This window comes from Rhizobium sp. CAU 1783 (assembly GCF_054551725.1).
In genome coordinates this window covers 115,343-344,288 of the sequence record NZ_JBTOLM010000001.1, presented here as the reverse complement: position 1 = coordinate 344,288, position 228,946 = coordinate 115,343, and the positions used below count along the sequence as shown (strand labels likewise).

Sequence of the window (228,946 nt, the reverse complement as noted above, 5' to 3'; positions counted from 1 at the left end):
AACCTCAGGCCCCTTGAAGAGATGCGGCGAAGTGGTGAAAAGGATCGCATTGCCGAGCCCGCCGCAATCGCGCGTACGGATCTGTCGCTCACCGTCCGGACCGCTGTACCACGACCGTTCGCCGTCGGCGAAATAGCGTTCGCCGGTGAACGGCTGGTCCATCAGCCCCATGATCGAGCGCCCCTTCTCCTGGAAGCCGATCAGCGTGCCCCAGACCGGAACACCGGAGATGAAGGCGCGCGTGCCGTCGATCGGATCGATCACCCAGACATGGTCGCGGTCGGTCCCGACATCTTCATGCTCCTCGCCGAGGATGCCGTGCTCCGGAAATTCGGCCTCGATCAGCGCACGGATGACGGCCTCTGCCGCCTGGTCGCCCTCGGTGACCGGGTCGAAGCCGCCCTGCTGCTTGTTGACGACGCTGAGCCCCGAACGGAAGCGCGGCAGGGTTTCGGCTTTGGCGGCATCGGCAAGACGATTGAAGAAAGAGCGATCGGGGCGCATCGGCTGTTCCGCTTGATGGTGAGGACGAGATGCCAGTCTCTTAAAGCAGTTTTGGCGATTTGCAATCTTTGCGCTCTCGGGGAGGCAGCCAGAAAAATGCGCAAAAAAGTGGCTTGCTCAAAAAAGTGACTTTTGAAACTTGACAATTGTGCGATGCAACAATAGTGTCTTCCTTACAGTCCTTGGACTGTAAATACCCTCCTTGGGTGTTTCCTCCCTAGACTTAGCCGCGCCAATGGCGCGGTTTTTTTTGACCTGTCGGGGAAATCATTCGGCCGCGAGCGCGGCATCGCCGGAAAAATCGGCAACGAATTCAGACATCTGCTGCATGAACACCGCAATGGAGCCGGCGAGCGCGCAAAAGTCGTCCCGCTTGGCCAGCGTCGTCTCGTTGACGTAGATCGCCCGGTTCACCTCGATCTGCAACGCATGCAGGCCGCGCGCCGGCCGGCCGTAGTGTTCAGTGATGAAGCCGCCGGCATAGGGCTTGTTCCGCACGGCCGTGAAGCCGAGGCTACCGAGGAATTCCAGCGCCGCCTCGGTGAGTTCAGCCGAGGCGCTGGTGCCATAGCGGTCGCCGATGATGAAATCCGGACGGATGCCGCTGCCGGCGATCCGGATATTGCCGGGCATCGAGTGGCAGTCGATCAGCACGCCGAACCCGAAACGCGCATGGGTCCGGGCGATCAGCTTGCGCAGGCAATGATGGTACGGCTTGTAGATTTCCTCGATCCGCTCCAGCGCTTCGGCCACCGGCAACCGCCGGCCGTAGATCTCCATGTTCTCCGCGACGATCTTCGGGATCGTCCCGAGGCCACCGGCCACACGCACCGAGTTGATGTTGGCAAAGGGCGGAACCGGATCGGAAAACATCTTCGGATCGAGTTCGTAGGGCTCGCGATTGACGTCGACGAAGGCGCGCGGGAAATGGGCGAGCAGCATCGGCGCGCCGAGTTCGGGTGCAGCACCGAAGAGTTCGTCGACATAGTGGTCCTCGGACCGGCGGATCGCCGTTCCGTCGAGACGGGACTGCTCGAGAAAACTCAAAGGGTAGCGCCGGCCGCTATGCGGCGAGTTGTAGACGAAGGGAATGGACTGCGTTTCCGGCTCGCGCACCTCGAACAGCTGGAAATCGACTGCCATCCCGTCCACGGTGCCCCTTCTTTACCAAGTCACAATCTTCTTCTTAACATCATGTTGCCAGTTGGCCCCGCGGAAGTCCATACTGCCAGAAATGGCGGTCGGCGCCCCTTTTCCGGTTATTCACGGGATCTTTACTCGCGAAGAGCTAGTTTTGGGGGCTGAAAGCCCTACCCGAAATGAGTGAATAGCGGTCCCCACATGACACAGAAAATCCTTCTCGCCGAAGACGACAACGACATGCGCCGGTTCCTGGTGAAGGCGCTGGAAAAGGCGGGCTACAAGGTGTCCTCCTTCGACAACGGCGCAAGCGCCTATGACCGCCTCCGGGAAGAACCCTTCTCGCTGCTCTTGACCGACATCGTCATGCCGGAAATGGACGGCATCGAGCTGGCGCGCCGCGCCACCGAGCTCGATCCGGACCTCAAGGTGATGTTCATCACCGGCTTCGCGGCCGTCGCGCTCAACGCCGATTCGAAGGCTCCGAAGGATGCCAAGGTCCTTTCCAAGCCTTTCCACCTTCGCGACCTCGTCGACGAAGTCAACAAACTCCTTGCTGCGTAAGGGGTTTCGCGGCGGCTGTAAAAAACTCTTCACAAAACCCCAAAAAGCCTATTGACGGGCGAACAGGTTTTGTGGTCTTAAGCCGCCATCGGATGGGCGTGTAGCTCAGCGGGAGAGCACTACGTTGACATCGTAGGGGTCACAGGTTCAATCCCTGTCACGCCCACCATCCAAATTACTGATTTCGTACAGAAATCGACGGCCTCGCTAACGCGGGGTCGTTTTGCGTTTTGGCGCTAGCTACCGTGTAGCAACACAGAGTCCATTGACTTTTGCGGAATATTTTCCTATATGCGAGTTGCGGCACGAACTATTTTTTGTCAACGCGCCGCACCGACCAACACCGCTTTTCTTCGCTCAGGGCGCCCTTCGTGGCGCTCTTTTTTGTTTAAGGAAACTCGTCATGAACCTTGTCTCATACCCCTCGCCCAGCGCCCCCCGTATTTCGTTGCCTCACGTATCCTTGCTCACCCGACCTGCGACACCTCAAGAGCCGCAATCATTTATCGGACCAGCCGCAGGTTCCAAGCACCCAGACACCGCTGCAGCAGTTCCCGCCCTTGTGATGCTCGGCATCGATGAAAAGGGTAAACCGCATGCGTCATGGTTTGGCCCCGCCCACGCTGAGGGGGTGGAACGAGCCGCCGAACTGATGAATTTTGGAGTGATCCGGGTCGACACGGACGACCTCGCAAAGATTGCGGCCTCGCTGCCACCGGGCAAATTGTTCGAGAGCGGCAAGGCCTTCGTGCCCTTCGTCAAGCGCGAGACCTACGAGCTGCTTGCTTCCCGTCTTGACGATGAATTTTTGGCGGCTGCGGCGGCTCGGGTGGCCGCAGCTACCGACGGCCAGAACTACGCCGAGGCGAGCAAGGGGGAGGCTCCTGCGCACCTGCCTGAAGACTGGTCAAAGCTTGCAGTCGGTGATCGAGTGCTGGCTTCCGACGGACCGGGCGACGGCTGGTACGAGGCGGACGTTCGCGAGATCCTGCCAGATGGTAAGTTTCGGCTGCAGTGGCGCGACTGGCCGGAGATCGCCCCGTTCAGCCGAAAGGTGACAGACATCGCCCTGCTTCACCCGAAGCACACCGGCGCTTGAGGGCGAGCCCTTGATGCGCAGCCCTTGCGACCTGTCAATGATTGCCCCGTACAGCCCCGCTGAGCGTGGAAGCGCTTCGGCGGCGGCGCCTGACCAGTCGAATCCCATTGCTGCACTCAACGACGCTTCACGGCGGGATTTCCGTCGGGGGCGGTTGGTGCTGACACAAGGCGTCGCATCGCTTGCAGACGCGGAGCTGCGACACCTGCTTCAAGAAGTACAGCGGTTCGACCAATTTACACCTGACAACGACCCCTACGGAGAGCACGACTTTGGAAAGGTCACGGTCGAAGAAGTCAGCTACTTCTGGAAGATCGATTGCTTCGACCTGGATGTGCGCTACGGATCACCCGACCCAGCCGATGCAAATGTCACGACCCGCATCCTCACCATCATGAGGAGCGACGAATATTGAGATGGTCAGATACGCTGGATGCCCTGAACGATCGAAGGCCGTACCTGAAGTGCGGCCTTCTTTTTTACCCTGCCTATTTGCCCGGTTTACGGCCCGGTCGAAGCTGCGTCGGTGGCGGCTGGTCGGATGGTGGCACCTCGAAGAACACGCCAACATCCACGCCAAGCGCAGAAGCCAACTTTTCCAGCAGATCGATCGAGGCGTTAAAACTACCGTTTTCCAGCGCGCTCACGGTCGTGCGGTCCACGTCGGCATCGACCGCCAGATGCTCTTGGCTGACACCACGCGTTGCTCGGGTAGCCCTCAGATTCCAAGCTATTCGATCACGAACCTTCATGCGCGTATGCCGCGCATCTTGATGCCGGTTTATCCATCGGATATATCCGACATAATAGTATTTCGGCTCGGTTCCGCCTACTTGCCCACGACTGAATCCCTGACACCACCGCACCCCGCCACCGGCCAATCGAATTCCGCGCCGGGCACAACATCGAAAAGGTCACCTATGAAGATCGCTACCGGAATTATCGCAATGCTGCTGGGCATGCTCGTGCTGCTGCAGTCCTGCACTGTCGGAACTGCCTCGCACATGATTGGAGACAAGGCCTCATCAGATGCAGGTGGCATCGGCCTCATCGCAGGTTTTCTCATCTTCGTCGGCGGGGCCTTTGCATTCGGGGTACCCTTCGTGTCGTTCATCGTGTTCGCGCTGGCTGGCCTGCTCGCGCTCATGGGTGCTGCAGAGTTTCCCGACCTACGAGTTTGGGCGATTGCATGCGCCGTCCTGGCGGTTATGGCTTTTTTCGCTTGGCGGACCGGCAGGAAGACAAAGTCCGGCCCAACCCCTGTGTCGGCGCAAGCGGAGGAGTAAGACTTCCATGATGACGATAAGCGGCTTTCGATCGTACTTCGCTTGCGCCGTTGTTGTTGCCTCGTGCTTTGCCAGCCCTAGCCTGAGCGTCGCGCTGGACACGGGCTATGGGGGCGGGCGAGGCATGGCAATGTTAACGCGACCTATGACCTGCTACTTCGACAACGCGACCCTATTCGGGTCTTACAGCACGGACCGAAACCGCTATAGAGAGTTCCGCTTCCAGCTGCGCGGTGACGGGTACCTGATCGTCAATGGTCTGGAAGTGAAGCCACGTGATGTGCAGCTCGACGGCACAAGCAGTTGGGTTGCCGTAGATGTCGGATCAATCATCTTCAATCCCAACGAGGCGGCAATGTTGCAATTGCTGCCACCTGACCAAAGACGCCAGTTTCAGGCTTTGGCTGCCGGTCGCGGACGGATGGCAACAGGCGGGGTTGAGCGCATAATTGATATCTCATTCTCAGATAGCAGCGTCGTGTTCCGATCGATAGTTGATGGACAAGAAACCGACATCAGCTCGGATCGATGTTAAGGCGGCGGCGGCCATGCGCCTTCAGATCGGTCGGTCGACTTCAATGATAAAGGATCCAAAAGCTGCCGTTAGAAGTTTGAGCAAATAGATGTTCCGCCCAAGGCGCAGCTGGCAATGGAACTTTACCACATCGGGCTCTTCTTGCCTGAGAGAAGAGTCAGCATGGTTTTCTTGCGGCATGGATTTGTCGCAGGTATGTCAACAACTAACAACAAATTGATGACGGTCGGCACGGCGGGCTCCGGCCACTGGGGCGGCTATCCGCAAGATTGTCGCTGTTCCTGTCCACATGAGAATTTTGGTCCAATGCGACAATGTCAGTAACGCTTAACGGAAAACCCTCGCCCCACCCGACTCGGCAGCGGCGCTCAATAAGGTCCTTACCCTTTTCGGTAAACCAAGCCTCCCTCCCAATAAAACGGGTGGTGGGCTGCTGCGGGATCCGACCCGGCGGCAAAGCTTGCGCGAATATTGCTTTAAACAATCAATGCTACAATTAATGGTGATGTCGCTCGAATCTTCGCAACTTGATTAGTAGACTGCCGCCTAACTGACTGGGGATACACAATTGGCTGACAAGAAAACACCCGAAGAGCTTGCGCGCTCTTCCGTAAAGGAGCGCTTTGTTGCGTTATCCGACAAATTGCTTCCAGCACTCATACTGATGTTCGCGTTCTCTCTGACCGTCTTGTCGATTGCGAATTACTTCATTCCCGACACACAGCGACCCGTTCAGATCACACCGACCCAAGCCGATCAGCTCCGCGAAAACGTAGCGGAATCGAAGAGGCTCGTCGCTAAGCTCGAGAACAGTCTTGCGGGTCAGCCGCTTCCGACTGAAGCGCAGAGCGCGCTTCGCGACCTGAACAGGACACTGGAGACCCTTACGTCCGACACCAGTAAAATGCTGCCGATCATCGAACATAACTGGATTCAGCAGCTGATTGGTGAAGGTCCTGTTACTCGCGCCTATGCCGAGGAAGCTTCGCCGCCTACGCTCGCTGTTGCTGTGGGATGGATGCGTCAGGGCATCGTCGTCTTCATGATCGTCGCGATTACAATGCTCCTGGCAGTATTTCTAATCATGTACTTCAAGACGACCGACCCTGAGAAGGTCAAATTCGCGGACAGCATGATCAGGATGATCGTGGGCTTCTACATCGGCGTGGTTACGGGACTGCTTGGAATACCGCCCATTTAAGCGCCCTGCGCGGATTTAGCAGCCTTGCGCTTTGCCGCGTACAATTTTCGCCGACGCCGCTTCCCTGCACCTACCCGCCATGTATGCGATTTCACGATATCGCAGTAGGTTTCGAAGGATGCAACACCGTTGGCCGACCTCGGGACGTCATAGAATTTCACGACGCGGGCCGGCGTGACCTCCGTGGTGCCGTGTTCAAGGGTGCAGTTGAAGATATCAATCCGCGCGGCGGGCTCTCGTGTTTTGTCGTGGTTCAGTTGGAATCCCGCCTCCTCTACTGCGACCAAGAGCCCCTTGAACGCTTCAGCGAGCTGATCCTCATCGGGGCCAGAGAGACAGATATCGTCCATATAGACGGAGGCCGCTACGCCGAGCGGAAGCTTGCGAATGTACGTGCCGATTGGCGACTCTGCGAGAACGAGCGTGGCCAGGATAGGCGACTGCACGAAGCCGTACGGGAGAACATACCCTCCCCCGGCAAAGGGGCTTTTCACCGTAGACCACTTTGCGTAGTATTCGGGTTTGGGAATTCCGATGGACTTAAGCACGCGTTTAACGCGATTGCGTCGGATACTGTAAAAGAACTTCTCTAAGTCAATCCGGCAGAAAAACTGATTATTCCTGTGCCTGTGGAGCGCGGCGACGTGCGAGCCGTCTTTGAAGTGGTAGACGAACTTGTCAAACTTATACTTCTTCGCAATCTTACGTTTGAGCTTGGTGCCGAGGTCAGCGCTAAAATCATTGGGTGCGAAGATCGGCTTGCCGTTCTTCCAGTACGAATGCAGGTAATTTTCGAATGCGTGTGGCATAGTTGACAGCCTTGCTGAGCAGCTCAAGTGCAACATTTACGTTCTCAAGGATGAGAAGTAGAAGTGCAAGATACTGCGCAGCAAGGCGTAGGCGCTTCTGATTTTTCTTCATCGGCGGTACCTCCATTGCTAGCTTCGGCCAATCCGCAACCTCATCTTCACGATGGAGTTGTCAACTGAGAGAGGGTTTAATTCTCGAAGCCAATGCGCCATGAAGCCGTGAAGCCGTATAGTCACATATAGGCCAGCGCGAGGTGCGTCCTATCGCCGAAGCACTCCACATTTATTGATGCGCAGTAACCTTTTCAATACTCCACAAGGGGTTGCGAAAAATAACCTTTCGTTCGCCCTCTAAGGGCACCGGTCCGCGCACCACCGGAGATGTTTAGCAGCCTTTCAGCGACGCAGAAATCCAAAGGGAAAATGGCTTCGCGACAAATTCATAGAGAAGCGAAAGCAGGATCGTTACTAGCACGCCGGCAAAGGAGTTTAGAATCTCACGCCGCAGCCAGTCATGGCCGTCTTTCCAATGGGGATTCCATCACCAGATGCCAAAGGTTCGACCCATCAGGTAACCCGCCCCTCCCACAAGAAAGGTCAGAAGCACGGCGACAATCGAGAAGCGACCGTGGGCCGCCGCCTTAATGCCGAGGATTTCGAGGAACAGGAAATCTTTGAGGTCCATAGCCGGTCCTTTCACCAAAAAGAAAAAGTGAAGAACGTCGGCTGCTTGCTGCGCAAAATACCACTTCGCGGGTGGCTCACAAGGGGGCACGTCGAGTCGGCGCCGATGCTCAGGCTAGACACGGCCCACCTGCGGCTTGAAACTGCTGCGGAATATATTTTCGAGTCGACCCAAGAGTTTACACTCTTAGCCTCAGAGGCGCCTACCGGGACCGTTATCCAGCACTGCTACCCTCCTAGCTTATTTTGCTCTATCTCTCTCAAGGCCGCGTGCAATCAATTGCGCACGCCAAGGGGGTACGATGAAACTCTACCGGGCAGATAAACGTGTCTTTCAGCAGGGCGACACTATCAAAACGGCGGGTCATTTCGAACAGAAGCATCCTGAGGCTGGTCAGAAGCTCGAAACGTTGATGCGCGAGCGGAAACCAGCGGACAAACCGGATCGCTCGGAATGCTTGATGCTGTTTTGCGATGAAGAGGCCGCGCGGCTCTTTCATTCAAAGATGACAGGTGGCCACCTTTACAAGGTCCACGTCGACCCGGCGAGCATCCTTCACGAAGGAGACATGAACCTCGTCAACCAGCTAGCGGTACTGGTCGCGGCCGGCGAAGCACCGATCGACGGCATCGACCGGTACTGGCGCGGAGAGCGAACAGATACCCCGGTCATCGAAGTGCTATTGAAGTCGGGCGTGATAGTCGAAGAGATAACCGTGACCTCCGACGAGAAGACCGAATACCTGTATAGGGCGCTTGGGATGAAGCGCACTTCAACCTCAGACTTCAGTGATGACGACTATCCTTTTCTAAGCGGCAGTTGCAACGAGTGAAGGTTTGGGCCAGCTCCAAAGGGCAATCAGAGGGTGCAGTCGGCACTGATTTTGCATCCGGCTTGTCCCGGCTACAGAATTTGATGGCGTGGGGAGAACCCCGCTTGCCATGGGCTCCAAGTCGTCATGAGGATGCTCGGACTGGGCGGGTATTCAGAATCTCCCATCGTAGAAGTTCTCGAATCTCTTACTTGTAAGCTCTTCTGACAGCGAACGGTGAGCAATCGACCCCAAATCAGGCAAAGTTCATTCAGCACTGACGGCTACAGGCACGTCGCAATAATCTACTCGGTGATGGATTTCGTTTCGGCGAGATAATCCTCCGCCTGTCTCGCTATATTACTGAAAAAGCTTCGGGCGAGTTCCGGTGCGGCCGAAGAAGCTGGCTGCTGCCCTTCATATCCCCGCTCGATCACCATTGCGATAGCGGCACCGCTCATAGACATTGGATGAGCAATTTCCGCCTCGAAAGCAGCGATCGTCGTGTCGCGAAGAATGCCAATCATGCTGCTTGTCGTCTCGAGATCCCATTTCCTTACGTCAGGTGATTCGCCTTCCGTCCTTGTACTGTCAAAACCCTCGATCATCATCAACGACACGTGAGCAATTTGGGCAGTCCGGTGAGCCAAAATCCGGTGTCTACGCAATTGAATTGCGAAGCCAGTTCTCTGGTGGCGGTCAGCATCTCTCACCTGTTTAGAAAGGTAGAGAATAGTCGGTATGGCAGCAATTACTGCGGCCCATCCGCTCGTCGCCGAAATCCATTCTCGCAGACATGCTTCGCCCGGCAAACAAAGCGGCTCCATTCCATCAACCCACGCCACTCCACCCGCGATCATGGCAACCAATGCGATTGCAATATACAAATATTTCATCCTGCCGACCCCACGTCCCTTTTGCCGTGAGAGGTAAGGACTCCGACCGGGATTCTGCAATAGCAGGCGCGCGATTCAACAGGAGTTGCCGTGTATCGTCAGAAAGTCGGATAATTGAGACTACTCAGCACCGCTTTCGATACGAACATGCAGGCGCCGCCAAGCAGCCATTATCGCGTAACGCCGGGGTATCAGCTGCTGTAACATTGGCCAGTGACGGATCTGGCTGCACCTCCTATACCGGATGCGTCACATGTAAGTTGACACTGGGTATTTGTGACGCGGTAGCCTTCGGCCTAAAGCTTGAGGTTACACATGGCACGCATCGGCTATGCACGGGTAAGTACGGTTGATCAGGATCTTGAAATTCAGCAAACACGGCTGCGAACCGAAGGCTGCGAGATTATTAGATCAGAGAAAGTGTCAGGTGGCAGTCGCGAAGGTCGCGCCGAATTGGCGACGGTTATCGAGTTCCTAAGAGAGGGCGACGAGCTCGTGGCCACGCGCCTTGATAGGCTTGGGCGCGATACCCGCGACGTGCTAAACATAGTGCACGAGTGCCATCAGCGGGGAGCATTCGTAACGATCCTCGATCCACACGTTTCTACACGCGGCGAGATGGGTCAAGTCATTCTCACCATACTTGGTATGGTTGCCCAGATGGAGCGACGATTTTTGCGCGAGCGGCAACGAGAGGGCATACAAAGGGCGAAGGCAGCGGGTGCCTACAAAGGGGGGAAAGTTCGCATCGACCGCGACATGATACGGAATCTGGTCGCTCAAGGTATGAGCCTAACTGCCGTAGCGCGCGAGGCGAAGTGTTCCCGAATGCAGGTGTATAGGATCCTCCGGAAGGCTTAGCTCGGATCGCGATGTCGGCGGTCGCTGGGCACGGTTTGGTAGGGTTCAGCTTTGAAAACGCAGGGCCAGCTGGAAGCCATGCAAAGTTAACCTCAGACGGGATCTAAAACGTCAGGGATAAAGCTCTCGCGGCTCCTGCTCGGCGAGAAGCCCGAGCTTCGCTCAGCATTTTTCGAAGAGGAACTATACTAGTCCGCCATCCCTCACCAATGATACTAGGCATCAGCAGTTCGTCGGCCAGTTCACGCGCCTCATCAAATCGATTATACTTAAGAGCCCTATCGACTAGGTCAAATGACGATTCATCGATTGAGCTAGGCGGCAAGAGAATAGGAAACCGGCGGGCGTCCTTCAGTTCGAATTTTAGGACACCGCCGCCGTAACCGCGACCGATAGCCTCTGCAGCTAACTGGGCAAACGTAGTTATCATAGAAAGCGAAATAATCTTCCGTTGGATACAACTAATATCCGTTTTAAATTGGATCTTATGTAACGTATTTGTGCAGAATATACCCGATTCAACCAAAGATATATTCGGGCCAAGGTCGTTCATATAGGTAAAGACGGCATCACAAGAGCCTTCAATTCCCACGCGCCACCATGGCTTGCGCTTATTGAGCCATACAGTGTTTCGACGCACCGAGGGTGAAATGGTAGCGAGTCGTCGCCGCACTGGTCCATCTTTGGGCCCGAGTTCAGCCGGATACAAAAGCCACGTTTTGTGACCAACTGCTGCCAGTTCTTCAAGGTCTTCCTTATGAATTTGAAGGCCACGGACCTGTTTTGCCCTGCTGACAATGGGCAACAGTGCATCGGGAGGAATGCCGAACTCCTCCACCTCGGCCCTTGTCAAAAGAAATGTCTTGTTTGCACCGGTAACAGCGCCGATTGAGAGGCGCCCGTACTCCGAAAGAGGCCGGCTGTTAAGCTTGAGTGTATCAAGTGCATCGAATGCCCGCGACCGTTGCGGGCTTCGTTTGGGTGCCACGGTTATTGACGAATTAATCTGATAGCCGTCGGCGAGCAGAAATACCCCTCGTTCGTCAGCCGCGCCGGTCCAGTCTGGTTTCGATCGCATTTCCTTAAGCTGAACATCGCGAAAATTTAACCTCAATTGACCAACTAGATCCGCCGCATAATCTGTAAACGTCGCAGCACCGGGAACAATGAACGCCAACCGTCCCCCCGGCCTTAAAAAACTTTGAGCATGAAGCAGGAAGTACACCCAGAGACCGGCGGCTCCACGGATTGGAAACGTCTGCTTCAGCTCTCTTCTAAGGCCTTCAGCAATCTGGTGGTTGCGCGTGAAGGGGGGATTTGCCAAGACTACATCAAAGGGGCCCAGCGAGGCCGGCTTCAATTTCAGAAAATCATGTTTGAAAAGGCCGGGCAAAGGAGGGTCAAGCGATTGCTGCAGCGTTGAGATCACGGTTCCATCGATATCGTAACCGCATATTGCTTCCGAGGAAGCACCACCCAAGTCATCGATCCGAGCCATCGCCGCTTTGACTAACGCACCTTCCCCCACGCTAGGCTCCAGTACCCTTTCGTGAGGCTCCCGGATGGCCCATTCACATAGCCACGCAGCCTCAGCCTCCGGGGTAAAATACTGCCCGAGGCGTTTCCTTCCATGCGGAGATGTAAAACGCATTGCGACCAGTTCGAAGAGAAGCGTTCAGAAAATTTTAGTCGGCGCTCAATAGCTCACAATGAGCTTATCGCGCAATGGCTCCAAATAGGAAGGGATTTGAACAGCTCTCGGAAGCATTATCTTGCTAACCCTACGCCGTCTCTTGGCAGCCGTAAGAACAGCAGGAACATCGATTTTATGGTTTGAAAGCATCGACGACACAGTAACAACAAAAGGTGACAGATCGAGGTTCTTGGCCCCTTGCCCCTTCTCCGTATCGGCGCGGAGGTACCCGATAGACGAATCAACACCGACATTTAAGAGATCGGCTGCTGATTTTACCGCCTGCGCTAGCCGTTGCATATCTTTGGGCAATGCAGACCTGTCCCAGAGCGACGTGAAGGTCGAGATAATCTTATCAAGCGCTTCGTACTCAGAGTGGCCCTTGGCGATAATGTCAGAGCCAGCTAGGTTGCTGAATTGTTCGATCGAAAGCTCTGCATGCTCGAGCATTGCTTTAATCTGGTAAGCAACACGCAGTTTCGCCCAGCTAACTTCGTCCGTCTTATAGGTGAGATCGTGAGTTGCGATTCCCCACGCGTGTTGCAGAAACGTCTTTATTTGAATTTCGAACAGAACATCATTGATAGGTTCGTGCCCACGAAAACTAGGTTTAAGTTTGGCATATAGCCTTAGATCGTCAAACTGAAATTCCGACGGTCTTCCCGCCGCGACCGCCAAATTTTCAGGCCGACGAGATTCGATTTTGAAGGTCCTCGAAACTGCTTCTGTGGCTGCTGAAATCTCTGTAGAGTTCCGAACAACAAACGTACAGGCAAAGAAGTCATCTATTTTAAAGCCTTCGAGAACTCTGCCAGATTCCACTTTCAAGGCGAAGCTCTCTTCCGACTTAAGTCTCGATTCATAGTGCCAACGGGCATCGAAATTGCCTCGCAGACTGTCAACCTCTCGCTTAATCAAGCTGTTTATAGCTTGATGCTCCGCGTAGGCATCGCGTATAGCCTTGTCAGTCTTCAAGTCTGCAACGCCCTTCGTAACGCACTCAAACGCTTCGCTCGCTGCGGGAACTCTGTCGTGGCACTCTGATTTGCATCAAAGTATTCGAGCGCCGCGTTGTAAAGGGTCGGTTCGCCTTGCGTTACCTGCACTTCATTGTCAGAGGAATCTTCCGCCTGCAGCTCTTGCGCATCGGGGATTTCGTGGTCAATAAACTTCTTCTCTCTTGCTATAAGCGCAACTGTTTCCATGAGTTGGAGGTACTTTTGCGCAGTATCGTCAGCAGACAATGGTTTGTCTAAAACCAAGACCGCCCATAGCACATACATATTTGAGACGCTCGACAAATAGTCGGCTATGCGCGGCTCATGATCATACATTTTAGTTAGAAAATCTCTTGCGGATGACAGAATGGTCCGGAACTTTTCCTCATCGAAAGGCGCCTCGGACTCATCTCGTTCGGCTAGATCATCGTAGTCTGCATAGACATTGTCGATTGCAGCATGTTCGAATCCAACAATCTTCTCGTCGATGATCAGCATTAGAAGCTCAGCGACGAACTGCACATCGGCCATCCGCCGAGCGCGCCCAGTGGTCGATATCCCAAGTTTACGCCAGATACCCTCGTTTACTTCTCGATCTACTTCTCGACTGAACCACCCATCATACCGAGCATTGCGTAACTCCTGCTGAGTTAGCTTGCGGGAGTTTTTGTTCATTCGCTCGAATATCTCATTGACGATCGAGCTTTCGACATCATCAAAATACTCGACGACGAATGGATAGTTCAGAAATGCGTTCCGCATCTGCGTGTCGGAGACGATATCCTTCCATCGCTTATTGTTGAGCCGTTCATCACCGTAGTCCTCCGGAATCCGGAGCCGATTATCAGCAAATTTGATGATAGTTTCAATTCTTTGCTTCCCATCGACAACATGGAACATGGCGGATCCATATTGATCTATTGTTTTATGAAGATACACAGGCGGACAGGGATAACCTCGAAATAGGGTATCCAAGAAGTAGCGACGATCCTTGGGAGTCCAAACAGATCGCCGCTGGTAAGGTGGATCGAGGTCCAAACGTCCCGCTTCGTTCTGGTCCAAGAACCAAGAAATGTCCTGCGTGCCCGGTCGCCTGCTAATTTTAACCAACTGAGGATCCAATCAATGCTCGGATTTTATCAACATCACTAGGTAGCATACCGATGCACGAGTGCAACTACCGTCACAAATGATTTCATCCCTACAAAGGCGTGCAGATCAGTGCTTGCACCGAATTCCTAGGTCGGCACCTCGGTCCTTTGGTCCTTCAAGCAATATGGCGGCTACCTCCTCCAATTCGATCCTGCTGTAAGAGTGTCCTCGGTTCGAAGGCCTCTTCGCTCGAGCATGGCGAGGCCGGAGAGCACACTCTCTTTCACTCAAAAAATACTCACTCGCTCTTCACTCACCACCTCACTCCCTCCCTCCTTGATCTGCAGCACTCCTACTGTGCACCGAAGTTGGATTTGGCAAGAGCTTTGGCTATCCGCTTTACTCACATGCGTTCGTGTACATGTAATAATTATGCTGGATGAATGCCTGTAACTGTTAGGCTCATCAATGCCGAAGCATATAGGCGTGATGCGGCAGTCACGGCAGGCTAATCAAAAAAGTGGTGTGATCATCGTGCAGACTTAAAGGGTATGAGATTGCCATGAACGCGCCTCAAACCTCTGAAGAACAGACGATGAGTAAGGCGTTGATTGAGGAGCCAAGCATCATACTCACAGAGCTCGGCAGAAGTTGCTTGTCCGGTAGCTTTTGCTTTCCCGCGCCGATTTGCCCCAGCAGGCGGAACGAACTCAACTTTGCGTTTCGCTGAGTACGCCAAAACGTTATGCAATGATGTTACCGGCTTGACGACGACAGGACGCCACTTCTTACGTCCCGCGAGAAATTGGACCGGGGGCTTTCTAAGGGGCCGAAACGCCTCGCGCACTGCATCCTGAGGTGCGTTGGTGGCAAGGACGATGTGGAAATGCATGACCCATCGGCGCACGCCCCTGTACCATTCCATCATGGCAACTTCTGCGAAACCGAATGCAATATCAGTTGAGAAGAGATGAGACGCGTTCCTAAACCGCCGCTTTATCCCAAGCGTCGCAGCCGACAGACTAAGTTGTGATAAACTGCCCGTACTGCAGGAGTACCAAGGGTCAATCACAGTAACGAAGAAAAGCCGTTTATTGGACGCCTGAAGTAGATTGGCAGCCTGTACGAGTAGGCGATTAGTCTCAGCCCGCTCTCCAAACCAACAGGCACCGCTACAAACCGTGTGAGGACACACGCCTTCTCCGCACGCCTCTAGATGACGCCATTTCTCTTCTGGAATACCGTTGCGCGCGAAGCGAGCCATCATCGCCCATTGGGCATGGTACAACTCCTCAAGCGTGCGGATCTGCTCTGCGCCGTGCAGGCGCAGTGATTCAGCCTCTCTCTTCTGTATATATCTTGCCTTCGCTTCAGCTTCACGCTTTCGAGGATCGATCACTTGGCTCTCCAACTAAACGGACGGCGGCCAATTGATGACCGCCGTCGCTCATCTCCTCAGGATTGAGACGTGCTGCCGCGAGCGTTCAACTTCTTGAAGTCATTCAGGCCTTGCACGCTGTACAAGCAGCGGGACCCCATCTTCATAAACTGGGGGCCGCCGCCCCGCACTCGCCAGTTCTCCAGCGTTTTTGGTGAAAGACCCAGATAATCTGCCGCCTCCGCAGTTCCTAAGGCTTCGTTTTCTTGATATTTACGCTTTGCCTGAGGTGCCCGAGTGCCGTAGCTAGGCAAGAAATCGTGAGTTTCTCTGTCAGCTGCCTGCGCACAAAGCGCGGCAATCCGCAGCACGAGCGCCTTCATTTCGTCCAGCGATGTTTTTTTAGAAGTTGAATGCTTCAGTGTCTTCATGACTTTTCGTCCTTGAAAGCCTAGGAGGCTGGACGAAGAGCGACACGCGGTACGACTTCAATCCAGCCGACCGAGGTCGGTTGAGATCGAAGCGTACCTTTTCTCTAAATGAGACGAGGCGGATCAGCTGATCACTGGCCCATTGCGGGCTCGGGTGCTTCATCTTGAAAGATGGATCTCGGCACTAGGCTGGTCAAGAGAAATCATCAAGTTAATTCACTCTCACCATCAAGCAAGCTTTGTATCCGCTTCGAGACATCGTCAGCGGCAAGCTTCAGGGCATCATCTGGCCGATGTACATATCTGGATGTCACAGTGCGGCCGGCGTGCCCTAGCAAACCGCCGATAGTCGAATCAGAATATCCGAGGCCGGACGCGACAGTACCAAAGGTGTGACGCAGAGTGTGGCATGTAGCGCCGCTAATATTGGCAGCCGCAAAGATTTTGGCGACCTCCCGTTTAGTTCCACTATAAGCACCTGAACCTCGACTAGCAGGGAATACGTAATCGTAACCAGCGACTTTCGGCATTGTTTGTAGTATTTTCATCACTGCCGTGCCTACGGCCCGGGTACTCCTCCCGGTTTTTGTATCTGCGAAGCGAAGGCAACCGTCCTGAAAGTCAACCTCACTCCAGCGCAAGGCTGATATTTCGCTAAGTCGACAGCCCGTCATAACGAGTAACCTGATGATCACTCTCGCGTAGGGGTGCTCAGCGGATGCCTTTAGCGCTCGACCAAGTTCTGCGAGTTCCAGATCGGTGAGGTATCGCTCGCGCGGCTGCGCTCTGTATCGCTGAACGCCGTGAACCGGGTTCGAGACTAAATACCCTTGCTCTACCGCATATGCGATTATGCCAGACAATAGATCGACCACGCGCGCGGCGGTCGTCGGCCCACCGGTAACTCTCGCCCGCCCGCGTGGTTTTGTCTTTACATCGACGGCGGTTGCTCCGCTGACTATTTCTGCCATCAGGTGACGCACTGCCTTTCGATCCAAATCTGAGAGGCGAAAAGCGCCTAGAACGGGTTTGATATGCCTCTCGATCCGCCCTCGGTCGATCTGTAGGGTGGAAGCCTTTTTTGGACGTTTGAAACGCGTTAGTACGATTCCAGCTTCAGCAGAGTGAAGATATTCATCACACAGTTCTGCAATTGTAGCGGGCGAAGATGAGGTCGAGCTTCGTGATCTTGAGATGGGTTGCCCGCCAGCAAGGATACCCAACAACCTTCGGGCCTCAGTTCTGGCTGCCTCTACCGTCCACGGCGAACCGAAGCGTCCAATTGTATGCCATCTAGCACGCCCGTTTTCGCGATACTTGAGAATGAACACTCGCGACTGCCTTTGGAGCCGTACGCCGAAGCCGCTTACGCAACCACGGCCTGAGTCCCAAAGGATCGAACCGACTTCCATCGCATCCACATCCCGTTTTGTGATCGACAAGTATAACTCCCAGACTTGATAGCAACCAATTAGCAACCGGCATCGCAGGAACTGCAGGGAAACACAAGCGGGGAAAAGCCGCGAAAAACGCCTGTTTTAAGGAGACTAGGGATGTTAGAGGAAGCACCGAGGAGCCCGACCCCGTCGTTGACATCGTAGGGGTCACAGGTTCAATCCCTGTCACGCCCACCATCCTAATTCAAACAAGGGCTTGCCGAGAAATCTGCGAGCCCTTGTCGCATTCGGGACCAGGCTTTGCGGTCCCGACTCAAGGGGCGATCTTCATCACCTCGTCCCCGACAAAGACGATGACATAACCGCCCTCAGCTTCCGTCTCACCTGCCCAACGCTTCAGGGTCGCAAGATATCCCTCGCCGCGCCAGACATCGGGACGGCGCGGATCGACCAGCACGGTGAGCTGCAGCCCCTGCCGGTAGACCATCATGTGGCTGTGTGCCGGCTCCCACTCCGCCGCCATCTGCGGATCCGTCATCCAGGAACAATAGAAGCTTCGGCACGTCCTCGGCCGCGCCTCATAGGTGAGACAGCCCTGATCGCGCACGCAATGGCGACAGAGCGTATTAGCGGGCTTGTCGAGCTCATCGATGTCCGGCAGGTCGCAACAGAGCGTGCATGCCCCGCAGACGCGTCCAGGCACTGTTCTCGTGGCAGGCTCCGTCATCGGTCCTCATTTCCATTGGCACGCATTCCTAGCATGCCCCCGCGCCCCGTCCTATCCGATCCATGCCATCTCCGGTCATGATCGGCTACGCCAGACTGAAGCCCAAAGCGAAGGCGCACATAACGGAAAAAGCCGCCGGCTCCTCATGAACCGGCGGCTTTCAGATACGCCCCTTCGGGCGGCTGGTCCGTCACGCCACAGCGTGACGAGCAGGTCGGGATCAGGTTTCCGCCGGCGGCCAGGGGCTGCGCAGCGATTTCTCCGAGATCTCGATGATCGGCTTGGGTGCCGCCGGTTCGGTCGGCAGGCTCCAGTTTTCGAGCGGCCCGAGCGACGCGGCGGGCATCGGCGCAGCGGGCTGGGCCTGGCGGTCGTTGCGGGCGACTTCGAGCTGGCCGGTCAGGATAGCGATCTCGGAGCGCAGCTGGCGAATTTCAGCCTTGGCGACTTCGGCACTCGAACGATACTGGCGGATCTCTTCCTGGTCCGCATGGCTGCGTTGGTCGAAGTCCCGCTTCAGGGTTTCGGTGTCACGATCCCGCTTGCCGCGAATGTTTTCCGAATCGCGCAGGCGCATGGTCAGTTCGCTGACCTGCAGCGACAGATCGCGGCGCTGCGACTCGTTGTCGGAATGCGTGGAACGAGCATCGGCAAGCTCCTGCGCCAGACGGTCGGCCCTGAGCGACGATGTGGCGAACTCCGCCTTCACCTGCTTGAGCTCCGAACGCGTCGCCTGAAGTTCGTCCTCGACCAGCTTGACGCGACCCCTCGCCGTCACCAGAAGCTTCTCGACCAGTTCTGCCTTCGAGCTCACCGCCTCGTTTCGGGTGACGAGCTGCGACATCTCGACGGTCATCGCGCTCTGTTTGGTGTCGAGTTCCGACTGCAGCCGCTTGAGCTTCTCTTCCGTGAAGTTCAGTTCCTGCTTCAGCGTCGTGACCTCGCCGACCAGATTGCGCGACAGGTTCTCCTGATGCACCAGGCCGGCCTTCAGCTGCCGCTTGTCTTCCGCCAGCCGTTCGATTTCACGCGCCTGCGCATCGGACTCGCGGCGCGAGGTCTCGATCAGCACCTGATGCTGAGTGCGCTCGGTCTCGTATTTCTCGCGCATGGCGGCGAAATCGCGATTGCGCTGCTCGAGATCATGATGGGCACGCTTGAGAAGGGCCGCCGTCTCGTCGTACTGGCCGATCCGCTCGTCGAGTTCGCGGGCCGCGTCACGAAGGCGGGCTTCGACCACTGCCAGGTCATGGGCATTGGCCTCGTAGAGTGCCTCGAGCCGCACGAGCTTTTCGCGCGCGTCATCGGCGTCGGACCGGAGTTGGGTATTTTCCGCCTTGAGCTCCTTGTTTTCGCCGGCCAGCCGCGCCGTCTCGGCATCCAGCTTGCGCCGCGCATTGCTCTCGTAGTCGAGCAGCGTTGCGATCCGCGCCCGCTCGGTGCGAAGCGTACCGAGTTCGGCGAGCGCATCACCATGCGACGTCAGCAGCGAAGATACCCGCTCCTGCAGGAAGCCGAGACCCGACAGCAGTTGTTCCGAGGAAAGATGGCTTTCCTCGACCACGGAACCGAAGGCCTCGCAGTCGCCGAGTTCTCCCCTGGGTTGCTGCGACATCACGGACGACGAAGATGTCGTTGCCCCGATCGGACGTCCCGCCGACGGTCCGGCCCCGGCAGAAACCTTGTACTGCTCATCGGTACGGCGAAAAAAGCTCATGACCATCTTGTCCCCCAATCCGGTCCCAACAACTATTTCGTATATTTCTAATTAATTGTTTAGAAATGCCTTTTCAGGTCACGTCGTCCACATCAGCTACCCATGATGGGAAGATTGAGCATGTTTTGACCTGCGTCAAAGCAAAGTTTCAGTGCATCGGGCAGCCCTGCCCCGATTCCAACAACTTTCTTTCAGGCATGACAATTTGGCGACGGCCGGGGGCGGTCGACCTGTGCCAAAATGCGACTTTTGATTGATGAAATATAACGGTGGCCGCCCCGTCGGATCACCTCAGCGACTGGCGACGGTGCGGTGCGCCTCGGCGACGGACTCGCGAATCGCGGACGAAAGCGTCGCCACCATCTCGGCAAGCTCTTCCTCGCGGGCATTGTAGGGCGGCGCGAGGATGACCGTGTCGCCGGCGACGCCACCGACATTGCCCGTGCAGGGATAGCAGATCAACCCCGCCTCGAAGGCGCGCCGGCCGATCGCCGCGTGCAGGCTGGCATAGGCGGGAAACGGTTCCTTGGTCTCAGGGTTGGCGACCATCTCGAGACCGATGAAAAAGCCCCGGCCACGCACGTCGCCGACTTCCGCCACATCGGCGAGCGCCGCGCGCAGTTCGGCCTGCAATTGCGCACCGCGCACGGTCACCCGCTCCAGGAGCCGATCCCGCGTGACGATCTTCTGGACGGCGACCCCGGCCGCGCAGGCGGCGGTATGGCCGGTGAAGGTATGGCCGGTCATCGCTCCGCCATGGGCGGCCATCAGGGTCTCGTGGACCTTGTCGCTGTAAAGTGCGGCGCCGAGCGGCTGGTAGCCGGCCGCCAGCCCCTTGGCGATGCTCATGATATCCGGCACGACGCCGTCATGTTCCAGCGCCCGCCAGGTGCCGGTTCGACCCGAGCCGCACATGACCTCGTCGCCGATCAGCAGGACGCCATATCGGTCGCAGACAGCACGTACTGCCCGGGCATAGCCCTCCGGCGCCGGCACGACGCCGCCGGCAGCCCCGACGACCGGCTCGAAGATGAAGGCCGCGACCTTGTCCGGTCCGATCTTCAGGATCTCGTCTTCCAGTTCCTGCGCGAGATAGGCGACGAGGCCTTCGGCGGAGACACCTTCCGGCCGACGATAGGCATTGGCGCTGGAGACGAAGGCGACGTCGAGCAGGCTGCCCTCGAAGGCATCGCGGCGCGTCTTGAAATCGGAGACGGAGAGCGCCCCGAGCGTATTGCCGTGCCAGGAGCGCCGGCGCGAGATGAACCGCCGACGGCTCTTTTCACCCCGGGCCGTATGATACTGGAGGGCGATCTTGAGGCAGGATTCCACCGCTTCGGAGCCGCTGCACACATAGACGATGTTCGGAAAGTGTCCGCCGGTGTTGCGGGTGATGATTTCGCTCAGTTCCTCGACCGCGTCGGAGGTGAAGAGATAGCGATAGGCGTGCGCAATCCGGTCGAGCTGTTCCTTCACCGCTTCCGTCACTTCCGGATGCGCATGCCCGAGGCAGTAGACCGCCGGCCCACCCGACCCGTCGAGATATCGCTTGCCGGTTACGTCATAGACGTAGCTTCCCTGCCCGTAGGCGATTTTCGGCAGGGCCTGCACACCGTAGCTGCTGCCGGTGCTGGTGATCTTGGCGTTGGACATCGTTCTTCTCTGGGCTGGCGCGCCATGGCAAGACGCGGGGACGGGTGGGCTTTCGGGGCTGATGATACAGGCCTCGTTGCCGCGCGCAAGAGAAATTAAACGAGTGTTCAGTTTCCAGATTGACGGCTCAGCCGGACGTGGTCGCGAGCATCGCGTCCGTCCATTGCTCGCAGAGCCCGATCGCCTCCTCGGAGGTGAAGGTTTCTGGGTTCAGGCACCATTCGAGCCAGAGCCCGTCATGGATCGCGACGAGGCCGATGGCCGCGAGCCGAAGATCGGGAAGCGGCCTGCCTGACGCCTCCCAAACGGCCGCGAGCAATTCCTCGAGCAGCCGGCGGTATTCGGCATAGGTGCGGTCGTGCACATCGGTCATGATCGTCGAGTGATCGATCATCCCCCAGAATACGACCCAGGTGCGAAGCGTGCTGCGCTCCAGCACCGGCGCCGACAGCGAGGCACGGAAATAGGCGCTGAGCCGCGCGCGCGCATCGCTTCCGGCCGCCTCGACCTTGTCACGGATATTGTCGAGCAGGCCGAGCGACAAGGCCTCGTAGGCATGCCCCACCAGTTCGTCCTTGCTGGCATAGTGATGATTGATGAGCCCGACCGAGATCCCGGCCTCCGCGCTGATCTTGCGGATCGAGAGACCGGCATGACCCTCGCGGGCGAGGCAGGCGAGGGTCGCCGTGATGAGCGCGCGGCGGCGCTCCTCCGGAAGCTTGCGTTCGAATTTGCCGAGTTCGCCCATGCGCGGCTCCTGCCTGGCCGGCCTTACTCGGCCGGGCCGATGGTGATGTCGACCGGCTGGAGGCCGTCGATCTCGCCCAGCACCCGGTCGCCGGGCGAAAGCGGACCGACCCCGGCCGGCGTACCGGTGAAGATGAGATCCCCCGGAACGAGATGATAGAAGCGCGACAGATGGCTGATGAGCTCAGGAACCGACCAGACGAGGTCGCTCAGATGCGCGTCCTGGCGGGTTTCGCCGTTCACCGTCAGTCGGATGCGTTGCGGGCCGATGTCGGCATAATCCGCCGCCCTCACGATCTCGGCGATGGGGGCCGAGTTCTCGAATGCCTTGCCGAGCGACCACGGGCGCTGCTTGGCGCGTTCCGCGAGTTGCAGGTCGCGTCGCGTCAGGTCGAGACCCGCGGCATAGCCGAAGATCGCGTCCGCGGCCTCTTCGGCGCCGATCCGGAAGGCCGGTGCGCCGATGGCGACCACCAGTTCCATCTCGTAGTGAAAATTCGAGGTTCCCGGAGGATAGGGAATTGCGCTGCCGCTCGCGACGATCGCCGAGGCCGGCTTGGTGAAATAGAACGGCGCCTCGCGGTCCACCTCATAGCCCATCTCGGCGGCGTGTTCGGCATAGTTGCGGCCGACGCCGAAGATGCGGTGAACCGGGTAACCGGCCGTCTCGCCCCGGACGGGGACCACGGGAATGGCCGGAATTTCGAAAAGCGTCTTCATCTCTTGCCTCGCACCTCTTCGCACATAGCCCGGTCTCGCGCCGCGCAGCATGCACCGACATAAATCAGGAACCCTGGCGCCTTGCCAGTATCGACGGGTCGGAGGCGCCGGAAAAATGCGCTGGCCACGCTTCAAGTCACACCTCGAAACGACCCTACCCTTTTTTGTTGTCCTAATAAGCGCTAGAGAAAGCGTGTATTAGCGGGGGGAACGCAATCGTGAAACTGGAAATCTATGATCTGCCCGGACATCTGGTGAGGCGCCTCAACCAGGCTTCCGTATCAATCTTCATGGACGAGACGGCGAAGAAGGGCTTCGACCTCACGCCCGTCCAGTATGCCGCGCTGAGCGCGATCGACGCCACGCCGGGCCTCGACCAGGCAACCGTTGCCAACCACATCGCCTATGACCGCGTCACCATCGGCGGGGTCGTCGATCGTCTCGTGCAGAAGGAACTGGTGCGGCGGGAGACCAACCCGAAAGACCGCCGCGCCCGCAACCTTTTCCTGACCGAGAAGGGTGCCGAGACGCTCGCCGAGATCCGCCCGGTCGTCAGGGAGAGCCAGACCATCCTTCTCGAGGGGCTGACCGACGCCGAACGCCAGGAACTGGTTCGCCTGCTGCGCAAGGCAAGCGACGCCGTCAACGATCGAAGCCGGGCGCCGCTGCGCCTCGACTGAAGCTACCGCTCCGCCCCGACCTGCGTCAGGGAACGAGAACCGCCGCTCCCTGGAAACGCCCGTGCCGCAGATCGTCCAGCGCCTCGTTGGCGCGGTCCAGCGGGTAGACGGTGGTGGTCGTCACGACGCCGGCGCGCGGCGCGAGCGCCAGGAACTCGATCGCATCGGCACGGGTGAGATTGGCAACCGACAGGATCTGACGCTCGCCCCAGAGGATGGAATAGGGAAACTGCGGGATGTCGCTCATGTGGATGCCGCCGCAGACGACGCGCCCGCCCTTGGCAACCGCCCGCAAGGCCGCAGGGACCAGGTCGCCGACTGGGGCAAAGATCATCGCCGCGTCGAGCATGGCCGGCGGCGTCTCGTCCGAGCTTCCCGCCCATGTCGCGCCGAGTGATCGTGCCATCGCCTGCGCCGCCGCGTCGCCGGAACGGGTGAAGGCATAAACTTCACGTCCCTGATAGGCACAGACCTGCGCGATGATGTGGGCCGCGGCCCCGAAACCGTAGATCCCGATCCGCCGGCCCTCTCCCACCATCTTGAGCGACCTCCAGCCGATCAGCCCGGCGCACATCAGCGGTGCGGCCGCGATTGGATCGGCAAAGCCGTCGAGCGGAAAGGCATAGGCTTCGTCCGCCACCACATGCGTGGCGAACCCTCCGTCGCGCGTGTAGCCGGTGAAACCCGGGTGGTCGCAAAGGTTTTCCCGACCGCTTTCGCAATAGCTGCAGCAGCCGCATGTATGACCGAGCCAGGGGATGCCGACCCGCCGACCGGGGGCGAGCGAGGTTTCCTCTCCGCAGCTCTCGACGATTCCGACGATCTCGTGGCCAGGCACCAGCGGAAGTTTCGGCTCGGTGAGGTCCCCGTCGACCACATGCAGGTCGGTCCGGCAGACCGCGCAGGCCTCGACCCGCACGACGATTTCACCCGGCCCGGCAACCGGATCGGGCCGCTCTTCCAGCTTCAACGCCTCGCCCGGCCGATGAAGCACCAACGCTTTCATCACATGTCTCCCTGACGCATCGCGCATGACAGCGCGGCTTGCGATCGTCTATGCTGCAAAAGCCTTCATGACGCTGTGATCGGAATCAAGTTCTTTTCGACGTCCATCCCTTCAGCCCGGACAATCCCATGTCATCCGTTGCCACGCCTGTTTCCGTCGACCCTACCGAACTGCATGCCTATTGGAGCCTTCCGCAAAGCGATCTGCTGGCCGATCTCGGCACCGGCGAAAAGGGCTTGTCGACGGACACCGCCCAAGCGCGGCTGAAGCAGGTAGGCGCCAATGTCTTTCGCGACGAGAACCGCTGGCTGGGGCTCCGGATCTTCTTCGGCCAATTCAAGAGCCCGCTCGTCCTTATTCTCGTCGTGGCCGCCGCGATCTCGATCGCGGTCGGCGAATGGCGAGAAGCCATCATCATCACCATCATCATCCTCGCCAGTTCGCTGCTCAGCTTCTACCAGGAATACTCCGCCTCGCGCGCCGTGGAAGAACTCAAGGAGCGGATCGGCTTCAAGGCAAAGGTCTGGCGCGACGGGAAGCTTGGCGCGCTCCCGGCGAGCCTCCTCGTTCCCGGCGACGTCATCGAGCTTGCGGCAGGCGACCTCATTCCCGCTGACGCCGTCATCCTCTCGGCGACCGACCTGTTCGTCAGCCAGTCGGCCCTGACAGGAGAAACTTTCCCCGTGGAGAAGCGCCCCGGCGAGATGTCGAAGGAGGCGGTGCTCGCCAATCGTTCGAACGTCGTCTTCACCGGTTCGTCGGTCCGCAGCGGCATCGGCCGTGCGGTGATCGTCGAAACCGGCTCCGCCACCGAATACGGCACGATCGCCGGTCACCTGCAGGTCGAGCCTCCGGAGACGGATTTCGCCCGTGGCATCCGCCATTTCGGCTACCTGATGACGCGGGTCACGCTGATCATCGTGGTGGTGATCTTTGCCGGCAACCTGCTTCTCGAACGCCCGCTGATCGACTCCCTGCTCTTCGCGCTCGCCATCGCGGTCGGGCTGACCCCGGAACTCCTGCCGGCCATCGTCAGCGTCACGCTGTCGAACGGTGCCCGTCGGATGGCCGCCGGCGGCGTGATCGTCCGCCGTCTCGCCTCGATCGAGAACCTCGGCAGCATGAACCTGCTCTGCACGGACAAGACCGGCACGCTGACCGAGGGCGTCGTGCGGCTGGACCGGCTGGAAGGCCCGCTCGGCACCGCCGACGACACCTTGTTGACTTTCGCCGCCCTCAACGCCCGCCTGCAAAACGGCATGGCAAACCCGCTCGACGACGCGATCAACACGGCGGCGACAGAGGCAGGCACGGACACTTCACAGTTCCGCAAGGTCGGGGAGATCCCTTACGACTTCCTTCGCAAGCGCCTCTCCGTGATCGTCGAGGAGCCCGGCAGGCCGGGCCAGCGGCTGATCACCAAGGGCGCGCTCGCCAACATCCTCGAAATCTCGACGACCTATCTCGATGGCGGAGAAAGCCGCCCGCTGGATGCCGAGACCCGCCAGACTCTCGAGAAGCGTTTCTCCGACTGGAGCGCAGAAGGCTTCCGCGTCCTCGGCCTTGCCGTCCGCCACTTCGATACGCCGCCCGAAACCTATCACCGCGACAGCGAGACCGAGGTGACCTTCGCCGGCTTCCTGCTGTTCAGCGACCCACCGAAGCAGGGCATCGTCGAGACCCTTGCCGCCCTTGCGAAACGCGGCATCGCCGTCAAGGTCATCACCGGCGACAACCGCTACGTCGCCGCCCACCTCGCCCGCTCGGTCGGCCTGTCAGCCGATCATATCCTGACCGGCGAGGAGCTTTCCAACACCGCAGACGAAGCGCTGGCGGCCCTTGCCTCGAAAACGGACCTGTTCGTCGAAATCGACCCCAACCAGAAGCAGCGCATCGTCGCCGCCCTGCGCGGGCGCGGCCATGTCGTCGGCTATCTCGGCGACGGCATCAACGACGCGCCTGCACTCCACGAGGCCGATATCGGCATTTCGGTCGAAGGTGCCGCCGACGTCGCTCAGCAGGCCGCCGATATGGTGCTCGTCGACAAGAACCTCGACGTGCTGCTCGACGGTGTCGACAACGGACGAAAAACCTTCGCCAACACGCTCAAATACGTCTCGACCACCACCAGCGCCAACTTCGGCAACATGATCAGCATGTCGGTCGCCTCCTTCGTGCTGCCCTTCCAGCCCCTGCTCGCCAAACAGATCCTGCTCAACAACTTCCTCTCCGACATCCCGTCGCTGACGATCGCCAGCGATAATGTCGACGAACAGGCCGTCATGCTCCCGCAACGCTGGAACATCGACTACGTACAGCGTTTCATGATCGTCTTCGGTCTGATCAGCACGGTGTTCGACATGCTGACCTTTGGCTTCCTGATGGTGATGACGAAGGAGACGGCGGCGATCTTCCAGACGGGATGGTTCGTGGAGTCGCTGATCACCGAGCTTGCCATCGTGCTGGTCATCCGCACCGCCAAGCCGGCCTGGAAGAGCCGACCGGGACGCTGGCTGCTGATCTCCACGATCGCTGTGATCGCGCTCGCCCTGTCGGTCCCCTACCTGCCCGGCGCCGACTGGTTCGGCTTCGTTCCGCTGCCGCCGGGGGTGCTCGCCGGCCTTGCGATCATCACGCTGCTCTATCTGATCGCCTCCGAAGTCGCCAAGCACTGGTTCTTCGCCCATGAGCACACGCGCAGAACCACGCACCAGCACCCGCGCCGGCGTCGCGCGGCGAAACATACGCGCCGTGTCAGCACCGTGTGAAACCGGACGTTAATCCCCCTCGGATTAGCGTCCGCGGCAGTCGGCTTTCCGCCGTGACAGGCGGGACCCCGGCGACGACGTCTCCTTCGTCCGTCCTGCGGAAGGCTTGGAGTCGTCGCCGAAAAATGCAACAAAAGAACGCATCGGGGAGTTAGGGCTAAAGACCGGAGGATCGGGCAGGCATCGCCGTATTCGCCAGATACCGCGTCTCTTCTCCGGCAGCGCCGCGCCGAAATCCCTTCGTCCGCCAAACCGAAAGGCAAAGCAGAACATGACCGTGAAGATTGTACCCGTCATCATGGCGGGAGGAAAAGGAACCCGCCTCTGGCCGCTGTCGCGCGCCACTGCTGCCAAACAGTTCATCCGCTTCATCGGTGACAAGACCCTCTTCCAGGGGACGCTCGACCGGGTATCCGACCCCGAACTCTACGAACCACCGCTTGTCGTCACCAACGAGGAGTTCCGCTTCCTCGTCGCCGAACAAGCCCGCGAAGAAGGCATCAGGCTCTCAGGGATCGTGCTGGAACCAGAAGCCCGCAACACGGCGGCAGCCGTTGCCGTGGCAGCGCTGATCGCTGCCGATCTCTACGGCAAGGATGCCGTTGTACAGGTGCTGCCCTCCGACCACGACATCGTCGCCGACGACACCTATCGCAATTGCGTGGCGACTGCGGCAGCGGCGGCCCGGACCGGCAAGATCGTCACCTTCGGCATAACCCCGAACGAACCGGCGACCGGCTACGGCTACATCGAGCTGGGCGACGCGCTGCCCGGCGGCGCCCATGCCGTCAAGCGCTTCGTCGAGAAACCGAAGCTCGCAGACGCCGAGAAGATGCTGGCGTCCGGCAACTTCTTCTGGAATTCGGGCATGTTCGTCTTCAGTGCAGAGCACATGCTCGCCGAACTGCGCACCCTCGCCCCGGAAGTCGTCGCCGCCTCGGAAAAATCGGTCGAGAAATCGACGAAGGATCTCGATTTTATCCGCCTCGACGCCGCCGCCTTCGCCGAGAATCCGAACATCTCCATCGACTATGCGGTGATGGAAAAGACGCCGAATGCCGCAGTCGTCCCCTCGCCGATCACCTGGTCCGACCTCGGCAGCTGGGACGCTGTGTGGAAGATCGGTGAAGCCGATGCGGACGGCAACGTGGTGAGCGGCAACGCCACCCTGGTGAATACCCGCAACTCGCTGGTCATGTCCCGCGACAATCATCTGGCCGTGCAGGGTATGGAAGGCGTGGCCGTCATTGCGAGCGAGGACGCCGTCTATGTCGGCCGCCTCGACGACAGCCAGCAGGTCGGCAACCTCGTCAAGCTGCTCGCTGCCGACAAGAAGACCGCGGCACTGACGGAGAACCATCCGACGTCGCTGCGCCCCTGGGGCGGCTACACCTCGATCCTCAACGGCGAGCGCTTCCAGGTGAAGCGCCTCTTCGTCCATCCGGGCAAGAAGCTGTCGCTGCAGAAGCACCACCACCGCTCGGAGCACTGGATCTGTGTCAAGGGCGCCGCGGAAGTCACCATCGACGACAAGGTGATGATGCTGCACGAGAACCAGTCGGTCTACATCCCGCAGGGCGCCGTGCACCGCCTCGGCAATCCCGGCAAGATCCTCCTCGAATTGATTGAGATCCAGACTGGATCCTATCTCGGCGAGGACGACATCATCCGCCTCGTCGACGAGTTCGGCCGGAGCTGAGCGTTCGGGGCCCTCGGAGGCCACCAACCTTTCATCCAGGACCCGCGGAACCATGTTCCGCGGGTCTTTTCATTTTCAGCGCTGTTATCCTGCGTCTTTATGACCCCGCTTTTGCCCGACCACGCCGGTTGCGGAGCCAAGCAAGATGGATTAATGACTGACCGGACAGTCATTAACAGTTGAACAGAACGATGACCGAAAGAACCCGCAGACGGCGCGACCCCGAGGAGCGGCGCGCAGAAATCCTTGCCGCTGCGTTCGCGCTGTTTTCCGAACGCGGTTTCGCCGCCACACGCATCGAAGACGTTGCCGCCCGCGCCGGCATCGCCAAGGGCACCGTCTACCTTCATTTTCCGGACAAGGAGGCGCTCTTCACCTCGCTCGCCTCCGGCATGGCCTCGCCGATCCTCGCCCGCATGGCCGAGATGGCGAACAATGACAGGATCCCGCCGCGGACGGTCATTGCCGGCCTCTATGCCATGGCCGACAGCGAGATCCTCGGCACCGACCGCCGGCACATGCTTCGTCTCCTGATCTCGGAGGGGCAGTTCTTCCCGGTCGTCGCGGAATTCTATCATCGCAACGTCCTTTCCGTCGGCCTTGCCCTCCTGCGCCGCGTGCTCGAACGGGCCGTCGAACGCGGAGAACTGCGCAACCCGAAGATCGCCACCGTACCGCAATTGGTCTTCGCTCCGGTCCTGATGGCGGTCATCTGGAAATCGCTGTTCGAGCCCTACGAACATCTCGACACCAGGGCCGTGTTCGAAACCTTCCTCGAAACCCTGTTCCTGCCCTCCGAAGGAGAGGCGCCATGAAACGCGTCATTCTGCTCGCCGCCCTCGTCGCCCTCGCGCTCATCGCCGTGCCGTTCTACCTGGGCAACCATGCCGAACGGCCTTACCAGGGATGGATCGAGGCGGACCTCCTGTTCATCGGCCCGGAAAGTGCCGGGCGCCTCGCGACGGTCACCGTCGCGGAAGGCGACGCGGTCGAGAAAGGCAAACTGCTGTTTGCGACCGAGGACACTGCAGCCCGCGCATTGGTCGCGGCGAAAGAGGCGAGCTACGAGGCGCTTCAGGCCCAGCACGATCTCGCGGTCGCCGCGCAGAAGCGGCCGGAGGAAATCACCATCCTGAAGGCCTCCGAGCGCCAGGCTGAAGCCCAGCTGTCCCTCTCGGAGCAGGAACTGAACCGCATGCGCGCGCTTGCCGACAGCGGCACGGCGACCCGCGCCAATCTCGATGCGGCGATTGCGGCCGAGGCGGCAAATCGCGCCGCCCTCGACAACATCCGCGGGCAGATCGCACTGGCAGGCCTGCCCGCCCGCTCTGAAACGATCCGCCAGGCCGAGCGGACGATGGAAGCGGCAAAGGCAGACCTCGCTTCCGCCCGCGATGCGCTGGAACGGCTATCCGTCGAGGCGCCGGTCGGCGGCAGCGTCCAGACGCTTTACTACAAGGCGGGCGAAGTCGTGCCCGCTGGCCGTCCCGTCGTCGCGCTTCTGGCACCGGACGCCGTGCGCATACGCTACTTCGTCGCGGAAACCGACATCACCCGCTTCGCCCTCGGACAAACGGTGAATGTCTCCTGCGACGGCTGCGCCACCACGGCTGCAAAGGTCAGCTTCATATCCGGTGAAGCCGAATACACGCCGCCGGAAATCTACAGCCTCGAAGAACGGGCGAAGCTCGTCTACCGGGTCGAAGCGATCCCCGAGCATCCGGAAAAGCTGCGGATCGGCATGCCCGTCGACGTCACGATGGCGAGCACGTCGAAATGACCGAGGCCTCCGCCCCCTCTGAACCTGTCATCGACGTCACCGATCTGACCAAGAGCTTCGGCGACCGCGTCGTCGTCGACAAGCTCTCGCTCAAGGTCCGCAAGGGCTCCATCCACGGCTTCCTCGGGCCGAACGGCTCCGGCAAGACGACGACGATCCGCATGCTCTGCGGCCTTCTCACGCCGGACAGCGGCAGCGGCACCTGCCTCGGCTACGACATCCTCACCCAGTCGGAAGCGATCCGCCGCCGGGTCGGATATATGACGCAGAAATTCTCGCTCTACCAGGACCTGTCGATCCGAGAAAATCTCGAATTCGTCGCTCGCGTCTACAATCTGGACGACCCGAAGCGGAAGGCCCGCGATGCCATCGAACGGCTCGGCCTGTCGGGCCGCGAAAACCAGCTCGCTGGCAATCTGTCCGGCGGCTGGAAGCAGCGGCTGGCGCTCGGCGCCTGCATTCTGCCCGAACCGGACCTCCTGCTGCTCGACGAGCCGACCGCCGGCGTCGATCCGAAGGCACGACGCGAGTTCTGGAGCGAGATCCATGCGCTCGCCGCCGAGGGCCTGTCCGTGCTCGTTTCCACCCACTACATGGACGAGGCGGAACGCTGTCACGAGATCGCCTACATGGCCTATGGCAAGCTCCTCGTGCGCGGGACAGTCGACGAGGTGATCGCCTCGACGGGACTGCACACCTGGACCGTGTCCGGCCCGGGTGTGCACAGGTTGCAGCCGGAGCTGGAGGCGATCGCCGGCATCGACATGGTAGCCCCCTTCGGCACCAGCCTGCATGTCTGCGGCCGCGACGAGGCCGCCCTGCTTGCCGCGATCGCGCCCTTCCGGGCGCGTTCCGACCTGCAATGGGCGCCGAGCGAGCCCACGCTCGAAGACACATTCATCGAACTGATGAACCGTTCGGAGGACAATTTCCAATGACGACACGACGGTTCGAGGACGGCTTTCTTCGCCGCTTCTGGGCGATGACGATCAAGGAATTCATCCAGATGACGCGCGACCGGATCACGCTCGCCACCATGGTGATGATCCCGGTCATGCAGCTCTTCCTGTTCGGCTTCGCCATCAACACCACACCGCACCATCTGCCGACCGCCGTCCTGATGCGCGAGAACAGTGATCTCGGTCGCTCCATCCTCGCCGCCCTCGAAAACACCGAATTCTTCGATATTCGCGGTATCGTGACTCGCTCGGAGGACATGGACCGCCTGCTCGAATCCGGCCGGGCACTCTTCGTCGTCGAGATCCCGGAAGGCTTCGAGCGGGCCGTCAGGCGGGGCGAAAGCCCGGCGCTCCTGGTCGCGGCCGATGCCACCGACCCCGTCGCGGCAAGCTCCGCGCTCGGCGCCCTGTCAGGCATCATAACCAGCGCGCTCGAACACGACCGCATGGTATCGATTTCCGAGGCGAGCAAGCCCCCCTTCACCATCGTCCAGCATCGCCGCTACAATCCGGCCGGCTCCTCGACCCTCAACATCGTCCCCGGCCTGCTCGGCACCATCCTGACCATGACGCTGCTGATCTTCACCGCGCTTTCGGTCACCCGGGAACTGGAACGGGGCACCATGGAAAACCTGCTCTCCATGCCGATCAAGCCGATCGAGATCATGCTGGGCAAGATCGCCCCTTATGTCGTCATCGGCCTTGTGCAGGCCATCATCATCATCACCGCGGGCTATTTCGTCTTCCGGGTGCCCATTCTCGGTAGCCCGCTCGCGCTCGCTGGGGTCACTGCCCTCTTCGTCGTCTCCAACCTGTCGATCGGCTACACCTTCTCGACGATCGCCACCAACCAGCTGCAGGCGGTGCAGATGGCCATGATGTTCTTCCTGCCGAACATCCTTCTGTCGGGCTTCATGTTCCCCTTTGCCGGCATGCCGAACTGGGGCCAGTGGATCGGCGAGGCGCTACCTCTCACCCATTACATCCGCGTCGTGCGGGCCATCATGCTGAAGGGCGCGTCGATCGACGTACTGGCCTACGACACGCTGGCTCTGGTCTTCCTCACCATCGTCGCGATGACGATTGCCGTCCGGCGCTTCCGCCGCACGCTCGACTGAGACCGGCAGATCGGGCAGGAAGCGGCCCGCCGGCGGATCGACGGCCTTGCTTTATGACGCTGCATTGCACAAGATCGCACTTTAGCCCGGCAAAAAGAACAACGGGCAAAGAGGGCGAACAGCGCATATGTCGATCAAGGCGAGCATCTATCATCTCACCCACTACAAGTACGACAAGCCGGTCCGGCTCGGGCCACAGATCATCCGGCTGAAACCGGCCCCCCATTCCCGGACCAAGGTGCTGAGCCATTCGCTGAAGGTCACGCCCGCCAATCACTTCGTGAACCTGCAGCAGGATCCCTACGGCAACTACCAGGCCCGCTTCGTCTTCCCCGACCCGGTCACCGAATTCAAGATCGAGGTCGATCTCGTCGCCGACATGACCGTCTACAATCCCTTCGACTTCTTCGTCGAGGAAGAGGCGACCAAGTGGCCCTTCGACTATCCGGCCGACATCCGCGACGACCTGAAGATCTACATGACGCCGGAGCCGGACACCCCGGCGCTGGCCGCCTTCATGGAAACGCTCGACAAGACACCGGGCCAGGGCACCGTCGACATGGTCGTCGGCCTCAACGCCGCCCTTCAGCAGAAGATCGGCTACGTCATTCGCATGGAGCCCGGGGTCCAGACGCCGGAAGATACGCTGACCATCGGCCAGGGTTCATGCCGCGATACAAGCTGGCTGCTCGTCCAGGTGCTCCGCCGCCTCGGCCTCGCCGCCCGTTTCGTCTCCGGCTACCTGATCCAGCTGAAACCCGACCTCAAGGCACTCGATGGCCCGTCCGGTACCGAGGTCGATTTCACCGACCTCCACGCCTGGGCGGAAGTCTATCTTCCCGGCGCCGGCTGGGTCGGCCTCGACCCGACCTCGGGTCTCCTGACCGGGGAAAGCCATATTCCCCTTTCGGCCACGCCGCACTATCGCAACGCCGCCCCGATTTCCGGCGGATATTTCGGCCACGCCAACACCGAATTCCATTTCGACATGACGGTGAAGCGGGTCGCAGAGCATCCGCGCATCACCAAACCCTTTTCCGACGAGAGCTGGGACGCCCTCAACGATCTAGGCCATCGCGTTGATGCGGAACTGAAGGCGCGCGACGTCCGCCTCACGATGGGCGGCGAGCCGACCTTCGTGTCGATCGACGATTTCCAGTCCGACGAATGGAACACCGCCGCCGTCGGCCCGACCAAGCGCGACAAGGCCGACACGTTGATCCGGCGGCTTCGCGAACGCTTCGCACCCGGAGGTTTCCTGCATTACGGCCAGGGCAAGTGGTACCCGGGCGAGAGCCTGCCCCGCTGGACCTTCTCGCTCTACTGGCGCAAGGACGGCCGGCCCATCTGGCAAAACCCTGAACTCGTGGCCGAAGAAGGCAAACGCTATGATGTGACCGCAGACGATGCAGGCCGGATGCTCGGCGAAATCGCTGCTGCCCTCGGCATCGAGACGGAGATGGTCGTGCCCGCCTATGAGGATCCCGGCGAATGGATCCTCAAGGAAGCCAATCTTCCCGACAATGTCGACCCCGCCAACTCCAAGCTGAAGGATCCGGAAGAACGCAGCCGTATCGCCAGGGTCTTCGAGCGCGGGCTGACGGAGCCGAGTGGCTATGTGCTGCCGGTCCAGACCTGGAACAGCAAGGCCACCGGCAAGCGCTGGGTCAGCGAAAAATGGAAGACCCGCCGCGGCCGGATCTTCCTCGTACCCGGCGACAGTCCCGTGGGCTACCGCCTGCCGCTCGGCGCCCTGCCCTATGTCCCGCCGTCGCAATTTCCATATATCCACCCCGCCGATCCGAGCGAGCAGCGGGGACCTCTGCCGGAGGTCGTTGAGCCCGCCGGCCGCACCATGCCCGAAGCCTCGTTCCAGGTGGACGACACGATCCAGCAGGGCCGCGTCGAGCAGGTACTCGGCGAGATCGGCGGCGCGGTGCGCACCGCCATGTCAGTCGAGGTCCGCGACGGGCGCCTGAGCATGTTCATGCCGCCGGTGGAGCGGGTCGAGGACTATCTCGAACTGGTCGCCGCCGCCGAACACGCGGCAGCCACCCTCGGCCTGCCCGTTCATATCGAAGGCTACGCGCCGCCGCATGACGAACGCATCAACGTCATCCGCGTCGCCCCCGATCCGGGCGTCATCGAGGTCAACATCCATCCAGCCGCAAATTGGGACGACTGCGTGTCGATCACCACCGCCGTCTACGAGGAGGCAAGGCAGTCACGCCTCGGCGCCGACAAGTTCATGATCGACGGTCGCCACACCGGCACCGGCGGCGGCAACCACGTCGTCGTGGGCGGCGCCAATCCGAACGACAGCCCCTTCCTGCGCCGGCCCGATCTCCTGAAGAGCCTGGTGCTCCACTGGCAGCGCCACCCGTCGCTCTCCTATCTGTTCTCGGGTCTCTTCATCGGCCCCACCAGTCAGGCACCGCGCATCGACGAGGCCCGCCACGACAGCCTCTACGAACTCGAGATCGCCATGGCGCAGATCCCCATGCCCGGATCGGGCGGCTTGCCGCCCCTGCCCTGGCTGGTCGACCGCCTGTTCCGCAACCTGCTGATCGACGTGACCGGAAATACCCATCGCTCCGAGATCTGTATCGACAAGCTGTTCTCACCCGACGGTCCGACCGGCCGCCTCGGCCTCGTCGAATTCCGTGGCTTCGAAATGCCGCCGAATGCCCGCATGTCGCTCGCCCAGCAGCTTCTGGTCCGCGCCCTCATCGCGAGATTCTGGAAGAACCCGACCGGCGGCACGTTTGTCCGATGGGGCACCGCGCTGCACGACCGCTTCATGCTGCCGCATTACATCTGGCAGGATTTCCTCGAAGTGCTGGCGGACCTGCGCGACAACGGCTTCGACTTCAAGCCGGAGTGGTTTGCCGCCCAGCTCGAATTCCGCTTCCCCTTCTTCGGCGAGGTTGAATACGGCGAGTCGCGCCTGGAACTGAGACAGGCGCTCGAACCGTGGCACGTCATGGGCGAACAAGGCGCGATCGGCGGTACCGTCCGCTACGTCGATTCGTCCGTCGAGCGCCTTCAGGTGCGGCTGGAGACCGGCAATCCGGAGCGCTACGCCATCGCCTGCAACGGGCGCCGCGTTCCCCTGACGAAGACCGGCACCAACGGCGTCTCGGTCGGCGGCGTGCGCTACAAGGCCTGGCAGCCGGCCTCCGGCCTGCATCCCGTACTGCCGGTCAACACACCGCTAACATTTGACGTCTATGATCTCTGGTCGGGCCGTTCGATCGGTGGCTGCGTCTACCATGTCGCGCATCCGGGCGGGCGGAACTACGACACATTCCCTGTGAATGGGAATGAAGCGGAGGCAAGGCGGCTTGCGCGTTTCGAACCTTGGGGCCATACAGCGAGCAATTATCCGCTGTGGCCGGAGACGGTATCGCCGGAATTTCCCCACACACTGGACTTGCGGCGACCTCAAGGTATTTGACTAGATGGCGAACCAACCGGCAGCGGAAAGAGGCCCGGCAGACGAAGAGATGACAGAGGCGCGGACCGCAGGTTATCGCGCGCTTCCGGGCGCCGCCGACGAGATGCTCGATGCGGAGGGCAAGATCCGGCCGGTCTGGCAGTCTTTCGTTGCGGCCCTCGACCGCATGTCGGAGCACGACCTGCGTGAACGCTTCGCCCGCGCCGACCGCTATCTGCGCGATGCCGGCGTCTTCTATCGGGCCTATGGCGCGGCCGGCTCCAGCGAGCGCGTCTGGCCGTTCTCCCACATTCCCGTCCTGATCGACGAGAAGGAATGGAACGTGCTCGCCGAGGGGCTGGTGCAGCGCGCCGACCTGCTCGAGGCTGTCGTCGCGGACATCTACAGCGACAACAGGCTTGTCGAACAGGGTTTCCTGCCGCCCGCGCTCGTGGCCTCCAACCCGGAATTCCTGCGTCCTCTGGTCGGCGTCAAGCCGGCCGGCGGCCACTACCTGCATTTCTGTTCCTTCGAGATCGGCCGCGGTCCCGACGGCAACTGGTGGGTGCTCGCCGATCGCACGCAGGCCCCCTCGGGCGCCGGCTTCGCGCTGGAAAACCGCGTGGCCACGACGCGCGCCTTTTCCGACGTCTACGGTGAAAGCCATGTCCACCGGCTGGCCTCCTTCTTCGGGGCTTTCCGAGAGGCCCTCCAGGCCCACAAGCAGAACCGCGACGACCGCATCGCCGTTCTTTCGCCCGGCCCGGCGAACGAAACCTATTTCGAGCACGCCTACATTGCCCGCTATCTCGGCATCATGCTGCTCGAAGGCGAGGATCTCGCCGTCGTCAACGGGCGCGTCATGGTGCGCACCGTCGCCGGACTGAAACCGATCAGCGTTCTGTGGCGGCGCCTCGACGCGGCCTATGCCGATCCGCTCGAACTCAACCAGAATTCGCATATCGGCACGCCGGCCATGGTCCAGGCGCTGCGCAACGGCTCGGTCACATTCGTCAACGCGCTGGGCTCCGGCATTCTCGAAACCCGGGCCTTCCTCGCCTTCATGCCGACGATCTGTCGCCACCTGCTGGGCGAGGATCTGAAACTGCCCTCAATCGCCACCTGGTGGTGCGGCCAGAAATCGGAACGCGAACATGTCGCGCGCAATCTGGACCGCATGGTCATCGGCCCCGCCTATTCCCGCCTGCCCTTCTTCGACGACAATGGTCGTTCCGTGCTGGGGTCGCGTCTTCACGGCAACTCCAAGCTCTCGACCGCCGAGTGGCTGGACACCGAGGGCAGCAATCTCGTCGGTCAGGAGGTCGTCACGCTTTCCACGACGCCGGCGTTGGTCGACGGCAAGCTCATGCCGCGCCCCATGTCGCTACGCGTCTACGCGGCCCGCACCCGCGACGGCTGGCAGATCATGCCAGGCGGTTTTGCCCGCATCGGTTCCGGCAACGACGTCACCGCGATCGCCATGCAGTCGGGCGGCAGCGCTGCCGACGTCTGGATCGTCTCGGAAAAGCCCGTTGACCGGACCTCCCTCCTGCCGGCAGAGGAGAACTTCACCCGCAACATGCCCGGCAGCCTGCCGAGCCGCGCGGCCGACAATCTCTACTGGCTCGGCCGCTACATTGAGCGTGCGGAAGGGGCGCTGCGCATCCTGCGCGCCTGGCACGGCCGCTTCGCCGAATCTGCCGACCCCAAGCAGCCGCTGCTCGCCTATGTGACGCGCTACATGACGGCCCTCGACATCGACATGGAACGCGGCGTGCCGGAAAGCCTGCTGCGCAACATCGACAGCGCCGTCTATTCGGCCAGCAACATCCGCGATCGCTTCTCGCCCGACGGCTGGCTGGCGCTCAACGACCTCGCCAAGACCGCTCGGCGCTTCCACGATGCGGTCACCCGCGGCGACGACGCCTCGCATGCGATGACGGTGCTGCTGCGCAAGCTTGCGGGCTTTGCCGGCCTCGTGCATGAAAACATGTACCGTTTCACCGGCTGGCGCTTCCTGACGGTTGGCCGCTTCCTCGAGCGCGGCCTCCACATGACCCGACTGCTCGGCCATATGACAGCCGATGACGCCCCCGATGGCGCGCTCGACATGCTGCTCGAGATCGGCGACAACGTCATGACACACCGCCGTCGCTACAATGTCAGCACGGCCAAGCTGACGGTGACGGACCTTCTGGCGCTTGATCCGTTGAACCCGCGTTCCATCCTGTTCCAGCTCAACGAGATCCGCACCGAGGTAGAACAACTGCCGAATGCCTTCACCAACGGACAGATGTCGCCCTTCTACCGCGAAACCATGCGCCTCCATTCAGGCCTGGCGGTGATGACCCCGGAGACCATGACACCAGAGGTTTATGCGGCCCTCGAGCGTGACCTGGAAAAGCTCTCCGACCTGCTCGCCAACACCTATCTCGGATAACCGGATGCTCTACGACCTCTCGCTGCATATCGGCTATCTCTACGAGGTCCCGGCTTTCGGCGCGCATCACATCCTGCGGCTGCTGCCGCTGTCCCTGCCCGACCGCCAGCGCCTAGTCGCCGGCACAGTGACCGCCGATCCGAAGCCGGACGAAACCGCCAACTTCACCGACTTCTTCCGCCATCCGGCAACGTACGTGACCTATCGCTCGTCCCACGAGAAGCTCGACATCCGCATGCAGGCGCGCGTGTCGGTACAGCCCCAGGCCCTTACTGCCGACTTCTCGCCGATCCTTTCCAGGATGCCGGAGGAACTGGCCGACTGCTGGTCGCTCGGCCCCGACTCGCCGCACCACTTTCTCGGCGCAAGCCCGCGGCTCGGTGCGGAACCACTGATTGCCGACTATGCCCGTTCCGGCTTGAGGTCTGGCCATACGGTTCGCCAGATTGCCGAGCTCATCTGCGCCCGCATCCATGCGGACTTCAAATACGACCCAGACGCCACGACAGTGGACACACTCCCGATCGAATCCTTTTCGCTGAAGCGTGGCGTCTGCCAGGACTTTGCTCACGTCATGATCATCGCACTGCGGAGCCTCGGCATCCCCGCCGGCTATGTGAGCGGCTTCCTGAGAACGATTCCGCCGCCGGGCAAGGAACGTCTGGAAGGCGCCGATGCGATGCATGCCTGGGTGCGCGTCTGGTGCGGGGAAACCGCCGGATGGATAGAACTCGACCCCACCAACAACATCGCGGTCAGCAGCGACCACATCGTCACCTCCTACGGGCGCGACTATTCCGACGTGGCGCCAGTGATCGGGGTCCTCAAGAGCTACGGCAGCCACAAGACCGCCCAGGCGGTAGATGTTATTCCGGTAAAATAGCATTTCACCATATTGAATTGACGGCTTCACTACAAATTTAGCGAATCCCTTAAGTCGAAAATCAGAGTTTCCGGGTATCCGTTATCCAAAGTGTACCTTTTGGACGGATGACCATGATGATCGACACCAGAAAAAGGCACTCCCTCTACCGCGGATTCATGAAGGATCGCGGCGGTAATTTCGGGATGATGACCGCGATTCTACTTCCCGTGCTGCTGGCCAGCACGGGCGTTGCCCTGGACCTTGCAAAGCTGGTCCAGACCCGATCTGCCCTGCAGGACGCGGCGGACTCCGCGGCGCTTTCCGCCGCCTCAGCACTTGCCGGCAAGGGCATCACCGACGAAGAAGCCATCGAGCTCGCCAAACAGTTCTTGGCGGCACAGTTCAAGAACATCAGCTCCACCGGCTCGGACACGCTTCCCGAAGAGGAACAGCTCGAATACGAGAAAGTCGGCGACACCGCCCTGGCAAGCGTCGAGCGCACAACGGGCTCAGGTGGTGCGAGCAAGACCTACGAGGTCACCATCACCGGCCAGTATGACGTGGCGATGAGCAGCTTCACCCAGCTGCTCGGATACGACAAGGTTCGCGTCAGCGTCTCGAGCACTTCGGAAAGCACGACCGAGAGCAAGAATGCCCTGTCAATGTACCTCGTCCTCGACCGCTCGGGTTCGATGGCTGAGAACACGGACACCGTGAACGCCGCCCAGCCGACCAAGACCGAAAGCTATGACTGCAGCTACCAGAGTGGCTGGAAGTGGGTTAGCAAGACCTGCACCCGCGAGGTCACCAACTACGTCATCAAGATCGATGCGCTGAAGCTCGCCGTCGCGGACCTTACGACGACGCTGGATACCGCGGATCCCGAAAAGAAGTATGTCCGCACAGCCGCCATCTCGTACAACTCGTCCAGTCAGACACCGACCACATTCACGTGGGGCACCACGACCGCTCTGAACTATGTCAAGGCACTGACCGCGACAGGGGGCACTGACTCGTCCAACGCCTTCAAGACCGCCTACCAGAAGGTCACGGCGGCGTCGGAAGTGAACGCGCACATCGCCAAGAACGGCCAGAAGACGCCGGGCAAATTCATCGTCTTCATGACCGATGGCGACAACAACTACACGAGTGCGGACACCTCCACCAAGAGCTGGTGTGACTCTGCCAGAACCGCCAGTGTCGAGGTCTACACGGTTGCCTTCATGGCGCCGACACGCGGCCAGGAACTGCTGAAATACTGCGCCACCGATACGTCGCACTACTACGACGCCAAGAACGCCACGGACCTCATGGCGGCGTTCAAGGAGATCGGCGAGAAGGCCGCCACCGCGGCGACCCGCCTGACGCAGTAAAGCGCGCGCCAGCCGCGCGAGGGCATGGGGAATACGCACTTTTGGGGCCGCGTTTCGAACGGAAACGCGGCCTTTTTTGTCACGTGGCCTGGCATTGCCCAAGGATATAAATTTCAGTCACTTGGAAGCCGCATCCATCAATTAAAACGATTTTATCAAATGCCGATTTCCTGTGTTGCAAGAGCTTCGCAACGATGCGTAAACTATGCGTATTGATCGCGTGCCGTTAGGGGAGAATCGGCGCCAGATCCCGATTGGCGAGCAACCGAGTGGCGACCACATGATCAAGAGCGTTAGCAAAGCCGACCTGCCCCTGCCGAAGCCCCGCGTTTCCGATCCGGAAGTGCTGGCAGCCGAAATCATCGAGCGACTGACCTATGGAATCGGCAAGGATGCCAAGGTTGCGACGCCCCACGACTGGCTGACCGCGACCATTCTCGTCGTGCGCGACCGCATCATCGATCGTTGGATGGAATCGACCCGCGCGACCTATGCGAACAATGCCAAGCGCGTCTATTACCTTTCGCTGGAATTCCTGATCGGCCGCCTGATGCGCGACGCCATGTCCAACCTCGGGCTGGTCGACGAGATCCGCCAGGCGCTCGCCTCGCTCAGCGTCGACCTCGACGTGATCGCCGGCCTCGAGCCGGATGCAGCTCTCGGCAATGGCGGCCTTGGCCGCCTCGCTGCCTGCTTCATGGAATCGATGGCAACCGTCAACATTCCGGCCTATGGATACGGCATCCGCTATGTCCACGGCCTGTTCCGCCAGCAGATGGCGGACGGTTGGCAGGTCGAACTGCCCGAAAGCTGGCTCGCCCACGGCAATCCTTGGGAGTTCGAACGCCGGGAAAGCTCCTACGAAGTAGGCTTCGGCGGCGGAGTCGAGACGGTACCGGGCAACAATGACGAACCCCGCTTCGTGTGGAAGCCCGGCGAACGGGTGATCGCCACCGCCTACGACACGCCGGTAGTCGGCTGGCGCGGCGAGCGCGTCAACACCCTGCGCCTGTGGTCGGCTCAGCCGATCGATCCGATCCTGCTCGATGCCTTCAACGCCGGCGACCACATCGGCGCTCTGCGCGAAAGCAACAAGGCAGAAACGCTGACCCGGGTCCTCTACCCCGCCGACGCCACGGCTGCCGGCCAGGAGTTGCGCCTGCGCCAGGAATACTTTTTCTGTTCGGCCTCCCTGCAGGACATCCTGCGGCGCCATCTGCAGCAGGGCAACGACCTGTCCGCCCTGCCCGACAAGGTGGCGATCCAGCTGAACGACACCCATCCGGCCGTCTCGGTCGCCGAACTGATGCGCCTCCTGTGCGACGTGCACGGGCTGGACTTCGACGATGCCTGGGAGATCACCTGGCGGACGTTTTCCTACACCAACCACACGCTCCTGCCGGAGGCGCTGGAAAGCTGGCCGGTGGCCCTGTTCGAGCGGCTTCTGCCGCGCCACATGCAGCTGGTCTATGCGATCAACGCTAAGATCCTGCTCGATGCGCGCAAGAACCGCAATTTCTCCGACAGCGAGATCAGCCACATCTCGCTGATCGAGGAAAGCGGCGACCGCCGCGTCCGCATGGGCAACCTCGCCTTCATGGGATCCCACTCGATCAACGGCGTTTCGGCACTGCATACGGAACTGATGAAGGAAACGGTCTTCGCCGACCTGCACAAGCTCTACCCGGACCGCATCAACAACAAGACCAACGGGATCACGCCGCGACGGTGGCTGATGCAGTGCAATCCGCGCCTCACATCGCTGATCCGCGACACCGTCGGCCCCGAATTCCTCGACGACGCCGAAAAGCTGCAGGCGCTCGACGCCTATGCGGACGACGCCGGGTTCCGCAAGAAGTTTGCCGCCGTCAAGCGCGCCAACAAGGAACAGCTCGCCAATCTGGTCGCCAGCCGCATGGGCATCCGTCTCGATCCCTCGGCGATGTTCGACATACAGATCAAGCGCATCCACGAATACAAACGCCAGCTCCTGAACATCATCGAGACGGTCGCCCTGTTCGACGAGATCCGCTCCCACCCGGAACGCGACTGGGTTCCGCGTGTAAAACTCTTCGCCGGCAAGGCAGCGCCGAGCTATCACAACGCCAAGCTCATCATCAAGCTGGCCAACGACGTTGCCCGCGTCGTCAACAACGATCCCTCCGTGCGCAATCTGTTGAAGGTGGTCTTCATCCCGAACTACAACGTGTCACTGGCCGAGGTCATGGTGCCGGCAGCCGACCTCTCCGAACAGATTTCCACGGCCGGCATGGAAGCGTCGGGAACCGGGAACATGAAGTTCGCGTTGAACGGTGCGCTGACCATCGGCACGCTCGATGGCGCCAATGTCGAAATGCGCGACCATGTGGGCGAGGAGAATATCGTGATCTTTGGCATGACCGCCTCCGAGGTCGGCAAGGTAAGGGCGGAGGGCCACAATCCCCGCGCCGTCATCGAAGGGTCCCGATCCCTCTCCCAGGCTCTCTCGGCCATTGCCTCCGGCGTGTTCTCGCCGGATGATCCGGGCCGTTACGCCGGGCTCGTCAACGGGCTCTACACCCATGACTGGTTCATGGTCGCGGCCGACTTCAAGGCCTATGCGGAAGCCCAGCGCAAGGTCGACGCGCTCTGGAGCGACGACGTGAACTGGTATTCGAAGACGATCCGCAACACCGCCCGCATGGGCTGGTTCTCGTCCGACCGCACCATCCGTCAATACACCAACGATATCTGGAGAGCCTGATGGCGAAGTCACCGAAGAAGATCGGTGATACTGCACGGCCGGAGGTTCCGCCGGCCGATGAAATCCAGGCCATTGTCGAGGGCACCCACAACGATCCCTTCGCCGTTCTCGGTCTCCACCGGGGCGAGAATGGCTTCGTCGCCCGCTGCTTCATCCCCGGCGCGGAGGCCGTGGCCGCCTGCACGCTCTCCGGCACCGTCGTCGGAGAGCTCAAATCCGTTCATGCGGCCGGCGTCTTCGCCGGTCCGGTCAAGCTCGAGAGCCAGCAGCCGCTGCGCTACCGGGCGGCCCGTGCCGATGCCGAATGGACTGTGACCGATCCCTACAGCTTCGGTCCCGTTCTGGGACCGATGGACGACTATTTCGTCCGTGAGGGATCGCATCTGCGCCTGTTCGACAAGATGGGCGCTCATCCGCTGAAGCATCAGGGCGTCGAAGGATTCCACTTCGCCGTCTGGGCCCCCAATGCCCGTCGCGTTTCGGTCGTCGGCGACTTCAACGACTGGGATGGCCGGCGCCACGTCATGCGGTTGCGGCGCGACACCGGGATCTGGGAAATCTTCGCGCCCGATGTCCGCCCCGGCGCCGCCTACAAGTTCGAGGTCATCGGCAAGAACGGTGAACTCCTTCCATTGAAGGCCGATCCCTATGCCCGCCGCGCGGAACTGCGCCCGAAGAACGCCTCTGTCACAGCTGCCGAGCTAGAGCAGGCCTGGGACGACGAGGCCCATCGCAAGCACTGGGCAAGCGTCGACCAGCGCCGCCAGCCGGTCTCGATCTACGAGGTCCACCCCGGCTCGTGGCAGCGCCGCGACGACGGTTCGATGCTCACCTGGGACGAGATGGCCAAGCGCCTGATCCCCTACTGCGTCGACATGGGCTTCACCCACATCGAATTCCTGCCCGTCACCGAGCATCCCTATGACCCGTCCTGGGGCTACCAAACAACCGGCCTCTATGCCCCGACCGCCCGCTTCGGCGAGCCGGAGGGCTTTGCCCGCTTCGTCAACGGCTGCCACAAGGTCGGCCTTGGCGTGATCCTCGATTGGGTGCCGGCGCACTTCCCGACCGACGCCCACGGCTTGCGCTGGTTCGACGGCACCGCGCTCTACGAACATGCCGATCCGCGCAAGGGCTTCCATCCCGACTGGAACACGGCGATCTACAATTTCGGCCGGGTGGAGGTCCTCTCCTACCTGATCAACAACGCGCTCTACTGGGCGGAAAAATTCCACCTCGACGGGCTGCGCGTCGATGCGGTCGCGTCCATGCTCTACCTCGACTACTCCCGCAAGGAGGGCGAGTGGATCCCCAACGAGTATGGCGGCCGCGAGAACCTGGAGGCGGTGCGCTTCCTGCAACAGATGAACCGCCTGGTCTATGGTTCGCATCCGGGCATCATGACCATCGCCGAGGAATCGACCTCCTGGCCCAAGGTATCCCAGCCCGTTCACGAAGGTGGCCTCGGTTTCGGCTTCAAGTGGAACATGGGCTTCATGCACGACACGTTGAGCTATTTCTCCCGTGATCCGGTGCATCGCAGGTATCACCACCAGGAGATCACCTTCGGCCTGCTCTATGCCTTCTCGGAGAACTTCGTCCTGCCGATTTCCCATGACGAGGTCGTACACGGCAAGGGCTCGATGATCGCCAAGATGCCCGGCGACGACTGGCAGAAATTCGCCAATCTCCGCAGCTACTACGCCTTCCAGTGGGGATATCCCGGCAAGAAGCTTCTCTTCATGGGACAGGAGTTCGCCCAGTGGAGCGAATGGAGCGAGGAGCGCAGCCTCGACTGGAACCTCCTGCAATATGCCCTGCACGAGGGCATGCGGCGCCTCGTGCGCGACCTGAACTTCACCTATCGCTCGAAGCCGGCGCTCCATGCCCGCGACTGCGAGGGCGAAGGCTTCGAGTGGCTGATCGCCGACGATCATGACAACTCGGTCTTCGCCTGGCTGCGCAAGGCACCGGGCGAGAAACCGGTGGCCGTCATCTGCAATCTGACGCCCGTCTACCATGAACGCTACGTCGTGCCGCTCCCTTCGGCCGGACGCTGGCGCGAGATCCTCAACACCGATGCGGAGATCTATGGCGGCAGCGGCAAGGGCAATGGCGGGCGCGTCGAGGCAAAGGGCGGCACGGACGGCCGCGCCACCGCCGCGCTGACATTGCCACCGCTTGCGGTCATCATGCTCGAACAAGAAAATTGATGCGGGAGGGAAACATGAAGGAAAAGAGAATCCAGCCTCTGGCGCGCGATGCCATGGCCTATGTGCTGGCCGGCGGTCGCGGAAGCCGCTTGAAGGAGCTCACCGACCGACGTGCCAAGCCCGCCGTCTACTTCGGAGGCAAGGCACGCATCATCGACTTCGCCCTTTCCAACGCCTTGAATTCCGGCATTCGCCGGATCGGGGTCGCCACCCAGTACAAGGCGCATTCGCTGATCCGCCACCTCCAGCACGGCTGGAACTTCTTCCGCCCAGAGCGCAATGAGAGCTTCGACGTGCTGCCAGCCAGCCAGCGCGTTTCGGAGACCCAGTGGTACGAAGGCACCGCCGACGCCGTCTACCAGAACATCGACATCATCGAGCCTTACGGTCCGGAATACATGGTCATCCTTGCCGGTGACCACATCTACAAAATGGACTACGAGCTGATGCTCCAGCAGCACGTCGATTCCGGCGCCGACGTCACCATCGGCTGCATGGAGGTGCCGCGCATGGAGGCCTCGGGCTTCGGCGTGATGCATGTCGACAGCAAGGATGAGATCATCGCCTTCGTCGAGAAGCCCGCCGACCCGCCGGGCATTCCCGGCAACGAGGATTTCGCGCTCGCCTCGATGGGCATCTACGTCTTCCACACCAAGTTCCTGATGGACATCCTGCGCCGGGATGCCGCCGATCCGCATTCGAGCCGCGACTTCGGCAAGGACATCATCCCCTATATCGTCTCGAACGGTAAGGCAGTCGCCCACCGTTTCGCCCGGTCCTGCGTCCGTTCCGACTTCGAGAAGACCCCCTACTGGCGCGACGTCGGCACGATCGATGCCTATTGGCAGGCCAATATCGACCTGACCGACATCGTTCCGGAGCTGGACATCTACGACAAGTCGTGGCCGGTCTGGACCTATTCCGAGATCACGCCGCCTGCCAAGTTCGTCCACGACGACGAGGGCCGCCGCGGCTCGGCGATCTCCTCGCTCGTCTCGGGTGATTGCATCATTTCCGGCTCCGCGCTCTACAAGAGCCTGCTCTTCACCGGCGTGCGCGCCAACTCCTATTCCCGCCTCGAAGGCGCGGTCATCCTGCCTAAGGTGCAGATCGGCCGCCACGCACGGCTGACCAACGTGGTCATCGACCACGGCGTTGTCATCCCCGAGGGGCTGATCGTCGGCGAGGATCCGGAAATGGATGCCCGGCGTTTCCGCCGCTCCGAAAATGGTATCTGCCTCATCACCCAGTCGATGATCGACAAACTGGACCAGGCCGGCTGATGAAAGTCCTGTCGGTTGCATCCGAGCTCTATCCGCTCGTCAAGACAGGCGGTCTCGCCGACGTCGCCGGCGCGCTGCCGCTCGCGCTCTCGAGCCACGGGATAGAGACGCGGACCCTGATTCCCGGCTATCCCGCCGTGATGAAGGCGATCCGGAATGCGGTAAAATGTGCCGAATTCGGCGATCTGCTCGGAGAACGGGCGAGCCTGCTTGCGGTGAAGCATGAAGGCGTCGACATCCTCGTCCTGGACGCCCCCGCACTGTTTGATCGCGTCGGCGGCCCCTATGTCGATCCCAATGCCCGCGACTATGTCGACAACTGGAAGCGCTTCGCCGTGCTTTCGAAGGCGGGCGCCGAAATCGCCGCCGGCGCCTTGCCCGGCTGGCAACCCGACCTCGTGCACTGCCATGACTGGCAGGCAGCCCTGACCCCGGTCTACATGCGCTACAGCGAGGCGGCCGAGCGCCCGAGCCTGATCACCATCCACAATATCGCCTTCCAGGGACAGTTTTCCGCCGACCTCTTCCCTGGCCTCGGCCTTCCGCCGCATGCCTTCTGGGAGGCACTCGAATACTACGGCACGCTGAGTTTCCTGAAGGGTGGTCTCGTCGCCTCCCATGCGATCAGCACCGTCAGCCCCTCCTATGCGGAGGAGATCCTGACTCCGGCCTTCGGAATGGGGCTCGAGGGTCTGATCGCCAGCCGGGCCGACGATCTCTACGGCATCGTCAACGGGATCGACGCGACCGTGTGGAACCCTGCGACCGACGACCACATTGCCGAGACCTATACCTCTGCCTCGCTGAAGAAACGGGTGGCCAACCGGGACGGCCTCTCCGCACGCTTCGCGCTCGACAATGACGCCGGTCCGATTTTCTGCGTCATCTCGCGGCTCACCTGGCAGAAGGGCATGGACCTGCTTGCCGAAGTCGCCGACACCATCGTGACGTCGGGGGCCAAGCTCGCGGTTCTCGGCTCGGGTGACCACGCGCTCGAATCGAGCCTGATGAACGCCGCCACCCGGCACAAGGGACGGATTGGCATGATCGTCGGCTATGACGAGCCGCTTTCCCATCTGATGCAGGCCGGCTCGGATGCCATCCTGATCCCGTCGCGCTTCGAACCCTGCGGGCTCACCCAGCTTTATGGCCTGCGTTACGGCTGCGTGCCCGTCGTCGCCCGCACCGGGGGTCTGGCCGACACCGTCATCGACGCCAACGAGGCAGCACTCGCAGCACAGGTGGCGACCGGCATCAAGTTCGCTTCCGGCACGGCCGATGGTCTGCGCTCCGCCATCCGTCGCACGGTACGGCTCCACAATTCCGCCAAGACCTGGGGTCAGTTGCAGAAGCAGGGGATGAAGTGCGATGTCTCCTGGGGCAGAAGCGCCGAGCGCTATGCCGAACTCTATAAACGCCTCGTTTCGAAAGGCCAGTAAGTCCATGATTTCGACCGTTGCCACCAAGCCTTTTGCCGACCAGAAGCCGGGCACGTCCGGCCTGCGCAAGAAGGTCCCGGTTTTCCAGCAGCCGAACTATGCCGAAAATTTCATCCAGGCCATTTTCGATTCGCTTGAGGGCTTTGCCGGCAAGACGCTGGTGATCGGCGGCGACGGCCGTTTCTACAACCGTGAAGTCATACAGAAGGCGATCCGCATGGCCGCGGCCAACGGTTTCGGCAAGGTGCTGGTCGGTCAGGGCGGCATTCTATCGACGCCGGCCGCCTCGCATGTGATCCGCAAGTACAAGGCATTCGGCGGTATCATCCTCTCGGCAAGCCACAATCCCGGCGGCCCCACCGAGGATTTCGGCATCAAGTACAATATCGGCAACGGTGGCCCGGCGCCGGAAAAGATCACGGACGCGATCTTTGCCCGTTCCAAGGTGATCAGCTCCTACAAGACCGTCGATACGCCCGGCATCGATCTCGACCGGATCGGCGCCGTGGAGGTCGGCAGCATGACCGTCGAGGTCATCGATCCCGTGGCCGACTACGCCGAACTGATGGAACAGCTCTTCGACTTTTCTGCCATCCGCAACATGTTCGGCCTCGGCTTCCGCATGGTCTTCGACGCGATGAGCGCGGTCACCGGCCCCTACGCCAAGGAAATCATCGAGCGCCGGCTGGGCGCACCCGTCGGCACGGTGCGCAACTTCACGCCCCTTCCTGACTTCGGCGGCCATCATCCCGACCCCAACCTGGTGCACGCCAAGGACCTCTATGACGAGATGATGTCAGGGGGAGACGCGCCCGACTTCGGCGCCGCCTCTGACGGCGACGGCGACCGCAACCTCGTCATCGGCAAGGGCATCTTCGTCACCCCTTCGGACAGCCTCGCCATTCTTGCGGCCAATGCCGACCTCGCGCCCGGCTATTCCAAGGGCATCGCCGGCATTGCCCGCTCGATGCCGACCAGCGCCGCCGCCGACCGGGTGGCCGAAAAGCGCGGCATCGGCATCTACGAGACCCCGACCGGCTGGAAGTTCTTTGGCAACCTGCTCGATGCAGGCAAGGTGACGATCTGCGGCGAGGAGTCTGCCGGTACCGGCTCGAACCATGTCCGCGAAAAGGATGGGCTGTGGGCCGTGCTCCTCTGGCTCAACATTCTCGCGGTGCGCGGCGAAAGCGTGAAGGACATCGTCACCCAGCATTGGGCGACCTATGGCCGCAACTACTATTCCCGCCACGACTACGAGGCGGTCGACACCGACGCCGCCAACGGCCTGATGGACGCGCTGCGTGCGCGACTGGACAGCCTTCCCGGCACCAAGGTTGGCGACCTGACGGTCACCGAGGCCGATGATTTCGCCTATCTCGATCCGGTCGACCAGTCGATCAGCCGGAACCAGGGCATCCGCATCCTGTTCGAAGGCGGCTCGCGCGTGGTCTTCCGCCTCTCCGGCACCGGCACCTCTGGTGCGACACTGCGCGTCTACATCGAGCGCTACGAGCCCGACGCCAGCCGCCATGACCTGGAGACGCAGTCGGCTCTTGCTGATTTGATCGCCGCAGCCGAGGAGCTGGCCGGTATCGGCGCCCGCACGGGCCGCGACGCCCCGACGGTCATCACCTGATCGCCCGCAGATGAACCGCATCGAAACACGGATGGGCGGCGTAGCACTGACCGACAGGGGTGCGGATTTCGCCGTCTGGTCGCATCATGCCGAGAGGGTCGAACTCTGCCTGTTCGATCCAATCGGTCGTGCCGAGGTCTGCCGCCTGCCGATGGCGCGCAATGCAGAAAGCGTACACCGGCTGCATGTCGATGGCGTCGTTCCCGGTGCGCGCTACGGCTACCGTGCCTATGGCCGCTATGCGCCGGACCACGGCTACTGGTTCGATCCCTCGAAGCTGCTCGTCGACCCCTATGCGAAGGAGCTCGACCGGCCCTTCGTTCACGATCCGAAACTGTCGATCTTCGGCACCGATACGGCAGCCATAGTGCCGAAGGCGATCGTCACCGACGACCGGCTGGCGCGCCTCGGGCGCCCCCATTTCCGCCCCGGCGGCTTCATCTACGAACTGTCGGTGAAGGCCTTCACGATGCGCCACCCCGAGGTGCCGCCGGAACTGCGGGGCACGGTCGCGGCCCTTGCCCATCCCGCTGTCATCAGCCACCTCAAGAAGATCGGCGTCGATGCGGTCGAACTGATGCCGATCGTCGCCTGGATCGACGAACGCCACCTGCCGCCGCTCGGGCTGACGAACGGGTGGGGTTACAATCCCGTTGCCCTCATGGCGCTCGACCCCCGCATCGTGCCCGGCGGGATGAAGGAACTGCGCGATACCGTCGATGTTCTCCACAAGGAAGACATAGGGGTCATCCTCGACCTCGTCTTCAACCACACCGGCGAAAGCGACCAGAAGGGCACGACGCTGTCGCTGCGCGGCCTCGACAATCTTTCATGCTATCGCCACCTTCCCGACAATCCGGCCGTACTGGTCAACGACACCGGCTGCGGAAACACCCTTGCCTGCGACCACCTCTTCGTCCGGCGCCTAATCGTCGACAGCCTGCGCCATTTCGTCGTGCATGCCGGCGTCGACGGCTTCCGCTTCGACCTTGCCCCCATCCTCGGACGCACCTTCCACGGCTTTCACTCGACCTCGCGAACGCTGCACGCCATCCTGACCGACGAGGTGCTCGAGGACCGCATCATGATCGCCGAGCCCTGGGATGTCGGTCCCGGCGGTTATCAGCTCGGCAACTTTCCGGCCCCCTTCCTGGAATGGAACGACCGCGCGCGCGACGACATCCGCCGCTACTGGCGTGGCGACGGCCACATGGCGGGTGCGCTTGCGACGGCGCTTGCCGGCTCCTCCGGCGCCTTCGGCGGCAACGGCATCCGGGAAACCCGGAGCGTCAACTTCATCGCCGCCCATGACGGTTTCACCCTGCTCGATCTCGTGTCGCACAGCCACAAGCGCAACGGCAAGAACGGCGAGAACAACCGCGACGGCCATGACGAGAACTATTCCTGGAACAACGGCGTGGAGGGCGATACCGACAGTGCCGCCATTCGCCAGCAGCGCCTTCAGGACGTCTCAGCACTGCTGTCGACGCTGTTTGCCACCCGCGGCGCCGTCATGCTGACGGCCGGCGACGAATTCGGCCGAACCCAGCACGGCAACAACAACGCCTATTGCCAGGACAACGAACTGACCTGGCTCGACTGGGAGAACGCCGATCAGGAACTGGTCTCGCACACCGCGATGCTGGCCGCCATGCGCCGGCGCTTTTCCGTGTTCAGTCGGCTGGACTTCTTCAACGGCGGCGGTGACGTGGCCTGGCACGCGGCCGATGGCACGCCGATGGCGGTCGCGGACTGGGAGGAGGACGAGGCCGCCACGCTTGCCATGCTTCTCGATACCTTCGACACCAAACTCGGCCGCAACGTGCGTCTTGCCGTTCTGTTCAATCGCTCCCGGGCGGCGCATGACTTCACATTACCGACGACAGCCGAACGCCAATGGTATTCCCTGCGGACCGCTCGCTGCCCCACGAAAATTCATGTAAAACCACGCTCGGTTGAGTTTTTTACAGAACACTGAGTTTTTTCATCATTCCGAGGCATGCACCGGCTATTCCCTGTTGGTCCAAGCCCCTGTAGGTAATTGTAAAACAAAACGATCGGTGAGGTTCCATGCCCCGTGAAATTTCGCTGTCCGAAGTGCAGTCTCTGATCGGCCAGGAGGTCGGTCTGTCGAGCTGGATCACCGTCGACCAGACGATGATCGACGCCTTCGCCGGCGCAACCAACGATCATCAGTTCATCCATGTCGATCCGGTTCGCGCGGCAGAAACCCCGTTCGGCGGCACGATCGCCCACGGTTTCCTGACGCTTTCGCTACTTTCGGCGATGAACTACGACTGCCTGCCGAAGATCCGCGAGCAGCAGATGGGCATCAACTACGGCTTCGAGAAGGTACGCTTCCTGTCGCCGGTCAAATGCGGCAAGCGCGTGCGCGGCCATTTCGTGCTGACCGAGGCGCGCTTCCGCGGCGCGGGCATGATGATGACCAATTACGACGTCTCGATCGAGATCGAAGGCGAACGCAAGCCGGCACTCACCGCCATCTGGATGACCATCATTCAGTTCGATCCGAAGGATCGGCCGGAAGGCGTCTGACAATTGGAAGCAAGCGGCGCCCAGTTTCGGGCGTCTGCATGAGCGCCGCGACAGATGCGTGCGCGGCCGGGCCGTCGATCTTCACGGCCTCCGGCAAGATGGGCTGGCCGGAGAACAACCCCGACCAGCACGTTCGATATCAGGCAGCAGCGTCCTGTGCGCCTTCGTCCAGCAGGCCGAAGACATATTCCGCGAACGAGCGCCAGCATTCGACACGGAAGGTTTCCTCGTCGACGCGATAGAGCACGATCTCGGCCTTGCCGAACACCGTGCGTGTGGCGGCGCCGACCGGGAAGGTCGCGAGCGACAGGTTGAGCGCGCAGCCGGCATTGATGGCGTTGGCAGCACCGGGACCGGAGACGATGATCGCCGTGTTCCGGTGCGACACATCCGTCGCCGAGTGGACCACGCCGGAAGCGGCGCAGTCGGCCATCAGGTCGCCGCCCTTCTCGTCGACGAGCAGCCATTCGTCGGGACCGAGCCAGAAGGCAACCCGTCCCTTTGCCGCGGCCGTGCCCTTCGGGGTGGTCGGCAGCTTCACGCCGAGCGCCTTCGACAGCGCGGCGACGCCGTCAGCATAGGCACGCAACGAGACTCGGGTCGCCGGATCGGCCGGTGTCAGCCGCACGATCGGCGATCCGCCGTGGGCGCCGGTGAGTACGGGATTGCGTTGAGCGACGATAGCATCAGCCATGGATGCGTCCCCCTTCCTTGTCAAAGAATACCGTGTCGGTCACTTCGACCGCGATGGTCTTGTCCTTCATCGGCACGTAGAGCGTTTCGCCCATGCGCGCCCGTCCGCCGACCAGCGTGGCGATCGCGATCGACCGGCCGAGGTTTTCGGACCAGTAGGACGACGTCACGTGACCGAGCATGGTCATCGGCTTCGGCTGGTTCGGATCGGCGACGATCTGACCGCCCTCTTCAAGAACCTCGTTCGGGTTCTTGGTGAGGAGACCGACCAGCTGCTTGCGACCTTCCTTGACAAGGTCCGGACGCTTCAGGCCGCGAATACCGACGAAGTCGGTCTTCTTCTTGGAGACGGCCCAGCCATAGCCGGCATCGTCCGGCGTAAGCGTGCCGTCCGTATCCTGGCCGACGATGATGTAGCCCTTCTCGGCGCGCAGCACGTGCATGGTCTCGGTGCCGTAGAGGCAGGCACCGAGGCTCTGCGCCCGCTCCCAGATCGACTGGAAGACCGAGGCGCCGAAATCGGCCGGCACGTTGACTTCGAAGCCGAGTTCACCGGTGAAGGAGACGCGGAACAGACGGGTCGGAACGCCGCAGAACTTGCCTTCCGCGATGCTCATGTGCGGGAAGGCCTCGTTCGAGATGTCGATGCCTTCGACGAACGGAGCGATGATGTCACGAGCCTTCGGACCCTGAACGGCGATGACCGCCCACTGCTCGGAGGTCGACGTCAGCCAGACCTTCAGATGCGGGAATTCCGTCTGCAGATAGTCTTCCATGTGGTTGAGCACGCGCGGCGCACCGCCGGTCGTCGTCGTCACGTGGAAGCGGTCTTCGGCAAGGCGACCGACGACACCGTCGTCATACACGAAGCCGTCGTCGCGGGTCATGATGCCGTAGCGGCACTTGCCCGGCTTCAGCGTGTCCCAGGCATTGGTGTACATCAGGTTGAGGAACTCGGCCGCATCCGGACCGACCACCTCGATCTTGCCGAGCGTCGATGCGTTGAAGACGCCGGCGACGTCGCGCACCGTCTTGCACTCGCGATTGACCGCCTGGTGCATGTCCTCACCCGGCTTCGGGTAGTACCAGGCACGCTTCCAGTTGCCGACATCCTCGTATTCGGCACCCTGGCTGACTTCATAGGCATGCATCGGGGTCTTGCGGGTCGGATCGAACAGCTCGCCGCGCGAGTGGTTGATCAAGGTACCGAAGGTGACCGGCGTGTAAGGCGCGCGGAAGGTCGTGAGACCGACCTTCGGGATTTCCTTGCCCAACACTTCGGCAGCGATCGCAAGGCCATGCATGTTGGACAGCTTGCCTTGGTCGGAGGCCATGCCGTTCGTCGTGAAGCGCTTGATGTGCTCGATCGAATGCATGCCTTCGCGCACGGCAAGGCGGATGTCCTTGGCGCAGACGTCGTGCTGGAAGTCGATGAAGGCCTTGACGCTCGTATCGCGCCCCGCCCCTTCAGCCGCACCGATCATGCCGCCGGTCCAGCCGAAGGCGTTGACGCCGGCAAGGCGGGTCGATGACGAACCGGCCGCGCCTGCGGCCTTCGCCATGTCGGCACCGGCGACAGAAGCCTCGTCGATGATCGACTGCAGGTCGTCGGTGCCGTTGCAGGTGCCGACGCAGATGCATTCCTGGGCATAGACGTCCGGCAGGAACCGGTCATTGGCCGCATCGAACTTCAGCTTGCCACGCGACTGCGAGAAGAGGTGCACCGACGGCGTCCAGCCGGCCGAGACGAGGAGCGCATCGACCTCGATCTTGCGGGCACTGCCATTGCCGTTGCGCTTGACCGTCATCGAACGGATGCGCAGACGACCGGACGTGTCGGTGACAGAATGGCCGGCCAGCACTTCGATGCCGAGATTGCGGGCTTCCGCCAGCACCTTTTCGCCCGGCTTTTCGCGGCAATCGACGATCGCGGCGACGGTCACGCCGGCACGCTTCAGGTCGAAGGCGGCTTCATAGGCCGAATCATGCGCCGTGTAGACACCGACCTTCGCACCGACGGCAACGCCGAAGTGGTTGAGATAGGTGCGGCCGGCGGAAGCCAGCATGATGCCCGGGCGGTCGTTGTTGGCGAACACCATGTGGCGTTCGATCGAGCCGGTGGCGATCACCACCTTCTTGGTGCGGACCTGCCACAACCGCTCGCGCGGGCTGCTCTTGGCCGGCTTCGCGACATGGTCGGTAACGCGTTCGGCAAGCGCCACGAAGTTGTGGTTGTAGTAGCCGAAAGCGGTCGTGCGGGTCATGACGCGGACGTTCGGCAGGCTGGCGAGCTTGGCCGCGATCGTCTGCGCCCAGTCGTAGCCGTTCTGGCCGTCGACGGTCGCACCGGTGTCGAAGTGGAACGCACCACCCATTTCCGGCTGCTCGTCGCAGATGATGACCTGGGCCCCGGTCTCGGCTGCGGCAAGCGCCGCCGAGAGACCGGCTACGCCACCGCCGACGACGAGAACGTCGCAATGCGCATAGCGGCTCGAATAGTGATCCGGGTCCTCTTCCTTCGGAGCGACGCCAAGGCCGGCGGCGCGACGGATGAAAGGCTCATAGACCGAGTGCCAGAAGGACTTCGGCCACATAAAGGTCTTGTAGTAGAAGCCGGCGGCGAAGAAGGGCGAGAAGAAGTCGTTGATCTCGCCGATGTCGAGCGACAGCGACGGCCAGCGGTTCTGCGTCTCGACCTTCATGCCGTCGAACACTTCCTGCACCGTGGCACGGACGTTCGGCTGGCGACGGGCCGCATCGCGCGAGACGTCGAGCAGCGCATTCGGCTCTTCCGGACCAGCCGTCAGGATGCCGCGCGGACGGTGGTACTTGAACGAACGGCCAGCGAGATGCATGCCGTTGGCGAGCATGGCCGAAGCGACGGTATCGCCCTCGTAGGCCGTCAGGCTCTTGCCGTCGATGGTGAAGCGGGCAGTGCGGGCCGGCGTGAGGCGACCCTTGCCCGGGATACGATTGGCGCCGCTCATTTCGACGCTCCCTTCTCAGCTGCGTTCGGGAGGAAGGCAGACACGTCGGCCTTCGGCTCTCCCGCCTTGTAGGTCAGATGGATCTTGTCGCTGACGGTGTCGCGGACAGCATTGAAGAAGCGTCCGCAACCGCTGATGTGGCGCCAGCGTTCGAAGATGAGGCCCTTCGGGTTGTCGCGCAGGAAGAAATACTCCGCGAAGGCTTCATCAGAAATCTCGGCGATGTTGGTCGGGCGGGCGATATGCGCTTCGCCGGCGGCGCGGAATTCGAGCTCGGAGCGCTCTTCCTCGCAATAGGGGCATTTGATCAGCAGCATGAGTGCAATCCCTCGTAATCAGTGCGCCACGGCAGCGGCAGCCGCCTCGTCGATCAGGCGACCGGTGCGGAACCGGTCGAGGGTAAGGCCGGCCGCCAGGCGGTGCGGCTCGCCCTTGGCGATCAGGTGCGCGAACAGGTTGGCCGAACCCGGCGTCGCCTTGAAGCCGCCGGTTCCCCAGCCGGCATTGACGAACAGGTTCTGGACCGGCGTCACGCTCTGGATCGGCGAGCGGTCGGCGGTGTTGTCGGTGATCCCGCCCCACTGGCGCATCATCTTGACGCGACGGAACATCGGGAACAGCTCGCAGATCGCATCCAGCGTGTGGGTGATGATCTGCAGGCCGCCGGTCTGCGAGTACGAATTGTACTGGTCGGTACCGGCGCCGATGACGAACTCGCCCTTGTCCGACTGCGAGATGTAGGCATGCACCGTGTTCGACATGACGACGCACGGGAAGACCGGCTTCATGGGCTCGGAAACGAGCGCCTGGAGCGGCGTCGAGTGAACCGGCAGACGAACGCCGGCCATGCCCATGACGACCGACGAATGGCCGGCAGCAGAAACGCCGATCTTCTTCGCGCCGATGAAGCCGCGATTCGTGTCGACGCCGGTGACCTCGCCGTTTGGACCACGGCGGATGCCGGTGACTTCGCAGTTCTGGATGATGTGAACTCCGCGATCGGAGGCCGCACGGGCAAAGCCCCATGCGACCGCGTCGTGGCGGGCCGTGCCGCCGCGGCGCTGCAGGGCCGCACCATTGATCGGGTAACGGGCGGTCTTCGAGATGTCGAGCGGCGGGCAATAGGCCTTGGCCTGCTCGGGCGTCAGCCACTCGTTGTCGATGCCATAGAGGTTGTTGGCATTGATGTGCCGCTTGAACGACTGCTGGTCGTGGACATTGTGCGACAGCATCATGACGCCGCGCGGCGAGTACATGACATTGTAATTGAGGTCCTGGGACAGGCCTTCCCACAGCTTGAGCGAGTGCTCGTAGATGTCCATGCTCTCTTCGTAGAGATAGTTGGACCGAATGATGGTCGTGTTGCGGCCGGTATTGCCGCCACCCAGCCATCCGCGCTCGAGCACCGCGACATTGGTGATGCCGTGCTCCTTGGCCAGATAGTAGGCGGCACCGAGACCGTGCCCGCCGGCACCGATGATGATGACGTCGTAAGACTGGCGCGGCTCGGGAGAAACCCACTGGGCCTCCCAGCCTTTGTGGGCGCGCAGCGCCTCGCGTGCCACGGCAAAAACCGAATATTTGCGCATTCGCCTCAAACTCCTGTAGGCAAGGCTTTTGGGTAGGATGACATCAGTGACAAATGCATATGCGTCACGACGGTCCTTTTGCGACGCCACGACATGCGTCTTTCGACACGATAGCCGCATACGTTCCCGGAAGCGAATTTTCTCGGAGCGAAGACCCGCGCCATATGGACTTCCTTGAGACGATCTGTTATCTGCCCTCCCTAATCGCTGGCCTCACGGCCAAGCGAAACGATTGTTTTTTGTTCCGCTGACGACCTGACTTTGGCGGAAAACAACTCAAAACCAAAGGAACGGGATAGACGTGCAGGTACTTGTCCGCGACAACAACGTTGATCAGGCGCTCCGCGCCCTCAAGAAGAAGATGCAGCGCGAAGGCATCTTCCGCGAAATGAAGATGCGCGACTATTATGAAAAGCCGTCGCAGAAGCGTGCACGCGAGAAGGCTGAAGCCGTCCGCCGCGTCCGCAAGCTGGCACGCAAGCGTGCACAGCGCGAAGGTCTGGTCAGCGCGGGTCGTCCGGCCCGCTGATCGGCCGTCTTTTCGACGTTTTCCGATGTTCTAAGGGCGGAGGCGATCGGTTCGCCCCCGCTCTTTTCATTTGAAGTTCAACTCGCTGCCATCCGATGACCGATGGGCGGCGAACAGCTCGCCGGACATTGGCCCGCCATGATCGAATACCCGCTTTCCCGCCGTTCCCGCATTGCCGGCGAAACCAAGAGCCGCCTTGCAACGACGGTGGCGTTCCTTGCGCTCGTCGGACTCGCTGGTTGCCAGACGACCGAATCCTCTGACGTGATTCGCATTGACCGAGCCCAGGGGTCGGAAGAAAACATCTCATCGCTTTCGGCTGTGATCGAGGCCAATCCGCGCGCACCTGAAGGCTACAACGTGCGCGGTTCCGCCTATGGCCGCGCCGGTCAGTTCAGCAAGGCGCTGAATGACTTCAACATAGCCCTGCAGCTTAACCCGAACTTCTATCAGGCCTATGCCAACCGCGGCCTTGTCTACCGCAACATGGGCAAGCCGGTCGAAGCCGCACAGGACTACAACACGGCGCTCAAGCTCAACCCCAACTATGACGTCGCCTATATCGGCCGCGGCAACATCTACCGCCAGGCCGGCCGAATCGACGAAGCCTTCGGCGACTTCAACCGCGCCATCGAACTCGACACCACGGACGGTCGCGCCTATCACAACCGCGGCCTGATCTATCAGCTGCGCGGCCAGCACGACAAGGCGATCGACGACTTCTCGAAGGCGATCTCGCTGTCGCCGAGCTCGCCTGAGCCCTATAACGGCCGCGGCGTCTCCTATGTCGCTCTGAACGACGACGAGAACGCTTTCGCCGATTTCAATCACGCCATCGAGCTGGACGGCAAGAACGCGGAATCCTGGGCCAACCAGGCGCTCATCTACGAGCGTCGCGGCGATAAGGCGCGTGCCGCCAAGTCCTATTCCCACGCACTCGGTCTCGATCCCAAGTATCTGCCGGCCCAGCAGGGGCTTGCCCGCACCCGCGGCGGCGGCGCCTGATCAGCGACAGAAGACGGATCCCATCGAAGATGCCGGCATTGAGCCGGCATTTTTCGTTTCCGAGCAGCGTTTCGGCTGCCGTTCCTATCGGGGATTGCCGAGGAGAAGATCGCGAGGGCGACAGCCACACTCACTGCAGACCCTGCTGAGGAGCTGCGCCATCGATGCGCTGGCCAGGCCGCCGGCGATGATCAGCAGAAGGCTGGCAAAGGCAAAACCGATCGCCGCCGTCGCAAGGCCGCTGAGCGCCGTCAACAGGATGGAAAATGGCCAGAGATCGGCCTCGCGCGCCGGAAGCACGACAAAAGCGCCGAGCACCATGGACAGGCAGGACACCACGGAGAACAGGACCAAACCGCCCTCCGACGCCATGAGTAGCCCAAGCAGCACCAGAATGAGCGCGGCAAGCAGCAAGCGATACAGCGGCGTCGTTCGCAACCGCATGGCAACCGGGCCGACAGGCAGGCGCCGGATGAACATCGCGCAGCCTCCGCCGGCCACCAGCGAACCGCTGAGCAGCGCCACCGCACCGCTCGCCAGTCGCTCCGAATTGCTGGAACCCATGCGGCTCTGCCAGAAGATTGCGCTGGTTTCCATCACCGAGAGGGACAAGAAGACCGCGGTGACGCCGTAGAGGACGAGAAGGCCGGTGAGATAGAGTGGCATCCTGTCGGCCCGCGCAGAGAAGGCGATCAGCGCGCCGAAGGTTGCGCCGAAGCCTGCCCCGAGAGCAAGAAGCAGGAAACCACCGAAGGTTGGGATCGCCGACAGCGCGGCTGCAAGCGCCGCCGCCATCATGCCCCAGATGAGAAGCGGAACGACGGAAGCAAGCGCCCGCCCCCGCGCACCACGGGTGATACCGAGTGCCAGGAGCCCTGTCGCGACCATGTCTCCTATAACGACGAACCCTTCCATGGCGATGCCTAGTGCCTGTCGCGCGACTCAGGCCGGAACAGGCCGCGCGCAATGCCGAGCGCGGCAAAAAGGCCGGTCGACGCGAGAAGGAGGGCAATGAAAGCGGAGCTGCGCGCCTCGCCCGCCGGAAACCGGGCAACGGCATATACGGCACCGCTCGCGATGACGGCGGCCACAAGGCCGCCGATCAGGACGAGAGGCTGACGCGCGCTTCGGCTGGTCCGCGACGCAAGGAACCAGCCCGCGGCGAGCGCGAGCACGAAAACGCCGATGCGAAACAGGAATGGATCATGTGCGGCAGAGAACATGGCAAAAGACGTCCGGCCGCGACGTGATCAGCGCAGGAGGAAGATGCCGGCGATGCTCAGAACGACAAAGGCGATCAGGCCGCCGATGAAGCCAGCGCCACCGAAAAAGCCGGCAGCCATCGCAAGCATGAGCGCAACGAGAATGGCCGTGCCATACTTGGTGCCGGCGATGAAGAGACCATAGGTCTTTTCATGCTCGGGATAGTTCATCGGAGCACCGGTTTCGACCGGACCGCTGTGGTGTTCGCTCATGCTCTGTCTCCCCTTGGACCAACCGCATCACGCCTGAGGTCGGCCGCCGACTTGAATTTCGTCAGGTACAGGCGGCGTCTACGACGCCTCCCCCACCTTCGATTACACAAAGGTCCGGCGATACGCAATGGATCAGAGCGGCAGATCCACGCCAAGCTCTCCGGCGGGCACGAAGCGCGCCGTCGGCAGAATGGTCAGCGGCGGCAAGGTCTGCACCTCCCCACGGGAGAACATCAGGCGTCGCTCGCACGGCGAGGAAATGAAGAAGGGGAAGCGCGTCAGAAGCTTGCGTCCCACATCCTTGGTGTCGGTCGCCATCAGCGTCAGATCGATGTTGTACTTGCCGCAGTTCTTGGTCGGCGGCACGATCGTCTGGGCGTAGAACACGCGCTTGTAGAAGGCGGCATGCTGCGGGCTGACGAGCTGGAGAACGCGATCTGTATCAAAATAGGCCGCCGCCATGATGGCGATTCTGAGCGTCAGATAGGGGATCGCCGGCATCTCCTTCATGATGGCGGGATCGGCCGCGAAACGCACCGGATCGATCAGCGACATGCCGGCATCGAGGAAGGCGTCGATCTCCTTCGGAAAGATGTCGCGGGACGAGCTGACCCGATGATCGGGTGTGACATGGTGCATGCGCACCGTGCTGATCAGCTGCTCGTCGTAATAGACGCCAAAGACATAGGCCTGTGGATCGAAGTCGACGTCATCGATCAGGCGCGTACCGCTAAGCGGCAGGATATCGGCGATCTTGTACGCCTCGTAGCGGATGCGGGCGACATCCTCCATGTCCTCGCTGCTCTCGACGCGGCGGTATTCGACATGATCGAGGACTTCCATCAACTTCGCCGAGAAGCTCTCGGTCAGTGAAGCGTGCGCGTTCATTCCGGTCCCGCCGTTTACGTTTCGTTAACCAACCCTAGCAGCCAACGTGCAATTGTGCAGTTCCGAAATCTAGTAGTGCGGCAATTTACCTTTTGTTAAGGTTAACATTCGGTTAAAGGAAATGGTTAACACGAGGTGACGGCGCTAAATGCACCCTGAGAATCTGCTGGTTTTGGAGATTTCAGGCGTTTGGGCGAGTGTCAGGCGACGTTGGCTGTGCCAGCAAGGATCAACTTCTTCCGGGCCCGTTCCGCCATGTCGGCGACCCGGCTCGACGCAATCGGCATCGAGAAGACGTAACCCTGGATCAAATCGGCACAGTTGTACTTGGTGATCAAGGCCAGCTGGTCCTGGGTCTCCACGCCCTCGACGATGATGCCGAGCTCGAGCTGACGCGACAGCGTGACGATGCCGCGCAGGAGTTTGAGCCGCCGCGCATCCTCGCCGATGTTGCGGACGAAGGAGCGATCGATCTTCACCTGGTCGACCGGAAGCGCGTCGAGATAGCTGAGGCTGGAGAAGCCCGTGCCGAAGTCGTCGATGGCGATGGTGATGCCGTGTTTGCGCAGCTGTTCGAGAATGAGGCGAACCGCAGCCATCTCCTCGATCAGGCTCGATTCGGTGACTTCGAGATGAAGCCGCTTCGGATCGAGGCCGGTGTCGGCAAGAGCGTCCAGAACCGTCTGGACGATATCGTCGTTGCGCAGGTCCTGCACCGACAGATTGACTGAAACGGCGATCCCGTCGGGCCAGGTCACGCAGTCCCGGCACGCCTGACGGATCATGAAGCGGGTCAGACCGGAAACGATGCCCATCTCTTCGGCGATCTGGACGAAGATGTTCGGCGGAATGCTTCCCTTCTCCGGATGCGTCCACCGCGACAAGGCCTCGCAGCAATCGATTCGCGAACCGTCCGGCGCGAACATCGGCTGGTAGACGACCTGCAGCCCGTCGTTCTCGACCGCCGCCTGGAGATCCGTCTTCAGGCGCTGCCGCTCGATATAGCGCGCATCCATCTCGTCGGCGAAGGCGGTGAAGCTGCCCTTGCCACGAGACTTCGATTCGAACACCGCGAGGTCGGCCTTGATCTGCCACTCCTCCATGCGCAGTTCCGAGCTCTCGATCAGCACGGCGCCAGCGGAGAACGTGATGGTGAAGCTGGTGCCGTCGACGTCGTAGTTGCCGGCGATCGCCGCGTGGATGTCGCGCATCCGCTGCTCGAGGTCCGCGCGGCCTTCGGCATTCGGGAAGAACAGGGCATACTGGTCCCCGACGAGATGGCCGACGATCGCCTCCCCGGCGGCGAGCTTCAGCAGCCGGTTGGCCACTGCGGCAAGCAACCGGTCGCCCGTCACATGCCCCTTCATGTCGTTCACATGCTTGAACTCGTCGATGTCGAGGACCATGAAGCCGATTTCGCCGCTCTTCGTGCGGGCGGCGACGTTTTCCAGGACGAGATCGGCGAAGTAGCCGCGCTGCGGAAGACCCGTCAGCGAATCGAAGCGAACCATGTGCAGGATCTTGCGGTCGGCACGTACGCGCGCCGTGACGTCTTCGAAGATCAGGACGACGCCGCCTTCCGGGCGGCGGCTGGCCGAGAACTCCAGCACCAGGTCCTCGGAAAACTGCATGACGGCGCGGGAAATGGTGCCGTCCATCAGTTGCGTGAGCTGCCGCTGGATGAGGCTCGGCATCGACCCGTCGACGAAGGTGTGGCGCACGCCGTAGCGCAGCACCACGTCGAGATCGCAGTTCTTCAGGCGGTAGCGGTCACCGAGATTGAGCAGTTCACAGGCCTTGCGGTTGATCACCTGGATCCGGTTCTGCGGATCGAGCATCAGCAGACCATGCGTCATGTTGTTGAGCGCCGTGTCGAAGGTCTCGGCGATGATCACGTTCTCGCGGGCGACGATGACGTTCTCGTAGAGGAACTCCCGCACCCCGTTCGCCATCTTGCGGGTCGTCAGCATGAACGGCACGAGCATGATCGACAGGATCACCATATGTATGTCGCCGACCAGCAGGCAGCCGATCACGATCGGCAGGCTTGCAGTCGCCGTCTGCAGGTTGACCGCCTTGCGCGAGCCGAAATTGCGGCCGACGACCGAAACCATCGACGCCATCGTAACGGCAATGCAGGCGAGTTCCGCGAACGGATCCTGAAGGACGGCAATTGCATAGCCGCTGCCGACGCCGAGCACGGTCGTCGTGGCGACGCCGCCGTAAAGGTAGATGCGCTCCCAGTCGGCGATCTCGCTGCGCGTCAGCGCACTCTTGTCCACTTCGTCGAAGCTCAGGAACCAGTAGATGCGGAAGATGCAGACGATGGAGAAGATCGCGATGAGCCAGAGATAGAAGTCCGCACCGGATTTCTGATAGACGGCCACATAAGTGAGGATGTGCACCAGCATGCCGGTGAACAGCGTCTGTCGGTTGCCAAAAAGCGAGCTGACGAAGGACAGGTAGACGTCCGTCGGCACAGCTTCCTTGCTTTTAGCCTTCATCCGATGGCCTCCTCATCCGAGCAACCTATGCAAAACGATTTAAAAATCGATTGCTAGACCATCGGAAAATCCATAGCCGACCGAGGTTTCTCAAGGGCGACGATGGGTCTGGCAATACCGTCTTTCCGGCCCGATACCATGATTGCGATAAATGGACGCCGTTGGCAATCGGCGATAGGCCCGGCGGTAAAAGTCGACTGAATCCCGGCCTGAGACATGTACCGTTTCGGGACACCGCCCTATGGGGGCAGGGCCGCACGCAGCGGTCGCTTGCCCCTTGCGGCGGGCAAGCGCAGAATTGACGAAAACCATTAGACGAAAGGCTATGCCCGAGCCGGGGCACATATTGTGAAAAGGCCGGAAATCCGGCACTTCGCCCGGTTGCACGACTGTTGGCCATGCTCTAAGCACGACCTCGATATATGGGGAGAAAACCATGAAAGTGTTATTGGCAATCAGCCGGTTGATCGATGCGATCAACGGCGCGATCGGACGCTGGGTCTCCTGGCTGCTGCTCGCCGCGGTCCTGATCAGTGCAGGCAACGCCGTTGTTCGCAAGATGTTCGATATTTCATCCAATGCGTGGCTCGAACTGCAGTGGTATCTCTACGGCACCGTGTTCATGCTGGCAGCCGCCTATGCGCTGCTCAAGAATGAACACATCCGGATCGATATCGTCTCGAGCTCATGGAGCAAGAGGACCCGCGACTGGATCGACCTGATCCTGCACATCATCTTCCTCGTTCCGTTCAGCTTCCTGATCACCTGGCTTGCTTGGCCGTGGTTCTGGAACTCGTACAAGATTGGCGAGATATCCTCGAGCGCTGGGGGCCTTATCGTGTGGCCGGCCAAGGCTGCGGTCTTCTTCGGCTTCCTGATGCTGAGCGCCCAGGCAATCTCCGAAATCGTCAAGCGCGCGGCGATCATCTTCGGCTACCTCGAAGAAGATACCGAAGTGAAAGATGCCCACGAAGTGACGGAACACTGACATGATCGATTTCATCGCGCACAATCTCGCCCCGATCATGTTCACCACCGTAATGCTGATGCTTCTGCTCGGCTATCCGGTGGCTTTCACCCTCGCAGCAGGCGGCCTGATCTATTTCGCCCTCGGTGTGGAGCTCTCCTCGATCTCCCCGGAAATCAAGCTCTTCTGGCCTCTCCTTCAGTCCCATCCCGACCGCATTTACGGGATCATGTACAACGACACGCTCCTGGCCATCCCCTTCTTCACATTCATGGGGCTGATCCTTGAGCGGTCGCGCATGGCAGAGGACCTACTCGACACCATCGGTCAGTTGTTCGGTCCCATCCGCGGCGGGCTCGCCTACGCCGTCATCCTGGTCGGCGCGCTTCTCGGGGCCACCACCGGCGTCGTTGCCGCCTCGGTCATGGCCATGGGTCTGATCTCGCTGCCGATCATGCTGCGTTATAACTACAACCGTCCACTCGTCGCCGGCACCATCGCCGCGTCGGGCACGCTTGCACAGATCGTGCCCCCGTCACTTGTTCTGATCGTCATGGCCGACCAGCTCGGCCGCTCAGTCGGCGACATGTATGTCGGCGCGCTTTATCCAGCCATCCTGATTGTCGCCGCCTATTGCGCCTACATCTTCGCCATCACTCTGATAAAGCCGCAATGGGTACCGGCTCTGCCGCTCGAAGCGCGGACGCTCGGCGGCGGGGTTACGTCCCTGGCGGTCATGATCGCGGTCTGCGTGGGGCTCTATTTCCTCGGCCAGAACGTTCTGTTCACCGGCATCGCCAGCCCGGAATGGCGTGAAGTCGCGGCACTCGCCTTCGGTGTCTTCGCCGTCTATCTGGTGGCACTTGCCAACCGGACCTTCAGCCTAAACATCATCTCGCGCCTGACCCAGCAGGTCATCATCGTCCTGATCCCGCCGCTGGCGCTGATCTTCCTCGTGCTCGGCACCATCTTCCTCGGCATCGCCACGCCGACAGAGGGCGGCGCCATGGGTGCAACCGGTGCGCTGATCATCGCCCTTCTCAAGGGTCGCCTGACATTTGCGACCGTCAAGCACGCTCTGGACGCAACGACGAAGCTCTCGGCCTTCGTCATGATGATCCTGATCGGTGCCCGCGTGTTCGGCCTCACCTTCTATGGCATCAACGGCAACGTCTGGATCGAGGAACTGCTGTCGGCTCTGCCGGGCGGTGAATACGGCTTCCTGATCGTGGTGACGATCATCGTCTTCATTCTGGGCTGCTTCCTCGATTTCTTCGAAATTGCCTTCATCATGGTACCGTTGCTCGCGCCGGTAGCCGACAAGCTCGGCATCGATCTCGTCTGGTTCGGCGTCATCCTCGGCATCAACCTGCAGACTTCCTTCCTCACGCCGCCCTTCGGATTCTCGCTTTTCTACCTGCGTTCGATCGCGCCGGCCGGCAGATGGAAGGATCAGGTGACCGGCAAGACGATGGACGGCATGAAGACCCTCGAAATCTACAAGGGTGTGCTGCCTTACATCATCATCCAGTTCCTGATGATCATGGTCGTTATCGCCTTCCCCGGCCTTGTCATGCGCTACAAGGCAGACGCACCGACGATCAATCCGAACGACGTGAAGATCGAGGTTCCCGGCTTCGGCCAGGGCAGCGGTATGTCTCTGCCGCCGCTGGGATCGGATGGCGGACAGCAACTCGGCTTGCCGCCACTCGGTACCGACAATGGCAGCGGCGCTCAGGCGCCCGCGCTCGGCCTGCCGCCGCTCAATCTGGGCGGAGAACCGCCTGCAGCGGCTCCGGCCGCACCGGCCGCCAATCCGGCCCTCGATCTCAGCCAGCCGCCGGTCATCAAGTAAGACCGGCGCAGCCGCTCTTCCTGACCTTACAAAACAAGAAAGCCCCGACCGCACGGTTCGGGGCTTTTCTCTTGGGCGTGGGGCAGGCACACGGGGTCCCGAGGGCCTGCGCGACGAGGACCGACGGGCAAAGGAAAAGCCCCGGGGCGTGCCCGGGGCTTCCGTCTTTCATTCCTTGGCGTCGAAAGCTCAGAGCTTGCCGGCGCGCTGCTGGATCATCATGAAGGTATCGAAGGTATACTCGCCGAGCTGGGCCCACAGATAGGCGTCCTTCTTGAAGGCCAGCTGGTCTTCGTAGACCTTCTTGAAATGCGGGCTCTGGGCGCTGAGTTCGGCATAGATCTCGATGGCCGCCTGGTAGCAGGCTTCCATGATCTCCTGGCTGAACGGGCGAAGCACCGTGCCTTCGGCGACGAGCTGCTTCAGCGCCTGCGGATTCTTGGCGTCGTACTTGGCCGTCATGTTGGTGTTGGCGAAGGCACAGGCATCCTGGATGGCCGCCTGGTAGTGCTTCGGCAGGGCGTTGAACTTCTCCAGGTTGAAGAAGCCGTGAACGACCGGACCGCCTTCCCAGAAACCCGGATAGTAGTAGTACTTGGCGACCTTGTGGAAGCCGAGCTTGGAATCGTCGTAGGGACCGACGAATTCGGCAGCATCGATCGTGCCCTTCTCGAGCGCCGGATAGATGTCGCCGCCGGCGAGCTGCTGCGGCACGACGCCGACCTTTTCCAGCACCTTGCCGGCGAGACCGGCGATGCGCATCTTCAGCCCCTTCAGGTCGTCGACGGTGTTGATTTCCTTGCGGAACCAGCCACCCATCTGAACGCCGGTATTACCGGCCGGCAGGCCATAGAGCCCCTGGGTGGCGTAAAACTCGTTCATCAGCGTGTTGCCGTTGCCCTGGTAGAACCAGGCATTCGACATACGCGCATTGAGGCCGAACGGAAGCGCCGTGCCGATCGCGAAGGTCGGTTCCTTGCCCCAGAAGTAGTAGGACGTGGTGTGCGCGGCTTCGACGGTGCCGGCAGCGACGGCGTCAACGGCCTGCAGACCCGGCACGATTTCGCCGGCGGCGAAGACCTGGATCTGGAAATTGCCGTCGGTTGCGGCTGCAACGCGCTCGGAGATGTCGGTTGCGCCACCGAAAATGGTGTCGAGCGACTTCGGGAACGAAGACGTCAGGCGCCAGGTGATCTTGGGGTTCTCCTGGGCAATGGCAGGCGCTGCCAGCACCGTGGACGCAGCAACGCCCGCACCGGCGACACCCGCCTTCTTGATAAATGAACGACGATCCATGAATTGACCTCCCATCATGGTTTGCGCCACCGCGAGAATTCTTGCGCCCCCTCCCGATGGCAATGCCGGCGAGAAAAGCATGTTGTCCAAAGCGTTTCAAGCGGCGGGGCAATATTCTTTCGGCGTAGAGAAATTTCGCACTCCGCTTGTGATCGTATTCGTGCTTGCGATTGTAATATTTGGTTTTTCGACAGCGCCATCCGGACTTCCGACACCCGCCAGACCGGCGAAAATCAGACGAACTTCAGCGTCCGAAACGGGCGACGGCCGCAACCGCTTCGGACGGGTTAAGGCGGTAACGGGACACCTGCCGAACTGCCAGCCAGCACACGGCAAGTGAAATTCGGATATTGACTTGAGGCCCCGGCTCACTTCATGAAATTGCTCTGCCTCGCCCAGGCTTTTTTCCGGAGTCTTTCATGCCCAGACCGATTATTGCCGTTCCCGCCGATATTCGCGAGTTCGACGGAACGCATTGGCACGCAGCCCAGAACCAGTATGTCCACGCGGCGCTCAAGGTCGCCGACGTCATGTCCTTCATCATCCCGGCCTTCGTGGATGGCAATGACACCGATGCTCTTCTGGATCGCGTCGACGGCCTGATCGTATCCGGCTCCGCGACCAACGTGCATCCCTCCCTCTACGGCGGAGAGGTCCGAGAGAGCGACGGCCCCTTCGATCCGGCCCGCGACGCGACCACCCTTCCGCTGATCCGCCGTGCGATCGAACGCGGCATTCCGCTGCTGGCCATCTGTCGCGGCATTCAGGAACTCAACGTCGCGCTCGGCGGCACGCTTGCCACCGAGATCCAGGAACAGGAAGGGGTCTGGGACCACCGCAAGCCGCAGCATCCGGATCGCGACGTCATGTACAGCATCCGTCAGGATGTCATCATCGCCGAGGGCTCCTGCATTGCCCGTTATCTCGGCGCCGGATCTATCCCCGTCAACTCGCTGCATCGCCAGGCGATTTCCAAGACGGCGCCCGGCCTGCAGGTCGAGGCCCTGGCAGAGGACGGGACCATCGAGGCCGTTTCGGTGATCGGCGCCAAGGGCTTTGCCATCGGTGTCCAGTGGCATCCGGAATACTGGGCCGAAACCGACCGCCCGTCTCGCGCGCTCTTCGAAGCCTTCGGCGACGCCGTTCGCGACTACGTCAAGACCAAGGCCTGAGCGGCGGGCATCACGAAATGACTTTCACAAGGGGCCTCAAGCCCCTTGTGGCGTTTCCGGCACCGGCGTGAGCGCCCGGCCGGTGGTGAACCACGACACGAGATTGTCGACGACCAGATCCGCCATGGCGTTGCGGGTCGGAACCGACGCCGATGCCACATGCGGCAGGACGGAGACATTCGGCAAATCGAGAAGCGCCTGGGGAACATGCGGCTCCTTCTCGAACACGTCGAGACCTGCCGCCGCGATCGTTCCGTCCGTCAGCGCCGCGATCAAGGCCGTCTCGTCCACTGTCGTGCCGCGGCCGACATTGATCAGCACGCCGTTCGGCCCGAGCGCCTTCAGCACATCGGCATTGATCGCCTTCAGCGTCTGCGGCGTGTTCGGCACGATCGAGATGAGTGTATCGACCGCTTCGGCGAGCCCTGCAAGCGTCGGGAAATGCGTGTAACCGACATCCGAGCGCGGGCGCCGCGTATGGTAGCTGATCCGCACCTTGAACGGTTCGAGGCGCCGCGCGATCTCGATGCCGATCCGGCCGAGTCCGTGGATCCCGACATGCCGCCCCTTGAGCGACAGCGGCGTCAGCGGGAATGGCCCCTCTTCGGCCCAGCGCCCCTGCCGCAGCCATGCCTCTGCCTGGGGCAGGCGCCGGATGGTGTTGATCAGCAGCGCGACCGCCGTATCGGCGACCTCGTCGTTCAGGACATCCGGCGTGTTGGAGACGACGATGCCGCGCTCTGCCGCCGCGGCTACGTCGACGCCGTCATAGCCGACACCGAAGCTCGCGACCATTTCAAGCGCGGGCAGCCGGTCAATCCAGCTGCGCGGCAGGGCACCGGAAACGGCAATCCCGCGGACCCTTGCCGCCTCGGCCTCCGAAAGCTCGAGATCGGCGCCGTGCGGCACGGCAAGAATGTCGAAGTGTTCCTTCAGCCGCTCCGGCACCCGGGAATTGATCCGGCCGGGCACCAGGATCGTGACGCGCGCGTTCGACATGCTCGTCCTCCTCTGTCTTTGGTCTGTGGGGCGTTGAGGCCTACTGGCGATGGATCGGACCGGTCGACTGACGGATCCGCATTTCCGGCTTGATCAGATGGATGCCGTCCGGCTCGTGGCTGCCGGCCAGTCTGTCGAGCAGCGCGCGGGCGGCCAGCCGCCCGACCTCCGCCTGGCCGTTCCAGACGGTGGTGAGCGCAGGCGTGGCGATCGAGGCCTCCTCGAGATCATCATACCCGGTGACCGAGATATCCCGGCCGGGAATGAGCCCCGCGCGGGCGATGCCGTTCATCAGGCCGATCGCCACGAGGTCGTTCCAGCAGACCGCCGCCGTCGGCTTCTGCGGCAGGGACAGGAAATGCACCGCCGCCTCGAAACCGCCCTGCTTGGTGCGCGGCCCTGGAATGCGCAGCTCCGGATCGACTTCAATGCCGGCCTTGCGCAAGGCATTCACATAGCCCTGATAGCGGTCGCGGCCGGTCGATGTCTGGTCGGTACCGCCGATCATCGCGATGGTGCGGTGACCGAGCCCGATCAGATGATTGGTGGCGAGCGAGATGCCATAGCTGTCGTCACCGCGATAGGTCGGAACGTCGAGGCCGTCCATCTGGCGCGCGATCAGGATCGCCGGCATCCCGTTGTCCTCCGCGAGCTTGATATCCTCGACCGGTGTCCCGATCGCCGGCGACATGATCACGCCGTCGCCGCCGAGCTGAAGAAGCGTTTCTATGAACATCCGCTGCTTCTCGACGGAGTCGTAGTGGTTCGACAGGATGAAGGTATGGCGGCTGCGGTCGAGTTCGCTCTCGATGGCCTTGAGGATTTCTCCGTAGAAGGGGTTCATGATGTCGTGCACGACGACGCCGATGATGCCGGAACGCGACGTCCGCAGGCTGGCGGCCCGGCGATTGTAGATGTAGCCGAGAACCCGTGCCTGTTCCTTGATCTTGTCCCGCGTCTCGGCCGCGACCAGCGGGCTGTCGCGCAACGCAAGTGAGATCGTCGCCGTCGAGAGGCCGAGCGTCTCGGCGATCGTTGATAGCTTTACCTTCTGAGCCACTGCCCCTCCCCTCCGGCCAAACTCTCCCCGGCCGGCATGCCAATACGAACTTAAATAGTTTAATTAAACAATTTAAGTTCGTTTTTCAATTCCCGCCAGCACGGAAAACGCCGGCCGCCCTCAGTCTTTCGGCGTATCGGTGACAAGGTTCGCCTCGACGACGGCCAGCAGCTTCACCAGTTGCCTGACCTCCTTGCCGGACAGTCCCTTCGTTGCCCGCTCCTCCGTCTCGACCGCGGCTGCGACGATCTGATCGAGCCGGTCGCGCCCGTTGGCAGTGAGATGGACTGTGGTGAGACGGCCGTCCTTGTCGTCCGATCGGCGCTCGACGAAACCCTGTACTTCCATGCGCCCGATCGTGCGGGTCATGGTCGGCGCCTTGACGCCGAGCCTCTGCGCCAGAAAGCCAGGCGTCAGCCCGTCCTCCTCCGCAAGGAGCTGAACCACGGTGTCCTGCCCGGCATAGAGCCCGCTGTCAGAGAGCCTGCGCGACAGTTCCGTGCGCATGGCCCGCGCCGCCTGGGTGACTGCGGCTGCGATCGACGGACTGCGGTCGGCCGCATCCTTCTTCTTCGCCGACTTGTTCTTCTTGTCGGACTTGTCCTTTTTCGCCATTGTCCCCCCTGTCGCCGAGCGCGATCCGCTCTTGTTGCTGTGCCGGCTAACATTCGGCGTGCCAACCCATAGCCAATTACGAAGACCGACGCCAGATGCCCTACCCCGCTCCCCGCTTCGCCGACAATGATCCCGGGCTTGCCCCCGAGGCTCGCCGCGACTGGATCGCGCTCCTGCCGCTCGGCGCCCATGAACAGCACGGCCCCCACCTGCCCTTCGAAACGGACAGGCTGATCGTCGAGGGTATTGTCGACCGACTTGTCGCGCGGCGCCCCGCGGACCTGCCGATCACCGTCCTGCCCGCCGAGCCGGTCGGCTACTCGATCGAGCACATGGACGTGGCAGGCACCCGGACGCTCGGCTATCAGGAAGCGGTCGAACGCTGGCTCGGCATTGCTGAAAACCTGTCAGAGAAGGGCATCCGCAAGTTCGTCATGCTGAACGCCCATGGCGGCAATTCTCCCCTGATGACGATCGTCGCAACCGAGGCACGGGTGCGTTTCGGCATGCTGGCAGTCGCCACCAGCTGGACGCGCTTCGGCCTGCCGGAAGGCGTGATCGATCCTCAGGAGAAGGCAATCGGTATCCATGGCGGGGAAATAGAGACATCCGTGATGCTGGCACTTCACCCCGACCGCGTCGCGATGGACAGAGCAGAAGACTTTCCCTCGCACCAGTCCGAATTCGCCGCCCGCTTCAAACACCTGCGCGCCTATGGCCCGCACGCATTCGGCTGGAAGATGGCGGACCTCAACCCTCGCGGCGTGACCGGCAACGCCGCAGCCGCAACGGCGCAAAAGGGCGAGAAACTGATCGACCATGCCGTGACAGGGCTGATCGAGCTTCTGCGGGATGTACAGATGTTCGACATCGATACTTTTGTCTGCGCAAAGGATTGAGCTGCCCTCAACAAAGCCTTTGAACTCGTCCGGGCCAGCGCCTATATGGGGTAACACCATTACAGACGCACCGTTCGCGTCGCCCATCCGATCGAGGTTTCCATGACCGAAGCTGCCGCAAAACCCATTCCCGTTACCGTGCTGACCGGCTACCTCGGCGCCGGAAAGACGACGCTGCTCAATCGCATCCTGTCGGAGAGCCACGGCAAGAAATATGCGGTCATCGTCAACGAGTTCGGCGAGATCGGCATCGACAACGACCTGATCGTGGAGTCCGACGAGGAAATCTACGAAATGAACAACGGCTGCGTCTGCTGCACCGTTCGCGGCGACCTGATCCGCGTGGTCGAGGGTCTGATGCGCCGCCCGGGCCGCTTCGACGGCATCATTGTCGAGACCACCGGCCTGGCCGATCCGGTCCCGGTCGCCCAGACCTTCTTCATGGATGACGACGTGCGCGCCAAGACCGAGCTCGACGCCGTGGTCGCCCTCGTCGATGCCAAGCACCTGCCGCTGCGGCTCAAGGACAGCCGCGAGGCCGAGGACCAGATCGCCTTTGCCGACGTCGTCGTCATCAACAAGTCCGATCTCGTCAGCCATGACGAGCTGCACCGCATCGAGGACATCGTTCGCGCCATCAACCCGTCGGCGCGCATCTACTCCACGTCGCGTTCCGGCGTAGATCTCGCGAAGGTGCTCGATCAGGGCGCCTTCAACCTCGAGCGCGCCCTCGAAAATGATCCGAGCTTCCTCGATCATGATCACCCGGACCATGTCTGCGGCCCGAACTGCGATCATGATCACGATCATGGCCACCATCATCATCACGACCATGATCATGACCACCACCACGATCACGGCCACGATCATGACGGCCATCACCATGACCACGGGCCGTCTCCGATCCATGACGTGACGGTCATGTCGATCTCGCTGCGCGGCGGCGAGATGAACCCGGACCGCTTCTTCCCGTGGATCCAGAAGATCACCCAGACCGACGGCCCGAACATTCTGCGCCTGAAGGGCATCATCGCCTTCAAGGGGGACGAGGAACGTTACGTCGTGCAGGGCGTGCACATGATCATCGAAGGCGATCATCAGCGTCCCTGGAAGGACGGCGAAAAGCGGGAGAGCCGACTGGTCTTCATCGGCCGCAACCTCGACCGCGAGAAGATCGAGAAAAGCTTCCACGCCTGCGAGGCGACCGCCTGATGCAATTCGCCACCATGCCCTTTTCGGATGAAGTCATGCCTATTGGAAAGAATGCCTGATGCCGACGGTCGCTCCCCTCGACATTGACGGTCACGTGCTGGCCGCCAGCTTCCTCGGCGACATCCCGGTTTTCGTCGCCGCCTCGGGCTCGATTCATCGGCTCGACGGCGGCGAAAAGGTGACAGAGGCCCACCAGGGCCTGCTCGCCTGCATCAAGGATAGTTCCAACCAGACGCTGGTCACCGGCGGCGAGGACGGCAAGGTCCTGCGCATCGCCCATGATGGCACGGTTACGGAACTCGCCCATGTGCCGCGCAAGTGGATCTCGGTCGTGGCCGCCGGCCCGCAGGGCGCCGTTGCCTATGCAGTTGGAAAGAACGGCTACGTCCGGCTCGCCGATGGCACGGTGAAGGAATTTGCCGAGGAGCGCACCATCGAGGCGCTGGATTTCGCGCCCAAGGGCATGCGCGTTGCCGCGGCACGCTACAACGGCGTAACGTTGCATTGGATCGGCACGACAGGCGCGCCGGTCGATCTCGACTGGAAGGGCGCCCATACCGGTGTCACCTTCTCTCCCGACGGCCGTTTCGTCGTGACCACCATGCAGGAAAGCGCCCTTCACGGCTGGAAGCTCGACAGCAAGTCGAACGAAACCCGCCATATGCGCATGACCGGCTATCCGGCGAAGGTGAAGTCGCTCTCCTGGTCCGCCAAGGGCAAGTGGCTTGCCTCGTCGGGCGCTCCGGCCGCAATCGTCTGGCCCTTCGCCGGCAAGGACGGCCCGATGGGCAAGGCACCGCTCGAACTCGGCACCCGTGCCAACATCATGGTCACCAATGTTGCCTTCCATCCGGCGGAAGATGTGCTGGCAATCGGCTTCGTCGACGGCATGATCCTCGCCGTTCGCACTGCCGACGGCAAGGAAGCGCTGCTGCGCCGTCCCGGCAAGGGCGCGATCACCTCAATGGGGTGGAGCGCCAACGGCAAGCTACTTGCCTTTGCATCAGAGGCAGGCGACTGCGGCGTCGTCGATATATCTGCCTAGTTGAATTACACTTCTCTAAAATCCGATGTATAGATAAGAAGAGAGCCCCTCAGCCGGGGCTCTTTTTCTTTTCAGGATGTTCACGGCGCTATTTTTCTTCACGGAACATATACCTTAACGCATCGGTAATTCATGCCGACTAGTTTTTGCTTTGTCCGGCGCTCTTGCCGCGTGGCCAGCCAAACATGCGGTCGGACGCCGGCGTCACCTTTCGAAGATTCAGCCAACCGGCCCGGTTGTCAGCGAATTGCGTATGTTCCGCGTTTCCCGCTGCCCTTGACGCTTGGCGTGCCACGGAAAGCAAGCTCATGCGTTTCAACATCTCTTTCATGGTCACTTCCGCCGGGCTGGCGCTGGCCGCCGGCCTTGTCGCCACCGTCGGGATCGGCATGCAGACCCTGCAGACGCTGAAGATCAACGGTCCGATCTATCATGAGATCGTCGACGGAAAAGACCTCATCGCGGATATTCTGCCGCCGCCGCTCTACCTCACCGAAGCCTACTCGCTGACCAGCGAAACAGCGCTGCATCCGGATACCGCCCAAGCCAACCTCGCACGGCTCGAGGTTCTGAAGGGGCTGTACGCCGAACGGCGTGAATACTGGAAGAACTCGACGCTTCCCGCCGAGCTTTCCTCGAAGCTCTACTCGGATGTTTTGACCAAGGGCGACATCTTCTGGAACGAAGTCAACAACGCCTACATTCCCGCAGCGAGCCAAGGCAACGCGGCCGCTGTGGCAGCCTCTCTTCCCGCGCTCAAGGAAAGCTTCCACACCCACGAAAGAGCGGTCAACGAACTCGTCGACATGTCCAACGCCTACCTGAAGACCCGGGAAGAATATGCTGCCGGCCAGACCGCGATGATGGAGATGCTCGCACTCGCGGGCGGTTCGGCGCTGATCCTAATGGCGCTCGGCGCCGTCTTCTTCATCCGGCAGCGCGCGCTCAATCCGCTCGGCGGCATCAGCAGCTTCATGACCGACATGGCGGGCGGCGAATATGACCGGGCCGTCCCCTACTCAAACCGCAAGGACGAGATCGGCGACATAGCAAACGCCGTAGAGGTCTTCCGCCTTGCCGGTCTCGAGAAGCAGCGGCTGGAAGCACAGGCAACGCACGCCCGAGCGCTCACGGAGAGCGAACGTACAGCGCGCGAAGAACGGCGTGTGAAGGAGGCCGAGGCATTGCAAATGGTCGTCGACGCGCTCGGCGCCGGCCTCAATCGCCTCGCCGAATGCAACATCCGCCTGACTATCGACGAGCCCTTCGAACCGCATTTCGAACCGCTGCGCCGTGACTTCAACAACTCGATCGCTACGTTCCAGGCCACGCTCGAACAAGTACTCGACGAGACCCGCAGCCTCTACGACAACGGCCAGGAAATGCGCGCAGCCGCAGACAACCTCTCGCAGCGCACGGAGCAGCAGGCAGCCGCGCTTGAAGAGACCTCGGCCGCCCTGGAACAGGTCACCGCGACGGTGCGCTCGTCTGCCGAACGAACCCTCGACACCCGCAACCTGGTGCGCGACACCAAGGAATGCGCAGCATCCTCCGGCGAGGTTGTGCGTGACGCGATCAGCGCCATGCAGCGCATCGAGAAGGCTTCCTCCGAAATCAGCCAGATCATTTCGGTCATCGACGAGATCGCCTTCCAGACCAACCTACTGGCGCTCAATGCCGGCGTCGAGGCCGCCCGCGCGGGTGAAGCCGGCAAGGGCTTTGCCGTCGTCGCTCAGGAAGTGCGCGAACTTGCCCAGCGTTCGGCCACGGCCGCTCGCGAAATCAAGGGATTGATCGTCAATTCCACAGTCGAGGTCGCCTCAGGCGTGAAGCTCGTCGGCGAGACCGGCCAGGCACTCGACCAGATCCAGGGTTTCGTCGCTCGCGTCGATTCCAACATCGATGCCATCGCCACGGCGGCGCGCGAACAGTCCGTCGGACTACAGGAAATCAGCTCCGCGATCAACAACATCGACCAGATGACCCAGCAGAACGCCGCGATGGTCGAAGAGACGACCGCAATCAGCCACACGCTGGCCGAAGGTGCGGCTCACCTCACGACACTGGTCGGCCGCTTCAAGCTCAATCGCCGCACTTCGATCCGCTCTGGCGAGCCCGATCAACAGATCGCGTCCGGACGGGCGGCCTGATCGCCGCCCGCAGACACGTGCGGATTTAGCCCGCGCGGTCCAACATGAAAGGCTCGCCGGTCTCGGCGAGCGTCTTGAGCCGGGACAGCGATTCCGGCCATCCGCCGACCACGGCCCTGCTCGTCGCCGTCTCGCCAGCGAAATCATCATGGACCAGGGTAAGCTTGCACGCGCCCTCGGAGATCGGCACGATCTCGAAGGTTACGCGCGACGGCTGATCCGCCGCCACGTCCGGCGCCCATTGCGCACTGAAGGTCAGAACCAGTTTGCCGGGCGGCTGCATCTCGACGATCCGACCGCCGATCGCCACCTTGTCACCCATCATCCAGGCATACTCGCCACCGACACTCCAATCGGTGAGGGACGTCATGTTGAAGTGCTGCCAGAGTGGCGTCTTCTCGTCGTCGGTTATGATCTGCCAGACGGTCTCGGCGGATGCGCGGATATAGAGCTCGTAAACATGTCTGGGTGAAACAGCCTTGGTCATGGTCTTTTCCCTCTCGAATGACTCGGCAATGGACTTGATGTCGACCAGCGAGCGGGCGAACGGCGCCGTGTAGCGCGATATCCACCGATCGCTGACCTCCTGAATGGGCACAGTATTGAGGAAGTGCAGCTTCTCGCGTCCGACTTTCCGGCAGATCACGAGGTGGGCGGACTCCAGGACTTTCAGATGCTTCATCACTCCAAACCGGGTGAGCGGGAAATGGCTTTCCAGCTCGCCGAGCGTCCGGCCGTCCCGCTCTTTCAGGAGGTCGAGCAGCGCGCGTCGCACCGGATGGCTCAGGGCCACAAAAACATCATCGTCCATGGCGATCAAACTAGGTGACTATATAGTCACATGTCAAGCCGCCGGGAAATGATGGAGCCTCCGGATCTGGAAGGAGCCCCCCGCGGCTAAATCCATGCATTTCCGCCGTTCCGATTCTGCGCTAGCATGATCACAATTGTCCGCTTCGAACGATCGGCCCGATGCGCTCCCTTCTCAACCTCTTCTCCATCCTCCTGCTTCTCAACCTGCCCCCGCAGACCGCCCGGGCAGAAAGCGGCACGATGGCCAGCCTAAGTGATCCGGTGACAGGCGCACCGGGCATGACCTATTTCGAGCTTGCGAGGCGCTTTGTCCCCGACCTGCAGCCTGATGGCATGGCATGGACCGGGCACACACTCGACGAGACCTATGCCCAGGACTGGGAGTTGGAAACCGATTGGCCGGACGGCATCGGCATGGACGGTGTCGAAACCGTCGCTTTCGAACGGGACGGCAAGCAACGGCTGGCCATCCTCTTCGGCCTGGCGCCCGCCACGGACACGGCCGAGACACCCACAATCCTCGCCCTATATGCGCTGGAGGACAGGCCTCGCCTCATCGACGCCATCGATGTCGGCCTTGACCGCGACAACGGTTTTGCCGAGCCGGCCATCCAGACGCTCAGCGACGGCGCGGCCCTCATTGCCACGGAAAGCAGCCACTGGAATTCCAGCCAGAGTTACCGGATCACCAACCTCGTCCTGGCTGAGGCGGACAAGCTGACGACGGTCGATGAAGTGCTGACGCTTTCGGAGCGCTATTGCGGCCTCAATCGCACCCAGACGCCAGCGATTGCCGTTGAACCGGGTGCGTCCGGCAAGCGGGCAGCCATCCACGTGTCGGTCAGGGTTACGGAGGAGAAGGTGGATGAGGCCTGCGACGAGCCTCCGCCCGTACCGGCACCAGAACGCCTGGTCTCCGTCACCTATCGGTGGAACGATCAGACCGGCACTTACATGCCGGACTCCCAGGCGCTCGAAGCCCTCGCGAAGGAAAACGAGGAACGCTTCTGACCGGCAAGCATCCCCGGAAAATGAAACGCCCGGCTTTGCCCGGCGGGCAAAGTCGAGCGATCGCGGTACTTAGACAATAACAGCCTTCGGTCAGAACTTCACGCCAAGACCGACATTTACGACATGCTGGTTGAAGTCGGTGTCGACCCCGCCGATGTCCTTCTCGAAATAGTCGTTGTAACGATATTCCAGGCGGGTGAAGACCCGGTCGGTGACCGCATAGTCGACACCGGCGCCGACCGTCCAACCATGCAGGGTTTCGCTTTCGTCGAGACCGCCGCCCTCAACCGAGAAATTCGTCGCGGTCCAGCCACCGGCTGCGTAGAGCAGCGCACGGTCCATCGCATAGCCGGCACGTGCGCGAACCGAGCCGCTGAAGCCCGTGCCGACATCGACGGCTCCGTAGCCGTTCTTGTTCCAGTCATAGTTCAGGTCTCCTTCGAGACCGACAACGGCGTTGCTGCCGAAGCCCCAGTTATAGCCGACGAAACCGCCGAAGCGGCCACCATCGAAATCGTCGGAGGCCTCAGCTGTTCCGTCAAAGAAGTCGCCATTGCCCCAGGCATATCCGCCGTGGAGACCGATATAGGCACCATCCCAGCTGAAGACCGGGGTGGCTTCGACAGCCTGTGGCGGAGCAGGCGGCGCCTCGTAGACGGCATCCGCGGAGAAGGCTGCTCCGGCCGAAACGAGGAGTGCCGCCGCACTCAATCCTAGCTTCTTCATCATGGTATGAACTCCCTTTCGTGCAGGCCCGCCCTGAGCAGGATCCGGCAAACGCTTGATCGTGACGTACACATCACGAAGCCCTAACAAGCGCGGGAGGGGGAATTGTTCCGACCGAATGTCGATTTTTCTGCGATGATGCACAGGAGACACGGGCGGAAACGGGAAGGTTTTCCAATAAATACAAAAGGATGGGCCCCACACCACCGGGGCGGAGCACTTGCCCGCAAAGCCTCCCCGCGGAGCGAAGACGGACCAGCTAACAACAGCACCGCACGGCGCCCGACGGGCGCCGCCCAGTCCCGAGATCAGTCCATCAGGACGTCTCAGGCAGCGCGGCGACGTCCCGGCTGCGACAGCTTGCGACCGGATGCGACGATCATGCCCGCCGCCCCGTCAAGCCAGCCCGCCTTGAGCTCGAGCGCCAGGAAGCGCTCGCGGGCGAAGGGGCCGGGCATGACCAGATGCTGTGCCTTTTCCGCGAAAAAGCCGAACCGCTCGTAGTAGGCGGCATCACCGACCAGCAGGACGGCGCCGTGCTCGCGCTTGCGCGCCTCGATGAGGGCCGCGCGCATCAGTGCCGAACCGATGCCCTTGCCTTCGTGCAAAGGATCGACCGCAAGCGGCCCAAGCAGCAGCGCATCGATTGTCCGGCCCTCGCGCGACACGCCGGCCTCGACATTCCACAGGCGGACGGTCCCGATCACATGCCCCGAACGGTCCCGCGCGACGAGTGCCAGGCCTTCGGCCGGCAGGCGCCCCTGGCGGATTTTCTCCGACGACTTCATCTTGCGCTCGGGCCCCATGGCGCGATCGAGCAGGGCCTCGCGGGCGACGACGTCGGCCGGCGTTTCAACATCGATGACAAAGGCAGGTGCAGGCGCAAAAAATGCGCGCACGACGTCCAGAACAGCGGCCATGGCGGCCTCCCGTACCAAGAAGTGTTTCCGATGATGGTGTGTTGCGCCGCGCCGGTCGAGCCGGCGCGGTCGTCGAAGGGCCCGGTCGGACCTTAGATGACGTAGGCCTTGAGCGGCTCGAAGCCGTTGAAGGCGACTGCCGAATAGGTCGTCGTGTAGGCGCCCGTTCCCTCGATCAGAACCTCGTCGCCGATCGTCAACGAGACCGGCAGCGGATACATGTTCTTCTCGTACAGCACGTCGGCCGAATCGCAGGTCGGTCCGGCAAGCACGCAGGGCTCCATCTCGTCGGCGTCGCGCGCGGTGCGGATCGGGTAGCGGATCGCCTCGTCCATGGTTTCAGCCAGACCGCCGAACTTGCCGATGTCGAGGAAGACCCAGCGATGCGCGTCGTTGTCCGACTTCTTCGAGACCAGCACGACTTCGGCCTTGATCACGCCGGCATTGCCGACCATGCCGCGACCCGGCTCGATGATCGTCTGCGGGATGTGATTGCCGAAATGCTTCTTGAGCGCACCGGAGATCGCACGGCCATAGGCTTCCGCCGACGGGATGTCGCGCAGATACTTGGTCGGGAAACCGCCACCCATGTTCACCATCTGCAGATGGATGCCCTGCTTGGCGAGCGAGGTGAAGACGCGCTTGGCATCGGCGAGCGCCGAATCCCAGGCATCGACCTTGGTCATCTGCGAACCGACATGGAACGACACGCCGAACGAGTCGAGACCGAGCTGGTGGGCATAGACGAGCACGTCGACGGCCATCTGCGGTACGCAGCCGAACTTGCGCGACAGCGGCCATTCCGCACCTTCGCCGTCCGTCAGGACGCGGCAGAACACGCGGGCGCCGGGAGCTGCACGGGCGACTTTCTCGACTTCCTCGTGGCTGTCGACGGCGAACAGGTTGATGCCGAGTGCGTGCGCACGGGCAACGTCCCGTTCCTTCTTGATCGTGTTGCCGTAGGAGATGCGTTCCGCCGTCGCACCGGCATCGAGCGCCATCTGGATTTCGGCGACCGATGCGCAGTCGAAGCTCGAGCCCAGCGAGGCGAGCAGCTTCAGGACTTCCGGAGCCGGGTTGGCCTTGACGGCGTAGTAGATCGAGCTGTCCGGCAGGGCGTGACGGAAAGCACCGTAATTTTCACGCACCACGTCAAGGTCGACCACGAGGCAAGGACCTTCCGGACGTCGGGTGTTGATGAAGTCGAGGATGCGAGCAGTGGTCATGATCGAATTCCCTATAGTTCCAAAGCTCCAGCGAAACGCTGGAGGACAAAGGGCATACGGGCGTACGATCAGGAACCAGCCGGTGGAGACCCCGGAACCTTGAACGACGCTCGACGCGCAGATAGTGAATCAACGCCCTGCCAAGGACGATAGATTCGGCTTTGTCTGCCATGGATTGGTGGGAAACCCGACCGCACTTCCGGCAATGATGGTGTGCCTCTTCAGTACCCCGGCTGATGGAAAGCCGGCAGAGAACCAGAAAGGCCCGCACCGTCGTTGCTTCAAGATGTCCTCGCATTTCCCGGTTGGCCGGAATAGCGACTGGAGGGGTTAGTTCCAGGTACCTTACCGATGACCTCACCTTAGGGATAAATCCCAGTTCGAGGGTCGGCGGACACCCACAGGCACGTGCGACTTTGGGCAGAGAGGGAGATAAGAATGTTCGCGGTCATAATCAAGCGTTTTTTGACCCCTGCGACAGAAAAATGATTGAACAATCCGGCAGCTGTGTTCACAATTCGCGCACAGCTTTGGAGGATACCTGACAATGGACACGCTGACGCGCATCCGCGCCTTTATCGATGTGGTCGAAGCGGAGGGCTTTTCGGCAGCCGCCCGCAAGACCGGCCGCTCGAAGGCCTTGCTGTCCAAATATGTCCGCGAACTGGAAGATGAGCTCGGCGCCCTGCTCTTGAACCGGACCACACGCCAGTTCTCCCTGACCGAGGCGGGCCACACCTACTATCGCAGTGCGACCGAAATCCTCAAGGAGATCGACAGCTTGGCCGATCTCGTGCGCGAAAACACCACGGACCTCAAGGGCAAGCTCAAGGTCACCGTTCCGCGAACCTTCATCGATGCCGAAGTCGGCCAGTCGCTGATCGACTTTTCGCGCGAGCATCCCGATCTCTCGCTGGAGATCGTCGCCGAAGACCGCTTCGTCGACCTCGTCGAGGAGGGTTTCGATCTCGCCATCCGCATCACCAGGCTCGATGATTCGGGTCTGATCGCCAAGAAGCTCTCTGATTTTCGCGTCTACGCCTGCGCAACGCCCGACTTCGTCGCCAAGCACGGACCGTTGAAGCATCCGCAGGAACTGTCCCGCGTCCCGGTGCTGATCGACACCAACACTCGATCCCACAACACCGTGCGGTTCGTCGATCCGGACGGCGGCGCAATCTCGATTGCCGTCAGCGGCCCGATCGAGGTCAACAGCCCGCAGGCCACCTTACGTGGCGCCCGCGCAGGCCTCGGCGTCGCGATGATTCCCGACTTCATCGCCCGGCCCTATATCGAGAACGGCGAACTGGTCTCGCTCTTCGATGACTACCTGCCGAAGGACCGCGGGATCTACGCCGTCTATCCCCATCGCCGCTACCTGCCCGCCAAGGTGCGCGCCTTCGTCGATTACCTGCATGGCTGGTTCCGCCAGCACACGTCAGCGTGATCGACGCCGCGAGGTCCCATTTCCGTCGAATTTGTAGCGGAGGAAGAAGCTGGGAATCGGGCGCAAGGGTGAAGACGGCATGAAGAGACGGTTTGCATTGATCGCGGCATTGCTGGGCACGCCGCTGCCGGCCCTTGCGCATCCGCATGTCTTTGCCGAAGCGCGCCTTGAGGTGATTTCCGGCACCGACGGCACGGTTTCGGAACTGCGCAATGTGTGGCGCTTCGACGACGTCTTCTCCTCGAGCGTCCTCATGGACTTCGACAAGAACAGCGACCTGAAGCTCGATCACAGCGAGCTGAACGAGATCGCCAACACGATCCGCACCTCACTCGCCGACTACAGCTACTTCACCTCCATCAGCCGCGACGGCGCGCCGGTTACCGTCGCGAAACCGGAGACCTTTCACGTCGACTTCAAGGAAAACCAACTTCTGGTCTTCTTCGTCGTCAAGCCGGAGAAGCCTCTGCCCCTCAAGGGCAAGCTGAGCATCGGCGTCTACGATCCGACGATGTATACGGCGATCGACTTTGCCAAGGACGATGACATGCAGACGGAAGGCGATGGCTTCAAGGCCTGCAAGCGGACCGTCGTGCGGCCGGATCCGGACGAGGTGCTCGCCCAGAACCAGGCAAGCCTCACCGAAGCCTTCTTCAACGATCCGGCCGGCACGGACATGAGCAAGCTGTTTGCAACGCGGCTCGAGGTGACATGCTGATCCGGGGCACCCTCCGGCCGGTCGCCGCTGCCGCCGCGGTCCTGCTTTTCACGGCCCTGATAGCGCACGCCGCCTCGCCGCTCGGGATCGGAACCGCCGAGCCATCATTCCAGGCGACAGGCCCCTTTGCCGGCTGGCTCGCCTTCATCAACGACAACCAGCAGGCCTTCTATCGCGCGCTCACCGGCGCGCTGAAGGCCATGCGCGAAGACCAGACCCATCTCTGGACGCTCGTCGGCCTCTCCTTTGCATATGGTGTCTTTCACGCCGCCGGCCCCGGCCACGGCAAGGCGGTCATCTCCTCCTACATGATCGCCAACGAGATCGAGCTGCGCCGTGGCATCTCGATCTCCTTCGTCTCGGCCTTCCTGCAGGGCGTCGTGGCGGTCGCGCTCGTTGGCATCACCTATGCGGCCCTGCGTGGCACGGCGATCTCGATGACCGACGCGACCCGGGCGCTCGAAATCGCCAGTTACGCCCTGATCGTCGCCTTCGGCACCTGGCTGCTGATGCGCAAGCTGAAGGGGATCTGGATCGCGCGCAGTGCGCCGATCAGCGCGGGCCTGTTCGACGGCGCGGTTTCCGCCCCTCCCGCAGCGGCGAGCACCGGGCTTTCCTTTCGCGCAACCGCCATCGAACACGGACATGATGCCCTGCCCCCTGGCTCGGTCTGCCCAGACTGCGGCGTCACGCACCTGCCCGATCCGCGCATGCTCTCCGCGCAGGATTTCAGCATGAAGGAAGCATGGTCGGCCATCGTCGCGGTGGGCCTGCGCCCATGCTCCGGCGCGATCCTGGTGATGACCTTTGCCCTGTTGAACGGACTCTATCTCGGCGGTATCCTGTCGGTCTTCGCCATGGCGCTCGGCACCGCGATCACCGTCTCGGCACTCGCGGCGATCGCGGTATCGGCAAAATCACTGGCGGTGCGCCTGTCAGGTCCGGGTTCGAAAGCGGCAGGGCGCGTTGCAAGCGCTATTGAAATCCTCGGCGCCCTTCTGGTGATTGCCCTCGGCGCCCTACTTCTCGCCGCCGCCCTGCAATCCTGAGCGCCGATCAGGCGCTCAAGGAAAGCCTCACTGCTTGTCGCGTCGACGCTGGTAGCGGGCCCTGAGCCAGAGCACGATGAAGAACGACATGATCGCCACCGTGCCGACGAGCGCCGCCAGGACCGACGAGTAGTCGCCGATCCAGAGCACGAGCTTCGGCAGACCGAGCAGCAAGGCGCCAAAGCCGAGCACGATCGCTCCTGCGGCGATCGCCGACGAACGGTTGCTCCTGTCGTCGCTCATTCGGCGGCCCCCTTGGAAAGGTCTGCGCGGATGTCTTCCAGCTTGCGGACCTGCCGGCCGTCGGCATCGAAATTCTCCGGCGCGAGCCAGGCCTCGAAGGCAGCCTTGATCAGCGGCCATTCGCCGTCGATCATCGAGAACCAGGCGGTATCGCGGTTCTTGCCCTTCGACAGCATGTGCTGCCGGAAGACGCCCTCGAACGTGAAGCCATAGCGGTTGGCGGTCGCCTTGCTGGGTTCGTTCTCGTTGTGGCACTTCCACTCGTAGCGGCGATAGCCGAGATCGTCGAACACGTGGCGCGCCATCAGGTAGTGCGCCTCGGTGGCGAGCGGCGTACGGCTCATGGCCGGACCATGGGCGACCCCGCCGACCTCGACGACGCCGTTGGCCGGATCGGCGCGCATGTAGTTGGCCATGCCGACGACCTTGCCGGTCTTGTTGTCGCGAAAGACTTCCGTGACCCAGCCGCCCTTGGTCTGCACGCTTTCGAGCCAGGCATCGAAATCCGCAATGCCGGAGAAATCCGGCTGGGTGAAATAGGTGAGCAGCGGATTGATCGCCATGCCACCGAGACCGTCCCACAGGGCCTGGAGATGCTGCGCCTTGTCATATGGCTCGGCGGTGACGAAACGGCCTTCGAGCCGGACAGGCCTTGGTGCCGGGCAGCCCTTGAAAGTGGAAAGATCGCGCATGTTTGCCTCTCGCTTAAGTCGGCAAACGATTAGGCCAGCCGCCGGGCAAAGGCAACTGGCCGAAATCGCAGCGGAAGGTACGTCCTCAGACCTTGGCGGCCGAAACCGTCGCCTCGATGTGATCGACGAGCCCGTCGGCAAGGCCAAGCCGCCCGGCGAGCAGGTCGAGGTAACCGCGTTCCGCTCGGCTGTCCGGCTCGATCGCGAGCCGCGAGGCCGTATAAAGTTCGACCTTCTGCTCTTCGGTGAGGGCCGCAGCCACCAGCGCGTCGAGATCGGTCGGGGCCGACAGCTCGGCTTCGAGGAAGGCTTCCGCTTCCGCACCGAGACCGGACAGATGGACCTTGTCCATGATCCGACCACGCTCGGCCGCATCGATGTGACCGTCGGCCTTGGCGGCAGCGATCATCGCGCGCACCAATGTCAGGGCGAAATCGTTCGACACCTTGGCGGGCTCGGTACTGAAGGCGGAGTCCGCGGGCGGTGGCAGCAGAACCGGTTCACTCGCGGCTTCGGGCTGCGGCGCCTTGCCGGCCTGATAGTTCTTGTAGGCCTGGTATCCGAGACCCGCGATCGCAGCGAGCCCCCCCAGCTGCAGGGCGCTGCCGGTCAGCGACCGCCCGGTCTTCGTGCCGAGCAGGACCGCCGCGATGGCGCCGGTCGCAAGCGGATTGTCCTTCGCGAGCTGGACGACGTCGCCGGCCTTCTGCTTCACACTTCCGTTCGTGCCCGGCACCTGGGAGCCGAGAAATTGATCAAGCAGCTTCTTCGCGTCGAACATCGAAATCTCCGTAGGTTTCATTCTCGACTGCTAGATAAGGAGGCGATCATGAAATTACAAAGACGCCGTCCGCACTTTCACGGCCGACCTGCTCAGCCGGCGAGCGCGGCTGCCTCCGCGGCGAGTTTGGTGATCCCGGCCCAGTCGCCGGCGACCACCATTTCCTTCGGCGCCACCCACGATCCGCCGACACAGACGACGTTCGGCAGCGAGAGGTAGTCCTTCGCATTCTTGAGCGAGATGCCACCGGTCGGGCAGAACATCGTGCCGGCAAGCGGCGACGAGAGTGATTTCAGATAGGCGGCTCCCCCGGCCTGCTCGGCGGGGAAGAACTTGAGGATCTGGTAGCCCTCCTCGCGAAGCTGCATGACTTCGCTTGCCGTTGCCGCACCCGGAAGCAGCGGAATATCCGAGCCGCGCGCCGCATGGATCAGCTCCCGCGTCGTGCCCGGGCTGACGATGAACTGCGAGCCGGCCTTCACCGCCGCGTCGAAATGGGCCGGATTGAGGATGGTACCGGCACCGACCACCGCGCCCTCGACTTCCGCTGCGACCCGCCGGACGGCTTCAAGGGCGGCATCGGTGCGCAGCGTGATCTCGATCGCCTTCAGGCCGCCGGCGACGAGGGCCTTCGCGAGCGGAACGGCGCTCTCTGCGTCCTCGATGATGAGCACCGGCACGACCGGCTGGAGCTTCAGGGTGGAAAGGAGCTTTTCGTTCTTCGCGCTCATCGCCGCACGCCTCTTTAAAACGATTGAAATTGTGTCAAGGATTAGCCGGAGAAGATGTCATTGTCGAGACAAATGCGCGCGGGCACGCAAGACTCCATTTGCCTTAGGCCCCACTTGCGCTACGTTGCGATGACGACATTCACGACGGACGAGCGAGATGGCCAAGGAAATCGAGCGCAAGTTCCTGGTGACGAACGACAGCTGGCGACAGCATGCCACGTCGGCCACCCCCATGCGGCAGGCCTATCTTTCCGTCAATCACGACCGCTCCGTGCGGGTCCGCACCAGCAACGACGAAAGTGCCAAGCTGACGATCAAGTTCGGCAAGACGGCGCTGGTGCGCGACGAGTTCGAATATCCGATCCCCCTTGCCGAAGCCGAGGAGATGATTGCCTTCGCCGTCGGCAACATCATCGAGAAGGTCCGCTACACGGTCGACGTCGGCGGCTTCACCTGGGAGGTCGACGTCTTCGAAGGTGCCTATCGCGGGCTGGTGATCGCCGAGGTCGAGCTGCAGTCGGAACAGGACGATCCCGAGCTGCCGGACTGGCTCGGTCGCGAGGTCACGGGCGACCGCCGCTATTCCAATCAGGTTCTGGCAACCGAGCGCCTCAAGCCCGAGCTCGTTCATGCCCTACCGAATTGACCCCGCACACCCTTTCGACGAGGAAGTGCGGCGTGTTGCGACCGAGCAGCTCCGCTCGGCGATTGCGTCTCTGGAACAGCAACCCCGGGGCCTCCACGAGGCCGTTCACGACGCGCGGAAAAACTTCAAGCGGCTTCGCGCCCTCTATAGGCTCGTCCTGGTGGACGACGCGGAACTCTTCGCCGACGAGAACGCCCGGCTGCGCGACACCGCCCGGACCCTGTCGCTGGTCCGCGACGCGACAGCAATGGTGGAGACGGTCACCTATCTCGAAGGCCATGCCCTGAACGAGGACGAGGCCCGGGCCTGCGCCCATGCCCGCGGCACGCTGACCGCACGGCGCGATGCTCTCGCACTCCAGGAAATGGACCTGCCGCAAAAGGCGGGAGGAGCCGTCGAAGACTGCCACGAGGCGATTGCCGCGATCGCGACCCTCCGCCTTCCCAAGCGGCAGCACAAGACCGCGCGCCTTCTGGCCAAGGGCTGGAAACGCATCCTGCAGAACGCGCGCATCGCCTTGAGGGAATGCCACGACAACGCCCATGAAGAAGTGTTCCACGACCTGCGCAAGGCATCCCAGACCTATTGGCGCGCGCTGTCGCTGCTTCGCGACATCTGGCCGTCGGCCATGCGGGCCAAGCGCGCGGAAGCCCGCAGCCTCACCGAAATCCTCGGCCACGAACACGATCTCGCGCTGCTCACCGACCTCCTGGACAGCGAACCGGCGCTCGCCGACGGCAGCGAGACCTTCTCCCATCTGCTTGGCGCGATCATCCGCCAGCAGCAGCAGTTGCGGCGAGATGCACTGGAGCTCGCCGACCGGGTCTTCGCCGACAAGCCGGGCCGCGAGGCAACCGTCATCGAGGCGCTGTGGATCGAGGCCGCACTGGCCTGATCGGCTGCTGACAGTTTTTGGCGGCAGCCTTATTATCCTTCCGCCATGAGCCGCTCGGAACGACTTCTTCAATTGTTACAGGTGTTGCGTCGCCACCGTCGGGCGGTGTCTGGCAAGACGCTCGCCGACGAAGTCGGCATATCGCTGCGCACGCTTTACCGTGACATCGCCACGCTGCAGGCCCAGGGCGCCGACATCGAGGGCGAGCCGGGTGTCGGCTATCTCCTTCGGCCCGGCTACATGCTGCCGCCGCTGATGTTTTCGGCAGAGGAGATCGAGGCGCTGGTTCTGGGCGCACGCCTCGTCGCAAGCCGCGCGGATCGTGATTTGGCGCTTTCAGCCCGGGATGCCCTCTCCAAGATCACGGAGGTCCTGCCCGACGAACTGCGGGAGAACCTCAGGAACAGCACGCTGCTTGCCGGTCCCATGCCCAACCTTCCTGAAGACACGGCCGATCTTGCGCATCTGCGCCAGGCAATCCGCTCCGAACAGTCCCTGAAGATCGCCTATCGCGACGAACACGGACAAACGAGCGAGCGGGTGATCTGGCCCTTTGCCCTCGCCTTCTTCGACGGCGCCCGCGTGCTAGTGGCCTGGTGCACGCTGCGAAACGATTTTCGCCATTTCCGCACGGACCGGATGGAGCTTCTCGCCCAGACGGAAACGGCCCGCTATCCAAAGCGTCGCCTGCAGCTGCTCAAGGCCTGGCGCCAGCAGAAAGGAATTCCCGACCGGGATCTGTGAGACTGCTGCCATTTTTTGCCAGCAGCATCCTTCATGATCGGGCCCTCAACACAGGAGAGCCATCATGACACCGAACCTCACCATCCTCTATGTCGACAGCCCGGAACAGAGCGCCGCCTTCTACGAAAAGCTGCTCGGCACAAGCCCCGTCGAGCGATCGCCGACCTTCGCCATGTTCATCTTCCCGGGCGGCCTGAAGCTCGGCCTGTGGTCGCGCCACACGGTGGTGCCGGCAGCGGCGGGGACGCCCGGCCTCTTCGAACTTGCCATCCCTCTCTCCGACCCGAGCGCCGTCAACGCCACCTATGACCAGTTGTCGACCGCCGGCCACACGACACTTCAGACACCGGCAGACATGGAGTTCGGTCGGACCTTCGTCATCGCCGACCCGGACGGCCATCGCATCCGCTTCTACAACCCGCCGGCCCGATAAGTACCGCTTTAGGGCGACCGCGAAGACATCCTCGCGGTCGCCCATGACGCCCAACGCCGCTGCAGTTGACAAAATTCAAAGTGCAGCGTGCCGCGCGAAAATCGTTGCGCCGCAAAGGCTGAGGCAGTATTTCCCGGGCCATGACCGAAGATCTTCAGACCCCTCGCCACGAAGAGGGCGGCGCTTTCTGCGTGGCCGCGCTCTACCACTTTGCCCGTTTCCCGCGCTTCGAGAGCTTTCGGGCGGAACTCGATGCCGTCGCCCGTGAGAACGGCATCAAGGGCACGCTGCTGCTTGCCGCGGAGGGCATCAACGGCACGATCGCCGGCACCGACGAAGGCATCGGCAACATTCTCGCCTTCATCCGTTCCCAGCCGGAGTTCAAGAACCTGGTGCACAAGGAAAGCCGGGCATCGAAGATGCCCTTCCTGCGCATGAAGGTACGGCTGAAGAAGGAAATTGTCACAATGGGCGTCGAGAATATCGACCCCAACAAGATCGTCGGGACCTATATCGACCCGAAGGACTGGAATGCCCTGATCTCGGACCCCGAGACCATCGTGGTCGATACGCGCAACGACTATGAAACGGCGATCGGTATCTTCAAGGGTGCGATCGACCCGAACATCAAGACCTTCCGCGAGTTCCCCGACTGGTTGCGCAACAATCCCGGCCTGCACAACAAGCCCAAGCTCGCCATGTACTGCACCGGCGGCATCCGTTGCGAAAAATCAACGGCGCTTGCCAAGGAAATGGGTTTCGAGGAGGTCTACCACCTCAAGGGCGGTATCCTGAAATATCTTGAGGAAGTGCCGGCGGAAGAGAGCCTCTGGGACGGCGCCTGCTTCGTCTTCGACGAGCGGGTATCGATTACCCATGGACTGAAGGAAGGCGAGCACACGCTCTGCCATGCCTGCCGCTATCCGCTGACCGCGGAAGAGGTGAAGTCGCCGAAGTTCGAGGAAGGCGTTTCCTGCCCGCACTGCTACGACAACCGCACCGAATTGGACCGCGATCGTTACCGCCAGCGCCAGATGCAGATCGCACTCGCCAAGAAGCGCGGTGAGAAGCACATCGGCAGCTGAGGCGGCCTGACGCTCAAGCCGGCCGCCTGGCCGGCGCGTGTCCACGACTGCGCAGGCGGTCGATTTCCGCGGACTCGCACGGCCGTCCGAACAGATAGCCCTGCAATTCGTCGCAGCCGGCGAGCCTGAGCGCCACCGCCTGTGCCTCGGTCTCCACGCCTTCGGCCGTCACCGGAATATCAAGTGACCGCGCCAGCGCCACCGTTGCCTGCAGCATCTCCACCGCCTTTGGACCGCCGTCGAGCGCGGTGATCATGGAACGGTCGATCTTCATCCGGTCGAAGCCGAACTGCCGCAGGTAACCGACGCTCGAGAACCCGGCGCCGAAATCATCGAGCGCGATCCTGACACCGATCCGGCGCAGTCGTTTCAGAGCCTGGGCGGCGCGTTCCGGACTGTGAATGAAATAGGTCTCCGTCATTTCCAGCACCACGCGTCGCGGGTCCATGCCCGTCTCACGGAACACCGTTTCGACATGACCGACAAAGGCCGGGTCACGGAACTGGCCGGGAGAGACGTTGACCGAAAGCCGCAGATCGGGCCAGTCATGCATCTGGCGGCAGGCGTGGTGCAGGACGCAGATGCCGAGCTCGTCGATCAGGCCGCTTGCCTCCGCGATCGGAATGAACACGTCGGGCGCCACCGGTCCGTGCCCCTTCCGGTTCCACCGCGCCAACGCCTCGACGCTGACGATCTCGAAGCTGTTCGCATTCACCACCGGCTGATAGACGACCGCGATCTCACCGCTCTGGATCGCCGCCCTGAGGTCGAGTTCCAGCTGGTGGCGCTCCTCCCGCTCTATATCCATCTGCGGATCGTACGGGGTCCAGCAACCGCGCCCGTTGTCCTTGGACCGGTACATCGCCATGTCGGCACGCCGCACCAGCTCCTCGCCCTCGGTCGCTCCGGCAGTCGACACGCAGAGCCCGATGCTGCAGCCGATCACGGCCACCCGCTCGCCGATCTCGAAGGGCTCCGCGACGAATTCAAGGATGCTTTCGCACAGTTCGACAGCCCTTGTCCCGGCATCCCTTCCGCTGATCGCGATGGCAAACTCGTCACCGCCGACCCGCGCGAGGATAGCCCCCTCGCCGACGAGAATGGTCAGGCCCGCGGCGACGCCCCGGATCAGCCGGTCGCCAGTGGCGTGGCCATAGGCGTCGTTGACCTCCTTGAACCCGTCGAGGTCGAGATAGAGCAGTGCCACGTCCTCGCCCGTCCGGCTCGCCGCCTCGACCCTCGCCGCAAGTCCGACGAACAGGCCCTCGCGATTGGCAAGCCCACTCAGCCGATCGATGCGGGACATCCGGATTGCCGTCGCCTCATCGGCCCGGACACGTCGCACCTCCTTGGCGCCGACCACGACCAGCAGCAGACAATAGAGCCCGACAATGACCGATGCACTGGTCACCAGCGGCCGCACCTGCTGGCGGCTGACATCGCCCGGTGCACGCGGATCCCAGCCGAGGGCGCCGAGGGCATAACCCGAAGGCGACAGGATGTTGACCTGGTGAGAGGCCGTGGCATAGGCGGGTGTCAGCCGCAGCTCGGGCAACACGTAAGCCTCGCCGAGCCGCGTGACAGTATCGGCGCGCAGATGACGTATGAAGATGAGATAGGCCGGATTGCGTGGGGGCTCAGTAATGAGATCGGCAGACTTCATCCGGATGAGTGCGATGCCGGCAGCGCCGATGCCCTTCGCGGTCCGAGTGAAGCCGAGCACCTGCGGCCGCTCGCCGACCGCCGTGTTCCTCACCTGCGCGAACATCGCCTTGACGTCGGCATTGACGAAGGCTTCGAGCTGACCTTCGATCGGGGCACCGTCCGAATAGGCCATCAGGCTCGCGCCCTGGCTGTCGAGCAGGATCGCGACGTCGAACAGGTCGCTTTCGAAGGTCATGTCGCCGAAGTTGCGCACGATCCAGTCGGCGTCCTGCTTGTTGTAGACGTAGTCGGCGGCATCATCCCAGGCCGCATAGTCGTTGAGCGTGGCGCCCAGCTGGTACTTGAACGTGCGGATGGCGCCGGTGACCGTCTCGCGTGACCGTTCCTCGTCGAGATGGTTTGCATAGCCTGCAACGCGGTCGAGGGCAGTAAACACGATCGTCGTCACCACGACGGCGACGGCGGCAAAGACGAGCAGCATGAACATCACCGCGAAGCGGCGATCGAGGGAGGCTGGCCGCCTCCTGAGGTTGAACGTCTTGAAACGCATGGACAGACCTTGGAGTGAGAGATCAGCCTGCGGCAGAATGTGTTCAATTTGATTTAACGCAAGTGCCCGAAACCCATAGCCTTGCGGCTAAAAGGCGGAAACAAAAAGAAAAACCTCCCCCGGGGCCGGGAGAGGTCGAGACAAGGCGCGGCCGGGCCGCAGGCAGACATGCGATCCGCTTACCAGGACGGGATCAGCGCGCCTTTGAACTCCTCGTTGATGAAGGCCCGGATGCTGTCGTCGTGATAGGATTCGACCAGCGTCTTGACCCAGGGAGCATCCTTGTCTGCGGAACGCACGGCGATGACGTTGGCGTAAGGCGACTTTTCACCCTCGATGGCGATCGCATCCGTCTTCGGGTGCAGGCCGGCTTCCAGCGCATAGTTGGTGTTGATCACCGCTGCGTCGACGTCGTCCAGCGAGCGCGGCAGCTGGGCCGCATCGAGTTCGGCGAACTGGATGTTCTTCGGGTTCTCGGTGACGTCGGCCGGGCCGACCTTGAGACCCTTGGCTTCATCGACCTTGATCAGGCCCTTCGAGGCCAGGACGAGCAGAGCGCGGCCACCATTGGTCGGATCGTTCGGGATCGCCACGGTCGCGCCGTCCTTCAGCTCCTCGAGGCTCTTCACCTTCTTGGAGTAGACGCCCATCGGCGTGGTGATGGTCGTGCCGACGCTGACGAGATCAAAACCGCGATCGGCAATCTGGTTGTCGAGATAGGGCTGGTGCTGGAAAGAGTTGGCGTTCAGGTCGCCGTCGGCCAGTGCCTGGTTCGGCACGACATAGTCGGAGAACTCGATGATATCGATGTTGAGGCCCTTCTTGGCGGCGATTTCCTTCACCTTTTCCATGATCTGGGCGTGTTCGCCGGCGGTCACGCCGACCTTGATGTCCTCGGCGAGGGCAGCGGTGGAGAAGAGTGCCGCGACGGCGGCGGCGACGATCAGTTTCCTCATTGTGTTTTCTCCTTGAGTTTTCTGATGATGGGAATTCAGTTGCGACGGCTGCGCTTGTCGAAGCGGCGGGCGAGATGGTCGCCCGCGCTCTGCACGGCCTGCACCAGCACGATCAGCACGACCACGACCGTCAGCATCACCTCCGGCATGAAGCGCTGGTATCCGTAGCGGATGCCGAGGTCGCCGAGACCGCCACCACCGACCGCGCCAACCATGGCCGAATAGCCGATCAGGCTGACGAGCGTCAGGGTGAGCGCGAGCGTGATGCCGGGCTTTGCCTCGGCAAGCAGAACCTTGGTGACAATCTGGAATGGCGTGGCGCCCATGGCACGCGCAGCCTCGATCAGGCCCTTGTCGACCTCGCGGATCGCCGCCTCGATCAGGCGCGCCACGAAGGGAATGGTCGAGATGGTCAGCGGCACGATCGCAGCGATCGTGCCGATCGAGGTGCCGGTGACCAAACGGGTAAACGGAATGATCGCGACGACGAGGATGATGAAGGGTGTCGAGCGCAACGCATTGACCACCAGACCGACAATCCGGTTGACAGCCGGCGCGGCAAAGAGCTCGCCGCGCGCGCTCGTTGCGAGGAAGACACCGATCGGCAGGCCGACTAGCGTGCCGAGCAGACCGGCCGCGGCGACCATCTGCAGGGTCTGCCAAAGAGCCTTGACGAGCAGATTTATAAGCATTTCAGGCGCCATAGCCGAGCACCTCCGTGGCGAGACCGGTTTCCTGGTAGAAGCGGTTGGCCCGCTCGAGTGTCGCCGGATCGGCGGGATAGGAGACGACGAGCGAGCCGAAGGGCTCGCCTGCGATCTCGTCGATCGCGCCGGCCAGAATGTTGAGATCGGTGCCGATCTCCGCGACAAGCCGGGCCGTCAGCGGCTGGAAGGCCGTGTCGCCGAAGAAGACTAGGCGCACGAGCGCCCGGTCGCCGACAGCCGGTACCGGCTTCAGGTCGGAGCGGATCCACTCAGGCAGCTTCGCCCCCACCGTCGCGGAGAGGAGCACACGGGTGGTCTCGTGCTTCGGTGCCGTGAAGACGTCGAAGGTGCGTCCGCTTTCGACGATCAGTCCCCGGTCGATCACCGCGACATGCGAGGCGATGGTCTTCACCACCTCCATCTCGTGGGTGATCAGCAGCACGGTGAGATCGAGGTCGCGGTTGATGGTCTTCAAGAGTTCCAGGATCGACTGCGTCGTCTCGGGATCGAGCGCCGAGGTCGCTTCATCCGAGAGCAGCAGCTTCGGCTCGGTGGCGAGCGCACGGGCGATTCCGACGCGCTGCTTCTGCCCGCCGGAAAGCTCCGCCGGATAGCGTCCGGCCTTGTCGGCAAGACCGACCAGTTCCATCAGCGGCTTGACGCGGCGATCGATCGCCTGGCGGTCGAGACCGGCGATCTCGAGCGGCAGGGCGATGTTGTCATGCACCGTGCGCGAGGACAGCAGGTTGAAGTGCTGGAAGATCATACCGACTTCTCGGCGCAGCGCTCGGAGCCCTGCTTCGTCCAGTGCCCCGACGTCGACGCCGTCGACCAGAACCTTACCGGTGGACGGCAGCTCAAGTCCGTTGACGAGCCGGATCAGGGTCGACTTGCCGGCACCCGAGCGGCCGATGATGCCGCTGATCGCGCCCTTCGGGACCGAATAGTCGATGCCGGCCAGCGCGGTGAAGCCTGTCTGGCCGTTCGCACCGCCGAAATGCTTGGTGACACCTTCGAAGGCCACCATGGGACGCCCCGTCCCGGCAGTATGGTCGGCAGTCGCAATCATCGGACACCCCCCGGCGAGGCAGCGCGAGAAACAGGTCGGTCGGTCATGGAATTCTCTTCGGTGAAAACCGCAGGATTGCGGCAAAGATGCGTGGATGTCGGCTTAGTGCGACATACACATTCGGACGGTTCGGCGTCGCTCTAACATCTTTGGTTTCACCCTTTCAAACCCGCGGGACGCAAGTCAGCTATGCGCTGCGGAAATCTGATGCGCTTATCGCACCCGTCGGCGGGTCCGCACAGGGATGTTTTTCCGCCTTAAATCGGATCGCGGGGAATATTTGCCCAAATCGGGCCGAACTCTCGCGGGCACAACCAATCGCCCGCATCGACGTTCGACGTGGCGCCGGCGCCTTGGCGGAGGGCCGATGGCCGGGACGGCCAGACACGGCAGATGGACAGATGCCGGGGCCGAAGCCCCGGCATCCTCAAACCTCACTTCACGACGCTGATGAAGCTGTCCTTCGCCCGGCGAACCTTCTTGAGGTTCACCAGCCAATCGCCCTCTTCCTCACGATAACCAATCGGCATGATGGTGACCGAGCGCAGGCCGCGTTCGCGCAGCCCCAGGATCTCGTCCAGTTTCGCGGCGTCGAACCCTTCCATCGGGGTTGCATCCACGCCTTCGAAAGCGGCCGCGGTGAGTGCCAGGCCAAAACCGATATAGGCCTGCCGCGCCGCATGCTCGAAGTTCACCTGCGGGTCGCGCGGAACATAGGTGTCGAGCAGCATCTTCCGGTAATTCTCCCAACCTTCGTTGGTGAAGCCGCGCTCCTTGTTGACGAGATCGAACATCATGTTGATGCGCTCGGGCGTGTAGTTGTCCCAGGCCGCGAAGACCAACAGATGCGAACCATCCGTGACCTGCGCCTGGTTCCAGGCAATCTCGCGAATCTTGGCACGCGTTTCCGGGTTCGTGACGACGATGATTTCGTAGGGCTGCAGGCCGCTGGACGTCGGCGCCAGGCGGGCCGCCTCCAGAATGCGTTCGACCTTGTCGTCGGAAACGACCTTCGCGGGGTCCATCTTCTTGGTGGCGTAGCGCCAGTTGAGTTTTTCGAGAAGCACGGTTTGACCTTTCCTGGTTTCCGCGCGCCTCGCAACGGTCCCTTGGGAGGTCGGACTGAGCGGAGCTGGCGCACGGTATCATTTAGTAACCAGGCTCAAATAGGTAACTTGAAAAACCGCGCAAGAAGGCACATTTTTGTTACCAACCAGCGGGAGAAGAGGAATGCCGAAACACTATGATCCGGCCAAATGCCAGACGGTCTGCGAGATGCTGTCACGCATCGGCGACAAGTGGAGCGTGCTCGTCATCATGATCCTCGGCGACGGACCGACCCGTTTCAGCGACCTCAAGCGCGCGGTCGTCGGCATCTCGCAACGAATGCTGACCCTGACCCTGCGCGCGCTGGAGAGAGACGGCCTGGTCCGCCGGACCGTCTATCCGACCGTCCCGCCGCGGGTTGAATACGAGTTGACAGAACTCGGCCAGTCCCTTCGCGAGCCGATCCAGGCCATGGGCGGCTGGGTCTTTCGCAATCACGACCAGATCAAGAACGCTCGCGCCGAGTTCGACGCGCGGCATGCCGGGGAACAGGCCGACCCGAAAGTTGCACGCCTGGGGTAAGGCGCGACGCCCCGCCGGCGGCAGCGATGCTCGCCAGGGGACGCACGACTCACGGGTTTAACTGCCTTTGTGGTTGCCCTTCGGGAATTCCCGCGACAAGTCGCTGTACCACTTGCCGCTCTTCTTCACGGTCCGGACCTGTGTATCGTAATCGACATGGACGAGACCGAAACGCATCCGGTAGCCCTCCGCCCATTCAAAATTGTCCATCAGGCTCCAGGCAAAATAGCCCCGCATCGGGAAGCCATCCTTGATCAGATCGGCGACCACGCCCAGATGCTCGGCGTAGTAGTCGAGGCGCGGCTGGTCGTCGACCTCGCCGTTCTCGACGCCCATGTTGTAGCAGGCCCCGTTTTCGGTGATGTAGCAGACCGGCAGCTCGTAGCGATTGTAGAGACCTTCGACGAGCGACTTCAGCGCCGGAGCATAGACCTCCCAGCCGATGTCGGTCTTCACCTTCGAAACCGGCGGAGCATCGGCCGTCGCGGGGAATACGGCGCCCGGCGTCGGATCGTCGGCAACGCGCATCGGCGTGTAATAGTTGAGCCCCCACCAGTCGAGTCTCTGGCCGATGATGGCCATGTCGCCGTCCTCGATCTTCGGCATGCGGTCGCCCAGCGCCGAGAGGAAGTCGGCCGGATACTCGCCCTTGAACACCGGATCGAAGAACACGCCGTTGTGGAACTGGAAGGCCCGCTCGGCGGCCGCCGTATCGGCCGCACTTTCTGAGGCAGCAATGACCGAATGCGCATTGAGCACAAGACCCGCCGGCACCTGCGGCGCCACCTGCCGGATCGCGTCGATGCCCAGCCCATGGGCCAGATTGGTGTAGTGTAGCGCATGCAACGCCGCGTCCATGTTCTTCTCGCCGGGAGCGTGGATGCCGTAGAGGTGGGAAAGCCAGACCGAGCACCACGGCTCGTTGAAGGTCGCCACCGCATCAAGCCGGTCACCGAGGCGAGCCATGACCACCTTGGCATAGCGCTGGAACGCATAGGCCGTCGAGCGCGCCGTCCATCCGCCTTCGCCCATCAGTGTCAGCGGCAGGTCCCAGTGGTAGAGCGTGGCGAATGCCTTGATGCCGCGATCCTTCAGCCCGTCGACCAGCTTGTCGTAGAAATCGAGACCCTTCTCGTTGATCCGTCCGGTGCCGTCCGGGATGATCCGCGGCCAGGCGATCGAGAAGCGGTACGCCGAAACGCCCATTTCCTTGATGAGATCGAGATCGGCCTCCCAGCGATTGTAGTGATCGCAGGCGACGTCGCCGTTGTGCCGGCCATAGACCCGCCCCGGCATGTTGGAGAACGCATCCCAGATCGACGGCTTGCGGCCGTCGGCTTTCGACGCCCCTTCGATCTGGAACGAGGCGGTCGCGACGCCAAAGGTGAAATCGCCGGGGAAACGGGCGGCAAGGCTCTTCGGATCGATCATGGGAACTACTCGTCTTTGCTGATGCGCCACGCCGGCCTTGTCAGGCTCCGGCCCGGCGACGGATTTGGCCGCGCGCGGTTTAGACCAATCAAGCCCGAAGGTACAGGCCAGACCGCCGTTTTCTGCAACGTTTCAGAATTCGCGATCAACAAAACATCAATGAAAGGTGCCGCGGCAAGTAAAATCGCCGCGGCGCCTGTCGTCAGGGCCTTACCCAGGCCCCGTTCTGGCGCGAAGAGGCGATGCAGGCCTCGACGAAGGCGACACCCTTCACGCCGTCGTCGATGGTCGGATAGGTGACCGCCGGATCGACCGGCGCACCGGTCCTTGCCGCGTTGATCGCCGCGGCCGCTTCCGAATAGATCGTCGCGAAGGCCTCGAGATACCCTTCCGGATGGCCGCTCGGGATGCGCGTCACGCGCTGGGCGGCGGCACCGGCACCCGCGCCGCCACGGGTGATCAGCTGCTTGGGCTCCCCGAGCCGGGTGAACCACAGATAGGTCGGGTCCGCCTGAACCCATTCGATACCGGCCTTGGTGCCGTAGACGCGAACCTTCAGCCCGTTCTCGTGTCCGACCGCCACTTGGCTGCACCAGAGCAGCCCCTTGGCGCCACCTTTGAACCGCATCATCACATGGGCGTTGTCGTCGAGTTGCCGGCCGGCCACGAAGGTGTGCACGTCGGCGGCAAGTTCCTCGATCTCGAGCCCGGAGATGAAGCAGCCGAGATTGTAGGCATGCGTGCCGATGTCGCCCGTCGATCCGCCGGCGCCCGACTGCTTGGGGTCGGTGCGCCAGGCCGCCTGCTTCTGGCCCGTCTGTTCGATCGGCTCGGCCAGCCAGTCCTGCGGATATTCCATCTGCACCAGCCGGATCTCCCCGAGCGCGCCCGATTGCACGAGTTCGCGCGCATGGCGCACCATCGGATAGCCGGTGTAATTGTGGGTCAGCACGAAGAGCGCCCGCGAGGCCTCGGCGACGGCCTTCAGCTTCTTCGCATCCTCGAGATTGGACGTCAGCGGCTTGTCGCAGATGACGTGGATGCCGCGCTCGAGAAAGGCTTTCGCCGCCGGATAGTGCACGTGGTTCGGCGTCACGATCGACACGGCCTCGATGCCGTCTGCCCGCGCCGCCTCCTTTTCCGCCATTTCCTCGAACGAGCCGTAGCACCGATCGGGGTCGAGGCCGAGTTCACGGCCCGAGGCCAGCGACTTCTCCGCCGTGGAGGACAGCGCGCCGGCCACCAGCTCGAAATGATCGTCGAGCCGCGCCGCCATGCGATGCACCCCGCCGATGAAGGCACCCGAACCGCCCCCCACCATGCCGAGCCTGATTTTCTGCGTCCGCGCTTCCGTCTTTCCCTCGATTGCCATGAAATACCTCCTGGAGAAATCTGATGTAGTGGAATTGCCCCTCATACGGCTGCCGCAACCTTCTCCCCGCTGGCGGGGGCCCGAAGGACAGGTCGAGACACGTGGCTCGACCCCGATCGGGTCAGGGTGAGGGGCAAATTCCGTCGCTCAAAGCCCCAGCATCCGCCGGTTCGCCGCATCATCGGTGCCGCTCGACGCGAAGTCGTCGAAGGCGTGTTCGGTGACGCGGATGATGTGGTGCTTGACGAATTCTGCGCCCTCGCGCGCGCCGTCTTCCGGATGCTTGAGTGCGCATTCCCATTCGACCACCGCCCAGCCGTCGAAATCATTGGCTGCCATCTTGGAGAAGATCGCGCCGAAATCGACCTGGCCGTCGCCCAGCGAACGGAAGCGGCCTGCGCGATTGACCCAGCCCTGATAGCCGCCATAGACGCCCTGCCGGCCGGTCGGATTGAACTCGGCATCCTTGACGTGGAACATCTTGATCCGGTCCTTATAGATGTCGATGTTGTCGAGATAGTCGAGGCACTGCAGCACATAGTGCGAGGGATCGTAGAGCATGTTGGCGCGGGAATGGTTCTTCACCCGCTCGAGGAACATCTCGAAGGTCACCCCGTCATGCAGGTCCTCGCCCGGATGGATCTCGTAGCAGACATCGACTCCCTGTTCCTCGGCATAGTTCAGGATCGGTGTCCAGCGGCGAGCGAGTTCATCAAACGCGGTCTCGACCAGGCCCGCCGGACGCTGCGGCCAGGGATAGACAAAGGGCCAGGCAAGCGCGCCGGAGAATGTCGCATGCGCGTTGATGCCGAGGTTGCGCGACGCCCTGAGCGCGTATTTCACCTGGCTCACCGCCCATTCCTGCCGTGCCTTCGGATTGCCCCGCACCTCCGGTGCGGCAAAACCGTCGAAGGCCTCGTCATAGGCCGGATGCACAGCCACCAGCTGGCCCTGCAGATGGGTGGAAAGCTCGGTGATCTCGACGCCGTTCTGGCGCGCGACGCCCGCGAGCTCGTCGCAATAGTCCTTGGATTCGGCCGCCTTCTTGAGATCGATCAGCTGCCCGGCCCAGGTCGGCACCTGCACGCCGACATAGCCCTTCTCGGCTGCCCATTTCGTGATGGCATCCCAGGAATTGAAGGGAGCGGCATCGCCTGCGAACTGCCCGAGAAAGATGCCGGGGCCCTTGATCGTCTTCATGTATTCTCCTCCCAAAGAAAACTGTAACGTTGCCGTAAGCGTTTTTAGCACGACAAAACCATCGCACAACGTGAAAAGCCGGGGAACGGCAGAGATTGAAAATGGCGAACTGCGGCAGCATCCGCGGCCGCCTGTCGCCGGCCCCTCAAGGAAGGGCCGGCGATCGTTTTGCGGAACCTGGTCTGGCCTGAAGGCTCAGAACGGCGAGTCGGGGAAGTAGTAGTTCTGCGCGTTGTCCTTGGTCACCAACGTCGCATCGAGCGTGTAGGTGCCGTGGACCGGGACCTGGTCGTAGATCGCCGCGGCAGTCAGTTCCATTGCGGTGCCGACCATCGACGGCGGATAGAGCACGTCGACCGGGATCATCTTGTCGCCGTCCATGACCTTCTTGATCATGTCCTTCGAGCCGGCGCCGCCGACGACATACTTGATGTCCGTGCGCTTGGCCTGCTCGATCGCCTGCAGCACGCCGACGGCCATGTCGTCGTCCTGGCACCAGACGACGTCGATCTTCTGATACTTGGTCAGGTAGTCCTGCATGACCTTGAAGGCGTCGTCGCGGTTCCAGTTGCCGAACTGGCGGTCGAGAACCTTGACGTTCGAGCCGGCGATCGCCTTGTCGAAACCGTCCTGGCGCTGCTGGTCGATCGGGATCGGCAGGCCGCGGATCACCACCACCTCTGCGTCGGGCGTGTTTTCCTTGATGTACTGGCCTGCCACTTCGCCGAGCGCCGGATTGTTGCCGGCCACATAGAGATCGCGCACGGAGCTGTCGTTGACGGACGGCGCACGGTCGACGATCGACACGAAGGTCCCCTTGCCCTTCACTTCCTTGATCGCGTTGACCAGCGGATCCGGATCGGTCGGTAGGATGACGAGCGCGTCGATGCCCTGCACCTCGAGATCCTGCAGCGCATTGGCCTGGGTCGCCGGATCGGGCGAAGTCTTGACCACCACCTTGAGACCCGGATGCTCCTTCATCAGCAACTCGGCCACGCGGTTGGCATGATAGACGACACCGGCCGTCCAGCCGTGGTCGGCCGCCGGGATCGAAACCCCGATCGTCTTTTCCTCCTGCGCCTGGGCGACCCCGATCAGCGCCGTCATCGCAAGCGCGATGCCCATCAGTTTCTTGTGCATGTTTCTTCCTCCCATAATGCCGGGGTCCTTCGGCATCGGACCGGGCGACCCCTTGAGCCCGGCCCGTTCACGACCTGCGCGTCAGCGAGCGCTGGACGAGCATCGCGATGATGATGATCGAGCCCTGGATGGCGCCGATCAGGTATTCGCTGATGAAGTTGGAAAGCAGCATGATGTTGCCGACCAGTTCGAGGATGAAGGCGCCGCAGATCGTTCCCCACACGCGCCCTGCCCCGCCCTTCAGCGCCGTGCCGCCGACCACGACCGCGGTGATGGCCTGCAGCTCCCAGAGAATGCCGGTGGTCGCCGAGGTGGAGCCCAGGCGCGGCACGTAGAGAAGGACCGCGATCGCCACGCAGAGCCCCTGGATCACGAAGGCGATGGTGCGCACGTGGTCGACCACGATGCCGGAATAGCGTGCCACGTCCCGGTTCTAACCGACCGCCACGACATGCCGTCCATAGCGGGTGCGATAGAGGATGAAGGCGGCGATTGCAGTGACGATCAGGATCACCAGGATCGGCACAGGCAGGCCGAGCACGGAGCCGAAATAGGCTGGCCGGTAGAGCGTCTGCAGATCCGGCGAACCAAGCGTGATCGCGCCCCCTTGGCTCAGCCAAGTGGTCAGCCCGCGATAGATGCCCATCGTGCCGAGCGTGGCGATGAAGGGCTCGATCCGCCCGACCGTGGTGATGAGGCCATTGGCCAGTCCGCAGGCCCCGCCGATCACCACCGCAAGCACGACGGCCGCCGTCAGCATCAGCGACGGATCGGCGATCGCGCCCGAGTTCATGAACAGGATCATCAGGCTCGCAACGAAGGCGACCATCGAGCCGACCGAAAGATCGAGATCGCCGGACGAGATCACGAAGGTCGCGCCGACGGCAATGATGGCGATGAAGGCCGAGCGCGTCGCGACATTGGCAAGATTGGTGAGCCCGATGAAGTTCGGATTGACCAGCGCGCCGATAACGAGCAGCAGCGCAAGCGCCGCGAACGGCGCGACGGCTCTCAGATCGACGTCCCGCCACAGCGTGTGCCGCTGGGCCTGGGGTTCGGGGCTACCGTTGACAGACATGTTCAATCTCGACCTCCCGGCGATCCGGTCGCGGATCGCCCTCCTTCTTCTTCCCGTGCCGCAGTCGCGCCTCAGGCGCTTGCCTGCCGCCGCAACCCTGCCGCATAGCGCATGATCATCTGTTCGGAGATCTCCTCCCCCTCCAGCATCCCGACCATGCGGCCCTCGCGCATCACGGCGACGCGCGTGCAGAGGCCGATGACCTCCGGCATCTCGGAGGACACCACGATGATCGAGCGCCCCTCGCGGGCCAGCGCTGCGATGAAATGGTAGATCTGCTGCTTGGTCCCGACGTCGATGCCGCGCGTCGGTTCGTCGATGATGATGATCTCGGGCTCGGTTTCCATGATCTTGGCCAGCAGTAGCTTCTGCTGGTTGCCGCCGGACATGCGCCCGACCCGCACCTTTTCGTCGCGCACCCGGATATCGAAGCGACGCTTGGCACGCGCCATGGCATTCGCCTCGCTCGCCGGATCGAGATAGCCGTGCCGCACATGGCGTTCGATCGACTGCAGCGTCAGGTTCGCCGTCATGCCCTCGCCAAGCAACAGTCCCTTGCCCTTGCGATCCTTGGTCATGTAGGCGAGCCCGCGCCGGTTGGCCTCGCGGAAATCGCCGGGCGGAAGGGGCTGCGACTTGACGCGTACTTCACCGGCAAGGCGCGGACGCAAACCCGCAACCGCTTCCATCAGCTCGCTGCGCCCCGACCCGATCAGCCCCGAGAAACCGAGAACCTCACCCTTGCGCAGCTCGAAGCTCGCATCGCGCACATAGCCGGTGCAGAGCCCCGCAACGGAAAGCACGACCTCCTCATCGACATTCGGTTCGTGCTTCGTCGGATAGAGGCTCGAAAGCTCGCGGCCGACCATCAGCTGGGCAATCGCTTCGCCGTCGAGCAGCGATGTCGGCGCCGTCTTGATCCACTGGCCGTCGCGCAGCACGGTGACCCGGTCGGTCAACTCCATCACCTCGTCGAGCTTGTGCGACACGAAGACGAAGCTCGTGCCTGCGTCGCGCAGCTTGCGTACCTGATCGAACAGGATATCCGTCTCCTCTCGCGACAGCACGGCGGTCGGCTCATCCATGAAGACGACGCGCGCATCGCGGCTGATCGCCTTGGCGATTTCCACCATCTGCTTGTCGGCAACGGCAAGTGAGCTGATCAGCGCGTCCTCATCGATGTGCGAACCGAGCTGGTCTAGAACCCGGCGTGTCTCGGCGCGCATGAAACGTCGGTCGAGCACGCCAAAACGCGTGACTTCGCGACCGAGGAACAGGCTTTCGGTGACGGTCAGATGTTCGGCAAGATTGAATTCCTGGTGGATCAGGACGATCCCGAGCGCTTCGGCCGCACCATTGGCCGGAAGCGTCACCGGCTGGCCGTCGAGCAGCAGCCTCCCCGAGGTTGGGCTTTCAAAGCCGGACAGGATCTTGACCAGCGTCGACTTGCCGGCGCCGTTCTCGCCCACCAGCGCATGAACCTCGCCCGGCAGCACGTCGAAATCGACGCTGAAGAGCACCTGCACTTCGCCGAAAGACTTCGAGATTCGCTCGGCCGCAAGCACAGCCGTGCGCGGCGCGTCACCACCCAGTGTCATGCTGTCCTCCCGCGGCTCCTCAACCGCTTATGTCGTTTTGTGTAAACCTTTACATCATCCATGTAAAGGTTTACATCGAGCTTTATTGGGGATTGTTCCATCCCGTTCCGCTTTGGCGGTTGCGGGGCTGCCGAATTGGCCGCAAGCCATTCAAAACCCAAGGGGAACGGGGCCTTTCAGCCGTGTCGAATTCCACGCCTGCCACGATCGAAGATGTCGCCCGCCTCGCGGAAGTCTCCATCGCGACGGTCAGCCGTGCCATTCACACGCCGGAGAAGGTAGCGAAGACCACCCGCCAGCGCGTCAACCAGGCGATCGCCATCACCGGCTACACCACCAACGCTATGGCGCGGTCGCTGCGCATGGGCCGTTCCAACATGATCCTGGTGCTCGCGCCGGACATCGGCGATCCGAACTTTTCCAGCATCCTCGTCGGACTGGAAAACGAGGCACGCGCCCATGGCTACGGCGTGCTGATCGGGCATACCCAGAACGACCCGGAACGCGGCCTCGAATATCTGAAGTTCCTCAGTTCCAGCCAGGCCGCCGGCATGGTGCTCTTCACCGGCCACGAACCCTTTGGCCATCAGGCGATGACCCAGCGCCTGCCACCCTCCGTCGCGGTGTTCGAGCCGGTCTTCGGCAGCACCATTTCCTATGTCGGCGTCGACGACACCGCCGGCGCCCGCAAGGCCGCCGAATACCTGCTCGCCTCCGGCCACCGCTCGATCGCATTCGTCGGCGAATCGAAGACCCGGCTTGGCCATGTCCGCCGGCGCAAGGGATACGACATGGCGCTCGATGCCGCCCGCATCCCGCCGGAACAGCGCATGATCATCGACGGCGAAGGCTCGATCGAAAGCGGCCGCCTGGCGGTCGAGCAGCTGTTCATGCGCGACACGCTGCCGACCGCCTTCATGTGCGTCAACGACGCCACCGCCGTCGGCGTGATGAACGGCCTTGCCGCCCGCGGCTACGACCTGCCGCGCGACTTCTCCGTCATCGGCTTCGACGACGTACCGCAGGCGACCTACCTCAATCCGGCGCTTACCACCGTCCGCCAGCCCCGGACCGCGATCGGCAAACAGGCCATGGCCCTGCTGCTCGAAACGCTCGCCACGCCGCTCGGCGAAAAGCGCGAGATCCTGATCCTCCCCGACCTGATCGTGCGGGGATCAGTGACGGCACCGCCGAGACGGTAGGGAGAAGGATTGCCACGGGCATACCGCCGGCGGCCCGTTCGTGGCGCGCTGCAGTCCATCGGTGCCGTCGCCCTCCCCGTCCGCCGAACAGGCGGTCGTGTCGGCACACGACCGTGGATCCTCGGGTCAAGCCCGAGGATGACGGGCGTTTGGACAACCAAAGGCCGGGACGCTTCCGCGCCCCGGCCCCCAAACGCACTCAAGGCGTCGAAATCAAACGTAGCGATTGACGACGTTCTCGAGCAGTTCCTGCTTGCCCGACTTCGGCTGCGGATTGATGTCCCCAGCCGAAACCCGGGACGCGATCGCGTCGAGGCCTTCCTCGCCGCGCAGCATCTTCTGGTTTTCGGCGCTCCCCCAACCGGCATAGCGAGCCTCGAGCGGAGCCGACAGCGCCTTGTCCTCGATCATCTTCGCGGCAGCCTTCAGACCCCGGGCACAGCAATCCATGCCACCGATATGGCCGATCAGCAGGTCTTCCGGATCGAGCGACTGGCGGCGCAGCTTGGCGTCGAAATTCGTGCCGCCCGTCGTGAAGCCGCCGCCGGCAAGAACCTGGTAATAGGCCAACGCCATCTCCGGCACGTTGTTGGGGAACTGGTCGGTATCCCAGCCGGACTGATAGTCGTTGCGGTTCATGTCGATCGAGCCGAAGATGCCGAGCGCGTTGGCGAGCGCTAGTTCATGTTCGAACGAATGGCCGGCGAGGATCGCATGGCCCTGCTCGATATTTACCTTCACTTCCTTCTCGAGGCCATAGTTCTTCAGGAAGCCGTAGACGGTGGCGACGTCATAGTCGTACTGGTGCTTCGACGGCTCCTGCGGCTTCGGCTCGATCAGGATCGTGCCCTTGAAGCCGATCTTGTGCTTGTACTCGACCACGAGATTGAGGAAGCGGCCCATCTGGTCCATTTCCTTCTTCAGATCCGTGTTGAGAAGCGTCTCGTAGCCTTCGCGGCCACCCCACAGCACGTAGTTCTCGCCGCCGAGTTTCTGGGTCGCGTCGATGCAGGTCTTCACCGTCGCCGCGGCAAAGGCAAAGACGTCCGGATCGGGATTGGTGGCGGCACCCGACATGTAGCGGCGATGCGAGAAGAGATTGGCCGTACCCCAGAGCAGCTTGACGCCCGTGGCCGCCTGCTTCTCGGCGAAGTAGTCGACGATCTCCTCGAGGTTTCGCGTGTTCTCCGCGAAGTTCCGGCCCTCCGGACGCACATCCGCATCATGGAAGCAGTAATAGGGCGTGCCGAGCAACTGGAAGAATTCGAAGGCGACGTCGGCCTTCAACTTGGCGGCGTCCATCGTGTCCTTGAACCAGGGGCGCTCAAATGTGTTGCCGCCGAACGGATCGGTGCCCGGCCAGGTGAAGGTGTGCCAGTAGGCGATCGCGAAGCGCAAATGGTCTTCCATGCGCTTGCCCATGACCAATTCGTCCGGGTTGTAGTGGCGGAAGGCGAGCGGATTGGTGCTGTCGGGGCCTTCATACTTGATCTTCTGGGTATTGCCGAAAAAGCCTGTGCTCATTGGTTGTTTCCTCCTGGGTTCGTGTTTCCTGCCTGTTGCGCCGTCAAGGCGCCGCCCCTCATCCGCCTGCCGGTTCCTTCTCCCCGTTGTCACGGGCAGAAGGAACAAGCCGCACTGCAGAGGCAGTCCCCTCTCCCCGCGAGCGGCGAGAGGGTCAGGGTGAGGGGCAAATGTCTCAAAGTCCCCGGATCGCCGGATAAAGGCCTCGGTAGCGCCCATAGGCAGCCTCATAGGCATCCGACAGTGCCGTCACCGGTGTAATGGTCTCCGCAGTCTCCGGCGCAGTGCAGACGGAAAGCGGGTCCGCTCCGGTCGCAGCGATCAGTCCGAGTCGGGCGGCCCCGAAGGCCGCGCCGAAATCGCCGTCAGCGGGGATGTCGACGGGCACGCCGAGCGCCGTTGCGATCGAGGCAAGCCAGTAGCGCGAGCGCGAGCCGCCACCGATCGCGGTCACCCGCTCGATCGTCGTTCCAGCCGATTTCAGCGCCTCGAGATTGTCGCGAATGGCAAAGCTCACCCCTTCGAGCACGGCCTGCGTCAGCACGGCGCGCGAACTCTCGTGGCCGAGACCGATCAACGCACCGCGGATCTTCGCGTCGTTGTGCGGCGTCCGTTCGCCGGAAAGATAAGGCAGGAAGGTCACGCTGCCGGGCGCCTTCAGTTCGTCGCCGAGTTCGGCGGTCAGTTCGCCCGCCGACCGGCCGGTGACACCGCTGTGCCAGTTGAGCGCGTCGGTCGCCGAGAGGATGACACCCATCTGGTGCCAGGTACCGGGCAGCGCGTGGCAGAAGGCATGCACCGCACTTTCCGGCTTCGGGAGATAGGACGCATTGGCAGCGAACAGCACGCCCGACGTGCCCAGCGAAACAAAGGCCTGGCCTTCGGCGACGGTGCCCATGCCGCAGGCGGACGCCGCATTGTCCCCTGCCCCGCCGGCAACGACAACGCCCGACCCCATGCCCCATTCGGCGGCAAGCGTGTCCCGCAGGCTGCCGGCGACATCGGTCCCCTCGACCAGCCCCGGCATCTGCGCCTCGCTGAGGCCGGTTGCCGCCAGAAGTTCGGACGACCAGCGGCGGGCTCCGGTATCGAGCCAGGACGTGCCTGCCGAGTCCGACATGTCGGAGAGATATTCGCCAGTCAGCCAGAGCCGCAGAAAATCCTTCGGAAGCAGCACCTTGGCGACACGGGCAAAGACCTCCGGCTCGTGCTTCGCCACCCAGGCGAGCTTTGGCGCCGTGAAGCCGGGAAAGACGATATTGCCGGTGAGAGCCCGGAAACGCGAGTCAGCATCAAGCGCGGCGGCCTCGACATGGCTGCGCGTGTCGTTCCACAGGATGCAGGGCCGGAGCACCTGATCGGCCGCATCGATCAGCGTCGCTCCATGCATGTGGCCGGAAAGCCCGATGCCCCGGACCGCCCCGAGTTCGCGTCCGTGCGAAGCTTTGAGGCCGGAGACCGCCTCACGCGTCGCGCGGATCCAGTCGAGCGGATCCTGCTCCGACCAGCCGGGATGCGGCCGCGAAACGTCGAGCGCGCCGTGACCGACGCCGATCACACGCTGGTCGGCGTCGATCAGCATCGCCTTGACACCCGAGGTGCCGAGATCAAGCCCGAGATACATGTCCGTCTCCTTGCTGCTGCCTCACGGCAGGTTGTCCTTCAGAAAGATGTCGATGCGGATGCGCTCCTGGCCGGCGAGCAGCGGCGCCCCGTCGGCCTTGGCCTTCAGCACCCGGATGGCGCTGCGCACCTCATGGCCCGCATCCTGATTGAGCACGGCGTCGATCAGGCCTTCGATGAGCGCTTCCCGGGTCGTGCCCGTCAGTTCGTGGGCCACCACCGCAATCCGGTCGCGCCGTGAGGCCGACCTGAGCGCCGCAAGAAGGCCGCGATTGCCGGCCCCGAGGCTGTAGATTCCGGAAATATCGACTCTTCGGTCGAGTTCTGCGCCAAGCAGGCGTTCCACCACCGCCGGGTCGTCGCGCCCTTCGATCGCATCGAGCACGGTCAGATGCGGATAGTCCTGCGCCATCACGACACGAAACCCCTCGAGACGTTCCCGGTGATCCCGCACCAGAAGCGAACCGGCGACCACCGCTATCGAAGCCGGCTCTCGACCGACGAAGCGACCGAGAAGGCTCGCCGCGGTCCGCCCTGCGGCAAGATTGTCGATCCCGGCGAAATGACTGCGACGCGACGTCGGCAGATCCGACACCAAGGTCACGATCGGGATACCCGCCTCGACCAGCCGGTCGACCGCGGCGACCACCTCCGGTGCGTCGACGGCCACCAGCGCGACGCCGGCCGGCTTCTCGTCAATCAACGCATCGAGAGCCCGCACCAGAGCACCCGCGTCAAAGGGCGGGACCTTGACGATGCTGATCGCCGTGCGCTCGACGGGCGCCCGAGCAATTGCTTCGCGCACCTCGGCCTCGAGATCGCGCATGAAGGAATTGTCATTGGCCGGCAGCACGAAGGTCAGCGGATAGACCCGGCCCTTGGCGAGGTTGGCGGCGGCGACGTCGCGCACGAAGCCGAGCGTGCTGACCGCCGCCTCGACCTTGTCGCGGGTGCGCGCGCTGACCCCCGGCCGGCGGTTCAACACCCGGTCGACGGTCGCCAGGCTGACGCCGGCGACGGCGGCAATATCATGGACTGTGGGCTTCATTCTTCCTCCGCGCATCCTCGTAGCGGAGATTCTGAGGTACGTAAATCACTTTTCGATGTACGTACCTCAGATTTCCCCGAACGAAGAGGACCGTCTTCCGTGAGGGGAAGGCGGTCCTCGGCGCTGCGGTGGATTTCGGAAAGATCTGGCGGGGCTAGTGGCCGGAGCCCGCAGGTGCCGCTCCGGCAGGCTTCTTGATCAGCAAGGTCAGAAAGACCAGCGAGGAAAAGAGCAACGTCAGCCCCATGAACACGTCCATGAAGGAGAGCATCCAGGACTGCTGGGTGATCACGCCGGACAGCTTCTTGATCGCGACCGTCGTGCCGTCGAGACCGTAGCTGTCATAGTTGGCACCGACACTGGCGAGCCAGTCGAGCGCCGCGCGATTGCCCCAGTCGGCATGCTCGGAAAGCCGCGCATAGTGCTCGTCGGAACGCTGCGTCAGCATCGTGTTGATGATCGCCAGACCGACGGCACCGCCGAGATTGCGGGTCAGGTTGAAGAGACCCGAGGCATTCTTGATGCGATCCGGCGGCAGGGTCCCGAGCGCGATGTTGTTGATCGGCACCATGCACAGCATCAGCGAGCATCCGCGCAGGATCTGCGGCAGAAGGAGCTCGTAGAAATCCCAGTCCGCCGTCATGTAAGTCATCGTGTAGGTGCCGGCGGCAAATCCGGCAAAACCGATCATCATCATGACCCGCGGATCGAGCTTGTTCGACAGCGCACCTGCCACCGGCGCCGTGAGGAACATGGCCGCTCCCGAGACGAACATGGTCTCGCCGATCATCATCGAGTCATAGCCGCGGATCCGGCCGAGATAGACCGGATAGAGATAGGTCAGGCCGTAGAGGCCGACGCCCATGACGAAGGAGAACAGCGAGCCGAAGGCGAAATTGGCGTTGGAAAACGCCCTGAGGTCGACAACCGGGAACTCCACCTTGAAGGCCCGGAGAAAGAAGAAGAAGCCGCCGACGACCATGATCACGGTTCCGACGACGATGTGCCCATCGTTGAACCAGTCCTTGTTGTTGCCCTCTTCCAGCACATATTCCATCGTGCCGAGGAAGAGCGCCATCCACAAAAGTCCCCACCAGTCGAACTTCCTGAGCAGGTGCAGGTTCGGCTTGTCGAAGTCGATCAGGCTCCAGGTGACGGCCGTCACGATGATGCCCGGCACGACGTTGATCAGAAACAGCCAGTGCCAGGACATGGCATGGCTGATATAGCCGCCGATGGTCGGACCGATGGTCGGAGCAAGCGTCGCCACAAGACCGACGATCGGCGAGACGATGTTGCGTTTCGACGGCGGGAAGATGGTGAAAGCTGCAGCGAAGACCGAAGGGATCATGCCCCCGCCGATGAAACCCTGGATCGCGCGGTAGATGATCATCTGCTCGATGTTCGTGGCCGTCGCAGCAAGGGCGCTGGCGATGGTGAAACCGGCGGCCGAGAAGGCGAACAGCACGCGCGTCGAGAGGATACGCGCGAGCGCCCCCGACAGCGGGATCATGATGACTTCGGCGATCAGATAGGACGTCTGGACCCAGGCGATTTCGTCCGAGCCAGCGCCGAGGCCGGCCTGGATTTCCGCGAGTGAGGCCGAAACGATCTGGATGTCGAGGATCGACATGAACATGCCGAACACCATCGCGAAGAATGCGATGATGCGCTTCGGATCCATGCGCTCTTCGGCGGCCGGCAACGCCACCGATCCGGCTGCCGTCGTTCCCGCTGCCGCCATTGTCCTGTCCTCTGGCCTTCGCTTACTTCGCCGCCAGCGCGGCACCCTCAGGCGCCGTGCGCGTGTCGACGTCGACGATGACGCTGAGGCCGGCGCGCAGGTGGCCTTCCTTCAGCACTTCGTCGGGGATCGCGATGCGAACCGGGACTCGCTGCACGACCTTGGTGAAGTTGCCCGTGGCGTTCTCCGCCGGCAGCATCGAGAAGACTGCACCCGAAGCCGGCGAGATGGAGGTTACCGTGCCTTCGATCGTCTTGTCGCCATAGGCGTCAACATGAATGCCGACCTTGGAGCCTGGAACCAGCTTGGCGATCTGCGTTTCCTTGAAATTGGCCTCGATGTAGAGCTCCTGAACCGGAACCAGCGCGGCGAGCCGCTTTCCGGCAGAGACGAGATCGCCCGTCTGGACGGAGAGGTTGCCAACGACGCCGTCATAAGGTGCCTTGAGAACCGTAAAGCCGAGATCGCGTTCCGCCTTCTCGAGTGCGAGCTCGGAAGAACGGATGCCGGCATCCGCTTCGGCGCGCTGCGCGCGAAGCACGGCAATATTGGCTTCCGCAGCCGCGATGTTGGCGTCCGCACCGGTGAGATTGGCACGCGCCTGATCGAGCTGCGTCTTGGCGCTGTCGAGATCGGCGGTCGAGGCGACGCTCTGCGCCTGCAGGCCACTGACTCGCTTGTAGGAAAGCTCGGCAAGATCGAGGCTGGCGGCCGCGGCCTGCTTCTGGGCATTGGCCTGGGCAAGCGTGGCTTCGGCACCCTTGGTCTGGGCATCAATGCGGTTGAGCGTCAGGTGCTGGACCGCAATCTGTGCCTTGGCCTGGTCCACGGCGATCCGGTAGTCGCCGTCGTCCAGCGTGACGAGGCGGTCGCCCGCCTTGACCAGCTGGTTGCTCTTGACGTCAACCGATTTCACATAGCCGCCAACCTTCGGCGAAACGATGGCGATGTCACCTTCGATATAGGCATCTTCGGTCGACACCATGAACCGGCCCTCGGTCCACCAGCCATAGCCGTACCAGGCCGCACCCGCGACGAGCGCGGCAAGGATCACCGGCAAGACCGGATTGCGGCGCTTCTTTGCGGCCGGAGCGGCGGGGGCCTCGGTGGCGGCATCGCTCTGTGCAGCGTCGGCACGCGCTTCGAGAGCGGCGCCTTCGCGCTCGGTCGGCTGCTGGTCGTCGACGTTGACGGCGCGAACTGCGCTTGTCCTTTGAGATGAAGACATATTCAAACCATTCGGTGGCGGATGACAGAAATCGAACTGAACCGTTCGGTTCGATTGACTTAGAGCCTCTCTTAACACATATCAAGAGGGAGAAAGCCCCGAGTGTGTATCAAGTGGGCAACTGAAGTTAATTTTCGGATAGTGTATGACCCGACAACCCAAAAAGGTCGAGCGACCACCGGCTCCAGATTTCCCCTACCCGGTCTTGCCGAGCCGGTTCCCGGCCGGCGGAGATCCCGTCAAGCGGGGGCAGATCCTCGATGGCGCCAAGACTGTCTTCATGAAGATGGGCTTCGACGCGGCGAGCATGAACGACGTGACGCGGGAAGCCGGTGTCTCGAAGGGAACCATCTATGTGTATTTCGACAGCAAGGAAGACTTGTTCGCCGCGCTGATCGAGCGCGAGAAGGGCCTCTTCACCGAAGCGCTGCGCGGCCTGCTTGCCGAATGCAACGATGCGGCCGAGGGCCTGCAGCGCTTTTCCGACGCTTTCGTCCACCAGATCATCGAGACGGACATGATACCCGCCATGCGCACGGTGCTCGGCGTCGTCGACCGCATGCCGGGCCTCTGTCACCGCTTCCTGGCAAGCACGCCTGCCAATGCGCGTAGCGTCCTTGAGGACTTCATCCGCCGCCAGATCGACAGTGGCGCGCTCGTCACAGACGACCCCGATCTCGCCGCCCGCCAGTTCATAGACCTGTCGACCGGAACTTTCTTCAAGCAGCGCCTGTTCGGCGAGATGCGCATAAGCCCGCCCCAGTCGGAAATCGACCGGGTAACAGCGAGCGCCGTGCGCGTCTTCATGGCAGCTTATGGCGCGAAGGCACCTGCGAACGGCCAATAGCGACCGGAAACCAACTTTTTGTTCCCTGAAGGCGCCGGGGCCTTGCCGCGGCGCAGAGCTTGCTCCATTTGTTGGCTTCGGCCCGACACTGCTAACCGGAAAGAGCTCATGCAGGAAATCACTGCTCTCCTACAGGATCCCGCCGCCTGGATCGCCCTGATCACCCTCGTGGTCATGGAAGTCGTCCTCGGTATCGACAACCTGGTCTTCATCTCCATCCTGACCAACAAGCTGCCGCCAGAGCAACGCCAGACGGCGCGTCGCGTCGGTATCGGCCTTGCGCTCGTCATGCGCCTTGCCCTGCTCGGCACCATCGCCTGGATCGTCAAGCTCACCACGCCGCTTTTCGAAGCTTTCGGGCACGGCTTCTCGTGGAAGGACCTGATCCTCATTGCCGGTGGCCTTTTCCTCGTCTGGAAGGCAACCAAGGAGATTCACCACAACGTCGACCCGATCGATCATGAGGAAGACTTCATCGCATCCTCCAAGTCGGGCACGATGACCGCCGCGATCGGCCAGATCCTGTTGCTCGACCTCGTCTTTTCCGTCGACAGCATCATCACCGCCGTCGGCATGACCGAGCACCTGCCGATCATGGTCGCCGCCGTGGTCATCGCGGTCACCGTCATGCTGGTCGCCGCGACCCCGCTCGCCAACTTCATCGAGAAGAACCCGACGATCGTCATGCTGGCGCTCGGCTTCCTTCTGATGATCGGTACGACGCTGATCGCCGACGGCATGGGCTTCCACGTTCCCAAGGGCTATGTCTATGCCGCCATGGCCTTCTCCGGCCTCGTCGAGGGGCTGAACATGCTGGCCCGCCGCAAGAAGCAGGCCGAAAGAGCCGCGAAGGCGACAAAGCACTGATCGGCAGGATCCCGCCGTTCGTTCAGGAAGGCCCGCGCATCGTCGCGGGCCTTTCCGTTTGAGGCGAGACCGCAAACAAGGGAACAATCACTCGCATCATGCATTGACTGGCGATTGCCCGCCTTCCCGCATGTCTTCCTGCCCTCTTCACATGACCGGAGTTCCATGACCACCGAGCAACTCCTCGCCTTCGCCGTTATCGCCGCGATGATGATCGGCTTTCTCTGGGACCGGCTGCGCTACGATGTGGTCGCCTGCCTGACGCTGGTCCTCGCCGTTGTGCTCGGCCTCGTGCCGCCGGAAAAGGCCTTTTCCGGATTCAGCGACGACATCGTCATCATCGTCGGCAGCGCCCTGGTGGTCAGCGCCGGCGTCGCCCGATCCGGCATCGTCGACATGGCGATTAAGCGGTTCTTCCCGTCGCTGAAATCCCTGCGCGCCCAGATGCTGCTTTTGCTCGTCACGGTCACCGTGCTCTCCGCCTTCATCAAGAACATCGGTGCGCTCGCGATCATGATGCCGGTCGCCTTCCAGTTCGCTCGCCGCTCGAACACCTCACCCTCCACCTTCCTGATGCCCATGGCATTCGGAGCCTTGCTCGGCGGCCTCGTCACCCAGATCGGCACCTCGCCCAACATCGTCGTGTCGCGGCTGCGTGAGGAGATCACCGGTGAGGCCTTCACGATGTTCGACTTCACCCCGGTGGGCGCCGCACTGGCCGTCACGGGCATTCTGTTCCTGATGTTCTTCTACTGGCTGGTCCCCCGGCGAGAAAACCAGAACCCCTCGCTGCAGGAAGCGCTCGAAAACTCGGCCTTTGCCACAGAGGCGACGATCGCCAGACAATCGCCTTTCATCGGCAAGACTCTGAACGAACTGCTCGGCTTGGCAGCCGGCGAGGTGATCGCGACCGCGATCCTGCGCGGCCACACCCGCATCTCTCCCTTTCCCGACGTCATCCTGAAGGAAAACGATGCCGTCATGCTCGAAGGCCCGTCCGAAGCCCTCGACCAGATCGTCTCCCAGGCAAAGCTCGCGCTTTCCGGCAAGACACTTGAGAAGTCCGACATGCCGCCGGGCGAGATCACCGCGATCGAAGCCGTGGTCAGCCACGAGTCGGCGTTGATCGGGCTGTCGGCCCGCGAGCTCTCGCTTCACAACACCTATGGCGTCAACCTGCTCGCCGTCAGCCGCAAGGGTAAGCGCATCCGCGAGCGTCTCGGGGAACTGGTGCTGCGCCCCGGCGATGTGGTGGTGCTGCAGGGACAAAGACAGTCGCTGCCCGGCCTAATGCTCGAACTCGGCTGCCTGCCGCTCGCCGAACGCGAGATCCTGCTCGGCACCACGCGAAACACGATCGTACCGCTTGTCATCCTCGTCGCGGCGATGGGCGCGACGGCGCTCGGCCTTGCCCCGGTCGCCGTGGCCTTCTTTGCGGCGGCACTCTCCATGGTGCTCTTCAAAGTCATTCCGCTCAGCGAGATCTACCGCGCCGTCGATGGCCCGATCCTTGTCATGCTCGCAGCCCTGATCCCTGTGAGCGACACCCTGCGCACCACGGGCGCGAGCGACGTGATTGCCGGCTGGCTGGGCGCCGCTGCCGATGGCCTGCCCGCCTATGGCGCTCTCGCCCTAATTCTGGTGACCGCGATGGCCGTGACACCCTTCCTCAACAATGCCGCCACCGTTCTTGTCATGGCCCCGATTGCCGCAAGCTTCGCCGCCGGCCTGGGTTACAAACCGGATGCCTTCCTGATGGCGGTTGCGATTGGGGCCGGCTGCGACTTCCTCACCCCGATCGGGCATCAGTGCAACACGCTGGTGATGGGTCCGGGCGGGTATCGTTTCAGCGACTATCCGCGTCTCGGACTGCCGCTTTCGTTTCTCATCATCGCCGTGTCGATCCCGATGTTGCTGCTCGTATGGCCGGTTGCCTGAAGCCGATACGCTCCATCGAAAAGGAGAAAAGCCTGCATCGGCGGGATGCAGGCTTTTCAGGGCGGGGACTAGGGGCGAACGCGGCCGGACTGGTGAGGGGCTCGTCTGCCATTTCGTTGGCCACGGAGAGAAACCGGAAAAATCTCCGTGTTCCCCTTTACCCGTCGCGTCCGGTTGGCACGGCCGGCGTTCTGGCGGAAGAACGCGCACGGGGACGAGTGGTTCCCGCTGTTTCGCATTTTTTTGCGAAATGACGAATTTCCATTTCCGGCATCGCAGCCATGCCCTGTCCGCACCGCAGTTTTCCTTGACGCCCGCGGCTGAATATGGCCTAAGGCCACGCAGCGGAAAGGATAGGATTGACGCGCAGTTCCGGCGTTTTCCCGTCCTCCGCCGATTGTTTTCCCTTTTTCGAGGATCCGGCGGGCCACCGCTCGATCACCCCGCACGTCACTACGAGCAAGATTCCATGAGCACTTCCGGCGTCCGCGTCCGCATCGCACCCTCCCCGACTGGCGAGCCCCATGTCGGCACCGCCTATATCGCGCTGTTCAATTACCTCTTCGCCAAGAAACACGGCGGCGAGTTCATTCTGCGCATCGAGGACACCGATGCGACGCGCTCGACGGCCGAGTTCGAGCAGAAGGTGCTCGATGCGCTGAAATGGACCGGGCTCACATGGTCGGAAGGTCCCGACGTGGGCGGCCCCTACGGCCCCTATCGCCAGTCGGAGCGCAAGGACATCTATCGTCCCTTCGTCGAGCAGATGGTGCGCGACGGCCATGCCTTCCGCTGCTTCTGCACCCCGGAACGCCTGGAAATGATGCGCGACGCCCAGCGCGCCAAGGGCCTGCCCCCGGGCTATGACGGCCACTGCCTCAACCTCAAGGCCGAGGAAGTCACCGAGCGCATGGAAGCCGGCGAACCGTCGGTCGTGCGCCTGAAGATCCCGACCGAAGGCTCCTGCGACTTCCACGACGGCGTCTACGGCGACGTGTCGATCCCGTGGGAAAGCGTCGACATGCAGGTCCTGTTAAAGGCCGACGGCATGCCGACCTATCACATGGCCAATGTGGTCGACGACCATCTGATGAAGATCACCCACGTCGCCCGTGGCGAGGAATGGCTGGCCTCGGTTCCGAAGCACATCCTGATCTACAAATATCTCGGCCTCGAGCCACCGAAGTTCATGCACCTGTCGCTGATGCGCAATCACGACAAGTCGAAGCTGTCGAAGCGCAAGAACCCGACCTCGATCTCCTATTATTCGGCGCTCGGCTACCTGCCGGAAGCGCTGATGAACTTCCTCGGCCTGTTCTTCATCCAGATCGCCGAAGGCGAAGAACTGCTGGACATGGCCGACCTGATCGAGAAGTTCGACCCCGACCACCTCAACAAGGCTGGCGCGATCTTCGACGTCCAGAAGCTCGACTGGCTGAATGGCCGCTGGATCCGCGAGAAGCTCTCCTCGGAGGATTTCCTCGCCCGCGTCTTCAACTGGGCCTCGGAGAACGATCGCCTGACGGAAGGCCTGAAGCTTGCACAGAGCCGCATTTCCAAGCTCGGCGAACTACCGCCGCTGACCGGCTTCCTGCTGGCGAACGACGTCGGCCTGACGCCCGCCTCGTTTGCTGGCCTCAAGACCTCGCCGGCGGAGACGCTGGAAATCGTCAACACGGTGGCCTTCGACCTCGAAAAGATCCTCGAATGGAACGTCGGGACGATCGAGGAAGAGCTGCGCGCGATTTCCGAGCGCATGGGCAAGAAGCTCCGCGTCGTCACCCCGCCGCTCTTCGTCGCCATGTCCGGCTCGTCGCGTTCGCTGCCGCTGTTTGACTCGATGGCGCTGCTCGGCCGCTCGGTCGTGCGTCAGCGGCTGAAGGTGGCAAGCCAGGTGCTGACCTCGATGGCGGGTGCGCAGAACTGATTTGATTGAGTGCCGCCTCAACGGGCGGTGCAGATAATACCCCCCTCTGCCCTGCCGGGCATCTCCCCCTCAAGGGGGAGACTATCGAGTGGCCGGCCCAGTGCCCAAACTCATGACATGTCGGCAGCACCGTCAGAGGGGAGCGAATAGCGTACCCCCATCCGATCTCCCCCTGAGGGGGAGATTCCCGGCAGGGCAGAGGGGGGTGACCGAAACGACGACAGCCGCCGAAGGCAAACACACGATGACCGAACAGAAGACCGAAACCGCCCTCTCCTCCGACCCGACCGAGGTCCGCCGCCAGAAGCTTGACCAGCTGCGCAAGACCGTCGGCGACGTCTATCCGGCCCATTTCCACCGCACGATGACCAATGCGGAATTCGCCGAGAAATATGCGGGGCTGGAGCCGGATCAGGAGTCGGACGATATCATCACTGTGGCCGGCCGCGTCTATTCCTCGCGCAACTCCGGCATGTTCATGGACATCCATGACGCCTCGGGCAAGATCCAGATCTTCAGCCACAAGGACATGACCCCGGAAGAAGCCCGCGCGCTGCTGCCGATGATCGACCTCGGCGACATCATCGGCGTCAAGGGCCAGGTGCGTCGCACCAAGCGCGGCGAGCTGACGATCAACGCGCATGAGATCATCATGCTCACCAAGACGCTGCTCCCGATGCCGGAGAAGTATCACGGTCTCGCCGACATCGAGCTTCGCTACCGCAAGCGCCATCTCGACCTGCTCACCAACGAGGACTCGAAGCTGCGCTTCCAGCAGCGCTCCAAGATCATCTCCGGCGTTCGCCGCTTCATGGAAGGCGACGGCTTCATGGAAGTCGAGACGCCAATGCTGCAGACAGTCTATGGCGGCGCGACCGCCGAGCCGTTCAAGACCCATCACAACACGCTGAAGATGGACATGTACCTCCGGATTGCGCCGGAACTGTTCCTCAAGCGCACGCTGGTCTCCGGCCTGTCCGACAAGGTGTTCGAGATCAACCGCAACTTCCGCAACGAAGGCGTCTCCACCCGGCACAATCCGGAATTCACCATGATGGAGTGCTATTGGGCCTATGCCGACTACGAGGACGTGATGGACCTCGTCGAGCGCCTGTTCTCGGAACTGGCGATGAGCCTCCATGGCACGACCGAGGTGCCCTACGGCGACAAGGTTCTATCCTTCAAGGGTCCCTTCCGCCGCATCTCCATGCCGGGCGCCGTCAAGGAGAAGACCGGCATCGACTTCCTCGCCATCAAGACCGACGAGGAGGCGCGCGCCGCCGCCCGCCATGCCGGCTTCGAAGTCGAGAAGGATGCGACCTGGGGCGAATGCCTCGCCTTCGTCTTCGAGGAAACGGTCGAGGGCGACCTGATCCAGCCCGCGCACGTCATCCACTTCCCGAAGGACATTTCGCCCTTCGCCAAGGAAGTGCCGGGCGAGCCGCGCCTCGTCGAGCGCTTCGAGACCTATGTCAACGGCTGGGAACTCGGCAACGCCTTCTCCGAACTCAACGACCCGGAAGAACAGCGCGGCCGAATGGTCGAGCAGCTGACCCAGGCCCATGCCCGTGGCGAGAAGGAAAAAGCCCTCGACGAGGAGTTCCTCGATGCGATGGACCAGGGTATGCCGCCGGCCGGTGGTCTCGGCATCGGCGTCGACCGTCTGGTCATGGTGCTGACCAACGCACCGTCGATCCGCGACGTCATCCTGTTTCCGGCCCGCCGCAACAAGGCCGACTGATTGCTATAATCAAGCAGGTCTCTTCTAGAAGGCGGTGCTTCGGCGCCGCCTTTTTTGGTCTTCCGCCCGACCCGACCTTGCGCATGGATTGTTCAACGTTCGGAGAAGCGCCATTCCAGGCGACCCTTCAACGGTGCCACGACCTGGCCGGAATTGTGCGAGGCCGAGCCGGCATTCGCGATTTCGGCGCTGCCGCTCCAGGCGCCGGGGCCACCGGCAGGCTGCTCATGAATGGCAATGAACCGATCACCCTCGACCAGTTTTACCGCGCGTTCGTCGGTGAAGGCGCCGGTGCCGAGCGAAACCCCGACCGCCAGCGAGGCCGGCAGGCGCAGGCTGATCGTCTTCGCCACCGTGTCAAGCGTCATCTCGATGCCGCAGACGGCATCGGTGAGTGCTGCGTCCGTCGCGGGCAGCTCGCGGCTCCCGTTGCGCGTGAACCTGTACGCCCTGGCCGGCTCCGGCGGCGGAATATAGACGCCGGTCAGGACATCCTTCACCACCAGGGTGCCCTTGGCGCAGGTTCCGGACCTGTCGCCGGCAAAGTTCCGGTAACGCCCGGGCTGCTGTCCTGTCATCTGCTGGAAGACATTGGCGCCGCCGCCACCGGCCGCCGCGAACTCCATCATCGTCCGCGCCAGACAGGCCTGATCCTCCCCGCACGCCTCGATCTTGCCTTTCAGGCTGTCCATCTCCGGAGAGAGCACAGGACCGTCCCGCTTCGCCGCGACGATCGGCAGCCCGTCATTGCCCACGTCGACGAGCGCGAACTCGACGGCCATCGACCGTCTGGCCTCGATTGCCGCCCACTCGACGCCATTCGGCAGATCGACGCGGTTGGTGCCGGAAAGCTCCAGCTTCACGCTGAGCATGCCGCGCGGGCTGCCCTCGAACGGGTCTTCCGCCCAGGCGACTGTTGTTGTGGTCAGGAACAGGCTTGCAAAGACAATGGCGACGCGCACGGCAACTTCCCTCGTTCAATCGCTGGCGTCCTGTGATAGCGACCCGCGATTTTCGCGCCAATGCCCGGAGGGAACCTAAAAGCTATGAGAAACGGTCGAGAGTTATGCGCAACTGCCGGCTTTCGCCGGCAGCGCGGAAACATGCGGAAAATCGCCTGAAAAAGAAGGACGCGGTGGCGTCAGACCGCCCGCGTCATCGCTTCGCCGACGGTCAGTGGCCGGCCTCGGCCTTCTGCTCGCCCTCGGCCTTGTCACTCGCTTTCGGCGGCAGGATGAGGCTGTCTTCGGCCGGGATTTCCCCGGCGGAAGCGCCGCCATGTCCGTCGGCCGCGTGGGCATCGGCAGCCGGTGCCGCGGCGGCCGCACCGTCGTGACCACCTTCGAGGGGCTGTTCCCGCAGCTTCTTCAGCCAGGCGGCACCGGCAGCGCTTGCCTTGGTGCCCTCCTCGGCCGGAGCAGGTGCGGCAGCGTGCCCTTCGGCGGACGCGTCCGCTTCGGTCGCGGCATGCCCCTCGGCCTCGGCCGGAGCGGCTTCATGAGCGACGGGCGTCGCATCATGCGCATCCGGTGCCGGATGATCGTCCGGCGAGACTGGAGCGGCCTGGTGTGCAACCGGCGCCGCCTCAGGGGCATCTGGCGCCGCATGACCTTCGGCCTTGGCGGGCGCGGCCTGATGATCGGCCGTTGCGGCCGCGAGCGGAGACTTGGCCGCCGGATCTTCTTCGCTGCCGAGTACCATGCCCTTCAGCGAGGAGAACCAGCCACCCTGTGCAGCCTCCGCAGCGGCAGGTTCGTGCGTTTCAGCCTTGACGGCTTCATGCTCGGCAACGTCGGCCGCAGGTGCTTCCGGTGCATGAGCAGCCTCTGCCGCCGGTTCGGACGCTTCGCCATGGCCTTCGGCGGGAGTTGCCGCATGGCCATCCGCCGGTTGTTCGCCTGCCGGCGCCTCGCCATGGCCCTCGGCCGGCGCAGCACCATGCTCCTCGGAAGGAGCCGCCGCATCATGACCGGCATCCGGGGCGTGCCCCTCGGCTGCCGCCGGAGCTTCCTCGCTACCGAACACCATACCCGTCAGCGACGCGAACCAGCCCTTGCTCTCGGCCGCACCGTGATCGGCAGCCGCTTCGCCTTCGCCATGGCCCTCTGCGGCGGCCGGGTCGCCGTGCCCTTCGGCGGGCGCCGCCTCACCATGGGCGTCGGCCGGGGCTTCCGCACCATGCTCGCCGGCAGGCGCAGCCTCCCCATGGCCACTGGCTTCTCCGTGACCCTTGGCTTCTCCATGCCCCTTTGCTTCCCCGTGGCCGGCCGGGGCTCCATGGCCCTCCGGCACGACGACCTCGGGCTTGATGCAATCCGTCTTGTCGTCGAGGCGCGCGACGAGATTTGCGATGTCTGCGTCCTGCAGCACGATCTTCTCGCCGTAGAACAGCCCTTCCGCATTGGCCGGCTTGTCGACATAGCGTGCGGTGAGCTTCGCCCCGTTCGCCTCTTCGGGAACGCGGCTCGGATCGGGAACGAAGATGACGTCGGCGCCGATGGCACGGCCGCGCATGGCGGAACGGTCCTTCGGCCCGCTCTTGTCGAGCACGACGACCTGCACCAGATCCGGCTTCTCGGTCTCGTAGACGGCCCCCGCGACGCGCAGCGCCGTCCTGACGCGCGCCAAGCCATCGCCAGGCTCGTCGGTCGTTATGTATTTGCGGACCCAGAACCGGTCCTTCTTCTTGATCTTGGTGACCTGCACCTCGGTGCAGGAGAGGCCGTTCAGCTCGGCATAGGACGGTCCGAGGATCTTGTCGGCGCCGATGAAGACGGCCGCGGCTCCGGTCGCGCCACACAGCACGAGCACACCGCCGAAGGCAAGCACGATCTTACGCGACAGATGGATCTTGCTCAAAAGACCCTTCACGCCAACAACTCCGCCATGCCCACGCCCCGCAGTTTTACGCAATACTGGAGCCGATACTTGTCATATCGTTCTTGAGGAAGGTTTAATCCACTCGCAACAATCCGATCCACCATCGGCGTCGGACGATAAAAAGAGCCCTCGGCGAACAATCTTTTTGCGAACCGTTCGCAAAAAGATTGACAAGTGTGATTTCCGCTTTAGCTTTTAATGAGAATTATTCGCAAGAAGTCCTTTTGGAGCCATCCATGCTGATGCGTATCGCAGGCGTCCTGACCGCCGCGCTGGTGTTTTTGCCCCTTCCGCTCGCCGCGGCCGAGAAACCGAAGGTCATCACCACCTTCACCGTGATCGCCGATATTGCGGCCAACGTTGCCGGCGACCGTGCCGAGGTCAACAGCATCACCAAGCCCGGCGCCGAGATCCATAACTACCAGCCGACGCCGCGCGACATCCTGAAGGCAAGCGATGCCGACCTCGTCCTGTGGAACGGCCTCAATCTGGAACGCTGGTTCGAGAAGTTCCTCGCCAATCTCGGTTCGGTGCCGAGCGCGGTCATCAGCGACGGTATTCAGCCGATCAGCATCTCCGGGGGCGGCTATGACGGCAGGCCCAACCCGCATGCCTGGATGTCGCCCGACAATGCGCTGATCTATGTCGAGAACATCCGCAAGGCCCTGAGCGGCATCGATCCGGAAAACGCTAAGGCCTATGCAGCGAATGCCAAGGCCTATTCCGACAAGATCCGCGCCGAGATCGAGCCCATGAAGGCACAGATTGCGGCACTCCCCGCCGAGAAACGCTGGCTCGTCACCAGCGAAGGCGCCTTTTCCTATCTCGCCCGCGATCTCGGGCTGAAGGAACTGTTCCTCTGGCCGGTCAATGCCGACGCCCAGGGCACGCCCCAGCAGGTGCGCGCGGTCATTGACGCCATGCGTGAGCATCAGGTCCACGTGATCTTTTCCGAGAGTACCGTCTCCGACAAGCCGGCCCGGCAGGTCGCCGAGGAAACCGGCGCGGCCTATGGCGGTGTGCTCTATGTCGACAGCCTGAGCGAGGCGGATGGTTCCGTGCCGACCTATCTGGAGCTTCTGAAGACGACGGTTTCGACCATCGCGCAAGGACTGGCAAAATGATCATGGGCTCTTCCGGAAAACCGAAGACCGACGGGATTTCCGCCCGCGACGTGACGGTCACCTACCGCAACGGCCTGACGGCGCTGCGCCATGCCAGCTTCGCCATCCCGAAGGGAACCATTACTGCGCTGGTCGGCGTCAACGGCGCCGGAAAATCGACCCTCTTCAAGGCGATCATGGGCTTCGTGCCCCTCGCAGACGGCGAGATCTCCGTGCTTGGCATGAGTGTCCGCCAGGCGCTGCGACAGAACCTGATCGCCTACGTGCCTCAGGCCGAGGAGGTCGACTGGAACTTCCCCGTTCTGGTCGAGGACGTGGTGATGATGGGCCGCTACGGGCACATGAACTTCCTGCGCATCCCGACGCGCCGCGACCATGAAAAGGTCGAGGAGGCGCTTGCCCGGGTCGGCATGCGCGACTACCGCAAGCGCCAGATCGGCGAACTCTCCGGCGGCCAGCGCAAGCGCGTCTTCCTCGCCCGGGCGCTCGCCCAGGAAGGTCAGGTCATCCTGCTCGATGAGCCCTTCACCGGAGTCGACGTAACGACCGAGGAACAGATCATCGCGCTGATGCGGGACCTCCGTGCCGAGGGCCGCGTCATGCTGGTATCAACCCACAATCTCGGCAGCGTGCCGGATTTCTGCGACCGGACGATCTTCGTCAAGGGAACGGTGATCGCCTCGGGCCCGACGGAAGACACCTTCACCGAGGAAAACCTGAAGACCGCCTTCGGCGGCGCCCTTCGTCATTTCGTTCTCGGCGGCACCGACCTGCACGACGATGCGGACGCCCGCCAACTCAAGGTCATCACCGACGACGAGCGCCCCTTCGTCATCTACGGCAAGCCGCAACCGGAAAAAGCCGATGACCAGTCTCCTGCTTGAGCCCTTCACCTACGACTACATGCGCAACGCTATCCTGGTGAGTGCGCTCGTCGGCGGCGTTTGCGGCTTCCTGTCGTCCTACCTGATGCTGAAGGGCTGGTCGCTGATCGGCGACGCGCTCTCGCATGCGATCGTCCCCGGCGTCGCCGGCGCCTACATGATCGGCCTGCCCTTTGCCTTCGGCGCCTTCATCTCCGGCGGACTGGCCGCCGCTGCCATGCTCTTCCTCAACCAGCGCACCCGACTCAAGGAAGACGCCATCATCGGGCTCATCTTCACGTCCTTCTTCGGCCTCGGCCTTTTCATGGTTTCGCTGTCTCCGGTCTCGGTGAACATCCAGACCATCGTGCTCGGCAACATCCTCGCGATCACGCCCGCAGACACCCTGCAGCTCGTCATCATCGGCGGCGTCAGCCTCGTGGTGCTGACGGCCAAGTGGAAGGATTTCATGGTCGCCTTCTTCGACGAGAACCATGCCCGCTCAATAGGCTTGAGACCTGACCTTCTCAAGGTAATCTTCTTCACCCTGCTCGCCGGCTCGACGGTCGCCGCGCTCCAGACCGTCGGCGCTTTTCTCGTCGTCGCCATGGTGGTCACGCCCGGTGCCACCGCCTATCTGCTTACCGACCGCTTCCAGCGCCTGATCGTCATGGCCTTCCTGATCGGTGCGGCGACGAGCTTCGTCGGCGCCTATCTGAGCTATTTCCTCGACGGCGCGACCGGCGGCGTGATCGTCGTGCTGCAGACCGCCCTCTTCCTCGTCGCTTTCGTCTTCGCGCCGAAGCACGGGATCCTTGCGGCTCGTCGCCGCGCGGCCGCGGCCCTGGAGGCAGCCCCGTGAGCGAAACGACCGAACTCCTGCTGCTCCCCTTCCAGCTGCCCTTCATGCAATCGGCTTTCGCGGTCACGCTGATGATCGCCGTGCCGATGGCGCTGCTCTCCTGTTTCCTCGTGCTGAAGGGCTGGTCGCTGATGGGCGACGCGGTCTCCCATGCCGTGCTGCCGGGTGTGGTCGTCGCCTACATGCTCGGACTGCCGCTGGCCGTCGGCGCCTTTGTTGCCGGCATGATCTGCGCGCTGGCGACCGGCTACGTGAAGGAAAATAGCCGCATCAAGGAAGACACGGTGCTCGGAATCGTCTTTTCCGGCATGTTCGGTCTCGGCCTCGTGCTCTATGTGAAGGTCCAGGCGGACGTTCATCTGGACCATATCCTGTTTGGCGACATGCTCGGCATCCTGCCGCTCGACTTGCTCGAAACCGGGCTGATCGCGCTTGCGGCGACCGCCTTTCTCATCGTCCTGCGCAAGGATCTGCTTGCCCATGCCTTCGATCCGCAGCATGCCCGCGCCATCGGCCTTCCGGTCCGCCTGCTGCACTACGGCCAGCTCGCCGTGCTCTCCCTGACGGTGGTCGGCGCACTCAAGGCCGTCGGCATCATTCTATCGGTTGCAATGCTCGTTGCCCCCGGTTCGATCGCTTTCCTGATCACCCGGCGGTTCCAGACCATGCTGTTGACGGCGGTCGGTGTCGCGGGGACCGCGACCGTAGCAGGCATCTACCTGAGCTTCCTGATCGACAGCGCCCCTGCCCCGACCATCGTGCTGTTGATGACAGGCATGTTCGTCCTCGCATTCCTGCGCACGGTCCTCAAGTCCCGCAGCACGTCGGCACAGACCACCGGAAGCTGAGAAGGACTTGCCTTAAGTCAATTCACAATCGTGGCGCTTCCTGTAGGGTCGCGTTCAGGAATTGACGATGAGGAGCAAGACGTGACCGCACTGAAACTTCTGGCGAAGCCGAACCGCCACCTGTTTTTCACCGGCAAGGGCGGTGTCGGCAAGACCTCGATCAGTTGCGCGACCGCGATCGCGCTCGCCGACAAGGGACTGTCGGTTCTTCTGGTCAGCACCGACCCGGCCTCAAATCTCGACGAAATGCTCGGCGTGCCGCTCGGCAGTGATCCGAAACCGATCCCCGGTGTCCCCGGTCTTTTTGCCATGAACATCGATCCGGAGACCGCGGCGGAAGACTATCGTCGGCGCGTGCTCGACCAGATGGATCCGTCGGCCACGGACAAGGAGAAGGCGACGGTCCGCGAACAGTTGTCCGGCGCCTGCACGACGGAAATCGCCGCCTTCGACGAGTTCGTCGGACTACTTGCGGACGAGAATCCGCAATTCGACCATATCATCTTCGACACCGCACCGACCGGCCACACCTTGCGCCTGCTCAGCCTGCCGAAAGCCTGGACCGGCTTCCTGGAGGCCAACGAACGCGGCGCCTCGTGCCTCGGGCCGCATTCCGGCCTGAAGATGCAGGAGCAGCGTTTCCGCGAGGCGTTGGAATGCCTGGGCGACCCAGCCCGCACAACCATCGTGCTGGTGACCCGCGCCGAACGTGGCGCAATCCGCGAAGCCGCCCGCACCGCCGGCGAACTGCACGAACTCGGCCTCTCCAACCAGATGCTGGTGGTCAACGGCCGCTTCACGCCGTCCGACACGTCGGATCGGGTCGCAACCGCCTTTGCCGCCGAACAGACGCAGGCGCTCACGGCACTCCCGGCCGGGCTTGCCGGCCTCCCGCGCGACGAGGTGGCGCTACAGCCCTTCGACATGGTTGGTCTCGCGGCCCTGCGCGCGCTTCTTGCGCCATCTCGCACCGTCGCGCAGACGGCCGTGGGCGTGCATTCTGCTATCCCGGACCTGCCGCATCTTTCGGCGCTCATCGATGATGTCGAGGCCGGCGGCAAGGGCCTTGTCATGGTGATGGGCAAGGGCGGCGTCGGCAAGACGACCATCGCAGCCGCCGTGGCGGTAGGGCTCGCCGCCCGTGGCCACTCTGTCCACCTGACCACGACCGATCCCGCGGCCCACCTGTCCTTCGTTGTCGGGTCAGAAGCCATGCCGGGCCTGACCGTCGACCGCATCGATCCCGAAGCCGAGACTGCCCGCTATATCGAAAAGATCATGACGACCAAGGGCCGTGATCTCGACGAGGACGGTAAGGCTTTGCTGCGCGAGGACCTCGCCTCGCCCTGCACCGAGGAGGTCGCCGTCTTCCACGCCTTTTCTCGCGTCGTCGGCGAGGCGCGAAGCAGCTTCGTCGTCATCGACACCGCCCCGACCGGCCACACGCTGCTGCTACTCGATGCGACCGGCGCCTACCACCGCCAGATGACCCGCCACCTCGATGAAAGCGCGCCGGGCCGGATGGTCACGCCACTGATGCGCCTCCAGGATCCGGCCTATACGCGCGTCGTGCTCGTCACTCTGCCGGAGACCACACCGGTTTCCGAAGCCGGCGCCCTTCAGGACGATCTGCGCCGGGCCGGCATCGAGCCCTACGGCTGGGTGATCAACAAGTCGATGGCGATCACCGGCACCACCGATCCGCTTCTCGCCGCCCGCATCAAGGGCGAGGCGATCCAGATCGAACGCGTGAAACGTGATTTCGCCAGCCGGGTCTACGGCCTGGACTTCCGCGCCGTTGCCCCGGTCGGCCTCGACGAACTGCGCGACATCGCCACCCGCAGTTAGGACACGTGCCCCCGCCGGTTACATCGCCGGCGGGGCCGCAGGTTCAGAAGCGGATATCCAGCCGTCCCTTGAGCTGCTGCTGCCAGTCGCCGGCGCCTGCCTGGCCGGCATAGGAAAGGCCGACAGTCGCATTTTCCCGGATGGAGAAGGAAAGACCCGCCTCCATCACCGCGACGTCGGAAGCGATCGGAACGCCCTCTACCGTGAAACTGTCGCTTCCGGCAAAGGCATGCCGAACGCTCGCCGTCCCGTCGCCGAAATCATGACGCCAGCCGAGCATGCCCTGGAACAGGGCCGCGGTTCCGCCGATCTCCACGGCCCTTTCGCCGCGCAGGCCGAACGTGCCGTAAGTCGTCGCATAGCTACCCGCCCCTCCGGAAAGCGCGGATACGCCGCCGCTCTCGGAATAACCGTCGCTCTGCAGATGGACATAGGCCAATCCGGCAAACGGCGAGATCCGCCCGAAGCCGGTTTCGACGTCGTAGCTTGCCTCTCCAAACAACTGTGCGGTCGCAGCGTCATAGCCCGCTTCGTTGCTGTCGGCGAGGCTGCCAAAATCGACGGTCCGCTCTGTATTCAGCCGATGCCAGGTATAGGCTGCGCCGAAACGAAGATCGACCGGACCGAAAGAACGGCCACCATAGGCACCCAGCGTGTTGTTGTCCGACGTCCCGGAGGACGAACGGGAATCGACATCGAAGGCGGTACGGCTGTAGCTTGCGGCAAGACCGATGCGCCAGTCGTCGGCGAAGATCCCGTCCACGCCACCGGAAAAACCACCCGTCCCGTAGGCCAGCGACCCGGCATTGCCGTCGCTTTCCGATCGTGCCCACGCACCATAAGCGGAGGTCCAGAAACCGTAACCCTGATGATCCCCGTCGAGCAGTCGCGCATTGAAGGCATCGCGGACGAAATGGCTGTCGTCGACCAGCATCGCTTTGGCCGAGGCATGAACATCGCCGGCAAGGTCGTCGAAAGCGCCGGGCACAGCGGCAGCGCCAAGTCCGGACACCGCATTGTAGAGCGCGTCGGAGGTCGAAAGTGTCTCCAGCGCACCAGCGACGGCCAACTGGTTGTCCGTCTCGGCAAAGCTCGTAAAGCTCACACCGTTACGCAGAAGCGTCAGATAGACGTCATTTGCACCGTAGCTCAAGGTCGCATCAAGGAAGGCGAAACTGTCAGTCAGGGTTCCGAAGGTGCCGGTGACCCCGCCGGCGGCCGTCAGGATCGTGTACACGGTACCGGACGTATAGGAGGTCCCGTCGTCGGTGCCGTTGACCGGCCCGACGTTGACGCTCGCACCACTGTCAATCGTGGCGATGCCGGATGCATTGATCAGATCGCTCGCGCCCGCATCGTTGACTTCCACCGAATAGATCGACCCGGCAGCGAAGGTGATGTTCGCCACATTGATCGTGCCGATGGAATTGCCCGGCGCAACCGTGCCGCCGCTCGCGACGGCGACATTGCCGAGCGTGCCGTTGCCGCCCAGCGTCGCGCCACTCAGGACGTCGGCGACGACGGAAAGGGTCGACGTGTTGACCGAGACATAACCGCCAGCGATCGACAACGCGCCCGTGAAACCGGTGTAATCACCAGTCAGCTTGGTCGTTCCGGACAGGAAGGAAAGCGTCCCGTCCCCTATCACCGTGGAGCCGAAGATGTAATCGCTGGCCGTATGATTGAACACGATCTCGCCAGTGCCATCGCCGAAAGTCACGGTCGACGCTGTGACGGTGCCGGCCGTCGCCGCGGTGCTGCCTGCGGCGGCGCCGACGTTCAGGACACCACTCGACGAGGCTTCGTCGGCGATCACGATACGCCCTGCCGATACCGTCGCACCATTGGATACGGTCAGGCTGCCGTCACCCTCGATGCCGATCGACAGGCGATCATCGATCGTCAGATTGGAGCCGGTACCCGATACGAGCACCGTGCCGTCAGATCCGGCTTCGTTTGCAATGTGGAGGCGATTGCCGACCACGGATCCCCCCGCCAGGACCGAAAGATTGCCAGTACCGAAGCGTCCGACATTAAGGTCGCCGGAGTAGAGGACCATCGGATCGACGATCGCCGACCACGTGGACCCTGTACCGGTGACAGTCATGGTGCCGATGGAACCGCTGAGGTCCCCCAAGATCCCCTGCAGCGCGCTGATCTTACCGCCGGCGGAAATCGTCACCGTGCCTTCGGCCCCGGTGTTATGACCGACAAAAAATGCGTTGCTCATCTCCCACGACGATCCCGCTCCGGTCACCGTCGCTTCGCTGTCGGAACCGTTCTCGGTACCCACATAGCCGAGTGTGCTCGTGACGACGCCGCCGTCGGCAATGGTGAGGAAACCATCGCCGAGATTGCCGACATAGAGCGTGTCGGTGTTGTCCCAGCGACTGCCGGAACCGGTGACCGTGGCCGTCCCGCTCGCCGACGCATTCCAGCCAAGGATGGCTCCGTCCGAATCGACCGTGCCGCCGTTGCGGATGGTCAACTCTCCCTCACCATCGTAACCGACACCAATGCGATCGACGATGTCGAGCGTCGCGTCGTCGACATTGATCGTCCCGCGCCCCGTGCCTGTGCTGCCGAGATAGGCAGCGTCGACATCGACATCGCCGCCGTCGAGGATCTCCAGCGTGCCTTCCCCGACCGCGCCAAGAAGGAGATCGCCAAGGACATTCCATCGGCTCGCGGTTCCGCTGGCACTTCCACTCACCGTGACAAAGCTGCCCGAAGCAGCCGCAGAGTTGGCCACCGCTGCACTGCCGGCTTCGACATAACCGCCATTGGTGATCTCGAGTGTGCCGAGGCTGCCGCCGCCGACGAGAAGATGATTGGCCGTGTCCCAGGTCGATCCGGCTCCGTCTACCACGGCGCTGCCGTGGGTGTTGGTGCCGTTGGAGATCACGCTGTTGGCGCTTGTGACATCCGACCCGGAGAGAACATTGAGATAGCCGGTTGCCCCGGATACGCCATCCCCGCCGAAACCGACATAGAGATAGCCGGACGAGGATAGCTGAGAGCCGTTCTCCAGCGTGACCGTACCGGTCGAGGTAGGTCCGCTGCCGATGTAGAGCGCACCCGTGCTGACCGACGCGCCGCCGAGAATGCTGATCAAACCCTCACCGGCATTACCGACGTAGATGTCACCGGAGTTGATCCAGGCATTGCCCGCGCCGTTGATGGTCAGCGCCCCGCTCGAGCCGGCACTCCAGCCGAACGTCGCCGAGGTCGAATTGAGATCGTCGTTGACGGTAAGGTCCCCGGTCGAACCCAAGCCGATCAGGAGATTGCCCACATATCCGGTCGCGTTGTCGAGGATGACACCCGAGTTGTCGATTCGGCCCTCGTCACCTGCCCCAGGGGTATGATTGTACCATTCCCAGTTGCCATCGTTGAACCAGTCGTTGTTGACGGCACCCGTCCACTTCACTTGGTCCGCTCCCGCAGCTCCCGAGAGCCCGGCGGCCACACACAAGGCCAGAACACTGGTCGAAGATAGCCGGCGCAGGCGGGCATGACGGGCGGATTTCACAGGCAAACCTCCCCGAAGCGTCAATCCGCAGGGGAACAAAATATCCGCCTAAATCAACAACTTCGAATATATAAACAGAATCTTACCACCCCTTTCTGGACAACGCCTCGCACCGGGTCAACGAAGCCGTGAAAGAAAATGAAACTATGACCTAAATTGGTCTTAGCGGCTTTAGGCGATGCGCAAGTTTCATTTGTCGGAGGCAGCAATTGCCGCATTCCGCCGTGCCAGCACATTTTCGCGCCATACAGTGAAAAGCCCCGCCCCGACGACGATGACCGCGCCGATCACCATATTGGCCTTCAGCGTTTCCCCGAAGACGATCACCGCGATGCCGGAAGCGAGAACGAGCTGCAGGTAGGTGATCGGCTGGACCGCGACGGCGTGGAGATTGTCATAAGCCTTGATCAACAGGAAATGGCCAGCGATCCCGGTGCAGCAAAGCAGGATCATCCACTTCCAGTCGGAAGGCGAAAGCGGTGTCCAGAAGAAGGGTCCGGCGATCGAGAGCGCGACGGCTCCGACGGTGCCGATGTAGAAGAAGCTGGTCATAGGGCCATCGACCCGGCTCACCAGCCGGGTCAGCAGGCCGTAAATCGCACCGATCACCGCCGTCGCGATCGGCAGAACGATCAAGGGGCTGAAATCACCGCCGCTCGGTGACAGGATCAGCAGCACGCCGCAGAGCCCGACACCGATCGCCGTCCACCGGCGCCAACCGACCTTCTCGCCGAGGATGGGCACCGAGAGCAGCGCGACGATCAGCGGACCGGAGGCGAAGATCGCCTGGGACTGCGCAAGGCCGACCAGGGCGAAGGCGGAAATGGCGATCGGGATCTGGATGGCGAGCAGCATGCCACGCGCGATCTGCAACAGCGGACGCCGCGTTGCAGCCGCCGCCTTCAGCCCGCCACGCGCCCGCATGGCCAGGAGGATCGCGAAGGCGGCAAAGGCCCAGTAGCGGAACATCGCCACCAGCACCGGCGGATAGGCCATGCCGAGATGTTTCGAAACCGCGTCCTGCACCGAGAAAATGATGAAGGCGAGGATGGCGAAGGCATAGCCGAGCGGCGTGGATTTCATGAAACCGGCAGACCGTGGAAGAGAGCGGAGAAGTGCCCTGCTCCGGGCACAAAGACACGAATCGATCGTATACGTCTCTTGTCATTTGCAAAGTCGGAACTTTGCACATCTGCCGTGCGGCGGGCGGGAGGATTGAAACCTCCGCACCGACCCATCCGGCAGTGCGTCCGCCGCTTGCCCTTCCGCCCCCGGCCGTGCTCTAACCGGCCATGGCCTTCACGCTTCGCCAATTGCAGTATTTCGTTGCCGTCGCCGAACAGGGATCGGTCACGCGCGCCGCACAGAACCTGTCGATCTCGCAGTCCTCGGTGACCGAAGCGATCAAGGAACTGGAGGGCGATCTCGGCGTCGAACTTTTCGACCGCCACCCACGCGGCCTGTCGATCACCCACAACGGCCACCAGTTCCTCCGCCATGCGACGAAGATCCTGGCGACCGTCTCCGACGCCCGAAACTCCTTCTCCGAAACCCAGGTGAAAGCTGGCGGCACCCTCAATATCGGCGTCACCTCGCTGGTCGCCGGCTACGTCCTGTCCGACCTGCTCGCGCGTTACCGGCGCGCCTGCCCGGGCGTCGAGGTCTCGGCCATCGAGGACAACGGCTCGTATCTTGAACACCTCTTGATCGGCGGCGAGCTCGACGTCGCCGTCATGGTCATTTCCAACCTCCGCGACCGCCTCGCGCTGCAGGCAGAGATCCTCGAAACCTCTCCCTATCGCCTGTGGCTACCCATGGGTCACCCGCTGGTCTCCGCCGACATCATCTCGGTCGCCGACATCGCCCGCGAACCGCTGATCATGCTGACGGTCGACGAAATCGAGGAGAACACCGGCAAGCTGCTCTCAGCGCTCGGCGCCCGCCCCCATGTCGCCTTTCGAACCCGTTCGGTGGAAGCGGTCCGCAGTCTCGTGGCAACCGGCGCCGGGGTCGCCCTTCTCCCGGATCTGGTCTACCGCCCGTGGTCGCTGGAAGGCGACCGCATCGAAAGCCGCGACGTCTCCGGCGCCCTTCCCGTCGTCCAGGTTGGCATGGTCTGGCGCAAGGGTTCGAGCCTGCCGCAATCGGCCCGGGACTTCGTCGGCATTGCGGAAGCGCTGAGAAGCGGGCGGGGACGGTAATTCAGGAATGATTGGAGTTTGCCCCTCACCCCGGACCGTCTCCCCGTCAGAACGGCGGTGAGGAATGGTCGGCGCAGCCGACGAAACGATCCGGTGAATCGTTTCGAATGACGAACGCCCTTAGCTTGAGCGAAGGGCCGGCCAAGGTGCCGGCAGGCGGATGAGGGGCAAATTCCGCTGCTTTCGGAAAAACCGATAACGACTTTCTGACAAATGAATTTGCGAATGCGGCCATTTCGCGTCACCTTTCCTGTCGGGAACAAACGCCGCGATAAGGCGGCCCCCAAACGGGAGAAATTGCCATGAAGAAATTTTTGCAGTCCTGCACCGCGATCACCGCCATCGTCAGCTTCGCGACGACCGCCGTCGCCCAGGAGCCCCTGAAAGAACTCGGCAAGGGTGAAGGCGCCCTCTCCATCGTCGCCTGGGCCGGCTACATCGAGCGCGGCGAAACCGACAAGAACTACGACTGGGTCACCAAGTTCGAAGCCGATACCGGCTGCAAGGTGACCGTCAAGACCGCCGCGACCTCCGACGAAATGGTCGCCCTGATGAACGAAGGCGGCTTCGACCTCGTCACCGCCTCGGGCGACGCCTCGCTGCGCCTCGTCGCCGGTAAGCGCGTCCAGCCGATCAACACCGACCTGATCCCCTCGTGGAAGACCATCGACGAGCGCCTGCAGAACGCACCGTGGCACACCAAGGACGGGGTCCATTACGGCACGCCCTATGTCTGGGGCCCGAACGTGCTGATGTACAACACCGAAGCCTTCAAGGACCAGGCGCCGACCAGCTGGAAGGTCGTCTTCGAGGAAATGACCCTGCCGGACGGCAAGTCCAACAAGGGCCGCGTCCAGGCCTATGACGGCCCGATCTACATCGCCGACGCCGCCCTCTACCTGATGAAGCACAAGCCCGAGCTCGGCATCAAGGATCCTTACGAGCTGAACGAAGACCAGTACAAGGCCGCCCTCGACCTGCTGCGCGGCCAGCGTCAGCTGGTCGGCCGCTACTGGCACGACGCCATGATCCAGATCGACGACTTCAAGAACGAAGGCGTCGTCGCTTCCGGTTCCTGGCCGTTCCAGGTCAACCTGATGAAGTCGGAAGGCGCCAAGATCGCCTCGACCTTCCCGGAAGAAGGCGTAACCGGCTGGGCCGACACCACCATGCTGCACGTCGACAGCGAGCACCCGAACTGCGCCTACATGTGGATGGAGCATTCGCTCTCGCCGAAGGTTCAGGGTGACGTCTCCGCATGGTTCGGCACCGTTCCGTCGGTACCGGCCGCCTGCAAGGGCAACGAGCTCTTCACCGACGAGGGCTGCACGACCAACGGTCTTGAGAACTTCGACAAGATCAAATTCTGGAAGACCCCGACCTCGAAGTGCGAAAGCCAGGGCGAGTGCGTACCTTACCACCGCTGGGTTTCCGACTACATCGGCGTCATCGGCGGCCGCTGATAAAACCATGTGAGAGGGCTCTGCCCCTCACCCTAGCCCTCTCCCCGCCAGCGGGGAGAGGGGACATGCCCCTAGCCGTCGCAATAACGCGCGACAATTTTTGATCCGTAAGGCCGGAAAGGTTCGGCCTTCTGCCCGCATGCGGGGAGAAGGCGCCGGCAGGCGGACGAGGGGCCATTCCAGCCATCCGGAGTACCCATGACCGCAGCCGTTGAATTCTCGAAGGTGTCGCGCCATTTCGGCGCCGTCAAAGCCGTCGACGCCGTCGACCTCAAGATCGCCCCGGGCGAGTTTTTCGCCATGCTCGGGCCGTCCGGCTCCGGCAAGACGACCTGCCTCCGGCTGATCGCCGGCTTCGAACAGCCGACCTCCGGTCATCTCGAGATCTTCGGCGAGACCGCCGAGGGAGTCCCGCCCTACCGCCGCAACGTCAACACGGTGTTCCAGGACTATGCGCTCTTCCCGCACCTGAACATCCTCGACAATGTCGCCTATGGCCTGATGGTCAAGGGTGTCGACAAGAGCGAGCGGCTGCAGCTTGCCGAACAGGCCCTCGAACTCGTCAAGCTGCCCGGCTACGGCGCCCGCAAGCCCGGCCAGCTCTCCGGCGGCCAGCGCCAGCGCGTGGCGCTCGCCCGCGCCCTCGTCAACAAGCCGAAGGTGCTGCTGCTCGACGAACCGCTCGGCGCGCTCGACCTCAAGCTGCGCGAGCAGATGCAGGAAGAACTGAAGACCCTGCAGCGGTCGCTCGGGATCACCTTCATCTTCGTCACCCACGACCAGGGGGAGGCCCTGTCGATGGCCGACCGCGTCGCCGTCTTCAACGACGGCAAGATCGTCCAGGCCGGCACGCCGGAAGAAATCTACAACCGGCCGAAGACCCGCTTCGTCGCCGATTTCGTCGGCTCCTCCAACGTCGTCGCCCCGGCAGACATGAAGAAACTCGGTGGCGAGGCGAAGTGGGCGAGCCTGCGCCCCGAAGCGATCCGCCTCGTCTCCGAAGGAGGCATTCCCGCAATCGTCCGCTCGAAAAGCTTCCTCGGCGCGGCGACCCGCCTTCATGTCTCGGCCGACAATATCGGTCTCTCCGTCATGGTCCCGGCCGGCCAGCCCGTCCCGGCCGTCGGCGACACCGTCCACCTGCTCTGGCAGCCGGGCGACCTTCACTACATGGACGACGCCGCATGAGCACCGTCGTCTCCACGTCGATCCTTCCGGCCCGCAGCGGCCTTCTCAGCCGATTGTCGGACCTGTTCTGGCGGCGCCCGAGCCTGCTGCTCGTCCTGATGCTGATCCCGCCACTGCTCTGGCTCGGTATCATCTACATCGGCTCGCTGATCGCGCTGCTGCTGCAGAGCTTCTTCTCGATCGACGAATTCTCCGGGATGGTCAATTACGAGTTCACGCTCGCCACCTATGGACAGCTGCTCAACCCGGCGAATTTCGACATCATCCTGCGCACCCTTCTGATGTCGATCGCAGTGACGCTCGCCTCGGCCGTGCTCGCCTTCCCGATCGCCTACTACGCGGCGCGCTACGCGACCGGCAAATGGAAGGCCTTCTTCTATCTGGGCGTCATGCTGCCGCTGTGGTCGAGCTATCTCGTCAAGGTCTATGCCTGGAAGCTGATCCTCGCCAAAGAAGGCATCCTGACCTGGGTCTTCGAAAAGCTGCACCTCACCTGGCTGCTTGACACCGTCCTGGCGACCCCGGTGATCGGCGGAAACTCGCTGTCGATCAGCTATATCGGCACCTTCCTGGTCTTCGTCTATGTCTGGCTGCCCTACATGATCCTGCCAACCCAGGCGGCCCTCGAGCGCGTGCCCGGAAACCTCATCGAAGCCTCCGCCGATCTCGGCGCGCGCCCGGGCCAGACGTTCCGCAATGTGCTGCTGCCGCTGGCGCTGCCGGGCATCATCGCCGGCTCGATCTTCACCTTCTCGCTGACGCTCGGCGACTACATCATTCCGCAGATCGTCGGCTCCTCGCGCCTCTTCATCGGCCAGGCCGTCTATGCCCAGCAGGGAACCGCCGGCAACGTGCCGCTCGCCGCCGCTTTCTCGATCGTCCCGATCGTCATCATGGGCATCTATCTCTGGATCGCCAAACGCATGGGGGCCTTCGATGCGCTCTGACCGCTCCACCGGCGCCACCTGGCCGCTCAAGATCGCAGCCGCAGGCGGGCTCCTTTTCCTCCACCTGCCGATCCTGCTGATCTTCGTCTACGCCTTCACGACAGAGGAGAAGAGCTTCCAGTGGCCGCCGCCGGGCTTCACCACCAAGTGGTTCGCCGTCGCCTGGAACCGTCCCGACGTGTGGGAAGCACTGGTGCTGTCGACCAAGGTCGCCGCGATCGCCACCGTGGTCGCGCTCGTCCTCGGCACGCTCGCCGCCGCCGCGGTTGCACGTACCAAGTTCTTCGGCCGGGAGGCGATCTCGCTGCTCGTCATCCTGCCGATCGCCCTTCCGGGCATCATCACCGGTATCGCGCTGCGCTCCGCCTTCTCGCTCGCCGAGATCCCCTATTCCATGTGGACGATCATCCTCGGCCACGGCACCTTCTGCGTGGTCGTCGTCTACAACAACGCGGTCGCCCGCTTCCGCCGCACCTCCGGCTCGCTGATCGAGGCCTCGATGGACCTCGGCGCCGACGGCTTCCAGACCTTCCGCTACGTGGTGCTGCCGAACATCGCGACGGCACTGCTCGCCGGCGGCATGCTCGCGTTTGCGCTGTCCTTCGACGAGGTCATCGTCACCACCTTCACCGGCGGCCAGCAGGCAACCCTGCCGATCTGGATGCTCGAGGAGCTGATCCGCCCGCGCCAGCGCCCGGTCACCAACGTCGTCGCCATGCTGGTGGTGATGGTCACCTTCCTGCCGATCCTCGGCGCCTATTACCTGACCCGCGATACCGACACCGTCGCGGGCAGCGGAAAATGAACCCCGTCCGGACCGCGGCGATGATCCGCAGGCGGTCCGCACCTGAAAGACAAAACTGAGGGAGAACGATATGGACACGCAAATGCTGATCGGCTCGACGTTCGAGGCCGGCACGGAGACGGAAGAGAAGATCCTCAATCCGAAGACCGGGGAAGCCATCCTCGACCTGCCTGAAGCCTCCCTCGCCCAGGTTGATGCAGCCGTCGACGCCGCCGAAAAGGCGTTCGACAGCTGGTCCGCGACGACGCCGGGTCAGCGCTCTGCCTACCTGCTCGCCATCGCCGACGCGATCGAGAAGGATGCCGACGGCTTCGCGGCGCTTGAGAGCCTGAACTGCGGCAAGCCGATCAACGCGGTGAAGAACGACGAAATCCCGGCCATCGTCGACTGCTGGCGCTTCTTCGCCGGCGCCGTCCGCTCGCTGCACGCACCCGTAGCCGGCGAGTACCTCCCCGGCTTCACCTCTATGATCCGCCGCGATCCGGTCGGCATCATCGGTTCGATCGCGCCGTGGAACTACCCGCTGATGATGATGGCCTGGAAACTGGCCCCCGCGATCGCCGGCGGCAACACGGTCGTCTTCAAGCCCTCGGAACAGACCCCGCTCACCGCCCTGAAGCTCGCCAAGCTGCTTGCCGACATCCTGCCGGAAGGCGTGGTCAACGTCGTGCTCGGCCGAGGAGAGAGCGTCGGCAACGCGCTGATCAACCACCCGAAGATCGGCATGGTGTCGATCACCGGCGACATCGCCACCGGCAAGAAGGTCCTTGCCGCCGCGTCCAAGACGGTGAAGCGCACCCATCTCGAGCTCGGTGGCAAGGCCCCGGTCATCATCTATGACGACGCCGACGTCGATGCCGTTGTCTCCGCGATCCGCACCTTCGGCTACTACAATGCCGGCCAGGACTGCACCGCCGCCTGCCGTATCTATGCCTCAGACAAGGTCTATGATAACTTCGTCGCCGACCTCGCCTCCGCCGTCTCGACGCTGAAGTTCAACCAGGTCGACGACACCGAGAACGAGATCGGCCCGCTGATCTCGAAGCGCCAGCGCGACCGCGTCGAAAGCTTCGTTGCCCGTGCCTCGGAACACAAGCACATGGAAGTCGTGGCCGGCGGCAAGGTTTCGGGCGACAAGGGCTTCTTCTACGCCCCGACCGTCATCGCCGGCGCCCGCCAGGACGACGAGATCGTCCGCCGCGAGGTCTTCGGTCCCGTCGTCTCGGTCACCCGCTTCTCCGACACGGACGATGCGATCGGCTGGGCCAACGACAGTGACTACGGCCTTGCGTCTTCCGTCTGGACCAAGGACATTTCCCGCGCCATGAAGACAGCCGCCCGCCTTCGCTACGGCTGCACCTGGATCAACACCCACTTCATGCTGTGCAACGAAATGCCCCATGGCGGCCTGAAGCAGTCCGGCTACGGCAAGGATATGTCGGTCTACGCGCTGGAGGACTACACCGCCGTGCGCCACGTCATGATCGCGCACTGAGACGGAACAACGACGGCGCGGCTCCACCGCGCCGTCGATCCCCATGCTTCAGCCGACCCGCCTGAGAAAGGCGATGTTTGCCTGAAGCGCCCCGGCCGCACTGGCAACCGAAGCGCCGACGCGCTCGTGGCGGCCCAATAGACGGCTTGCCACCCGGTCAAGAGCGACGGCGGCCTTCTGCGGTTCCGAACTGATCTTCTTCAACCGCTGCAGCGCTGCCCTGGTGGCTCGCTCCTCGCTGTCGGACAGCGAACCATCGCGCACGAGATCCTGAAGCGACAGGATCGAGTACCCGATCGACAAGATGGCAAGCGCGCCGTCCGTGACTTCGCGATGCGTGCCGCCGCTCCGCTCGGCAAAGCGGATCAGTCGGAAAAGCCGGTGATAAAGGCGCGCACGCCATGTGAGGCGATGCTGCGAGGCGTCCTCGGCACGCGCCATATCCTGCAGTTCGTGCACCATCATGGAGATCAGTGTTTCGAGGCGCGCACCCGCATTGAGGGGAAAGATCACCCTGTAGGCGAGGATCGCCACCAGGGGCGCGGCGACCACGGCCACGATGCTCGAAAGCATGGTCGGAAGATCGCCCGGCAATGGGAACTCCGGATGGAGAAGCAGCAGCGACACCATCGCATAGTCGAACGCGGAGGGAAGCGTACGCCGATGGGAGAAGAAAAGCGCGCCGGCGAGAATGAACGGCATGGTGAGCAGCACCACCTGCAACTCGTTGGCCGCCAGTGGCCAGGCGAGGAAGCGGCAGGCGAACGCACCCGCGGCCCCGAACACCTGACCGAGCAGCACGAAGCGCATCGTCTGCGCCGGGTTGTCGAAGGTCGAGAAGATCGTCGTCATGATCGACAGGCCGAGCAGCAGGAAGGGTGCCGCCGTCCAACCCGTGACGACCCAGAACAGGCCGACCGCGAGCATGCAAAGCATCGCACGGATCGCCGCCTGCCGCGCGCCGACCCAGTCCCGGTGCAGCACCACCGGATGGCTGCCCTGTATGGCGGTACTCGTCGTCCCCACATCCTGCCCGAGCGCGATGCGATAGGCGCGGATCGCCTGGCTGAGCGATTGCAGCGCCTCGCCGAGATCGCCTTGCAGGCCGGCGAAATCGGCCGCCCGGTCGATAAGCGCCAGCGGTCCGTCCGAACCATTGCCGCTTTCGAAGCCCGCTGCCGCCTCGTCCAGCAGTCCCGCAACCGCTTCGCTTTGCCCATGACCGCCACGGCGGCCGGCAAGCAACAACGAAATCTGCACGGAGAGCACCGTGCGCATGGCACGAACCGCCTGGCGCGAGCGACGTGACCCGGCGCCGTGTGGGTCGAGCATTTCGTCGATGGCCGCCATTTCGGCGAGGAGGCTGCGCTGTTCGTCGTCGAGCGCGGTCGCACTGCCTTCCCTCAGCGACGCGGCGAGATCGCGCAGCAGACGGGCCGTCAAGCGGCGCATCCGGCCGGTCATTTCCTGCTCGGCGGCGGACGGAGTCAGGACCCAGCCGATCACCAGCGCCGTCAGGACGCCGAGCAGTATTGTCGCGGCCCGGTCCGCGCCGAGCGCCAGCACATGGTCGGGATGAGCGGTATCGAGCAGCGCCACCATGGAAGCCGAATAGCCCGAAAGCATGGCCCCGTACGAGACATAGCCGCGAAGCAGGTTTCCGGCGGTCACGCAAATCCCGATCCAGAGCGAAAGGCCGATCACCAGCGGTCGCGGATCACCGCCAGAAACGGCGACCAGCACCACCCCCGCCACCACGCCGACAAGCGTGCCGAAAATACGGAAGAAACTCTTTTCCAGAAGCTGTCCCCGTGTGGGCTGCGCCGCCGCCCACACCGTCATCGCCGACCACTGCGGATGTTCAAGACCGATCAACCACGCGATAAAGAGGGCAAGACACGCCGCAATCGCGGTGCGCAGCGCGAAGTTCAGCCGCGGCAGGTCGAAACCGATTGCCGCTATTCTCTCGATCATGGACAAGGCTCAGCGTTCCTCGGTCCGGGACATCGCCCGGATGCGCGCTTCGATCTTCTCAAAGGCGCCGAGAAGCACGGCGATCTCGGCATCGTCCAGATCCCGGAGCATCTCATCCTCGCACGGGATCAGGCGTGTCAGGATCTCGTTGAGGCGCTCGGTGCCGGCCGGCGTCAAGTAGAGACGCTTCGTCCGGCGGTCTTCCGCCCCCGTGCGACGCTCGACAAGTCCCTGTCCCTCGAGGATATCGAGGAGCCTGACGAGGCTCGAGCCGTCGAGGCCGATCCGCCTCGCAAGCTCTTTCTGCGTCAGGCCGTCGCCGATCCGCTCGAGATGAAAAAGCGGCGACCACGTCGCATCGCTCAACCCGACGGCAGCCACCGCCTCGTCCACGTGCTGGCGCCAGCGCCGTGACAATCCCACGAGCCGAAACCCGAATTCCCTGCGTGATGTCTTCGTCATGAAATTGATTTGCATCACAATCATTTTGATATCAAGCAAATTCACTCGACAAAAGTTTGCGACCCGATCAGCGATGCAAGGCTGGCGTTTACCTTGGTCGTGGAAAATGCGGCAACGAAAGCGCCGCTGTACTATCGTCAGCCGCAGTCAACGGAGTTTCCGCATGTACCGCGCCCTGTCCGCCCTGGTCGCCCCCGCCTTTCTGGCCACGGCCCTCTGCCTGCTGCCGCCGGCGCTGTTCGCGCAGGAGCCGCAGGTCATCCCCGCGCCCGGCGTCGGAGGTGTCGCGCCGATGGACGGGTATGTGTGGCATGTCCGCGGCCTGCCGCCGGGCCAGCCGCTCCCAGTCTATTCCGGCGCCGGGTCCGCCTTCCGCGTCATCCTGATGCTCGAAGAGGGAACGCCGATTGAGCGATTGAACTGCAAGGAAAGCCGCGGCGGCTTCTGGTGCCGCGTCGCCACCGTGGGGCGGCCGCGCATCAGCGGCTGGGTCGACGGTCGTTTTCTCCTGGAGGAAGCAGGCTTCGCATCGCCGGAGGACCTTCGTCCGTCGACGGATCCGTTGATTGTCATAGACCCCTTCGAGCACCCACCGAAAAAATAGAGGACACGGCTGACGGGCCCAATATGGGGGGAACGTCGTATGCAGGTTCGCAATCCATTCGCCCGGACAAACCGTACTCATGGATCCTCGGGGCAATTAAAGTCAAAGGCGGAGCGCGAACCCCGCTCCGCCTTCGGCAAGCCGGTATCAGGCGGCGAGCGCCTTGGCGATCTGGACGCGCAGCGTGCCGAGATCCTTGGCGAAGCCGCGGATGCCCTCGGCGAGCTTTTCGGTCGCCATGGCGTCCTCGTTCATCGCCCAGCGGAAGGCCTTCTCGTCGAGCGAGACATGCGGCTCGGCCTTGACGCTTTCCGGAGAAAGAACGCGCGGCAGGGTGCCGGTGGCGGCATCGAGTTCGTCGAGCAGCTGCGGGCTGATGGTCAGGCGGTCGCAGCCGGCAAGCGCTTCGATTTCAACGGCATTGCGGAACGAGGCGCCCATGACGATCGTCTTGATGCCGTTCGACTTGTAGTAGTTGTAGATCGACCGCACGGAGAGCACGCCCGGATCGGTCTCGGCGGTGTAGTTCTCGCCGGTCGACTTCTTGTACCAGTCGAGAATACGGCCGACGAAGGGCGAGATCAGGAAGACATTGGCTTCGGCGCAGGCGATTGCCTGGGCCTTGGAGAAGAGAAGCGTCAGGTTGCAGTCGATGCCTTCGCTCTGCAGCACTTCCGCCGCGCGGATGCCCTCCCAGGTCGAGGCGAGCTTGATCAGGATCCGGTCACGCTCGATGCCGCGTTCCTTGTAGCCGGCGATGATCTGGTGGGCCTTTTCGATCGATGCCTTGGTGTCGAAGGAGAGGTCGGCATCGACCTCGGTCGACACCCGCCCCGGAACGAGCGCGGCAAGCGCTGCGCCGACGGATACGGCCAGGCGATCGGCAACCGCGCCGACCACGGCGTCGCTCGCCCCGCCCTTGGCCTTGCCCCAGGCGATCGCTTCCTTGAACGCGTCGGCAAAGGCATCGGTGCCGAGCGCCTTCAACACGATCGACGGATTGGTGGTGCAATCGACCGGCTTCAGGCGCGCAACGGCCTCGATGTCGCCGGTGTCGGCAACGACGGTGGTCATGGAGCGAAGCTGTTCGAGTTTGGAGGTCATCGTCTTTGTCCCTGTGCTGGCCGGCAAGCCGGAAAAATCCACGCGACTATCACCAGCCGAAGATGGCAAAGTCAAGGACGGGCACCCCAGGATTTCAATCGATTTATGCACAGGTTCGACGCTATCAGCCGCCCACTTTTCCCGCTTCCCAGCCGAGCATGGCGCGTTTGCGGGTGAGCCCCCAGTGATAGCCCGTCAACGCCCCGCTCTTGCCGAGCGCCCGATGGCAAGGCACCACGAAAGAGATCGGGTTGCGACCGACGGCGGCACCGACGGCACGGCTCGCGGTCGGTTGGCCGATCCTGGCCGCGATGTCGGAATAGGTGACCGCCTTGCCGAGGGGGATCTCAAGCAGGCTTTCCCACACCCGGACCTGGAAGTCGGTGCCGATCAGCACGACCTTCAACGGCTGGTCGCCGCACCATTTTGCCGGATCGAAGACACGCTCGGCATAAGGCGCTGTCGCAGCCTGGTCGGCGACGAAATTCGCCGCCGGCCAGCGCTCGGCCATGTCGTCGAAACAGGCTGCCTCGCCGCCTGGATCGGCGAAGGCAAGGCCCGCCAGCCCGCGATCGGTGGCCATCACCAGCGCCAGACCGAAGGGCGACGGAAAGAAGCCGTAGCGGATGGTGAGCCCCGCCCCCTTCGCCTTCCATTCGCCCGGCGACATCGCCTCGTGGGTGACGAAGAGATCATGCAGCCGCCCGGGGCCGGAAAGCCCGAGCTCGATCGCTGTTTCAAGAAGGGGCATGCCCTCCCGGCCGAGCAACCGCTTGGCGTGGTCAAGCGTCACCGCCTGCAGGAAGGCCTTCGGCGACAGCCCCGCCCAGCGGGTGAACGTCTTCTGAAGCTGGCTCGGCGACTGCCCGAGCCGCACCGCCATCGTCTCCAGCGACGGCTGGCGCTGGTAGTCGAGCGTCAGCATCTCGATCACCCGGCGGACCGTTTCGTAGTCGGAGCCTTCAGGCGTGACGTCGCTGATGGCGGAAAGGTCGATCTGTTGCGCAAGGGTCATGGCTTTGGTCCTCATCTGTGACCCGACTTCACCACGCGAGCGGCCAGCGCGCCACCCGTTTCTTGCCGGGCCAGGAGACGTTCGATGACCTCAAGTCAAAAGATTGCCCCTCACCCTGACCCTCTCCCAACAAACGGGGAGAGAGGACGGCGATGGCAGTTCCGCTTGGGTCTTCTCCCCATGACCATGGGAAGAAGGTGCCGGCAGGCAGATGAGGGGCTGATCACCGACCTCTCAAAGGACACCCAAGTCAGATCCGCCGCTTCACCGTCGCCAGCGCCCCCTTGAAGGCCCGCGCGAAACTCTCACGATCGTCGGGATTGAGGAAGGACCCGACATCGGTGCGCTTCCCCTGCCCTGCCACCTGCATGGAGACGATGCCGATCTCGTCGTGGCGTTTGACGAAGAAGCGCGCCCAGAACGGGTTGAAGCGATGTTCGGTCATCCGCCCCGAGGGCGTGAACTTGCGGATCGAAAGATTGGTGCGGGAGACGATGACCTCCTCGCGGGCGCGTGCCGCCCGGTAGTTCAGCCAGAAGGCACCGTAGAGCAGGAGGAAATCGAGGCCGAAGAACAGGCCGATCGGCCAGGCACCGGTCGCCATGAAGAAGGCGGCATGTACGGCGCAGACGGCACCGGTGATCATCAGCAGGATGCGAAAGCCCTTCCGCCCGAGCGAGCGATAGGGCACGAGCTCCGCCGCAAATATCGGCTGTTCTGCGATAGTGTCCACATTGCCTTCCGTCATTGTGCCCGACTATAGATTGTCCATGACCGACCCGATCAAGAAATCCAGCACCCAAACCTTGAAAAAGTCAAATCCCGGGAAGGCAGTTCGCAAGGCCGCGACCCGCTCGCTCTACTCGAAGACCGAGCTAGAGGAGATTTTTCGCCGCTTCTCGATCCAACGGCCCGAGCCGAAGGGCGAGCTTGAACACGTCAATCCCTTTACCCTTGTCGTCGCCGTGGCGCTCTCGGCCCAGGCGACCGATGCCGGCGTCAACAAGGCCACTCGCGCCTTGTTCAAGGTCGCCGACACGCCGGAGAAGATGCTGGCGCTCGGCGAGGAAAAAGTCCGCGACTACATCAAGACGATCGGCCTCTACCGCAACAAGGCGAAGAACGTGATCGCGCTTTCCCAGCGCCTCGTCGACGTGTACGGCGGAGAGGTGCCGAAGACGCGCGAGGAACTGGTGACCCTGCCCGGCGTCGGCCGCAAGACCGCCAACGTGGTCATGTCCATGGCGTTCGGCATCCCGACGATCGCGGTCGACACCCATATCTTCCGCATCGCCAACCGGCTCCGCCTCGCCCCGGGCAAGACCCCGGACGAGGTCGAGGACAATCTGTTGCGGATCATCCCGAAGCACTGGCTTTACCACGCCCATCACTGGCTGATCCTGCACGGGCGTTACTGTTGCAAGGCGCGCAAGCCGGAATGCGAGCGCTGCGTCATCGCCGACATCTGCAAGTCGCTGGAAAAGACCTGCGACATCCCCGCCCCGCTGGTCGAGCTTCCGCCGCAGGTCTTCGGAGAGACCGCTTAAACAGCCAGCGGGTCGCGCTGCGTGAGCTTCTTGTGCAGGTGGACCATCATGCTGGCGGCAAAGAGCGGCGTCAGCAGGTTGAGGATCGGGATCGCCAGGAAACCGGCGATCACAAGACCGCCGACGAACACCGTGCCGGAATGGCGCGAGCGGAATAGCCGCGCGTCCTGCGGTGAACGGAAGCGCATCGCGGCAAACTCGAAGAATTCACGCCCGAGCAGATAACCGTTGACCAGGAAAAAGGCGACGATGTTGACGCCCGGCACCAGAAGCAGCATCAGCGCCACGATATTGCCGGCGATCACGATGCCGAAGAACTTGAGCGAGGCAATGATCGCCTCGCCGATCGGCATGGCAATTCCCGGCTGGTCCGTCGGATAGTCGCGCTTCTCGATAACCTCGGCGACGTCGTCGAGGAAGAGGCCAGCGATAATCGCCGTCACGGAGGACAACAGAAGGGCAAGCGCCAGCGCAAGGCCGATGCTGGCAAACAGCCCGAAGACCAAGGTCAGCCAGCCGGCCCAGGCCGGCGTTCCGGGGAGCAGGCCTTCAACCCATGGCATGGCATAGGTCATGAAGGCCTCGCGCAGCCCGAGCCACAGGCCGGCCAGCACCAGAAGCGTCAGTCCGATCACCTTCCAGAACACGGAGCGTGTCTCGGGTGCGAAGAGATTGCGCAGGGCAAGGCCTGCCGCGTCGAGGATCATCCGGGTCTCCTTGAATGGCCGTTTCAGGTGGCCGGATCGCATGTAGGGTGCCGACGAGGAGCGGACAAGATCGCGACCTTGTCCGCCGGGCGAGCCTAGCCGATGCGGTAGAGGCTAGGGCGCCGGTCGACGAGATACGGGTTCTGACGACGGCAGTCGTCATAGGCCGACCGGTCGAGCTCGGCGACCAGCAGCGTCTCGCGGGTACCTGCCCGGGCGAGCTCGTCGCCGTCCGGACCGACGATCACCGATCGTCCGCTATAGGCAAAGTCTCCTTCCTCGCCGCACAGGTCCGCATAGACCAGGAAGACGCCATTCTCGAAGGCGCGCGTCGGCACCACCATGTCGGCGACCCGCCGGCTGATCTCGCCACGCGGAAGCGCCGTCGGCACCAGCACCAGTTCCGCACCGGCGAGCGCCAGCGTGCGCACATATTCAGGAAACTCGACGTCGTAGCAGATCAGCATGCCGGTACGGATGCCGAAGAGATCGAAGACATGCGGCACCTCGGCACCGGGCGTGAACGACGCGCGTTCGCCGTCGCCGTAGAGATGCCCCTTGCGGTAGAATTCGCAGCTTCCGTCCGGCCGGACCAGGACGGAAGAATTGTAGACGGTCGCGCCGTCCCGCTCCGGGAACCCGGCACAGACCGCGAGATCGAATTCGGCGGCGATGTCGCAGAGCGCAGCGATGACTTCGCCGTCACGCCCTTCGGCGATCTCGGCGAACCCTTCCGGGGTCAGCCCATAGCCGCTGAGCGCGAGCTCCGGTGCGACCAGCAGTTCGGCCCCCATGTCGGATGCCGCTTCCGCCGCCTGGGCGATCTTGGCGAGATTGGCGGCCGCATCGCCCGAAACGGGCTGCATCTGGTATAGCGAAATCAGCATGGCATGTCCTGCGCGTGAGATGGGATGGCGGACGATAGGACGGCGCGGAAGACTTTGCAAAGTGCTTCGCCGGCCGCAAACAGCTTTCCCGCGTCAGAAGATCGTCGCGGTCAAAAGGAGAATGAAGCCCTTGATGAGCGCGACGAGGACACCCGCCACCACCGTCACCGACAGGGCGAACATGACTGTGCCGAGCAGCACGCAGAACCCGTCGCGCTCCAGGATGCCGAAGGAGAACAGGCAGATCGCGATCGCCGGCAGGATGTTGCCGAGCGGAATGGGCAGGATGAGGATGATCGACAGGATGAGACAGAGCAGGCCCGTCAGGTACTCGGCCGGCGGATAGACCAGAAACGAAAGCCGTGGCCTGAGCATCCGCTCGCCCCGCGCCAGCCACGGCGAGATGCGGCTGACAATCGAGGCGAAGTCGGTGCGCGTCATCGACCGGTTGGCGATGACCTTCGGCAGCCAGGGCGACTGGCCGAGCATCAGCTGCGCCGACAGGAATACGAGCGGCGCCCCTGTGAGTGCCGAGGTGCCGGGCGGCGTCGGGACGATGTTGGGAAGCGCGAAGATCAGGATCAGCGCCCCGAAGGCTCGATCGCCCATGGCCCGGAAGATGTCGGCGACGGAGACGCGATCGAGGCTTTCATCACCGGCGATGCTGGTCAGGATTTCGGAAAGCCGGCCGCCATGTCTGCGCGCACGTCCCTCTCTCGGACCGTTCTCGCGCTCTCCGTCGATGGACTCCATGCAATCTCCCCGGCACTCTCTCGTCTGTCTGTTCACGGTCATAAAGACAGACAATGACCGATGTTTGATGAACACCGTCCGAAAGGCCCTGCCGGCCGAATTGAAAGCCGGCCTGCAAGGATGCAGGTATCCCGGCGGCTCACACCTGCACGAGATGCCCGGCCGAAACCTCGCGGTACTGCCGCTGCGGCGGCTGATAGCCGACCGGTCTTACCGGGCTCTTGATCTCGTCGGTCGAAATGTTGCGCCGGATGCTTCGCCGCGCCGGGTCGGGCACGGGCACCGCCGCCATCAGTTTCTTCGTATAGGGATGCTGCGGATTGTCGAACACCGCCTGCCGCGGACCGATCTCGACGATCTCGCCGAGATACATGACGGCGACCCGGTGGCTGACCCGCTCGACGACGGCCATGTCGTGGCTGATGAACAGGTAGGCGAGATTGAAGCTCTGTTGCAGGTCGAGGAGCAGGTTGCAGACCTGCGCCTTGATCGACACGTCGAGCGCCGACACCGCCTCGTCGGCGACAATCACCTTCGGATCCAGCATCAGCGAGCGGGCAATCGCGATGCGCTGACGCTGGCCGCCGGAAAACTCGTGCGGATAGCGCCGCATCATGTCCGCCTTGAGCCCGACCCGCTCGAGCAGGTCGGCCGCCTTGTCGCGCGCCTCGGCCTTGCTGCCGAGCCCATGCTCGACGAAGGGCTCCATCACCGCCGACCCGACGCTCATGCGCGGGTCGAGGCTGGCGAAGGGGTCCTGGAACACCATCTGGATGCTGCGGCGCATGTTGCGCAGCGACCGTCGGTCGAGCCGCACCACGTCGTAACCGTCGAGCGCGATGGCGCCCGCCGTCGGTTCGACGAGCCGCGTGATGGATCGCCCCGTTGTCGACTTGCCGCAGCCGGATTCACCGACGAGAGACAGGGTCTCGCCTTCCCTGAGATCGAAGGACACGTTCTCGACGGCATGGACCGCGCCGCTTTTGCGCCCGAACAGACCGGAATGAATGTCGAAACGCGTCGTGAGGTTCTTGACCTCGAGCACCGGCCGCTTGGTGCGATCCACCCCGCCTGCCTCCGTTTCCGGAACCTTCGTCTCACCCGTCGCGATGTCGATCACCGGGAAGCGCATCGGCCTCTCGCGCCCGCCCATCGACCCGAGCCGCGGCACGGCGGACAAGAGTGCTCGGGTATAGGGGTGTTTGCCGCGATTGAAGATGTCGTCCGTCGTGCCGGTCTCGACCGCCTCGCCGCGAAACATCACGATCGTCCGGTCGGACACTTCCGCCACCACGCCCATGTCGTGGGTGATGAAGAGGACGGCCATGCCCTCCTCTTCCTGAAGCACCTTGATGAGGTCGAGGATCTGACCCTGGATCGTCACGTCGAGCGCGGTGGTCGGCTCGTCGGCGATCAAGAGCTTCGGCCGGCTGGCCAGCGCCATGGCGATCATCACGCGCTGGCGCATGCCGCCGGAAAACTGGTGCGGGTAATCGCCGAACCGTCCCTTCGCGTTCGGAATCCGCACCTTGTCGAGCAGGCGCAGCACCTCGGCATTGGCTTCAGCGGTCGAAACGTCGCGGTGGCAGGTGATCGCCTCGGCGATCTGCTTGCCGATCGGGAAGATCGGATTGAGGCTGGTCATCGGCTCCTGGAAGATCATCGCGATGTCGTTGCCGCGGACCTTGCGCATGTCTTCCTGGCCGAGCGTCAGGAGTTCACGCCCGTTGAGCTTGACGCTTCCCTCTATGCGGCTCGCATTGGCCGGCAGGAGTCGCATGATCGACAGCGACGTGACGCTCTTGCCCGAACCGGATTCGCCGACGATCGCCACCGTTTCCTTTGGCGCTATATCGAAGCTGACACCCTTGACCACCGAGCGCCATTCACCGCCCACTCGGAACGAGGTCGTGAGATCCCTTACCGAGAGAACCGGGCCGCTGCCCGTTGCTGCCTTGCCGTTGACTGAAACTTCCACCATCCGACGAACCCTCTTAAACCTGCAGTTTCCAACAAGCACGTCCGGTAGCCGAAGATCACGCCGCCAGCGCGGTCTCGGCCAGCGTCACCCAGTAGCTGATGCCATAGGGGATCGCCTCGTCGTTGAAGTCGTAGTCGGAGTGGTGGAGATTGGCGCTGTTGCCATTGCCGATGAAGACGAAGCTGCCAGGCCGGGCCTCCAGCATGTAGGAAAAGTCCTCGGCCCCCATCATCGGCGCGATCTCGTTGTCGACCGCCTTGTCGCCGGAAATACGTCGCATCACGCCGATGGCGAATTCCGTCTCGTCGGCATGGTTGAACGTGACCGGATAGCCGCGCCGGTAGTGCACGTCGACACGCCCGCCGAAGCTTGCGGCGATGCCGTTCGCAACCTCGGAAAGGCGCCGTTCCGCATAGTCGCGCGTCTCCGGAAGCAGCGTTCGAACCGTACCCGTCAGCTTGACCGTGTTGGCAATCACGTTCGAGGCCTCACCGCCATGCACGGTCGCAACGGTGACGACCACCGATTTCAGCGGATCGACCTCGCGCGAAGCGATTGCCTGCAGCGCGATCACGATGTGGGCGGACATCAATACCGGATCGATCGTCTTGTGCGGCTGGGCGGCATGTCCGCCCCGCCCGTGCACGATGATCTCGAATTCGTCGGCCGCCGCCATGACCGAGCCCTTGCGGGTGGCGAAATTGCCGACCGGGATGCCCGGGTGATTGTGCATGCCGTAGACCTGGGAAATCCCGAAGGTCTCCATCATGCCGTCCTCGACCATTTCGCGACCGCCGCCGCCGCCCTCTTCCGCCGGCTGGAAGATCACCGCGATCGAACCGCGGAAGTTGCGGGTCTCCGCCAGGTATTTCGCCGCGCCGAGCAGCATTGCGGTATGCCCGTCATGGCCGCAGGCATGCATCTTGCCGGGGGTCTTCGAGGTCCATTCCTTGCCGCTCGTCTCGTAGATCGGCAATGCATCCATGTCGGCGCGGAAACCGATCACCGGTCCCTCGCCGCGCGTACCCCTGATGATGCCGACGACGCCGGTTCGCCCGATCCCGGTCTTGACGACGTCACAACCGAAGGCTGCTAGCTTCTCCGCGACGAATTCCGCCGTCTCGTAGACGTCGAACAGCAGTTCCGGATTCTCGTGGAGATGGCGTCGCCAGGCCGCGACTTCACCCTGCAATTCGCTCGCACGATTGAGAACAGGCATGCGTCGATCCCTCGTTTATTGTTGTCGTTCGCATTCTTGTGGCGACATACTGCGCTGCCTCAAAGCGCTTTTGCAAGCTGCAATTTTCCGCCTTGAACGCAAAATAGGCCTATGCTTAGATGGCTCAAATTTTGATCAGGCCCGCATTTCAAGGATCTCTTTTTCCAACGGGCAACCACACCGAGCGGAGGCCGAAGAATCAAAATTACGAAACAGGGTCAGTGAGATAACTTTGGACTGACCTTGATTGCCGGGAGAGCGGGAACTCTCCACGGAACGCAATGACGCTCACAACTCCAATCATAATAACAGGGGAACGACGACATGCAGAAATTCCGTATTCTATTGGCAGCTTCCGCCGCGGCATTGGCCATCCAGGCTGCCCCGGCGCTCGCCGAGCGCGGCTCGGACGGCGAACTCAAGATCCTCTTCTGGCAAGCCGTCTCCACCATGAATCCCTATCTCTCGGGCGGCACGAAGGAAGTCTATTCGGCCTCGATGGTTCTCGAACCGCTGGCCCGCTATGACGAAACCGGCACCCTCGTGCCGATGCTGGCAGCCGAAATCCCGACCGTCGAGAACGGCGGCGTCGCAGCCGACCTCAAGAGCATCACGTGGAAGTTGAAACCCGACCTCAAGTGGTCTGACGGTTCGCCGGTAACCGCCGACGACGCGATCTTCACCTGGAAATATTGCACGGCACCGGACGGCGGCTGCGCCCAGTCGGCCTATTACGAAGGCGTGACCAATGTCGAGGCCGTCGACCCGTCGACCATCAAGGTCTCGTTCGCGGAAGCCAAGCCCTACCCCTACAGCGCCTTCGTCGGCGCGCAGTCACCGATCATCCAGGCCGCCCAGTTCAAGGATTGCCTCGGACCCAAGGCGCCGGAATGCACGGCCGCCAACTTCGGTCCGATCGGCACCGGCCCGTTCACCGTCAAGGAATTTAAGGCCAACGACGTCATCACCTTCGAGGCCAACAAGAACTACCGCGATCCTGCCAAGCCCGCTTTCGCCACCGTGACGCTGAAGGGTGGCGGTGACGCAGCCTCCGCCGCGCGCGCCGTGCTGGAGACCGGCGAATTCGACTATGCCTGGAACATGCAGGTCGAGCCGGAAATCCTCGCCACCATGGTCGCCGCCGGCAAGGGCAAGCTCGTCACAGCCTTCGGTACGCAGGTCGAGCGTATCGACGTCAACGCCTTTGCCGTCGATCCATCGCTCGGCGACAAGCGCTCGACGAAGGAGGCGGGTCCGCACCCCGCCCTCAAGGACATCGCCGTCCGCAAGGCCCTGTCGCTCGCCATCGACCGCGACATCATCGACGAGACCGGCTACGGCGAAGCAGGCCAGCCGACCTGCAACATCCTGCCGGCTCCGGATATCTACAAGTCGACCGATGTCGACTGGTGCCTGAAGCCGGATGTCGACGCCGCCAACAAGCTGCTCGACGACGCAGGCTGGGTGAAGGGCTCCGACGGCATCCGCGCCAAGGACGGGGTGCGCCTCTCCTTCCTTTACCAGAGCTCGACCAACTCGGTCCGCCAGGCAACCCAGGCACTGGTGAAGGACATGTGGTCACAGATCGGCGTCGAGGTCGAACTGCGCAACATCGCGGCTTCCGTCTTCTTCGGCGGCGACCCGGCCTCGCCCGACACCTTCCAGAAGTTCTATGCCGACGTGCAGATGTACACCAACAACTTCGACGGCACGGATCCGGAGAAGTACATGGCCGGCTGGATGTGCGACAAGATCCCGAGCCCGGCCAATGGCTGGCAGGGTGAGAACATCGTCCGCTACTGCAACGAGGACTACGACAAGCTCGTCGTCGAACTCGGCAAGACCTCCAAGCTCGAAGAGCGTGCGGTCATCGCCAAGAAGCTCAACGACATGCTGACCAACGACGTGGCGCAGATACCGCTCATCCACCGCGGCAGCGTCTCGTCCCATTCGGTCACGCTCGAAGGCGTCAAGATGAACGCCTGGGACAGCGAGCTCTGGAACGTCGCCGACTGGTCGCGCAAGAAGTAAGTGCCCCTTCGCCGGGCCGGTTCGTGCCGGCCCGGCGATCGCATTTCCTTCGTGACAGTCTGGAGACCATCCGATGTTCACCTTTACCTTGCGGCGCCTGCTGTTCGCGGTGCCGACTCTGCTGGTCATCAGCTTCATCATCTTCGCCCTGCTCGACCTCGCCCCCAGCGACCCGCTGAGCGACCTGCCGCTGACCATTCCTCCCGAGGTTCGCGCGCAGATCCGCGAGGCCATGGGCCTCGATCAGCCCTTCTTCATCCGCTATCTCCGCTGGCTGCAGCAGTTCTTCGTCAACGAACCGCTCAACATCTTCGAGCAGATCACCGGCATCACGGTGGGCGACGGCAACCGCATGCGCGTTCTGTCCTGGGCGACCCGGAGCCCCGTGGTCGACCTGATCGTCCAGCGCCTTCCCCAGACGCTCTGGGTCGTCGGGCTCTCCTATCTGTTCGGCGTGCTGCTGGCGATCCCGATCGGCGTCGTCTCGGCTTATCGCCAGTATTCGGTGTTCGACCAGATCGGCACTTTCGTCTCGATGGTCGGTTATTCCGTCCCGACCTTCTTCACCGGCGTCCTGCTGATCGTGATCTTTTCCTCCTGGCTTCAATGGTTCCCGTCGATCTACGACACCAACCTCGTGGTCAACGACTGGGGAAGCTTCGTCCAGCAGGTCAAGCAGATGTTCCTGCCGGTGATGGTGCTGACGCTCTACAACACCTCGCAGATCAGCCGCTTCGTGCGGGCCTCGATGCTCGACAACCTGCACCAGGACTATGTCCGCACGGCCCGCGCCAAGGGCGTGAAGGAAAAGGTCGTGCTGCTGGTCCATGTGCTGCGCAATAGCCTGATCCCGGTCGTCACCGTGATCGCGCTCGGCGTGCCGACGATCTTTTCCGGCGCCATCATCACGGAACAGATCTTCCGAGTGAACGGCCTCGGCCAATTGCTGATCACCGCGATCCAGGGCGCCGACATCCCCCTCGTCCAGACGCTCACCTTCATCTTCGCGGTGCTGATCGTCCTCTTCAACCTGATTGCCGACGTGCTCTACGGCATTCTCGACCCGAGGATTCGCTATGACTGATGCGATCGCCACCATCGAGACCAAAGCCGGCGGCTCGTTCGCCCGCGATCTGTGGAACCAGTTCCGCGCCCATCCGGGCGGCGTTGCCGGCCTGATCGTCTTCGCCTTCATCGTCGCCGCGGTCTTTCTCGGCCCGCTGATCCACACCATCGATCCGAACAAGATCGACATCCGCGCGAAGAACCAGGGGCCGTCGCTCGCCCACCCCTTCGGCACCGACAATCTCGGCCACGACATGCTGGCGCAGGTCATGGCCGGTGGGCAAATCTCGCTCGCCGTCGGCATGACGGCGATGCTGCTCGCCCTCATCCTCGGAACCTTCGTGGGCGTGCTTTCCGGCTATTTCAAGCGGATCGACGGCCTTCTGATGCGCATCACCGACCTTTTCCTGGCCCTTCCGCTGCTGCCGTTGCTGCTCGTCATCATCATGCTGTTCCGCGATACGCTGAGAGCCGCCTTCGGGCCGGAAACGGGGATCTTCATCCTGATCGTTTTCGTCATCGGCGTCACCAGCTGGATGCATACCGCCCGCATCGTTCGAGGCGACGTACTGGCCGTCAAGAGCCAGGAGTTCGTGCTGGCCGCCAAGGCGAGCGGCATGTGGGAGTACCGGGTGATCCTCAAGCACATCCTGCCGAACGTCATGAGTTCGATCATGGTCTCGGCGACGCTCGGCATCGCCTCCGCGATCATCACGGAATCGGCGCTCTCCTTCCTCGGCCTCGGCTTCCCTTCGGATTTCCCGACCTGGGGTCGCCTGCTCTACGACGGCGCCAACTTCCTGCAGATCAACCCGTCGCGCGTGCTGTGGCCGGGGCTCGCGATCTCGCTGACCGTGCTTTCGGTCAACTATATCGGCGATGCGATCCGAGACGCGCTCGACCCGCGGATGCTGAAACGCTGAACGACATTACACCTACCGTCGTCATGGTCGGGCTCGACCCGACCATCCACGGCGCCACACGCCTTCGGCTTGGATCCTCGGCTCAAGGCCGAGGACGACGACAGTGGAGGCGGTCGGGCCTACGCCCGGTGAGCAGATCGGTGGTAGCCCGCCTTCTCCTCTTTTCGCCACCGAGGGGAAGAGAGATTCGCCTCACACTCCGCTGATCAGTTCGATCTTCGAACCGTCGAAGAAGCGCGACAAGCGGAAGGCGGTCGGATCGACGCAGGGAGCACGCCCGGTCACCAGATCGGCGGCCAGCCGTCCGGCACCGGGCCCGATGCCGAAACCATGGCCGGAGAACCCAGTGGCGATAAAGAAGCCGGAAACCGCCTCGACCGGTGAAATGACCGGAACGGCATCCGGCGTCACGTCGATATAGCCGGCCCAGCGCTGGGCGATCTCGGCATCGGCAAAGACCGGATAGCTCTTGCGCAACTCGGACAGCGCATAATCGGTCCACTTTTCGGAGGGCTTCGGATCGAGCACCCGGCAGCGTTCGAAGGGGCTCTGCTCGTCCATGCGCCAGCGCTGCACCATGCGCGCCTCCTCCAGGAAGCGGCCCGAGACGCGGAAGCGCAGGGACTTCCATTCGCTCTTCAGCGCCGGCAGGAATTTCAGCATGTAACGAAAACTGTCGGGCACGATATCGACGATGTTGTCGTAGGGCGAGGCGATCGTGTAGCCGCCGTCCTGGCGCTTGCGGAAGGCGAAATTGCGTCCGTAGAAGGTCTGCTCCGGACCGCCCTCGATCGGCTTCGTCCGGATGACCGTATTCATGACCTTGAGCTGCGGCAGGTCGATGCCGGCATTGCGCGAAAAGAGGCTCGACCACGCACCACCCGCCAGCACCACCGACGAACATGCGATCGGCCCGCGCTCCGTGATCACGCCCGAAATCCGGCCGCCAGCAGTCTCGATGCCACGCACGGCGCAGTTGGTCAGGAGATGCGCGCCCTTGTCACGTGCCGCCTCGGCGATCGCCGGCGCAGCCTTCTGCGGCTCGGCGCGTCCGTCGGCAGCGGTGTAGAGCGCGCTCTTGAAATCGTGTTTCATGCCGGGATAGAGCCCGCTGAGCTCCGGCCCGTCGACCATGCGCGACTTCATCTGATAGCCGCCGAGCAGCTCCGGCCAGCGTTCGTTGTTGGCCAGGTCGGCATCATCCTTGGAGCCGAAGACGATCCCACACTGGCGGTAGCCGGTGTCCCGGCCGGTGCGCTGGTCGAGCCCCTGCCAGATGCGGATCGCTTCTGCCATCAGAGGCACTTCGCGCGGATCGCGCTGGGAGATGCGAACCCAGCCCCAGTTGCGGCTGGACTGCTCCTCTCCGATGCCGCCCTTCTCGCAAAGCGCCACCGAAACGCCGCGCTCGGCAAGTTCGAGCGCCGTCGATGACCCGATGATGCCCCCGCCAATGACCACGACGTCGACGCGGGACGGCAGCTGAGCGTCACCCTGGACGGGAACGACCTTGGGACCGGGCATGGCGGATCTACTCCTGCAAGCGTGGGGCGGGTCCGGCGGGAAATGAAATGGCGAAGCCGCCGGAGGAAGGAACCTGAGCTATAGCAGGGCGAAGCTCGCCCGTCACCCGGCTGGCGCCACGCACCGGCCATGCGCCGCCCGCAAGGCGGTCAGTGATATTTGGCCTGTTCCGCACTCAGGATGCTGTCGGCGTCGAGTGCTGCGATCGGCAGATCGGTATTGGCCGGAATATCGCCGGAAAGCTGGAGTGCGAGGTAACGCCCGCAACAGACGCGGAGGAAAGAAGTGAAGTTGCCGAGGTCGTGGCCGGCATCGATCGATTCATGATAGAGCTTGGCGATCAGCTGGATCACCGTCATGCGGTCGCGCCGTCCGATTTCCTCGAGCGTCATCCAGAAGAAGTTTTCCAGCCTCACGCTGGTCACCATCCCGTCGATCCGCAGCGACTTGGTATGGCTTTCCCAAAGGGCCGGATCGGCCTGGATGAAGAGCTTGCACATTCTGTCCTCCCGGATGTGCGATCCTCTGTTCGGATGGCAACCTATAGCGAAACGGCGGAACCTTGAAGCTCCGCCGTCTCGTCCATTGGTCATGTCTCAGGCGGAAAGCACCGCAAGGAACTGCTTCAGCCACGCCGGATGCGCCGGCCAGGCGGGTGCCGTCACCAGATTGCCGTCGGTGACGGCCGCGTCGATGGCGATGTCGGCATAGGTGCCGCCGGCAAGCTCAACTTCCGGACGGCAGGCTGGATAGGCCGAGCAGGTACGGCCTTCGAGCACGCGTGCCGCCGCAAGAATCTGCGCGCCGTGGCAGACGGCCGCGACCGGCTTGTTTGCGTCAAAGAAGTGCTTGACCGCCGCGATAACCTCCGGATTGAGGCGGAGATATTCCGGTGCACGCCCGCCCGGAATGACCAGCGCGTCGTAGTCCGAAGCCTTGATGTCGGCAAAGGTAGCGTTGAGCGCAAAGTTGTGGCCGCGCTTTTCGCTGTAGGTCTGGTCGCCTTCGAAGTCGTGGATGGAGGTGGCGATTGTCTGTCCGGCCTTCTTGCCGGGGCAGACGGCATGAACCACATGCCCGACAGCCAGGAGCGTCTGGAAAGGCACCATGGTCTCGTAGTCTTCGGCAAAATCGCCGGCAATCATCAAAATCTTTTTCGACATATCATCCTCCCGTTCTGGAATGTCGGGCGGACGCTAGCAAACAGGCCTTGGCCGCGGGTATTATGGCAATACTACAGCCGAAATAATTCACCCTCGCTGTCCGGGACCGCGGTCCTGCGATCGTGGGAAACGAGCATGGCGAGGTTCATCAGGTGAGCGTGGTTCCAAAACTTCGATTGTTCTTCGAATGGGGCGGTGGCGCCTTGTGGTGCGGAAACGAGGCGGCCCTGCAGCGTTTCGACGTCGGTCCGGTGGAAGAGAAGCTGCCGCTGTCGAACGCGATCCGCCGACGGCTGGAGGACATGACGGCGTGGCACGACACGGCTCTCGACTGGGACAACCCCTCCGGCCCCAGCCCGTGGTCGAAGGCGGAGGACGAGAAATTTGCCGAAGCCGCCGCCCGCCTTTTCGACGATCTCAGGCAGGAACTCGGCCCCGGCTACGATCTGGTCAACGAACACCGCCCGGTTCACTGAAAGCAGTTGCCGTCGTTGCGGTACGCTTCCGTCGCTTGATTCCGCACGCGGACAAGGCCAGTCTCGCCGAGACCGCTTCGCGGCGGAGACGAGACGACGAAAGGCTGAAACATGGTTTCCCACCTCAATCTGCTGACCGATGTCGAGGGTGTCGCGGTCGGCCACGCCACCGACCTGAAGCTCGGCTCGGGCGTCACCGCGATTGTCTTCGAGGAGCCTGCGACCGCTTCCGGCAGTGTGCTCGGCGGCGCGCCGGGCGGGCGCGAGACCGCGCTCCTCGATCCGGCGATGACCGTCGAGGCGGTCGATGCCTTCGTGCTCTCGGGCGGCTCCGCCTTCGGCCTCGACGCCGCCGGCGGCGTACAGGCGGGGCTTCGCGCCATCGGTCGCGGCTTTCCGGTCGGCGATGTGCGCGTGCCGATCGTGCCCCAGGCCATCCTGATGGATCTGCTGAACGGCGGGAACAAAGACTGGGGCCTGCATTCCCCCTATCGCGACATGGGCTACGAGGCTTTCCTCGCCGCAAAGGGAGGCGCCTTCGACCTCGGCAGCGTCGGTGCCGGCACGGGCGCCACGACGGCGACCTTCAAGGGCGGCTTGGGCTCCGCGAGCGTGATGACCAGCAGCGGACATACGGTTGCGGCCCTGGTCGCTGTCAATGCCATGGGCTCGGCGACCATCGGCGACGGACCGTTCTTCTGGGCGGCACCCTTCGAGATTGACGACGAGTTCGGCGCACTCGGCATGCCCGCCGCCTTCTCCTCCCCCGACACGATCCTGCGCGCCAAGGGCATCAACCTGACGGCAACCACCATCGGCGTCGTCGCCACCGACGCGGCGCTGACCAAGGCGCAAGCCCATCGTCTGTCGCTGATGGCCCATGACGGCCTTGCCCGCGCCGTGCTGCCGGCCCATCTACCCGCCGACGGAGACACCTTCTTCGCCGCTGCCACCAATCGCCTGCCGCTTTCGAGTTCCGCCGATTTCATGGAACTCTGTCATCTTGCGACGCTGGTGACGGCGCGCGCCATTGCGCGCGGCGTCTTCGAAGCAGCCTCCTTGCCGATCGACGGAGCGCAGGGGTCGTGGCGCGACCGTTTCGGCTGACTGCCCCCGCCGGCAAGCTGGCGTAAAGGGTGTGACACTGCTTCATTTGACCGCCGCCAGCGAGTAACTATATTGCATCGCAGCAATTCCGGGCGATAACGGATGCCCAAGATGCGCGGATCGTTCGCAAGGCCGTCACACAGACGGGCTAGGCCTTGAAGGGGGCGGAACGCCGCGCCCGATGCTGGAGGTGAAGGCATGTCGACATCGAGCAGGACCCGCAGCGGAGACGCAGCGCTTGCAAACATCGATACGGCGCTCGACGCGCTCGGTTTCGACGACGGCTCCCAGGCTGCCGGCTTCGATGCACTCAATCGGATGAACGAAGCGCTGATCGCCCCCCTGACCGGCGGCATATCGCCCGCCGCCATGGCACTCGCCATCTACGACTGGTCGATCCATCTTGGCATGGCGCCGGGCAAGAGGCTGGAACTCTTGCAGAAGGCGATGCGCAAGGGCAATCGCCTCGCCACCCATCTTGCCGCCGCCGCCCTTGATCCAGAAACCCCGCCCTGCATTGAACCCCTGCCCGGCGACGAGCGTTTCAAGGGCGAGGAATGGCAGCGCTTCCCGTTTAACGTGATGGCCCAGTGCTTCCTGCTGAACCAGCAGTGGTGGCACAATGTCACCAACGACGTGCCGGGTGTGACGCCGCACCATGAGGACGTCATCTCGTTTGCCACCCGCCAGCTACTCGATGTCTTTTCGCCGTCCAACTATCCGCTGACCAATCCGGTGGTGATGAAGCGCGCCGCGGAAACCGGCGGCATGAATTTCTTCGAAGGTTTTCGCAATTTCGTCGAGGACACCAATCGCGAGCTGACCGGGCAGCCGGTCGCCGGAACCGAGGACTTCGTGCCCGGCCGAACGGTCGCAACGACGCCGGGTCGTGTGGTCTACCGCAACCGCCTGATCGAGCTGATCCAGTATGCTCCGGCGACAGATACCGTTCATGCCGAGCCGATCCTGATCGTTCCGGCCTGGATCATGAAATACTACATTCTCGATCTCTCGCCGGAAAACTCGCTGATCCGCTATCTCGTCTCCCAGGGACACACGGTCTTCTGCATTTCCTGGCACAATCCGACCGCAGCCGACCGCGACCTCGGCATGGACGACTATCGCCGCCTCGGCGTGATGGCGGCACTCGACGCGATCAACGCCATCATGCCCGACCGCAAGGTGCATGCGACCGGCTACTGCCTCGGCGGCACGCTGCTGTCGATCGCCGCCGCCGCCATGGCCCGGGCGAAGGACGAGCGCCTTGCCTCGGTCACCCTCTTTGCCGCCCAGACGGACTTCTCCGAACCCGGCGAGCTTGCCCTCTTCATCGACCACAGCCAGCTGCACTTCCTCGAAAGCGTGATGTGGAACCGCGGCTTCTTGTCGGCCGACCAGATGGCCGGCGCCTTCCAGCTGCTACGCTCCAACGACCTCGTCTGGTCACGCATCGTCCACGACTACATGATGGGCGAGCGCAACCCGATGATCGACCTGATGGCCTGGAACGCCGACACGACGCGCATGCCCTTCCGCATGCATTCGGAATATCTCCAGCGCCTCTATCTCGACAACGAGCTCGCCGCCGGCCGCTTCATGGTCGACGAGCATCCGGCGGCGCTGCAGAACATCCGCGTCCCGGTCTTTGCCGTCGGGACCGAGCGCGATCACGTTGCACCCTGGAAGTCCGTCTACAAGATCCACTACCTGACCGACACCGACGTGACCTTCGTCCTGACCAGCGGTGGACATAATGCCGGCATCGTCAGCGAGCCCGGCCATCCGCACCGTCACTACCGGGCGACCACCAAGCGCGCCGTTGACCCTTGCGTCAGTGCCGAGGAATGGCTGGCGGAATCGCCTGTCGCGCAGGGCTCCTGGTGGACCCACTGGTCTCGATGGCTTGCGTCCCATTCGGCAGCGGATAAGGTTGCACCGCCGCCGATGGGCTCGAGCGAAGACGGCTACGCCGCCAAGGAGGCGGCACCCGGCACCTATGTCCACCAGAGATGAGCGACCGATGAACAAGCCACTCCTCACCAACCGCACCTTTGATGAACTCAAGGTCGGCGACAGCGCGACGATCCGGCGCAAGGTCGGGCGCGAGGACATCGAGCTCTTCGCCCGCTCCTCGGGCGACTTCAACCCGGCCCATCTCGATCCCGATTTCGCCGAGAAGGATTTCTTCGGCCACATCGTCGCGCATGGCATGTGGACGGCAGCGATGATCTCCGCCGTACTCGGGACCAAGCTTCCCGGCCCCGGCACCATTTATCTCGGCCAGGAGCTGCGTTTCCAGAAGCCGGTCGCTCCCGGCGACACCATCACCGCTGTCGTCACCGTCACCGAGAAGCGCGCGGACAAGCGTATCGTCGTCTTCGACACCCGCTGCACCAATCAGGATGGCGAGGACGTGCTGAGCGGTCAGGCGACCGTGATCGCCCCTTACGAACGCGTCGAGTGGCCGCAGGTTACTCTTCCCGCGCTGGCCGCCCAGCATCACGATCGCTTCGACGACATCGTCGCCGAAGCCCGCTCCCTTCCCCTGCTGAAGACGGCGCTGGTCCATCCCTGCTCGCCCGAAGCGATCCAGGCGGCGGTCGAGATCCGCGAGGAGAACCTGCTCGACCCGGTCCTCATCGGCCCCAAGGCGAAAATCCGCGCCGCCGCTGACAAGGCGGGCGTTGCCTTGGATGGGTTCGAGATCGTATCGGTGGAACACAGCCACGCGGCCGCCGAGAAGGCCGTCGAGCTTGCGGTCGCCGGCAAAGTCGCGACCATCATGAAGGGCAGCCTGCACACCGACGAACTGCTCGGCGCCGTCGTCGCCCCGGGTTCGGGGCTCAAGACCGAACGGCGCATCAGCCATGTCTACGTGATGGACGTCCCGGCCTATGACAAGTTGCTGGTGGTGACCGATGCCGCGATCAACATCGCTCCGAGCCTCGATCACAAGCGGGACATCTGCCAGAACGCCATCGACCTCATGCAACTGCTCGGCAACACCAATCCGAAGGTCGCCGTGCTCGCTGCCGTCGAGACGGTGAACGACAAGATGCAGGCGACGCTCGACGCCGCGGCACTGACCGTCATGGCCTCCCGCGGCCAGATCACCGGCGGCAGCGTCGACGGGCCGCTCGCCTTCGACAATGCGATCAGCCCCGAGGCGGCCCGGACCAAGGGCATCGTCTCGCCCGTCGCCGGGATCGCCGACATCCTGCTCGTTCCCGACCTCGAGGCCGGCAACATGCTCGCCAAGCAGCTGCTCTATTTCGGCGGTGCCGATGCAGCGGGGCTGGTGCTCGGCGCCCGCGTGCCGATCATCCTGACGAGCCGCGCCGACAGCCTGAAGGTGCGCATCGCATCTGCGGCCCTGGCCAAGCTCGTGGCGACCCGACGCGCCGCACAGAGGCTGCCGGCCCGATGACGGACAAATTGCTGCTCACCTTCAATGCCGGATCCTCGACGGTGAAGATCGGCCTCTTCGTCCGCGAGGGCGAAAAGGCCCGCCGCATCGGCAAGGGCATGATCGATTTCCGCCATACGCCCCTGACCTTCCATCTGGTTGAAGGACCGGAAGTCTTCGACGTACCGCTGGTAGCCGAGGGCGGCGACGTCCTTCATGAAGTCCTCGACGAAACCTTCGGCTGGCTCGCCAATCATTTCGACATTGACGCCGTAACGGCCGTTGGCCACCGCGTCGTCCATGGTGGCGACGTTTTTTCCGGCCCCGTCTTGATCGATGAAACGGCGATCGGCCGGATTTCGGCGCTCACCCCGCTTGCCCCGCTCCACCAGCCGCAGAACCTCCGGCTGATCGAGGCGATCCGCCACCTGAAACCGCATCTGCCGCAGACCGCCTCCTTCGACACCGCCTTCCATCGCACCCAGTCCCCGACAGTGCAGCGCTTCGCAATCCCGCGCAGCTATTTCGATGAGGGCATCAAGCGCTACGGCTTCCACGGCCTCTCCTACAAATACATCGCAGGCGCCCTCGCGAAGATCCGCCCCGAGCTCGCTGGTGCCCGCACGGTGATTGCCCATCTCGGCAGCGGCGCCAGCGTCTGCGCCATCCGCGACGGCGTGAGCCGCGACAGCTCCATGGGGTTCTCGACCATCGACGGCATCCCGATGGCGACACGCTCCGGCGCTCTCGATCCCGGCGTGATCTTTCACCTGATGGGCGGCCTCGGCCTTTCACGCGAAGCCGTGGAGGATATCGTCTACCACAAGTCCGGCCTGATCGGCCTATCCGGCATCAGCGCCGACAGCCGAATCCTGCTCGAAAGCGAGGCAAAGGAAGCCGCCGAGGCGATCGACGTCTTCACCTTCCGCATTGCCGGCGAGATCGCCCGCCTTTCGGCGACCATCGGCGGCCTCGACGCCCTCGTCTTCACCGCCGGCATCGGCGAGCATCAGCCGGCGATCCGGCGCGCGGTCTGCGAACGCCTGGCCTATCTCGGCGTAGCGCTGGAAGAGCGTGAGAACCTGGCGAATGCTCAGATCGTCTCCCCTGCAGGCGCGGGCGTCTCCGTCCTGGTGATCGAGACCGACGAGGAACAGGTCATCGCCGACGAGGCGCTGACCGTTCTCTAGACGTCGCGCCGCAACAAGCCGGAAACCGACATAGAACAGTCATACGCCATCGCTATGCACACTCGCATGCAAGGGCGCGATCTGAGTCTTCTTCGCCGCCCTCTCCCGCCCCTGCCGACGAGGATGTCCGATGCTGGTCGAGACCTTTCAGAATGGCGAACCGCGCCAAGGCGCCGATGCCGAACCCTTCGTGATAACCAATGCGAAGATCGTACTCGCCGACAAGATCTTCGAAGGCTCGATCGTGATCGAGGATGGCCGGATCGCCGCGCTGGAACCGGGCCGCACCGGTTCCTCCGCGATCGATCTCGGCGGCGACTACCTCCTGCCGGGCCTCGTCGACATTCACACCGACCATTTCGAAAAGCACGTCTTCCCACGACCGCATGTGCGCTGGGACTATATGCGGGCAGCACTTTCTCACGATGCCCAGATCATCGGTGGCGGTGTCACCACAGTCTTCGACAGCCTCTGCGTCGGGGTCTCTTCCGAAGAAAGCGAGCGCGCCGAAATCCTCGGCCCCATGATCGACGTGCTGGAACGCGCCCAGGCCGGCGGCATGCTGCGTGCCGAGCACTTCGTGCATCTGAGATGCGAAGTCGTCGACCCGCGCACGCCTGAACTCACCGCAGCCAATATCGACCGGCCGCTGGTCCGCGTCGTCTCGGTGATGGAGCATCTGCCGGGGATCCGCCAGAGCCGCGACATCGACCAGTATGTCAATCGCCTGCAGAAGGCCGGCGGTGAAAGCGAAACGATCATCCGCGACCGCATCGCCCGGATGGTCGACGAAAAATCCGACATCGGCCGGACCGTGCGTCCGGAGATCGTGGCACTTGCCCGCTCCCGCGGCCTGCCTTTGCTTAGCCATGACGACACGGACGTCGAACACGTCGATCTCGCCGCCGACGAAGGTGTGGCGATTTCCGAGTTCCCCTGCACGCTGGAGGCGGCACGCGAGGCACGCGCTCGGGCCATGCTGATCGTCGGAGGCGCTCCCAACATCGTCCGAGGCGGCTCACAATCCGGCAACGTCGCCGTTCGCGAACTGCTCGAGGAGCGGCTGGTCGACATCCTCGCCTCTGACTACGTGCCCCGCTCTATGCTCGACGCCGCCTTCCTGATCGCAGGGGATGAGGCACTCGACTACGACCTGCCGGCCGCGATCCGTCTGGTCACGAAGGCCCCCGCCGAAGCTGCGGGCCTCCCCGACCGTGGCGAAATCACCCAGGGCAGGCGCGCCGACCTGATACGGGTTGGCACGCATGAGGGTCACCCCTTCCTGAAGGCCGTCTGGCGGCAGGGCCGCAGGGTCGCTTGAGACCCTGCGGACGTCAGGCCTCGCGGCGAAAACCTTCGCTCGCCCGCAGCAACTCGCGCGTATAGTCCATCGAGAACTCGCGCGAGCGCAACTGACCGACGTCGAGCGCCTCGACCACCTTGCCCTTGCGCATCACGGCGAGCCGTTCGCACATATGGCTGATGACCGCCAGGTCGTGGCTGACCATGGCAAAGGTCAGTCCGCGATCCTTGCGCGCCTGTTCGAGCAGGTTGAGGATTTCCGCCTGGATCGAGGCGTCGAGCGCCGAGGTCGGCTCATCGAGCAGCAGCACCTTCGGCTCGACGATCAGCGCACGCGCGATCGCGATGCGCTGGCGCTGTCCGCCGGAAAGCTGGTGCGAGAAGCGGAACCGGAACCCGGAACCCAACCCGACTTCATCAAGCGCCCGGGCAATGCGTGCCTCGGTGTCTGTAAAGCCGTGGATCGCCAAAGGCTCCAGAAGCAGCCGGTCGACGGTCTGGCGGGGATGCAGCGAACCATAGGGATCCTGGAACACCATCTGGACTGTACGGTAGAATTCCTGGTCGCGCTTGCGTCCGCCATAGCTGCGGCCGTTGACCGTCAGGCTGCCGCTGTCGAAGCGGTTGAGGCCGGCGACGGCGCGCAGCAGGGTCGACTTGCCCGAACCGCTTTCGCCGACGATCCCAAAGGACTCGCCGGTCGCGATATCGAGGCTGACCTCGTCCAGCGCGCGGAAACCGTTGAACGTGACGAGCATGTCGCGGATGGAGAGTGCAGGTCCGGTCATAGTTTCCACTCCGCCTGGCGTTCGAGGACCGGCAACGGGTGACGGTCACCGTTGATCTGCGGCAGGCAGTTCAGCAAGCCCCGCGTATAGGGATGCTTCGCCTCGGAAAGGCGCGAAGCCGGCAGCTCCTCGACCACCTTGCCGGCATACATCACGAGGACCCGGTCGCAGAAGGACGAGACGAGCCTCAGGTCATGGCTGATGAAGATCAGTCCCATGCCGCGCTCGGAGACCAGCTTGTCGAGGATGCCCAGCACCTCGAGCTGAACGGTCACGTCGAGCGCCGAGGTCGGCTCGTCGGCGATCAGTAGTTCCGGCCCGCAGACCAGCATCATGGCGATCATGATGCGCTGGCCCATGCCGCCCGAGACTTCGTGTGGGTAAAGGTTGAACACGCGCTCCGGATCGTTGATCTGCACGGCTTCCAGCATGGCGAGCGCCCGCGCCCGGGTCTCGGCACCGGAGAGACGCTCATGCGTCTGCAGCGTTTCCATGATCTGTCGCCCGATCGGCATGACCGGGTTCAGCGAGTATTTCGGATCCTGCAGGATCATGGCGATCTTCTTGCCACGCAGCGCCCGGCGTTCCCGGTTGGAGATCGACAAGAGGTCGGTGTCGCCGAAGGCAAGCCGGTCCGCGCTGATCTTCGCATGTCCGGGCGTCAGCCCCATGATGGCACGGCCGGTCTGCGACTTGCCCGAGCCGCTCTCCCCGACGATGCCAAGGCGTTCACGCCCAAGCGTGAAGTTGACCCCACGCACGGCCTCGATGAGGCCGGTGCGGGTCGGGAAACTGACCCTGAGGTTTTCGACGGTCAGAAGCGGCGTCATTGGCCCGCCTCCTTCGGATCGAGCGCATCACGCAGGCCGTCACCGAGCAGGTTGAAACCGAGCGAGACGATCAGGATGGCAAAGCCCGGCATCGCGGCGACCCACCACTGGTCGAGGATGAAGCGGCGACCCGATGCGATCATCGCGCCCCATTCCGGCAGCGGCGGCTGCGCGCCGAGGCCGAGGAAGCCGAGACCCGCCGCCGTCAGGATGATGCCGGCCATGTCGAGCGTGACGCGCACGATCAGCGACGACATGCACAGCGGCATGATGTGGAAGATGATGATGCGGATGGGCGATGCCCCCATCAGCTTCACGGCCGCGATGAAATCCGAGTTGCGGAAGGTCAGCGTCTCGGCGCGGGCAATGCGCGCATAGGGCGGCCACGAGGTGATGGCGATGGCAAGCACCGCATTCTCGATCCCCGGTCCGAGCGCCGCGACCAGCGCCAGCGCCAGAACCAGTTTCGGGAAGGCGAGGAAGATGTCGGTGACGCGCATCAGCACGGCATCGACCCAGCCGCCTGCATAACCCGACACCGTGCCGACGATAAGGCCGATCGGCGCGGCGATGATTGCCACGAGGAAGATGACGAAGAGGGTCAGGCGGGATCCGTAGATCAGGCGCGAGAGGATGTCGCGTCCCTGGTCGTCGGTGCCGAGCAGATACCCCTCGGAACCGGGCGGCAGGAGCCGTGCGGCGCGCAGGTCCCCCTGGATCGGCGAATGCGGCGCGAGCACGTCGGCAAAGGCCGCGACGAAGATCAGGCCGAGGATGATCAGCAGGCCGAGTACGGCGAGGCGATTTTCCGAAAAACGCCGCCAGATGATGTAGAGCCGTCCGAGGCGGGCCTGCCGGCGCGATTGCGGTCGGTCGGAGAGCAGCCAGTCGCGCAGGCTTTGGGTGGATTGCATGGGGGTGTCGCTCATCGGCTGCGCGTCCTCGGGTCGAGGGTCCGGTAAAGGATGTCCGAGAAAAGATTGATGCCGATGAACACGGCACCGATCACCATGGTACCGCCGAGCACGGCATTCATGTCGGCATTCTGCAGCGAATTGGTGATGTAGAGGCCGAGCCCCGGCCAGGAGAAGATCGTCTCGGTGAGTACCGAGCCTTCGAGCAGGCCGGCATAGGAAAGCGCGATCACCGTGATCAGCGGCACGGCCGCGTTACGCAGAGCGTGGAACCAGATGATGCGGGTCTCCGACAGGCCCTTGGCGCGCGCCGCGACGATATATTCCTGCGACAGCTCGTTCAGCATGAAGGAGCGTGTCATTCGGCTGATATAGGCGAGCGAGAAATAGCCGAGCAGCGCGCCGGGCAGGATGATGTGGCGGAACAGGTCCCAGAGCACGTCCCACTGCCTCTGCCAGGCAGCATCGAGCAGGAAGAAGCCGGTGACCGGCGTGAACGAATACTCGTAGACGATGTCGACACGGCCGGGATAGGCGACCCAGTTGAGCTTCGCATAGAAGAACACCAGTGCCAGAAGCCCGAGCCAGAAGATCGGCACCGAATAACCGACGAGCCCGATGATGCGGACAATCTGGTCGGCGAAGGAGCCGCGCTTGACGGCGGCCAGAACGCCAAGGGGAACACCCAGGAACGCGCCGATCAGCGTGCCGACGGTGGCAAGCTCGATCGTCGCGGGGAAGACGCGGCGAATATCGGTCATCACCGGATTGGTGGTGAGCACGGACGTGCCGAAATCGCCGGAAAGCGCCTGTCGGACATAGATGATGAACTGCTGGTAGAGCGGCAGGTTGAGGCCGAGCTCCTCACGCACGCGCTCGACGACATGCGCCGGAGCGCGGTCGCCGACGATGGCGAGCGCCGGATCGATCGGCACGACCCGGCCGATGAAAAAGGTGACGGCGAGCAGGCCGAGATAGGTCGTCACCACGGTTACCAGGAACCGCAGCAACGACATCGCGAAGGCCGAGGCGCCGGCGCCGGAGCGCCGCGCCTCGGTTTTTGTCTCCAAGGTGGCCAAGGGCCTTAGTCCTTGGAAATCGTGTAGACGAAGTTGGTATCGAAGCTCGGGCCGAGCTTGAAGCCCTTGAGCTTGTTCGAGTAACCGGCGACTTCGATCTGCTGGAACAGCATGACGAACGGACCGGTTGCCAGAACCTGCTTCTGCAGGTCTTCATAGATCGCGGCGCGCTTGGCGGAGTCCTTCTCCAGAAGGGCAGCCTGGGTCTTGGCCGTCAGGTCCTTCGGGTCCCAGGCATTGCGCCATGCGAGCGTCTTGTTCTTGCCTTCATCCGAATTGTCGGCGTTGAAGGTGAAGGTCTCGGCGTTCGAGTTCGGGTCGAAATAGTCCGAGCCCCACTGACCGATATAGATGTCATGCTGGCGCGCGCGGTACTTGGTCAGCGTCTGCTTGCCGTCACCCGGGATGATTTCCAGCTTGATGCCGGCCTGGGCGAGCGTCTGCTGCACGTTTTCGGCAATGCCGGTGACCGGCTGCGTGTTGCGCACGTCCATGGTGACGGTGAAGCCGTCGGCGAGACCTGCCTTGGCGAGCAGTTCCTTGGCCTTGGCAACGTCGAGCTTGTAGGGCTTGTCTTCGAGCGCGCCGAGCTGGCCGGCCGGCAGGAAGGTCTGGTGGACGGTGCCTATGCCCTTGATCAGGGTTTCGCCGATCGCGTCATAGTCGACGAGATACTTGAAGGCTTCGACGACTTCGGGCTTCGCCAGCTTCTCGTTCTTCTGGTTGAGGCTGAAGTAGTAGAGCGTACCCTTGGGAGCCGACGTGGTCGCCATGCCTTCCTTCTTGGAAACGGCATCAACGTCACCGGGCTCGAGGTTGCGGGCCACGTCGATATCGCCGTTTTCGAGAGCGAGACGCTGGCCGGCGCTTTCCTTCATGTGGCGGTAGATGACGCGGGCGAGCTTGGCCTTTTCGCCGAAGTAGCTGTCGTTGCGCTCGAGGACGACCACTTCGTTGGCGCGCCATTCGCGGATCTTGAACGGACCGGAGCCGGCATAGCCGGTCTTCAGGAACTCGTTGCCGAAGTCGGTGTCGTACTTGTACTCGTCACTCGGGGTGACCGGCTTGGCGTTCTCGCTGACGACCTTCTTGTCGACGACCGAAGCGACCGTCGAGGTCAGCACGTTGAGCACGAAGCTCGGTGCATAGGACTTGTCGACGGTCAACACGAAGGTCGAGGCATCGGCTGCCTTCGCCTTTTCGGTGACGTTGTCGCCGGTGAGGCCGAACTGGGTCAGCAGGAAGGCCGGCGACTTGTCGAGCTTGACGGCGCGCTCGAACGAATAGGCGACGTCATCGGCGGTGATAGGATTGCCCGAAGCGAACGTCAGGCCGGGCTTCAGCTTGAAGGTATAGGTCAGGCCGTCGTCGGAAATGGTCCAGCTTTCGGCGAGTTCGCCGACGACCTTCGACGTGTCGTTCATGTCGAGGTTGACGAGCTTGCTGTAGGTATTGGCGGTGATTTCCGCAGTCGAGAGCTCGAAGGCTTCGCCCGGATCGAGCGTGATGATGTCGTCGAAGGCGAAGCCCTCGACCAGCGTGTCGGCCGGCGTGACGGCAAACGCCTGCGGTGCTGCGGCCAGCAGAAGGGCCATGGCCGCGCTCGACGTCAGCAGGCGCATCTTTTTGTTCAATGAATGCATCATATTATCGTTCCCCTGTTTCAAACTAGGTTGGTTTTTTCGGACGTCAGCCGGCTTATTCGTGCCAGGCGGAAGCCAGAACGCGGAGCCAGTTTTCCCGGCATATTTTAGCAAGATCCTGATCAACGTATCCGGCTGATTTCAGGGCCGCAACCAGTTTCTGGTTGCCGCCCGCGTCGGCGATTTCGGCCGGAACGGTCGCACCGTCGAAGTCCGATCCGAGCGCCACGCAGTCGATCCCCATGCGCTCGACGAGATGGTCGACGTGCCGGATCATGTCGGAAAGCGGCGTCTCGGCATCGTCGCGCGCGTCGTCGCGCAGCATGGTCACGGCATAGTTCAGTCCAACGAGGCCCTTGCTCTCCTTGATCGCGTCGAGCTGCCGGTCCGTCAGGTTGCGGGCAACCGGCGTCAGGGCATGGGCGTTGGAATGGCTGGCGATCAGCGGCTGGTCGGACGTCTTAGCCACGTCCCAGAAGCCCTTTTCCGTAATGTGTGAGAGATCGACCAGGATGCCCATGCGATTGCAGGCCCTGATCAGCTCGAAGCCGGCATCGGTAAGGCCCGGCCCCGTGTCCGGCGACATCGGATAGGCGAAAGGCACGCCATGGCCGAAGATGTTGTTGCGGCTCCACACAGGTCCGAGCGACCTCAGCCCGGCGGCGTAAAACACTTCAAGTGCATTGAGATCGGCATCGATCGCCTCGCAGCCCTCGATGTGCATGACCGCAGCGAAGATACCGTCGGAAAACGCCTTGCGGATGTCAGTCGTCGAACGGCACAGGCGCCAGGCGCCGGCCTTGTCGAGCTTGAGCGCGATTGAGGCCATCTCCATCGCCGTGTCAAGCGACGGCTGACGTTCGAGCGGACCGGCGAGCGGTGTCGCATAATGCCCCTTGTCGTCCGGCTCCTCGAGCACGAATTCGCCCGGCGACGGGATGTAGATGGCACAGAGACCACCGGCGAGACCGCCGGCCTTGGCACGCGGCCCGTCGATATGCCCCTCGGTCGTTCCGCCCTGGAATTCCTTGACCGGATCGCTTCCGTTCTTGCGTCCATTCCACAAACGGAGAAGAACGTCATTGTGACCGTCGAACATCAATTCCATGAAACACACCTGCGCAAATATGCTGATATATTAACGTAGGACCAAATCCTTGGCGTGTTCAAGTCAAATAAAATCTTTCCAACAGGCGCCGCAAAAAGTCCCGAAAACGACCTTCTCGCCGAGGCAAGGCGCGCCCGCGCTCAGTCCAGCGCCGGCATTTGCGACAGAAAATCCGTCGCTCGTTCATAGGCATAGGCAATGTCGAGCACCTTCTCGTCGGCGCGCGGCGCGCCGATGATCTGGATTCCGGCCGGCAGTCCGCCGGGCCCGAACCCTGCCGGCATCGCCGCCACCGGCAAGCCCGCCATGCTCGGGCCGATCACGACCTCCATCCAGCGATGATAGGTATCCATATGACGCCCGGCGATGTCGCGCGGCCACGGGATTTCCGCGTCGAAGGGGAAGACCTGGGCCGTCGGAAGCAGGAGAGCGTCGAACCGCTCGAACAGCCTCAGCATCTCTTTATACCAGGCGGTGCGAATGGCAGAGGCTCTGTAGACGTCGTCGGCGCTGACCTTCAGACCGTGACGGATCTCGAAGTGGATCTCCGGCTTCAGGAGCGCCCGATCCGCCGGGTTCTCGAAATGATCGCGCAGGCTCCCCGCAGTGAAGAAGCCACGCAGCGTCGTCCATGCCCACCAGAGGCTCGCCATGTCGAAATCCGGCAACACGTCGGTGACCGCGCAGCCCATCCGCTCGAACACCGGAAGCGATGTGCGGCAGGTCTGCATCACCCCGGGTTCGAAAGTCAGGTACCCGCCGTAGTCCCCGAGCCAGCCGACCTTCAGCCCGCGGGGATCGAAACGTTCCGAAAGCACCACGGGTGCCGTCTCGATCGACATCGGATCGCGCCGATCGAAACCGGATTGGGTGTTGAGCAGGGCGACCACATCCGGAACCGTGCGCCCCATCGGCCCCAGCGTTGCCAGCTGGTTGAGATAGGCATCCTTGCCCGGCAGCGCCGGCACCCGCCCGAAGCTCGGGCGGAAACCGACGACATTGTTGAACGCCGCCGGATTGCGCAGCGAACCCATCATGTCCGACCCGTCGGCGACCGGCACCAGGCGAGCCGCCAGCGCAGCCGCCGCGCCGCCGCTCGATCCGCCCGCGCTGCGGCTCGTGTCATAGGGATTGCGCGTCACGCCGAACACGGGATTGTAGGAATGCGAGCCGAAACCCCATTCCGGCGTGTTGGTCTTGCCGATGAAGATCGCCCCCGCCGCCCGCATCCGCTCGACCTGGATGTCGTCGAAATCCGGCACGAAGTCGGCATGGAGCGGCGAACCATAAGTACAGCGCAGGCCCTTGACCTCGCTCAGATCCTTGACCGCGACCGGCAGGCCGTGCAGCCAGCCCGACCGTCGGCCCGCCGCCAGTTCCCTGTCACGATCGCGCGCTTCGCTAAGAAGCTCGTCCGGGTCCCGCAGACTGACAAGGGCATTGAGCCGCGGATTGTGGCGTTCGATCCTGGCGAGGTAAGCGCCCATGACCTCCTCGCAACTCAGCTCCCCTCTCGCAATCGCCGCGGAAAGCGCGACGACGGACATCATGGTCGGATCAGCCATTGGAAACCTCGCATCGGACGGGAACGGATCGTACGGAGCATCAATCCGCCGCCAGCCATCTCAATGCCTGCCGCAGGCGGCGTCAAGGCGTTCCAAGGGCTCCGACACGGGTTCGGGCGACACCTGCAGGAAAAGCGTGAGGATGCCTGAAATAAAAATGGTCAAACGACCAATTTTGAGGCAACATGCCAAAATCCTGCCCTCGGGCTGGATCGGACTGGAGGGTCCGGAAGGAGAAGCGGCACCGCCGATCGCGTGGATTAAGATCGCGAACGACAGGAAATGCCGCTGGGAACGGGAATGAACGGGAGGATCAGGTCATCTTGCAGCGCGTGGCACACTTATTGCGTCGTTCGTAACCGGTGAACGGAGCCGTTCCGCTCTCTTGTCGGAACCCGCCGGAAGTGAAACAGTGACGGAAATTCCATTAGAAGTTGGGGATATTTCTTGAGTTCGACATCGAAGAAGGCCGCGATTGAAATCCGGGACGTCAGTCGCGTCTACGGTTACGGCAACGCCCAGGTGACCGCATTGGACTCGGTCTTCCTGACCATCCGGGAAAACGAATTTTTCACGCTGCTCGGACCTTCCGGCTGCGGCAAGACCACCCTCCTCCGGCTGATCGCCGGCTTCGACTTCCCGACCAAGGGCGAGATTCTGCTCAACGGCGAGGACATCGCACCGCTGCCGCCGTTCAAGCGCCCGGTCAACACTGTCTTCCAGTCCTATGCGCTCTTCCCGCACATGACGGTGGCGGAGAACATCGGCTTCGGTCTGAAGATGCTCGGCCGGCCCGCAGCGGAAATCAAGGCGCGCGTCGACGAGATGCTCGCCCTCGTGCACATGGAGCGGATGAAGGACCGGCAGGTCAGCCAGATCTCCGGCGGCCAGCAGCAGCGCGTCGCACTGGCCCGTGCGCTCGCCCCCAAGCCGAAGGTCCTCCTGCTCGATGAACCGCTTTCGGCGCTCGACTACAAGCTCCGCAAGGAAATGCAGATCGAACTGAAACGCGTACAGGCCGAAACCGGGATCACCTTCATCTTCGTCACCCACGACCAGGAAGAGGCGCTGACCATGTCGGACCGCATCGCGGTCATGTCGAACGGCGAGGTCCGCCAAGTCGGATCCGCACACGAGATCTACGAGCGCCCGGCCGATCGCTTCGTCGCCGACTTTATCGGTGAATCGAATTTCCTGGCCGGCGAGATCGTCGAACTCAAGGAAGAGACCGGCACCGTGCGGCTCGCCTCCGGTTCGGTCATCGATGCCTCGCTGCCCGGCGAAGGCTCGCCGTCCGGCAAGGTCACGGTCGTCATCCGGCCGGAACATGCGTCCCTCGGCGATCCCGGCACCGGCAGCTTCGACGGTGAACTGGTGGATGCCATCTACTTCGGCACGGACACCCATTTCCATGTCCGGCTCGACAACGGCGAGACCTTCGTCGTGCGCGAGCAGAACATGCGACAGGGCACGGTACCGCACGACAAGGGCTCGCGCGTCGCGGTTCGCCTCGGGCTGCGGGCAGCCCAGATCCTGAGGGACTGACGGTATGAGCACCGCAGCCGAAGCCGCTGCAGCGGCAAAACGCAAGGACATCGTCAATCGCTGGCTGCTGAGCACGCCGGCCCTGGCCCTGATCGCCATCGCCGGCGTCGGCCCCCTCCTCATCGTCCTGGTCTATTCCTTTCTCGCTCCCGGCAACTACGGCGACGTGAAATGGGAATTCTCGACGGAAGCCTGGTTCAAAGTTTTCCTCGAGCGCGACATCTTCGACAACACACTGTCGCTCGCCGACGCCCATGTCAGCATCCTCTGGCGCTCGATCAAGCTGGCAATCGCCACCACGATTCTGTCGCTGGTGCTGGGTTTCCCGACGGCCTACTTCATTGCCAGCCGCCCGGCCCATCTGCGCCAGGTCTGGCTCTTCCTGATCACCATTCCGTTCTGGACCAACATGCTGATCCGCGGCTTCGCGATCCAGGAAATGATCCGCAACGAAGGCCTGGTGAACACCCTCCTGATGAAGCTCGGCATCATTTCCGCACCGATCCAGATGCTCTACACCGACTTCGCCATCCTGCTCGGCATGGCCTATGTGCATCTGCCGCTGATGGTGCTGCCGCTCTATGCCAGCATGGAAAAGCTCGACTTCCGTCTCGTCGAGGCGGGCTACGACCTCTATGCGACCCGTTTCCAAGTGCTGCGCCGGATCATCATCCCGCTCGTCAAGCCCGGCATCATCGCCGGCTCGATTCTGGTCTTCATCCCGGCGCTGTCGTCCTACGTCATTCCGCGCATCCTCGGTGGCGGCAAGAACCTGATGATCGGCAACCTCATCGAGCTTCAGTTCGGCCAGGGCCGCAACTGGCCGCTCGGCGCCTCGCTTTCCATCACCCTCGTCATCATCGTTCTGGCAGCCATGCTCTACTACGTGAAGAACGCCGGAAAGACGGGAGGCGGCCATGCATAAGCGTTTCGACGTCCGCGTCCAGCCGGGCTTTGCCACCATCGCGATGATCTGCTTCGCGATCCTCTACGTGCCGATCTTCACACTGGTCGTTTTTGCCTTCAACTCGGGCACCTCGATCGCCAAGTGGGAAGGCTTTTCGCTGCGCTGGTTCGCGGCGGCCTGGAACAACAGCCAGGTGATCGAATCCTCGATCCGCTCGGTCGAGATCGCCGGCATCGCCGCGATCGTCGCGACGGCCGCCGCCACGCTTGCGGCGATCGCCACGACCCGGACCGCGCCCTATCGCGGCCTGACCTTCAAGTATTCCTTCATCAACATGCCGCTGATGGTGCCGGAAATCGTCACCGCGGTCGCCCTGCTGATCTTCTTCTCGCGCATCAAGGTCTGGAGCGGTTATTCCGGCCTCGGCTACCTGATCATGGCCCATACGGCCTTCTGCATTCCCTTTGCCTATCTGCCGATCCGTGCCCGTCTCGAAAGCATGGATCTCGCCCTCGAACGGGCTGCAGCCGATCTCTACGCGACCCCGTTCAAGGTCTTCCGTTATGTCACCCTGCCGCTTCTCTGGCCCGGCATCCTCGCCGGTGTGATGCTGGCTTTCGTCATCTCGCTGGATGACGTGGTGATCACCGAATTCGTGAAATCCGGCGGTCAGGACACCCTCCCGACCTACATGCTGGGCCAGTTGCGCCGGTCCATCACGCCGGAAATGAATGCCATCTCGACAGTGTTTCTGCTGCTGTCGCTGGCGGTTGTCACGATCTTCTTCTTCCTCAGCAGACCCAATCAAAAAACCGAGTAAACACAGGAGTGGGAACCATGAAGCATACCCTGAAGCTCGCCGCCAGCCTGGTGGCCCTGATGGCCTCCGCGGCGATCGCCCATGCGGAAGGCGAACTCAACATCTACAACTGGGGCAACTACACCAACCCCGACCTCATCAAGAAGTTCGAGGAGACCTACAAGGTCAAGGTGACGCTCACCGACTACGACAGCAACGACACCGCGCTTGCCAAGATCCGCCAGGGCGGCCACGGCTTCGACATCGTCGTTCCGTCGGCCAGCGCCATGCCGATCTTCATCGGCGAAGGCCTGCTGCTCGAATCCCGTCCGGACCAGCTGGAAAACTTCAAGAATGTCGATCCGCAGTGGGTTGACGTACCGTTCGATCCGGGCCGCCACTACTCGATTCCGTGGCAGTGGGGCACAACCGGCATCGCCGTCGACAAGTCCGTCTACTCCGGCGACCCGAACACCTCCGCCATCTTCCTCGACCCGCCGCCGGAACTGGTCGGCAAGGTCAACGTCGTTCCGGAAATGTCGGACGTCATGCACATGGTCGTCACCTATGCCGGCGGCGAGCCCTGCACCGGCGACCTGACCGTCCTGAAAAAGGCCCGCGATCTGCTGGTCGCCGCCAAGCCGAAGTGGATCTCGATGGACTACGGCACGGTCGAGAAGTACACCAAGGGCGACCTCGCCGCTTCGGTCGACTGGAACGGCGCAACCTTCCGCGGCCGTCTCGCCAACCCGAACATCGTCTACGGCTATCCGAAGGAAGGCTACCCGATCTGGATGGACAACGCCTCCATCCTGAAGGACGCCAAGAACGTCGAAAACGCCAAGCTGTTCCTCAACTTCATCATGGACCCGGAAAACGCCGCCATGCTCTCTGCCTTCGCTCGCTATGCGAACGGCATCAAGGGCTCGGAAGCCTTCATGCCGGAAGACATGAAGACCGCTCCGGAAGTCAACATTCCGGAATCGGCCAAGGCCGCCGGCAAGTTCAACCTCGCCTGCAAGCCGGAAGTCCAGGAACTCTACACCAAGATCTGGACCGAAGTTCAGAAGTAACCTGGCCCATATCGATACCTGCATGAAGACGGGGGAGCCTCGCGGCTCTCCCGTTTACGGGAACACGCTCCATGACCACCGAATTCAAGACGACCCACGGCTTCGAACGCCGCGACGTGACGATCGCCAACTGGCGCACCGCCCCGTTCAGCCGGTGGAGCTTCCAGAACCTGCGCGAGATGGTGCCGACCACCGAGATCCGCGCCGCTGCCGAAACGCCTGAGGTGGCACTCTCATCTTCTCCGTTGCTCGACCTGCCGCTCGAGACCGGGCTTGCCGGCACGACCAATGCCCGCGCCTTCCTCGACCACGCCCATACCGACGCCTTCGTGCTCATGAAGGGCGGCCGGATCGTCGCCGAACACTATGCGCCGCACGCCGACATCAACGCCCGCCACATCGTCTTTTCCGTCAGCAAGTCGCTGACCGCCCTCGTCTCAGCCGTCCTTGAAGAACAGGGCATCGTCGATCCGGACTGCCCGGTCGTCGATCTGGTTCCCGAAGCGAAGGGCTCCGCCTATGGAGACTGCACCTATCGCGACGTGCTCGACATGCGCGTCAGCCTCGACTTCGACGAGGCCTACCTCAACAAGGACGGCGCCTTTGCCCGCTATCGTCGCTCGACGCTCTGGAACCCATCCGAGCCTGGCGCTCCCGTCGAGACGCTCACCGAATTCCTGATGACATTGCAGAAGGCGGACCGCCCGCATGGCGGCCCCTTCTACTACGCATCCCCCAACTCAGACCTGCTCGGCATCCTGATCGAACGGGCGAGCGGCCGGCGCTATGCCGACCTGTTCTCGGATCTGCTGTGGAAGCCGCTCGGCGCGAAGAACCACGCCCTTGTCAGTGTCGACGGTGCCGGAACCGCCCGCTCGGCCGGCGGCGTCTGCGTGACGGCCCGCGATCTCGCCCGCGTCGGCCAGATGCTGCTCGACGGCGGCCGCGCGGAGGGCCGTCAGGTCGTCTCTTCGGCCTGGGTCGAGGACATGAAGACCGCCGGCGATCCGAAAGCCTGGGCCGCGAGCCAACCGACCATGCTGCCGAACGGCCGCTATCGCAGCAAGTGGTATCAGACCGGTGAAGCAGACGGCGCCTTCTGCGCCATCGGCATTCACGGCCAGTGGCTCTACGTCGATCCCTCGACCGAAACTGTCATCGTCAAGCTCTCGTCTCAGCCCAATCCGCTCGACGACGAACTCAAGCAGGACAATTTCGCTTTCTTCCGCGCTCTCAGCCGCATCAGCGCCTGACCGCCAGCCCCTCATCCATCCAGGACTGACATATCATGCCCAAGACAGCCGATCTCATCATCCGCAATGCACGCGTGCTGACCATGGACGAAGCCGCCCCGAGAGCGGAGGCCGTCGCCCTTGCCGGCAATATCGTCCTTGCCGTCGGCAACAACGACGAGATTGGGGCGCTGGCCGGCCCTGAAACGAAAGTGATCGACGCCGGGGGCAAGACGGTCCTGCCGGGCTTCAACGAGGCCCACATGCACATCTTCCCGGGCTCGGTTTCGCTGCGCCAGCTCAACCTGCACGGCGTACACGGCTTCGAGGCCCTGAAGGAAGCGATGCAGGCCTATGCCGCGGCCAATCCCGACGAGCCGCTGCTGATGGGCTTTTCCGCCGACTACTCGATCATCTCGCTCGACGAATCCGTCACCCGCCATCACCTCGACGCGATCCTGCCGGACCGGCCGTTCATGATGTTCGCACCAGACCATCACACGGCCTGGGCCAACACCGCCGCGCTGGAGAAGGCCGGCCTGCTGCATGGCAAGGATGTCGGTGTCGGCAACGAGGTGGTGATGGGCGCCGACGGCATGGCCAGCGGCGAACTGCGCGAAGGCAATGCCTTCGGACCGGTCTCCGCGCTCGCCTCGACCGGCGGTCGCGAAGAACTCGGTATGGTGACCGGCATGGACCCGGAGAACGTTACGCCGGAACAATTTGCCCTCGATCGGGCGATCCTCAAGAACGGCCTGGAATACTGCGCCTCCTGGGGCGTCACCTCAATCCAGAACTTCGACGGCAACCACTACCAGCTGCGCCTGATGCGTGATCTGGAACAGGCGGGCGAACTGCCCTGCCGTATCCGCATTCCCTTCCACATGAAGAACTTCATGGACCTCGCCGAACTCGACAAGGCGGCGGAATGGAAGAAGGAGTTCTCCTCCGACATGGTGCGCGGCGATTTCGTCAAGGTCTTCATGGACGGCGTCCTCGACAGCCAGACCGCCTTCATGCTCGAAGGCTACGGCGACCGTCCGGGCTACACATACGAACCGCTGTTCACCGCGGAGGCTTTCAACGCCATCGCTACGAAGGCCGATGCACTCGGCCTGCAGATCGCCGTCCATGCAATCGGCAGCGCGGCTATCCGCCAGACGCTCGACGGCTACGAGGCCGCCGTGAAGGCGAACGGCAGACGAGACCTCCGCCACCGCATCGAGCACATCGAGATCATCGATCCCGCCGACATCCCGCGTTTCAAGGAGCTCGGCGTCGTGGCCTCGATGCAGCCGGTTCACGTCCCTGGCGGCACCTGCTTCCCGCTGGAGCCGACCGATGCCCGCATCGGCGAGGACCGCTGGGAATATGCTTATGCCTGGCGCACGATGAAGGAGGCCGGGGCTCCGGTCGTCTTCGCCTCCGATTGGCCGGTATCGCCGGTTTCGCCCTTCCAGTGCATCCAGGATGCCATGACGCGCAAGCTGTGGAAGGAAGGCCTCCCCGACCAGCGCTTCACGCTGGAAGAGTCGCTCGAAGCCTATACCGCGATCGGCGCCTGGGTCGAATTCATGGAAGACCGCAAGGGCAAGCTGAAGCCCGGTTTCCTCGCCGACGTCGTGGTCCTCACCCACGACATCGAGCAGGTCGCACCGGAAACGATCATGGACACGGTCCGCGCAGCGATCACGATCTGCGACGGCCGCATCACCCACCAGGCGGCCTGACCGCCCGCGATCGGGGCACGGGATGCGTCACCGCTCCCATCCCCGGCTGAACTGCTGCCATTGCGTGCAGCCGACCCGGCACGCCGCCGGAACAACAAGAAGAGACGAAACGGAACAGCGCCATGGATATCATCATTCGCAATGCCCGCGTGCTCACGATGGAAGACGCGCAGCCGCGCGCCGAGGCCGTGGCGATTTCCGGAAACCGCATAGCTGCGATCGGCGGCAATGCCGAGATCGACGCGATGGCGACGCCGTCGACCCGGATCATCGATGCCGGGGGCGCAACCGTCATGCCGGGCTTCAATGAAGCCCACATGCACATCTTCGGCGGTTCCGTCTCGCTCAACGAATTGTCGCTATTCGGGGTCAAGGGTTTTGACGCGCTGAAGGAAGCCGTCACCGCCTATGCCGCTGCCAACCCAGACCTCGAACTGCTGGTCGCGCAGACGGCCGACTACACCATCCTCTCGGAGGAGGAACGGGTTACCCGCCATCATCTCGACCGCATCATCCCCGATCGGCCCTTCATGATGGTCGCGCCCGACCGCCATACCGCCTGGGCAAATACCATCGCGCTCGAAAAGGCCGGGATCTTGCATGGACGTGACGTCGGCGTCGGCAATGAAATTGTCATGGGCGAAGACGGATTGGCCAACGGCGAACTGCGGGAGTCCAACGCCATGCGCCCGGTTGCCGTCATGAGCCGGACCGGCGGCCGCGAGGGGCTGGGCGTCGGCACGGGCGGCGAGCCGGAAAGCGTGACGGCGGAACAGCGTGCCGGCGATATCGCTGTCCTGAAGCAGGGGCTCGCCTACTGCGCCTCGCTCGGCATCACCTCGTTCCAGAACATGGACGGCAATCTCTACCAGCTGGAATTGCTGAACGAGATCGAGGAGACCGAAGGCCTTCCCGCCCGCGTACGCATGCCCTTCCACATGAAGAACTTCATGCCGCTGACCGACCTCGAAGACAAGGCCGCCGCCTGGCGCGCGCGGTTCGACAACGACAAGCTGCGCTGCAACTTCGTCAAGGTCTTCATGGACGGCGTCACCGAAGGCGAGACCGCCGTCTTCGTCGACGACTATGCCCACAAGCCCGGCTGGAAAGGCGACCCGCTTTTCTCCGCCGAACACTTCAACCGGGTTGCCGTCGAGGCAGACCGTCTCGGCCTGCCGGTCGCGGTCCATGCGATCGGCGATGGTGCCGTGCGAATGGTGCTCGACGGCTACGAGGCCGCCCGCCAGGCCAACGGCCCGAGCGATCGGCGCAACCGCATCGAACACATCGAGGTGGTTCATCCGGACGACATACCGCGCTTTGCCGAGCTTGGAACGGTGGCGTCCATGCAGCCGACCCATCCGCCGGGTTCCGCCGGGCTTCCGCTCGAACCGTATCTGACATACATTGGCGAGGAACGCTGGCAGCATGCCTTCGCGTGGAAGACGCTCGTCGATGCCGGTGCCACGATCGTCTTTGCCACCGACTGGCCGGTCTCGCCCCTTCCGCCGCTGTCGTGCATCCGCGATGCGATGACCCGGACGCCGTGGCGCGAAGACATGCCGGACCACCGCCTGACACTTGATGAAACGCTGAAGGCCTATACCCGGACCAGCGCCTGGGTCGAGTTCATGGAAGACCGGAAGGGTGTGCTGAAACCGGGTTACTACGCCGACGTCGTGGTTCTCTCGGGCGACATCGAAGATCGCCCCTACGAGGAAATCGCCGACCTCGCGCCCGTGATCACCATCTGCGACGGCCGCATCACCTATGAGGCGAACTGACACCAAGATGGACGACGACCCGACAGAGCCTCAGGCAGCCGCCCCCTCCCGCCCGGCGGGAGCGACCCGCAAGGGCGCCGAAACCCGCGCGCGCATCATCAAGGGCGCGCTTGAGGCGCTGGAGAATGGCGGCATGGAAGCGCTGACCACGCGCAAGATCGCCGCCAGCGCCGGCGTGCAGCTCGCCACGCTGCACTATTACTTCGACAGCAAGGAAAGCCTGCTGCTCGCCGTGCTCGAGGACCTGATCGAGGACATGGCCGCTACCTATCAGGCGGAAATCCCGAGTTCGGCGGATCCGGAAGAGCGGATCGAAACCGTCATCCGGTCAATGTGGCGTTACGTCCAACGCACCCGCAACAAGCAGATCGCCCAGACCGAGCTGACGCTCTACGCGCTCCGGACGCAAGGGGCCGAGTGGCTCGCCAAGCGCCAGTACGATGCCTATATCGATTTCTACGCCAGGCTGATCTTCGACGGGGTCGGCGAGATCAGCGAGAACCACCAGCGCATCGGCAAGGCCGTCGCCGGCTTCATGCTGATCGGCATCGATGGTTTGATCCTGCAGAACTTCGCCCTACACCACAACGAGGATGCCGAAGACGGGCTGGAAGCACTCGTCGTGGCGACCCGCGACTATCTTCACCGTCTGCTGGCAGAGGCTGCCCCGACGGCAGGCTGAGTGGGAATTGCGCGGCCTGCGTGCTACAGGTCTGCGCGAGACTCACCGAAAGCCAGAACCGAAGCGCCCATGCCCGCCGACCAGACTTCGTCGCTGCCGCGTCCCCGGCCGAACCGCGTCACGCCATTCGGTGTTCTGGAAGCCACCACGACAAGGGGTGCCCTGATGGGCAATCGCGGCGACCTGCACGGCCCCGATGGCGACATTCGGAGGAACTATCTCGACAAGGCCTGGATCTGCTGCACCCTGGAAGAACGCAATGGCCGACGCGTCACCTTCGACCGGAAAGGCCGTTACACACCACTGTTCTTCTGGGACGAAGCCGTTGCATTCGCCGCCGGCCACCGGCCCTGCGCCGAATGCCGCCGTGCCGACTTCAGACGTTTCAAGTCTTCATTCAACCGAGCCCATGGCGCTGCAGAGGACCGTTTCGTGGCGATCCGCGAGATCGACCGGTTGCTGCACGCCGATCGCCTCCACAGGAAAAAAAGCCAGCAGCGCTTCTCCTCGGCGCTCGGCGACCTGCCATCCGGCACATTCTTCGTCACGCACCGATCGCCGGAGACACCTGCCTTGCTCTGGCAGGCCAAGGCCTATCCGTGGAGCCATCACGGCTATGGTCCGGCAAGCCGTCCCGATCTGCACGAGGAGGTCTCCGTACTGACGCCGCGTCTGCTCGTCGATGTGCTGCGCGCCGGCTATCAGCTGGAACCGAGGTTCTGACCAGCCGCAAGCGGCTTACTCAAAGGCGCGGCTCGCCCAAACGAAAAAGCCGGGCGTCTCCGCCCGGCTCCTTCAACAACGGTGAAGGCGAATGCCTTACTTGATCATCGGCAGCAGTTCGGAAACCGACTTCTTGGCATCGCCGTAGAACATGCGCGTGTTGTCCTTGTAGAACAGCGGGTTCTCGATACCGGAATATCCGGTGCCCTGGCCGCGCTTCGACACGAACACCTGCTTGGCCTTCCACACTTCGAGAACCGGCATGCCGGCGATCGGCGAGTTCGGATCTTCCTGCGCGGCCGGATTGACGATGTCGTTGGAGCCGATGACGATGACGACGTCCGTGTTCGGAAAGTCCTCGTTGATCTCGTCCATTTCCAGCACGATGTCATAAGGCACCTTGGCTTCGGCAAGCAGCACGTTCATGTGGCCCGGAAGACGGCCCGCCACCGGGTGGATGGCGAAACGCACTTCCTTGCCGGCGGCGCGCAGCTTGCGGGTCAGTTCCGATACCGCCTGCTGCGCCTGGGCGACCGCCATGCCGTAGCCCGGCACGATGATGACCGAGTCCGCCTCGTTGAGGGCGGCAGCGACGCTTTCGGCGTCGATGGCCACCTGTTCGCCGGAAATCTCCATCGCCGGACCCGTAACGGTGCCGAAGCCGCCGAGGATGACCGAGATGAAGGAGCGGTTCATCGCCTTGCACATGATGTAGGACAGGATCGCACCAGAGGAACCGACCAGCGCGCCGGTGACGATCAGGAGATCGTTGCCGAGCGTAAAACCGATCGCCGCTGCCGCCCAGCCGGAATAGCTGTTCAGCATGGAGACGACCACCGGCATGTCGGCGCCGCCGATGCCCATGATCAGGTGGTAGCCGATGAAGAAGGCGAGCAGCGTCATCAGGATCAGCGTCCAGATGCCCGCACCGCTGAAGAACATCACCAGGAGGATCAGCGAACCAATCGCCGCACCGGCATTGAGCAGGTGCCCGCCGGGCAGTTTCTTTGCCTTGCCATCAACCTTGCCGGCCAGCTTGCCGAAGGCAATGACCGAACCGGTGAACGTGACCGCACCGATGAACACGCCGAGGAAGACTTCGACCTTGAGGATGGCCACCAGCGTTCCCGTGGGGTCGGCCAGCTTGTGTGCGAGTACGGCGGCAAATCCCGTGAGCGCGTGGCGGGCGGCCTCGTCCATGCCGGCAACCCGGCCGAGTTCGATCTCGGCATTGTAGCCGATGAACACGGCGGCGAGGCCGACGAAGGAGTGGAGTGCCGCAACAAGCTGCGGCATCTCGGTCATCTGAACGCGGCTCGCGACATAGTAGCCGAGCACGGAACCGCCGGCGATCATCAGCAGGATGACGAACCAGTTGCCGACATCCGGTCCAAAGACGGTCGCGGCGACGGCAAGGCCCATGCCGACGATGCCATACCAGACGGCGCGCTTGGCGCTTTCCTGGCCGGAAAGTCCGCCGAGTGAGAGGATGAAAAGAACGGCCGCAGCAATGTAGGCGGCGGAAACGATACCGATCGTCATGATTTAAATCCCCTCCCCGATCAGGATTTCTGGAACATGGCGAGCATGCGCCGGGTGACGAGGAAGCCGCCGACGATGTTGATCGTGGCGATCAGCACCGAGATTGCGGCGAGGATGACAACCAGCCAGTTGCCGGAACCGACCTGCAGCAGTGCGCCGAGGATGACGATACCGGAAATCGCGTTGGTCACGGCCATCAGCGGCGTGTGCAGCGAATGGCTGACATTCCAGATCACCGAGAAGCCGATGAAGCAGGCGAGCACGAAGACGATGAAATGCGCCATGAATTCGGACGGTGCATAAGCACCGACCAGCGCCATCAGTGCCCCGCCGACCACGAGCAGGCCGACCTGGCTCCTGGTCTGCGCCTTGAAGGCGGCCGCTTCCTGGGCGCGCTTTTCCTCGGGCGTCAGTTCCTTGGCCTTTTCCTTCGGCTTCGCGGCCGCGATCGCCTGGATCTTGGGCGGCGGCGGCGGGAATGTCACTGCCCCTTCGAAGGTGACGGTCGCGCCACGGATGACGTCGTCTTCCATGTTGTGCACGACCTTGCCGTCCTTGGCCGGCGTGAGGTCCGTCATCATGTGGCGGATATTGGTCGAGTAGAGCGTGGAGGCCTGGGCCGCCATGCGGCTCGGGAAATCGGTATAGCCGACGATCGTCACGCCATTGTCCGACACGATCTTCTGGTCGGCGACCGTCAGGTCACAATTGCCGCCGCGTTCGGCGGCAAGGTCGATGACGACCGAGCCGGGCTTCATCGAAGCCACCATGTCGGCGAGCCAGAGCTTCGGTGCGTCGCGGCCGGGGATGAGCGCCGTGGTAATGACGATGTCGATCTCGGGCGCCAGTTCGCGGAACTTGGCAAGCTGCTTCTCGCGGAACTCCGGCGAGGACGGAGCGGCATAACCGCCGGTCGCAGCCCCGTCTTGCGCGGCTTCGAATTCGAGATAGACGAATTCCGCGCCCATGGATTCGATCTGTTCGGCCACTTCCGGACGCACGTCGAAGGCATAGGTGATCGCGCCGAGCGAGGTTGCCGTGCCGATCGCCGCAAGACCCGCGACGCCGGCACCGATGACCAACACCTTGGCCGGCGGCACCTTGCCGGCAGCCGTCACCTGGCCGGTGAAGAAGCGGCCGAAATTGTTGCCGGCCTCGATCACCGCGCGGTAGCCGGCGATGTTGGCCATCGACGACAGCGCGTCCATCTTCTGGGCACGCGAGATGCGCGGCACCATGTCCATGGCGATGACGTTGGCGCCCTTGTCCTTGGCCTGCTCGAGCAGGTCCTTGTTCTGCGCCGGATAGAAGAAGGAAATGAGCGTCTTGCCCGGGGCGAGCCTGTCGAGTTCCGCCGTTTCCGGCGGACGCACCTTGGCGATTACGTCGGCGGCAGCATAAAGCGCTGCGGCCCCTTCGACCACCGTCACGCCGGCGGCCCGATAGGCGTCGTCGGAAAAGCCGGCGGCCTTGCCCGCTCCCGCCTCGACGACGCATTCATAACCAAGCTTCTGCAGCTGAAGCGCGCTGTCGGGGGTCATGGCAACGCGTGCCTCCCCTGCAAACAGCTCCCGTGGCGAACCGATCTTCAAACCCATCTCCCATCTCGCATTAGGCTAAAGTCGAAATTTAGCGGCCTGAAACCGAGCAGAATGTCTCGTTGCTGTCCAGCCCACTTCCCCCCTCAAGTGAAGGTTTCGCGCGTCGGAGGCAGCTCCGTCAACGATTAAATCGCTTACCGGGCCGCCTGCGGCGTTTGGCCGTTTTCACCGGCAGGCGCCGCGATGGAACAAATTGGCCCGGCTGCTGTTTACGACAGGAATTCGTAAACGGAGAACATCATGCTTCATTGGATCCTGATCTTCCTGCTGATTGCCGCCGTGGCCAGCCTTCTCGGCTTTCGTGGTGTGGCCGGTGCATCGGCAGGCATTGCCAAAATTCTGATCTTCATCGTGCTGGTGATCCTCATCATCGCGCTTTTCACGGGGGTGCTGGTCGTCGCCTGACGACCTTGACTATCCAGGTCTGCCCTCCCCACGAAAAGAAGGGCCGGTTCTCACGAACCGGCCCTTTTTTTGTGCCGCAGCATCGCCACTGTTCAGATGAACGGCCTGAGCTTCGGCTCCCCGGGGTTCCAGTTTGCCACCGCCTGTAGGCCTTCCGGATCGAGGACCTCGCAGCCCCGGTCGAGCCACCGGATAAGGCCGCGCTCGGCGAGCTTCTTCAGCGTTTTGTTGGTGTGCACGATCGAAAGGCCGAGCGTGTCGGCAACATGCATCTGCGTGACCGGCACGTGGCGGCGCTCCTCGTCCAGAAGCCCGGCAAGACGGCCACGCTCGAACAGGAAGGCGAGCAGGTAAGCCGCTCGTTCCGTGGCCGTCCGACGACCGATGCTGAGCAGATGCTCGTCGAGAATGCTCTCCTCGCGTGCCGCGAGCCACGTCAGGTCGAAGGCCAGCCCAGCGTGTTTCTGGAACAGCGTGAACAGCCGGTTTCGCTCGAAGACACAGAGCGTGATCGGCGTGAGCGCCTCGACCGAATGCTGCATCTCCGACATCACGGCCCCCTGCAGCCCGACCATGTCGCCGGGAACGACGTAGTTGAGGATCTGCCGGCGGCCGTCCTCCAGGATCTTGTAGCGGAACCCCCAGCCTTGAAGCACCGTATAAAGGTGAGCGCTATGCGAGCCTTCGACCAGCACGGTCGACCCCGGATCGGCATTGAGCTCACCGCGCTTGAAATGGGAGACGAAGTCCAGTTCCTCGGAGGAGAAGGGACGGAAATGACTTTTCAGCCTGAGGGGACATTCATGACAACTGACACGGACCGGATTGTTGCGGAATTCGCTCGCCATGCAATGTCCTCTTTTGGCGGTCAGGGTGCGGCCCGTGCCGAACCGCTCTCGATCACATGTCTTTTTTAAATGACGTCCTGCGCATGCGCGCCCATAACGCCACTCGGCAAAAAAGGAAAAGCCATGCACAACCCGTCGCTGCGTGTTCTCGTCGCGGAGAACCAATACCTGATCGCGATGGAGGTCGAGCGCATTCTCCTCGACGCCTTCGGCTGCGACGTCACAATCACCCCGCTGTCGCAACTCGAGCGGCAGCTTGCCGCGTCCCGCTACGATCTGGTCGTCGTCGACAGTGCACCGTCCGGAGCGCTCAACCTCAAGCGCGCGGAGACGATTGCCACCGCCGGCGCATCAGTGATCTTCCTCTCCTCCTATGACGGTGAAGCCACGGAAAATCCGAACTTGCAGAGTTTTCCCGTCATCGAGAAGCCGATCCATCCCGAGGAATTGACGCGCGCCGTGCTTGCGGCCACGGCCCAGCCCCGGGCCTGATCGGTCACACCGCGAAGGCGCGCTTGGTGACGGCAGAGCTGTGCGCGTCGGGGCCGTAGTCGCCCTCTCCGCTCACTCCGAGAAGCTCCTGCAGCTTGTTGCGGGCCCGGTTGATGCGGCTCTTGATCGTGCCGACCGCGCAACCGCAGATCTCTGCCGCTTCCTCATAGGCAAAGCCCGACGCACCGACCAGGATGATAGCTTCGCGCTGGTCACTCGGCAGTTGGTCGAGCGCCCGCTTGAAGTCCTGCAGGTCGAGCGAACCGTATTGCTGGGGGTGCGTCGAAAGCTGCGCCGTGAAGATGCCGTCACTGTCCGAAACCTCGCGACCGCGCTTGCGCATCTGGGAATAGAATTCGTTGCGCAGGATGGTGAACAGCCAGGCCTTCATGTTGGTGCCGGGCTCGAAATGGTCCTGCTTGGCCCAGGCTTTCATGATCGTGTCCTGCACGAGGTCGTCAGCGACATGATGGCGCCCGGTCAGCGAGACGGCGAAGGCACGAAGATTGGGGAGAGCAGCAAGCAGCTCTCGCTTGAACGAGCGTTCTACGGACGTTGCATCAGAGGTCATAGGGCGGAATCCTTGACGCGAACACTGGACTCGGCCTGCTTCTCGGCCTGTTCGAGCTTTTCGAGCAGGCTGAGAAACCGGTCGGGGATTTCTTCATCTTGCACCGCTTGATAGAGTTCGCGCAACTGGGTGGCGATACCCGGATGAACACCAGCAAGGTTCATCTTCTGCAGGGCTGATGGATCATTGTCGAATTTGGTCATGCTTTTCCATCGGGGTTGGGTTCGTTCGTTGCGACACAACGGACAAACGGTCAGAAGGTTCCGAACTCTCGAATTATTTTGATGCCTAGTGCGAAAAATCTGTGCCGTGACCATCGATGTCGGCCGATGGAACAAATTGTCGGCCCCGCCGTTTTCCTGCCATCGGAAAAAGGAGAGAAACCCATGCTGTATTACGCACTTGTCTTCCTCGTCGTCGCCCTGATCGCCGGTGTACTCGGTTTCGGCGGCATCGCCGGTGCCTCGGCCGGTATCGCCAAGATCCTGTTCCTGGTCTTCATCGTGCTTTTCCTGATCTCGCTCGCGTCGCGCCTGTTCCGCCGCGCCTGATTCCGGAAGAATTGACCTGAAAGGAGCCGGCATCGCCGGCTCCTTTCTTTTGCGATCCGGCCATCCAGGAGGACGCCATGCGAAAAGGCCGCCCCTTAACGAGGCGGCCTTTTCCCTGTCTATCCTGTGGCGAGATACTAGTTGATCAGCGTTGAGCCGATCATGACCCCCAGCGCGGCGAGCACGAGGAGCAGGGCTGTGATCGTTGCATTGGAGAAGCGGGGCGGAACTGCGGAAAGATCGGAATCCAGCTGCGCCTCGTTGGCGATTTCACGCATTTCCTGATCGATTGACCGATCACGTTCTCCAGGCGACACCGTCATCGGTTGGCCTCCCCGACCATACCCGGGACAGCGGGAAAGCGCGCAAAAGGATCCTCGACGAACGCCTTGGCGGTCACGCCGGCCGGAACAGCCGTCTTGAGCTCGGCGAGCCTGACCGGATCGATCGTTTGGCGGATCTCCCGGCCGGCGAGAAGGTCGGCATCAACGGGTACGCAGTCTCCATAGATCAGACCCGCCATCTTGCGGGCCTTCTCCATTTCGGCCGGCAGGGCGGTACGACAATCCGCACCGGAGCTGAAGGAAATCACGGCGACCGGCTCTTCCAGACAACTGGATTGCTGGGGATGGCAAGCAACGAGTACCATGAGGGCAGCAAGCGTGTTCATCGTCGTTCTCCTTGTGAAAAGGTTAACGTCAAGAGACGATGAATGTTCCTTAAACCCCGCAATTCCGGCCTTTTGGCTGACGATCGGAGTGCTTCACATGCTGGTTGCGCCGTGCACGAGGTCGTGCACGTATTGCAGCTTCTTGAACACCGGCACCGACAGGACAAAGGGGTAGAGGTCGCGCTGTCCCATGCTGCGGTTGATGCTGTTGAGCGCGACCGTCAGCGGTACCCAGGCATCGACGAGCACCTTGGCGTCGACCGCTCGATAAGCGTCGAAGGTCGTGGTCAGCGTCAGTTCCGGAGAGGCGATTTCCGGCCGCGTCCGAAGGCCGAACGCGTCGGCGGTGTCCAATGCATCGACGATGTGGAAATAATGCGCCCAGGTCTCGGCGAAGTCCTCCCAGGGGTGGCTCGCGGCATAGGCGCTGATGTAGCTCTGTTCCCATCCCCCCATTGGCCCGTTGGCATAATGCTGCTGCAGTGCCTCGCCATAGTCCCTCCGTTCGTCACCGAAGAGCGCGCGGAAAGCCTCGAGGTCGCCGCGGTCCTGAACCAACCGATCCCAGTAGTAATGGCCGATCTCGTGGCGGAAATGACCGACGAGCGTGCGGAAGGGCTCGCCGAGCGACACGCGACGGGCTTCCCGCTCCGCATCGCTCGCCTCCGCGATGTTCAGCGTGATCAGCCCGTTGGCATGGCCGGTCATCACCGGCTGCCCACTTGGAACCGCTTCGTCGGCAAGGAAATCAAAACCGAGCCCCGTTGCCGGATCCTCGGCTCGGGTGACCAGCGGCAGGCCGAAACGCAGCAGGGAATAGATGACGTATCGCTTGGCAGCCTCGATCCGCTGCCAGTTGGCGACATTCTCCTGCGTGGAAAGATCGGGAATGGTGAGGTTGTGGCGGCAGGCAAGACAGAGCCCAGAGCAGTGCCCATCCTCGACCAGCCAGTTGCATCCACCCGCGTCGGCATTGCCGCACGGCTGCAACAGGCTCGCCGGCCCCGCGGGATCGTGAAATATTGCGCCGTCGGCGGCAATCGCCACCATGTCAAACTGGCTCGGACGCCATGCGAGCCGCATCCCGCAGGTCACGCAGCCCACGTTGTCGAAGTGGACGATGTTCGCGCAATTCGAACAGTTGAAGAGACGCATGAGAGGCTCCCTGCGCTGAGGCTTGTAATCGAACTCGTCATTTGCCCGCCGCAGCGGCGTGCAAGGCGCGTGGTCGGCGGCGGGAGAACGGTACAATCCACAGTTCGTTCCCGCGCTTGCCGGCGCCTATTCGAAGATTTCCTGAGGAAAGACGAGCTCGTAGCGGAGTTCCTTGTCGTCCAGCTGGTGCGTGGCGCGCCCGTTGACCGAGGACGGCACGACCCGTTCGAGCACCGTGCTGCCGAACCGGACGCTCCTGGCAGTGCTCAGTGCCTCTTTGTCGATGTTTCCGACCGGCTCCACCCAGCGGATACGGATCTGCGGCCCTGCATCGGTCTGGAACCGCTCACAGCTGACCTCGATCGGGCGACGCCGCTGAAGGAAATCGCCATGGCTCACGGCATTGACGACGAGCTCGTGCAACGCCAGCCCGATATGCAGAGATGCGTTCGGCGTCAGCAGTACGTCCTCGCCCGAGACATGCACAAGACTGCCGTTTTCCTGCACATACCGATCGACCTGCTGCTTCAGCAGGTCGCGGAAATAGGCGCCGCGCCAGCTGGAGTCGGTGATCAGGTCCTGCGATTGCGAGAGCGCGTGCAGACGACCGCGGAACTTGCCGAGGAACGCGTCGAGCGTACCGGAATAGCGTGCGGTCTGGGAGGCGATACTCTGGATGATCGCGAGAAGGTTCTTGGAGCGATGGCTCACCTCGCGCAGAAGTGCCCGCAACAGCCGCTCTCGCCGCCGGTCCTCCGTGCGGTCGAGAACCACCGTCATCAGGTTGATCTCGTGATTGCCCATCTCGACCATCCGGCAGCGAAACTCGAAGAAGGTGTCGTCACCGGCCTCGATTTCCAGTTCTGCGCGGTCGCCCGGTTTGACCAAGCCGGCCTTTAGCTCGCCGAGCCTCGTCCCGAGCTCAGGGCCGAAGATCGCTTCGTCGCTCGGCTCCACGCCGGGCTTCAGCATCCAGCGCGCGGGCAAAGTGGTGATGCAGATATACTTGCCCTGCTGATCCTGCAGAGTGAGGCTGGCACTCATGTCGATCAGGGCGGTAATGAAGAACTCACGGAGCTTGTCTTCAGCTCGCGCAGGTTCGAACCATGTCAACCGGTGTACCAACTTCTCACTCCGCCGCTGATCGGCAATCCGTAGATGACCCCCTTGGGCCCGGCTCCGAACGTGCGGAGCGGGCCCCTTCCCCGGTACGCTCTTTCCTCGTCAGGCCTGCTCGACCACCCGTTCGTTGAAGAAGAGCGCCTGGCTGATAAGTGCCTTGACCATGTCGGGATTGAAAGGCTTCGTGACCAGGAAAGCCGGCTCCGGCCGCTCGCCGGTCAGGAGCCGCTCGGGAAACGCGGTGATGAAGATGACTGGCACGGAATCGACCTTGAGAATGTCGTTGACGGCGTCGATACCAGAGCTCCCGTCCGCGAGCTGGATGTCGGCCAGCACCATCTTGGGGTTCGTGCGGTTGTAGAGTTCGACGGCCTCGCCATGGGTGCGGGCAATGCCGGTAACCCGATGTCCGAGATCTTCCACCATCTGTTCGATGTCGAGGGCGATCAGCGGCTCGTCCTCGATGATCATGATATCGGTCGCCACCTGGCGCGAGATCTCCACGGAAGCCTCGTTGAAAAGCTTGTTGAACGCCGCCTCGTCGACGCCCAGCACTTCGGCGGCTTCGGAATTGGAGAAGCCCTCGACAGTGATCAGCAGGAAGGCGTGGCGTGCACGCGTCGGAACGGACGCAAGGTTGGCGGCCGCGCGCTTCTCCCAGGCGAACGGCGATGAAACAGCCGGGATCTCGACATTGGTGCTGTCGAAAAGTTTGACGAAGAGCTTGTAGAGCGAGACGCGATCATTGGCGCCCTTCGGGAAGATGGAAATATCCGCGATCAAGGCTTCGAGCACGGCCGCGACATAGGCATCCCCGGACGTCTGGGACCCGGTGACGGCTCGGGCATAGCGCCGCAGGTACGGCAGATGGACGGCAACGCGGGCAGTAAGAGACATGCGATTTCTCCAATTGGATACAATATGGGTGCGGACTCGGCGGAAAACGTGCCTCGCGGAAGAAAGTTCCCCCGGGGATGGAACTTTTTTGCGTTGACCCACTTAACAGAATAATTTCAATTCCGAACAGGGGATATCAGGGGTTTCATGGCATGCGCGGCAAGCAGAACGATGAGGGTGATTCACCGGAAACGGCACAACCGGAGACGCAGAATGCGAACGCGCTGATCGCGATGAAGCTCCGGGGCTATTATGACAGCATCATCGAGGAAGGCACTCCACCACAATTCCTCGACCTGCTGGAACGCCTCGACAAGGCAGAACGCGGACAGAAGGACTGACGGCTGTCGACCATTCGTCTGCCTTTCCCCTCACGCAATCCTCCCCCAGTCTTGGGTTCAGTGCTCTCCAGATCTCTCCTTGGGCCTTCTTCCAAATCCCTGGCTGCGCGCCAGCACGTAGGCAAAGCTGCTCACCATGACGGCGGCGGCGATCGGGCTCGCGCGGATCATCGACGGCAGTTCCTGGACCAGGCGCGCCGTGAGCGGATCCGGCCTGGCAGCGGCAAGCGCCGCTTGGCGGGCGAGCACCAACTGCTCTGTCCGCCGATTGAGCACGGCGACAACAGCAAGCACCACGAGCGCGGCAGCCATGGCCGCGGCGGCGACAACGAGCGCTGCCGCGACAGCGCCGGCCTCTGTGGCCACGTAGAAGGCCAACGCCATCACCAGCGCCACATAGGCAGTCAGGAAGAATACGCCGGCGATCAGTCCGCCGACAGCCTTGCGTTTCACCTCGACCGCAGTGGCGCTCATGTTGACGAGCCCCAACCCGATCATCTGCTCGACTAGCCCGCGCATCCGTCACCGCCGGGTGAGAACTGCTGCCAGGAAGCCGATTCCGGCCGCGACTGCAATCGACTGAAGCGGGCGACTGCGGATATGGGCCTCAAGATCCTGCTCGGCCGTCGCCAGGCTGGAGCGGGCGGTTTCGACATACTGGGCCGATACATCGGCGACATCGGCACCGAGCTGGCTCGCCCGGTCGCCGGCTTCCTTGAGCTTGCCATTCCCGAACGATGCAAGGGCCTGGGTAAGAGCGGCTACGTCACGACGCAGGTTCTCCAGCTCCGCCTGGACGTCGCTCGCCGAAGCGCTCGAGGAAGCCTCCACCTCATCGAGCAGGCTGTCAGCCTTCGCACGCGCCTTTTCTGCCATGGATACGGTCGCCATCGGATGTCTCCTTACTGATTGGTTCGACTTGAGAACGCCCGGAAGGCCGATCTGTTCCCCGCTTTTTTTTTGCAGCCCACGGCGCCTTCACCGTCCCGTCGAGAGGAACTTCCGGGACGAACCGGCGTTTATCAATCCGAGGACAACGGCCTCTATCGCAACGAAACCAGGAAGGAGTTCGACATGAACTGGAATCAGATCGAAGGCAATTGGGAGCAGTTCAAGGGCAAGGCCCAGGCCCAGTGGGGCAAGCTCACCGGCGACGATATGGACGTGATCGCCGGCAATCGCAAGCAGCTCTCCGGCAAGATCCAGGAAGCCTATGGCAAGACCCAGGAAGAAGCCGAACGCGAGATCGACACCTGGATGAACAGCCGCCACTAAGGCGCTGCCCAGAGAATCAAAGAGCCCGGAACATGACGTTCCGGGCTTTTTTCGTTATTCCAAGATCCGTGAGCGAAAATCGCGTCAGCCGCGGTCCGCCACAGTGCGTCTCCAATTCGCGCAATAGGCGGCAAGTTCAGGCTCCGGACAAACGACGCGTTCCTCGCCGGGTGCAAGTGCGATCCCGGTCAGCAGTCCTGCCCCTTGCGCCGTGCCCGTAGGCGCGCCGCCCGGTAGAATGATGACGTTGCGCCCGGCAGCCGTCGCCAGCGCGCGGAGATAGATCATATTGCTGGCGAACGGCCCCTCGACGACAATCGGACCGCGATTACCGATGAGTTCGAGGCAGGTCTCGGTCATCAGCGCAGCATAGAGGGAGGCGGCAATCTGCCGCTCGGCTTCCGTTTCGGCCACACCCAGCCACTCCGTCTTCCGTCCCGGGAAAGGTCCTGAACCGGAGGCCACGTTCGGCAGGATCATGACCTCTCGGACGAGGACAGCGGCAAGGGCCTCGTCAAGCTCCATTGCGCTCGCCGGAGCGAGCGCTTCCGTCAGCATTTCGTATTCCCGTCCGCCCATAAAGCGCGCCGAAGGAACCGCACGTCCATACGCATCCACATTGGCCAGTGTATCGCGTGTGGGATCGAGCCCGTCGAGATCGCCGCCGACAGCAAAGCAGACCACCCAGGTCCCCGTCGAGACGACGGCAAACGGCGCCTCGCGGCGAAGGAGATGCGGCAGCAGCGAGGCGTTGGAATCGTGGATGCCGCAATGAACCGGGACCGGCGCGGCAAGGCCGATCCGAATGCAGATGTCCGGCAGGAGCGGGCCGAGCGCATCGAAGGCCGGACGCACCGGGGCCATCAGCGAGCGAATGTCCAGCCGATCGACGAGAGCGGAATAGCATCCCGCGTCGGGTCGCCAGAGATCGGTATGGCAACCGAGCGACGTCGCCTCGTTGGCGGCAACCCCGGCCAGCCGGAAGGCCCAGTATTGCGGATAGGTGAGAATGGTGGCGACGCGGCCGAAATCTTCCGGAAAACACGCCTTCTGGAAATGAAGCTGCGCCCCGAGATTGAGCCCGCCCGAAAGCCGCGGCGAACAGGTCTCGGCGAAATCCGGCCGAAGCCGGTCATAGTCGTCGCGGATGGCTTGCGGGTATTCGAACTCGTAGTCGAGCACCGGCAACGCAAGCTCCCCTCGCGCGTCGAGAAGGGCAGCACTCGCGCCATGCGTGGTGATCGAGATGGCCTCGAAACCCGGCTTCACGGCGAACTCCGAAAGCGACGACAGGATGAAGACCCACAGCCCCTCGACGTCGTAATGCGGATAGGGCGCAGTAGCTAGAACCTTGTTCGGCGTCTTGCAGACTGCGATCTCCGCACCGGTTGCCCCGTCGAGCACGACCACCTTGGCATTGGTCTTGCCGATGTCGATCACCGCGATGCGGGCATGACGGGAGGCGCTCATCTGAGGTGGAACACAGTGACGAGATCGATCGCAACCGGCGAATTGTCCGGATTGCTCTCCATGATGTCGGCCATGTGTGCCCACCACCGCTTCATCACCGGGTGCTCGGGCAGGCTTGCCATCCCATGGTTCTTCGGCCGGCTGAGAACGCCGAAGAGCGTGTTGGTCTCGCGGTCGAGATGGATTGTGTAGTCGCTCACTCCTGCATCGTGCAGCAGGTCGACCAATTCCGGCCATATCTCGTCATGGCGTTTCCTGTATTCGGCCTCCATGCCCGGGAAGAGCTTCATCTTGAAGGCATGCCGTTCCAGTTCGCTCATCTTGCGGCCCTCGCCTGCTTGATGCGGCGGCCGATGATCGGCAGCGCGATGGTGACGATCAGAAGCAGGCCGATGAAGATCGACATGACGATGCCGGGCACATTCAGCAAACCCAGGCCGAAGGTCACGAGGCCCATGACGAAGGCCGCGATCACCACGCCGGCGATCGTTCCGGCGCCGCCGAGGATCGACACGCCGCCGAGCACCACCATGGTCACGACCTCGAGCTCCCAGCCTTGCGCGATCGACGGACGGGTCGAACCGAGACGCGAGGTGAGGCAGACGGCGGCGATCCCGCTCATCAGGCCGGTCAGCAGGAAGAGAATGAACTTCACCCGCTCGACCGGAATGCCCGAAAAGCGCGCCGCCAGCGGATTGTTGCCGATCACATAGACATGACGGCCGAAATTGGTCTTGTGCAGGAGGATGGCAAACAGGCCGGCCATCACGAGGAACAGCACGAACTCGAAGGAAAACACCCAGAAGACATAACCCTGGCCGAAATAGGCGAAATCGGCCGGATATTTCCCGTAGGCCTGGTCGCCGAGCACGATGTAGGAAATGCCGCGGAACAGGCTCATCGTGCCGATCGTGACGACGATCGACGGAAGCTTCAGGCCGGCGATCATGAGCCCGTTGAAGGCGCCGCAGGCAAGGCCGGTACCGATGCCGATCGCCACCAGCCCCGGCGCGCCGACGCCCATCTGCGCGGCATAGCCCATGGCGGTGGAGGCGAGCGCGATGATCGCGGCGACCGAGAGGTCGATCTCGCCGGCAATGATCAACAGCGCCATGGCAAACGCGATCATCGCCTTTTCGGTGAAGTTGAAGGTGGCGTCCGACAAGTTCCACGCATCGAGGAAGTAGGGCGAGGCCAGCGAATTGGCGATGAAGATCACCACCGCCACGCCGAACAGCAACACTTCCCAGCTTCCGAGCAGCCGCTTCAGCGGCGTGCCCAGACGATCGGGGATCTGGCGGCGGGTTGACACGGTTTGAGACGTCGCGGTGCTCATGCGGCCACCTCCTGGCTTTCCTTGGCTGCGCGGTCACGCAGGATGATGCGGCCCTTCTTGGCCTCGGCGCGGGCGTTGAAGACGACGGCGAGTACGATGACCACGCCGGAGATCGCCATCTGGGCGAACGGCGAGATGCCGATGACCGGCAGCGCGTTCTTGATCACGCCGAGAAACAACGCACCGAGCACTGTGCCGATGACCGAGCCGATGCCGCCGGCAATCGATACGCCACCGATCACATTGGCGGCGACACTGTCGAGCTCGAATCCGGCGGCGATGTCGACATAGGCGACCGCGTAGCGCGACACCCAGAGATAGCCGGCGAGCCCCGCCAGCGCGCCAGACAGCACGAAGGCGAGGAAACGGGCCCGGCCGACATCGATGCCCGCGTACACGGCGGCGGTCGGATTGCCGCCCGCCGCATAGGTCGAGCGGCCGAACGGTGTGCGGCTCAGCACGAACCAGATGAGGAAAACGATCGCGATCGCCACCCATGACAGGATCGGCAGGCCGAGGACGGCGATGCGCGGCAGGTCGAGGAAGTCGGGCGTCATCTGGTGGGCGTTGACCCAGCTGCCGCCCGACAGCACGAAGGCCATGCCGCGATAGATGGTGAGCGTGCCGAGCGTCACCACGATCGGCGGGATCTGCAGGAGCCAGACGAGGAAGCCGTTGATGGCGCCGAGGGCCGCACCGATGCCGATCGAGAGAACGATGAGCAACGCCAGCGGCAACCCCGGATAGGCGGCGTCGAGCATCGCGACCGCCATGCCGGTGAAGGCGAGATTGGCGGCGACCGAAAGATCGATCGACTTGGTGAGGATGACCGTCATCTGCCCGAGCGCCAGGATGATCAGGATCGAGGTGTCGTTGAAGATGGTCGCCAGATTGCCGGGCGTGGCGAAGTTCGACGCCCGCGTCGAGAAGCCGGCGATCATCACGATGATGATCAGTGCCAGCAGGATTTCGCGGTTCTTGAGAAGCCGTTGCATGTGTTCAGTCCTTAACCATTGCCGGTCGCCGCACGGACCAGCGTCTCGGCGGAGAGCCCCTCGCGCGGATAGATGCCGGCCATCAGACCCTCGCGCATGACCATGACCCGGTCGGACATGCCAAGGATTTCCGGCAGTTCCGACGAGATCATGATGATCGAGAGCCCCTCGCCCGCGAGTTCCGAGATGAAGCCGTGCACGGCGGCCTTGGAACCGATGTCGATGCCCTTGGTCGGCTCGTCGAGAATGATCACCTTCGGCTTGGTGGCAAGCCACTTGCCGATGACGACCTTTTGCTGATTACCACCGGAAAGCGTGCCGACCGGCACGGAAAGGGCAGCGGCCCGCAGGTCGAGCCGTTCGGCATACTTGCGGGCAAGCCCGAATTCGTTGGCGGCTTTCAGGAAGCCGCGCGCCGAGGTGCGCGCCAGCGACGGCAGCGACATGTTCTGGTAGATCGGCATTTCGAGCGCGAGACCATGACGTCCGCGTTCTTCCGGAACATAGACGATGCCGGCGGCGATCGCATCGGCGGGGCTGCGGATCGTAATCTCACGGCCCTCGAGCGAGAGGCGGCCGGAGGCGGGCGCCGTGATGCCGAACAGCGACTGGCAGAGTTCGGAACGCCCGGCACCGATCAGGCCGTAGACGCCGAGGATCTCGCCCTGCCTCAGTTCGAAGGAAATGTCGCGGAATTCGGTGTCGTGGCAGTAACCGTCGACCGAAAGAACCGTCTTGCCAATGTTCACGGCAACCTTGGGGAAGACGTCGTGCACGTCCCGGCCGACCATCAGGCGGACAATCTCGTCCTGCGGCGTCGACTTGAGCGCGCCGGAACCGACCATCTTGCCGTCGCGGAAGACGGCGTAGTTTTCGGCGATTTCATAAAGCTCGTCGAACTTGTGGCTGATGAACAGGATCGCCTTGCCCTGCTTCTTCAGTCCTTCGACGATGCGGAACAGGTCGTCGATTTCCTTGCGCGACAGGGCGGCAGTCGGCTCGTCCATGATGACGATGCGCGCCTCGACCGAAAGCGCGCGGGCAATCGCGACCAGATGACGCTGCGCAATGGAAAGATCCTTCAGGCGAATGGTCGGATCGATATTGCTTTCGAGCTCCGCCAGCAGCTGGCGAGCACGCTGGTTGATTGTTTTCCAGTCGATCAGGCCGAAACGGGTGCGCGGCGCATGGCCGAGAAAGATGTTCTCGCCGACGGTCAGCTCGTCAAACAGCACGGTTTCCTGGTGGATCGCGGTCACGCCCGCGTCGATCGCATCCTGCGCATTGGCAAAGGCGATCGGCTTGCCGTCGATCAGGATCTCTCCCTCATTGGGACGATAGATGCCGGTCAGGATCTTGACGAGCGTCGACTTGCCGGCGCCGTTCTCGCCGATCAGCGCGGTCACCTGGCCCGGATAAAGGGCGACATTCACCCCGTCGAGGGCCTTCACGCCGGGAAAGATCTGCGAAATGCCACGCATTTCGAGGATCGGCGTGACGGCGGCGAGCGGCGCGGTGTCGATTGTTTTGGCTTGAACGGTCATGGTCTTTTCAGGTCCTGTAAGCCCCTCATCCGCCTGCCGGCACCTTCTCCCCGCAAGCGGGGTGAAGGATCCAAGCCACACGGCGTCATCCTATCATCGGGGCACGTCCCCTCTCCCCGCGTGCGGGGAGAGGGCTAGGGTGAGGGGCAACAGCCCTCGAGCTCGAAAACGCAGGATCAGAAGATCTTCGAGAACTCGTCGATGTTCGACGAATTGTAGACGAACGGATCGGCCATCGCGGCTTCGCCGTTGTCGCCGACCTTGATCTTGCCCATGCGGCCGGCTTCGATTTCCGCGCCCGGCGCGCCGTCGGTGTCGCCCTTGACCAGGTGATAGGCGATCTGGGTGGCCGAGTAACCGAGGTCGATCGGGTTCCAGATGGCGAATTCCTTGGTGGCGCCCGACTTGATGGCGCCGGCCATTTCCGACGGCAGGCCGAGACCGGTCACGTAGACCTGGCCGATCTTGCCGGCATCCTTGACAGCCTGCGAGGCGGCGAGAACGCCGACGGTCGTCGGAGCGACGATAACCTTGACGTTCGGCGAGGACGACAGGAGGCCGTTGGCTTCGCGGTAGCTCTTGTCAGCCAGGTCGTCACCATAGACGGTCGTGGCGAGGTTGAGGCCCGGGAAATCCTTGAGCTGCTTCTTCATCTCCTCGATCCAGATGTTCTGGTTGGTCGAGGTGGTGGTCGCCGACAGGATGGCGAAGTCGCCCTTGCCGCCTTCGAGGTGGTTTGCGGCGAGCTGCAGGCACATCTTGCCGATCAACTCGTTGGACGACGGGTTGAGGTGCATGATGCGGCCTTCGGCGGCAACGCCCGAATCCCACGAGATGACCTTGATGCCGCGCTGGGCAGCCTTCTTGAGCGCCGGAACGACGGCATCCGGATCGTTGGCCGAGATCGCGATGGCATCGACGCCCTGCGCGATCAGCGAATTGATGACTTCGATCTGCCCTTCGGCCGTGGTCGTCGTCGGGCCGGTATAGATGATCTCGACGCCGCCGAGTTCCTTGGCTGCTTCCTCGGCGCCCTTGTTGGCGGCTTCAAAGAAGCCGTTGCCGAGCGACTTGACGACGAGTGCGATCTTCATGTCGGCTGCATTGGCCGCGGACGCCATTGCCATGGCGGCAAAGGCCACGCCGGCGAGCAGTGTCTTGGACAGTTTCATTTCGTCTTCCTCCCAGGTTGATAGACTGCTTTGAACTCCCCACGCGGCCTGATCACATCATGCGACCGACGTGGAATCCTCCTTCTCGGCCGAAGCCATCGGCTTGACCGTTATGAGCTTTACGCCGGCGTCGGTGACCATGGCGGCCGCCTCGTCCGGAATCTTGTCGTCGGTGATGATCGTCGAGACGTTGTCGAGCGAACACAGGATCAGGCTCGAGCGCTTCGAGAACTTGCTGGAATCGACCATAATGATCAGTTCCTCGGCCTGGCGCACCAGCTTCTGTTCGCTCTGGATCACCAGCGCGTCGGACTCCATCACGCCGAGCGCATTGATGCCCTGCGCGCCGATGAAGATGCGCCGTGCGTAGAAATTCCGGATCGCGTCATTGTCGAAGGGCGACAGGATCAAGCTCTGGTCGCGGTAGATCGCCCCGCCCGGCACCGAGACCGTGCACTTCGAATGCTTGACCAGATGCTCGGCTATGGCGAAAGAATTGGTCATGACCTGCAGGCGGCGCGCCGACATGAAATGCACCATCTGGAAGGTCGTCGTGCCCCCGTTGATGATGATCGAGTCGCCTTCCTCGCAGAGATCGACCGCGGCGCGCGCAATTGCGCGTTTCTTGTCGATATTGACCGATTCCGAAACGCGGAACGGTCGCGCGGCCAGATTTCCGAGCTGCGGCGGATGCACCGCCTCCGCGCCGCCACGGACCCGGCGGAGCTTTCCCTGCACATGAAGCGCGGCGATGTCGCGGCGGATCGTGGCTTCGGAAGCCTCGGTCAGCTCGGCGATGTCCTGCACGGTGATGACCGGCTTTTCCTGGATCGCGCTTAATATGATGCGATGACGTTCGCGTTCGTGCATGGGCTCCTCCTGAGCGTGATTTATTCGGATTGCGTTTACGCTGTCAATCACAAACGATCAAAAAAGATAATGTTGCGTCGCACAATGAATGTTTGTGATCGAAATTGATTGACAAACATCGAGCGGATGCGCGATACCGTGCACCAGAAGGAGATGGGTCGCCAGCCGGCAACCCGTGAAATCGACACGCACAGGGAGGAAGCAATGACGGGCCAAACCCGCCTTCTCGAAAACCGTTGGGACGACGCCTACGCCGCAAAGCTCGATGAGCCGGGCAAGCTGCTCTACCGCTCCAATCTCTTGGGCGCCGACAAGCGCATCACCAATTACGGTGGCGGCAACACCTCCGCAAAAGTGCTCGAAACCGATCCGCTGACCGGCGAAAAGGTCCGCGTCATGTGGGTCAAGGGTTCCGGCGGCGACGTCGGCACCATCAAGCTCGGCGGCTTCTCCACCCTCTACATGGACAAGCTCGAGGCGCTGAAGACCCTTTACAAGGGCGTCGAGGACGAGGACCGCATGGTCGGCTTCCTGCCCCACTGCACCTTCAACCTGAACCCGCGCGCCGCCTCGATCGACACGCCGCTGCACGGTTTCGTGCCGTTCACCCATGTCGACCACATGCATCCGGACGCGATCATCGCGATCGCCGCATCGAAGAACTCGAAGGAACTGACGCAACGGATCTTCGGCGCCGACATCGGCTGGCTGCCGTGGCGCCGCCCTGGCTTCCAACTCGGCCTCGATCTCGAAGCCTTCGTCAAGGCAAACCCGACCGCCAAGGGCGTCGTGCTCGAAAGCCACGGCCTTTTCACCTGGGCGAATGACGCCAAGGACTGCTACCTTCTGACGCTCGAGATCATCAACAAGGCGATCGAGTGGTTCGCCAAGGAAACCGAAGGCAAAACGATCTTCGGCGGCGCCGTTGCAAAGAGCCTGCCGGAAGCGGAACGCCGCGCGATCGCCGCGAAGCTGATGCCGGAAATCCGTGGCCGCATCGGCAAGGCCGAACGCAAGCTCGGTCATTTCGACGACCAGGCCGCCGTCCTCGAATTCGTCAATTCGAAGGACCTGAAGCCGCTCGGTTCGCTCGGCACCTCCTGCCCCGACCACTTCCTGCGCACCAAGATCCGTCCGCTGATCGTCGATTTCGACCCGGCCAAGCCCGATGCCGACGCCGTGATCGCCGGCCTCGACAAGGCTCTCGAAGACTACCGCGCCGACTACACGCGCTATTACGAGACCTGCAAGCACGACAATTCGCCGAAGATGCGTGACCCGAATCCGGTCATTTTCCTGGTTCCGGGCGTCGGCATGCTGTCCTTCGCCAAGGACAAGGCGACCGCCCGCATCGCCGGCGAGTTCTATGTCAACGCCATCAACGTCATGAAGGGTGCCTCTACGGTTTCCGAATATCAGGGCCTGCCCGAACAGGAAGCCTTCGACATCGAATACTGGCTGCTCGAGGAAGCCAAGCTGCAGCGCATGCCCAAGCCGAAGTCGCTTGCCGGCCGCGTAGCCTTCGTCACCGGCGGCGCCGGCGGCATCGGCCGCGCCACGGCCGAACGCCTGATGTCCGAAGGCGCCTGCGTGGTGCTCGCCGACATCGACGCCAATGCGCTGGCCGACACGATGGCCGACTTCTCCAAGCGTCATGGCGCCGACAGCGTTCGTTCCGTCACGCTCGACGTGACGAAGGAAGAGGCCGTCGCCTCCACCTTCGCGGAAGCCTGCGTCGAGTTCGGCGGCGTCGACATTCTCGTTTCCAACGCCGGCATCGCGTCTTCCGCTCCGGTCGAGGACACCACGCTTGCCATGTGGAACAAGAACATCGACATCCTGGCGACGGGCTACTTCCTCGTCTCCCGCGAGGCTTTCCGCCTGTTCCGCCGTCAGGCGATCGGCGGCAACATCGTCTTCGTCGCGTCGAAGAACGGCCTCGCCTCCTCGCCGAACGCGTCCGCCTATTGCACCGCCAAGGCCGCCGAGATCCATCTCGCCCGCTGCCTGGCGCTGGAAGGGGCAGACGCCGGCATCCGGGTCAACACGGTCAACCCCGATGCCGTGCTGCGCGGTTCCAAGATCTGGAACGGCGAATGGCGCGAACAGCGGGCGGCGTCCTCGAAAATCGAGGTCACCGATCTGGAGGAACACTACCGCAAGCGTTCGATGCTGAAGCTCAACGTCTTCCCGGAAGACATTGCGGAAGCGATCTACTTCCTCGCCTCTGATCTCTCGGCCAAGTCGACCGGCAACATCATCAATGTCGATGCCGGCAACGCCCAGAGCTTCACGCGCTGACATCCGCTTGAGATAATGCCTGCTGCCGGTGTCTCCCAAGACCGGCGGCAGGCCCTTCGGGTTTTCAAAAAGTCGCAGCCTTGCCCTCGCCCCGATCGAGATCCTGATGCAAGCGCCTGCGCGGGGAGGAAGACAATGACCGATCAGAAAATCGCCGCCGACCTCATCGCGGCCGAGAACGAAAAGCGCGCGGCCGCGCTCAAGTCCGACTATGCAGCGCTCGGCGAAAAGCTCGCCCGCACCGGCATCGACATCGACGCAGTCACCCAAAAGGTCGCCGAATTCTTCGTCGCCGTTCCCTCCTGGGGTGTCGGCACCGGCGGCACCCGTTTTGCCCGCTTCCCCGGCCTTGGCGAGCCGCGCCATATCTTCGACAAGCTGGAGGACTGCTCGGTCATCAACGAACTGACGCGCGCCACGCCGACCGTGTCGCTGCACATTCCGTGGGACAAGGCCGATCCGAAGGAGCTGAAGGCAAAGGGCGAAACGCTGGGCCTCGGCTTTGACGCGATGAACTCCAATACCTTCTCGGACGCGCCCGACCAGGCTCACTCCTACAAGTATGGCTCGCTCAGTCACGTGGATGCGGCAACCCGCGCCCAGGCCGTCGAGCACAACATCGAATGCATCGAGCTTGGCAACGCGATCGGCTCGAAGGCGCTGACCGTCTGGATCGGCGACGGCTCGAACTTCCCCGGCCAATCGAACTTCACCCGCCAGTTCGAACGCTACCTCGCCTCCATGGCCGACATCTATAAGGCCTTGCCCGACGACTGGCGTCTGTTCTCCGAACACAAGATGTACGAACCGGCCTTCTATTCGACCGTCGTGCAGGACTGGGGCTCCAACCTGCTGATCGCCCAGACGCTCGGCGAAAAGGCGTTCTGCCTCGTCGACCTTGGCCATCACGCGCCGAACACCAATATCGAGATGATAGTTGCCCGCCTCATCCAGTTCGGCAAGCTCGGCGGCTTCCACTTCAACGATTCGAAATACGGCGACGACGACCTCGACGCTGGCTCGATCGAGCCCTATCGCCTGTTCCTGGTGTTCAACGAACTGGTCGATGCCGAACATCGCGGCGTCAAGGGTTTCCACCCGGCCCATATGATCGACCAGAGCCACAACGTCACCGACCCGATTGAAAGCCTGATTTCGAGCGCCAACGAGATCCGTCGCGCCTATGCCCAGGCGCTGCTGGTTGATCGCACGGCGCTTGAAGGCTTCCAGGACAGCAACGACGCGTTGATGGCGACCGAGACCTTGAAGCGCGCCTACCGCACCGATGTCGAGCCGATCCTGGCCGAAGCCCGCCGCCGTGCCGGCGGCGCGATCGACCCGGTCGCCACCTATCGCGCTAGCGGCTACCGTGCCCGGGTCGCCTCCGAGCGCCCGGCCGTCAAGGGCGGCTCCGGCGGCATCGTCTGATCGCCGGATACCGGCGAAGATCCTGATCACGATGCCGGGCTCGTCCCGGCATCCTTCGTTTTGCCCGCGACGGGCCGTTTGGATCCCGAACCGGCCTTGCCACGCCGCCCGCCCTTCATTCTAATGCCCCCTCAAGAAGTGAGGAGTGCCCCATAGCCATGCTGAAGATCGTCTTTCTCGACCGTGACACGCTTTCCCCCGAAACCGTGCTGCGGGCGCCGGCCTTTCCCCATGAGCTGATCGTTCATGATCGAACCGCACCGGACGAAGTTGCCGAGCGGATCGCCGACGCCGACATCGTCATCTCCAACAAGGCACCGCTCCGCCGCGAGAGCCTCGGCCGCGCAAGTCGGTTGAAGATGATCGCCGTTGCCGCGACCGGGACGGACATCGTTGACCTGCCCGCCGCCCGCGAACAGGGCATCACCGTTTCCAACATCCGCAATTACGCAAAACACACCGTCCCGGAACACACCTTCGCACTGATGCTGGCCCTGCGTCGCTCGATCCTGTCCTATCGCCAGTCGGTGCTCGACGGCCGCTGGCAGCAGGCCGCGCAATTCTGCTTCTTCGACCACCCGATCGCCGACCTCGGCGGCTCCACACTCGGCATCATCGGCAACGGCACGCTCGGCCAGGCCGTCGGCCGCATCGCCGAAGCCTTCGGCATGACCGTGCTGGTCGCCGGACGCCGGGGCTCGGATGAACTCAAGCCCGGCCAGACACCGTTTGACGAAGTGATGCGCCGCGCCGACGTCATCACTTTGCACTGCCCTCTCAACGCCGAGACCCGCGGCATCATCGGGACACGCGAATTCGCGCTGATGGAACGCAAGCCGATCCTGATCAACACCGGCCGTGGCGGGCTGGTCGATGAAAAGGCGCTGGAGCAGGCACTGGACGACGGCCGGATCGCCGCCGCCGGCTTCGACGTCACCGACGGCGAACCGCCGACCGCCGACAGCCCGATGATGCGCGTCGCCACCCGCCCGAACGTCATCCTCACACCCCACGTCGCCTGGGCCAGCCGCGAGGCGATCCAGGCGCTCGCCGACCAGCTGATCGAAAACATCGAACTCTTCGTTGCCGGCACGCCGAGGAATGTTGTGGGCTGAGCCCGGAGGCACTCAATCGGCGTCTGCCCCTCACCCTGACCTTCTCCCCGTGGCAACGGGGAGAAGGTGCCGGCAGGCGGATAAGGGGCGATTCCGGATAAGATAGATCAAATCCAATCTCGCCGCCGCCCGCGAAAGATCGCATGCTTCCTTTTCGCAACCCCGACTTTCGACCGGGATGATTGCCCGCCGGAAGCTGTGCTAAGCCGGTCGGCAATGAAACGGCGCGGGCGAGGAGGTCCGCACCGATCTCGTGGAGGAGACCCATGGATTTCACCCTGAGCGACCAGCAGCAGGCCTTTGTCGACATGGCGGCCGATTTCGCCGCCGAGGAACTGGCGCCCTTTGCGCTGGACTGGGACCAGAACAAGCATTTTCCAGTCGACACCCTGAAGAGGGCCGGCAGCCTCGGTCTCGGCGCGATCTGCGTCGCCGACGATGTCGGCGGCTCGGGCCTCGGCCGGCTCGACACCGCGCTGATCATCGAGGCTCTGGCGACCGGCTGCCCGACGGTCGCCGCATATATCTCGATTCACAACATGTGCGCGACGATGATCGACCGCTATGGCACGCCGGAACAGCGTGAGGCGCATCTCCCCGCGCTTGCCACCATGGACGCGCTCGCCAGCTACTGCTTGACCGAACCCGGCTGCGGCTCCGATGCGGCAGCGCTCAAGACCCGCGCGGTGCGCGACGGCGACGACTATGTGCTGACCGGCCAGAAGCAGTTCATCTCCGGCGCCGGATCGAGCGCGCTTTACCTCGTGATGGCCCGCACCGGCGAGGACGGCCCGAAGGGTATTTCGGCCTTCCTCGTCCCGGGCGACGCCAAAGGGCTGACCTTCGGTGCCAACGAGAAGAAGATGGGCTGGAACGCCCAGCCGACCCGGGCCGTGATGATGGACGCCGTGCGGGTGCCCGCGGAAAACCGGCTGGGCGCCGAGGGCGAAGGTTTCCGGATCGCCATGTCCGGCCTCGACGGCGGGCGCCTCAACATCGCCGCCGCCTCGCTCGGTGGTGCACGCTCCGCCTTCGACAAGGCGGTCGCCTACATGAAGGACCGCAAGGCCTTCGGCAAGCCGATCGCCGAGTTCCAGGCGTTGCAGTTCGAGCTCGCCGACATGGCGACCGACCTGGAGGCGGCGCGCACCTTCCTCTGGCGCGCGGCGAGCGCCCTCGACGACAAGGCGCCCGATGCGACCCGGCTATGCGCCATGGCCAAGCGCCTGGTCACCGACCGTTGTTTCGAGGTGGCCAACCGCGCCTTGCAGCTGCATGGCGGCTATGGCTATCTCGCAGAATACGGCATCGAGAAGATCGTCCGGGACCTGCGGGTCCACCAGATCCTCGAAGGCACCAACGAGATCATGCGGGTGATCGTCGCCCGCTCGGTGATCGGCAATTGAGGAGACGTCCATGCACTATCTGACCACGACGGACCTTGCCGGTGAGGACGTGCTTTCCGGACGCAACGGCACTCTCGGCGTGATCCTGCTCAACCGGCCCCGAGTGCTGAACAGCCTGTCGCTTGCCATGGTGCAGGCGATCGACGCTGCCCTCGACCGTTTCGAACACGATCCCGCGGTTGCCGCCGTGCTGATGACCGGCGAAGGCGAGCGCGGCCTCTGCGCCGGCGGCGACATCCGCACCTTCTACGAGAGCGGCAAGGCCGGCGACGGCCGCGCTGCCGACTTCCTGCGCGCCGAATACCGCATGAACGTCCGCATCGCCACCTTCCCGAAACCCTATGTGGTCTTCATGGAAGGCATCACCATGGGCGGCGGCGTCGGCGTCTCAAGCCATGGCAGCCATCGCATCGTCACCGGCACGACGAAGCTCGCAATGCCCGAAACCGGCATCGGCTTCTTCCCCGACATCGGCGCCACCTGGCTGTTGGCGAAGGCGCCCGGCGAACTCGGCACCCTGATGGGCCTCACCGGAGAGGCCGTCGGCGCTGCCGATGCGATCGAGGCCGGCTTCGCCGACTGGTTCGTTCCGGCCGAAGCGCTCGGTGCCCTTGCCGAACGTCTCACGTCCCTTGCCACCGGCGCCGGAGCCGCGGGCGTATCCGCCCTGATCGAAGAGTTTGCGGCGCCCGCGCCCAGCGGAGAGTTCGCCGAGAACCGCGCGTTGATCGACCGCTGCTTCGGCTTCGATACCGTGGAGGAGATCGAGGCAGCATTGGCGGCCGAGACATCCCCCTTTGCGACGAAGGTGCGCTCCGCGATGCTCGCCAAATCGCCGACCAGCCTTAAGGTGACACTGGCCCTCCTGCGCGCGGCCCGCCGGTCACCTGATCTTGAGACCTGCCTGGAGCGCGAATTCGCCGCGACCGCACAGATCCTCCACACACCCGACTTCTACGAAGGCATCCGCGCCGCGATCATCGACAAGGACCGCAATCCGAAATGGTCACCGGCAAGCCTCGACGCGATCGGCCCGGACATCGTCGACCCCTTTTTCCGCCCGCATCCGAAGCCACTCTTCGGGTGAGCGTGTCGGAGGGGCTGTCATCGCCCCGTCCGACACTCACCCAAGATCCGCACGACCCGTGCCTTTAGTCCGGAAGGCGAACGGTCATTTCCATCTCGATCTGCAGGTCGGGCCCGGCAAGGGCGGCAACACCGATGCCCGTAAGGCTCGGCTGCGCACCGTTAAAGAAGGCGCCGAGATGGGTCATAGCCTCCCCCACCCGCTCAGGCGTCAGGTCGGTCACGTAGACACGCACCAGGGCGATATCCCGCGGGGTCGCACCGATCGCATCGAGCGCCGCCTTGGCATTGACGCAGACGAGCCGCGTCTGCTCGCCAAGATCCGCCGGCACGGGTCCGTCGCCGGCTTGCCAGGCAACCTGGCCGGAGACAAAGGCAAGCCTGCCCGGCTCCATCGTAGTGATCTGCGAATAGCCAAGCGGGCCTGCATCCGGCAGGGTCGGCGGGTTCAAACGGTGAAGTGTTTGTGCCATGTCTCTTCCTTCCTTGTGGTCCTTGCATCTGCGGGCTTGAACAGCCGTGAAGCCCGATCGCTATAACCTCTTGATTGGCGAATGGGCGTCGACACAGAAACGAAGAAACGGACTGAGTTCATGCTGCGTGCCAACCTCAACGATATCCAGGTCTTCATGGCGGTAGTCGATGCCGGTAGTTTCATCGCTGGCGGCAAGGCGATGGGCCTCTCGCGCTCGGCCGCCGGCAAGGCCGTGATGCGACTGGAAGACCGGCTCGGTGTGCGTCTCCTCCATCGCACGACGCGTACGATCGGCGTCACCGAGGAGGGGAAACTGCTCTATGAACGCGGATTGCAGATCCTCGCCTCGGTTGACGAAGCGGAAGCAAGCGTGGCGGGGAAAAGCGGCCTGCCGCGCGGCGTGTTGAGACTGACCCTGCCCGACGCCTACGGCCGGCGCGTGCTGCTGCCGATCGTCGCCGCCTATATGAAGACCTGGCCAGAGGTTCAGGTCGAGGTGAGCTTCACCGACCGAATCGCCGACATTGTCGAGGATGGCTATGATCTTGCGGTCCGCATCGGTGTCACCAGCCAGGATTCAAGTTTCGTCTCGCGGGTGGTGGCGCGCTGCCGCGCCATGCTGTGCGCCTCCCCCGGCTACATTGCCGAACGGGGAGACCCGGCAGACCTTGATGAGCTCATGGACCATGACTGTCTCGTCCACACGAGCCGCAACCAGCGCCAGGCCTGGCGTTTCCCTGTCGGGCAAGGTGGCTCCGTCAAGGCGCAAGGGCGCAGCCGTCTGCGGCTGGACAGCGGCGAGGCACTTCTCGACGCCGCGCGCGCCGGCCTCGGTATCGCCTACCTTCCGGATTTCCTCATCGCCGAAGACCTGGCCGCCGGGCGTCTGCGTCGAGTTCTCCCCGAACATGACTCTGGCGATGTCCCGATCCTTGCGCTTTACCCCGACAAGCGCCTGCTTGAACCCCGGGTCAGGCGGTTCATCGATCTAATGGTGGAGAAACTGGGGGCGTAAGTTGGGACCTGGCCGTGCAGAAATCTCTCCGGAACAGACGACATAGGGAGCACACTTCGAAGCAACCTCAAACGCGCCGCTCACTCGATCTCGTACGGCGTCGCATTTCGCACGCTGTGATCGACGACCAGCCGGCGCTTCAGCGGCGGCACGGCGCGACTGCTGCATTTGACCCGTTCGCAGATCCGGCAGGAAATGCCGATCGGGTCGAAGGCCGCGCGGTTGGAGAGGTCGAGATCATCGGCATAGACGAAGGAGTCGGCGTAGGAGATCTCGCAGCCGAGCGCCAGCGCATAACGAGGCTGGGCGGCTCTGAAGCCGAGCGTCCCCTTGTTGACCTGCATGGCGAGACAGAGATAGCGCACCCCGTCCGGCGTCTCGGCGAGCTGCCGGATGATGCGGCCCGGGGCCTCGAAGGCCTGGTGCGCATTCCACAGCGGACAGGCCGCGCCGAAGCGGGCGAACTGCAGGCGGGCCGCGCTGTGCCGCTTGGTGATGTTGCCCGCCCGGTCGATGCGGGCAAAGAAGATCGGCACACCCTTGAGGCCGGGCCGCTGCAGCGTCGAGAGCCGGTGACAGACCTGCTCCAGCGAGGCGCCGAAACGGGCAGCCATCAGCTCGATGTCGTGACGCAGTTCGCGCGCCGCCTGGAGGAAACTGCGATAGGGCAGGATCAGCGCGCCGGCAAAATAGTTGTGCAAACCGATCCGGCAGACCTCCACCGCTTCCTCGGTGCGGAAGCCGGCCTGTTTCAGGACCTGCTCGATTTTCTCGCCGGCATGAAGCTGGGCGATTTGCGTGGCGACCTGGAAATCGCGGGTCGGCGCCGAGGCGTAGCGGCTGAGTGTCAGCACCCGGCTTTCCGGATCGAAGCGACGGATCGCATCGTCGCCTGCGTCACCACGCACCACGCGCACCCCATAGCTCTTTTCCAGGAAGGCCGTCAGCGCAGCGTAGTTGTCGCCGTCCCCGAGCTTCAGTCGGCCGGCCAGGCTCTCCGCCGTAGTGTCAATGTCGTGGATGTAGTTGTCGACGAAGTGAAAGAAGTCGCGCACCTCTTCGTAGGAGGTCGTCTCGTTCGACTGCGGCGCGCCGAAGCGGTCGTCATAGCTCGCCAACTGCTCGCTGTTGCGGCGATAGGCCTGGTGGCAGGTGATCAGCGCGTGGGCGAGGCCTGGTGCGTTCTGGCTGATCAGCTTGAGTTCCTGCAGGCTCGGCGTGTAGGTTTCGAACAGCGGATCGCTGAGCGCCTCCGAAAGCGCCGACATCAGCCGATCGTTCTGCCCGGAGGAAAGCTCGGTGATGTCGATCCCGAACTTTTCCGCGAGCGCCAGGAGTACGGTCGCGGAGACCGGTCGCTGGTTGTTCTCGATCTGGTTGAGATAGCTGGTCGAGATGCCGATCATGTCGGCGAAATGGCTCTGCGTGGCCCCATTCGCCTGACGGATTTCGCGCACCTTGCGGCCGATGAAGAGCTTGCCGATCGCCATTTGCAATTTCGCATTTTTCAGTTTGCAAATTTATAAATCCACAAATGCACCTGTTCAACCATTTTCTTTGGGCGGCCCGGTGCTAAAGAGCCGTGACCAAACACTTGCGCCTTGTAAATCGTGGGAGGAAGCATGCGACTGATATTGGACCAGCTTGAGGCGCGCCGCGCCGAAGCACATCTCGGCGGCGGCAAGCGCCGCATCGACGCCCAGCATGCCAAGGGCAAGCTGACCGCCCGCGAACGCATCGAAGTGCTGCTCGACGAGGGCTCCTTCGAAGAATACGACATGTATGTCACCCACCGTTGCACCGACTTCGGCATGGCGGACCAGAAGGTCGCCGGCGACGGCGTCGTGACGGGCTGGGGCACGATCAACGGCCGCCAGGTCTATGTCTTCTCGCAGGACTTCACCGTCCTTGGCGGCTCGCTGTCTGAAACCCATGCCCAGAAGATCTGCAAGATCATGGACATGGCGCTCAAGAACGGCGCTCCCGTCATCGGCCTTAACGACTCGGGCGGCGCCCGCATCCAGGAAGGCGTCGCCTCGCTCGCCGGTTATGCCGACGTGTTCAAGCGCAATGTCGATGCCTCAGGCGTCGTGCCGCAGATCTCGGTCATCATGGGCCCCTGCGCCGGCGGCGCGGTCTATTCGCCCGCCATGACCGACTTCATCTTCATGGTGCGTGACTCATCCTACATGTTCGTGACCGGCCCCGACGTCGTGAAGACGGTCACCAACGAGATCGTCACGGCCGAAGAACTCGGCGGCGCCGGCACCCACACGAAGAAGTCCTCGGTCGCCGACGGCGCCTACGAGAACGACATCGAGGCGCTCGAACAGGTTCGCCTGCTCTTCGACTTCCTGCCCTTGAACAACCGTGAAAAGCCGCCGGTACGCCCGTTCCATGACGATCCGGCCCGCGTCGAGAACCGCCTCGACACCCTGATCCCGGATTCGTCGAACAAGCCCTACGACATGAAGGAGCTGATCTACGCGCTGGCCGACGAGGGCGATTTCTTCGAAATCCAGGAAGCCTTCGCCAAGAACATCATCACCGGCTTCCTGCGCATGGAAGGCCAGACGGTCGGCGTCGTTGCCAACCAGCCGATGGTGCTGGCCGGCTGCCTCGACATCGATAGTTCCCGCAAGGCAGCCCGCTTCGTCCGTTTCTGCGATGCCTTCAACATCCCGATCCTGACGCTGGTCGACGTTCCCGGCTTTTTGCCCGGCACCAGCCAGGAATATGGCGGCGTCATCAAGCACGGCGCAAAGCTGCTGTTCGCCTACAGCCAGGCGACCGTGCCGATGGTGACCCTGATCACCCGTAAGGCCTATGGCGGCGCCTATGACGTCATGGCCTCCAAGCATATCGGCGCCGACATCAACTATGCCTGGCCGACCGCTGAAATCGCCGTCATGGGTGCCAAGGGTGCGACGGAAATCCTCTATCGTTCCGAACTCGGCGACGCGGAGAAGATTGCCGCTCGCACGAAGGAATACGAGGAGCGTTTCGCCAACCCCTTCGTCGCCGCCGAACGCGGCTTCATCGACGAGGTGATCATGCCGCATTCCTCGCGCCGCCGTATCGCCCGCGCCTTTGCATCGCTGCGCAACAAGCAGGTCGGCACGCACTGGAAGAAGCACGACACGATCCCGCTGTAAGGAAGGACGCCGATGGCCAAGCTTCCCGAAATGACGAAACATCGTGGCTTCCCCTCCGGCCTCAGCGGCACGGGATGGCAGTTCACGATCCGTCGCGCGAACCCGAATGGCGTGGCCCCGCTCACCGAGCGCCCCCGCCATCTGAGCCGCGACAAGACCGAGAGCCTGGCCGACGCGGCCTTTCTTCATGCCGCCTGGCATTATTTCGGCGCAGAACCCTTCGTGCGCGGCAATCTCGACGCGGGTCGACTGTCGCGGCTGTTCGGGCGTGAAATCATTCCGGCAGAAAAGCCTTTCGATCCCGCCTCCTACGAGGCGATGCTGAAAATCAATGAGCGAGTGGCCCGGGAAAGCTTTCCCCAAGCCTTCGACGACATAATGGAAGTTTGAAAACCATGATCTCCAAACTCCTCATCGCCAACCGCGGCGAAATCGCCTGCCGGGTCATCAAGACCGCCAAGAAGATGGGCATCAAGACCGTCGCCGTCTATTCCGACGCCGACCGCGACGCCCTGCATGTGAAGATGGCCGACGAGGCCGTCCATATCGGTCCGGCCCCGTCCAACCAGTCCTATATCGTCATCGAGAAGATCCTCGAGGCGATCCGCCAGACCGGCGCCGACGCCGTGCACCCCGGCTACGGCTTCCTCTCGGAAAACGCCGTCTTCGCCGATGCGCTCGCCAATGCCGGCATCACCTTTGTCGGCCCGCCGGTCGGAGCGATCCAGGCCATGGGCGACAAGATCACCTCGAAGAAGCTCGCGGCAGAAGCCGGCGTCTCCACCGTTCCGGGCCATATGGGCCTGATCGAGGATGCCGACGAGGCCGTGAAGATTTCCGACCAGATCGGCTACCCGGTCATGATCAAGGCATCCGCCGGCGGCGGCGGCAAGGGCATGCGCATCGCCTGGAACGCCGAGGAAGCCCGCGAAGGCTTCCAGTCTTCGCGCAACGAAGCCAAGAACTCCTTCGGCGACGACCGCATCTTCATCGAGAAGTTCGTCACCGAGCCGCGCCACATCGAAATCCAGGTGCTCGGCGACAAGCACGGCAACGTGCTCTATCTCGGCGAACGCGAATGCTCGATCCAGCGCCGCAACCAGAAGGTCATCGAGGAAGCCCCCTCGCCCTTCCTCGACCCTGCCACCCGCAAGGCCATGGGCGAACAGGCGGTCGCGCTCGCCAAGGCGGTCGGCTATCATTCCGCCGGCACGGTCGAGTTCATCGTCGATGGCAAGCAGAACAAGTTCTACTTCCTCGAAATGAACACCCGTCTCCAGGTCGAACACCCGGTCACAGAACTCATCACCGGCCTCGACCTCGTCGAGCAGATGATCCGTGTCGCCTCGGGCGAAAAGCTTTCCTTCGGCCAGGATGACGTCAAGCTGAACGGCTGGGCGATCGAAAGCCGCCTTTACGCCGAAGACCCCTACCGAAACTTCCTGCCCTCGATCGGCCGCCTCACCCGCTATCATCCGCCGGTCGAAGGCAAGCAGGACGACGGCACGATCGTGCGCAACGATACCGGCGTCTACGAAGGCGGCGAGATCTCGATGTACTACGACCCGATGATCGCCAAGCTCTGCACTTGGGCTCCGGATCGCCTGACCGCGATCGACGCCATGTCGAAGGCGCTCGACAACTTCCAGGTCGAGGGCATCGGCCACAACCTGCCCTTCCTCTCGGCCGTCATGCAGCAGGAGCGCTTCCGCTCCGGCAAGATCACCACCGCCTATATCGCCGAGGAGTTCAAGGACGGCTTCACCGGCGTAGCGCCGGACGCCGCTTCCGCCCGCAAGCTGGCCGCAATCGCAGCCGTCATCAACCAGACGCTCCAGGACCGTGCGGTTCAGATTTCCGGCACGATCGGCAACCACCAGCGTAAGGTCGGCAAGGACTGGATCGTCACCCTCGCCGGCTTTGAATTCCCGGTCACCCTGTCGACCGGCGTCGATGGCATGGCGGTCGCCTTCGCCGATGACGGCAAGTGCTCGGTAACCGGCGGCTGGCTGCCCGGCCAGCTGCATTCGGTCTTCCATGTCGACGGCGAGACCATCGGCGTGAAGATCAACCTCGTCGGAGCGGCCGTTCGCCTGCGCTGGCGCGGCATGGATGTCGTGGCCCGCACCCGCTCGCCGCGCGTCGCCGAGCTTGCCAAGCTGATGCCGGAAAAGCTGCCCCCGGACACGTCGAAGATGCTGCTCTGCCCGATGCCGGGCGTGATCACCTCGATCGCCGTAAAGGAAGGCGATCAGGTCGAAGCCGGCCAGGCCCTCGCCACCGTCGAGGCCATGAAGATGGAAAACATCCTCAAGGCCGAGAAGCGCAGCGTGGTGAAGAAGGTCGCGGTCAAGGCCGGTGACAGTCTCGCCGTCGACGAGCTGATCATGGAATTCGAGTGATGTTGGCAGGGGCTACCTTACGCCCTCTGCCCTGCCGGGCATCTCCCCCTCAAGGGGGAAGATCACGGAGGGAGCGGCCCCGCCAGCAAGATATGTCGCATTCGCAGGGAAAAAGCTGACGATACCCCGCAAGGCCATAAGGTGGGCGCCAGGGCGCCTCCAGCCGATCTCCCCCCTTGAGGGGGAGATGCCCGGCAGGGCAGAGGGGGGTGTCTCGATCACGCACACCGAGGAGACTGTCCAATGACCGAGAAGACCATCAAGGACTGGGAAGCACTGGCCGAGAAGGAGCTGAAGCGCCCGGCCGACAGCCTCGTCTGGCAGACGCCGGAAGGTATTCCGGTCAAGCCGCTCTACACGGCCGACGACCTCGAGGGCATCGACCATCTCGGTTCGCTTCCCGGCTTCGCGCCCTTCGTCCGCGGACCGCGCGCCACCATGTATGCCGGCCGCCCCTGGACCATCCGCCAGTATGCCGGCTTCTCGACGGCCGAAGAGAGCAACGCCTTCTACCGCAAGGCGCTCGCCGCCGGCCAGCAGGGCGTCTCCGTCGCCTTCGACCTCGCCACCCATCGCGGCTATGACAGCAACCACCCGCGCGTCGTCGGCGATGTCGGCAAGGCCGGCGTGGCGATCGACAGTGTCGAGGACATGAAGATCCTATTCGACGGCATCCCGCTTGAAGACATCTCCGTCTCGATGACCATGAACGGCGCCGTCATTCCGATCCTCGCCAACTTCATCGTCACCGGCGAGGAACAGGGCGTATCGCGCGATAAGCTCAGCGGCACCATCCAGAACGACATCCTCAAGGAGTTCATGGTCCGCAACACCTACATCTACCCGCCGGCCCCCTCGATGCGCATCATCGCCGACATCATCGAGTACACGGCAAAGGAGATGCCGAAGTTCAACTCCATCTCGATCTCCGGCTACCACATGCAGGAAGCCGGCGCGACGCTGGTGCAGGAACTGGCCTTCACGCTGGCAGACGGCCGCGAATATGTCCGCGCCGCCCTCGCCAAGGGCCTCAACGTCGACGATTTCGCCGGCCGCCTGTCCTTCTTCTTCGCCATCGGCATGAACTTCTTCATGGAGGCCGCGAAGCTCCGCGCCGCCCGCCTGCTCTGGACCCGCATCATGCAGGAATTCGAGCCGAAGAAGGCATCGTCCCTGATGCTGCGCACCCATTGCCAGACCTCGGGCGTGTCGCTGCAGGAACAGGACCCCTACAACAACGTCATCCGCACCGCCTACGAGGCTCTCTCGGCCGCGCTCGGCGGCACCCAGTCGCTCCACACCAACGCGCTCGACGAGGCGATCGCCCTGCCGACCGAGTTCTCGGCCCGCATCGCCCGCAATACCCAGCTCATCCTGCAGAACGAGACCGGCGTCACCAAGGTCGTCGATCCGCTCGCCGGCTCCTACTATGTCGAAAGCCTCACCAACGACCTGGCGGAAAAGGCCTGGGCCCTGATCGAGGAAATCGAAGCCATGGGCGGCATGACCAAGGCGGTCGATGCCGGCCTGCCGAAGCGTCTGATCGAGGAAGCCGCGACCCGTCGCCAGGCGGCCGTCGACAAGGGCGAGGAAGTCATCGTCGGCGTCAACAAGTTCCGCCTCGAAAACGAAGCGCCGATCGACATCCTCGACATCGACAACACCGCCGTTCGTGCCTCGCAGATCAAGCGCATCGAACAGACCCGCCGCCAGCGCGATCCCAAGGCCGTCGAAAAGGCGCTGGCCCGCATCACCGACTATGCCCGCACCGGCGAGGGCAACCTGCTGGAAGCCGCCGTCGAGGCCGCCCGCGCCCGGGCCACCGTCGGCGAAATCTCGGATGCCATGCGCGTGGTCTTCGGCGACCATGCGGCCACGCCCAAGGTCGTGCACGACATCTACGGCAAGGCCTATGAAGGCGACCCGGAAATGCAGATGCTCTCCGGCCGCCTGAGCGACTACTCCAAGAAGGCCGGCAAGCCGCGCATCATGGTCGCCAAGCTCGGCCAGGACGGTCACGACCGCGGCGCCAAGGTCATCGCGTCCGCCTTCGGCGACATCGGCTTCGACGTCGTCGCCGGCCCCCTCTTCCAGACCCCGGAAGAAGCGGCAGACCTCGCCGTTGCGGAAAAGGTCCAGGTGGTTGGCATGTCCTCGCTCGCCGCCGGCCACAAGACGCTGGCACCACAGCTGGTTGAGGCGCTGAAGGCCAAGGGAGCCAAGGACGTGATTGTCGTCGTCGGCGGCGTCATTCCGCGCCAGGACTATGATTATCTTCTGGAACACGGCGTCTCGGCCGTCTTCGGCCCCGGCACCAACGTGCTCGATGCCGCCCGCACGGTGCTCGACCTGATCGAAGGCCGCCTGCGCAATACCTGAGCGTCAACGCTCCGCTCACAATGCCGGACGGCTTGCCTCAGGCCGTCCGGTGAACGATCCGCCGCTCCCACGGACGACATCCCGCAGAAACTCGATCACCGTGCGTACCCGCGCTACCTGCCTCAGATCGTGATGGCAGGCGATCCAGTAGTGGCGGCAGAGATCGACATCGTCCTCCAGCACCACCTGCAGTTCCGGATACTGCTTGGCGATGAATATCGGCAGCACGCAGAGCCCGAGCCCGCTGCGCGTCGCGATGAGCTGCGAGAAAATGCTCGAACTCTGAAAGCTCGGCCGGATGCGCGGATGGATGTCGCCGAGATAGTCCAGCCCCGGCGCGAAGATCATGTCCTGGATATAGCCGATGAAGGCGTGTTCCAGCAGGTCATCGCGCGTCCTCGGCTCGCCGCGCCGGGCAAGATAGTCGCGCGTGCCGTAGATCTTCAGGTGGTAGTCGGTGAGCTTTTCGGAAAAATAGGGACCTCCCTTCGGCGCATCGAGCACCACGGCGACGTCGGCTTCCTTGCGCGACAGCGCCATGATCTGCTGGATCGTCACCAGTTCGAGCGAGATGCTCGGATGGCGGCCGGTGAAATCCGGTAACGTGTGCGTGAAGAAGAAGTTGGAAAACCCCTCCGGAGCCGACAGGCGGACGACGCCACGCTGCCCCGTCGCACCGCCGGCGAGGTCGGCCTGCAGACGCTCGGTCTCCTGCTCGATCTTTTCCGCCGTCTCGATGAAGCGCTGCCCCATCGTCGTCAGCACATAGCCACGCGGATTGCGTTCGAAAAGCTTGACCTTCAGGGCAAACTCAAGACGGTCGATCCGCCTCGAGACCGTGGCATGGCTGGATCTCAGCTGCCGCGCCGCGGTGGAAAGCTGTCCTGTCCGCGCCACAGCAAGAAAGAACTGCAGATCGTCCCAGGTGAAACTCGCATTGCTCATGACCCCTCCCTCTGTTCAAAAATGAACAGACCCTGTTTGCAATTAGTTAAGCTCTGCGCTTGCGTCAACGGTGTTATTCCGGGATCATGCCTCATGACATGCCGTTCAGAGGAGTACGGCTGGTCAATTTTGAACAGGTTCGCGACCTGCACTCTGGGAGGAGATCAAATGCGCAACAAGCTCATCGCGTCCATGGCTATCGTATTGGCGTCAAGCACGGCGGTTCTCGCCGAGCCGTCGGACGGCAAGGTGAAGATCGGTATCCTGAACGACCAGTCCGGCGTGTACGCCGACTTCGGCGGCAAGTTCTCCTACGAAGCCGCCAAGATGGCGGTCGAGGACTACGGCGGCAAGGTTCTCGGCGTCCCGGTCGAGGTCGTCACCGCCGACCACCAGAACAAGGCGGACATCGCTTCCAACATCGCTCGCCAGTGGTACGACACCGAGCAAGTCGACACCATCATGGAACTGACCACCTCTTCGGTCGGCCTCGCCGTGCAGGCGCTCTCGAACGAGAAGAAGAAGATCACCATCAACACCGGCGCTGCCTCGACCGAACTGACCGGCAAGCAGTGCACCCCTTACGGTTTCCACTGGGCGTATGACACCTACGCGCTGGCCGTCGGCACCGGCGGCGCCATGGTCGAACAGGGCGGCGACAGCTGGTTCTTCCTGACCGCCGACTACGCTTTCGGCTATTCGCTCGAAGAAAACACCTCCAACTTCGTCAAGGAAAAGGGTGGCAAGGTACTCGGTTCCGTCCGTCATCCGCTGGCGACCACCGACTACTCCTCGTTCCTCCTGCAGGCCCAGTCGTCCGGCGCCAAGGTCATCGGCCTTGCCAATGCCGGCATGGACACGCAGAACGCCATCAAGCAGGCAGCCGAATTTGGCATCGTCGCCGGCGGCCAGCGCCTGGCGGCTCTCCTCTTCACGCTTGCCGAAGTCCACGGCATCGGGCTTGAGGCTGCCCAGGGCCTGACCCTCACCGAAGCCTTCTACTGGAACCGCGACGACGAAAGCCGCGCTTTCGGCAAGCGCTTCTTCGAGCGCACCGGCGCCATGCCGAACATGGTCCATGCCGGTACCTATTCGGCCGTCACGTCCTACCTGAAGGCCATCGAAGCCGCCGGCACCGACGAGACCGAAGCTGTCGCCGCCAAGCTGCATGAACTTCCCGTCAACGACGTCTTCGCCAAGAACGGCAAGGTCGGCCCGAACGGTCGCATGATCCACGACGTCTACCTGATGGAAGTGAAGAAGCCGGGCGAGAGCGACATTCCGTGGGACTACTACAAGGTCCTCGCGACCATCCCCGGCGACAAGGCCTTCAAGGACCCGGCCCAGTCCGGCTGCCCCCTGGTCAAGTAAGCAACCGAAGAACGCGGACGAATAGATGAGCAATGATCCTGTGCACCAGCAGGACGAGCCGCGGGTGGTCCTTTCCGCCCGCGGTCTTGGCAAGGATTTTTTCGGCTTCACCGCCGTGAACAACGTCGACCTCGACGTCCACCACGCCCGTATCCATGCCCTGATCGGGCCGAACGGCGCCGGCAAGACGACGGTGTTCAACCTCCTGACCAAGTTCCTGCAGCCCACCCGGGGAAAGATTACCCTTCTCGGCACCGACATCACCAACACCAAGCCCGACAAGATCGCGCGCATGGGCATGGTGCGGTCGTTCCAGATCTCGGCCGTCTTTCCGCACCTGACCGTGCTCGAAAACGTCCGCGTCGCCCTTCAGCGGCCCAATGAACTGGCGGTCCAGTTCTGGCTGCCGCTCTCTTCGCTCGACCGTCTCAACGGCCGGGCGGAAGTCCTGATCGACGAACTCGGGCTCACGCCCTATCGCAACACCCGCGCCGCCGACCTGTCCTATGGCCGCAAGCGCGTGCTGGAGATCGCAACGACCCTTGCGCTCGACCCTGAAGTCCTGCTGCTCGACGAACCGATGGCCGGCATGGGCCAGGAAGACGTGCGCATGGTGGCCGACATCATCCGCGAAGTCGCCCGCCATCGCGCCGTGCTGATGGTCGAGCACAATCTCTCGGTCGTCGCCGACATCTGCCACCACGTCACCGTCCTGCAACGCGGCGAGATCATCGCCGAAGGCGACTACGCCACCGTCAGTCAGGATCCGCGCGTGCGCACCGCCTACATGGGCACGGAGGACTAATGGCACCGCTCTTGAACGTTGCCGGGCTTCAGGCCTGGTATGGCGAAAGCCACGTCCTTCATGGCGTCGATCTCTACGTCAACGAAGGCGAAATGATCTGCATTCTTGGCCGAAACGGTATGGGCAAGACCACGACGCTCAGGACCATTATGGGCATCCTGCGCAAGCGGTCGGGCGAAGTGACCTTTGCCGGCCAGGACATGATGTCGATCCCGCTGCACAAGACGGCCCGTGCCGGGCTCGGCTTCGTACCGGAAGAGCGCGGCATCTTCGCGACGCTCTCGGTCGAGGAAAACCTGATGCTGCCCCCGGTGGTCGCCAAGGGCGGAATGAGCCTGGAGGAAATCTACGAACTCTTCCCCAACCTCCAGGAACGCCGCAATAGCCCCGGCACCAAGCTGTCCGGCGGCGAACAGCAGATGCTGGCCATGGCCCGCATCCTGCGCACCGGTGCTCGCTGCCTCCTGCTCGACGAACCGACCGAAGGCCTTGCCCCGGTGATCATCCAGCGCATCGGCGAGGTTCTCGTGAAACTCAAGGAGCGCGGCATGACCGTCGTGCTCGTCGAGCAGAATTTCCGCTTCGCCTCCAAGGTCGCCGACCGCTTCTACCTCATGGATCACGGCCAGATGGTCGCCGAATTCCCGGTCGCCCTGCTGCCGGAGCGCATGGACATGCTCAACAAGGTTCTGGGGGTCTGAGACCATGACAATGATTTTCGGCATTCCCCTGCAGGCCTTCCTCGGCCAGCTTCTGATCGGCCTGATCAACGGTTCCTTCTATGCACTCTTGAGCCTCGGCCTGGCGGTCATCTTCGGCCTGTTGCGGGTCATCAACTTCGCCCATGGCGCGCAATACATGCTCGGCGCCTTCGTCGCGCTGCTGCTTCTGACCAAGGGCGGTGCGAGCTACTGGGTCGCACTCGTCGCCTCCCCGATCATCGTCGGACTGGTCTCCGCAGCGATCGAACGCACCATGCTGTCCAGGCTCTACAAGCTCGACCATCTCTACGGGCTGCTCTTCACCTTCGGCCTCGCGCTGACGATCGAAGGCACGTTCCGCTACTTCTTCGGCGCCTCCGGCCAGCCCTATCCGGCTCCGTCGCAGCTCCAGGGCGCCGTCAACCTCGGCTTCATGGTGCTGCCGATCTACCGCGGCTGGGTCGTCATCCTGTCGATGCTCGCCTGCCTCGCGACCTGGCTGCTGATCGAGAAGACCAAGCTCGGCGCTTATCTGCGCGCCGCGACCGAAAACCCGGTCCTCGTCCAGTCCTTCGGCATCAACGTGCCGCTGCTGCTGACGCTCACCTACGCACTCGGCGCAGCGCTTGCCGCCTTCGCCGGCGTGCTCGCCGCTCCGATCTACCAGGTCTCGCCGCTGATGGGCACGAACATCATCATCGTCGTCTTCGCCGTGGTCGTCGTCGGCGGCATGGGTTCGATCATGGGGGCGATCGTCACCGGCTACATGCTCGGCATCGCGGAAGGCCTGACCAAGGTCTTCTATCCGGAAGCCTCCAACATCGTGATCTTCGTCATCATGGCAATCGTACTGATCCTGCGTCCGGCAGGCCTCTTCGGGAAGGATGTCTGACATGTCCCACCACGCACCCGCCGTCTCGGACGCAAACACCGTCGCCGCCCACCCGCAGGCCCTGCTGCTGCGCAATGCGCTTCTCGCCATCATGCTGGTGTTGCTCGTCGTGGCGCCCTTTCTGGTCTATCCGATCTTCGTGATGAAGCTCCTGTGCTTCGCCCTCTTCGCGAGCGCCTTCAACCTGCTTCTCGGCTATACCGGGCTCCTGTCCTTCGGCCATGCCGCCTTCTTCGGCGGAGCGGCCTACTTCACCGCCCATGCGGTCAAGGAATGGGGTGTGCCGCCCGAAGTCGGCATTCTGATCGGGGTCGCGGGGGCGTCGTTCCTCGGCCTGTTGATGGGCCTGATCGCACTCCGCCGCCAGGGCATCTACTTCACCATGATCACGCTGGCACTGGCGCAGATGTTCTTCTTCTTCTGCCTCCAGTCGAGCTTCACCCATGGCGAGGACGGCATCCAGTCGGTGCCGCGCGGCCACCTGTTCGGCGTGATCGATCTCTCGGTGACCACCAACATGTATTATTTCGTGCTGGCTGTCTTCCTTGTCGCCATGGCCGTGATCTGGCGCTTCATCAATTCGCCCTTCGGCATGATCCTGAAGTCGATCCGCGAGAACGAGAACCGCGCCATCTCGCTCGGCTACTCGGTCGTCCACTACAAGCTCGGCGCCTTCGTCATGTCGGCGGCTCTGGCCGGCCTCGCCGGCGGGGTCAAGGCACTGGTCTTCCAGTTCGCCACCCTGACCGACGTCACATGGCAGATGTCCGGCGAAGTCGTGCTGATGACCCTGCTCGGCGGCATCGGCACCATCATCGGCCCGATCTTCGGCGCCGGCATGGTCGTCGCGCTGCAGAACTTCCTCGCGACCTCCGACTTCCCCGTGACCGTGATCACCGGCGTGGTCTTCATGGTCTGCGTACTGCTCTTCCGACGCGGCCTGATCGGCGAGTTCTACGGATCGCGGCTCGGCCGCAAGCTGGGCTTCGACCACCGCGTCTGAGCGCGGACGATCGACGCCCGAAACAGTATTTGAAATTGCGAAATGACAATTCTCGGCCCTCGGGCCGGGAACGGTGTCCCTCGGGGTAAGACATGGAAAGCTTCGACTATATCGTCATCGGCGCCGGCACCGCCGGCTGCGTCATGGCCAATCGGCTTGCCGCCGACCGCACGACCCGCGTCCTTCTGCTCGAGGCCGGCGGCAGCGACAACTACCACTGGATCCACATTCCCGTCGGTTATCTCTATTGCATCAACAACCCGCGTACCGACTGGTGCTTTTCCACCGCGAAGGAAGAGGGCCTGAACGGACGCTCGCTCAGCTATCCGCGCGGCAAAGTGCTCGGCGGCTGCTCCTCGATCAACGGCATGATCTACATGCGCGGTCAGGCCCGTGACTATGACCAGTGGCGCCAGATGGGTTGCGAGGGTTGGGGCTGGGACGAGATCCTGCCCTTTTTCCGCAAATCGGAGGACTTCTACAAGGGCGCCGACGACATGCACGGCGCGGGCGGCGAATGGCGGGTCGAGAAGGCCCGCGTCCGCTGGGCCGTGCTGGAAGCCTTTCAGCAGGCGGCCAGGGAAGCGGGC

General features: G+C 62.8%; 204 protein-coding genes, 1 tRNA gene and 1 pseudogene (2 of these 206 cut by a window edge). 104 read left to right on the top strand and 102 right to left on the bottom strand.

The window, feature by feature from the left end; genetic code table 11:
* Together hisN and ACX93L_RS01470 are read right to left on the bottom strand one after the other, a co-directional pair.
* Window positions 1–504, bottom strand: partial view of a histidinol-phosphatase gene (hisN, locus tag ACX93L_RS01475; RefSeq protein WP_459403199.1) — the 5' portion only. Its footprint begins 273 nt before the window's first position; the window shows 504 of its 777 coding nt (coding positions 1–504); the start codon lies at window positions 502–504; its stop codon lies beyond the left edge, outside the window.
* A 267-nt stretch (window positions 505–771) separates the two neighbouring features.
* Entirely contained in the window at window positions 772–1,647 is an 876-nt protein-coding gene (locus tag ACX93L_RS01470; protein ID WP_459404120.1) for an N-formylglutamate amidohydrolase, read from the bottom strand.
* Window positions 1,648–1,845: 198 nt separating this feature from the next.
* Here ACX93L_RS01470 and cpdR1 point away from each other — a divergent pair, with 198 nt between their 5' ends.
* From cpdR1 to ACX93L_RS01450, 4 genes are all read left to right on the top strand, one after another.
* Complete coding sequence (gene cpdR1, locus ACX93L_RS01465; protein WP_006726917.1) at window positions 1,846–2,208, top strand: response regulator CpdR1; 363 nt, start codon at window positions 1,846–1,848, stop codon at window positions 2,206–2,208.
* Between the two features lie 94 nt (window positions 2,209–2,302).
* Window positions 2,303–2,377: transfer RNA gene (locus tag ACX93L_RS01460), tRNA-Val, on the top strand.
* A 396-nt stretch (window positions 2,378–2,773) separates the two neighbouring features.
* Window positions 2,774–3,307: a tudor domain-containing protein gene (locus ACX93L_RS01455; protein ID WP_459403198.1), complete on the top strand. Its 534-nt coding sequence runs from the start codon at window positions 2,774–2,776 to the stop codon at window positions 3,305–3,307.
* A 13-nt stretch (window positions 3,308–3,320) separates the two neighbouring features.
* Window positions 3,321–3,722 carry a DUF3768 domain-containing protein gene (locus ACX93L_RS01450; protein ID WP_459404119.1) on the top strand — a complete coding sequence of 134 codons (402 nt, stop codon included), beginning with the start codon at window positions 3,321–3,323 and terminating at the stop codon, window positions 3,720–3,722.
* Window positions 3,723–3,795: 73 nt separating this feature from the next.
* Here ACX93L_RS01450 and ACX93L_RS01445 read toward each other — a convergent pair whose 3' ends face one another.
* Entirely contained in the window at window positions 3,796–4,059 is a 264-nt protein-coding gene (locus ACX93L_RS01445) for a helix-turn-helix domain-containing protein (RefSeq protein ID WP_459403197.1), read from the bottom strand.
* Window positions 4,060–4,227: 168 nt separating this feature from the next.
* Here ACX93L_RS01445 and ACX93L_RS01440 point away from each other — a divergent pair, with 168 nt between their 5' ends.
* From ACX93L_RS01440 to ACX93L_RS01430, 3 genes are all read left to right on the top strand, one after another.
* Window positions 4,228–4,593 (top strand): hypothetical protein, encoded by a 366-nt coding sequence (locus ACX93L_RS01440; protein WP_459403196.1) that lies wholly within the window; start codon window positions 4,228–4,230, stop codon window positions 4,591–4,593.
* Window positions 4,594–4,600: 7 nt separating this feature from the next.
* Window positions 4,601–5,128, top strand: coding sequence for a hypothetical protein (locus tag ACX93L_RS01435; protein WP_459403195.1), 528 nt, complete (start codon window positions 4,601–4,603; stop codon window positions 5,126–5,128).
* A 568-nt stretch (window positions 5,129–5,696) separates the two neighbouring features.
* The gene (locus ACX93L_RS01430) at window positions 5,697–6,329 is read left to right on the top strand and encodes a hypothetical protein (RefSeq protein ID WP_459403194.1); all 633 of its coding nucleotides are present in this window, start codon (window positions 5,697–5,699) and stop codon (window positions 6,327–6,329) included.
* On the opposite strand, the gene ACX93L_RS01425 is transcribed toward ACX93L_RS01430, so the two are convergent.
* Together ACX93L_RS01425 and ACX93L_RS01420 are read right to left on the bottom strand one after the other, a co-directional pair.
* Window positions 6,326–7,138: a reverse transcriptase domain-containing protein gene (locus ACX93L_RS01425; protein ID WP_459403193.1), complete on the bottom strand. Its 813-nt coding sequence runs from the start codon at window positions 7,136–7,138 to the stop codon at window positions 6,326–6,328. The genes ACX93L_RS01430 and ACX93L_RS01425 overlap by 4 nt on opposite strands.
* 541 nt (window positions 7,139–7,679) lie before the next feature.
* The gene (locus ACX93L_RS01420) at window positions 7,680–7,823 is read right to left on the bottom strand and encodes a hypothetical protein (RefSeq protein WP_459403192.1); all 144 of its coding nucleotides are present in this window, start codon (window positions 7,821–7,823) and stop codon (window positions 7,680–7,682) included.
* Window positions 7,824–8,124: 301 nt separating this feature from the next.
* On the opposite strand from ACX93L_RS01420, the gene ACX93L_RS01415 reads away from it, so the two are divergent.
* Window positions 8,125–8,655 carry a hypothetical protein gene (locus ACX93L_RS01415; protein WP_459403191.1) on the top strand — a complete coding sequence of 177 codons (531 nt, stop codon included), beginning with the start codon at window positions 8,125–8,127 and terminating at the stop codon, window positions 8,653–8,655.
* Between the two features lie 284 nt (window positions 8,656–8,939).
* Here the strand turns inward: ACX93L_RS01415 and ACX93L_RS01410 are convergent, their stop codons facing one another.
* On the bottom strand, window positions 8,940–9,521 hold the full coding sequence (locus ACX93L_RS01410) for a hypothetical protein (protein ID WP_459403190.1): 582 nt from the start codon (window positions 9,519–9,521) through the stop codon (window positions 8,940–8,942).
* 324 nt (window positions 9,522–9,845) lie between these two features.
* Here ACX93L_RS01410 and ACX93L_RS01405 point away from each other — a divergent pair, with 324 nt between their 5' ends.
* Window positions 9,846–10,391 carry a recombinase family protein gene (locus tag ACX93L_RS01405; RefSeq protein WP_459403189.1) on the top strand — a complete coding sequence of 182 codons (546 nt, stop codon included), beginning with the start codon at window positions 9,846–9,848 and terminating at the stop codon, window positions 10,389–10,391.
* Window positions 10,392–10,494: 103 nt separating this feature from the next.
* Here ACX93L_RS01405 and ACX93L_RS01400 read toward each other — a convergent pair whose 3' ends face one another.
* The 11 genes from ACX93L_RS01400 to ACX93L_RS01350 form a co-directional block, all read right to left on the bottom strand.
* A complete protein-coding gene (locus ACX93L_RS01400) occupies window positions 10,495–12,042 on the bottom strand; it encodes an Eco57I restriction-modification methylase domain-containing protein (protein WP_459403188.1) in 1,548 nt (515 codons plus the stop codon).
* Window positions 12,043–12,087: 45 nt separating this feature from the next.
* On the bottom strand, window positions 12,088–13,059 hold the full coding sequence (locus ACX93L_RS01395; RefSeq protein WP_459403187.1) for a hypothetical protein: 972 nt from the start codon (window positions 13,057–13,059) through the stop codon (window positions 12,088–12,090).
* Window positions 13,056–14,144: a GmrSD restriction endonuclease domain-containing protein gene (locus ACX93L_RS01390; RefSeq protein ID WP_459403186.1), complete on the bottom strand. Its 1,089-nt coding sequence runs from the start codon at window positions 14,142–14,144 to the stop codon at window positions 13,056–13,058. Before ACX93L_RS01390 ends, ACX93L_RS01395 begins: the two co-directional genes overlap by 4 nt.
* A 559-nt stretch (window positions 14,145–14,703) precedes the next feature.
* Complete coding sequence (locus tag ACX93L_RS01385) at window positions 14,704–15,573, bottom strand: hypothetical protein (protein WP_459403185.1); 870 nt, start codon at window positions 15,571–15,573, stop codon at window positions 14,704–14,706.
* Window positions 15,574–15,629: 56 nt separating this feature from the next.
* Window positions 15,630–15,983, bottom strand: a complete 354-nt coding sequence (locus tag ACX93L_RS01380) for a helix-turn-helix transcriptional regulator (RefSeq protein ID WP_459403184.1) — start codon at window positions 15,981–15,983, stop codon at window positions 15,630–15,632.
* A 206-nt stretch (window positions 15,984–16,189) separates the two neighbouring features.
* Complete coding sequence (locus ACX93L_RS01375; protein WP_459404118.1) at window positions 16,190–17,395, bottom strand: tyrosine-type recombinase/integrase; 1,206 nt, start codon at window positions 17,393–17,395, stop codon at window positions 16,190–16,192.
* 298 nt (window positions 17,396–17,693) lie between these two features.
* Window positions 17,694–18,107 carry a hypothetical protein gene (locus ACX93L_RS01370; RefSeq protein WP_459403183.1) on the bottom strand — a complete coding sequence of 138 codons (414 nt, stop codon included), beginning with the start codon at window positions 18,105–18,107 and terminating at the stop codon, window positions 17,694–17,696.
* 220 nt (window positions 18,108–18,327) lie between these two features.
* Window positions 18,328–19,824, bottom strand: a complete 1,497-nt coding sequence (locus tag ACX93L_RS01365; protein ID WP_459403182.1) for a hypothetical protein — start codon at window positions 19,822–19,824, stop codon at window positions 18,328–18,330.
* A 291-nt stretch (window positions 19,825–20,115) separates the two neighbouring features.
* A complete protein-coding gene (locus ACX93L_RS01360; protein ID WP_459403181.1) occupies window positions 20,116–21,477 on the bottom strand; it encodes an aspartate aminotransferase family protein in 1,362 nt (453 codons plus the stop codon).
* A gap of 127 nt (window positions 21,478–21,604) precedes the next feature.
* A complete protein-coding gene (locus ACX93L_RS01355; protein ID WP_459403180.1) occupies window positions 21,605–22,225 on the bottom strand; it encodes a TetR family transcriptional regulator C-terminal domain-containing protein in 621 nt (206 codons plus the stop codon).
* A 23-nt stretch (window positions 22,226–22,248) separates the two neighbouring features.
* Window positions 22,249–22,944: a fumarylacetoacetate hydrolase family protein gene (locus tag ACX93L_RS01350; RefSeq protein ID WP_459403179.1), complete on the bottom strand. Its 696-nt coding sequence runs from the start codon at window positions 22,942–22,944 to the stop codon at window positions 22,249–22,251.
* A gap of 218 nt (window positions 22,945–23,162) precedes the next feature.
* Between ACX93L_RS01350 and ACX93L_RS01345 the strand changes: the two genes are divergently transcribed.
* Entirely contained in the window at window positions 23,163–23,624 is a 462-nt protein-coding gene (locus ACX93L_RS01345) for a MarR family winged helix-turn-helix transcriptional regulator (protein ID WP_459403178.1), read from the top strand.
* Window positions 23,625–23,649: 25 nt separating this feature from the next.
* Here the strand turns inward: ACX93L_RS01345 and ACX93L_RS01340 are convergent, their stop codons facing one another.
* A complete protein-coding gene (locus ACX93L_RS01340; RefSeq protein ID WP_459403177.1) occupies window positions 23,650–24,630 on the bottom strand; it encodes a zinc-dependent alcohol dehydrogenase family protein in 981 nt (326 codons plus the stop codon).
* Between the two features lie 128 nt (window positions 24,631–24,758).
* Between ACX93L_RS01340 and mgtA the strand changes: the two genes are divergently transcribed.
* The 17 genes from mgtA to ACX93L_RS01255 all read left to right on the top strand — a co-directional run bounded on the left by mgtA (window position 24,759) and on the right by ACX93L_RS01255 (window position 52,938).
* Complete coding sequence (gene mgtA / locus ACX93L_RS01335) at window positions 24,759–27,398, top strand: magnesium-translocating P-type ATPase (RefSeq protein ID WP_459403176.1); 2,640 nt, start codon at window positions 24,759–24,761, stop codon at window positions 27,396–27,398.
* Between the two features lie 271 nt (window positions 27,399–27,669).
* Window positions 27,670–29,097 carry a mannose-1-phosphate guanylyltransferase/mannose-6-phosphate isomerase gene (locus tag ACX93L_RS01330; protein WP_459403175.1) on the top strand — a complete coding sequence of 476 codons (1,428 nt, stop codon included), beginning with the start codon at window positions 27,670–27,672 and terminating at the stop codon, window positions 29,095–29,097.
* Window positions 29,098–29,288: 191 nt separating this feature from the next.
* Window positions 29,289–29,912, top strand: coding sequence for a TetR/AcrR family transcriptional regulator (locus tag ACX93L_RS01325; protein WP_459403174.1), 624 nt, complete (start codon window positions 29,289–29,291; stop codon window positions 29,910–29,912).
* On the top strand, window positions 29,909–30,877 hold the full coding sequence (locus ACX93L_RS01320) for an HlyD family secretion protein (protein WP_459403173.1): 969 nt from the start codon (window positions 29,909–29,911) through the stop codon (window positions 30,875–30,877). The genes ACX93L_RS01325 and ACX93L_RS01320 overlap by 4 nt, the downstream gene beginning before the upstream one ends.
* Window positions 30,874–31,815 (top strand): ABC transporter ATP-binding protein, encoded by a 942-nt coding sequence (locus tag ACX93L_RS01315; RefSeq protein WP_459403172.1) that lies wholly within the window; start codon window positions 30,874–30,876, stop codon window positions 31,813–31,815. Before ACX93L_RS01320 ends, ACX93L_RS01315 begins: the two co-directional genes overlap by 4 nt.
* Window positions 31,812–32,954: an ABC transporter permease gene (locus tag ACX93L_RS01310; RefSeq protein ID WP_459403171.1), complete on the top strand. Its 1,143-nt coding sequence runs from the start codon at window positions 31,812–31,814 to the stop codon at window positions 32,952–32,954. Before ACX93L_RS01315 ends, ACX93L_RS01310 begins: the two co-directional genes overlap by 4 nt.
* A gap of 127 nt (window positions 32,955–33,081) precedes the next feature.
* Window positions 33,082–36,411 (top strand): transglutaminase family protein, encoded by a 3,330-nt coding sequence (locus ACX93L_RS01305; protein WP_459403170.1) that lies wholly within the window; start codon window positions 33,082–33,084, stop codon window positions 36,409–36,411.
* A gap of 4 nt (window positions 36,412–36,415) precedes the next feature.
* Entirely contained in the window at window positions 36,416–38,830 is a 2,415-nt protein-coding gene (locus tag ACX93L_RS01300; protein WP_459403169.1) for a circularly permuted type 2 ATP-grasp protein, read from the top strand.
* A gap of 4 nt (window positions 38,831–38,834) precedes the next feature.
* The gene (locus ACX93L_RS01295; protein WP_459403168.1) at window positions 38,835–39,713 is read left to right on the top strand and encodes a transglutaminase family protein; all 879 of its coding nucleotides are present in this window, start codon (window positions 38,835–38,837) and stop codon (window positions 39,711–39,713) included.
* Window positions 39,714–39,898: 185 nt separating this feature from the next.
* Window positions 39,899–41,068 (top strand): vWA domain-containing protein, encoded by a 1,170-nt coding sequence (locus ACX93L_RS01290; protein WP_459403167.1) that lies wholly within the window; start codon window positions 39,899–39,901, stop codon window positions 41,066–41,068.
* A gap of 283 nt (window positions 41,069–41,351) precedes the next feature.
* Window positions 41,352–43,811 carry a glycogen/starch/alpha-glucan phosphorylase gene (locus tag ACX93L_RS01285; protein ID WP_459404117.1) on the top strand — a complete coding sequence of 820 codons (2,460 nt, stop codon included), beginning with the start codon at window positions 41,352–41,354 and terminating at the stop codon, window positions 43,809–43,811.
* Window positions 43,811–46,024, top strand: coding sequence for a 1,4-alpha-glucan branching protein GlgB (gene glgB / locus ACX93L_RS01280; RefSeq protein WP_459403166.1), 2,214 nt, complete (start codon window positions 43,811–43,813; stop codon window positions 46,022–46,024). The genes ACX93L_RS01285 and glgB overlap by 1 nt, the downstream gene beginning before the upstream one ends.
* Before the next feature lie 14 nt (window positions 46,025–46,038).
* Window positions 46,039–47,307, top strand: a complete 1,269-nt coding sequence (gene glgC / locus ACX93L_RS01275) for a glucose-1-phosphate adenylyltransferase (protein WP_169586173.1) — start codon at window positions 46,039–46,041, stop codon at window positions 47,305–47,307.
* Window positions 47,307–48,746 (top strand): glycogen synthase GlgA, encoded by a 1,440-nt coding sequence (gene glgA, locus ACX93L_RS01270; protein WP_459403165.1) that lies wholly within the window; start codon window positions 47,307–47,309, stop codon window positions 48,744–48,746. Before glgC ends, glgA begins: the two co-directional genes overlap by 1 nt.
* Window positions 48,747–48,750: 4 nt before the next feature.
* Window positions 48,751–50,382 (top strand): alpha-D-glucose phosphate-specific phosphoglucomutase, encoded by a 1,632-nt coding sequence (locus ACX93L_RS01265; protein WP_459403164.1) that lies wholly within the window; start codon window positions 48,751–48,753, stop codon window positions 50,380–50,382.
* 10 nt (window positions 50,383–50,392) lie between these two features.
* Complete coding sequence (gene glgX, locus ACX93L_RS01260; protein ID WP_459403163.1) at window positions 50,393–52,360, top strand: glycogen debranching protein GlgX; 1,968 nt, start codon at window positions 50,393–50,395, stop codon at window positions 52,358–52,360.
* Between the two features lie 92 nt (window positions 52,361–52,452).
* The gene (locus ACX93L_RS01255; protein WP_459403162.1) at window positions 52,453–52,938 is read left to right on the top strand and encodes a MaoC family dehydratase; all 486 of its coding nucleotides are present in this window, start codon (window positions 52,453–52,455) and stop codon (window positions 52,936–52,938) included.
* Window positions 52,939–53,077: 139 nt separating this feature from the next.
* On the opposite strand, the gene ACX93L_RS01250 is transcribed toward ACX93L_RS01255, so the two are convergent.
* Genes ACX93L_RS01250 through ACX93L_RS01235 form a run of 4 tightly spaced genes read right to left on the bottom strand, consistent with a single transcriptional unit; the run spans window position 53,078 to window position 58,207 of the window.
* Entirely contained in the window at window positions 53,078–53,632 is a 555-nt protein-coding gene (locus ACX93L_RS01250) for a sarcosine oxidase subunit gamma (protein ID WP_459403161.1), read from the bottom strand.
* Window positions 53,625–56,618 carry a sarcosine oxidase subunit alpha gene (locus ACX93L_RS01245; protein WP_459403160.1) on the bottom strand — a complete coding sequence of 998 codons (2,994 nt, stop codon included), beginning with the start codon at window positions 56,616–56,618 and terminating at the stop codon, window positions 53,625–53,627. The genes ACX93L_RS01250 and ACX93L_RS01245 overlap by 8 nt, the downstream gene beginning before the upstream one ends.
* The gene (locus ACX93L_RS01240; RefSeq protein ID WP_459403159.1) at window positions 56,615–56,935 is read right to left on the bottom strand and encodes a sarcosine oxidase subunit delta; all 321 of its coding nucleotides are present in this window, start codon (window positions 56,933–56,935) and stop codon (window positions 56,615–56,617) included. Before ACX93L_RS01240 ends, ACX93L_RS01245 begins: the two co-directional genes overlap by 4 nt.
* A gap of 18 nt (window positions 56,936–56,953) precedes the next feature.
* A complete protein-coding gene (locus ACX93L_RS01235) occupies window positions 56,954–58,207 on the bottom strand; it encodes a sarcosine oxidase subunit beta family protein (RefSeq protein WP_459403158.1) in 1,254 nt (417 codons plus the stop codon).
* 301 nt (window positions 58,208–58,508) lie between these two features.
* Here ACX93L_RS01235 and rpsU point away from each other — a divergent pair, with 301 nt between their 5' ends.
* Together rpsU and ACX93L_RS01225 are read left to right on the top strand one after the other, a co-directional pair.
* The gene (rpsU, locus tag ACX93L_RS01230; RefSeq protein ID WP_169586157.1) at window positions 58,509–58,736 is read left to right on the top strand and encodes a 30S ribosomal protein S21; all 228 of its coding nucleotides are present in this window, start codon (window positions 58,509–58,511) and stop codon (window positions 58,734–58,736) included.
* Between the two features lie 138 nt (window positions 58,737–58,874).
* Window positions 58,875–59,741 (top strand): tetratricopeptide repeat protein, encoded by an 867-nt coding sequence (locus ACX93L_RS01225; protein WP_459403157.1) that lies wholly within the window; start codon window positions 58,875–58,877, stop codon window positions 59,739–59,741.
* 84 nt (window positions 59,742–59,825) lie between these two features.
* On the opposite strand, the gene ACX93L_RS01220 is transcribed toward ACX93L_RS01225, so the two are convergent.
* From ACX93L_RS01220 to ACX93L_RS01200, 5 genes are all read right to left on the bottom strand, one after another.
* Window positions 59,826–60,656, bottom strand: coding sequence for an NAD(P)(+) transhydrogenase (Re/Si-specific) subunit beta (locus ACX93L_RS01220; RefSeq protein ID WP_459403156.1), 831 nt, complete (start codon window positions 60,654–60,656; stop codon window positions 59,826–59,828).
* Between the two features lie 8 nt (window positions 60,657–60,664).
* Complete coding sequence (locus ACX93L_RS01215; RefSeq protein ID WP_459403155.1) at window positions 60,665–60,964, bottom strand: hypothetical protein; 300 nt, start codon at window positions 60,962–60,964, stop codon at window positions 60,665–60,667.
* Window positions 60,965–60,991: 27 nt separating this feature from the next.
* Window positions 60,992–61,216: an aa3-type cytochrome c oxidase subunit IV gene (locus ACX93L_RS01210; protein ID WP_169586149.1), complete on the bottom strand. Its 225-nt coding sequence runs from the start codon at window positions 61,214–61,216 to the stop codon at window positions 60,992–60,994.
* Window positions 61,217–61,348: 132 nt separating this feature from the next.
* Window positions 61,349–62,104: an N-acyl amino acid synthase FeeM domain-containing protein gene (locus ACX93L_RS01205; protein WP_459403154.1), complete on the bottom strand. Its 756-nt coding sequence runs from the start codon at window positions 62,102–62,104 to the stop codon at window positions 61,349–61,351.
* A gap of 200 nt (window positions 62,105–62,304) precedes the next feature.
* Window positions 62,305–64,608, bottom strand: a complete 2,304-nt coding sequence (locus ACX93L_RS01200) for a putative bifunctional diguanylate cyclase/phosphodiesterase (protein WP_459403153.1) — start codon at window positions 64,606–64,608, stop codon at window positions 62,305–62,307.
* 436 nt (window positions 64,609–65,044) lie between these two features.
* On the opposite strand from ACX93L_RS01200, the gene ACX93L_RS01195 reads away from it, so the two are divergent.
* Both ACX93L_RS01195 and ACX93L_RS01190 read left to right on the top strand, forming a co-directional pair.
* The gene (locus ACX93L_RS01195; protein WP_459403152.1) at window positions 65,045–65,596 is read left to right on the top strand and encodes a TRAP transporter small permease subunit; all 552 of its coding nucleotides are present in this window, start codon (window positions 65,045–65,047) and stop codon (window positions 65,594–65,596) included.
* A gap of 1 nt (window position 65,597) precedes the next feature.
* Window positions 65,598–67,430 carry a TRAP transporter large permease gene (locus ACX93L_RS01190; RefSeq protein WP_459403151.1) on the top strand — a complete coding sequence of 611 codons (1,833 nt, stop codon included), beginning with the start codon at window positions 65,598–65,600 and terminating at the stop codon, window positions 67,428–67,430.
* A 189-nt stretch (window positions 67,431–67,619) separates the two neighbouring features.
* Here the strand turns inward: ACX93L_RS01190 and ACX93L_RS01185 are convergent, their stop codons facing one another.
* Window positions 67,620–68,726: a TRAP transporter substrate-binding protein gene (locus ACX93L_RS01185; protein WP_459403150.1), complete on the bottom strand. Its 1,107-nt coding sequence runs from the start codon at window positions 68,724–68,726 to the stop codon at window positions 67,620–67,622.
* 419 nt (window positions 68,727–69,145) lie between these two features.
* Here ACX93L_RS01185 and ACX93L_RS01180 point away from each other — a divergent pair, with 419 nt between their 5' ends.
* Entirely contained in the window at window positions 69,146–69,898 is a 753-nt protein-coding gene (locus tag ACX93L_RS01180) for a gamma-glutamyl-gamma-aminobutyrate hydrolase family protein (protein ID WP_169586138.1), read from the top strand.
* Window positions 69,899–69,934: 36 nt separating this feature from the next.
* Here the strand turns inward: ACX93L_RS01180 and ACX93L_RS01175 are convergent, their stop codons facing one another.
* From ACX93L_RS01175 to ACX93L_RS01165, 3 genes are all read right to left on the bottom strand, one after another.
* Window positions 69,935–70,897 (bottom strand): 2-hydroxyacid dehydrogenase, encoded by a 963-nt coding sequence (locus tag ACX93L_RS01175; protein WP_459403149.1) that lies wholly within the window; start codon window positions 70,895–70,897, stop codon window positions 69,935–69,937.
* Between the two features lie 40 nt (window positions 70,898–70,937).
* Entirely contained in the window at window positions 70,938–71,957 is a 1,020-nt protein-coding gene (locus ACX93L_RS01170) for a LacI family DNA-binding transcriptional regulator (protein WP_459403148.1), read from the bottom strand.
* 120 nt (window positions 71,958–72,077) lie between these two features.
* Window positions 72,078–72,572, bottom strand: coding sequence for a MarR family winged helix-turn-helix transcriptional regulator (locus ACX93L_RS01165; protein ID WP_459403147.1), 495 nt, complete (start codon window positions 72,570–72,572; stop codon window positions 72,078–72,080).
* Window positions 72,573–72,667: 95 nt separating this feature from the next.
* On the opposite strand from ACX93L_RS01165, the gene ACX93L_RS01160 reads away from it, so the two are divergent.
* From ACX93L_RS01160 to ACX93L_RS01145, 4 genes are all read left to right on the top strand, one after another.
* The gene (locus ACX93L_RS01160; RefSeq protein ID WP_459403146.1) at window positions 72,668–73,471 is read left to right on the top strand and encodes a creatininase family protein; all 804 of its coding nucleotides are present in this window, start codon (window positions 72,668–72,670) and stop codon (window positions 73,469–73,471) included.
* Window positions 73,472–73,573: 102 nt separating this feature from the next.
* A complete protein-coding gene (locus tag ACX93L_RS01155; protein ID WP_459403145.1) occupies window positions 73,574–74,683 on the top strand; it encodes a CobW family GTP-binding protein in 1,110 nt (369 codons plus the stop codon).
* 58 nt (window positions 74,684–74,741) lie between these two features.
* Window positions 74,742–75,728: a WD40 repeat domain-containing protein gene (locus ACX93L_RS01150; protein WP_459403144.1), complete on the top strand. Its 987-nt coding sequence runs from the start codon at window positions 74,742–74,744 to the stop codon at window positions 75,726–75,728.
* A 308-nt stretch (window positions 75,729–76,036) separates the two neighbouring features.
* Window positions 76,037–77,878 carry a methyl-accepting chemotaxis protein gene (locus ACX93L_RS01145; protein WP_459403143.1) on the top strand — a complete coding sequence of 614 codons (1,842 nt, stop codon included), beginning with the start codon at window positions 76,037–76,039 and terminating at the stop codon, window positions 77,876–77,878.
* 25 nt (window positions 77,879–77,903) lie between these two features.
* On the opposite strand, the gene ACX93L_RS01140 is transcribed toward ACX93L_RS01145, so the two are convergent.
* Complete coding sequence (locus ACX93L_RS01140) at window positions 77,904–78,689, bottom strand: ArsR/SmtB family transcription factor (RefSeq protein ID WP_459403142.1); 786 nt, start codon at window positions 78,687–78,689, stop codon at window positions 77,904–77,906.
* A gap of 161 nt (window positions 78,690–78,850) precedes the next feature.
* On the opposite strand from ACX93L_RS01140, the gene ACX93L_RS01135 reads away from it, so the two are divergent.
* On the top strand, window positions 78,851–79,702 hold the full coding sequence (locus tag ACX93L_RS01135) for a hypothetical protein (protein ID WP_459403141.1): 852 nt from the start codon (window positions 78,851–78,853) through the stop codon (window positions 79,700–79,702).
* 90 nt (window positions 79,703–79,792) lie between these two features.
* Here the strand turns inward: ACX93L_RS01135 and ACX93L_RS01130 are convergent, their stop codons facing one another.
* From ACX93L_RS01130 to odc2, 3 genes are all read right to left on the bottom strand, one after another.
* Window positions 79,793–80,428 (bottom strand): outer membrane protein, encoded by a 636-nt coding sequence (locus ACX93L_RS01130; RefSeq protein ID WP_459404116.1) that lies wholly within the window; start codon window positions 80,426–80,428, stop codon window positions 79,793–79,795.
* 326 nt (window positions 80,429–80,754) lie between these two features.
* Complete coding sequence (locus tag ACX93L_RS01125) at window positions 80,755–81,348, bottom strand: GNAT family N-acetyltransferase (protein ID WP_459403140.1); 594 nt, start codon at window positions 81,346–81,348, stop codon at window positions 80,755–80,757.
* A 92-nt stretch (window positions 81,349–81,440) separates the two neighbouring features.
* Window positions 81,441–82,574, bottom strand: coding sequence for an ornithine/lysine decarboxylase (gene odc2, locus ACX93L_RS01120; protein WP_459403139.1), 1,134 nt, complete (start codon window positions 82,572–82,574; stop codon window positions 81,441–81,443).
* 547 nt (window positions 82,575–83,121) lie between these two features.
* Here odc2 and ACX93L_RS01115 point away from each other — a divergent pair.
* The 3 genes from ACX93L_RS01115 to ACX93L_RS01105 all read left to right on the top strand — a co-directional run bounded on the left by ACX93L_RS01115 (window position 83,122) and on the right by ACX93L_RS01105 (window position 85,788).
* A complete protein-coding gene (locus ACX93L_RS01115) occupies window positions 83,122–84,021 on the top strand; it encodes a LysR family transcriptional regulator (RefSeq protein WP_459403138.1) in 900 nt (299 codons plus the stop codon).
* 79 nt (window positions 84,022–84,100) lie between these two features.
* Window positions 84,101–84,739, top strand: coding sequence for a DUF1007 family protein (locus ACX93L_RS01110; protein ID WP_459403137.1), 639 nt, complete (start codon window positions 84,101–84,103; stop codon window positions 84,737–84,739).
* Window positions 84,733–85,788 carry a nickel/cobalt transporter gene (locus tag ACX93L_RS01105; RefSeq protein WP_459403136.1) on the top strand — a complete coding sequence of 352 codons (1,056 nt, stop codon included), beginning with the start codon at window positions 84,733–84,735 and terminating at the stop codon, window positions 85,786–85,788. The genes ACX93L_RS01110 and ACX93L_RS01105 overlap by 7 nt, the downstream gene beginning before the upstream one ends.
* 27 nt (window positions 85,789–85,815) lie before the next feature.
* Here ACX93L_RS01105 and ACX93L_RS01100 read toward each other — a convergent pair whose 3' ends face one another.
* The 4 genes from ACX93L_RS01100 to ACX93L_RS01085 form a co-directional block, all read right to left on the bottom strand.
* A complete protein-coding gene (locus ACX93L_RS01100) occupies window positions 85,816–86,031 on the bottom strand; it encodes a hypothetical protein (protein WP_459403135.1) in 216 nt (71 codons plus the stop codon).
* Window positions 86,028–86,723, bottom strand: coding sequence for a GNAT family N-acetyltransferase (locus ACX93L_RS01095; RefSeq protein WP_459403134.1), 696 nt, complete (start codon window positions 86,721–86,723; stop codon window positions 86,028–86,030). Before ACX93L_RS01095 ends, ACX93L_RS01100 begins: the two co-directional genes overlap by 4 nt.
* Before the next feature lie 85 nt (window positions 86,724–86,808).
* Window positions 86,809–87,504, bottom strand: coding sequence for a tellurite resistance TerB family protein (locus ACX93L_RS01090; RefSeq protein ID WP_459403133.1), 696 nt, complete (start codon window positions 87,502–87,504; stop codon window positions 86,809–86,811).
* Window positions 87,505–87,596: 92 nt separating this feature from the next.
* Window positions 87,597–88,235 carry a 2-dehydro-3-deoxy-phosphogluconate aldolase gene (locus ACX93L_RS01085; RefSeq protein ID WP_459403132.1) on the bottom strand — a complete coding sequence of 213 codons (639 nt, stop codon included), beginning with the start codon at window positions 88,233–88,235 and terminating at the stop codon, window positions 87,597–87,599.
* A gap of 157 nt (window positions 88,236–88,392) precedes the next feature.
* Between ACX93L_RS01085 and ACX93L_RS01080 the strand changes: the two genes are divergently transcribed.
* From ACX93L_RS01080 to trhO, 5 genes are all read left to right on the top strand, one after another.
* Window positions 88,393–88,881: a CYTH domain-containing protein gene (locus ACX93L_RS01080; RefSeq protein ID WP_459403131.1), complete on the top strand. Its 489-nt coding sequence runs from the start codon at window positions 88,393–88,395 to the stop codon at window positions 88,879–88,881.
* On the top strand, window positions 88,865–89,776 hold the full coding sequence (locus ACX93L_RS01075; RefSeq protein WP_459403130.1) for a CHAD domain-containing protein: 912 nt from the start codon (window positions 88,865–88,867) through the stop codon (window positions 89,774–89,776). The genes ACX93L_RS01080 and ACX93L_RS01075 overlap by 17 nt, the downstream gene beginning before the upstream one ends.
* Before the next feature lie 45 nt (window positions 89,777–89,821).
* The gene (locus ACX93L_RS01070) at window positions 89,822–90,520 is read left to right on the top strand and encodes a helix-turn-helix transcriptional regulator (RefSeq protein ID WP_459403129.1); all 699 of its coding nucleotides are present in this window, start codon (window positions 89,822–89,824) and stop codon (window positions 90,518–90,520) included.
* A 64-nt stretch (window positions 90,521–90,584) separates the two neighbouring features.
* The gene (locus ACX93L_RS01065) at window positions 90,585–90,953 is read left to right on the top strand and encodes a VOC family protein (protein WP_459403128.1); all 369 of its coding nucleotides are present in this window, start codon (window positions 90,585–90,587) and stop codon (window positions 90,951–90,953) included.
* 140 nt (window positions 90,954–91,093) lie between these two features.
* Window positions 91,094–92,038 (top strand): oxygen-dependent tRNA uridine(34) hydroxylase TrhO, encoded by a 945-nt coding sequence (gene trhO, locus ACX93L_RS01060; protein WP_459403127.1) that lies wholly within the window; start codon window positions 91,094–91,096, stop codon window positions 92,036–92,038.
* A gap of 13 nt (window positions 92,039–92,051) precedes the next feature.
* Here the strand turns inward: trhO and ACX93L_RS01055 are convergent, their stop codons facing one another.
* From ACX93L_RS01055 to ACX93L_RS01035, 5 genes are all read right to left on the bottom strand, one after another.
* On the bottom strand, window positions 92,052–94,253 hold the full coding sequence (locus ACX93L_RS01055; RefSeq protein ID WP_459403126.1) for a putative bifunctional diguanylate cyclase/phosphodiesterase: 2,202 nt from the start codon (window positions 94,251–94,253) through the stop codon (window positions 92,052–92,054).
* A 179-nt stretch (window positions 94,254–94,432) separates the two neighbouring features.
* Window positions 94,433–95,209: a MetQ/NlpA family ABC transporter substrate-binding protein gene (locus ACX93L_RS01050; protein WP_169586094.1), complete on the bottom strand. Its 777-nt coding sequence runs from the start codon at window positions 95,207–95,209 to the stop codon at window positions 94,433–94,435.
* 35 nt (window positions 95,210–95,244) lie between these two features.
* Window positions 95,245–95,913 (bottom strand): methionine ABC transporter permease, encoded by a 669-nt coding sequence (locus ACX93L_RS01045; protein WP_459403125.1) that lies wholly within the window; start codon window positions 95,911–95,913, stop codon window positions 95,245–95,247.
* Entirely contained in the window at window positions 95,903–96,943 is a 1,041-nt protein-coding gene (locus tag ACX93L_RS01040) for a methionine ABC transporter ATP-binding protein (protein WP_459404115.1), read from the bottom strand. The genes ACX93L_RS01045 and ACX93L_RS01040 overlap by 11 nt, the downstream gene beginning before the upstream one ends.
* Window positions 96,944–97,419: 476 nt before the next feature.
* Window positions 97,420–98,052, bottom strand: a complete 633-nt coding sequence (locus tag ACX93L_RS01035) for an NAD(P)H-dependent oxidoreductase (RefSeq protein ID WP_459403124.1) — start codon at window positions 98,050–98,052, stop codon at window positions 97,420–97,422.
* 163 nt (window positions 98,053–98,215) lie between these two features.
* On the opposite strand from ACX93L_RS01035, the gene ACX93L_RS01030 reads away from it, so the two are divergent.
* Window positions 98,216–98,614: a winged helix-turn-helix transcriptional regulator gene (locus tag ACX93L_RS01030; protein WP_459403123.1), complete on the top strand. Its 399-nt coding sequence runs from the start codon at window positions 98,216–98,218 to the stop codon at window positions 98,612–98,614.
* A gap of 57 nt (window positions 98,615–98,671) precedes the next feature.
* Here the strand turns inward: ACX93L_RS01030 and ACX93L_RS01025 are convergent, their stop codons facing one another.
* The 6 genes and pseudogenes from ACX93L_RS01025 to ACX93L_RS01000 all read right to left on the bottom strand — a co-directional run bounded on the left by ACX93L_RS01025 (window position 98,672) and on the right by ACX93L_RS01000 (window position 106,433).
* Window positions 98,672–100,045, bottom strand: coding sequence for a GH1 family beta-glucosidase (locus tag ACX93L_RS01025; protein ID WP_459403122.1), 1,374 nt, complete (start codon window positions 100,043–100,045; stop codon window positions 98,672–98,674).
* 202 nt (window positions 100,046–100,247) lie between these two features.
* Window positions 100,248–101,417, bottom strand: coding sequence for a Gfo/Idh/MocA family protein (locus ACX93L_RS01020; RefSeq protein ID WP_459403121.1), 1,170 nt, complete (start codon window positions 101,415–101,417; stop codon window positions 100,248–100,250).
* Window positions 101,418–101,564: 147 nt separating this feature from the next.
* Window positions 101,565–102,617: a sugar phosphate isomerase/epimerase family protein gene (locus ACX93L_RS01015; RefSeq protein WP_459403120.1), complete on the bottom strand. Its 1,053-nt coding sequence runs from the start codon at window positions 102,615–102,617 to the stop codon at window positions 101,565–101,567.
* 195 nt (window positions 102,618–102,812) lie between these two features.
* On the bottom strand, window positions 102,813–103,757 hold the full coding sequence (locus ACX93L_RS01010) for a substrate-binding domain-containing protein (RefSeq protein WP_459403119.1): 945 nt from the start codon (window positions 103,755–103,757) through the stop codon (window positions 102,813–102,815).
* 67 nt (window positions 103,758–103,824) lie between these two features.
* Window positions 103,825–104,835, bottom strand: a pseudogene (locus ACX93L_RS01005) (ABC transporter permease).
* 71 nt (window positions 104,836–104,906) lie between these two features.
* Complete coding sequence (locus ACX93L_RS01000; protein WP_459403118.1) at window positions 104,907–106,433, bottom strand: sugar ABC transporter ATP-binding protein; 1,527 nt, start codon at window positions 106,431–106,433, stop codon at window positions 104,907–104,909.
* A gap of 182 nt (window positions 106,434–106,615) precedes the next feature.
* Between ACX93L_RS01000 and ACX93L_RS00995 the strand changes: the two genes are divergently transcribed.
* Window positions 106,616–107,635, top strand: coding sequence for a LacI family DNA-binding transcriptional regulator (locus tag ACX93L_RS00995; RefSeq protein ID WP_459403117.1), 1,020 nt, complete (start codon window positions 106,616–106,618; stop codon window positions 107,633–107,635).
* A 213-nt stretch (window positions 107,636–107,848) separates the two neighbouring features.
* Here the strand turns inward: ACX93L_RS00995 and xylA are convergent, their stop codons facing one another.
* The 5 genes from xylA to ACX93L_RS00970 form a co-directional block, all read right to left on the bottom strand.
* A complete protein-coding gene (xylA, locus tag ACX93L_RS00990) occupies window positions 107,849–109,159 on the bottom strand; it encodes a xylose isomerase (RefSeq protein ID WP_459403116.1) in 1,311 nt (436 codons plus the stop codon).
* 175 nt (window positions 109,160–109,334) lie between these two features.
* A complete protein-coding gene (xylB, locus tag ACX93L_RS00985) occupies window positions 109,335–110,783 on the bottom strand; it encodes a xylulokinase (protein ID WP_459403115.1) in 1,449 nt (482 codons plus the stop codon).
* Between the two features lie 21 nt (window positions 110,784–110,804).
* A complete protein-coding gene (locus ACX93L_RS00980) occupies window positions 110,805–111,830 on the bottom strand; it encodes a LacI family DNA-binding transcriptional regulator (RefSeq protein WP_459403114.1) in 1,026 nt (341 codons plus the stop codon).
* A 154-nt stretch (window positions 111,831–111,984) separates the two neighbouring features.
* Window positions 111,985–113,574, bottom strand: a complete 1,590-nt coding sequence (locus tag ACX93L_RS00975) for a DHA2 family efflux MFS transporter permease subunit (protein ID WP_459403113.1) — start codon at window positions 113,572–113,574, stop codon at window positions 111,985–111,987.
* A gap of 22 nt (window positions 113,575–113,596) precedes the next feature.
* Complete coding sequence (locus tag ACX93L_RS00970; protein WP_459403112.1) at window positions 113,597–114,802, bottom strand: HlyD family secretion protein; 1,206 nt, start codon at window positions 114,800–114,802, stop codon at window positions 113,597–113,599.
* 145 nt (window positions 114,803–114,947) lie between these two features.
* Here ACX93L_RS00970 and ACX93L_RS00965 point away from each other — a divergent pair, with 145 nt between their 5' ends.
* The 5 genes from ACX93L_RS00965 (at window position 114,948) to lysS (ending at window position 122,122) form a co-directional block, all read left to right on the top strand.
* Window positions 114,948–115,649, top strand: coding sequence for a TetR/AcrR family transcriptional regulator (locus ACX93L_RS00965; RefSeq protein WP_459403111.1), 702 nt, complete (start codon window positions 114,948–114,950; stop codon window positions 115,647–115,649).
* Window positions 115,650–115,757: 108 nt separating this feature from the next.
* Entirely contained in the window at window positions 115,758–116,516 is a 759-nt protein-coding gene (locus ACX93L_RS00960; RefSeq protein WP_459403110.1) for a TerC family protein, read from the top strand.
* A 165-nt stretch (window positions 116,517–116,681) separates the two neighbouring features.
* Window positions 116,682–118,454 (top strand): SLC13 family permease, encoded by a 1,773-nt coding sequence (locus tag ACX93L_RS00955; protein ID WP_459403109.1) that lies wholly within the window; start codon window positions 116,682–116,684, stop codon window positions 118,452–118,454.
* Between the two features lie 469 nt (window positions 118,455–118,923).
* Complete coding sequence (gltX, locus tag ACX93L_RS00950; RefSeq protein ID WP_459403108.1) at window positions 118,924–120,381, top strand: glutamate--tRNA ligase; 1,458 nt, start codon at window positions 118,924–118,926, stop codon at window positions 120,379–120,381.
* Window positions 120,382–120,625: 244 nt separating this feature from the next.
* Window positions 120,626–122,122, top strand: a complete 1,497-nt coding sequence (gene lysS, locus ACX93L_RS00945) for a lysine--tRNA ligase (RefSeq protein WP_459403107.1) — start codon at window positions 120,626–120,628, stop codon at window positions 122,120–122,122.
* 92 nt (window positions 122,123–122,214) lie between these two features.
* On the opposite strand, the gene ACX93L_RS00940 is transcribed toward lysS, so the two are convergent.
* On the bottom strand, window positions 122,215–123,084 hold the full coding sequence (locus tag ACX93L_RS00940; RefSeq protein WP_459403106.1) for a hypothetical protein: 870 nt from the start codon (window positions 123,082–123,084) through the stop codon (window positions 122,215–122,217).
* Window positions 123,085–123,295: 211 nt separating this feature from the next.
* On the bottom strand, window positions 123,296–124,993 hold the full coding sequence (locus ACX93L_RS00935; protein ID WP_459403105.1) for a hypothetical protein: 1,698 nt from the start codon (window positions 124,991–124,993) through the stop codon (window positions 123,296–123,298).
* 245 nt (window positions 124,994–125,238) lie between these two features.
* On the opposite strand from ACX93L_RS00935, the gene ACX93L_RS00930 reads away from it, so the two are divergent.
* The 5 genes from ACX93L_RS00930 to arsA all read left to right on the top strand — a co-directional run bounded on the left by ACX93L_RS00930 (window position 125,239) and on the right by arsA (window position 130,547).
* Window positions 125,239–126,126, top strand: a complete 888-nt coding sequence (locus ACX93L_RS00930) for a metal ABC transporter substrate-binding protein (protein WP_459403104.1) — start codon at window positions 125,239–125,241, stop codon at window positions 126,124–126,126.
* Window positions 126,123–127,010 (top strand): manganese/iron ABC transporter ATP-binding protein, encoded by an 888-nt coding sequence (locus ACX93L_RS00925; RefSeq protein WP_459403103.1) that lies wholly within the window; start codon window positions 126,123–126,125, stop codon window positions 127,008–127,010. The genes ACX93L_RS00930 and ACX93L_RS00925 overlap by 4 nt, the downstream gene beginning before the upstream one ends.
* Window positions 126,991–127,851 (top strand): metal ABC transporter permease, encoded by an 861-nt coding sequence (locus tag ACX93L_RS00920; RefSeq protein ID WP_459403102.1) that lies wholly within the window; start codon window positions 126,991–126,993, stop codon window positions 127,849–127,851. The genes ACX93L_RS00925 and ACX93L_RS00920 overlap by 20 nt, the downstream gene beginning before the upstream one ends.
* A complete protein-coding gene (locus ACX93L_RS00915) occupies window positions 127,848–128,699 on the top strand; it encodes a metal ABC transporter permease (RefSeq protein WP_459403101.1) in 852 nt (283 codons plus the stop codon). Before ACX93L_RS00920 ends, ACX93L_RS00915 begins: the two co-directional genes overlap by 4 nt.
* An 81-nt stretch (window positions 128,700–128,780) precedes the next feature.
* On the top strand, window positions 128,781–130,547 hold the full coding sequence (arsA, locus tag ACX93L_RS00910) for an arsenical pump-driving ATPase (protein WP_459403100.1): 1,767 nt from the start codon (window positions 128,781–128,783) through the stop codon (window positions 130,545–130,547).
* Between the two features lie 43 nt (window positions 130,548–130,590).
* On the opposite strand, the gene ACX93L_RS00905 is transcribed toward arsA, so the two are convergent.
* Window positions 130,591–133,977 carry an autotransporter domain-containing protein gene (locus ACX93L_RS00905; protein WP_459403099.1) on the bottom strand — a complete coding sequence of 1,129 codons (3,387 nt, stop codon included), beginning with the start codon at window positions 133,975–133,977 and terminating at the stop codon, window positions 130,591–130,593.
* Window positions 133,978–134,268: 291 nt separating this feature from the next.
* On the bottom strand, window positions 134,269–135,162 hold the full coding sequence (locus ACX93L_RS00900; RefSeq protein WP_459403098.1) for a DMT family transporter: 894 nt from the start codon (window positions 135,160–135,162) through the stop codon (window positions 134,269–134,271).
* A gap of 209 nt (window positions 135,163–135,371) precedes the next feature.
* Between ACX93L_RS00900 and ACX93L_RS00895 the strand changes: the two genes are divergently transcribed.
* On the top strand, window positions 135,372–136,280 hold the full coding sequence (locus tag ACX93L_RS00895; protein WP_459403097.1) for a LysR family transcriptional regulator: 909 nt from the start codon (window positions 135,372–135,374) through the stop codon (window positions 136,278–136,280).
* 46 nt (window positions 136,281–136,326) lie between these two features.
* Here ACX93L_RS00895 and ACX93L_RS00890 read toward each other — a convergent pair whose 3' ends face one another.
* A complete protein-coding gene (locus ACX93L_RS00890) occupies window positions 136,327–136,515 on the bottom strand; it encodes a hypothetical protein (protein ID WP_459403096.1) in 189 nt (62 codons plus the stop codon).
* 67 nt (window positions 136,516–136,582) lie between these two features.
* Here ACX93L_RS00890 and ACX93L_RS00885 point away from each other — a divergent pair, with 67 nt between their 5' ends.
* From ACX93L_RS00885 to ACX93L_RS00865, 5 genes are all read left to right on the top strand, one after another.
* Window positions 136,583–137,743 (top strand): ABC transporter substrate-binding protein, encoded by a 1,161-nt coding sequence (locus ACX93L_RS00885; RefSeq protein WP_459403095.1) that lies wholly within the window; start codon window positions 136,583–136,585, stop codon window positions 137,741–137,743.
* 198 nt (window positions 137,744–137,941) lie between these two features.
* A complete protein-coding gene (locus ACX93L_RS00880; protein ID WP_459403094.1) occupies window positions 137,942–138,931 on the top strand; it encodes an ABC transporter ATP-binding protein in 990 nt (329 codons plus the stop codon).
* Entirely contained in the window at window positions 138,928–139,878 is a 951-nt protein-coding gene (locus ACX93L_RS00875) for an ABC transporter permease (protein WP_459403093.1), read from the top strand. The genes ACX93L_RS00880 and ACX93L_RS00875 overlap by 4 nt, the downstream gene beginning before the upstream one ends.
* Window positions 139,868–140,683 (top strand): ABC transporter permease, encoded by an 816-nt coding sequence (locus ACX93L_RS00870; protein ID WP_459403092.1) that lies wholly within the window; start codon window positions 139,868–139,870, stop codon window positions 140,681–140,683. The genes ACX93L_RS00875 and ACX93L_RS00870 overlap by 11 nt, the downstream gene beginning before the upstream one ends.
* A 70-nt stretch (window positions 140,684–140,753) precedes the next feature.
* Window positions 140,754–142,178, top strand: coding sequence for a gamma-aminobutyraldehyde dehydrogenase (locus ACX93L_RS00865; RefSeq protein ID WP_459403091.1), 1,425 nt, complete (start codon window positions 140,754–140,756; stop codon window positions 142,176–142,178).
* 48 nt (window positions 142,179–142,226) lie between these two features.
* Here ACX93L_RS00865 and ACX93L_RS00860 read toward each other — a convergent pair whose 3' ends face one another.
* Window positions 142,227–144,152: an FUSC family protein gene (locus ACX93L_RS00860; RefSeq protein ID WP_459403090.1), complete on the bottom strand. Its 1,926-nt coding sequence runs from the start codon at window positions 144,150–144,152 to the stop codon at window positions 142,227–142,229.
* 9 nt (window positions 144,153–144,161) lie between these two features.
* On the bottom strand, window positions 144,162–144,614 hold the full coding sequence (locus tag ACX93L_RS00855) for a MarR family winged helix-turn-helix transcriptional regulator (protein WP_459403089.1): 453 nt from the start codon (window positions 144,612–144,614) through the stop codon (window positions 144,162–144,164).
* A gap of 163 nt (window positions 144,615–144,777) precedes the next feature.
* Between ACX93L_RS00855 and ACX93L_RS00850 the strand changes: the two genes are divergently transcribed.
* Window positions 144,778–145,218: an SH3 domain-containing protein gene (locus tag ACX93L_RS00850; protein ID WP_459403088.1), complete on the top strand. Its 441-nt coding sequence runs from the start codon at window positions 144,778–144,780 to the stop codon at window positions 145,216–145,218.
* Window positions 145,219–145,365: 147 nt separating this feature from the next.
* Here the strand turns inward: ACX93L_RS00850 and tal are convergent, their stop codons facing one another.
* From tal to ACX93L_RS00835, 3 genes are all read right to left on the bottom strand, one after another.
* Window positions 145,366–146,322 carry a transaldolase gene (tal, locus tag ACX93L_RS00845; RefSeq protein ID WP_459403087.1) on the bottom strand — a complete coding sequence of 319 codons (957 nt, stop codon included), beginning with the start codon at window positions 146,320–146,322 and terminating at the stop codon, window positions 145,366–145,368.
* A gap of 124 nt (window positions 146,323–146,446) precedes the next feature.
* Window positions 146,447–147,337, bottom strand: a complete 891-nt coding sequence (locus ACX93L_RS00840; protein ID WP_459403086.1) for a methylated-DNA--[protein]-cysteine S-methyltransferase — start codon at window positions 147,335–147,337, stop codon at window positions 146,447–146,449.
* Window positions 147,338–147,587: 250 nt separating this feature from the next.
* Window positions 147,588–148,085 (bottom strand): DUF2244 domain-containing protein, encoded by a 498-nt coding sequence (locus tag ACX93L_RS00835; protein WP_169595125.1) that lies wholly within the window; start codon window positions 148,083–148,085, stop codon window positions 147,588–147,590.
* Window positions 148,086–148,107: 22 nt separating this feature from the next.
* Here ACX93L_RS00835 and nth point away from each other — a divergent pair, with 22 nt between their 5' ends.
* Window positions 148,108–148,884 carry an endonuclease III gene (nth, locus tag ACX93L_RS00830; protein ID WP_459403085.1) on the top strand — a complete coding sequence of 259 codons (777 nt, stop codon included), beginning with the start codon at window positions 148,108–148,110 and terminating at the stop codon, window positions 148,882–148,884.
* Here nth and ACX93L_RS00825 read toward each other — a convergent pair.
* The 5 genes from ACX93L_RS00825 to ACX93L_RS00805 all read right to left on the bottom strand — a co-directional run bounded on the left by ACX93L_RS00825 (window position 148,881) and on the right by ACX93L_RS00805 (window position 154,431).
* Window positions 148,881–149,591 (bottom strand): sulfate transporter family protein, encoded by a 711-nt coding sequence (locus tag ACX93L_RS00825; protein WP_459403084.1) that lies wholly within the window; start codon window positions 149,589–149,591, stop codon window positions 148,881–148,883. The genes nth and ACX93L_RS00825 overlap by 4 nt on opposite strands.
* A 95-nt stretch (window positions 149,592–149,686) precedes the next feature.
* A complete protein-coding gene (locus tag ACX93L_RS00820) occupies window positions 149,687–150,478 on the bottom strand; it encodes a carbon-nitrogen hydrolase family protein (protein ID WP_459403083.1) in 792 nt (263 codons plus the stop codon).
* A 93-nt stretch (window positions 150,479–150,571) separates the two neighbouring features.
* The gene (locus ACX93L_RS00815) at window positions 150,572–151,231 is read right to left on the bottom strand and encodes an exopolysaccharide biosynthesis protein (protein WP_459403082.1); all 660 of its coding nucleotides are present in this window, start codon (window positions 151,229–151,231) and stop codon (window positions 150,572–150,574) included.
* Between the two features lie 139 nt (window positions 151,232–151,370).
* Window positions 151,371–153,212 carry an ABC transporter ATP-binding protein gene (locus ACX93L_RS00810; RefSeq protein WP_459403081.1) on the bottom strand — a complete coding sequence of 614 codons (1,842 nt, stop codon included), beginning with the start codon at window positions 153,210–153,212 and terminating at the stop codon, window positions 151,371–151,373.
* Window positions 153,213–153,267: 55 nt separating this feature from the next.
* Entirely contained in the window at window positions 153,268–154,431 is a 1,164-nt protein-coding gene (locus tag ACX93L_RS00805) for a M20 aminoacylase family protein (protein WP_459403080.1), read from the bottom strand.
* Window positions 154,432–154,755: 324 nt separating this feature from the next.
* Between ACX93L_RS00805 and ACX93L_RS00800 the strand changes: the two genes are divergently transcribed.
* The 3 genes from ACX93L_RS00800 (at window position 154,756) to ACX93L_RS00790 (ending at window position 158,450) form a co-directional block, all read left to right on the top strand.
* Entirely contained in the window at window positions 154,756–156,462 is a 1,707-nt protein-coding gene (locus ACX93L_RS00800; RefSeq protein ID WP_459403079.1) for a peptide ABC transporter substrate-binding protein, read from the top strand.
* Between the two features lie 73 nt (window positions 156,463–156,535).
* Window positions 156,536–157,546, top strand: coding sequence for an ABC transporter permease (locus ACX93L_RS00795; protein WP_459403078.1), 1,011 nt, complete (start codon window positions 156,536–156,538; stop codon window positions 157,544–157,546).
* A complete protein-coding gene (locus ACX93L_RS00790) occupies window positions 157,539–158,450 on the top strand; it encodes an ABC transporter permease (protein WP_459403077.1) in 912 nt (303 codons plus the stop codon). The genes ACX93L_RS00795 and ACX93L_RS00790 overlap by 8 nt, the downstream gene beginning before the upstream one ends.
* A 192-nt stretch (window positions 158,451–158,642) precedes the next feature.
* On the opposite strand, the gene ACX93L_RS00785 is transcribed toward ACX93L_RS00790, so the two are convergent.
* The 3 genes from ACX93L_RS00785 to ACX93L_RS00775 form a co-directional block, all read right to left on the bottom strand.
* Window positions 158,643–159,974, bottom strand: a complete 1,332-nt coding sequence (locus ACX93L_RS00785; protein WP_459403076.1) for an NAD(P)/FAD-dependent oxidoreductase — start codon at window positions 159,972–159,974, stop codon at window positions 158,643–158,645.
* Window positions 159,975–160,123: 149 nt separating this feature from the next.
* Window positions 160,124–160,474 (bottom strand): ribbon-helix-helix domain-containing protein, encoded by a 351-nt coding sequence (locus tag ACX93L_RS00780; protein ID WP_169595114.1) that lies wholly within the window; start codon window positions 160,472–160,474, stop codon window positions 160,124–160,126.
* 96 nt (window positions 160,475–160,570) lie between these two features.
* Window positions 160,571–161,137, bottom strand: coding sequence for a DJ-1/PfpI family protein (locus ACX93L_RS00775; RefSeq protein ID WP_169595113.1), 567 nt, complete (start codon window positions 161,135–161,137; stop codon window positions 160,571–160,573).
* Window positions 161,138–161,259: 122 nt separating this feature from the next.
* Here ACX93L_RS00775 and ACX93L_RS00770 point away from each other — a divergent pair, with 122 nt between their 5' ends.
* The 6 genes from ACX93L_RS00770 (at window position 161,260) to ACX93L_RS00745 (ending at window position 168,637) form a co-directional block, all read left to right on the top strand.
* The gene (locus ACX93L_RS00770; RefSeq protein ID WP_459403075.1) at window positions 161,260–161,613 is read left to right on the top strand and encodes a hypothetical protein; all 354 of its coding nucleotides are present in this window, start codon (window positions 161,260–161,262) and stop codon (window positions 161,611–161,613) included.
* 111 nt (window positions 161,614–161,724) lie between these two features.
* Window positions 161,725–162,720: a P1 family peptidase gene (locus tag ACX93L_RS00765; protein WP_459403074.1), complete on the top strand. Its 996-nt coding sequence runs from the start codon at window positions 161,725–161,727 to the stop codon at window positions 162,718–162,720.
* 198 nt (window positions 162,721–162,918) lie between these two features.
* Entirely contained in the window at window positions 162,919–164,733 is a 1,815-nt protein-coding gene (locus ACX93L_RS00760; protein ID WP_459403073.1) for a PHA/PHB synthase family protein, read from the top strand.
* Window positions 164,734–164,740: 7 nt separating this feature from the next.
* The gene (locus ACX93L_RS00755) at window positions 164,741–166,147 is read left to right on the top strand and encodes a bifunctional enoyl-CoA hydratase/phosphate acetyltransferase (protein WP_459403072.1); all 1,407 of its coding nucleotides are present in this window, start codon (window positions 164,741–164,743) and stop codon (window positions 166,145–166,147) included.
* Window positions 166,144–167,316 carry an acetate/propionate family kinase gene (locus tag ACX93L_RS00750; RefSeq protein WP_459403071.1) on the top strand — a complete coding sequence of 391 codons (1,173 nt, stop codon included), beginning with the start codon at window positions 166,144–166,146 and terminating at the stop codon, window positions 167,314–167,316. The genes ACX93L_RS00755 and ACX93L_RS00750 overlap by 4 nt, the downstream gene beginning before the upstream one ends.
* A gap of 130 nt (window positions 167,317–167,446) precedes the next feature.
* On the top strand, window positions 167,447–168,637 hold the full coding sequence (locus ACX93L_RS00745; RefSeq protein ID WP_459403070.1) for an alpha-D-ribose 1-methylphosphonate 5-triphosphate diphosphatase: 1,191 nt from the start codon (window positions 167,447–167,449) through the stop codon (window positions 168,635–168,637).
* Between the two features lie 13 nt (window positions 168,638–168,650).
* Here ACX93L_RS00745 and ACX93L_RS00740 read toward each other — a convergent pair whose 3' ends face one another.
* The 7 genes from ACX93L_RS00740 to ACX93L_RS00710 all read right to left on the bottom strand — a co-directional run bounded on the left by ACX93L_RS00740 (window position 168,651) and on the right by ACX93L_RS00710 (window position 176,545).
* Window positions 168,651–169,406 (bottom strand): ABC transporter ATP-binding protein, encoded by a 756-nt coding sequence (locus ACX93L_RS00740; protein ID WP_169595106.1) that lies wholly within the window; start codon window positions 169,404–169,406, stop codon window positions 168,651–168,653.
* The gene (locus tag ACX93L_RS00735; protein ID WP_459403069.1) at window positions 169,403–170,236 is read right to left on the bottom strand and encodes an ABC transporter ATP-binding protein; all 834 of its coding nucleotides are present in this window, start codon (window positions 170,234–170,236) and stop codon (window positions 169,403–169,405) included. Before ACX93L_RS00735 ends, ACX93L_RS00740 begins: the two co-directional genes overlap by 4 nt.
* A complete protein-coding gene (locus ACX93L_RS00730; RefSeq protein ID WP_169595104.1) occupies window positions 170,233–171,165 on the bottom strand; it encodes an ABC transporter permease in 933 nt (310 codons plus the stop codon). The genes ACX93L_RS00735 and ACX93L_RS00730 overlap by 4 nt, the downstream gene beginning before the upstream one ends.
* Entirely contained in the window at window positions 171,162–172,166 is a 1,005-nt protein-coding gene (locus ACX93L_RS00725; RefSeq protein WP_459404114.1) for an ABC transporter permease, read from the bottom strand. Before ACX93L_RS00725 ends, ACX93L_RS00730 begins: the two co-directional genes overlap by 4 nt.
* A gap of 68 nt (window positions 172,167–172,234) precedes the next feature.
* On the bottom strand, window positions 172,235–173,875 hold the full coding sequence (locus ACX93L_RS00720; protein WP_459403068.1) for an ABC transporter substrate-binding protein: 1,641 nt from the start codon (window positions 173,873–173,875) through the stop codon (window positions 172,235–172,237).
* 52 nt (window positions 173,876–173,927) lie between these two features.
* Window positions 173,928–174,980, bottom strand: a complete 1,053-nt coding sequence (locus ACX93L_RS00715; RefSeq protein ID WP_459403067.1) for a dipeptidase — start codon at window positions 174,978–174,980, stop codon at window positions 173,928–173,930.
* 140 nt (window positions 174,981–175,120) lie between these two features.
* A complete protein-coding gene (locus tag ACX93L_RS00710; protein WP_459403066.1) occupies window positions 175,121–176,545 on the bottom strand; it encodes an amidase in 1,425 nt (474 codons plus the stop codon).
* A 447-nt stretch (window positions 176,546–176,992) separates the two neighbouring features.
* Here ACX93L_RS00710 and ACX93L_RS00705 point away from each other — a divergent pair, with 447 nt between their 5' ends.
* The 9 genes from ACX93L_RS00705 (at window position 176,993) to ACX93L_RS00665 (ending at window position 187,020) form a co-directional block, all read left to right on the top strand.
* Window positions 176,993–178,090: an ABC transporter ATP-binding protein gene (locus ACX93L_RS00705; RefSeq protein ID WP_459403065.1), complete on the top strand. Its 1,098-nt coding sequence runs from the start codon at window positions 176,993–176,995 to the stop codon at window positions 178,088–178,090.
* A 4-nt stretch (window positions 178,091–178,094) separates the two neighbouring features.
* Window positions 178,095–179,015, top strand: a complete 921-nt coding sequence (locus ACX93L_RS00700; protein WP_459403064.1) for an ABC transporter permease — start codon at window positions 178,095–178,097, stop codon at window positions 179,013–179,015.
* Window positions 179,008–179,817 (top strand): ABC transporter permease, encoded by an 810-nt coding sequence (locus ACX93L_RS00695; RefSeq protein ID WP_169595097.1) that lies wholly within the window; start codon window positions 179,008–179,010, stop codon window positions 179,815–179,817. The genes ACX93L_RS00700 and ACX93L_RS00695 overlap by 8 nt, the downstream gene beginning before the upstream one ends.
* Before the next feature lie 17 nt (window positions 179,818–179,834).
* Complete coding sequence (locus ACX93L_RS00690) at window positions 179,835–180,869, top strand: extracellular solute-binding protein (RefSeq protein ID WP_459403063.1); 1,035 nt, start codon at window positions 179,835–179,837, stop codon at window positions 180,867–180,869.
* A 71-nt stretch (window positions 180,870–180,940) separates the two neighbouring features.
* On the top strand, window positions 180,941–182,122 hold the full coding sequence (locus ACX93L_RS00685) for a serine hydrolase domain-containing protein (RefSeq protein ID WP_459403062.1): 1,182 nt from the start codon (window positions 180,941–180,943) through the stop codon (window positions 182,120–182,122).
* A 35-nt stretch (window positions 182,123–182,157) separates the two neighbouring features.
* On the top strand, window positions 182,158–183,831 hold the full coding sequence (locus ACX93L_RS00680) for an amidohydrolase (RefSeq protein WP_459403061.1): 1,674 nt from the start codon (window positions 182,158–182,160) through the stop codon (window positions 183,829–183,831).
* 122 nt (window positions 183,832–183,953) lie between these two features.
* On the top strand, window positions 183,954–185,615 hold the full coding sequence (locus ACX93L_RS00675; protein WP_459403060.1) for an amidohydrolase: 1,662 nt from the start codon (window positions 183,954–183,956) through the stop codon (window positions 185,613–185,615).
* A gap of 7 nt (window positions 185,616–185,622) precedes the next feature.
* Entirely contained in the window at window positions 185,623–186,297 is a 675-nt protein-coding gene (locus ACX93L_RS00670; RefSeq protein WP_459403059.1) for a TetR/AcrR family transcriptional regulator, read from the top strand.
* Window positions 186,298–186,366: 69 nt separating this feature from the next.
* Window positions 186,367–187,020: a hypothetical protein gene (locus ACX93L_RS00665; protein WP_459403058.1), complete on the top strand. Its 654-nt coding sequence runs from the start codon at window positions 186,367–186,369 to the stop codon at window positions 187,018–187,020.
* A gap of 96 nt (window positions 187,021–187,116) precedes the next feature.
* Here ACX93L_RS00665 and ACX93L_RS00660 read toward each other — a convergent pair whose 3' ends face one another.
* On the bottom strand, window positions 187,117–188,562 hold the full coding sequence (locus ACX93L_RS00660) for an NAD(P)(+) transhydrogenase (Re/Si-specific) subunit beta (protein ID WP_459403057.1): 1,446 nt from the start codon (window positions 188,560–188,562) through the stop codon (window positions 187,117–187,119).
* A 20-nt stretch (window positions 188,563–188,582) separates the two neighbouring features.
* On the bottom strand, window positions 188,583–190,154 hold the full coding sequence (locus ACX93L_RS00655) for a Re/Si-specific NAD(P)(+) transhydrogenase subunit alpha (RefSeq protein WP_459404113.1): 1,572 nt from the start codon (window positions 190,152–190,154) through the stop codon (window positions 188,583–188,585).
* Between the two features lie 249 nt (window positions 190,155–190,403).
* On the opposite strand from ACX93L_RS00655, the gene ACX93L_RS00650 reads away from it, so the two are divergent.
* Window positions 190,404–190,568 carry a DUF1328 domain-containing protein gene (locus ACX93L_RS00650; RefSeq protein ID WP_169595089.1) on the top strand — a complete coding sequence of 55 codons (165 nt, stop codon included), beginning with the start codon at window positions 190,404–190,406 and terminating at the stop codon, window positions 190,566–190,568.
* A gap of 92 nt (window positions 190,569–190,660) precedes the next feature.
* On the opposite strand, the gene ACX93L_RS00645 is transcribed toward ACX93L_RS00650, so the two are convergent.
* Window positions 190,661–191,416, bottom strand: coding sequence for a Crp/Fnr family transcriptional regulator (locus ACX93L_RS00645; RefSeq protein ID WP_459403056.1), 756 nt, complete (start codon window positions 191,414–191,416; stop codon window positions 190,661–190,663).
* A gap of 123 nt (window positions 191,417–191,539) precedes the next feature.
* On the opposite strand from ACX93L_RS00645, the gene ACX93L_RS00640 reads away from it, so the two are divergent.
* Complete coding sequence (locus tag ACX93L_RS00640; RefSeq protein WP_459403055.1) at window positions 191,540–191,908, top strand: ANTAR domain-containing protein; 369 nt, start codon at window positions 191,540–191,542, stop codon at window positions 191,906–191,908.
* A gap of 4 nt (window positions 191,909–191,912) precedes the next feature.
* On the opposite strand, the gene ACX93L_RS00635 is transcribed toward ACX93L_RS00640, so the two are convergent.
* Complete coding sequence (locus tag ACX93L_RS00635) at window positions 191,913–192,479, bottom strand: RNA polymerase sigma factor (RefSeq protein ID WP_169595086.1); 567 nt, start codon at window positions 192,477–192,479, stop codon at window positions 191,913–191,915.
* The gene (locus ACX93L_RS00630) at window positions 192,476–192,682 is read right to left on the bottom strand and encodes a NepR family anti-sigma factor (RefSeq protein WP_459403054.1); all 207 of its coding nucleotides are present in this window, start codon (window positions 192,680–192,682) and stop codon (window positions 192,476–192,478) included. The genes ACX93L_RS00635 and ACX93L_RS00630 overlap by 4 nt, the downstream gene beginning before the upstream one ends.
* Before the next feature lie 183 nt (window positions 192,683–192,865).
* Between ACX93L_RS00630 and ACX93L_RS00625 the strand changes: the two genes are divergently transcribed.
* Window positions 192,866–193,030, top strand: coding sequence for a DUF1328 domain-containing protein (locus ACX93L_RS00625; RefSeq protein WP_169595084.1), 165 nt, complete (start codon window positions 192,866–192,868; stop codon window positions 193,028–193,030).
* Between the two features lie 137 nt (window positions 193,031–193,167).
* Here the strand turns inward: ACX93L_RS00625 and ACX93L_RS00620 are convergent, their stop codons facing one another.
* From ACX93L_RS00620 to ACX93L_RS00600, 5 genes are all read right to left on the bottom strand, one after another.
* A complete protein-coding gene (locus tag ACX93L_RS00620) occupies window positions 193,168–193,353 on the bottom strand; it encodes a hypothetical protein (RefSeq protein ID WP_459403053.1) in 186 nt (61 codons plus the stop codon).
* Entirely contained in the window at window positions 193,350–193,700 is a 351-nt protein-coding gene (locus ACX93L_RS00615) for a hypothetical protein (RefSeq protein ID WP_459403052.1), read from the bottom strand. The genes ACX93L_RS00620 and ACX93L_RS00615 overlap by 4 nt, the downstream gene beginning before the upstream one ends.
* Window positions 193,701–193,793: 93 nt before the next feature.
* Window positions 193,794–194,855: a zinc-binding metallopeptidase family protein gene (locus ACX93L_RS00610; protein ID WP_459403051.1), complete on the bottom strand. Its 1,062-nt coding sequence runs from the start codon at window positions 194,853–194,855 to the stop codon at window positions 193,794–193,796.
* 126 nt (window positions 194,856–194,981) lie between these two features.
* Window positions 194,982–195,980: a sensor histidine kinase gene (locus tag ACX93L_RS00605; protein WP_459403050.1), complete on the bottom strand. Its 999-nt coding sequence runs from the start codon at window positions 195,978–195,980 to the stop codon at window positions 194,982–194,984.
* Between the two features lie 99 nt (window positions 195,981–196,079).
* Window positions 196,080–196,874, bottom strand: coding sequence for a response regulator (locus tag ACX93L_RS00600; RefSeq protein ID WP_169595079.1), 795 nt, complete (start codon window positions 196,872–196,874; stop codon window positions 196,080–196,082).
* Window positions 196,875–197,026: 152 nt separating this feature from the next.
* Here ACX93L_RS00600 and ACX93L_RS00595 point away from each other — a divergent pair, with 152 nt between their 5' ends.
* Window positions 197,027–197,215 (top strand): NepR family anti-sigma factor, encoded by a 189-nt coding sequence (locus ACX93L_RS00595; protein WP_459403049.1) that lies wholly within the window; start codon window positions 197,027–197,029, stop codon window positions 197,213–197,215.
* Between the two features lie 57 nt (window positions 197,216–197,272).
* Here ACX93L_RS00595 and ACX93L_RS00590 read toward each other — a convergent pair whose 3' ends face one another.
* Entirely contained in the window at window positions 197,273–197,734 is a 462-nt protein-coding gene (locus ACX93L_RS00590; RefSeq protein WP_459403048.1) for a hypothetical protein, read from the bottom strand.
* Between the two features lie 3 nt (window positions 197,735–197,737).
* Window positions 197,738–198,106, bottom strand: a complete 369-nt coding sequence (locus ACX93L_RS00585; RefSeq protein ID WP_459403047.1) for a DUF883 family protein — start codon at window positions 198,104–198,106, stop codon at window positions 197,738–197,740.
* A gap of 183 nt (window positions 198,107–198,289) precedes the next feature.
* Here ACX93L_RS00585 and ACX93L_RS00580 point away from each other — a divergent pair, with 183 nt between their 5' ends.
* Entirely contained in the window at window positions 198,290–198,490 is a 201-nt protein-coding gene (locus tag ACX93L_RS00580) for a CsbD family protein (protein ID WP_459403046.1), read from the top strand.
* 84 nt (window positions 198,491–198,574) lie between these two features.
* Here ACX93L_RS00580 and ACX93L_RS00575 read toward each other — a convergent pair whose 3' ends face one another.
* The 7 genes from ACX93L_RS00575 to ACX93L_RS00545 form a co-directional block, all read right to left on the bottom strand.
* A complete protein-coding gene (locus tag ACX93L_RS00575; protein WP_459403045.1) occupies window positions 198,575–199,960 on the bottom strand; it encodes an FGGY-family carbohydrate kinase in 1,386 nt (461 codons plus the stop codon).
* Complete coding sequence (gene rhaM, locus ACX93L_RS00570; protein WP_459403044.1) at window positions 199,957–200,280, bottom strand: L-rhamnose mutarotase; 324 nt, start codon at window positions 200,278–200,280, stop codon at window positions 199,957–199,959. The genes ACX93L_RS00575 and rhaM overlap by 4 nt, the downstream gene beginning before the upstream one ends.
* Window positions 200,277–201,296 carry an ABC transporter permease gene (locus ACX93L_RS00565; protein ID WP_459403043.1) on the bottom strand — a complete coding sequence of 340 codons (1,020 nt, stop codon included), beginning with the start codon at window positions 201,294–201,296 and terminating at the stop codon, window positions 200,277–200,279. Before ACX93L_RS00565 ends, rhaM begins: the two co-directional genes overlap by 4 nt.
* Window positions 201,293–202,291, bottom strand: coding sequence for an ABC transporter permease (locus tag ACX93L_RS00560; RefSeq protein ID WP_459403042.1), 999 nt, complete (start codon window positions 202,289–202,291; stop codon window positions 201,293–201,295). Before ACX93L_RS00560 ends, ACX93L_RS00565 begins: the two co-directional genes overlap by 4 nt.
* Window positions 202,292–202,302: 11 nt before the next feature.
* A complete protein-coding gene (locus ACX93L_RS00555; protein ID WP_459403041.1) occupies window positions 202,303–203,835 on the bottom strand; it encodes a sugar ABC transporter ATP-binding protein in 1,533 nt (510 codons plus the stop codon).
* Window positions 203,836–204,011: 176 nt separating this feature from the next.
* Window positions 204,012–205,007 carry a rhamnose ABC transporter substrate-binding protein gene (rhaS, locus tag ACX93L_RS00550; protein WP_129333013.1) on the bottom strand — a complete coding sequence of 332 codons (996 nt, stop codon included), beginning with the start codon at window positions 205,005–205,007 and terminating at the stop codon, window positions 204,012–204,014.
* 57 nt (window positions 205,008–205,064) lie between these two features.
* The gene (locus tag ACX93L_RS00545; protein WP_169595069.1) at window positions 205,065–205,877 is read right to left on the bottom strand and encodes a DeoR/GlpR family DNA-binding transcription regulator; all 813 of its coding nucleotides are present in this window, start codon (window positions 205,875–205,877) and stop codon (window positions 205,065–205,067) included.
* Between the two features lie 204 nt (window positions 205,878–206,081).
* On the opposite strand from ACX93L_RS00545, the gene ACX93L_RS00540 reads away from it, so the two are divergent.
* From ACX93L_RS00540 to ACX93L_RS00520, 5 genes are all read left to right on the top strand, one after another.
* Complete coding sequence (locus ACX93L_RS00540; RefSeq protein ID WP_459403040.1) at window positions 206,082–208,178, top strand: bifunctional rhamnulose-1-phosphate aldolase/short-chain dehydrogenase; 2,097 nt, start codon at window positions 206,082–206,084, stop codon at window positions 208,176–208,178.
* Between the two features lie 135 nt (window positions 208,179–208,313).
* Complete coding sequence (gene rhaI, locus ACX93L_RS00535) at window positions 208,314–209,606, top strand: L-rhamnose catabolism isomerase (protein WP_459403039.1); 1,293 nt, start codon at window positions 208,314–208,316, stop codon at window positions 209,604–209,606.
* A gap of 158 nt (window positions 209,607–209,764) precedes the next feature.
* Window positions 209,765–210,721 carry a D-2-hydroxyacid dehydrogenase gene (locus ACX93L_RS00530; RefSeq protein ID WP_459403038.1) on the top strand — a complete coding sequence of 319 codons (957 nt, stop codon included), beginning with the start codon at window positions 209,765–209,767 and terminating at the stop codon, window positions 210,719–210,721.
* Between the two features lie 266 nt (window positions 210,722–210,987).
* Entirely contained in the window at window positions 210,988–212,127 is a 1,140-nt protein-coding gene (locus ACX93L_RS00525; protein WP_459403037.1) for an isobutyryl-CoA dehydrogenase, read from the top strand.
* Window positions 212,128–212,137: 10 nt separating this feature from the next.
* A complete protein-coding gene (locus ACX93L_RS00520) occupies window positions 212,138–213,214 on the top strand; it encodes an enoyl-CoA hydratase/isomerase family protein (protein ID WP_459403036.1) in 1,077 nt (358 codons plus the stop codon).
* Between the two features lie 64 nt (window positions 213,215–213,278).
* Here ACX93L_RS00520 and ACX93L_RS00515 read toward each other — a convergent pair whose 3' ends face one another.
* Window positions 213,279–213,686 (bottom strand): RidA family protein, encoded by a 408-nt coding sequence (locus tag ACX93L_RS00515; protein ID WP_459403035.1) that lies wholly within the window; start codon window positions 213,684–213,686, stop codon window positions 213,279–213,281.
* 120 nt (window positions 213,687–213,806) lie between these two features.
* On the opposite strand from ACX93L_RS00515, the gene ACX93L_RS00510 reads away from it, so the two are divergent.
* Window positions 213,807–214,703, top strand: a complete 897-nt coding sequence (locus tag ACX93L_RS00510) for a LysR family transcriptional regulator (RefSeq protein WP_459403034.1) — start codon at window positions 213,807–213,809, stop codon at window positions 214,701–214,703.
* 80 nt (window positions 214,704–214,783) lie between these two features.
* Here the strand turns inward: ACX93L_RS00510 and ACX93L_RS00505 are convergent, their stop codons facing one another.
* Window positions 214,784–216,193, bottom strand: a complete 1,410-nt coding sequence (locus ACX93L_RS00505; protein ID WP_459403033.1) for a helix-turn-helix domain-containing protein — start codon at window positions 216,191–216,193, stop codon at window positions 214,784–214,786.
* A 132-nt stretch (window positions 216,194–216,325) separates the two neighbouring features.
* Between ACX93L_RS00505 and ACX93L_RS00500 the strand changes: the two genes are divergently transcribed.
* The 4 genes from ACX93L_RS00500 to scpA all read left to right on the top strand — a co-directional run bounded on the left by ACX93L_RS00500 (window position 216,326) and on the right by scpA (window position 222,639).
* Window positions 216,326–217,858 carry an acyl-CoA carboxylase subunit beta gene (locus tag ACX93L_RS00500; protein WP_459403032.1) on the top strand — a complete coding sequence of 511 codons (1,533 nt, stop codon included), beginning with the start codon at window positions 216,326–216,328 and terminating at the stop codon, window positions 217,856–217,858.
* A gap of 12 nt (window positions 217,859–217,870) precedes the next feature.
* Window positions 217,871–218,248 carry a hypothetical protein gene (locus ACX93L_RS00495; RefSeq protein WP_169595059.1) on the top strand — a complete coding sequence of 126 codons (378 nt, stop codon included), beginning with the start codon at window positions 217,871–217,873 and terminating at the stop codon, window positions 218,246–218,248.
* Between the two features lie 5 nt (window positions 218,249–218,253).
* Window positions 218,254–220,260 (top strand): acetyl-CoA carboxylase biotin carboxylase subunit, encoded by a 2,007-nt coding sequence (locus tag ACX93L_RS00490; protein WP_459403031.1) that lies wholly within the window; start codon window positions 218,254–218,256, stop codon window positions 220,258–220,260.
* A gap of 243 nt (window positions 220,261–220,503) precedes the next feature.
* Window positions 220,504–222,639 carry a methylmalonyl-CoA mutase gene (gene scpA / locus ACX93L_RS00485; RefSeq protein WP_459403030.1) on the top strand — a complete coding sequence of 712 codons (2,136 nt, stop codon included), beginning with the start codon at window positions 220,504–220,506 and terminating at the stop codon, window positions 222,637–222,639.
* A gap of 15 nt (window positions 222,640–222,654) precedes the next feature.
* On the opposite strand, the gene ACX93L_RS00480 is transcribed toward scpA, so the two are convergent.
* Complete coding sequence (locus tag ACX93L_RS00480) at window positions 222,655–223,584, bottom strand: LysR family transcriptional regulator (protein WP_459403029.1); 930 nt, start codon at window positions 223,582–223,584, stop codon at window positions 222,655–222,657.
* Window positions 223,585–223,752: 168 nt separating this feature from the next.
* Here ACX93L_RS00480 and ACX93L_RS00475 point away from each other — a divergent pair, with 168 nt between their 5' ends.
* The 6 genes from ACX93L_RS00475 to ACX93L_RS00450 form a co-directional block, all read left to right on the top strand.
* Window positions 223,753–224,955: an ABC transporter substrate-binding protein gene (locus ACX93L_RS00475; protein ID WP_459403028.1), complete on the top strand. Its 1,203-nt coding sequence runs from the start codon at window positions 223,753–223,755 to the stop codon at window positions 224,953–224,955.
* A 25-nt stretch (window positions 224,956–224,980) separates the two neighbouring features.
* Complete coding sequence (locus tag ACX93L_RS00470; RefSeq protein WP_169595054.1) at window positions 224,981–225,760, top strand: ABC transporter ATP-binding protein; 780 nt, start codon at window positions 224,981–224,983, stop codon at window positions 225,758–225,760.
* Entirely contained in the window at window positions 225,760–226,461 is a 702-nt protein-coding gene (locus ACX93L_RS00465) for an ABC transporter ATP-binding protein (protein ID WP_459403027.1), read from the top strand. The genes ACX93L_RS00470 and ACX93L_RS00465 overlap by 1 nt, the downstream gene beginning before the upstream one ends.
* Before the next feature lie 4 nt (window positions 226,462–226,465).
* On the top strand, window positions 226,466–227,353 hold the full coding sequence (locus ACX93L_RS00460) for a branched-chain amino acid ABC transporter permease (RefSeq protein ID WP_459403026.1): 888 nt from the start codon (window positions 226,466–226,468) through the stop codon (window positions 227,351–227,353).
* 91 nt (window positions 227,354–227,444) lie between these two features.
* Entirely contained in the window at window positions 227,445–228,356 is a 912-nt protein-coding gene (locus tag ACX93L_RS00455) for a branched-chain amino acid ABC transporter permease (RefSeq protein ID WP_246701922.1), read from the top strand.
* Window positions 228,357–228,448: 92 nt separating this feature from the next.
* Window positions 228,449–228,946, top strand: the 5' portion of a protein-coding gene (locus tag ACX93L_RS00450; protein ID WP_459403025.1) for a GMC family oxidoreductase. Its footprint extends 1,098 nt past the window's final position; 498 of the gene's 1,596 nt are visible here — the first part of the coding sequence; its start codon is at window positions 228,449–228,451; the stop codon falls past the right edge of the window.

What these genes read in the sequence shown, in the direction of transcription:
- ACX93L_RS01055 (WP_459403126.1), bottom strand. Translation starts at nt 94,253, where the DNA reads ATGCGTTTCAAGACGTTCAACCTCAGGAGGCGGCCAGCCTCCCTCGAT.
- nth (WP_459403085.1), top strand. Translation starts at nt 148,108, where the DNA reads ATGACCGACCCGATCAAGAAATCCAGCACCCAAACCTTGAAAAAGTCA.
- ACX93L_RS00760 (WP_459403073.1), top strand. Translation starts at nt 162,919, where the DNA reads ATGTCGACATCGAGCAGGACCCGCAGCGGAGACGCAGCGCTTGCAAAC.
- ACX93L_RS01330 (WP_459403175.1), top strand. Translation starts at nt 27,670, where the DNA reads ATGACCGTGAAGATTGTACCCGTCATCATGGCGGGAGGAAAAGGAACC.
- ACX93L_RS00780 (WP_169595114.1), bottom strand. Translation starts at nt 160,474, where the DNA reads ATGTGCAAGCTCTTCATCCAGGCCGATCCGGCCCTTTGGGAAAGCCAT.
- ACX93L_RS00925 (WP_459403103.1), top strand. Translation starts at nt 126,123, where the DNA reads ATGATCATGGGCTCTTCCGGAAAACCGAAGACCGACGGGATTTCCGCC.
- ACX93L_RS00690 (WP_459403063.1), top strand. Translation starts at nt 179,835, where the DNA reads ATGAAGCATACCCTGAAGCTCGCCGCCAGCCTGGTGGCCCTGATGGCC.
- ACX93L_RS00875 (WP_459403093.1), top strand. Translation starts at nt 138,928, where the DNA reads ATGAGCACCGTCGTCTCCACGTCGATCCTTCCGGCCCGCAGCGGCCTT.
- ACX93L_RS00650 (WP_169595089.1), top strand. Translation starts at nt 190,404, where the DNA reads ATGCTTCATTGGATCCTGATCTTCCTGCTGATTGCCGCCGTGGCCAGC.
- ACX93L_RS00540 (WP_459403040.1), top strand. Translation starts at nt 206,082, where the DNA reads ATGACGGGCCAAACCCGCCTTCTCGAAAACCGTTGGGACGACGCCTAC.
- ACX93L_RS01030 (WP_459403123.1), top strand. Translation starts at nt 98,216, where the DNA reads ATGCCGAAACACTATGATCCGGCCAAATGCCAGACGGTCTGCGAGATG.
- ACX93L_RS01405 (WP_459403189.1), top strand. Translation starts at nt 9,846, where the DNA reads ATGGCACGCATCGGCTATGCACGGGTAAGTACGGTTGATCAGGATCTT.
- ACX93L_RS01245 (WP_459403160.1), bottom strand. Translation starts at nt 56,618, where the DNA reads ATGAGCGGCGCCAATCGTATCCCGGGCAAGGGTCGCCTCACGCCGGCC.
- ACX93L_RS00460 (WP_459403026.1), top strand. Translation starts at nt 226,466, where the DNA reads ATGACAATGATTTTCGGCATTCCCCTGCAGGCCTTCCTCGGCCAGCTT.
- ACX93L_RS00560 (WP_459403042.1), bottom strand. Translation starts at nt 202,291, where the DNA reads ATGCAACGGCTTCTCAAGAACCGCGAAATCCTGCTGGCACTGATCATC.
- ACX93L_RS01295 (WP_459403168.1), top strand. Translation starts at nt 38,835, where the DNA reads ATGCTCTACGACCTCTCGCTGCATATCGGCTATCTCTACGAGGTCCCG.
- ACX93L_RS01095 (WP_459403134.1), bottom strand. Translation starts at nt 86,723, where the DNA reads ATGCGCGATCTTTCCACTTTCAAGGGCTGCCCGGCACCAAGGCCTGTC.
- cpdR1 (WP_006726917.1), top strand. Translation starts at nt 1,846, where the DNA reads ATGACACAGAAAATCCTTCTCGCCGAAGACGACAACGACATGCGCCGG.
- ACX93L_RS00750 (WP_459403071.1), top strand. Translation starts at nt 166,144, where the DNA reads ATGACGGACAAATTGCTGCTCACCTTCAATGCCGGATCCTCGACGGTG.
- ACX93L_RS01085 (WP_459403132.1), bottom strand. Translation starts at nt 88,235, where the DNA reads ATGAGCGCGAAGAACGAAAAGCTCCTTTCCACCCTGAAGCTCCAGCCG.
- ACX93L_RS00815 (WP_459403082.1), bottom strand. Translation starts at nt 151,231, where the DNA reads ATGGAGTCCATCGACGGAGAGCGCGAGAACGGTCCGAGAGAGGGACGT.
- ACX93L_RS00885 (WP_459403095.1), top strand. Translation starts at nt 136,583, where the DNA reads ATGAAGAAATTTTTGCAGTCCTGCACCGCGATCACCGCCATCGTCAGC.
- ACX93L_RS00725 (WP_459404114.1), bottom strand. Translation starts at nt 172,166, where the DNA reads ATGTCGTTGCTGCGGTTCCTGGTAACCGTGGTGACGACCTATCTCGGC.
- ACX93L_RS01440 (WP_459403196.1), top strand. Translation starts at nt 4,228, where the DNA reads ATGAAGATCGCTACCGGAATTATCGCAATGCTGCTGGGCATGCTCGTG.
- ACX93L_RS00565 (WP_459403043.1), bottom strand. Translation starts at nt 201,296, where the DNA reads ATGAGCACCGCGACGTCTCAAACCGTGTCAACCCGCCGCCAGATCCCC.
- ACX93L_RS00890 (WP_459403096.1), bottom strand. Translation starts at nt 136,515, where the DNA reads ATGGCCGCATTCGCAAATTCATTTGTCAGAAAGTCGTTATCGGTTTTT.
- ACX93L_RS00865 (WP_459403091.1), top strand. Translation starts at nt 140,754, where the DNA reads ATGGACACGCAAATGCTGATCGGCTCGACGTTCGAGGCCGGCACGGAG.
- ACX93L_RS01090 (WP_459403133.1), bottom strand. Translation starts at nt 87,504, where the DNA reads ATGTTCGACGCGAAGAAGCTGCTTGATCAATTTCTCGGCTCCCAGGTG.
- ACX93L_RS00545 (WP_169595069.1), bottom strand. Translation starts at nt 205,877, where the DNA reads ATGCACGAACGCGAACGTCATCGCATCATATTAAGCGCGATCCAGGAA.
- xylA (WP_459403116.1), bottom strand. Translation starts at nt 109,159, where the DNA reads ATGAGCACAGGCTTTTTCGGCAATACCCAGAAGATCAAGTATGAAGGC.
- ACX93L_RS00960 (WP_459403110.1), top strand. Translation starts at nt 115,758, where the DNA reads ATGCAGGAAATCACTGCTCTCCTACAGGATCCCGCCGCCTGGATCGCC.
- ACX93L_RS00735 (WP_459403069.1), bottom strand. Translation starts at nt 170,236, where the DNA reads ATGACGCCGCTTCTGACCGTCGAAAACCTCAGGGTCAGTTTCCCGACC.
- ACX93L_RS00775 (WP_169595113.1), bottom strand. Translation starts at nt 161,137, where the DNA reads ATGTCGAAAAAGATTTTGATGATTGCCGGCGATTTTGCCGAAGACTAC.
- ACX93L_RS00680 (WP_459403061.1), top strand. Translation starts at nt 182,158, where the DNA reads ATGCCCAAGACAGCCGATCTCATCATCCGCAATGCACGCGTGCTGACC.
- lysS (WP_459403107.1), top strand. Translation starts at nt 120,626, where the DNA reads ATGACCGAACAGAAGACCGAAACCGCCCTCTCCTCCGACCCGACCGAG.
- ACX93L_RS01020 (WP_459403121.1), bottom strand. Translation starts at nt 101,417, where the DNA reads ATGGCAATCGAGGGAAAGACGGAAGCGCGGACGCAGAAAATCAGGCTC.
- ACX93L_RS01105 (WP_459403136.1), top strand. Translation starts at nt 84,733, where the DNA reads ATGCTGATCCGGGGCACCCTCCGGCCGGTCGCCGCTGCCGCCGCGGTC.
- ACX93L_RS00645 (WP_459403056.1), bottom strand. Translation starts at nt 191,416, where the DNA reads ATGGCGAGCGAATTCCGCAACAATCCGGTCCGTGTCAGTTGTCATGAA.
- ACX93L_RS00665 (WP_459403058.1), top strand. Translation starts at nt 186,367, where the DNA reads ATGCCCGCCGACCAGACTTCGTCGCTGCCGCGTCCCCGGCCGAACCGC.
- ACX93L_RS01255 (WP_459403162.1), top strand. Translation starts at nt 52,453, where the DNA reads ATGCCCCGTGAAATTTCGCTGTCCGAAGTGCAGTCTCTGATCGGCCAG.
- glgC (WP_169586173.1), top strand. Translation starts at nt 46,039, where the DNA reads ATGAAGGAAAAGAGAATCCAGCCTCTGGCGCGCGATGCCATGGCCTAT.
- ACX93L_RS01265 (WP_459403164.1), top strand. Translation starts at nt 48,751, where the DNA reads ATGATTTCGACCGTTGCCACCAAGCCTTTTGCCGACCAGAAGCCGGGC.
- rhaM (WP_459403044.1), bottom strand. Translation starts at nt 200,280, where the DNA reads ATGAGCGAACTGGAACGGCATGCCTTCAAGATGAAGCTCTTCCCGGGC.
- ACX93L_RS00785 (WP_459403076.1), bottom strand. Translation starts at nt 159,974, where the DNA reads ATGCCCGGTCCCAAGGTCGTTCCCGTCCAGGGTGACGCTCAGCTGCCG.
- ACX93L_RS00585 (WP_459403047.1), bottom strand. Translation starts at nt 198,106, where the DNA reads ATGGCGACCGTATCCATGGCAGAAAAGGCGCGTGCGAAGGCTGACAGC.
- ACX93L_RS00805 (WP_459403080.1), bottom strand. Translation starts at nt 154,431, where the DNA reads ATGCCTGTTCTCAATCGTGCGAGCGAATTGCAGGGTGAAGTCGCGGCC.
- ACX93L_RS01420 (WP_459403192.1), bottom strand. Translation starts at nt 7,823, where the DNA reads ATGGACCTCAAAGATTTCCTGTTCCTCGAAATCCTCGGCATTAAGGCG.
- ACX93L_RS00530 (WP_459403038.1), top strand. Translation starts at nt 209,765, where the DNA reads ATGCTGAAGATCGTCTTTCTCGACCGTGACACGCTTTCCCCCGAAACC.
- ACX93L_RS01350 (WP_459403179.1), bottom strand. Translation starts at nt 22,944, where the DNA reads ATGAAGACGCTTTTCGAAATTCCGGCCATTCCCGTGGTCCCCGTCCGG.
- ACX93L_RS00635 (WP_169595086.1), bottom strand. Translation starts at nt 192,479, where the DNA reads ATGACCTCTGATGCAACGTCCGTAGAACGCTCGTTCAAGCGAGAGCTG.
- ACX93L_RS00615 (WP_459403052.1), bottom strand. Translation starts at nt 193,700, where the DNA reads ATGAACACGCTTGCTGCCCTCATGGTACTCGTTGCTTGCCATCCCCAG.
- ACX93L_RS01305 (WP_459403170.1), top strand. Translation starts at nt 33,082, where the DNA reads ATGTCGATCAAGGCGAGCATCTATCATCTCACCCACTACAAGTACGAC.
- ACX93L_RS01045 (WP_459403125.1), bottom strand. Translation starts at nt 95,913, where the DNA reads ATGGCGCCTGAAATGCTTATAAATCTGCTCGTCAAGGCTCTTTGGCAG.
- ACX93L_RS01240 (WP_459403159.1), bottom strand. Translation starts at nt 56,935, where the DNA reads ATGCTGCTGATCAAATGCCCCTATTGCGAGGAAGAGCGCTCCGAGCTC.
- gltX (WP_459403108.1), top strand. Translation starts at nt 118,924, where the DNA reads ATGAGCACTTCCGGCGTCCGCGTCCGCATCGCACCCTCCCCGACTGGC.
- ACX93L_RS00720 (WP_459403068.1), bottom strand. Translation starts at nt 173,875, where the DNA reads ATGATGCATTCATTGAACAAAAAGATGCGCCTGCTGACGTCGAGCGCG.
- ACX93L_RS01130 (WP_459404116.1), bottom strand. Translation starts at nt 80,428, where the DNA reads ATGAAGAAGCTAGGATTGAGTGCGGCGGCACTCCTCGTTTCGGCCGGA.
- ACX93L_RS01145 (WP_459403143.1), top strand. Translation starts at nt 76,037, where the DNA reads ATGCGTTTCAACATCTCTTTCATGGTCACTTCCGCCGGGCTGGCGCTG.
- ACX93L_RS00730 (WP_169595104.1), bottom strand. Translation starts at nt 171,165, where the DNA reads ATGAGCGACACCCCCATGCAATCCACCCAAAGCCTGCGCGACTGGCTG.
- ACX93L_RS00455 (WP_246701922.1), top strand. Translation starts at nt 227,445, where the DNA reads ATGCTGGTGTTGCTCGTCGTGGCGCCCTTTCTGGTCTATCCGATCTTC.
- glgB (WP_459403166.1), top strand. Translation starts at nt 43,811, where the DNA reads ATGGCGAAGTCACCGAAGAAGATCGGTGATACTGCACGGCCGGAGGTT.
- ACX93L_RS00500 (WP_459403032.1), top strand. Translation starts at nt 216,326, where the DNA reads ATGCGACTGATATTGGACCAGCTTGAGGCGCGCCGCGCCGAAGCACAT.
- ACX93L_RS00810 (WP_459403081.1), bottom strand. Translation starts at nt 153,212, where the DNA reads ATGGTGGAAGTTTCAGTCAACGGCAAGGCAGCAACGGGCAGCGGCCCG.
- ACX93L_RS01320 (WP_459403173.1), top strand. Translation starts at nt 29,909, where the DNA reads ATGAAACGCGTCATTCTGCTCGCCGCCCTCGTCGCCCTCGCGCTCATC.
- ACX93L_RS00765 (WP_459403074.1), top strand. Translation starts at nt 161,725, where the DNA reads ATGGTTTCCCACCTCAATCTGCTGACCGATGTCGAGGGTGTCGCGGTC.
- ACX93L_RS00620 (WP_459403053.1), bottom strand. Translation starts at nt 193,353, where the DNA reads ATGACGGTGTCGCCTGGAGAACGTGATCGGTCAATCGATCAGGAAATG.
- ACX93L_RS00515 (WP_459403035.1), bottom strand. Translation starts at nt 213,686, where the DNA reads ATGGCACAAACACTTCACCGTTTGAACCCGCCGACCCTGCCGGATGCA.
- ACX93L_RS01450 (WP_459404119.1), top strand. Translation starts at nt 3,321, where the DNA reads ATGCGCAGCCCTTGCGACCTGTCAATGATTGCCCCGTACAGCCCCGCT.
- rhaI (WP_459403039.1), top strand. Translation starts at nt 208,314, where the DNA reads ATGACCGATCAGAAAATCGCCGCCGACCTCATCGCGGCCGAGAACGAA.
- ACX93L_RS00975 (WP_459403113.1), bottom strand. Translation starts at nt 113,574, where the DNA reads ATGGCGGCAGCGGGAACGACGGCAGCCGGATCGGTGGCGTTGCCGGCC.
- ACX93L_RS01010 (WP_459403119.1), bottom strand. Translation starts at nt 103,757, where the DNA reads ATGCACAAGAAACTGATGGGCATCGCGCTTGCGATGACGGCGCTGATC.
- ACX93L_RS00900 (WP_459403098.1), bottom strand. Translation starts at nt 135,162, where the DNA reads ATGAAATCCACGCCGCTCGGCTATGCCTTCGCCATCCTCGCCTTCATC.
- ACX93L_RS00465 (WP_459403027.1), top strand. Translation starts at nt 225,760, where the DNA reads ATGGCACCGCTCTTGAACGTTGCCGGGCTTCAGGCCTGGTATGGCGAA.
- ACX93L_RS01250 (WP_459403161.1), bottom strand. Translation starts at nt 53,632, where the DNA reads ATGGCTGATGCTATCGTCGCTCAACGCAATCCCGTACTCACCGGCGCC.
- ACX93L_RS01160 (WP_459403146.1), top strand. Translation starts at nt 72,668, where the DNA reads ATGCCCTACCCCGCTCCCCGCTTCGCCGACAATGATCCCGGGCTTGCC.
- trhO (WP_459403127.1), top strand. Translation starts at nt 91,094, where the DNA reads ATGACCGAAGATCTTCAGACCCCTCGCCACGAAGAGGGCGGCGCTTTC.
- ACX93L_RS01135 (WP_459403141.1), top strand. Translation starts at nt 78,851, where the DNA reads ATGCGCTCCCTTCTCAACCTCTTCTCCATCCTCCTGCTTCTCAACCTG.
- ACX93L_RS01190 (WP_459403151.1), top strand. Translation starts at nt 65,598, where the DNA reads ATGATCGATTTCATCGCGCACAATCTCGCCCCGATCATGTTCACCACC.
- ACX93L_RS00580 (WP_459403046.1), top strand. Translation starts at nt 198,290, where the DNA reads ATGAACTGGAATCAGATCGAAGGCAATTGGGAGCAGTTCAAGGGCAAG.
- ACX93L_RS00480 (WP_459403029.1), bottom strand. Translation starts at nt 223,584, where the DNA reads ATGAGCAATGCGAGTTTCACCTGGGACGATCTGCAGTTCTTTCTTGCT.
- ACX93L_RS00755 (WP_459403072.1), top strand. Translation starts at nt 164,741, where the DNA reads ATGAACAAGCCACTCCTCACCAACCGCACCTTTGATGAACTCAAGGTC.
- ACX93L_RS01080 (WP_459403131.1), top strand. Translation starts at nt 88,393, where the DNA reads ATGGCCAAGGAAATCGAGCGCAAGTTCCTGGTGACGAACGACAGCTGG.
- ACX93L_RS01470 (WP_459404120.1), bottom strand. Translation starts at nt 1,647, where the DNA reads ATGGCAGTCGATTTCCAGCTGTTCGAGGTGCGCGAGCCGGAAACGCAG.
- ACX93L_RS00590 (WP_459403048.1), bottom strand. Translation starts at nt 197,734, where the DNA reads ATGCGCGGGCTAGTCGAGCAGATGATCGGGTTGGGGCTCGTCAACATG.
- ACX93L_RS00610 (WP_459403051.1), bottom strand. Translation starts at nt 194,855, where the DNA reads ATGCGTCTCTTCAACTGTTCGAATTGCGCGAACATCGTCCACTTCGAC.
- ACX93L_RS00555 (WP_459403041.1), bottom strand. Translation starts at nt 203,835, where the DNA reads ATGACCGTTCAAGCCAAAACAATCGACACCGCGCCGCTCGCCGCCGTC.
- glgX (WP_459403163.1), top strand. Translation starts at nt 50,393, where the DNA reads ATGAACCGCATCGAAACACGGATGGGCGGCGTAGCACTGACCGACAGG.
- ACX93L_RS00970 (WP_459403112.1), bottom strand. Translation starts at nt 114,802, where the DNA reads ATGTCTTCATCTCAAAGGACAAGCGCAGTTCGCGCCGTCAACGTCGAC.
- ACX93L_RS01070 (WP_459403129.1), top strand. Translation starts at nt 89,822, where the DNA reads ATGAGCCGCTCGGAACGACTTCTTCAATTGTTACAGGTGTTGCGTCGC.
- ACX93L_RS00870 (WP_459403092.1), top strand. Translation starts at nt 139,868, where the DNA reads ATGCGCTCTGACCGCTCCACCGGCGCCACCTGGCCGCTCAAGATCGCA.
- ACX93L_RS00695 (WP_169595097.1), top strand. Translation starts at nt 179,008, where the DNA reads ATGCATAAGCGTTTCGACGTCCGCGTCCAGCCGGGCTTTGCCACCATC.
- ACX93L_RS01100 (WP_459403135.1), bottom strand. Translation starts at nt 86,031, where the DNA reads ATGAGCGACGACAGGAGCAACCGTTCGTCGGCGATCGCCGCAGGAGCG.
- ACX93L_RS00525 (WP_459403037.1), top strand. Translation starts at nt 210,988, where the DNA reads ATGGATTTCACCCTGAGCGACCAGCAGCAGGCCTTTGTCGACATGGCG.
- ACX93L_RS00980 (WP_459403114.1), bottom strand. Translation starts at nt 111,830, where the DNA reads ATGAAGCCCACAGTCCATGATATTGCCGCCGTCGCCGGCGTCAGCCTG.
- ACX93L_RS00685 (WP_459403062.1), top strand. Translation starts at nt 180,941, where the DNA reads ATGACCACCGAATTCAAGACGACCCACGGCTTCGAACGCCGCGACGTG.
- ACX93L_RS01040 (WP_459404115.1), bottom strand. Translation starts at nt 96,943, where the DNA reads ATGGTGGCCTTCGAAGGTGTCACCAAGCATTTCGGCGGTGCGAACGGC.
- ACX93L_RS01140 (WP_459403142.1), bottom strand. Translation starts at nt 78,689, where the DNA reads ATGGACGATGATGTTTTTGTGGCCCTGAGCCATCCGGTGCGACGCGCG.
- ACX93L_RS01365 (WP_459403182.1), bottom strand. Translation starts at nt 19,824, where the DNA reads ATGAGCTTTTTTCGCCGTACCGATGAGCAGTACAAGGTTTCTGCCGGG.
- ACX93L_RS00715 (WP_459403067.1), bottom strand. Translation starts at nt 174,980, where the DNA reads ATGGAATTGATGTTCGACGGTCACAATGACGTTCTTCTCCGTTTGTGG.
- ACX93L_RS00675 (WP_459403060.1), top strand. Translation starts at nt 183,954, where the DNA reads ATGGATATCATCATTCGCAATGCCCGCGTGCTCACGATGGAAGACGCG.
- ACX93L_RS01110 (WP_459403137.1), top strand. Translation starts at nt 84,101, where the DNA reads ATGAAGAGACGGTTTGCATTGATCGCGGCATTGCTGGGCACGCCGCTG.
- ACX93L_RS01125 (WP_459403140.1), bottom strand. Translation starts at nt 81,348, where the DNA reads ATGGCCGCTGTTCTGGACGTCGTGCGCGCATTTTTTGCGCCTGCACCT.
- ACX93L_RS00505 (WP_459403033.1), bottom strand. Translation starts at nt 216,193, where the DNA reads ATGGCGATCGGCAAGCTCTTCATCGGCCGCAAGGTGCGCGAAATCCGT.
- ACX93L_RS00800 (WP_459403079.1), top strand. Translation starts at nt 154,756, where the DNA reads ATGCAGAAATTCCGTATTCTATTGGCAGCTTCCGCCGCGGCATTGGCC.
- ACX93L_RS01000 (WP_459403118.1), bottom strand. Translation starts at nt 106,433, where the DNA reads ATGACACTGGGTGGTGACGCGCCGCGCACGGCTGTGCTTGCGGCCGAG.
- xylB (WP_459403115.1), bottom strand. Translation starts at nt 110,783, where the DNA reads ATGTATCTCGGGCTTGATCTCGGCACCTCGGGTGTCAAGGCGATGCTG.
- ACX93L_RS01210 (WP_169586149.1), bottom strand. Translation starts at nt 61,216, where the DNA reads ATGAGCGAACACCACAGCGGTCCGGTCGAAACCGGTGCTCCGATGAAC.
- ACX93L_RS01235 (WP_459403158.1), bottom strand. Translation starts at nt 58,207, where the DNA reads ATGCGCAAATATTCGGTTTTTGCCGTGGCACGCGAGGCGCTGCGCGCC.
- ACX93L_RS00710 (WP_459403066.1), bottom strand. Translation starts at nt 176,545, where the DNA reads ATGGCTGATCCGACCATGATGTCCGTCGTCGCGCTTTCCGCGGCGATT.
- ACX93L_RS00835 (WP_169595125.1), bottom strand. Translation starts at nt 148,085, where the DNA reads ATGACGGAAGGCAATGTGGACACTATCGCAGAACAGCCGATATTTGCG.
- ACX93L_RS00630 (WP_459403054.1), bottom strand. Translation starts at nt 192,682, where the DNA reads ATGACCAAATTCGACAATGATCCATCAGCCCTGCAGAAGATGAACCTT.
- ACX93L_RS01155 (WP_459403145.1), top strand. Translation starts at nt 73,574, where the DNA reads ATGACCGAAGCTGCCGCAAAACCCATTCCCGTTACCGTGCTGACCGGC.
- ACX93L_RS00575 (WP_459403045.1), bottom strand. Translation starts at nt 199,960, where the DNA reads ATGAGCGCCTCCCGTCATGCCCGCATCGCGGTGATCGACATCGGCAAG.
- ACX93L_RS00860 (WP_459403090.1), bottom strand. Translation starts at nt 144,152, where the DNA reads ATGATCGAGAGAATAGCGGCAATCGGTTTCGACCTGCCGCGGCTGAAC.
- ACX93L_RS01050 (WP_169586094.1), bottom strand. Translation starts at nt 95,209, where the DNA reads ATGAGGAAACTGATCGTCGCCGCCGCCGTCGCGGCACTCTTCTCCACC.
- ACX93L_RS01435 (WP_459403195.1), top strand. Translation starts at nt 4,601, where the DNA reads ATGATGACGATAAGCGGCTTTCGATCGTACTTCGCTTGCGCCGTTGTT.
- ACX93L_RS00600 (WP_169595079.1), bottom strand. Translation starts at nt 196,874, where the DNA reads ATGTCTCTTACTGCCCGCGTTGCCGTCCATCTGCCGTACCTGCGGCGC.
- ACX93L_RS01455 (WP_459403198.1), top strand. Translation starts at nt 2,774, where the DNA reads ATGCTCGGCATCGATGAAAAGGGTAAACCGCATGCGTCATGGTTTGGC.
- ACX93L_RS01165 (WP_459403147.1), bottom strand. Translation starts at nt 72,572, where the DNA reads ATGGCGAAAAAGGACAAGTCCGACAAGAAGAACAAGTCGGCGAAGAAG.
- ACX93L_RS00520 (WP_459403036.1), top strand. Translation starts at nt 212,138, where the DNA reads ATGCACTATCTGACCACGACGGACCTTGCCGGTGAGGACGTGCTTTCC.
- ACX93L_RS00475 (WP_459403028.1), top strand. Translation starts at nt 223,753, where the DNA reads ATGCGCAACAAGCTCATCGCGTCCATGGCTATCGTATTGGCGTCAAGC.
- ACX93L_RS00660 (WP_459403057.1), bottom strand. Translation starts at nt 188,562, where the DNA reads ATGACGATCGGTATCGTTTCCGCCGCCTACATTGCTGCGGCCGTTCTT.
- ACX93L_RS00920 (WP_459403102.1), top strand. Translation starts at nt 126,991, where the DNA reads ATGACCAGTCTCCTGCTTGAGCCCTTCACCTACGACTACATGCGCAAC.
- ACX93L_RS01415 (WP_459403191.1), top strand. Translation starts at nt 8,125, where the DNA reads ATGAAACTCTACCGGGCAGATAAACGTGTCTTTCAGCAGGGCGACACT.
- ACX93L_RS01425 (WP_459403193.1), bottom strand. Translation starts at nt 7,138, where the DNA reads ATGCCACACGCATTCGAAAATTACCTGCATTCGTACTGGAAGAACGGC.
- ACX93L_RS01015 (WP_459403120.1), bottom strand. Translation starts at nt 102,617, where the DNA reads ATGAAGACGATCAAGGGCCCCGGCATCTTTCTCGGGCAGTTCGCAGGC.
- tal (WP_459403087.1), bottom strand. Translation starts at nt 146,322, where the DNA reads ATGACCTCCAAACTCGAACAGCTTCGCTCCATGACCACCGTCGTTGCC.
- ACX93L_RS01340 (WP_459403177.1), bottom strand. Translation starts at nt 24,630, where the DNA reads ATGAAAGCGTTGGTGCTTCATCGGCCGGGCGAGGCGTTGAAGCTGGAA.
- ACX93L_RS01375 (WP_459404118.1), bottom strand. Translation starts at nt 17,395, where the DNA reads ATGGAAGTCGGTTCGATCCTTTGGGACTCAGGCCGTGGTTGCGTAAGC.
- ACX93L_RS01200 (WP_459403153.1), bottom strand. Translation starts at nt 64,608, where the DNA reads ATGAAGGCTAAAAGCAAGGAAGCTGTGCCGACGGACGTCTACCTGTCC.
- ACX93L_RS01445 (WP_459403197.1), bottom strand. Translation starts at nt 4,059, where the DNA reads ATGAAGGTTCGTGATCGAATAGCTTGGAATCTGAGGGCTACCCGAGCA.
- ACX93L_RS01220 (WP_459403156.1), bottom strand. Translation starts at nt 60,656, where the DNA reads ATGGAAGGGTTCGTCGTTATAGGAGACATGGTCGCGACAGGGCTCCTG.
- ACX93L_RS00670 (WP_459403059.1), top strand. Translation starts at nt 185,623, where the DNA reads ATGGACGACGACCCGACAGAGCCTCAGGCAGCCGCCCCCTCCCGCCCG.
- ACX93L_RS01175 (WP_459403149.1), bottom strand. Translation starts at nt 70,897, where the DNA reads ATGTCGAACGCGCGCGTCACGATCCTGGTGCCCGGCCGGATCAATTCC.
- ACX93L_RS01185 (WP_459403150.1), bottom strand. Translation starts at nt 68,726, where the DNA reads ATGGATCGTCGTTCATTTATCAAGAAGGCGGGTGTCGCCGGTGCGGGC.
- ACX93L_RS01075 (WP_459403130.1), top strand. Translation starts at nt 88,865, where the DNA reads ATGCCCTACCGAATTGACCCCGCACACCCTTTCGACGAGGAAGTGCGG.
- ACX93L_RS01065 (WP_459403128.1), top strand. Translation starts at nt 90,585, where the DNA reads ATGACACCGAACCTCACCATCCTCTATGTCGACAGCCCGGAACAGAGC.
- ACX93L_RS01215 (WP_459403155.1), bottom strand. Translation starts at nt 60,964, where the DNA reads ATGTTCTCTGCCGCACATGATCCATTCCTGTTTCGCATCGGCGTTTTC.
- ACX93L_RS01180 (WP_169586138.1), top strand. Translation starts at nt 69,146, where the DNA reads ATGCCCAGACCGATTATTGCCGTTCCCGCCGATATTCGCGAGTTCGAC.
- rhaS (WP_129333013.1), bottom strand. Translation starts at nt 205,007, where the DNA reads ATGAAACTGTCCAAGACACTGCTCGCCGGCGTGGCCTTTGCCGCCATG.
- ACX93L_RS00640 (WP_459403055.1), top strand. Translation starts at nt 191,540, where the DNA reads ATGCACAACCCGTCGCTGCGTGTTCTCGTCGCGGAGAACCAATACCTG.
- ACX93L_RS00895 (WP_459403097.1), top strand. Translation starts at nt 135,372, where the DNA reads ATGGCCTTCACGCTTCGCCAATTGCAGTATTTCGTTGCCGTCGCCGAA.
- ACX93L_RS00745 (WP_459403070.1), top strand. Translation starts at nt 167,447, where the DNA reads ATGCTGGTCGAGACCTTTCAGAATGGCGAACCGCGCCAAGGCGCCGAT.
- ACX93L_RS01315 (WP_459403172.1), top strand. Translation starts at nt 30,874, where the DNA reads ATGACCGAGGCCTCCGCCCCCTCTGAACCTGTCATCGACGTCACCGAT.
- ACX93L_RS01300 (WP_459403169.1), top strand. Translation starts at nt 36,416, where the DNA reads ATGGCGAACCAACCGGCAGCGGAAAGAGGCCCGGCAGACGAAGAGATG.
- odc2 (WP_459403139.1), bottom strand. Translation starts at nt 82,574, where the DNA reads ATGACCACTGCTCGCATCCTCGACTTCATCAACACCCGACGTCCGGAA.
- ACX93L_RS00595 (WP_459403049.1), top strand. Translation starts at nt 197,027, where the DNA reads ATGCGCGGCAAGCAGAACGATGAGGGTGATTCACCGGAAACGGCACAA.
- ACX93L_RS01360 (WP_459403181.1), bottom strand. Translation starts at nt 21,477, where the DNA reads ATGTCCAACGCCAAGATCACCAGCACCGGCAGCAGCTACGGTGTGCAG.
- ACX93L_RS00840 (WP_459403086.1), bottom strand. Translation starts at nt 147,337, where the DNA reads ATGACCCTTGCGCAACAGATCGACCTTTCCGCCATCAGCGACGTCACG.
- ACX93L_RS01400 (WP_459403188.1), bottom strand. Translation starts at nt 12,042, where the DNA reads ATGCGTTTTACATCTCCGCATGGAAGGAAACGCCTCGGGCAGTATTTT.
- ACX93L_RS00490 (WP_459403031.1), top strand. Translation starts at nt 218,254, where the DNA reads ATGATCTCCAAACTCCTCATCGCCAACCGCGGCGAAATCGCCTGCCGG.
- ACX93L_RS00965 (WP_459403111.1), top strand. Translation starts at nt 114,948, where the DNA reads ATGACCCGACAACCCAAAAAGGTCGAGCGACCACCGGCTCCAGATTTC.
- scpA (WP_459403030.1), top strand. Translation starts at nt 220,504, where the DNA reads ATGACCGAGAAGACCATCAAGGACTGGGAAGCACTGGCCGAGAAGGAG.
- glgA (WP_459403165.1), top strand. Translation starts at nt 47,307, where the DNA reads ATGAAAGTCCTGTCGGTTGCATCCGAGCTCTATCCGCTCGTCAAGACA.
- ACX93L_RS01205 (WP_459403154.1), bottom strand. Translation starts at nt 62,104, where the DNA reads ATGAACGCGCACGCTTCACTGACCGAGAGCTTCTCGGCGAAGTTGATG.
- ACX93L_RS00740 (WP_169595106.1), bottom strand. Translation starts at nt 169,406, where the DNA reads ATGACCGGACCTGCACTCTCCATCCGCGACATGCTCGTCACGTTCAAC.
- ACX93L_RS00955 (WP_459403109.1), top strand. Translation starts at nt 116,682, where the DNA reads ATGACCACCGAGCAACTCCTCGCCTTCGCCGTTATCGCCGCGATGATG.
- ACX93L_RS01370 (WP_459403183.1), bottom strand. Translation starts at nt 18,107, where the DNA reads ATGACGGAGCCTGCCACGAGAACAGTGCCTGGACGCGTCTGCGGGGCA.
- ACX93L_RS01025 (WP_459403122.1), bottom strand. Translation starts at nt 100,045, where the DNA reads ATGATCGATCCGAAGAGCCTTGCCGCCCGTTTCCCCGGCGATTTCACC.
- ACX93L_RS01195 (WP_459403152.1), top strand. Translation starts at nt 65,045, where the DNA reads ATGAAAGTGTTATTGGCAATCAGCCGGTTGATCGATGCGATCAACGGC.
- ACX93L_RS00930 (WP_459403104.1), top strand. Translation starts at nt 125,239, where the DNA reads ATGCTGATGCGTATCGCAGGCGTCCTGACCGCCGCGCTGGTGTTTTTG.
- ACX93L_RS00625 (WP_169595084.1), top strand. Translation starts at nt 192,866, where the DNA reads ATGCTGTATTACGCACTTGTCTTCCTCGTCGTCGCCCTGATCGCCGGT.
- ACX93L_RS01310 (WP_459403171.1), top strand. Translation starts at nt 31,812, where the DNA reads ATGACGACACGACGGTTCGAGGACGGCTTTCTTCGCCGCTTCTGGGCG.
- ACX93L_RS00855 (WP_459403089.1), bottom strand. Translation starts at nt 144,614, where the DNA reads ATGACGAAGACATCACGCAGGGAATTCGGGTTTCGGCTCGTGGGATTG.
- ACX93L_RS00495 (WP_169595059.1), top strand. Translation starts at nt 217,871, where the DNA reads ATGGCCAAGCTTCCCGAAATGACGAAACATCGTGGCTTCCCCTCCGGC.
- ACX93L_RS01115 (WP_459403138.1), top strand. Translation starts at nt 83,122, where the DNA reads ATGGACACGCTGACGCGCATCCGCGCCTTTATCGATGTGGTCGAAGCG.
- ACX93L_RS00510 (WP_459403034.1), top strand. Translation starts at nt 213,807, where the DNA reads ATGCTGCGTGCCAACCTCAACGATATCCAGGTCTTCATGGCGGTAGTC.
- mgtA (WP_459403176.1), top strand. Translation starts at nt 24,759, where the DNA reads ATGTCATCCGTTGCCACGCCTGTTTCCGTCGACCCTACCGAACTGCAT.
- ACX93L_RS01150 (WP_459403144.1), top strand. Translation starts at nt 74,742, where the DNA reads ATGCCGACGGTCGCTCCCCTCGACATTGACGGTCACGTGCTGGCCGCC.
- ACX93L_RS00880 (WP_459403094.1), top strand. Translation starts at nt 137,942, where the DNA reads ATGACCGCAGCCGTTGAATTCTCGAAGGTGTCGCGCCATTTCGGCGCC.
- ACX93L_RS00850 (WP_459403088.1), top strand. Translation starts at nt 144,778, where the DNA reads ATGTACCGCGCCCTGTCCGCCCTGGTCGCCCCCGCCTTTCTGGCCACG.
- ACX93L_RS00470 (WP_169595054.1), top strand. Translation starts at nt 224,981, where the DNA reads ATGAGCAATGATCCTGTGCACCAGCAGGACGAGCCGCGGGTGGTCCTT.
- ACX93L_RS01380 (WP_459403184.1), bottom strand. Translation starts at nt 15,983, where the DNA reads ATGAAGACACTGAAGCATTCAACTTCTAAAAAAACATCGCTGGACGAA.
- ACX93L_RS00820 (WP_459403083.1), bottom strand. Translation starts at nt 150,478, where the DNA reads ATGCTGATTTCGCTATACCAGATGCAGCCCGTTTCGGGCGATGCGGCC.
- ACX93L_RS00825 (WP_459403084.1), bottom strand. Translation starts at nt 149,591, where the DNA reads ATGATCCTCGACGCGGCAGGCCTTGCCCTGCGCAATCTCTTCGCACCC.
- ACX93L_RS00700 (WP_459403064.1), top strand. Translation starts at nt 178,095, where the DNA reads ATGAGCACCGCAGCCGAAGCCGCTGCAGCGGCAAAACGCAAGGACATC.
- ACX93L_RS00795 (WP_459403078.1), top strand. Translation starts at nt 156,536, where the DNA reads ATGTTCACCTTTACCTTGCGGCGCCTGCTGTTCGCGGTGCCGACTCTG.
- ACX93L_RS01355 (WP_459403180.1), bottom strand. Translation starts at nt 22,225, where the DNA reads ATGGGCGAACTCGGCAAATTCGAACGCAAGCTTCCGGAGGAGCGCCGC.
- ACX93L_RS01290 (WP_459403167.1), top strand. Translation starts at nt 39,899, where the DNA reads ATGATGACCGCGATTCTACTTCCCGTGCTGCTGGCCAGCACGGGCGTT.
- ACX93L_RS01225 (WP_459403157.1), top strand. Translation starts at nt 58,875, where the DNA reads ATGATCGAATACCCGCTTTCCCGCCGTTCCCGCATTGCCGGCGAAACC.
- ACX93L_RS01325 (WP_459403174.1), top strand. Translation starts at nt 29,289, where the DNA reads ATGACCGAAAGAACCCGCAGACGGCGCGACCCCGAGGAGCGGCGCGCA.
- ACX93L_RS00790 (WP_459403077.1), top strand. Translation starts at nt 157,539, where the DNA reads ATGACTGATGCGATCGCCACCATCGAGACCAAAGCCGGCGGCTCGTTC.